Below are 221,855 nucleotides of genomic sequence, written 5' to 3' on the forward strand. Positions count from 1 at the left end.
CGATGTCCGATAGGGTCGAGCAGCAGGCCACCAACTTCAATGGGCGTTTCACTGTCAGTGGCGCCCGCCCGGCGCAGCACGGCCTTGAGGCGCGCTACCAGTTCACGTGGCGAGAAAGGCTTGGTGATGTAGTCATCCGCTCCTACTTCCAGGCCCTGGATCTTGTTGTCTTCCTCACCCTTGGCGGTGAGCATGATGATGGGTGTAGCGGCGGTAAGTTCGTCCCGCTTGAGCCGACGCGCCAGTTCGATCCCCGAGGTACCTGGAAGCATCCAGTCCAGCAGGATGAGGTCTGGCTTGCGGTCCACGATCACTGCGTGCGCCTGCTGGCTGTTCTCGGCCTCGAGGCAGTCATAGCCGGCCATTTCAAGCGCGACGGCGATCATCTCGCGAATAGGCGCTTCGTCGTCGACGATGAGAATGCTTTTGCCAACCATGGTTTACCCTCGAGCCTGTCCTGGATAGTGCGCTGCATTAGATAACGGAAATATTGCAGTCACATGACAGTCAGGGGAAGGGTAGCAAGTTATGGGTGCCCCGCTGAAGCTTCAGCGTGCTTCAGATGCCCCGCTGAAGGCCACCAGGGCTAGCGCAAGGCGTAGTCCAGCACGATGCCGACGAAGATAGCCAAACCTGCCCAGTGATTATGTAGAAAGGCTTCGAAGCAGGCCATCCGCTCCCGTTTGCGGGTGTGCCAGGCTTCCCAGACAAAACATCCGACGGCAACCACGAGCCCGGCATGGAACCATCCGCCCAGCCCGAAGCGATCCCCGGTAAGCAGCAGGCATACGATAGCCAGCCCTTGAAGGATGCCGATGATCAATCGATCCGAATCGCCGAACAGGATGGCCGTGGATTTGACGCCTATGCGCAGGTCATCTTCCCTGTCCGTCATGGCGTAGTAGGTGTCATAGCCGACGGTCCACAACAGGTTTGCCAGATAAAGCCCCCAGGCGGCCGCGGGCACATGGCCTGTTTCAGCCGTGAATGCCATGGGCATGCCCCAGGAAAACGCGGCCCCCAGTACAACCTGGGGGTAGTAGGTGTAGCGCTTCATGAACGGGTAGCTTGCCGCAAGCACCAGCCCCCCCACTGACAACCACACGGTGGCGGCATTGGTACAGAGCACCAGCGCAAAACTGAGGCTCAGCAACACCGCAAAGAACACCATCGCTTCGCGCCCCCTGACTTTGCCGCTCACCAGAGGCCGCTGCTCCGTACGCCTGACGTGGCCATCGACCTTGCGATCAGCAAAATCGTTGATCACGCAGCCAGCCGCTCGCATCAGAATCACGCCCACCACGAAAACCACTACATTGCTCGCCGAAGGGCTGCCCTGGCCGGCGATCCACAGCGCCCACAAGGTTGGCCATAGCAGCAGGTAGATTCCGATGGGCTTGTCCATTCGGCTGAGCTGGATGAAGTCCCAGGCGCGTGGATGAACACGGTTCAGCGAACGAAGCAGGGCCAGGTACATCAGGGAGCCTCCGTGGAGCCGGGCAATGCGGCCCAGAATTCAGGCAGGAATACTTCGGTGACGAGAATGCCCAGCGCGGCGCGGTCGAAGCGTGACCGCCGGGCCCATGGTGCCTCACCGGTTACGTCGATGGGCAACCAGGCGGCCGGATAGCGGCCTGCTTCGATGGCCCCTCGGGTAAAGCCGCCATTCACGAACAGTAACTCGCCGAGTGAGCGCGAACCCAGCGCAGCCAGAGGAAAACCGTCTTGCTTGAGTGCCTGTTGCCCGGCCACGCTGCGTGCATACACCCATGGCCTGCCGTGGCCGCTGAGGTAGACTTCCCGTACCCAGCCCATGGCATTGGGTGGCAGGCCAAGGGCGAGGCATTCATCTTCTCGCAGCACGGCCCAGCCTTCGCTGGCAGGAACCACCGTGAAGCTGTCAGCGGAAAGCCGGGTAAGGCGGCGAGTGAGCGAGCCGGCGTCGAACAGCCAGTCTTCGAGCAGCGCATTGGCGGGTTCGATGGCGTTTGACCAGGCGAGAGGGCAAAGCGGAGCAATAGGTAGCACGGTTTCGAGGCATGGCGGTTGGCAGGCCATGAAGCTTAGCACGAACGGCCGGGCGCCCTGGCATGCCGGGCAATAGCATAACGATGAGGGCATTCAATGAAGAAGTGGCAGTGTGTGGTGTGTGGTTTCATTTATGACGAAGTCGCCGGTTGCCCGGAAGAGGGGCTGGCGCCTGGTACGCGCTGGGAAGACGTCCCTGAAGATTGGCTGTGCCCGGACTGCGGCGTAGGCAAAACCGACTTCGAAATGATCGAGATCGTTTGAAACCGCAGTTAACCCTGACGGTGGATGGCCGATAAGCCATCCGATCCGTCGGAATCAGCTCGAAGTCCCATAATAAAGCCCTTCGCACCACTGGCGCGGGTGCGCTGGGCGTGCCATTCTCGACCAGTCAGCCGTGGATAGGGGTCCACGTGCGCATTCGGCACGGGCCTACCCAGCCGGACATAAAAACAAAAAACTGCAAAGAGGCATCACTCATGCGCAAACCTGAACTCGCCCAGGCTATCGCCGACAAGGCTGATCTCACCCGGGACCAGGCTAATCACGTCCTCAACGTATTACTTGAGCAAATTACCCAGGCTGTGAACAAGGGCAATGTGACCCTCGTTGGCTTCGGGACTTTCGAAAAACGCCACCGCGGCGCCCGCACAGGCAAGAATCCGCAAACGGGCGAACCCGTGAAAATCCGAGCCAGCAACACGGTCGCTTTCAAGCCAGGCAAAGGGCTGCGCGAGAGCATCGGCTAAGCCGGCATAGCGGCCAGCACGCTTATCGACAGGCCGCGCGTTGCGGCCTGCTTTCAGAACTTGAAACCCGGCTGCCGGCCCCTAGCCCTGACCGAATTGCTGGGCGAGCTCACGTAGCAGCTGCTCGGCATCCAGCACTTTGGTAACCACCTCATTGGCTTTCTCGCGGGTGATATCAAGCCGCTCCAGCAAGGCGTCCGGGATCTCTTCCTCCACCTCGAAGCCCTTGCCACGGGCACGCAGCAAGCGCACCGCCAGGCACACAAGGTTGGCATAAGCCGAGTGCTCGCCATCATAGGTGGCGTCGTTCTGGTACTGCAGCGCAGTGACCAGCTCATCTGGCATATCCCAGTGCTTCATCAGCCAGGCACCTACCTGCTCACGGCTTATCCCGAGCAAGTGCTGCTCGACATAGGCGTGGGGCAGGTGGGGGTTTACCTCAAGGTGGCGGCACACCAGCGAAAAATGCGGCGGGAAGACGTGCGCCAGCAGCAGGTAGCCGAAGTTGTGCAACAGGCCGCCCAGGTAGGTAAGCCCGGCCTCGGGCCGCTGTGCACGCGGCATCGCGCGGGTAAGACCTTCGACTACCGCCGCGGTATAGAGCGACTGCTGCCAATAGGGCGTAGCGTGCTGGGGCTTGTCCTTGGGCAGGGTGAGGGTTTTGCCCAATGCCAGGCCAAGGGCCAGGTTGATCACCAGATCGAACCCCAGCACTCGCACGATCGCATCTTCAACGGAGCGGATCTTGCCCACGGAGCCGTAATAGGGTGAAGCCGCCCAGCTCACCACCTGCGCCGCGAGGGCTGGATCGGTTTCGACCACCCCGGTCACGTCGTCGGTGCTGGCATCCGGATCAACCCGCAGCTTGATGATTTTCTGCGCCGTAGTAGCCAGCGGCGGAATCTCGATAGTGTCTTCGAGACGCTGTTGAATGCGGCGCGCGGTGAATGCCTGCACACCCTTGGAAATCACGCTCAGCGAACCGGAGAGTGGCTGGGCCACGGGTTTGGCGACGTCTTCGCCGAAGCGGGCGGAGCTGGCATTGGCCAGCGCCTTGCGGAACTGATTCTGGTCCGTGGAAATTTCGAGCAGAATCCCGGGCTGACCGGAAGCGACCAGTACATACTCGATGTCCAGCAGCCGTTCGTCGTAAACGCAAGGTGCACTGACCGCAAGTGGTATGCCCGGCAGCTCGCCAAGGTCTGACGGGTCAAGCAAACGCTTGAGTTTTTCCAAGGGAACGGCGGTCAGGGTTCGACCATAAATTTCCGCCAGACGCGTAAGGTCCAGAAGCTGGTCCTTGCGCAGCAGCACCAGAAGCAGGCCAACCGCGTCGCCGAGCAATACAGCCTGTACCTGTCGAGCAGGGTTCAGCAGAGGCGATTCGATCACTTCCCGGTAATCGATGCTGTGAGCGCGCAACAGCTGCTGGATGGCATCGGGGGCGTGCGGTGTTGCTACTTCCAGGGCAACTTCAGTCATGGCTGTATCCGAACGTTTACAAAGCGCCAGTATACCCAGCTTCGGGAATAATGCGGGCAGATTAAGGGGATATGACCTCACACTTGGCCATATTGCTGCCCATGGCGCAGCCAGCGCTCCAACAGTGGAGTCACATGGTTCGGCCAGCGGGCGATGAGTTGCTGCGCGGCATCCCGTACCGCCGGCAGCAAATGCGCGTCCCGCATCAGGTCAGCCACCTTGAACTGTAGCAGCCCGGTTTGCCGGGTACCCAGCATTTCACCAGGCCCCCGTAGTTCCAGGTCCTTCTCTGCGATCACGAAGCCGTCGTTGGTTTCACGCATGATCCCCAGCCGCTCGCGGCCGATGAAGGACAAGGGCGGGTGGTAGAGCAGCACGCAATGGCTGGCCGTACTGCCACGGCCAACCCGCCCACGCAATTGATGCAGCTGGGCCAGGCCAAGGCGCTCTGGGTTCTCGATGATCATCAGGCTGGCATTGGGCACGTCCACCCCAACTTCGATTACCGTAGTGGCGATCAGTAGCTGCAGTTCGCCCTGTTTGAACCGGGCCATCACTTCGGCTTTTTCTGTGGGCTTCATTCGGCCGTGCACCAGGCCCACACGCAACTCACCCAAGGCGCTGGTAAGTTCCTCGAAGGTCGTTTCCGCCGCCTGGCAGGTCAGCTCTTCGGATTCCTCGATCAGTGTGCAGACCCAATACGCTTGCCGCCCCTCGGCGCAGGCGGCACGAACACGTTCGATCACCTCGATGCGGCGGCTATCCGCCACCAACACGGTGTTTACCGGCGTGCGCCCAGGTGGCAGTTCGTCCAGCACCGAAGTGTCCAGGTCGGCGTACGCGCTCATGGCCAATGTGCGAGGAATGGGGGTGGCGGTCATGATCAGCTGATGCGGGCACAGGCGCCCATCTACACCTTTTTGCCGCAGCGCCAGACGCTGCTGTACGCCGAAGCGGTGCTGTTCGTCGATGATCGCCAAGGCCAGGCGGTGGAAGCGAACCTCAGGCTGGAACAACGCATGGGTACCCACAACCATAGGCGCGCCAGCGGCAATTCGCTCCAGCGCGGCCTGACGGGTCTTGCCCTTGAGCTTGCCAGCCAACCAGGCGACTTCGATCCCCAGCGGCTCGAACCAGCGCTGAAAGTTGATGTAGTGCTGCTCGGCCAGAATCTCGGTAGGCGCCATGAGCGCGACCTGGTAACCAGCTTCTATCGCTTGCAGGGCGGCAAGGGCCGCTACCACTGTTTTACCTGCGCCTACATCGCCTTGCACCAGGCGCAACATCGGCGCGTTCTGGGACAGGTCGTAGCTGATTTCCTTTCCCACCCGCTGCTGTGCGCCGGTAGGGCTGAAGCCCAGGTTTGCCAAGTAACGGGCCGGCAAGGTGCGCGGTTCGGGAAGCGGCGGAGCCTGCTGAGCGCGCAGGCTTTCACGCAGCCGCTGTTGTGAAAGCTGATGCGTGAGCAACTCTTCGAATATCAGGCGCTCCTGCGCCCAGTGATGGCCCAGGGCGAGCTCTTCGACATCGGCATCGGCGGGCGGCTGGTGCAAATAGCGAATGGCGTCGCCCAAAGCTCCCAGCCGGTACTCGCGCGCCAGCTCCTCGGGAAGCCAGTCGGGCAGGCTGTTGGGGCCTAGCATCGCCAGGCTTTGCACGCACAGTTGACGAAGCCGTTGCTGGGTCAGGCCCTCGGTAAGCGGGTAGATGGGGGTGAGGGTTTGCTCGACGGGGGCCGGCTCGTCGCCGGTAAGGGCTCGGTATTCTGGATGGTAGATTTCCAACCCCGAGGCGCCAGGGCGAGCCTCGCCGTAACACCGCACCGGCGTGCCCCGCTTGAGTGTTTCCTTTTGGGCATTGCTGAAATGGTAGAAGCGCAGGCTGACCACGCCGGTGTCGTCGCCCAGGCGCACCAGCAGGCTGCGCCGCTTGCCCATCATCACGTCCGCGCCGCGCACCACGCCTTCGATCACTGCGTCCTGGCCAGGGCGCAGGCTACCGATCGGGATCACACGCGTGCGGTCCTGATAACGCAGGGGCAGGTGGAACAGCACATCCTGTACGGTTTCGAGCCCCACCCTGGCGAGCTTTTCCGCCATGGCTTCGCCCACCCCCTTGAGTGCCGTGACCGGCACGCCGGCAAGTTCGGTCATACCGCAGCTTTTGTGTTCGCCGCAGGTGCCTTGACCACCGAGCACAAGCGGATCGAGTCGGCGAGGATCTCGATGGCCTTGGGCCGTGGGAAGCTGGCGCGCCAGGCGATGGCAACCGTGCGGAAGGGTGCGGGCGGTGTCATGGGACGCACCTCGATGACGCCGGGGGCGTAGTGATGGCTATGCACGGCGGACAGCGGCAGTACCGATACCCCGAGCCCGGAGGCGACCATGTGGCGAATGGTCTCCAGGGAGCTGGACTCCACCGTGGTATGCCGCGCCGCGTCAGCGCCTTTGCCCAGCGTAGGGCAAGCTTCCAGCACCTGATCGCGGAAGCAATGCCCCTCGCCAAGCAGCAGCAGGCTTTTGTCGTTGAGCAAGGCGGAGTCAATGGTTTCCTTGCGGGTCCACGGATGGTCGCTGGGCATTAATACCTGGAAAGGCTCGTCGTACAACGGCAGCGTCAGCACATCGGCTTCGTTGAACGGAAGCGCAACGATCACTGCGTCGAGCTCGCCGTTGCGCAGCTTGTCGCGAAGCAAGTGCGTGAAGTTCTCTTCGATGTACAGCGGCATCTGCGGGGCAACCCGGTGCAGCTGGGGAATGAGATGCGGGAACAGATAAGGCCCAACGGTGTAGATGGCGCCCACCTTGAGGGGCGCGGTGAGCTGGTTTTTGCCTGCCTGTGCCAGTTCACGGATGCCCTGCGCCTGCTCGAGCACCTTTTGCGCCTGGGCAACGATGCTTTCCCCGACCGGGGTAAGGCGCACAGCGCTTTTACTGCGCTCGAAGATCAGTACGCCGAGTTCGTCTTCGAGTTTTTTCACCCCCACCGACAATGTGGGCTGGCTCACATGGCAGCGTTCGGCGGCGTGGCCGAAATGCTGCTCCTGGGCGAGGGTCACGATGTAACGTAATTCTGTAAGGGTCATAACGGGCGTCCATGAAGTTGCGGCCCCAGCATAGCGGCTGCAGTCGATAGACGCACGTTATCGAATACGCGACCTTGTATCAGAACCTCAGCGAGTAAGGCTGAAGTTGAAAGGGGCTTTAAGCTTGACCGTTCCGTTACTCAACTTGTCCGCCGGTGGTATTGGCAAGGGCTGCGCACGATTCACGGCTCGCAACGCCGCCCGGTCGAGCAAGCTACTCCCAGAGCTGGTGAAGATACTCGCATCCAGCACGCGACCTTGGCCGTCCATTGTGAACTCCACCATGACTTGGCCAACGGTGCCCCGGCTACGTGCGGCCGGCGGATATTCCTTGAACCGTCCTAACCGGCCTAACACCTCACTCTCCCAGCTGGGCGCTGCGTTGGCCGGCGGCGCGGGCGGTGGGGGCGGGGTGGGGGCCGGTGCCTTGGCGGGTGCCGCAGGGCTGCCTGCGCCGGTTGCTCGACCGGGGTTTCCTTGGGCGGCTCTGGCTTGGGCTGCGGCTTGGGTGGCTGCGGTTTGGGCTTTGGCTTTGGCTTGGGCACCTCGATCACCGGCTTTGGCGCTTCCACTACCTTGGGCAGCGGTGGCTCTTCCACTGGCTGCGGTGGCTGTACCACGGGCACTGGTGGCGGCAGGGGCTGTGGCTCGGGAAGCGGGGCCAGCTCCATCATCATGGCCGGGGGCGGTGGAGGGGGCGTGACGGTGCTTTTCCAGTTGAGGGCGACCAGGATCGCCACCGCGTGGATAGCCAGCACCAATGCCAGGCTACCTCCGTACCGCGCTACGTCTGGCAGGGGGCGACTCGCTGCGATCATTGCTTGCCTGCCGTCTCAAGGCCTACCAGGCCGACCTTCAAGTAGCCGGCGCCACGCAGGGCGTCCATCACCTCCATCAGGTCGCCGTAGTCCACGCCTTTGTCGGCCTGGAAGAAGATCGTTGTATCTTTCTTGCCGTGAGTGCGGGCATCCAGTACCTGGCCCAGCGTGGCACGGTCCACCGCGTCGTCACCCAGGTACAATTGCTTGTCGGCCTTCACGCTGAGGAATACCGGCTTTTCCGGCCGAGGCGCTGGCTTGGCCGTGGAGGCGGGGAGGTCGACCTTGATATCAACGGTCGCCAGCGGCGCGGCGACCATGAAGATGATGAGCAGAACCAACATCACGTCGATGAACGGCGTAACGTTGATCTCGTGGTTTTCGGCGAGCTCGTCGGCGCCTTCCTTAAGATGCAGGCCCATGATTAACCCGCTTTGACCATGGAATGCGGTTGGGTGGCACGCTCGACCGGGTGATGGTCCAGGTCCCGGCTGACCAGCAGCAATACCTGCGCGCTGGCGTCGGCAACCTGTGCCTTGTAGCCGGTGATGGAACGTGCGAACACGTTATAGATCACCACCGCGGGGATAGCCGCTACCAGGCCCAGCGCAGTCGCCAGCAACGCTTCGGCGATGCCGGGTGCGACGACCGCCAGGTTGGTGGTCTGGGTTTTGGCGATACCGATGAAGCTGTTCATGATGCCCCAAACGGTACCGAACAGGCCCACGAACGGAGCCGTGGAGCCGATGGTTGCCAATACGCCGGTGCCGCTGCTCATTTTGCGACCGCATGCGGCAACCAGGCGCTCGAGGCGGAAGCTCACGCGTTCCTTGATGCCGTCCTTGTCGCGCGCATTGGCGGACAATTGCAATTCTTCCATCGCGTCCTGCACCAGCAGGTGTGCCAACGTTCCAGGCTGATTGGTCGCATCGCCTGCCGCCTTCAACGTGGCGGCGCGCTTGAGCACTTCGATCTCGCGGCGCAGGCGGCGCTTGGCGTTAACCACCTCCAGACCCTTTGCGATCCACAGCGTCCACGTGATGATAGAGGCGATGGCGAGCCCGATCATGACGGCTTTCACCACCATATCGGCGTTTTGATACATGCCCCAGGGCGACAGGTCGTGGCCCAGGTTCAGTGCAGGGTCTTCGATATCTGGAGCGTCCTCGGCGGCCAGCGCTTGGCTGGGCGAAGCCGCCTCGACGGAAGCGGGCGCCGTGGTGGTAACCGGCGCGGCCGGGTTGGCAGGAGTGTCTGCGGAAGCGACCGGCGCAGCCAGGCTGACGATCAGCAGGGCGAAAGCGCACCAGGCGCGTGACATGCTGCGAAGCGAGGGGAGCGAAACAGAGAACTGTGTGGAATTCATGCTGGCCGAACCTGAATAATGGAGGTGGCGGTCCATGCAGGCTGATGGGCGCCGGGACAAATGGTGCGCCATTATTGCAAGTAATTCTTAATAGCAGAAGCGATTGCGTCGGATTTTTCACTCGGGCGCATCAACCGAAGCCGAGATAGAGGTGTTCATGAGCATACCCAGAGTGGTGATAGCCGGTTGCGGAGACATCGGCAGCAGGCTTGCCTTGCAACTGCAGGGCAGCGGCTGGCACCCCACGGGCGTACGCCGCAACCTGGCCAAGCTGCCCTCCGGGTTGCCCGGCCTTCAGGCGGACTTCAGCCTGGCGCCTTGCCCCGCAGGTTGGGAAACGCTCGCCCCGGACTACCTCGTTTATGCCGTGGCAGCGGACCAGCACGACGAAGCCGGGTATCGCCGGGCTTATCTGGACGGGCTTGCCAACGTGATGAGCTGGGTCAAGCAGGCCGCTCAGTCGCCAAAAAGGCTCGTATTTGTGTCCAGCAGCAGTGTGTATGGGCAGGCAGAGGGGGAGTGGGTCGATGAAACCTCGGATACCTGCCCTATCGGTTACGCCGGCCGGATCATGCTGGAAGCGGAAAGCCTTGCCGGGGCCAGCCGTATACCGGCTACCGTGGTTCGGCTCACCGGTATTTATGGCCCAGGCAGGGAGCGATTGATCAGTCAGGCCAGGCAGGGTCAATACGCGGCCGAACATCCTCCGCAATATGGCAACCGGATACATGCCGAGGATGCCGCCGGGCTTATCGCACATCTGTTGCAGGCAGACTGGGCGGGGAAAGAAATCGCGGGCTGCTACCTGGGCGTGGACGACAACCCGGCGCCGCTGCATGAAGTGCTTGCCTGGCTACGAAAGCAGTTGCAGGTTGAGGTCGCGACCGAAGCGGCCCCCATGCGTCGCACGGGTAGCAAACGTTGCAGCAATGCCCTCGCCAGAAGTACCGGGTGGGCGCCGCGTTATCCTGACTATCAGAAAGGCTACGCGGCGCTGCTTCAACAGCTCAAGGCACCTAACGCGTAAGGCGCCAGGCAATCGGGCCAGGGCGCAGGCTGGGCATCTCATCCGCGGCGGCCTGGTTTGTGGCCTGGTAGATCTCGAGCTGGTTCTTGCCCCGCTGAAGGATATAAGCCGCGCCCTGGGGGCCGCTCTGCAGCCAGATGCTATCGAAGGCGCCGCTCATGGCCGCGCAGTCACCACCCAGGCATAAGGCGTAACGGTCCATGCCTGGCAGGCCGTCGACATGGCCATCGGGCAGGAAGTGTACCTTGGCACCCAATCCTTCACCTTCGCTGACCGTCCACTCGCCGCCCATATAGGCTTCATACAGGCGGTGCTCGAAGGCGCCTCCGGGCGGGAGCTGAGGCTTGGTAGGATCTACCCGCTTGAAGGTCTGCTCGGCGGCGCTGTCGCTGGAAGCTTGCAGCAGTTCGTCGCCATCCAGGGCGAGCGATTCCGCACCGTTGCCGTAGAAGTCCACTCGCCACTCGGCCTTGTCAGTGAGCGTCAGGTTGCCTTCGGCCACTTCAAAACCATTGCTGGAGGTTGCCTTGCCGGCGGCCGAATCGATCTGCCATTCGAGCGTGGGGCCCATGCCCAGTAAAGCCTGGCGCAGGTTGCCGCCCTTGACGGCGGCTTCGATGGCGTCCTCGTTGATCCAGGTGCCGCCAGCATCGGCGGGATGGCTGGCGCAACCGCCCAGCAGCATGGCCAGGGCGGGGATCGCCAGAAACAGGGTGCGCATGGAAAGTCCTTGGAGTGTGAGGACGGCGCGCCCGTGGGGGCTGCGCCGTCACGGCCTCATTCGAGAACCAGGATGGCGTCCATTTCTACCTGGGAGCCTTTTGGCAGCGCGGCAACGCCAATCGCGGCACGGGCTGGGTAAGGCTGCTGGAAGTAGCGGCCCATCACTTCGTTGACCGTGGCGAAGTTGCTCAGGTCGGTGAGGAAGATGTTCAGTTTCACGATGTCCTTGAACGAACCTCCCGCCGCCTCGGCAACGGATTTAAGGTTCTCGAACACTTGCACGGTCTGTGCTTCGAAGCCTTCCACCAGCTCCATGGTGGCAGGATCGAGAGGGATCTGCCCCGACATGTAGACGGTGTTGCCGGCCTTGATGGCCTGGGAATAGGTGCCGATGGCGGCGGGGGCCTTGTCGCTATGGATGACGCTCTTGGTCATTGCAAACTCCTTGTTGTAGTAGCCGTTGCGCATCGAGCCCGACGATGGCCTAGGCTCGCATGCGCGTGATTCGGATCACGCCATTGAGCGCGCGCAGCTTGCGGATAACCCGAGCGAGGTGCACGCGGTCATGCACGCTTACCATCAGGTGGACCACGCTGGTGCGACCGTCGCGCTCGTCCATGCTGATTTTCTCGATGTTGCCATCGGCGGCATTGACGCTGCTGGCCAGCAAGGCGATCAGGCCGCGCTGGTGCTCGAGCTCCACCCTCAATTCAACATTGAACTCGCCGCTGACGTCCTTGGCCCATGCCAGCTGGATGCATTTTTCAGGGTTGTGCCGCACTTCGCTGATGTTTCGGCAGTTCTCCAGATGCACCACCATGCCTTTGCCCGCAGACAGGTGACCCACGATAGGGTCGCCCGGGATCGGCGTGCAGCATTTGGCATAGCTGAGGACCAGCCCTTCGGTACCCCGAATGGCCAGCGGGCTTTCGTGATTTGGCGAGGCCTCGCCGTCGGAGGCCAGCAGCCGGCGTGCCACCACATAAGCCATGCGGTTGCCCAGCCCGATGTCCTCGAGCAGGTCTTCGATGACTTCCAGGCGGTACTCCGCAAGCAGGTGTTGGATACGCTCGGCCGGGATGCCATCGAGCGATGCATCGAAGCTGTTCAGCACTTTGTTCAGCAGCCGCTCGCCCAGGCTCACCGATTCGGACCGGCGCTGCAGCTTGAGCGCGTGGCGAATGTGCGTGCGCGCCTTGCCGGTGACCACGAAGTTCAGCCACGCCGGGTTTGGCCGAGCGCCGGGCGCGCTGACGATTTCGACCGTGGAGCCGCTCTGCAAAGGCTCTGAAAGCGGTGCCAGGCGGCGGTTGATACGGCAGGCAATGCAGCTGTTGCCCACATCGGTATGCACCGCATAGGCGAAGTCCACCGCCGTGGAGCCTTTGGGCAGCTCCATGATCTTGCCCTTGGGCGTGAACACGTAGACCTCGTCCGGGAAGAGGTCGATTTTCACGCTTTCGATGAATTCCAGCGAGTTGCCGGCCCGCTGTTGCAGCTCCAGTACACCCTTGACCCACTGACGTGCCCGCGCATGGGTGCTTTTCGGCACGTCGTCGTCATTGGATTTGTACAGCCAATGGGCGGCGATACCGTTGTTGGCCATCTCTTCCATTTCACGGGTGCGAATCTGGATTTCGATAGGCACGCCGTGCATGCCGAACAGCGTGGTGTGCAGGGACTGGTAGCCGTTGGCCTTGGGGATGGCGATATAGTCCTTGAAGCGGCCCGGCAGCGGTTTGTACAGGTTGTGAACGGCGCCCAGCACGCGGTAACAGGTGTCTACCTTGTCCACCACGATGCGGAACGCGTACACGTCCATGATCTCGTTGAAGGCGCGACGCTTGCCGCGCATCTTCTTGTAGATCCCGTAGAGGTGCTTCTGACGGCCGCTCACATCGCCTTCGATGCCGTCTACCGCCAGGCAGTTGGCCAAGGACTGTTCGATCTTGGCGACCAGTTCCTTGCGGTTGCCGCGAGCACGCTTCACCGCCTGGTGGATACGCTCAGAGCGCATCGGGTGCATCGCCTGGAAGCCAAGGTCTTCGAACTCCACGCGCACATTGTGCATGCCCAGCCGGTTGGCGATGGGTGCGTAGATTTCCAGGGTTTCTTTGGCGATGCGGCGGCGCTTCTCGCCGGACAACACTTCGAGGGTGCGCATGTTGTGCAGCCGGTCAGCCAGCTTCACCAGAATGACGCGAATGTCGCGTGCCATGGCCATGGCCATTTTCTGGAAGTTTTCTGCCTGAGCCTCGGCTTTGGTCTCGAAGTTCATCTGGGTCAGCTTGCTGACACCATCGACCAGTTCGGCCACGGTTTCGCCAAACTGTGCGCAGAGCGCTTCCTTGGCGATACCGGTGTCTTCGATCACGTCATGAAGCATGGCGGCCATCAGGCTCTGATGGTCCATGTGCATGTCGGCAAGAATGTTCGCCACCGCGAGCGGGTGGGTAACATACGGCTCACCGCTACGGCGGCGCTGGCCGTCGTGAGCCTGTTCGGCGTAATAGTATGCCCGGCGGACCAGGTTGACCTGGTCCTTGCCGAGATAGGTCGACAAGCGCTCGGCAAGAACGTCTATGCCTGGCAAGGAGGAACCTCCCGCCAGAATGGCGCCTTGGCCGCGGTGGGTCGACAGGGCATGGGGTTAAACGGCCTCGTTGGCCTCGTCCTCGAACGCAGTGAACAGCGGCTCTTCATCGACGATCTCTGCCTCAGCGATTACATCGTAATCGACCAGGCCAGCGGCGATCTCGCGCAGGGCTACCACGGTAGGCTTGTCGTTTTCCCAACCCACTTTGGGCTCCTTGCCGCCGGTTGCCAGCTGACGGGAGCGCTTGGTGGCGAGCATGACCAGCTCGAAGCGGTTATCGACATGTTCCAGGCAGTCTTCAACGGTCACGCGGGCCATGGTCTTCCTCTTGCATAAACAGTGAGCGCCCGCCGGAGCGGGGTAGCGGACTAGGCAGTTTAAAAAATCACCAGCCGTAATGGAAGAGCAACCGCTCCGTCAGCCAACATTTCTCTTGCCGTTGGTCTGCCGCGGTCGCCGCTTCAGCCTAGCAGGCCTTGCAGCAGTGCGGCATGGCGGCCCTGTTGCAGGCCCTGGCTCAGCCGATTGGCGCGGAAAATCGCGCGCAGGTCGCCAAGCGCCGTGGCGAAATCATCGTTGATCACCAGGTAGTCGTACTCAACGTAGTGGCGCATCTCGTTCACCGCTTCACGCATGCGGCCATCGATGATGTCGTCGCTGTCCTGGCCGCGATTGGTCAGACGCTGACGAAGGGCTTGCAGCGATGGCGGCAGGATAAAGATCGAACGTGTGCCCGGGATCAGCTTGCGAACCTGCTCACCGCCCTGCCAGTCGATTTCCAGAATCAGATCCTGGCCCGCTTCCAGCGTTTGTTGCAGCCGGCTTTTGGACGTGCCGTACAGGTTGCCGAACACCTCGGCCTGCTCGAGAAAATCCCCGTGCTCGATCATTGCCTGGAAAGTAGGCCGATCAACGAAGTGGTAGTTCACGCCGTCTGCTTCGCCCGGGCGCATGGCGCGGGTGGTGTGGGAAACCGACACGCGAATGTCGGCTTCGGCGTCGATCAGCGCCTTGACCAGGCTGGTCTTGCCGGCGCCGGACGGCGCGGAAACGATATAAAGGGTGCCGGGTGTCGGTTTCATCAAAATAGCCTTACTCAATGTTCTGTACTTGTTCGCGCATTTGTTCGATCAACACCTTCAGGTTCACCGCGGCCTGAGTGCTACGGGGATCGAAGGCTTTGGAGCCCAGGGTGTTGGCTTCGCGGTTGAGCTCTTGCATGAGGAAATCCAGGCGCCGACCGGCCGCGCCAGGGCTGGCCAGCACGCGGCGAACTTCCCGTACATGGGTGGCCAGGCGGTCCAGCTCTTCTGCCACGTCGCTTTTCTGGGCCAGTAGTACCAGCTCCTGCTCCAGGCGTACGGGGTCGAGCTCGGCGCGCACTTCGGCGAAGCGGTCGAGGATTTTCTGCCGGTGGGCGGCCAGCATCTGTGGCACCTGTTCGCGCAGCGCGGCGATATCTTCAGCCATGGCATCGAGCCGATCATTGATCAGCCTCGCAAGTTCGGCACCTTCCCTGGCGCGGCCTGCTTTCATTTCCGCCAGCGCCTCGTTGAACAGCGCCAGCGCGCCGGCCTGCATCGCCTGGGTATCTACGCTTTCGCTGACCATCACGCCAGGCAACGCCAGCACTTGCAAGGGGTCGATCGCGGCAGGCTGCTGGATCAGGGCGGCAACGGCCTGGGCAGCCTCGATCAGCTCTGCGGCGCGCGCCAGATCCAGCTTCGGCGCCTGGCTGCCCGCTTCTTCGTTCCAGCGCAAGGTGCATTCCACCTTGCCGCGCGACAGCCCGCCGCGCAGTGCCTCGCGCACAGCCCCCTCCAGTTCACGGAAGGCATCCGGTAACCGCAGGTGAGGCTCAAGGTAGCGATGGTTGACCGAGCGCAGCTCCCAGGAAAGGGTGCCATGGGCCCCGGCGCGTTCAGCCCGGGCGAAGGCGGTCATGCTATGGACCATGGGAGGGAACCTCGTGATGGCGGCGAGAAAGGCCGAGCCGCAGGGGCGATAAAGGCGCAAGAGTGTAACTCAAGCGAGGCTTGCCCCCAATGCGCTGTGGTGGGGCGATGTTCGTCCGCGCGTCGGCTGAGGTGTTTTAAATACCTGTCACGCCGGCTCGGCTTTATACTGTCGGGCAGTTTTTCAATCCGTACAGGTAACCCAGATGAAACGTCCCAGTGGTCGCGCCGCCGATCAGCTTCGCTCGATCCGCATCACTCGCAACTACACCCGGCATGCCGAAGGTTCGGTGCTGGTCGAATTCGGCGACACTCGGGTGATCTGCACCGTCAGCGTAGAAAGTGGCGTGCCGCGCTTCCTCAAAGGCCAAGGCCAGGGTTGGCTTACGGCCGAATACGGCATGCTGCCCCGCGCCACTGGCGAGCGTAACCAGCGCGAGGCCAGCCGCGGCAAGCAGGGTGGACGTACGCTGGAAATCCAGCGCCTGATCGGCCGCTCACTGCGCGCGGCACTGGACATGTCCAAGCTTGGCGACATCACACTGTACGTAGACTGCGACGTGATCCAGGCTGACGGCGGTACGCGCACAGCCTCCATTACAGGCGCCATGGTTGCCTTGATCGATGCGCTGAAGGTCATCAAGAAGCGCGGCGGGCTGAAGGCGGGCGATCCGCTCAAGCAGATGATCGCGGCGGTATCGGTAGGGATGTACCAGGGCGAGCCAGTGCTGGACCTCGATTACCTGGAAGACTCCGCAGCGGAAACCGACCTCAACGTGGTCATGACCAGCACGGGCGGCTTCATCGAAGTGCAGGGCACCGCCGAAGGCGCGCCGTTCCAGCCTGAAGACCTCAATGCCATGCTTGCCCTCGCACGCAAAGGCATGGTGGACCTGTTCGAAATTCAGCAGACCGCTTTGGCCGATTGATCATTTGTATCTAACCCTGTAGGAAGCGGGCGAAGCTCGCGAATGGAAAAATAACTAATTCGCGAGCTTTGCCCGCTTCCAACGGCCCGCTGTTACATCAACAGGCGCGGCTCAGATCGTCAGCGTCCAGTCGTAGTCCACGATGAACGGCGCATGCTGCGAGAACCGCGGCTGGCGGGGTAACCGGGCACTGCGCACGAAGCGACGAAGCCCCGGCGTAAGCAGCTGGTAGTCTAAGCGCCAGCCCAGGTTCAGCATCTCCGCCTGTTCGCTGTCCGGCCACCAGCTGTACTGGTCGCCTTCACGGCTTACTTCGCGAAGGGCATCCACATAGCCCATGTTTCCGACGATTTCGTCCATCCAGGCACGCTCCGGCGCCAGGAAGCCAGGAGACTGCTGGCTGTCGCGCCAGTTCTTGATATCGAGCTTCTGCTGGGCGACGTAAAGCGAGCCGCAGTAGATGTACTCGCGACGCTTGCGGCGTTGTTTATCAAGGTAACGCGCGAAGTCGTCCATCAACTTGAATTTCTGATTCAGCTCTTCATCGCCGCCGCGCCCGGAAGGGAACAGCAGCGTCGCAATGCTGACCTTGTCGAAATCCGCTTGCAGGTAGCGACCGAAACGATCGGACGTTTCAATCCCCAGGCCGCTGATGATCGCCTTGGGCTGCAACCGCGAATAAAGCGCGACGCCACCCTGGGCCGGCACTTCCGCGTCGGCCGCATACAGGAAATAACCATCGAGCTGATAAGCGGAATCGTCCAGTTCGAACGCCGAGGCGCGGGTATCCTGCAAGCAGATCACGTCGGCGTTCTGGGCCTGCAGCCAGCTGAGCAAGCCTCGCTCCACAGCTGCCTGAATCCCATTGACGTTCACACTGATGATCCGCATAAATGGCCCCAAAAATCTCGTGCGTGTATGATACCCGAGGTCAAGTTATTTAGCTAAATCCGTGGTATTCAGGACTTTTACATGCAAGCCTACCAGCGTGACTTCATTCGTTTTGCCATCGAGCGGGGCGTGCTGCGCTTCGGTGAGTTTACCCTGAAGTCCGGGCGCACCAGTCCTTACTTCTTCAATGCCGGCCTGTTCAATACAGGCTCGGCACTGGCGCGTCTCGGCCAGTGTTATGCCTCGGCGATCGTCGACAGCGGCCTGAACTTCGACGTGCTGTTCGGCCCGGCGTACAAGGGCATCCCGCTGGCCTCGGCAACCGCCGTGGCATTGGCGGACAAGCACGGGCGCGATGTGCCCTGGTGCTTCAACCGCAAGGAAGCCAAGGATCATGGCGAGGGCGGAAGCCTCGTTGGCGCCCCGCTCAAGGGCGACGTGCTGATCATTGACGACGTGATCACCGCAGGCACCGCCATTCGCGAGGTGATGACCATCATCCAGACCGAGCAGGCTCGCGCCGCCGCTGTGTTGATTGCCCTCAACCGCCAGGAGCGTGGCAAGGGCGAGTTGTCTGCCATTCAGGAAGTGGAGCGCGACTACGGTATTCCGGTCGTGAGCATCGTGTCCCTGGATCAGGTGCTCGAATACCTTGCCGAAGATACCCAGCTCAAGCAGCACTTGCCTGCGGTGGAAGCTTACCGCGCGCAATACGGAATCTGACCATGCGACATGGCCTGGGGTGGGGGCTGGCGCTGCTATTCCCCTTTGCAGCGCTGGCTGCGCCGCCCCCTCCGGTGCAGCTGTATCGCTATACCGATGATCGAGGCGTGGTAGTGCTCGATCGGCAAGGCGTGCCGCCCGAGTTTATTTCCAAGGGTTATCAGATCCTCAACGCGCAGGGGCGTGTACTTCAAACCATCCCTCCGGCACCCAGCGCGCAAGAGACGCAGGCGGCCAGCGCCAGGCGCGCCCGGGCCGAGGCTGACGCAAAGCTGCGTGCGCGGTACACCGGGGTGGACGACCTGGAACGGGCTCGCCAACGCCAGCTCGGCGAGATCGACGGAAGGATTTCGCTGACCCGAGGGGATCTGCAGACCTTGCAAGGTCAACAGGCCTCGCTACAGGGCGAGGCTGCCAATCAGGAGCGCAATGGCCAGGCGGTATCGGCTGGGGTGCTGGATCAGCTTGAAGCCTTGCGCCAGCGCCGGGCGGATTTGAACGCGCAACTGCAGCGCTATCAGCAGATGCGCGAAGACGCGGACCGCGCCTTCAACGCGGACCGTGCTCGGCTGGAACAATTGCTGACGCCTTGAAGGCAGGCAGGCTGGAGCCTATTCGCGGGCTCCGCCTACTCCTGCGCCGGTCGATCAATGCCGCTTGCGGTTGCAGATCAGGGTGCCCACGCCGCTGTCGGTGAAGATTTCCAGCAGTACGGCATTGGGTACTCGGCCGTCGATGATGTGCGAGCTGTTCACGCCGCCTTGCACGGCTTCCAGCGCGCAGCGAATTTTCGGGAGCATGCCGCCGTAGATAGTGCCGTCGGCAATCAGCTCGTTCACTTGTTCAGTCGTAAGGCCTGTAAGCACGTTGCCTTGCTTGTCCATCAAGCCTGCAATGTTGGTGAGCAGCATCAGCTTTTCAGCCTTCAGCGCTTCGGCCACCTTGCCTGCCACCAGGTCCGCGTTGATGTTGTAGGACTCACCATCGGCACCTACGCCGATAGGGGCGATCACCGGAATGAAATCGCCCTTCACCAGCATGTTCAGCAGCTCGGTGTTTACCCCGCTCACTTCGCCCACCAGCCCGATATCAATGATTTCAGGCTTGTCCATGCCCGGCGTCTGCCGCGTAACGGTCAGCTTGCGGGCGCGGATCAGTTCGGCATCCTTGCCGGTCAGGCCAATGGCACTGCCGCCGTGGCGGTTGATCAGGTTAACGATGCTTTTGTTCACCTGGCCACCGAGCACCATCTCCACCACATCCATGGTCTGCGCGTCTGTGACACGCATGCCATCGATGAAGTGGCTCTCGATGTTCAACCGCTTGAGCAGGTCAGCGATCTGAGGCCCGCCGCCATGCACGACCACCGGGTTGATGCCTACCGCTTTCATCAGAACGACATCGCGGGCAAAGCCGGTTTTCAACTCCTCGCTTTCCATAGCGTTGCCGCCGTACTTGATTACCAACGTTTTACCGACGAAACGTCGGATATACGGCAAGGCTTCGGACAGTACCTTGGCAACGTTGGTGGCGGCATCGCGTTCGAGGGTCATGCAAGGCTCCTGGCCGGGTTAGAACGGTATCTTCAGGTCGGGTGAAATACGGGTCAACTGCTCACGGAACACGGCCTTGATGCGCTCGAGCTCGGCCTCGTTCTCCGCCTCGAAGCGCAGTACCAGCACCGGCGTGGTGTTGGAAGCACGTACCAAGCCCCAGCCGTTGGGGTAGTCCACACGAACACCGTCGATGGTGTTCAGGCTCGCATCGCCCCATTCCGCGTTTTGCTGCAATGCATCAATGATGCTGAATTTGCTCTCTTCAGTCACATTGATGTTGATTTCCGGGGTGGAAACATCGTTCGGGAAGGCAGCAAACACGTCTTCAGCGTTTTGCGACTTCTGGCTGAGGATTTCCAGCAGGCGCGCGGCCGCATAGATGCCGTCGTCAAAGCCGAACCAGCGTTCCTTGAAGAATACGTGGCCGCTCATTTCGCCAGCGAGCAGTGCACCGGTTTCCTTCATCTTTTTCTTGATCAGCGAGTGGCCGGTCTTGTACATCACCGGGCGGCCCTTGTTGCCCTCGATCTGGGCCTTCAGGCGACGGCTGCATTTCACGTCATAGATGATGTCTGCGCCTGGGTTGCGGGACAGCACGTCCTGAGCAAAGAGCATCAGCAAGCGGTCGGGATATACAACGTTCCCGGCGTTGGTTACCACGCCTACACGGTCGGCGTCGCCGTCGAATGCCAGGCCCAGGTCCGCGCCGGTTTCCTTGACCTTGGCGATCAGGTCTTCGAGGTTTTCCAGCTTGCCCGGATCCGGATGGTGGTTCGGGAAGTTGCCGTCCACATCGCAGAACAGGGGAATGACTTCGCAGTTGAGCTTCTCGATCAGCTGAGGGGCGATCACGCCGCCTACGCCGTTGCCGCAGTCCACTACCACCTTCAGTTTGCGTGGCACCGCGATGTCTTTCTGGATGTAGGCATCGTACTGGCTGAGGATATCGACCTTTTCGATGGTCCCCTGGCCGCTGGCCAGGTCGTTGTCACGGATACGCTCGTACAGCTTCTGGATCTGCTCGTTGGCCAGGGTGTCGCCAGCGATGATGATCTTGAAGCCATTGTAGTTCGCCGGGTTGTGGCTACCGGTCAGCATCACACCGGATTTGCCTTGAAGCACATTAGCCGCGAAATAAAGAGCGCCCGTTGGGACCATGCCCACGTCGCTTACATGACAACCGCTGTCAGCGATACCTTGAATCAGCTGCGCTACCAGCTCCGGGCCGGACAGGCGGCCGTCGCGGCCTACCGACACATGAGGCTCGCCCTGAGCCAGGCTCTGCGAGCCAATGGCGCGGCCGATCCAGTAAGCGGTTTGCGCAGTCAGTGTTTCTGGCACGATGCCGCGAATGTCATAGGCGCGGAAAATGCTGGCGGGAACATTGGGTGCGACTTGTGCAATGCTGTTCATAGCGGGGGGATGCTCCATTCGCAGAAAGTCCTGGTCGGTGTCGAGGATCCCGACACCAAGTACGTCAGTCTCTTGAAACGGCAGCCGAGCACCCTCCGGCTCGGCGGAGCGGTGGGTTTGGGCGGCCGGGGCGCTGCGAGTCGTAATGCCGTTGAGGTCAGGCGCCACCACGGCGCCGGGATCGGTTCGGCGATCGCGCAAGGAGAAACGGGCCAGGGCCTGGGCCAACCCGTTCAGCTCTGCGAGGCTCAAACTGAACGCTTTGACGACTTTTCCGCCCGAGAGTTCGTCCAGCAGTTGATTCAATTGTCGAGCATCGTCACGTAGGCGCCCGCGCAAGCCGCGAACCACCATCACCATCGCGACCCAGAACGCGCCAGCTGCGATCAGTAGCGCCGCTACCGCCATCAGAAGGGATATCCATTGCACCGGGGCATCGTAGGCCGTGCCTGGTGTGAAGCGCAGGCTCCAGTGTGGGTTGCCCAGGTCCAGGCTATAGGGCCGGGCCGAGCCTGGCGTCCCGCTTTGATAGAGAACCTGCACTGGCCCGTCACCGAAACGCTGCTGGAGCACCAGTTCGCCAGCTTCTGGCGGCAGGGCAGGCAGGCCCCGCAATGCACGCTGCATATCGATTGCCAGCAGCACGGTACCCACAACCTGCTGGGTGCCCGATGCTTTTACAGGGGCCGCGCTGTACACGAGCCACCGCTGCCCCGCGCGTTGGGCTTCCAGAGGGGGAGGCGAGCCGGCCTCGCTACGGCGCAGGAGGTCGAGCGCGGCGAAGGTGAAGGGCGCCGTACGGGTTTCATCCGGTTCGCCCTGGCCCAAGGAGGTAACAAAGGCGTCGATAACCCCATCGCGGTAACGAAGGCCGGCCTCGGCATTTCGCAGGCGAGCTGTGTCACCGCTTTGCAGGGCGGCTACCAGGGCAGGGTCCCCGGCCGCAGCCTGGGTGTCGGCAGCAATCTGTGCAAAAGCCTGCCGCAGGGTGGCCGCCTGGGCAGAAGCCGCGGATTGCGCGAGCTGCCAGCGCCAGGCTTGCTGGGATGGCCCTGGCTGGCCGATCCACAGCAGCAAGGCCGCGACCAGCAACCCTATCGCCGCAACCACCAGGCCGGGCCGCAGCAATTGAAGGTCAGTGGCGCCATCCTCGTCGGCAGGCGTTTTTGGGACTTGCTCAGTGATACCTTTCACAACCGCTCCTTGTGTCAGCTGTCGACGATGCCTGCGATGAAGCGGTTCAGTGGCTCCCGGAGTGCCCGAACCCACCGGCGCCACGCTGGCTCTGGTCAAATGCCTCGACCACCTCGAACCGGGCCTGTACGACCGGTACCAACACCAGTTGAGCGATTCGCTCGCCCACCTTGATCTCGAACGCCGTGTTGCCACGGTTCCAGCAAGAGACCATCAGCTCGCCCTGGTAATCGGAGTCGATCAGGCCCACCAGGTTACCCAATACGATCCCATGCTTGTGCCCCAGGCCGGAGCGCGGCAATACCAGCGCCGCAAGGCCTGGGTCGGCAATGAAAATGGACAACCCTGTCGGGATCAGCACCGTCTGCCCCGGGGCCAGGGTGATATCCGCTGGGAGCATGGCCCGCAGATCGAGGCCGGCGGAACCGGGTGTGGCGTAGTCTGGCAGCGGGAAATCGCTACCCAGGCGTGGATCGAGAATACGGGCTTGCAGGGCGTGCATGATGTTATTGAACCTGGTTGATGCGGTTGGCGATCAGCGCGATCAGTTGGCGCGCGATCTTGCCTTTGCTGGTCTGTGGAAGCAGCGTTTCATTGAGCTGTCGGTCAATGACGCTGCAGGCGTTCTCTTCGCTGTTGAAGCCGATGCTCGGGTTGGCGACGTCATTGGCCACGATCAGGTCGAGGTTCTTGTCGCGCAGCTTGCGGGCGGCATAGTCGAGAAGGTTTTCGGTTTCGGCGGCGAAGCCCACGCTGAAGGGGCGATCCGCCCGGCCAGATAACGTGGCAAGAATGTCCGGGTTGCGGACCATGCGCAGCAGAAGGCCGTCGGCGGTGGACGGGTCTTTCTTCAGCTTTTGCGCGGCGACTACTTCAGGGCGGTAATCGGCAACCGCCGCCGACGCGATCAGAATATCGCAAGGCATGGCGGCTTCGCAGGCGGCGAGCATGTCACGCGCGCTTACCACATCGATGCGACTGACCCGATCCGGGGTTGGCAAATGAACCGGGCCGCTGACCAGCGTCACTTTTGCGCCCGCTTCTGCCGCGGCTTCGGCAAGGGCAAAGCCCATTTTGCCGGAGCTGTGGTTGGTGATGTAGCGCACCGGGTCGATGTTTTCCTGCGTAGGCCCGGCGGTGATGAGTACGTGCTTGCCGGTCAGGGCCTCCCGACGGAAGCAATCGGCGGCCAAGTGGGCCAGATCGGTGGGCTCCAGCATGCGGCCCAGGCCGATGTCACCGCATGCCTGGCTTCCCGAGGCGGGCCCGAACACTTTCAGGCCTCGGGCTTGCACGGTTTGCAGGTTGGCTTGGGTAGCAGGGTCTCGCCACATAGCCTGGTTCATTGCCGGGGCCAGCGCGACTGTTGCGTCGGTTGCCAGCACCAAGGTGGTCAGCAGGTCGTTGGCCAGCCCTTGGGCCAGGCGAGCGATGAGGTCCGCCGTGGCGGGTGCGATCAGCACCAGATCTGCCCAGCGGGCCAGCTCGATATGCCCCATGGCGGCTTCTGCGGCGGGGTCGAGCAAGTCAAGGTGCACCGGGTGCCCGGAAAGCGCCTGCATGGTCAGCGGTGTGATGAACTCGCTGCCGCCCCGTGTCATTACCACGCGCACTTCGGCGCCCTGCTCAAGCAGCCGGCGGACCAGTTCGGCGCTTTTGTAAGCGGCTATGCCACCGCCCACGCCTAGAACGATGCGTTTTCGATACAGCCGCTGCATTGAGCCTGCCTTTATCCGCTTGTGGTTACGATCAGAAATGATCCTTGAGCGCAGGCCTGGCATCGCTGGGCTTTGCGCTAAAAAAGTTGGGCTAAGATAGCACAGCGCCTGCTACGGAACAGCGGCGCCCAAGGCCGACAAGGAGGCAATGATGGCTATTCGAGACTGGCCCGTGGCTGAACGCCCCCGGGAAAAACTGCTCAGCCGTGGCGCCCAGGTGCTATCCGACGCCGAGCTGCTGGCAATTTTCCTGCGTACCGGCGTGAAGGGCTTCAGCGCGGTAGACCTGGCGCGGCGGCTGCTGGATGAAATGGGCGGGTTGCGGGGGCTACTGCAGGCCGACCTGCCGACCTTCAGCGGGCATCTGGGCCTGGGTGAGGCAAAGTACGCGCAGCTGCAGGCCGTGTTGGAAATCGCGCGTCGCCACTTGGCCGAGCAGCTTAAACGGGATTCGGCCCTGGAGAACTCCACGGCGGTCCGCGATTACCTGAAGGCCATGCTGCGGCACGAACCCCACGAGGTATTCGCCTGCCTGTACCTGGACTCCCGCCACCGGGTGCTTGGTTTCGAAGCCCTGTTTCAAGGCTCGATCGACAGCGCCAGTGTGTACCCCCGGCAGGTGGTCAAGCGAGCACTCGCTCACAACGCCGCCGCGCTTATCCTGTGTCACAACCATCCCTCCGGGGTATCCGAGCCCAGCCAGGCGGATCGTCATCTCACGCGGCGCATAAAAGAGGCGCTGGCCTACATCGACGTCAAGGTGCTCGACCACTTCATCATTGGCGAAGGAGAACCACTGTCCATGGCCGAGCTGGGTTTGATGTAAAGCTTCAAGCGCAGGCCGCCTGTACAAGGCGGCCACGCCTGTTCAGTCCAGGCTTGCGTGGCTGAAATCCTGGCGGCCGAAGGGGCTTGGCTCATAGCCCTTCAGGTTTTTGCTGGCCAGCACCGTCACCTCTGGATGTGCCAATGGCAGCCACAGGGCCTGCTTCTGGATCAGGGCCTGCGCCTGGTGATACAGCTCGCTGCGCTCCTGCTGGGAGCGACCGGCCTTGCCCTTGGTGATCAGGCCATCCAGGGTTGGGTCGCAATAACGGGCAAAGTTGGTTCCCGATTGCACCGCCGCACAGGAAAACTGAGGGGTAAGGAAGTTATCCGGGTCGCCGTTGTCGCCCGCCCAGCCCATGAACAACAGATCATGTTCCCCGGCCTTGGCGCGGCGGATCAACTCGCCCCATTCGATGGTGCGAATGTCTGCCTTGATGCCAACCTGGGCAAGGTCAGCCTGCAGCAGTTGGGCACCGGCCGCCGGCGCGGGATTAAGCAGGCTGCCACTGGGGCGAGTCCAGATGGTGGTGCTGAAGCCGTCCTTGAACCCAGCGTCGGCCAGCAATTTGCGCGCTTTGTCGGGGTTATGGTCATAGAGGTGCGCATCGGCGGCATAGCCCCAGGTATTGGTGGGGTAAATGCCACTGGCAGGCTGCGCGGTGTCCTCGAACACGGCCTTGAGGTAACTGGCCTTGTCGAAGGCCAGATTGATAGCCTGGCGCACGGCAGGCTTGTCCAGCGGCGGATGCTGGCTATTGATGGCCACGAACGCGGTCATGAATGCTGCGGTATCCAGCACCTGCAGTTCGCTGTCGGCCCTCACGCTTGCGATGTCCTGTGGCTTGGGTGACAGCGCCACCTGGCATTCGCCTGCGCGCAGCCGTTGCATGCGCACATTCGGGTCGGGGCTGATCGCATAGATCAGAGGATCTACCGCGGGCTTGCCGCCGAAGTAGTCAGCGTTTGCCTTGTAACGTACCTGGGCGTCCTTCTGGTACCGCACAAAAATGAACGGCCCCGTGCCGATGGGTTGGCTGTTGAGCTTTTCAGGCGTGCCGGCTTTCATCAGCTGGTCGGCATACTCGGCCGAATAGATCGAGGCGAAACCCATGCTGAGCGTGGCCAGGAAGGTTGCATCAGGATGATCGAGCACGAAGCGCACGGTAGCGGCGTCAGGTGCATCAATCTGTTTCACCAAGCTGGGCAACTGCATGGATTGCGCATGGGGGAACCCGCTTTGCGCAACCTTGTGCCATGGGTTGGCAGGGTCGAGCATGCGTTTGAAACTGAACACAACGTCCTCCGCCGTCAGCTCGCGGGTAGGCTTGAAATACTCCGTACCGTGGAAGCGCACGCCCTGGCGCAGGTTGAACGTGTAGGTAAGGCCATCTTCGCTGACCGACCACTGCTGCGCCAGGCTCGGTACAACCTTGCCGGCCTTGGCGTCGAAGTCCACCAGGCGGTTCATCAACACGTCTGCAGAAGCGTTGGTGGTGGTGAGCGAGTTATACTGCACCACGTCGAAGCCCTCAGGGCTGGCCTCGGTGCAAACGGAAAGCGGTTTGGCCTGGGCGGTGGCACAGGCGCCAAGTACCGCGAGCAATAGCGGGGTGTAGGCAAGACGCATGGTCGATTCCTTGGCTTTCGGGAGTGGGCCATCTGCCGGTGCAGTCTGGATTTCCTACCCTAGAGATCTCGTTTCGTTTTCGCCATTCAAATTTTCACTCTTCTTCGACGAATGGCACCACCGCTGCAACCATTGCAACCCAGGCATTGCGCGGCCGAGAAGCGCCGGGCGGGGGTTGCCCCTGTTGTTGTAGGCCACGCTTTCTGGTATAAAGCAGCGCTCTTTTCTAGGGGTAGAGCGTTTAGCTCATCGAGCCGAGCCTGTGCGGCCGTGCCGTCTGCCCCTGCGAAACACGGTGTTTGAAGGGTTTCGAGCCTTCGCGCCAATTTTGACTGAGAGATAAAGCGGCCAACCCATGCCGGGTTGGGCATGTGGTTTAGAGGGCTGAGGCATGTCGAGAGTCTGTCAAGTTACCGGTAAGGGTCCGGTAACCGGGAACAACATTTCCCACGCAAACAACAAAACCCGTCGTCGTTTCCTGCCGAACCTGCAGCACCATCGCTTCTGGGTCGAGTCCGAAAAGCGTTTCGTGCGTCTGCGCGTATCCGCCAAAGGCATGCGTATCATCGACAAGCGTGGCATTGACGCCGTTCTGGCCGATATTCGCCGCGATGGCATCAAGGTCTAAGGGAGAAAATCATGCGTGAATTGATCCGTTTGGTGTCGAGCGCCGGTACTGGCCACTTCTACACCACCGACAAGAACAAACGTACCACCCCCGACAAGATCGAGATCAAGAAATTTGATCCGGTGGTTCGCAAGCACGTGATCTACAAGGAAGCCAAGATCAAGTAATTGATCCAGGCTGACGAAAAAAACCCGCTTCCTTCGAAGCGGGTTTTTTTTTACCCCGGCACGGGGGTTCAGCTTAGTTGAAGGCAAATCCGGTGATAGTGCCCTCGGCATCAGCCTGGATGTGCACGCGCTCCGGGTCGAAGATTTTGCTATGCAGCTCGTTAGGGCCGATCACCACGGCGCGGCCAGTCACATCGCTGATGTGGGCCTTCACGCTTGGGGCATAAGTGGTGCCGATAAGGCCTTGCAGCATCTGAACGATTTCTTCATTGGTCATGGGTCAATTCCTTTTGATGGGTGCCCCGGTCGAGGCACGCTGATCATCGCCAGTAGCCGGCCCAGAGCTGCGTTACTTATGTGCTTCAAACACCACGTAGATCTTCCGGCAGGCCTCCAGCACTTCCCAGGTGCCCTTGAAGCCTGCGGGGATCACGAACCGGTCGCCGGCACGCACGGTACGGGCATTGCCGGCCTCATCGCGAAGCACCGACACCCCTTGAACGATTTCGCAGTACTCATGCTCGCTGTAGCTGACGGTCCACTGGCCAACCGCCCCTTCCCATACGCCCGCCGAGAATTGCTCACACGGGCTGCTGTAGTGGTTGAAGACCGCCTGGTCCGGTTCGCCTGCAATGATTTTTTCCGCGGCTGGCCGGTAGCGCACGGGATCCGGCGTCCCGATGGCGAAATCCACGATTTGCTCGACGCTCATGACGATCTCCTTGGTTGTTCAATAAAACGCACATGAGACTGCCGATTGCTGCGCGCTGTCAAATATATTGAAAGCTTTGCGGCAGTGGTTTAGGGTGAACGCCTTTGGCCGAGCTTGGGTCTGGTCGCTGTTTCGACGCGAGCTCCCCGCCCTATAAATCTATAAGAGGAGTTCGTTATGTCCAACCTGACCCTGGCCGACTGGCAACAGCGGGCCGATGCCCTGAAAGTCGAAGGCCGCGCCTTTATCAATGGCCAATACACCAACGCGGTGTCGGGCGCTACGTTCGAATGCGTAAGCCCGGTTGACGGTCGACTGCTGGGCCTTGTAGCCAGCTGCGATGAAGCAGACGCCAACCTGGCGGTAGCCAATGCTCGCCAGGTATTCGAATCCGGTGCCTGGTCCCGCCTGGCGCCGGCCAAGCGCAAGTCGGTGATGATTCGTTTTGCCGGTCTGCTCAAGGCCAACGCCGAAGAGCTGGCACTGCTTGAAACCCTCGATATGGGCAAGCCTATCGGCGACTCGTTGAACATCGACGTTCCGGGCGCAGCCAATGCGCTGAGCTGGAGCGGCGAAGCCATTGACAAGATCTACGACGAAGTGGCCGCCACCCCTCATGACCAACTGGGCCTGGTAACCCGTGAGCCCGTGGGCGTAGTGGGCGCGATCGTTCCGTGGAACTTCCCTCTGATGATGGCGTGCTGGAAGCTGGGCCCTGCGCTGTCTACCGGTAACTCGGTGGTGCTCAAGCCTTCGGAAAAATCCCCGCTCACCGCCATCCGTATCGCGCAACTGGCCATCGAGGCGGGTATCCCCGCTGGCGTGCTGAACGTACTGCCTGGCTATGGCCATACTGTCGGCAAGGCGCTGGCCTTGCACATGGATGTAGATACCGTCGTGTTCACTGGCTCTACCCGTATCGCCAAGCAACTGATGGTGTATGCAGGCGAGTCCAACATGAAGCGCATCTGGCTCGAAGCCGGCGGCAAAAGCCCGAACATCGTCTTCGCCGACGCACCGGATCTGCAAGCCGCCGCTGAATCGGCCGCCAGTGCCATCGCCTTCAACCAGGGTGAAGTGTGCACCGCGGGCTCGCGCCTGCTGGTAGAGCGCTCGATCAAGGATCGCTTCCTGCCGATGGTGGTAGAGGCGCTCAAGGGCTGGAAGCCAGGCAACCCACTGGACCCACAAACCACCGTGGGCGCGCTGGTCGATACCCAGCAGATGAACACCGTGCTGTCGTACATCGATGCCGGCCATAGCGATGGTGCAACGCTGGTCGCAGGCGGCAACCGCATCCTCGAGGAAACCGGTGGCACCTACGTGGAACCCACCATCTTCGACGGCGTGAGCAATGCCATGCGTATCGCCAAGGAAGAAATCTTCGGGCCAGTGCTGTCGGTGATCACTTTCGATACCGCCGAAGAAGCCGTGGCTATCGCCAACGACACCCCCTACGGCCTGGCCGCAGGCGTGTGGACAGCCGACCTGTCCAAGGCCCATAACACCGCTCGCGCCCTGCGTGCCGGTAGCGTATGGGTGAACCAGTACGATGGCGGCGACATGACCGCACCGTTCGGTGGGTTCAAGCAGTCGGGCAACGGCCGTGACAAGTCGTTGCACGCCTTCGACAAGTACACCGAACTGAAAGCTACCTGGATCAAGTTGTAATCCCGCCCAGCCCCTGGCCTGGAATGGCCGGGGGCGCCTCGCCTTTCTCGCAGGAGCGCCTCGATGCCGTGGGGAACGTATTTTGCCGTGTTGTCTTCGGTGCTGAGCGTTGGCCTGGCGCTGGGCATGAGCATGCCTCTGGTGTCGCTGCGGCTGGAGAGCTGGGGCTATGGCAACTTTGCAATCGGGATCATGTCCGCTATGCCGGCGCTGGGCGTGCTGCTGGGGGCCCGGGTATCCAGCCGCCTCGCTGCTCGCTTCGGCACCGCTCGCGCCATGCAGTTATGCCTGGGCGCGGGCGCTGTTTCCATCGGGCTGTTGGCGCTGTGGCCCAGCTACCCCTTGTGGATACTGCTGCGCCTGGTGATCGGCAGTGTGCTCACCATCGTTTTTGTTTTGGGCGAAAGCTGGATCAACCAGCTGGTGGTGGAGCAGTGGCGTGGCCGACTGGTCGCGTTATATGGCTGCTGCTATGCCCTCAGTCAATTGGCCGGTCCGCTGCTTCTCGGCGCGATTGGTACCGAACAGGATCATGGCTTCTGGCTGGCAACAGCGCTGCTGCTGGTGTCCCCGTTTTTGTTGCTCGGCCGTGGCGGCGCGCCGGTCACCGAGGCGGCGACGGTCACCCTGGCGGACTTGTGGATATTTTGCCGACGCATGCCGGTAATTGCCTACGCCATTGCCTTGTTCGCCGGCTTTGAAGCCTTGATCCTGTCCCTGTTGCCGGTGTACTGCCTGCAACAGGGATATGACGCCCGCATCGCCTTGTACATGGTCAGCGCCGTGGTACTGGGCGATGCGGTTTTACAATTGCCGATCGGCGCGTTGGCTGACTACCTGCCCCGGCGCGGCCTGTTCCTTGGTTGCGCAGGCCTGCTCGCAGTCAGCAGTGCGTTGATCCCCTTGGCCATACACCACCCGCTGGTGTGGGGGTTGTGGGTGCTGTTCGGTGCCAGCGCCGGGGGCTTGTTTACATTGTCGCTGGTGTTCATCGGCGAGCAGTTCCGTCACGACGAACTGGTGCGTGCCAACGCCCATGTGGCGCAGTTATGGGGGGTCGGCTGCCTGATCGGGCCCCTGATCGCTGGTGCCGGCAACCAGTGGCTTACCGGCCACGCGCTGCCCTTGATGATGGCCACCGGTGCGGCCGGCCTGGTATGGCTGGCCTGTCGTCAGCCCGTGCTTGCGGCTGAAAAGGCCATGTAGGGCCCAGGCGTAGCCCGGCAAGTTCGCAGGCTTGCGCCTACTCTCACAAAATCCGCGCTGGCCGCGGTCATGTCAAAGAAGCTTTTCCAGCCCGATGCGCTGGCTCACCCACGCATTGAACCGTCGCCACCAGTCGCCGGGTTCGCGTTTTAGTACATGCACGCGATGGTCGTCCTCGGTTACCCACTCGAGCTCGTCGTCATTGAGCTCTACCTGGTAGCTCAACGCCGGTGACATGCCCTGCAATGCAAGCTCTCGGGTGTACCCTGCAAGCTCCTCGCTATCGACCAATACGCCCACTTCGGTATTCCACAATACCGAACGCGGATCGAAGTTGAACGAACCGATGAATACCTTGCGCTTATCCAGCACCATCGCCTTGCTGTGCAAGCTGGAGGCTGAGCTGCCATGCAGCCGGTAAGAGAACCCTGCGTCGTCCCCTGGTTGCCGCCGGAGCTCGAAAAGCCTGACGCCATGCTCGAGCAATGCCTTGCGGTAGGGCGCGTAACCGCCATGCACCGCTGGCACGTCGGTCGCTTCCAATGAGTTGGTGAGCAGCGAGACAGCCACCCCTTCGTCCGCGCGGCTGGTGAGGTACAGCAAGCCAGGTTCACGAGGCACGAAGTACGCTGAAATCAGCAATAGCTCCTGGTGGACATTCAATAACTCGGGGGCCAACTGGGTAGTGAGCAACAGGTGAGGGTCGGGCTCGCCGCTAGAGAGGATCTTGGCTGGCGCGTCCCACATCACGGTGCTGGGCGCCCAGATCAGCTCCTGGCGCCACGTGCTGAGCCGGGGAGCTTCGCGGTAGCTCATCAAGCGGTCATACAGGGCCTTTTGTTTTACGCTCGCTTTGCGCAATGACGCATCCAGCCGTTCCCGAAAGCCCGGTAGCGCCTGACGCGCGACGGGCACGTCGGAAAGCTCCCCAAGCGGCCGGCTGAGTCGATGGTTCCAGTACTGGTCGAAGCTGTAACCCAGGTCTCGGGCCACCGGGCCGAACCCTAGCAGGTCGATGTCAGTGAAATTCAGGTTGGGCTTGGCGTCGAAGTATTCGTCGCCCAGGTTGCGTCCGCCCACGATGGCAGCGCTGTCGTCGGCGATCCAGACCTTGTTGTGCATGCGCCGGTGCTGCTGGGACAGGTCCAGCAGGCGGCCGAACCCTCGAGTAACGCCGGTGCCGCGCCCCAGGTGAGTGGGGTTGAACAGGCGCACCTCGATGTCAGGATGGCTGGCAACCGTTTCCAGAAGGCCCTCGAGATCATCGCTGGCCGTGTCATCGAGCAGGATACGCACCCGCACCCCTCTATCGGCGGCGTCCAGCAGCTCGCGCATCAATGTGCGGGTGCTGAGCCCGTCGTGCACGATGTAATACTGAATGTCCAGGCTGGTTCGCGCGTTGCGGATCAACTCCGCACGGGCGCGAAACGCTTCGCCACTATCGGGCAACAGGCGAAAACCGGATTGCCCAGGGTGGCCGTGGGCCTGTTCAAGCACAGAGCGGCCGAATGCAGATTGCTCCGCCGGGATCCTTTCACTGGGCACGGGCGGCGGCGCCTGGCCTGCGCAACCCGCAAGTACCAGGTTCAAGAGCACAACCGCCAGCAGACGGGCAGTGAGGGACATAGCGGTCTCGCTGCGATCGATAGAGCCCATGTGACAACCGTTGCGCTTGGAAAGTTACGCTTGAACCGCCTGCATCCGGGCCAACAAGGCGCTTGCGGTTTCACCCACCTGCCTTACAGCAGCTTCGAGGGCTGGAGTAGGGCGGGGCGCGAAGTTCATGCGCAGGCAGTTACGAAACTTGCCGGAGGCCGAGAAGATGCTGCCTACCGCAATCTGTACCCCTTGCCCGAGCAGGGCTTGATTCAGCCGCAGCGTGTCGAAGCCTTCCGGCAATTCGATCCACAGCATGAAGCCGCCCTGGGGCCGGCTGGCGCGAGTACCGGCGGGGAAGTAACGGCGTACCCAGTCGGTCATCTGGTCACGGCCGCGCTGGTATTGCGCACGCATGCGGCGCAGGTGGGGCTCGTAATGACCGCCCTCGATGAAATCGGCAATTGCCAGTTGTGGCTGGGTAGCCGTGCTGCCGGTGCCGATGTACTTCATGTGCAGCACTCGCTCAAGGTAGCGCCCCGGCGCGACCCAGCCAACCCTCAGGCCGGGTGCGATCGTTTTGGAGAACGAACTGCACAGCAGCACACGGCCATCCACGTCAAACGACTTGATGGTGCGCGGGCGGGGATAGGTATATGCAAGGTCGCCATACACATCGTCCTCGATAATGGCCACGTCGAAGCGCTGCGCCAAGGTCAACAGCTGCCGTTTGCGCGCTTCCGGCATGATGTAGCCGAATGGGTTGTTACAGTTGGGCGTGAGCTGAATGACCTTGATCGGCCACTGTTCCAGTGCCAGTTCCAACGCCTCCAGGCTGATCCCGGTAACAGGGTCGGTAGGGATTTCCAGCGCCTTCATGCCCAACCCCTTGAGGGTTTGCATGGCGCCGAAGAAGCTGGGCGAATCTACCGCGACGATATCCCCTGGCTGGCAGATGGCGCGCACGCTGCTGGAAAGTGCTTCATGGCAACCGGTAGTCACCACCAGGTCTGCCGCGGTCAGGCGGCATCCCGAATCTACCAGCAGGCGGACGATCTGCTCGCGCAGTGCTTCGGTGCCATACACCGTGTCGTAATACAGCCCGGGCATGTCCTGGCGTCGGCTGAGCTGAGCCAGGCCGCGCAGCAGGGGCTTGAGGGTGGCGCTGGTCACGTCAGGCATGCCGCGCCCTAGCTGCACAATGTCCTTGCGGGGCGGGCTGCGCACCAGTTCCACCACTTGGTCCCATTGGGAAATGTCCACGGGGCGCTGCGCCGGGCGGCCCACTTCCGGCAAGGCGGGCAGCGTCTTGTTCGATACGAAGTACCCCGATTTTGGGCGCGGCGCCGCCAGGCCATTGTCTTCGAGTAGCCGGTAGGCCTGCTGTACGGTGCTTAAGCTCACACCGTGTTCTGTACTGAGCGCACGGACCGAGGGCAACCGATCACCGGGCCGATACAGGCCTTGTTCGATTCGGTCTTCCAGCAGCCGGGCAAGGTTCATGTAGAGGGTCATGGAATACTCTGTGGTAGTCGTGCGCGCTAATGCAGTACAGATTTGGCAAAAATATAGCATTCAGCAAAGTAAAGCCGCCATCTGTATGGAAAAGAAGGGTGACTTTTGAATCTGTAATGCGTTGGCCGCCAATGGCATCCTTTTGTCCAGGATGCACGGGAGGCTTCAGACATGAACGGCTTCACAGATGTACGGCTTTATCTCAAACAACAGGAACTTGATCCACCGGCAAGCAGCGTGGGCACCTGTAAAAGCGGGCCTGCCGGAATGAGCCGCTGGGCGCTGATATGCCACCGGTGGGTCACGCGCCGCCAACTGCTGGCGCTCTCTGCCAGCGAACTGGCGGATGTGGGCCTGACTGCCCAGCAGCAGAGGGAGGAGGGACTGAAGCCTTTCTGGCGAGAGTAGGCTGCAGCCTCAGACGAGTTCCTTGAGCCGGTGCCATAGCATGCCGAGGGCGAGCAAGGGCGAACGCAAATGCTTGCCGCCGGGGAAGGTCATGTGCGGCACCTTGGCGAACAGGTCGAACCCACCGCCCACCTTGCCGGTAATGGCCTCGGCCAGCAGCCGCCCCGCGAGGTGGGTAGCGTTCAGGCCATGCCCGGCATAGGCCTGGGCGTAGTACACGTTAAGGTGGCTGGCGAGGCGGCCGATCTGAGGCAACCGGTTTGCGCCAATCCCGATCATGCCGCCCCACTGGTAATCGATGTGCACGCCACTCAGCTGCGGGAAAACCTTCAACATCTTGGGGCGCATGTACGCGGCAATGTCCTGCGGATCGCGCCCGGAATAGTGGCAGGCCCCGCCGAACAGCAGCCGGCGGTCTGCGGATAGGCGGAAATAATCCACGGTGACTCGCTGATCGCACGCCGCCATATTGCGCGGCAGTAGCTCGCGGGCCAGTGCCACGGGCAGCGGCTCGGTGGCAATGATGTAGCTTCCCGCTGGCAGCACCTTGCCGCCCAACTCAGGGTTCAGGTCACCCAGGTAGGCATTGCAAGCCAGCACCAGTGTCTCGGCGCGAACCGAGCCGTGCGCCGTGTGCACGCTTATTTCCGGGCCGTAGTCGATACGGGTCACTGGCGAACGTTCGAACACCTGGGCGCCCAGGCTTCGCGCCACGGCGGCCTCCCCAAGCGCAAGATTCAAGGGGTGCAGGTGGCCGGAGCCCATATCGACCAGGCCGCCATGATAGCGCGCGGACCCCACAACGCCGGGCAACTGCTGCGCGGTGATCAATTCCATGGCATGGCGGTACCCCAGGCCGCGCAGCTCGGCTATTTCCGCCGCGAATGCTTCGAACTGGGCGGGCTTGTTAGCCAGATCGCAGTAACCCCAGGTGAGGTCGCATGCCAGGTTGTATTTTTCGACTCGCTGCCGAACGATCTCCACCGCCTCCAGGCCCATCCGCTTGAGCTGGCGCACGCCAGCATGCCCTAGCAGGGGCTCGAATTGCTCGACGTCGTGGCCCACTCCGCGGATCAACTGCCCTCCGTTTCGCCCTGAGGCTCCCCAGCCAATGGTTCGAGCCTCGAGCAGTGCCACGCTCATGCCCCGTTCGGCCAGTTCGATGGCTGTATTGAGGCCACTGAAGCCGCCGCCCACGATGCACACATCGACCTTGAGCTCACCTTGCAGGTAAGGATATTCCGGCAATACAAGGCGGGTCGCTTCGTAATAGGAAGCGGGTTGATCGAGGTGTGAGGCATGCCGGACAGTGGCATCCATAAGCGCATCCTGGTGGTGTGACTGTTAGCGAAATTTAACACCCGTGGGTGTATTCGTGCACGGGTCAGTCCGGTATTGGCAACGTGAGGCTTTCTTTGACCTCTTCCATCACGATGTAACTTTTGGATTCACGCACGTGCGGCAGCTTCAACAGAATGTCCCCCAGCAGCTTGCGGTAGGAGGCCATCTCGGAAATACGTGCCTTCACGAGGTAGTCGAAATCCCCAGATACCAGATGGCATTCCAGTACGTGTGGCAGCTTGAGCACCGCGCGCCTGAACTCCTCGAAGGTATCTCCGGATTTGTAGTCCAGGCTGATTTCCACGAACACCAGCAGGCTACCTTTGAGGTGTTGGGGATTGAGCCGAGCGTAATAGCCCATGATGATGCCTTCACGCTCCAGCCGGCGAACCCGTTCGGTACAGGGCGTGGTGGACAGCCCCACCTTTTCCCCCAGCTCGGTGAAGGACAGGCGCCCGTCGGCCTGCAACAGGCGCAGAATATTGCGGTCAATCCTATCAAGCTCGCGCTTGGTCTGATGATGGGTGCGCATAGGCGATGCCCCTCCGGAAAAGCCAATCTTGCCGAGAATTCTCGCCAAATATAGCGCTACATACAGTGAATAGCACTGGTTTCCAGTCCATATACTGCCGTCAATTTCGTCTAGAACACATTCGAACCGCGGCCGGCCGCGAGAAGGGGTTGAACATGCGAGTACTGGTATTGGGCAGTGGGGTGATCGGCACCACTACCGCGTATTACCTCGCGCGGCAGGGCTTCGAGGTTGTGGTAGTCGACCGCCAGCCCGCAGTGGCAATGGAAACCAGTTTCGCCAACGCGGGCCAGGTGTCTCCTGGTTATGCTTCGCCCTGGGCCGCACCGGGTATTCCGCTCAAGGCGCTCACATGGCTGGCTCAGCGCCATGCTCCGTTGGCGATCAAGGCTACCGGCAGCCTGGACCAATACCTGTGGATGGCGCAAATGCTGCGTAACTGCACAGCCAGCCGCTATGCCATCAACAAGGAGCGGATGGTACGGCTGTCAGAGTACAGCCGCGATTGCCTCGATGAGTTGCGTTCCGAAACCGGCATCACCTACGAAGGCCGTACCCTGGGCACTACGCAGGTGTTCCGTACCCAGGAGCAGCTCGATAACGCGGCCAAGGACATTGCGGTTCTGAAACAGTCCGGTGTGCCTTACGAAGTGCTTGATCGCGCTGGTATCGCCCGCGTGGAGCCTGCGCTTGCGGCCACCGGCGACCTGCTCGTAGGCGCGCTGCGCCTGCCTAACGATCAAACCGGCGATTGCCAGATGTTCACCACGCGTCTGGCAGAAATGGCCAAGGCGCTGGGCGTGGAGTTCAGGTTCGGGCAAACCATCGAGCGGCTGGATTTCGCAGGGGACCGCGTGAACGGTGTGATCATCGACGGCAAGCTGGAAACCGCCGACCGCTACGTGCTTGCCCTGGGCAGCTACTCGCCCGCGCTGCTGAAGCCATTGGGGATCAAGGCGCCGGTGTATCCATTGAAGGGCTACTCGCTCACCGTGCCGATTACCGATGCGGCGATGGCACCTACCTCGACCATCCTCGACGAAACCTACAAAGTGGCGATCACCCGTTTCGATAATCGCATTCGGGTAGGGGGCATGGCCGAGATTGCCGGCTTCGATCTGTCGCTCAACCCGCGCCGGCGCGAAACGCTGGAGATGATCGTCAATGATCTCTATCCTCGCGGCGGCGACCTTGCGCAGGCCACGTTCTGGACAGGCTTGCGCCCGACCACCCCGGATGGCACGCCTATCGTGGGGGCGACGCCGATGCGCAACCTGTTCCTCAATACCGGCCACGGTACGCTTGGCTGGACCATGGCGTGCGGCTCCGGTCGCCTGCTCGCAGACCTGATGGCGCGCAAGAAGCCGCAAATCAGCGCCCAAGGCCTCGATATTTCCCGCTACGGCAGTCACCAGGAGAACTCCAGGCATGGTAATCCAGCGCCAGCTCACTAATGAACGCATGAGCCAGATCGTTACCCATAACGGGGTGGTGTATCTGGCTGGCCAGGTCGGCGACGACATGACGGCCGGCATTGAGCAACAAACCCGGGAAACCCTGGCAAATATCGAGCGCCTGCTCGACCTGGCAGGCTCCAGCAAGGAGCAGCTGCTCTCGGTGACTATTTACCTGAAAGACATCGACGCTCATTTCGAAGGCATGAATGCCGTGTGGGACACCTGGGTCCCCAGAGGCTTCGCCCCAGCCCGGGCGACGGTGGAGGCCAAGCTGTGCGAGCCGGAAATTCTCGTTGAGCTGTCGGTGACCGCTGCCCTGAAGTAACGATTCCTCGCCCGGGGGGCTTCGTGTCCTCCGGGTTTTTTCTCCCCGAACCTTGAACTTCGAAGAGCCCTTTCATGCGCCCCGCCCGTGCCCTTATCGACCTGCAAGCCCTGCGTGAAAACTACCGTCTTGCGCGCGAGCTCACCGACGCTCGCGCCTTGGCGGTTATCAAGGCCGATGCATATGGGCACGGCGCGGTGCGTTGCGCGCAAGCGCTCGCCGAGGTGGCCGATGGTTTCGCGGTGGCCTGTATCGAGGAGGCGTTGCAGCTGCGCGAGGCAGGTATCCAGGCGCCTATCCTGTTGTTGGAAGGTTTTTTCGAAGCAGCTGAATTGCCGTTGATCGCCGAGCACTCTCTCTGGTGCGTGGCTCACTCGTTGTGGCAGGTGGAGGCGATAGAGCAGGCCGCGTTGCCAACGCCAATCACGGTGTGGCTGAAGATGGATTCCGGCATGCATCGGGTGGGTGTACATCCGGCCGACTATGCCCGGGCCTATCAGCGCCTGCTGGCCAGCGGCAAGGTCGCCAAAGTGGTGTTGATGAGCCATTTCTCCAGCGCCGATGAGTTGGACAACCCTCGCAGCGCCGAGCAAGTGGAGCAGTTCAAGCAGGCCAGTGAAGGCCTGGCGGCCGAAGTGAGCCTGCGCAATTCACCCGCTGTGTTGGGCTGGCCACAGGTGCCCAGCGACTGGGTGCGCCCAGGGATCATGCTGTATGGCGCAACACCCTTCGAACAGCCACACCCCAACGCCGACCGCCTGCAGCCGGTGATGACGCTTGAATCCCGGGTGATCTGCGTACGCGAATTGCCCGAAGGCGAGCCGATCGGCTACGGGCAGAGCTTCGTGACCGACCGCCCGATGCGCGTAGGTGTGGTTGCCATGGGGTACGCCGATGGCTACCCGCGCCATGCACCGACTGGCACGCCGGTGATGGTGGCCGGCAAACGAAGCCGCCTGCTAGGGCGGGTATCCATGGATATGCTGTGCGTGGACCTCACCGACGTACCCGAAGCCACCCTTGGCAGCCCGGTTGAGTTGTGGGGGCGCCAGGTACTTGCCAGTGAAGTGGCCAGCTGGGCACAAGCCATTCCCTACCAGCTGTTCTGCAACCTCAAGCGGGTGCCGCTCGTGTACAGCGAGTGAGGCGCAAGTGGCTGCGAAATAACCCTTCGACGGGTGCGGGTGTTGTAAATACTGAACGCTGTTGCGATCATACCGTTCATTATTGCCAGCAGATGCCCCGAGGAGGGTTCCGTCATTGGACGTCGGTGAACGATTGCAAGCCATTCGCAAGCTCAAGGGCCTGTCTCAACGTGAGTTGGCCAAACGCGCGGGGGTAACCAACAGCACCATCTCGATGATCGAGAAAAACAGCGTAAGCCCGTCGATCAGTTCGCTGCGTAAAGTGCTGAGCGGGATACCCATGTCCATGGTGGAGTTCTTTTCCGAGGAACTCGCTCCCGAAAGCACGGCCCAGATCGTCTACAAGGCTAACGAGCTGATCGATATCTCTGACGGCGCAGTCACAATGAAGCTGGTCGGTCGTGGCCACAGCAGCCGCGCGATTGCCTTTCTCACCGAAATCTATCCGCCGGGCGCGGATACCGGCGAAGAAATGCTCACGCATGACGGCGAGGAAACCGGCATTCTCATCGAAGGCCGCCTGGAGCTTGTAGTGGGCCTGGAAACGTTCGTGCTGGAAGCTGGCGACAGTTACTATTTTGAAAGCACCCGCCCACACCGCTTCCGCAACCCCTACGACGCTCCCGCTCGGCTGATCAGCGCGGCCACGCCGGCGAATTTCTGAGCCACTCAAAGCTGTTCTGAGCGGCCTTATTCGCGAGCTTCGCCTTCGGCTTTGCCCATCTCCTACGCCCTCGCAGTTCCCCTGTGGGAAGCGGCGGGGCCGGCCATCCGGCGGAGTTCGCGAAAAGGGCGAAACCCATTCGCGGGCTGTCGCCTACCGAAACATTCAACCGCGGCGCGGTCATAGTCACAGAGCATCCGAAACGGAGGTTGTGATGACTGATGTGCTAAGCCTGGAACGCGCGGTAGACGTAGTGTTGGAGCGCTTGCCCGCGCATATCCGGCTTGGCCTTCCCCTTGGGCTGGGCAAGCCGAACCGGTTTACCAACGCCCTGTACGCCCGGATCAAAACCCTTCCCGAGCGGCAGCTCACGATTTATACCGCCCTGTGCCTGAGCCGCCCGCCACTGGGCGACGGATTGCAGCGTCGTTTTCTGGAACCCTTCATCGAACGGGTTTACGGCGATTATCCTGAGCTGGACTTTGTAGCGGACCTCGCGGCCGACGCCTTGCCAGCAAACGTGCGGGTGGAGCAGTTTTTCATGCAGTCCGGCGCGCTAGAGGGTAGCCATCAGGCCCAGCAGGGCTATGTAAGCAGCAACTACAGCCATGCCGCCAGGGACATCAATGCCCAAGGCATAAACCTTGTGGCCCAGCTGGTGGCTGAAGACCCACAACGGCCTGGCTTGCTCAGCCTTAGCTGTAATCCCGACATCACGCTCGATTTGCTGCCCATGCTGGAGCACCGCCGTTGGGGTGGTGAAACCATCCTGATGCTAGGCCAGGTACATGCTCAATTGCCCTACATGCCCGGCGAGGCGGAGCTCCCGCGCGAACAGTTCGACCTACTGATCGATACCCCCGAGCAAACGCCGCTGTTCTCCACGCCTAATCAGCCAGTTGGCGTACGTGAGCACTTCATCGGTTTGCATGCCAGTACATTGGTACGCGATGGCGGTACGTTGCAGATAGGCATCGGCGCGCTAGGGGATGCGATCACCGCAGCGTTGCTTGCCCGCCAGGCGGATAACACGGGGTATCGCTCGCTGGTGCAGGAAGCCCAGCTGCAACAATGGGATGAGCTGATCCAGAGGGAAGGCGGGCTGGCGCCCTTTGCCGAAGGGCTTTATGGCTGTAGCGAAATGTTCGTCAATGGCTTGCTGGTGCTCGCCGATGCTGGCGTACTGCGCCGGCGCGTGACGGGCGGCCCCAATGGCCCCGGCCCTGAACTGGATGAAGAGGGCGCGGTGCTGCACGGTGGCTTCTTCCTGGGCCCCTCGGCGTTCTATGCCCGGCTTCGTGAAATGCCGTTACAGGCCAGGGCCCGTTTTGCCATGACTGCCATCAGCTACGTGAACAAGCTGTATGGCGATGAAGACCTCAAGCGTCAGCAGCGCCGATACGCCCGCTTCATCAACACAGCATTGAGCGTCAATCTGTTCGGTGCGGCTGCGTCCGACCAGTTGCAAGACGGCCGTGTGCTCAGCGGTGTGGGAGGGCAGTTCGACTTCGTGGTGCAAGGGCATGAACTTGAACGCGCGCGGTCCATCCTGCTCCTGCGCAGCTGGCGGGAAAGCGGTGGCGTGGTGAGCTCGAATATCGTGTGGGAGCAGAACCACTGCACCATCCCGCGGCACTTGCGCGATATCGTGATCACCGAGTACGGCATCGCGGATTTGCGCGGCAAAAGTGACGCCCAGGTGATCGAGGCGTTGCTGAACATCGCTGACTCGCGCTTTCAGCCGGCGCTTCTCGACCAGGCACAGTTGGCGGGCAAACTGCCAAGAGATTTCCGGATAGACCCGCGCTTCACGGACAACACCCCGCAGCGGCTGGAGGACATTCGCACCCGGCATGCTCACCTATTCCCGGAATACCCCTTGGGCAGCGATTTCTCTGAAGCGGAAAAGGACCTGTTGCGGGCGCTGAACTGGCTTAAAAGCAAATTCCACCTCACCGAACTGCTGGACCTGGGCCGTGCTGCCCTGGACGCGCCCAGCGCTTCGCTGTATCCCGAACACCTGGCGCGCATGAGCCTGGACGAACCCGGAGGCCTGCGTGAGCAGTTGGAACAGCGGCTGCTGTTGGCGGGGTTACAGGCCACTCGGCCGCACTGGCCTACCTCCATGCCAACCCCCATGGCCGCCACGCTTGCGCGCGACCTGGAGTAGCCGCGACCTGGAGTGACAAGGCAGTGCCGGGAGGCGCTGAAAAATGCCCTCCCGGCCGATGCGTCACTCAGGTATGAACGTCACCTTGCCGCCAGCCAGGGATGCAACCCGCGCCAGCGACTCTACCCGGTAACCTTGCTCTTCCAGCTGGGCACGGCCGGTCTGGAAGGACTTTTCGATCACGATGCCCAGCCCGGCCACATGGGCGCCGGCCTGGTGAATGATCGAGATCAACGCCTGGGACGCTCGCCCGTTGGCGAGGAAGTCGTCGATGATCAATACCTGATCATCCTTGGCCAAGTGCCGCGGTGAAATGGCAACCGTGCTTTCCGTCTGCTTGGTGAAGGAATACACCGGGGCGGTAAGCAAGTGTTCGGTAAGGGTCAGCGAAGCATGCTTGCGGGCGAATATCACCGGCACCCCCAGGATCAACCCGGTCATTACCGCCGGGGCAATGCCGGAGGCTTCGATGGTGACGATCTTGTTGATACCCAGTCCGCCGAAGCGGCGGGCGAATTCCTCGCCGATGGCTTGCATCAGGGCAGGGTCGATCTGGTGATTGAGGAAGGCGTCCACCTTCAGTACCTGGTCGGACAGAACGATCCCTTCTTCACGGATCTTGTTATGCAGGGCTTCCACGGGGGCTCCTTGGATCAGCGCTTGAGCATGGCGCGGATGTCCGCCAATGCATGGTTGCCCCGGGCGGCTTTTACCTCCACGGGGGTGTCTTGCAAACCTTCCCAGGCCAGGTCGTCGGCGGGAAGTTCGTCGAGGAAGCGGCTGGGTGAGCAGTCGATAACCTCTCCATATTGCTTGCGTTTGGCTGCGAAGGTGAAGGCCAGCGTTTGCCGGGCGCGGGTGATACCCACGTAGGCCAGGCGGCGTTCCTCTTCGATGGTGTCAGCTTCGATGCTGGAACGGTGCGGGAGGATTTCCTCTTCCATGCCCATGATAAAGACATAGGGAAACTCCAGCCCCTTGGAGGCGTGCAGGGTCATCATCTGCACGCCGTCGGCACCGTCTTCTTCTTCCTGCTGGCGTTCGAGCATATCGCGCAGCACCAGCTTGCCGATGGCATCCTCGATCGTCATGTCGCCGTCCTCGTCTTTTTCGAGGGTGTTTTTCAGCGCTTCGATCAGGAAGTTCACGTTACCGATACGATAGTCGGCCGCCTTGTCGCTGGAGCTGTTCTGGCGAATCCAGTTGTCGTAGTCGATATCAGTCACCATGGCGCGCAGCGCGGCGATCGGATCGTCCTGGGCGACCTGGTGCCGCACGCCGTCCATCCAGCGCTTGAAACGTTGCAGGCGGTCCACGTAACGGGTGTCCAGATGTTCGGCCAGGCCGAGCTCGGCGCTCGCGGTGTACATCGAGGTACCCCGCTGCGTGGCGTAGTTACCCAGCTTTTCGAGCGTAGTGGAGCCGATCTCCCGCCGCGGTACGTTGATTACCCGCAGGTAGGCGTTGTCGTCATCGGGGTTCACCAGCAGGCGGAAATAGGACATCAGGTCCTTCACTTCCTGGCGGGCGAAGAAACTGGTACCGCCGGATAACCGGTACGGCACCTGATGATGCTGCAGCTTGAGCTCGATCAGCTTCGCTTGATAGTTGCCGCGGTAAAGGATGGCGAAGTCCCGGTAGGGGCGGTCGGTGCGCAGGTGCAGCGTGAGAATTTCCATCGCTACCCGCTCGGCTTCGGCGTCCTCGTTTTTGCAACGGATTACCCGGATCTCGTCGCCATGGCCCATCTCGCTCCACAGCTGCTTTTCGAATGCGTGCGGGTTATTGGCGATCAAGGTGTTGGCGCAGCGCAGGATCCGGCTGGTAGACCGGTAGTTCTGCTCCAGCATCACCACCTTCAGCGAAGGGTAGTCCTCCTTGAGCAGCATCAGATTTTCCGGCCGCGCGCCGCGCCATGCGTAGATAGACTGGTCGTCGTCGCCTACCACGGTGAACTGGTTACGGGTACCGATCAGCTGTTTCACCAGCAGGTACTGGCTGGCGTTGGTGTCCTGATACTCGTCCACCAGCAGGTAGCGCACACGGTTCTGCCATTTTTCCAGGATGTCTGGATGGTCCTGGAACAGCTTGACCGGCAGCAGGATGAGATCGTCGAAATCCAGTGCGTTATAGGCCTTGAGCGTGCGCTGGTAGGCGGCGTACACGATGGCCGCGGTTTGCTCACGAGGGTTGCGGGCGCTTTCGAGTGCCTCTGGCGGCAGTATCAGGTCGTTTTTCCAGCTGCCGATCATGTGCTTGATCTCGTCCGCCCCGTCGTCGCCGGCGTATTCCTTCTGCATGATGTCGGTGAGCAGCGCTTTGATATCGCTCTCGTCGAAGATCGAGAACCCGGGCTTGTAGCCTAGCCGCGCGTACTCCTTGCGGATGATGTTCAACCCCAGGTTGTGGAAGGTGGACACCGTAAGCCCGCGGCCCTCGCCACCGCGCAGCAGGCTGCTCACGCGCTCTTTCATCTCGCGCGCGGCCTTGTTGGTGAAGGTCACCGCCACGATGTATTGGGCACGCATGCCGCACTGCTGCACAAGGTAGGCAATCTTGCGGGTGATCACGCTTGTCTTGCCCGAGCCGGCGCCAGCCAGCACCAGCAATGGGCCACCGACGTAGTTCACGGCTTCTTGTTGCCTGGGGTTGAGCCGAGACATGGATTCCAGAGGGGTCGCTAAAAAGGGTCGCGCATTTTAACAGGACAGGCGCTTTCTGCCGCGACCGTCTCTCCCCCTCTATGTTTTTTTATGAATTTTGTTACTTTGGTTGTACCTGGCCACCTGTTTGTACAGGGTGACGTTGATCATGATGCTTGTGTCCTTGCAAATCATTATCATTGGCCCCGCCAGATCAATTGCGCGCCATGGGGCGTCATGCTTTTAAGGAGCTCGCTTGTCTACGCTCACTGAACCCTTGCGGCTGCTGCTGATCGCGCAACAGGACGTGTGGGAAGCTGCGGTGCGTAAAAGCCTCGCCGGGTTGAGCGAGGCTTGCACGTTGCTCAGAGCAACGGAGTGGGGCGCGCATTGGGACGAATTTGCCGAGGAAGGCCTTGTATTGGTACTGGCCACGCCTGAATGTCAGCCCCCGGCGGGGCGGTGTGCCTGGCCGCAAGTGTTGCTACTGGAGCGCGAACCCCCGGAGCCGCCGGTTGGCGTGAGCGACTGGCTCGTGCTGCCTCACCTGAATGCCGACGCCCTGCGCCGCTGCGTGCGCCACGTGTGCGAGCGCAGCGTGCTGCAAGGTACTTTGCAGCGCCTGGCCGAAGAAGACACGCTCACGGGCATTGCCAACCGCCAAGGCTTTCTGGCCATGCTGGCGACGAGCCTGGCGGGTGGTGATGGCCGGGGCTTGGCGCTGGGCCATCTCGACCTGGATAACTTCCGCCATGCCAACGACTGCCTGGGCTACCAGGCCGGAGACAGGCTCATTCTCGAGGTGGTGGCCAGGCTCAAGGCGCAGCTGGGCCCCGGCGACAGGCTGGCGCGTCTGGGGGGTGATGAATTTGCCCTGCTTATCGATACCCGCCGCGATTCGCAACGTGCCGAGCGCCTTGCCGAGCAGATCATCGAAGCGCTGGGCGAACCTTACTGGGTCGACGGCGAGAGCCTGTTGATCGGTTGTAGCCTGGGTATTGCCCACGGGCAGGCGCGCACCGACCCTGATCCGCTCATGTGGCACGCCCATATCGCCATGCGCCAGGCCAAGAGCGTTCAGGGCTGTACCTTTCATGTGTTCAACGAACGGATCAATCGGCATGCGCGCAGCATGGCAGACCTGGAGGGCGAGCTGCGCCGGGCGCTACGCCGTGACGAGCTGGAAATGCACTATCAGCCGCGGCTGGATCTGCCCAGCGGCCGTATCGTGGGGCTTGAAGCCTTGGTGCGGTGGCGCCATGCGGAACGTGGCCTGTTAGGCCCAAGCGAATTCGTTCCTCTCGCGGAGCAAAGCGGGCTTATCGTACCGCTGGGTTACTGGGTGCTGGCCCGGGCCCTCGAGGATATGCAAACCCTGCGCAACGCCGGCATCGCGCCATTACACATGGCAGTGAACCTCTCCTTTCGGCAGTTTCAGGACAGCCAGCTACTGAGCACACTCAGCCGTCTGATAAACGACCGAGACATCGACGCCAGTTGGCTCGAGTTCGAACTGACCGAAACCGCCGTGATGCGGCGCAACGATCAAGTGCGCCATACCATGGACGCCCTTGGCCAACTAGGGGTTCGCTTTTCACTGGATGACTTCGGCACGGGCTTCTCTTCCTTTGTGCATTTGAGCAGCCTGCCCATTGCCTTGCTGAAAATCGACCGTAGCTTCGTGGCGGGCATGGACGAGCGCGCTGAGAGCCGGCAACTCGTCAAAGCGATGGTCAACCTTGCGCACAACCTGCATCTGGAAGTGGTTGCCGAAGGTGTGGAAACGGTGGAGCAGCTCGACGAACTACGCAGGTATGGATGCGACCAGGTGCAGGGGTTCCTGGTCAGCAGGCCCCTGCCACTGCAGCCTCTGATGGCCTACCTGCACGCTGGGCTGGACCACTACGCAGACGTAGGAATGCGCTGACCGCTGAAACTTACGCCGGCTCGCTGGCCGCTTGCCCCGTGCCGAGCGGCGGCTGCAGCCGCTTGAGTTTTGCTTCGAACGCAACGGTAAGGCTGACGGCCGCACACGCCAGCCCCAGGGCCAGGCCCCACCACACACCTACCGCGCCGTGGCCCAGGTTGAACGCAAGCAGCCAGGCGGCCGGCGCGCCAACCAGCCAGTAGCAGGCCAGGCCTACCAGGAACGTAAGACGGGCGTCTTTTAAGCCGCGAATGGCGCCCATGGCGATGGTTTGTACCCCATCGAAGAGTTCGAACCAGGCCGCTACCGCGAGCAATTGCAGCGCCAGCGTGTAAATGTCCGCAAACGCCGGGTCGTTTCGGTCAATGAACAGGCCTACCAGTGCTCCAGGCATCAGCCATAGCACAAGGGAAAAGCTCAGCATGATCGCGGCACCGAAGCCAATACCTACTCGCCCGGCCTGACGTACCTGATTCAACTGGCCTGCGCCATAGTGGCGGCCGATGCGCAAGGTAACGGCGTAGGAAAGGCCCGCCGGTACCATAAAGGCGACGGATACGATCTGTAGGGCAATCTGGTGCGCACCGAGCTGGGTCTGGCCCATGTTGCCCATGCACAGCGCCGCGAACGCGAACAGGCCAACCTCCACTGCATAAGTGCCGCCGATGGGTAGCCCCAGGCGCCACAACTCCTTCAGTGACTCAGCGCAGGGTCGCCCCAGGCCATGGAGGAAGGGGTAGGCAGCATAGCTCCGGCCTCGGCTTACATAGCCTGCCAGGCTGAGACCCATCACCGTGGTAACGGTAGCCGTCACCAGGCCAATACCCATCAGTCCCATTTGCGGCAGGCCGAGCCAGCCGTCGATCAGCGCAAGGTTCAACACGAGGTTCAGCGCCGTGGCTGCGACGCTGATGACCATCACAGGCGCGGCCTTGCCCACTGCGCTGGTAAAGCCTCGCAGTGCCATGAAGCTCAGGGAGCCGGGGAGGGCGAACGCCAGCACCTTCAGGAACTCGCTGGCCGCGGCGACGTTTTCGGGCGCCTGGCCCAGGTGCAGCAGCACGGGCGGCAGGTTCCACAGCAGTATCCCGCCGGCCAATGCAAGGCTCCATGCCAGCCACAACCCCGCCTGGGTCAGCCGAGTGACGCCGGCGGGATCGGAAGCGCCATGACGAATGGACACCAGCGTGCCGACCGCGGCGATCACGCCAATGCAGAAAATCGACACGAACGAATAGCTGGCGGCCCCCAGGCTTCCGCCGGCCAACGCCTGTGGGCCGATGCGCGCCATCATTATCGTGTCGGTCAGGATCATCAGCATATGCGCCAACTGCGAAGCAATCAGCGGGCCGGCCAGGCGTAACAGCGCCTTGAGTTCGGAGCGAGGAGTCAACGGCATGTGCAAAGAGGATCCAGTGAATCGGAGAGGTGATTCTGCGCCTTGCCCGGCTCGCTAACAAAAGGATAATAGCGATCGGTGGCATGAGTATGACTCATGCCTGGCGCTCAACCCATGGGATTCGTGATGACACGTCGATTGCCGCCGCTCTATGCCATGCGTGCCTTCGAGGCTGCGGCAAGGCACAACTCGTTCACCCGTGCCGCCGAAGAGCTGTCCATTACGCAAAGCGCGGTCAGCCGGCACGTGCGCACGCTCGAGGACTTCTTTGCCTGCCGTCTGTTCTTGCGTGCCGGGCGCAGTTTGCAGTTGAGCGAGTCGGGGCGGCTATTGCTGCCCGGCATACGCGACGGCTTCTCTTCGCTTGAGCGGGCCTGCGCCACGCTGCTTGGGGAGGACGGAATTTTACGTATGAAAGCACCTTCCACCTTGACGATGCGCTGGTTGCTGGCGCGGCTTAGCCGGTTTCGTCACCTGCAGGCCGGCAATGAGGTGCAGCTGACCAGCGCGTGGATGGAAGTGGATGCCGTGGACTTCAGCCTGGAGCCCTTCGATTGCGCGGTGTTGTTGGGCAATGGCAAGTTCCCCGCCGACTGGGAGGCGACCTGGCTGTTCGATGAGCTGCTCATCCCCGTCGGTGGGCCGGAGCTCGCCGCGCAGGCACCGTGGCCCCCCGAGCGCCTGGCGCGGGCTGAACTGCTTCATCCCACCCCGGATCGCCGGGATTGGCGACGGTGGTTGCAACGCATGGGGCTGGACGCTGGCGTATCCCTTCGGGGCGGGCAGGTATTCGATACGCTGGAATTAGGTATGATTGCCGCCGCTCGCGGCTATGGGGTATCCATCGGCGACCTGTTGATGGTCGCCGAAGACGTCGCCGCAGGTCGATTGAGCCTCCCCATGCCGACCGCCGTGGCCAGTGGTGAAAGCTACTACCTGGTGTGGCCGGGCACCCGCCCTGGCAACGACCGTATCCGCAGGCTCAGCGACTACTTGCGCACCGAAGCCGCAAATATGCAATTGCCAGCGGTGACTGTGCTGCGGTAACTAACGCTCGCCCGTAATAACCACGCACACCGCTCAAGTATGCGCGAGCCCCGCCGAATTCCTTACAAGGATCCGGCGGGCAGGATCCAACACTATCCGAACAAACCCTTGGAAGCCTCAAGACCGGCCCAGCTGGCACTTCCAACAGGAGCTGAAATGAATCAACCCCGTGCTTTAATCGCCAGGCAGCTGGGCACTGCGCTCGCTTTTGTCCTGGTCGTAGTGATCAGCGGCAGTACCGCGTTTGCGCTGCGCTCCCTGGACCAGGCCAACCTGGTGACTCGCCAGGAACATATGGCCAGCGAGGCTCGCCTGTTGTCCGAGCAGCTGGACACCTTCCATAACACGCTGCGCGAAAGCACCCAGCGCCTGAGCGGCTTGTTCGAGTCCCGGTTCTCCGCTGGCCTGAGCCTTCACCCCGAGCAGCCGGTGACCGTTGCCGGTACCGCTACACCCGGGCTGTGGCTGGGCGATGAAGTGCTGAACAACGACTTCCGTGAGGTGGACGACTTCCGCAAGATGACCGCAGGCGTAGCGACGGTGTTCGTTCGCAGCGGCGAGGATTTCGTCCGTATCAGCACGTCCCTGACCAAACAGGACGGCACCCGAGCGATTGGCACCCAGCTCGATCACGCTCACCCTGCCTACCAGCGCCTGCTGGGTGGGCAAAACTATGTGGGGGCCGCAGCGCTGTTCGGCCGCTCGTACATGACGCAATACACACCGGTACGTGATGGTTCGGGCAAAGTGATCGCTGTGTTGTTCGTGGGCTTCGATTACACCGATGCGCAGAAGGCGCAGTTCGACAACCTCACTCAGTTCCGTATCGGCAAAAGTGGTTCTCTCGCACTGCTCGATGCGCAGAACCAGTGGTTGGTGCAGCCGGCCGGGGTCAAGAACCTGGACGCCGCGGCCACGGCTATCCGGGCCGACGGCGATTCCGGCAAGGGTCGCTTCTGGGACGACGGCGATGCCGGCTATTACTCCGTGGCAGTGCCTTTCAAGCAAGGCCCGTGGAGTGTAGTGGCGAGTATGCCGCTGGAGGAGTTGCGCGCGGTAACGTGGAAAGTAGGCACCCAGCTGGTACTGGGCAGTTTGCTGGCCACGGTGCTGGCAGTCGGTGCCGCCATTGTGTTGCTGCGCCGCCGGCTCAAGCCGTTGGGCGACCTTGTTCGCCAGGCCGAAGCCTTGGGCGCGGGCGACCTGGAGGCGCGTCTCAATGTGGCCGGCAAGGACGAAATTGCCCAGTTTGCCCGCAGCTTCAACCATATGGGCGATGCCTTGGCTACCATGGTTCGGCATATCCGCACCGCTTCAGAGCAGGTGAGCGATCGGGCGAAAGCACTGTCCAGCCTGTCCGCCGGTGCCTATGAGGGAATGGAGCAGCAGAGCGGTGAGATCACCAGCATGGCGGGCGCCGTGGAGGAGTTCAGTGCAACCTCGTTGAACATTGCCGACAACATGGGCGAAACCGAACGGGTTGCGCAGCAGAATGCCGAGCATACCCGTACCGGCCGATCGTCCATGGAGCAGGCTTCGTCTTCGCTTGAGCAGATCGCGGGCGCACTGGGCGACACCGCTAAAGTCATCGACACGCTGGGGCAGCGCTCGCAGGAAATCGGCGGCATCGTTGGTGTGATCACCTCCATCGCCGAGCAAACCAACCTGCTGGCGCTCAACGCCGCGATCGAAGCCGCCCGTGCAGGCGAGCAGGGCCGTGGCTTTGCCGTGGTAGCGGATGAAGTGCGCAGCCTGGCATCGCGTACTCGCCAGGCCACTGATGAGATCTCCACGATGATTGCCAGCATCCAGCAGCAAACGGGTCAGGCGATCCAGACCATGGAGCAAGGCAACCAGCTGATGCAGGAAGGTTTGTCACGCAACGCCAAGGTGGCTGACGCGCTGTCGCGCATTGATGAACAAAGCCGCATGGCCGGTCAGCAATTCGCGGCTATCGCCACCGCTACTCAAGAGCAAAGCGACACCGCAACCCTGTTGAGCAGCAACTTGCAAAGCATTGCCCACGCCAACAGCGAGCAGCGCGAGGCCGTGTCTAACCTTGCTATCACCGCCCGCGATCTGGAAAGCCTGGCCGAGGACCTCAGCCGCGAAGTGGACCGCTTCCGCGTTCGCGGCTGATAGCCCCAGAGGTCAACCCAGCTGTGCCTCGCACGCCTGCAGCGAGCGCAGCTGGGTCTGTTCATACAGCGCCATTTCATCGATAACCGGCCGGCCGAGCGCTTGTTCGAACTGCGCGCGGTTTGCGTTGCTGCCGTATTCACTGCGCGCTTCACCACCCAGGTTGGACTGGAAAATCCCCGCGGCACTTACCGGCAGGAAGTCCTCGTAGATCACAGGCTCGCACTGCACCGCACCCTCTGCCAGCAGTGTGGTCAGGTCTCTGCCGCGGCTGCCCTCTGCAAGGCCCTTGGCGGTCGGTGCATAGCGGAACCACGCCAGGCCCTGCTCGCGCAGGGCTTGAGCATCGTCCGGGAAGTCGCGGAAGGCTTCTTCAAGCAAAGCGGTGTAGCGCTGCGGATCGCGTTCGGCGGGTACGCCGCCCAATCCCGTTCGCGCCCTCTCCAGCAATTGGTCGTACAGGGCGCGGCCGGCGGGCGTAAGCGCGGCTCCGCGCTGCTCTATCTCGCCAAAGCGGGCGGTGTGCGAGCCTGCCGCGCCCTGTGAATCGGTGAAGGCAACGGCTTCCTCCAGCGCCTTGAAGCTGGTCTGCCGTAGCAGGATCGGTTGCTTGCGCTGCGGTGGGCCCTCTACCACGGCCTTGGGCGTGATCCCGCGTGCTGGCATTTGTTGCTGCACGTGGTCGATGTCCAGGGTGCGAGGGGTAAGGTGGTTGATGTGCGGGCCCTTGAAGGCAACCACATCTGCTATCAAACGGTGCTGATCGTGCAGCAACTGGTACTGTGCTTGAGTAACAGTTGCCTGGCGATGCCAGCGGAAGGTTTCCAGCGCCTCGGCCACGAAGCTATCCGCCTCAGGCGGTGTCAGCCCGCCCTGTACTTCATGTTGTTCGATCAATGCGAGCGCCTTCGCGGTGAAAATCTGCCGCTTGGCCAGCAAGTCGGCGGCCATCTCACGTAACGGCGCATCGTCTATCAGTTCCAGCCGCAGCAACGAAGTGAATACCCGGAATGGGCTGATGCGCAGGCTGTCCTCGTGTACGGCTCGAAATGCCGTGGAATGCACCGGTACCCCCGCGGACGACAGGTCGTAGTATCCCACGGGCTGCATGCCCATCACTGCAAACAGGCGGGCCAGGGTTGCCAGTTCCTCGGCGGTGCCTACCCTTATCGCGCCGTGACGCTCCTCATCCAGCCGCTCCAGATCACCTCCCAGGCGCAGGGCGTCCGCAAGTGCGGGTCGTGCGGCCAAGGTGCCCTGGTTGACGTCAGCTACCAAGGCCAGCAGGTCGCCGTACAGTGGCACCTCAGCACGATACATGGCCGACATGGCGCGAGAAAACGAGGCGCGGATATCGTCCGGGCTGGCGAATCCAGTGGTAGGCATGGCGGGGCTCCGTTGCAGGTAAGCGTGGCCTATTCAAGCGGCGCAGGCGTGAACGAGGCAAGCGAAAAAAAGTCCTCGGTTCATTCCTTATTTTCGGGAAGGGCTATGATGCTGCATTCAGCATTGACCACAAGCGCGTGTCATTCCCTCGCGGAATGATGTGCTGCCAAATGATCGCTTGAGGGTAGCCATCCTCGCAGCGAATATCCCAGTCATCGAAGTTGAATGCGCTCGGAGAACTCACATGATCGACGGTTTGCTGCAACACCTGGGTGTGCCCGCCACGGCTTATCGCGACGGTAACCATCCCGTGTTCACCCCTATCGACGGCAGCCAGATCGGGTCGATCACCTTGCAGGGCAAGGATGAAGTTCAAGCGCGCATAGGCGCGGCCCATAAAGCATTCCTGACCTGGCGCAACGTGCCGGCCCCTCGCCGCGGTGAGCTGGTGCGCCAGTTCGCTGAAGTGCTGCGAGAGAACAAGGCTCAGCTCGGCGAGCTGGTGTCCGTCGAGGCCGGCAAGATTACCCAGGAAGGCTTGGGCGAAGTGCAGGAAATGATCGACATCTGCGACTTCGCGGTTGGGCTGTCGCGCCAGCTGTACGGCTTGACCATCGCCTCAGAGCGCCCTGGCCACCACATGCGGGAGAGCTGGCATCCGCTGGGCGTAGTAGGCGTGATCAGCGCGTTCAACTTCCCGGTGGCGGTGTGGGCCTGGAATACGGCCCTGGCTTTGGTGTGCGGTAATGCCGTGGTGTGGAAGCCTTCGGAAAAAACGCCGCTTACCGCCCTGGCCTGCCAAGCCCTGCTGGAGCAGACATTGACGCGCTTTGGCGATGCTCCCGACGGCCTTGCACAGTTGCTGCTGGGTGATCGCGAAGCCGGCGAGGCGATGGTGGACGACACCCGCGTGGCGCTGGTCAGTGCCACTGGCAGCACCCGCATGGGTCGCGAAGTGGGCCCGCGTGTGGCCGCTCGCTTCGGCCGCAGCCTGCTCGAACTCGGCGGTAACAACGCGATGATTCTGGCGCCCAGCGCGGATCTGGACCTGGCCGTGCGCGGCATTCTGTTCGCCGCCGTTGGTACCGCAGGCCAGCGTTGCACCACCTTGCGCCGGTTGATCGTGCACCGTTCCATCAAGGACGAAGTGGTTACCCGCGTGAAGGCGGCCTACGCCAAGGTGCGTATCGGCGACCCCCGCGAAAACAACCTCGTCGGCCCGTTGATCGACCGGCAGTCATTCCAGGCCATGCAGGACGCCCTTGCCCGCGCCCGTGATGAAGGCGGCATAGTACATGGCGGTGAGCGCCAGCTTCAGGCCCAGTACCCTGATGCCTACTACGTAGCGCCAGCGTTGGTGGAGATGCCCGCTCAAAGCGCAGTGGTGCGGCATGAAACCTTCGCGCCCATCCTGTATGTGATGGCTTACGACGATTTCGAGCAAGCGCTGGAAATGAACAACGATGTTCCACAGGGCCTGTCCTCCTGCATTTTCACCACCGATGTACGCGAAGCCGAGCGCTTCCAGAGCGCTTCGGGCAGTGATTGCGGCATCGCTAACGTCAACATTGGCACCAGCGGCGCAGAGATCGGCGGCGCGTTTGGCGGCGAGAAGGAAACCGGCGGTGGCCGCGAATCCGGCTCCGACGCGTGGCGCGCCTACATGCGCCGCCAGACCAACACTGTTAACTATTCACGCGACCTGCCCTTGGCCCAAGGCATCGTGTTCGACTGATACACATTGTATTGACCAGCTGAGAGCTTGCGATGCCGCCCCGCCAATTGCGCCAGGAATGTTTGTGGGAACGTGTATTACGCCCCGCGCCGGCACCCAGCCGGCTGGATACGACAGTGCGCACCCAGGTGTGCGTGATCGGTGGCGGCATCACCGGCCTCTGCGCCGCCATTCGGTTGCTCGAACGTGGCCATCAGGTGGTATTGCTGGATGCGCACCAGGTGGGCCACGGCGGCTCGGGGCGTAACGTGGGGCTGGTCAACGCGGGCACCTGGATCAAGCCGGACGACGTGGAAGCGACGCTGGGTGCGGACATTGGCGGGCGGCTGAACAAGGTGTTGGGTGAAGCCCCGGCCCGGGTGTTCGAGACCATCGCCCGGCATGGCATCGATTGCCAGGCGCACAACGACGGTACGTTGCACATGGCCCACAACGCCAACGGCGCAGCGGACCTTCAAGCCAGGCATGACCAATGGCATCGGCGCGGGGCAAACATCGAGCTGCTCACGGGCGCGCGGTGCCGCGAGTACTGTGGCACCGGTAAAGTTGAGCTGGCATTGCTGGACCACCGCGCCGGGACTATCAACCCGATGGCCTATACCCGCGGCCTTGCGGCAACGCTGCAACGCCTCGGTGGGGCGCTCTATCAGGACACTCCGGTCACCGGCTTGCAGCGTGAGGGCTCGGGCTGGCATGTGAGCACTGCCAGCGGCAGCGTTGAAGCCGACAAAGTAGTGATCGCGACGGGCGCCTATACCGAGGGCGACTGGAACACGCTCAAGGACAATTACTTCCGCGGCTACTACCTTCAAGTGGCCTCGGTCCCTCTCACTGGTGCGGCGGCGGATGCCATCCTGCCTCACGCCAAGGGTTCCTGGGACACCCGCACCGTACTCAGCAGCATCCGCCGGGACGACGACGGCCGCCTGCTGCTGGGCAGCATGGGCCGGCTGGATAACAAGCCGGGGTGGTTCGTGCGCAGCTGGGCGGACCGTATCCAGCGCCATTACTTCCCCGAACTGGGCCAGGTGGAATGGGAATGCCACTGGACCGGCACCATCGACTTCACCCCCGACCACCTTATGCGGCTTTACGAGCCGGCACAGGGCCTGATCGCGGTCACAGGCTACAACGGCCGCGGCAACACCACCGGTACCGTGCTCGGCGGGGCGATGGCCGACTTCCTCATCGACGAACGCGCCGATAACCTCCCAATGCCGTTCTCCCAAAGCCGGCCGGTCAGCGTGGCGACATTGCGAAGCGGGTTGTACGAGACGGGGTTCGCGCTGTACCACGCGGGGCAGTGTTTGAGGGTGGTGTTGTAGGGACTACCCAAGGATTGTAATGCGCAGGATTGTACGTATAATACTGCGTGATGATTGGTGGCTTAAAGAGGATGTGGCAATGACCGCACTTTTGGAAAGAGCAGAGCACGCTGTATCCGCGACCGCCATGGTCAGGAGCTTCGGCGCGAAACTCAAAGAAGTGACCAGCGGTGCCGCACATCATCTGGTGATCTTTAAAGACAATGAGCCTGTCGCCGTTTTGGTGGGGGTGGACGCCTACCAAGCGCTGCAGGATGAGCTCGAAGACCTTCGAGCAGAACGGCTTGCTATCGAGCGGCTCTCCACCTTGGATGAAAACAACACTGTGAGCCTTGAAGAAATGGAGGCTCGCTTCGGTTAGGCATCGGCCCATGAACTGGAGTGTCAGGTTTCATCCTGAAGTAGAGCAAGACTTGAAGCAGCTTGGGGCGGCCGAGGCAAGGCGAGTGCTTAAAGTGATCCGGGAACGTATTACCAATGGCGAACCCGATAAGACTGGCAAACCTTTGAGAGGTGCATTAGCGGGATACCGGCGCATACGAACAGGTGACGTGCGTATTGTTTATCGCATTAATGGGACGGAAATTGTCCTCGTGCTATGCGTGGGCGCTCGTCGTGACGATGAAGTTTATGAAACGGCCGTACACCGCTGCTGATCCTCCCGGAATTCTTAAAACCTCACCCCGCCGCCGGCCGGTACTGCAACGCCTCGGCCAAGTGCTCCCGCCCGATACTTGCCTGCCCTTCAAGGTCGGCCAATGTTCTGGCGACTTTCAATAACCGGTGCGCCGCCCTTAGCGACAGTGTCAGCCGCTCGCAAGCCTGCTCCAGCCAGGCTTCATCGACTTTCGCGAGCTGGCAGTGGGTGCGCAAGCTGTTGAGGTCTAGAAACGCATTGGCGCACCCTTGGCGCTGAAGCTGGATGTCCCGAGCGCGGGCAACCTGTTCCGCAACCTTGGCGGTTGATTCGCCGCGTGGCCCGTCGGGGTTGAGTGTGGTGGTTTCGCGCGCAACGGTTACGTGCAGGTCGATGCGGTCCAGCAGGGGGCCGGAGAGCTTGTTGCGGTAGCGGTCGATCTGCTCGGTGGTGCAGCGGCAGCGCCCGGTGGTATCGCCCAGGTAGCCGCAAGGGCAGGGGTTCATCGCCGCGACCAACTGAAAGCGCGCCGGAAAGCGGATCTTGTCCCGGGCCCTTGCGATTACGATCTCGCCCGACTCCAAGGGCTCACGTAGCACCTCCAGCACCTTGCGGTCGAACTCCGGCATTTCATCAAGGAACAGCACGCCGTGGTGGGCGAGGGTAATTTCGCCCGGTTGTGGCCGGCCACCTCCGCCCACCAACGCGGCCCCGGAGGCCGAATGGTGTGGATGGCGAAAAGGCCGCTGCGGCCAGCTGCTCAAGGGTATATGGCTGGCCACAGAATGAATCGCTGCCACTTCCAGTGCTTCGTGTTCACTGAGCGGTGGCAACAACCCCGGCAACCGGCTGGCGAGCAAAGTTTTACCGGTGCCCGGTGGGCCACTGAACAACAGGTTATGAGCGCCGGCGGCGGCCACGAGCAAGGCGCGTTTGGCGGCGATTTGCCCCTGCACCTCGTTCAGGTCCGGATACGGCCGGGAAACCAAACACAGCCCTTGCGCCTTGAAGGGGCTGAGGGGCTTTTGCCCGTTGAAGTGGCCGACGAGTTCCAACAGGTTGCCCACTGCAATGACGGTAAGCCCGTTCGCCAGCGAAGCCTCCTCGGCGTTGGCCTGCGGTACCACCAAGGTACGGCCGGCGTCCCGTGCCGCCAGCGCAGCCGGCAATACACCTTGAACGGACCGCACGGCGCCGGACAACGCCAGCTCTCCCAGGCACTCCACATCGCGCAACGCATCGGCGGGTACCTGCCCGCTGCCTGCCAGAATGCCCAGCGCAATGGCCAGGTCGAACCGGCCGCCGTCCTTGGGCAGGTCGGCGGGGGCAAGATTGAGCGTGATACGCCGCGGCGGAAAGGTCAGGCCCGAGTTCACGATGGCACTGCGTACCCGGTCCTTGCTTTCCTTCACCGATGCTTCCGGCAGGCCTACCAGGGTAAGCGCCGGCAACCCATTGGCCAGGTGCGCTTCAACCAAAACTGCGGGCGCGCCAACCCCTACCTGGGCACGGCTGTAAACGATAGCGAGGGACATGCTGGCTCCAGTGAATCGCTTCCTTGCGAAGGGCGGAGATTAGCGCAGGGGGCGGAGGTGGGGCGAGCCGGTGTTTGTGGGGATGTTTCATCCAACAGACCAACCTTCCAAGGTTGACAGCATTGAAAAGAGTGGCAAACTTTACCCAAGAGCGCGAAACCGGCGACCTTCAGGTGGTAATGGCCGGCGTTAGGAACCCCGTTGATGACCTGAACATCAGCGCTCGGGTGAGACCTCTTCTCCCCCGCTTGAGGGAGCATAATATCAAGCGTCTTTCAATACTTCTTTATAATAGGCGTAAACAAGCTGGCCTGCTCTATGTTTATTTAGCGATTTTTTATCGCAGTTTATATAGTTCCACAGCATGTGACCTTTGCTTACGTTTATGATTACGAGCATCTGATATTTCGTCGGGTATGCACCTATGAACGAAAGTCGGAATGATTTATCGTCATACATTACTTGCTATACCTCTAACGGGTTACTCAGCGTGTGGGCAGCGAAGTGAGCAAACCTTTCCCGTGCGTTAGCGCGTTTTTGCACTATGTGTAAAAGATAATCCCGTCGGGCCTGGATCGGCCCTATGGGTGTACTAATGAATTTAAATTGCTCGTCCTCCGTGAAGCCCAATGCTTTCGCAACCTGGCGCAAGGCAGCATCCGTATCACTCGCGCCCGAGATTTCATGTATTTTAGAATCAGTTACTATCATGTCCCGCACATCCGCCAAACCTAACGTCTTCCAGTTGGTCTGGCTACCTACTTTCTTCGCCTCGCAGTGTTGCATGCCATTTGACCCAGGATGCTGTGGCGAATAGTGCGATTTTGGACTGGGAAAACCAACTTTTCAACTGAGCGCGCTCTAAGCTCTTATTTTCAATTGAAAGAGAATGATTCTGCACAATATATTGTTCAGTTAAGTTTGATTTAATTTGATTTGATGCTGTCCATCCACTTAAGGATTCGCTACGAATCACGTATACATAGGGGCATGCCATTCAGTAACTCCAGATATAATCAGATTTTATCTGCGAGATATGTCCATGAATCGCGTCATCCTCATCGCCGCCGCCCTCCTGCTCGACCCCCAGGGCCGTACCTTGCTCGTGCGCAAGCGCGGCACCGCCTTTTTCATGCAGCCTGGCGGCAAGATCGAGCCCCACGAGCAGCCGGTGCAGGCACTGGCGCGGGAGCTGGAAGAGGAGTTGGGCGTGCGGATTGAGCCAGGCCAAGCAACTTACCTTGGCGCCTTTGCCGCGCCGGCGGCGAACGAGCCTGGCTTTGAAGTACGTTGCGAGCTGTTCGAAGTGATGTTCGACGGCCCGGTGCAACCTGCGGCGGAAATCGAAGAAGCGGTTTGGGTAGATGCCGAGCAGGCTCAGGCCTTGCAGCTGGCGCCGCTTACCCGGGATTGGGTGCTGCCACGGTTTTTCGCCGAGGCAGTGAGCTGACCTCCAGGCTGCGCTTCCTCGCCGCTCGGCTATAGTCATTCGACGCCCGCCTGAACGCCGAAGGAGCGCCCGATGACCCGCCTGACTGCCAAGGACTTCGCCCCCGAACTGCTTGAGCTCTATGACTACTACGCCCATGGCCGTATCAGCCGGCGGGATTTTCTCGACCGCGCCGCAGCCTTCACCGTCGCCGGGCTCTCTGCATCTGCCTTGCTTGCCAGCCTCAGCCCCGATTACGCCTTGGCGCAGCAAGTCGAATTTACCGATCCCGATATCCTTCCCGAATACCTGACGTACCCGTCGCCCAAGGGGCACGGCCAAGTGCGAGGGTATCTGGTACGGCCGGCGAAGAAGGACAAAGCGCCGGCTGTGGTAGTGGTCCATGAGAACCGGGGCCTTAACCCCTATATTGAAGACGTTGCACGCCGCCTTGCCAAGGCGGGTTTCGTAGCGTTTGCCCCGGATGGCCTGAGCTCGGTAGGCGGTTACCCGGGTAACGACGACAAAGGCCGCGAACTGCAGCAGAAGGTCGACCCGGAAAAGTTGATGAACGACTTCTTTGCGGCAATTGAATGGATGAAGGCCCACCCGGCAGCCACCGGCAAGGTGGGGATTACCGGCTTCTGTTATGGCGGTGGCGTGTCCAATGCCGCTGCGGTCGCCTATCCCGAGCTGAGCGCTGCGGTGCCGTTCTATGGTCGCCAGCCCAAGGCCGAAGACGTTCCCCGGATAAAGGCGCCCCTGCTATTGCACTATGGCGAACTGGACACCGCCATCAACGAAGGCTGGCCCGCCTATGAGCAGGCGCTGAAGGCCGCCAACAAGACCTACGAGGCCTACATTTACCCGGGGGCCAATCATGGCTTTCACAACGACTCCACCCCTCGCTACGATCAGGCCGCTGCCAACCTGGCGTGGGAGCGTACCCTGGCCTGGTTCAACCGTTACCTTGCCTGAGGCTTGCCTACATCCAAACCCCACCGTCGCCCATGTGCTGCTCCAGCCGGGCTCGTAGCCAGCGCTCGGCGGGGTCGGTGTCGGTGATGCTCAGCCACACCATGGACAATTCCAGTGCAGGTGTTTCAAAGGGGAGCGGCTCGGCATGCAGTGTGCCCCAGGTTTCCATGGCGGTCGCGGCATAATCGGGGCAGCCCGCCAGCAGGTCGGTCCCCGCGAGTATGGCCGGGAGTGAGCTGAATTGGGGCACCGACAGCACTACCTTTCGGGTGCGGCCGATTTCATCGAGCCATTCGTCGGCTATACCCCGGGTGTTGGCTGTGTGCGACACCACCACATGAGGCCGGCTGCAGTACTCATCCAATGTGAGTGGGCTACCTGAAATGTCAGCTCGCAGTACCCGGGCATGCATTCGACGAAGCAGCTTGCGCTTGGCATTGGCCGGCAACCCGCGGGTCTGGCTGATCCCTACGGTGATGTCACCGGCGGCAAGCAGGTCGGGAATGCGCCAGTAGTCCACGTGCTGCACTACCACCACAACATCGGGTGCCTCCTGGCGTAACGCACGCAGCAGTGGCGGCAACAATCCAAACTCTACGTCATCGGACAGCCCGATACGGAAGGTCATCTTGCTGGTCGCCGGCTCGAAGTCGTGGCTGAGGCTCAGTGCTACAGACATGGCATCCAGCGCCGGCGAAAGGTGCTTGATCAGCTCCTCGGCACGGGCCGTGGGCTCCATGCGATGCCCGACCCGGATGAACAACGGGTCGTTGAACAGTGCGCGCAGGCGATTGAGTGCCGCGCTGATTGTGGGCTGGCCGAGAAAGAGCTTCTCCGCGACGCGGGTGACATTGCGCTCGAGCATCAATGCTTCGAACACCACCATCAGGTTGATATCGGCCTTGCGCAGTTCGTTGCGATTCATCGGCGGGCATCTGCGAGCGGGAAGGGCAAGCACCTGCGAGGTGCGTGGTTTCAGTCCTGAGCCGGCGAGGGCGCTTCGGCAGGAGGTTGCGGCAGACGTGCCTCTAGCTCCGCGAGGCGCGCTTCGAGCGCATCCACCTTGGCACGGGTGCGCGCCAGTACCGCCATCTGGGTATCGAATTCTTCGCGGCTGACCAGGTCAAGGCGGGCAAACGCGCTATTGAGCAAGGTGCGGAACTGGCTTTCGAATTCTTGCCGGGGCGGCAGCGCATCGCCGCCAAGCAGGCGGCTGGCCTGGTCGGTGAGCGCGTCGAGGAAGGCTTTTGGCGCAAGCATGTGCGGCGAATCCATGACGAGGAAATTGCCGAAAGTGTATCACGCAGTGGTTGAACAGCTTGGTACAAAGCATTGCACAGTTGTTGGGCAGGCCATTGCACTGCCCCGCACCATTGCTGTGCGCTGGCCTGTGCCATTACTGAAGCCATGACGCTTGAAACCGTCGATTGGCCTGATTTCAAAGCGGCACGCAGAGATGGCAAGGTTTCTGCTTGGAGCCAATCGACCCATGCACTGATGGCGACCTGAAAGGCGAACGCAGTGTGCAGGCGGAGCGGGAAGTGTTTCGTCAGGAGCGGTGCCCGCGGCCGGGCCGGCCCTAGCCGGCGGTGCGTTACAAAGGCGGGCACTGCGCTTAGACTTGAGCCGGGTTTGTTTTCCTGGGGCAAGTCCACCAATTCGGGAGAGAGTTTCATGAAGCTAGTCACTGCCATCATCAAGCCGTTCAAGCTGGACGACGTGCGCGAGTCGCTGTCGGAAATCGGCGTGCAGGGCATTACCGTCACTGAGGTCAAGGGCTTCGGGCGGCAGAAAGGCCATACCGAGCTGTACCGTGGCGCCGAATACGTTGTGGATTTTCTGCCGAAGGTGAAGATCGACGTTGCCATTGATGACAAGGATCTGGACCGCGTGATCGAAGCGATCACCAAGGCCGCCAACACCGGCAAGATCGGTGACGGGAAGATCTTCGTGGTCAATCTGGAACAGGCGATCCGCATCCGTACCGGCGAAACCGATACCGACGCTATCTAAGCCGACCCATAGAAAAAAGCCCCAGGAGTAAACAATATGACTCTGCGTCAATTCGCAGGGCTAGGAGCCCTGTTGTCTCTGATAATGCCAGGCCTTGCCCTGGCCGATGAGGCGGCGGCCCCTGTGCTCAATTCCGGCGACACCGCCTGGATGCTCACGTCTACCGCGCTGGTGCTGTTCATGACCATTCCAGGGCTGGCCCTGTTCTATGGCGGGATGGTGCGCTCCAAGAACGTCCTGTCGGTGATGATGCAGTGTTTTGCGATTACCGGCCTGGTAACCGTGCTCTGGTTCATCTACGGCTACAGCCTTGCCTTCGATACCACGGGTATGGAGCAAGGCGTGATCAACTTCAACTCCTTCGTGGGCGGCATGGGCAAGGCGTTCCTGGCGGGTATTACCCCGGCCAGCCTCACCTCCGCCACTGCGCTATTCCCGGAAGCGGTCTTCGTGACCTTCCAGATGACCTTCGCAATCATCACCCCTGCGCTGATCGTCGGGGCGTTCGCAGAGCGCATGAAGTTCTCGGCCATGCTGGTGTTCATGGGTGTGTGGTTCACCCTCGTTTATGCCCCGATTGCGCACATGGTGTGGAGCGGTAACGGCGGCCTGCTGTGGGACTGGGGCGTACTGGACTTCGCTGGCGGCACCGTGGTGCACATCAACGCCGGTATCGCTGGCCTGGTGACCTGCCTGGTGCTGGGCAAGCGTAAAGGCTACCCCACCACCCCGATGGCCCCTCATAACCTGGGCTACACCCTGGTTGGCGCCGCGATGCTGTGGGTCGGCTGGTTTGGCTTCAACGCCGGTTCCGCCGCAGCCGCCAACGGCACTGCCGGAATGGCTATGCTGGTTACCCAGATCGCCACTGGCGCCGCCGCATTGGGCTGGATGTTCGCCGAATGGATCAGCCATGGTAAGCCAAGCGCCCTGGGCATCGCCTCCGGTGTTGTCGCAGGCCTGGTTGCCATCACCCCCGCCGCAGGCACGGTAGGCCCGATGGGCGCCCTGATCATCGGCCTGGTGGCCGGTGTACTGTGCTTCCTCAGCGCAACCACCCTCAAGCGCAAGCTGGGCTATGACGACTCCCTGGACGCCTTTGGTGTACACGGTATCGGTGGCATCATCGGCGCACTGCTCACAGGTATCTTCGCAGCCCCTGCCATGGGCGGCTTTGGCACGGTCGAAGACATTGGCGCACAGCTGTGGATTCAGGCCAAGGGCGTTGGCTTTACCGTGATCTACACCGCGATCGTGACCTTCGTCATTCTCAAGGTGCTGGATATGCTGATGGGCCTGCGCGCCTCGGAAGAAGAAGAAGCGGTTGGCCTGGACCTCGCTCAGCATAACGAGCGCGGCTACAACCTCTGAAAACGCATGGCCCGCCATTTGGCGTGCCGCTCGCGAAAAAATGCCCGGCTTTCCGGGCATTTTTTATGTCTGGATCTGTCATTGCTTGGAACGCCTGCCTAAACGCCCTCAGGGCTTTTACAGGTGCTGCCGGGCTTTTTTGCTTTTGTAGGAAATGCCTACACCGATACAGGACTTTGCTTTTTTTTCGAGCGCGCTAGAATGCGCCCGAAACCGGGGGAGAACGCCATGTGGCAGCAGACGATCATCACGCTGGCCGCCCGGCCTCGCGGCTTTCATCTGGTAACCGATGAGGTCGTAGCGGGCCTCCCTCAGTTGGCGGCTTGTAAGGTGGGCTTGTTGCACGTCTGGTTGCAACATACCTCCGCTTCACTGACGATCAATGAAAACGCCGATCCGGCGGTGCGTCGCGATTTCGAACGGTTCTTTGACCGATTGATACCGGACGGCGCACCAGGGTACGAACATAACGATGAGGGCGACGACGATCTCCCCGCGCATTTCAAGGCAAGCCTGCTGGGCTGCCAGCTCAGCTTGCCGGTGCGCTCGGGCCGTCTGGCACTGGGAACCTGGCAAGGGGTTTACCTGGGAGAGCACCGCGACCACGGTGGGCCCAGGCGCTTGATCGCCACGCTGCATGGCGAAGGGTGAGGGCGCGGGCCCTCGGTATTTCTTCCAACTGCGCCGAACTCGCCGGCGCGGCTGGGCTATATACAACTGCTCCGGCAACAATGAGGTAGGACGATGAGCGACGACGATCTGGAACAAGACGACCTGGAAGTAGGCGACGAGGACGACACCGAGGAAGGCCTGGAGACGGCTGCCGAAGACGTTGCCGAGGACGATAGCGATGCCGGCGATAGCCCGGCCCCTGCTGGCAAAGGGAAAAAGGCCGCGGTAAGCGTGGACGAACTTCCCAGCATCGAAGCCAAGCAGAAGGAGCGCGACGCGCTCGCCAGGGCAATGGAAGAGTTCTTGTCCCGGGGTGGGCGAATTCAGGAAGTCGAGCCGAACGTAGTGGCCGACCCGCCTCGCAAGCCGGACAATAAGTACGGCAGCCGACCTATCTGAAGCCTGCCTGCTGAAAAAGAAAAAACCCATCGTCGCCGTGGGTTTTTTCTTGTGTTGCGTCAGCGCCAGCTGGCCAATAGCTCAGGCAATTCGCTGAGTGTGGCAATTTCGCCGTCCGGTACGCTGCCGCCTTCCCATGGCAGGCGAGCCGGGTTGTACCAGACTGCCCGGAACCCCGCCTGCTTCGCGCCAGCGATATCATCCTCTGGGTTGTCCCCTACGTGCACTGCGGCCTCTGCCGTCGCGCCAGCACGTCGCAGCGCCTCCTCGAAGGGGCGTGGATCCGGTTTGCCCACGCCTACATCTTCGGCGCATAGCGCAAAGCTGAAATAGTCCGCTACACCGAGCCGGCGAACGTCGGCGTTGCCGTTGGTAATTGCGCCTAGCGTGTAACGCTGTGACAGAGCTTCGAGCGTGGCCGGTGCGTCCGGGAAGAAGTTGACCTGATGGCGTGCCTCGAGAAAGGCTTCAAAGCCGTCACGGGCGAGCGCTTGGGCCTGGGCGTGGGGGTAACCGGCCTCTTCAAGCGCGATAAACAGCACTTGCTGGCGCAACTGGCTGATACGGTGCGCCAAGCCAGGGTCGGCGCTTACCAGCCGCTGACGTATCTGGTGCAGCCTCTCCGGCGGAAACGGGCCCAGTTTCGGGGCGTTGGCTGCCAGCCATTCGCGCAATACGATCTCGGCGCTCTGGATCACCGGGGCGGTATGCCACAAGGTGTCATCCAGGTCGAAAGTCACCAATGTGAGGGTCATGGCTGTTCACCGTCCTTTAGGCGCTTGGCGCGTGGATGAGCACTGTCGTACACCTTAGCCAGGTGCTGGAAATCCAGATGGGTGTAAATCTGCGTAGTGGAGATGTCCGCATGGCCGAGCATCTCCTGTACTGCGCGCAGGTCCTGAGAGGACTCCAGCACATGGCTGGCGAACGAATGGCGGAGCATGTGAGGGTGCAGGCGCTGGCCGAGCTCACGCTGGCCGGCGGCCTGAACCCTCAGCCGTATTGCCTGCTGCCCAAGGCGTTCGCCGCGCTTGCTGATAAACAGGGCGTTGTCGGCAGGGCTTGCCAGGCCACGCATGCGCAGCCACTCGCGTACTGCCTCGCGGGCCTTGCCGCCCACTGGCACCACCCGCGCCTTGTTGCGCTTGCCCTGAACCCGTACCAGGCCTTCGGTGAGGTCAAGGGCATCGAGGTCCAGCCCGGCAAGTTCGGATAACCGCAGCCCGGACGAATAGAACAGTTCGAGCATGGCCTGGTCGCGGCGCCCGATGAAATCATCCTCCACCGCGCCATCGAGCAGTTGCTGGGCACGGTCGGTATCCAGCACCTTTGGCAAGCGCCGCTCACCCTTCGGCGCGGACAGGCCTACTGCGGGATTGTGGTCGCAGAGCCCTTCGCGTAGCAGCCACCCGTAGAAGCCCCGCACCGCCGATAGCAATCGAGCGAGGCTTTTGGGCGCCTGCCCGTGCTGGTGTAGCCGGGCAACAAGGCGGCGAAGCTTGGCAGCTGTGAGGTCCGGCCAGGCAGTGATCTGGTTCTGCTCGCAGTACTCGGCCACCTTGGCAAGGTCGCTGCCAAAGGCGCGAAGGGTATGGGGGGACGCCTGGCGCTCGGTGCGCAGGTGGTGGCAGTAACCTTCCACATGCGCTTGCATCGTCAACGTACCGGGCGCACCGCGCCGGTGAAGCGCGGTAGCACGCGGCCCAGGACTTCGGCGATATGCGCCAGGAACAATGTACCCACCGAGCTGCGGTAGTGATCTGCGTCGTCGCTGCCAATGGCCAGGATGCCTTGAATGCCCTGATGCACAAGAGGCGCGAGCGCCGTGGAGGCGACAGCCGAATGTTCGGCCCCGAACAGGAACTCCAACTCATGCGGCCGAAGTGCGCCTGTGACCGGACGAGGCTCGACCAGCAACGCGCCTATGGCCTGTTGGGCCTCGGCGAGGGTTACGGAGCGCCCCACGGGAGTTGGCGCCTCGGTGAACAGCACAAGGCTTACGAAAGGTACCTTGAAGGACTGGCGGAGGCTGTCGTCGACCGCCATCACTACTTCCTCAAGGCTGGTAGCGTCCAGAAGGTCAAGCATCAGGCGCCGGGTTTTCTCGAACAACCGGTCGTTGTCCCGGGCTACGTCCATCAGATGGCTCAAGCGTTGCCTCAGCTCGGTATTGCGCTCGCGCAGCAGCTTGAGCTGATGCTCCACAAGCGAGACGGTATCGCCTCGCTTGTGGGGGATGCGCAAGTCGGCCAGCAGCGCTTCGTGGCCCATGAAGAACTCAGGGTGCTGTTGGAGGTAGGCCACCACGGCCTCGGCGTCAGCCTCGCCGGCAGGGGCAACAACCTGTGGCTCATCGCTCATCGTCGCTGCTCTCCTGTAGTCACAAGCGTACCTGGCCTTCATATACCCGAACGGCTGGCCCGGTCATCATCACAGGCTGGCCAGGGCCAGCCCATTCCAGCGACAACCGGCCCCCAGGCAATTCAAGGGTGAGGGGGGAATCCATCCAGCCCTGGGCGATCGCCGCCACAGCCGCCGCGCAGGCACCCGTCCCGCAAGCCCGGGTTTCGCCAGCACCGCGCTCCCATACACGCAGCTTCCCGTGCTGGCGGTCCACCACCTGAAGGAAACCGGCGTTGACCCGCTCGGGGAAACGGGGGTGGTGCTCGATGCGCGGGCCCAGGGTTTGCACCGGAGCGGTGTCAACGTTGTCCACGCGCATCACGGCATGAGGGTTGCCCATGGACAGCGCGGCGATGTCATACGCCATGCCGTCGATCTCCAGCACATGGGTGAGCTCGTCGTGGTCGGCCTGGAAAGGTACTTCGGCCGGTGACAGCCGCGGCGGGCCCATATCCACACTGATCTGGCCGTCGTTGCGCACGTCCAGCTCGATGATGCCCTTCTTCACCTCTACGCGGATCTTTTTCTTGGCGGTCAGCCGCTTGTCCAGCACGAACCGGGCGAAGCAACGGGCGCCGTTGCCACACTGTTCCACCTCCGAGCCGTCGGCATTGAAGATCCGATAGCGGAAGTCGACGTCCGGGTTCGTCGGCGCTTCTACCAACAGCAGTTGGTCAAAACCGATACCGGTGTTGCGGTCGCCCCACTGGCGCGCGTGCTTGGGGGTAATGTGCGCATGCTGGCTGACCAGGTCGATGACCATGAAGTCATTGCCCAGGCCGTGCATCTTGGTGAAACGCAGCAGCATGGCCATTACTCCGGCAGCAGGCTTTCGCCAGCATAGAGTTCGGCGATGGTTTCGCGGCGGCGAACCTCATGTGCCTCGGTACCGTTCACCAGTACCTCGGCGCAACGGCCGCGGGTATTGTAATTGGAGCTCATCACGAAACCATACGCGCCGGCGGAGTGCACCGCCAGCAGGTCGCCTTCGGCCAGGGTCAGCGGCCGGTCCTTGGCGAGGAAATCGCCGGTTTCGCAGATGGGACCAACGATGTCATACGTGCGCGGCTCGCCCTGGCGAGGGCTCACGGCCGCCACGTTCATCCAGGCCTGGTACAGCGCCGGGCGAATCATGTCGTTCATGGCCGCATCGACGATGGCAAAATCCTTGTGTTCGGTGTGCTTGAGGTACTCCACCCGAGTAACCAGCACGCCGGCATTGGCCACGATGAACCGGCCTGGCTCGAACAGCAGGGCCAGGTCGCGGCCTTCGGTGCGCTCGCGCACGGCCTTGATGTACTCGCTGACCTCGGGCGGTTCTTCGTCGCGATAACGCACGCCCACGCCGCCGCCCAGGTCGATATGCCGCAAGTGAATGCCGCAATCGCCAAGCCGGTCCACCAGTGCCAGCAGCCGGTCCAGCGCATCCAGGAAGGGCGCCAGGGTGGTGAGTTGCGAGCCGATGTGGCAGTCCACACCCACGACTTCGAGGTTCGGCAATTGAGCAGCGCGCAGGTACACGTCCTCGGCCTGCTCGATGGAAATGCCGAACTTGTTTTCTTTCAGGCCGGTGGAGATGTACGGGTGGGTACCTGCGTCCACGTCCGGGTTGACCCGCAACGAAACTGGCGCCCGCAGGTCCAGCTCCGCAGCCACCGATTGCAGCCGCTCGAGTTCATCGGCCGACTCCACGTTGAAGCAGTGCACACCCACTTCCAGGGCGCGGCGCATGTCGGCTCGGGTTTTGCCCACGCCCGAGAACACCACGCGGTCTGCCCGGCCACCCGCAGCCAGCACACGCTCCAGTTCGCCACCGGAAACGATGTCGAAACCCGCGCCCAGCCGGGCCAGCACGTTGAGCACGGCCAGGTTGGAATTGGCCTTCACGGCATAGCACACCAGGTGGTCGACGCCTTGGAGGGCGTCTGCGTAGGCATGGTATTGAGCTTCGATGTGCGCGCGCGAATAGACGTACACCGGCGTACCGAAGCGCTCGGCTACGGCCGACAGCGCAACGCCTTCCGCGAACAGCTCGCCGTCACGGTATTGAAAAGCGTTCATATCGGCCCTTATTCGTGTTGATGCGACTGGCTGTGGCCGTCGTGTTTGGCGTCGTCCGGAAGGTATAGAGGACCCTTCTGGCCGCACGCGGATACGAGGCAGGCAACCGCGACAAGCGCAGCGAATGAGGCGATAAGGCGCTTCATGGCGAAATCCTTTGTATAAACCGTCAGTTGCGCCCGAGTATACCGGCGAGGCGCTGCCTTGCCTACGAAATGACCGCCCCGCCGGGCGGCGGCGATCCGGCCGATAGTCTTTGCAATCGAGGGAATCTGCTCGTATCTTGCCGCAGTTGTTTGACCCGTCCGATACCGAGGTTGCCCATGAGTTTGACCGAAGCGCGTTTCCACGATCTGGTGGACAGCACCCAGGAAGCCCTGGAAGACGTGTTCGATGAAAGCGATCTGGACGTGGATGTGGAAAATTCCGCGGGCGTACTGACCGTGCGTTTCGACAATGGCAGCCAGCTCATCTTCAGCCGCCAGCCCCACCTTCGGCAGCTCTGGCTCGCGGCCCGTTCGGGCGGTTTCCATTTCGACTACGACGAAGCCAGCAGCAAATGGATGTGTGATTCGTCCGACGAGTTGCTCAGCGAAATGTTGGTGCGGATCGTGTTCGAGCAGTCGGGCGAGAAGCTGGACTTCGACGAAATCTGATGGCCGCCAAACCGCTCTACAGCAATATCAGCGACGCGGTGAAATCGCCGTGCGTAAGCCTGTGCAAGCTCGACGAGGAGCGTTACTGCCAGGGCTGTTTCCGCCACGTGGAGCATATCCGCGAATGGCGGGCCGCCAGCGATGAGCGTCGCCGGGAAATCCGCGCGCTGGCCGATCAGCGCAAGGCTTTGCCGGCTGACAGCGGCACCCTCTGATCGCTCCAGGCTCAGCCTGACTGCAGCGCCCCATTGATTGCCTCTTCCAGGGTGGCTTTGTAGCGCAGGTAGCTGTTGCTGGACAGGTTCTGCTCACCGCCAAGCCCAGACAGGTCCAGGTCGGTGATATAGCAACGATACGCTCCGCTGTCTCGACGCTGATCGAGAATTTCCCGCGCAACTTCCCCGTACAGTCTGTCGCCGTATTCCAGCTCGTTGAACTCCCGCTGGTTGCAGAACAACGTGACCCGAGGCTGCCCCTCGGCCTTTTTCCTGAGGATGGCTTGAACCTCATAAACGGCATCGGCGCCGTCCCCTTTGGGTGGGGGCCGCCTTTCCACCGTACGGGACTGCGCCGGGTTGCCGGTAATCCGATAGTAAAGCGTGCCCAGCGTGAATGGCCGGTCCAGTGCCATTCGAGCCTCACGCCGATAGGCTACCGATTGCAGAAAGCGGTGAAGCGGCAGCAGCAGGCTGGATTCGTCATGGAAGGCCAGCCGCTGATGCCACAGCGCATTATGCTCATCCAGCACATACACCATCGCTTCGTCCCCCTGCCGGCTGTAGAACACCTGCACGCAGTCCGGGTGAGCGTGGGGAAGGATGAGCGACAGCTCGTGCCCGGCCAGCGCATAGGCATCCAGATGCAGCGGGCTGTAGGCCTTGAGGGGGCGGGAAAGGTAGTCCAGAAGAACGGGCAAGCCAGGCAAGGGAACATGGCGAACATTGCCCGGTGTCAGTTCCAGCACGTGGTACTGCTGCTCTACTTGTATCAGGTAGCGGTGGCCCAGCTGCCGTTCCAGCAGCTCCGTTGCGGTGTCAAACAGCTCCTGCACGCGGTTGCTGATCGCCTGGGCCCGGTTATGGCAGAAACAACGAACATGCAACCGAGGCGCAGGGCGCTGCGCAGGCAGGGCATTGAGGTAGTCACGCAGGCAGTCGAGCAACGCATGGCGGCCCTCATATCGCTGGTAGAGCACTTCGTTCCAGCTGTTCACCACAACCTGGTCCAGCGTGAGCACCAGGTTGTCGCGCACTCCCGCGTAACTGAGCGAGTCGGTACGCTCGGTGGTCATGAGGATATTCATTTCGCGGTGATGCTTGAGGGGGTCAATCCCCACATTGACCAGGAGCAACACTTCGTTGGGCGTCGCGGGCTGCAACAGCTGCGCTTCACTTATCGGGGCCATCGGTAGCGCCACCGTTCGTTGCAGCGCGCCCAGCAGGTTGAAAAGCTCGAACTCGCTGAGGTCGGACTCACCCGGGTGAACCGCCACGCGTGTGGTGGCCGCGATAATGCCGTTGCGATGGCACCAGGCCAGTAGTTCGACCAATTCATGGCTGCGCTTGAGCGGCGTGTACTGCTCACACTCCACCGCGCTGTAATTTCCGCGATAGAGGTACCACAGCCGTTTGCCTGGCTCCCGCCGGTTGGGGCCCTGCAGGAGGGTTACGGTGTCTTCGGCAAGGTTGGGGGCGATACCTGGGTTGAGGATCTCCACCTTGCCCGCTCGCCGATCGAAGGCGGCGTACAGGCGCCGGCCGAGAACGTTGAGGTCCTTGCGGTTGGCTGGGCTATCAGTGTGGTGCGCACGGGAAAACTGCGTAAGAAAACGATAGCTACTGTTGAGCTCTGCCACCAATGCCTGCCGCTCAGCTGTGACTTGGCCGACTTTCCAGTAGCCACGGTTGTCCAGCAACCGTAGCTGCTGTTCGCTCCAGCCCCACTCACCGGCCAGGCGCTGCATGGCTTGCAGCTGCCAGCTGGTGGAGCGGCCCGGCCGAGCCAGGCTCACGCGGCGATTGACCTTCAGGTACAGCGCACGCCTCACCAGTTCCAGCCGGCCAGGCTCGTTCCGGTCCAGAAGGTAGGCCTCTATCCGCCGGTAGACCATCATGTAGGGGTCGAGCTCATCCAGGTCGAGCTGCCCGGCGTAAACTGCGTGCTTGAGCTGCAGGCTTACGCAATGCACGGCGGGGTGTTGAGCCGCATACACCTCGGTGAGCAACAGCTTGAGCAATGACTTGTAGGGCGATTCCAACCCCTTGAACAGCTGCCAAAGCCCCGCGCCGATAAATTCACCGGCCGGTATGCGCGCAAGGTTGCCCAGGTCGAGCACCTCCTGCTCACGAATGAACCGCTTGCTCAGCAGGGTCTGGGTGTAACTGGCGTAGTTGGCCTCCTCGTACACCGGCACCAGCCACCATAGGGGCGTACGGCCGGCGAGCCAGATGGCGGTACGGTAGAACTCATCCAGCAGCAGGTAGTGCTGGGTGGTGCCACTGTCATCGGAACTGAGGGTGTTGTCGCGGTCCTCGCGTACGAACCGCTCACAGTCGATCAGGAAAAAGTGTGCCTCGGCGCCTTGTGTCGCGGCCCAGGCCTCGATGGCCTGGCATTTGCGCCGCAGCTCATCCAGTTCCCCTTCAGCCAGCCCGGAGGCGTGGCATACCCATACGTCCATATCGCTGCGCTCGTCCTGAGCGAGGCTGCCCAGGCTGCCCATCAGGAAAAGCCCATGTATGGGCGTCGGGGCGTTTCCGCGGCGTGGCTTGTAGGTGAACGAGCGGGTGAGCCGCTGGGCCTCGGCCAAGGTCTCGTCGTCCGGTTCATAAGCACTCATGCCCGCAGGGGTAAAACCTGAGACGTAACCGGGAAGCAGAGGGTGGTTCACATGGAAAAGCAGCGGCAGCAGCCGCAGTACAAACTGCTGCCGGTTGGCGAAGCCTTCTATCGCCCGCTCCAGGCGCCCTTGGTTGACGGTAAGAAACCGCTGGCGCAGCTGGGCAAGCACCTTGCGGTCGATGCCGGTGCCCAGGTCGGGCCGGATTTCGGGTGTGCGGGTCATCTGAGGCTCGGGCCGCCAGGCCGATAACGGGTTATAGGCGTTATCGGCCGAGTGGCCCGCAGGTTGAGTGCCGTCAGGCTTTTTGTGGTGTACGCAGGATGGTCGCCAGCGCCTGGGCGTGCTGGGCGGCTTCCAGGCCGAGGCTGGTCAGGTAGCCGCCGTCGGGCTGGGTCACCAGTTCTTTCTCGTGAAGCCGCCTGGCTGCGGCGATCGCGGTCGGAACGGCGGTCTGGTGCACTTTCAGGCCTTCCTGGGTATTGGCCAGGTTGTACAGTGACAGAAGCTCAAGTTCGGCGATCAGTTCCGGGGTGTAGGTCATGAAGCGGCCTCGCTGTTGTTATTGTCGGTGGGCATGGCCGGCCCGGCCATGCCCGTGGGCCTCTTCGACGGCGGTGTTTCAGGCGTCCTCTTCTGGCAGCTCGGGCAACGCACGCAGCGCAGCCTCGTACCATTCCCCGTCGAAAGGGCGGTCGGCCTTCAACATGTTGTCGATCTCGATCGCCAGCACGTGGGCCATGAGGTTCAGAATATCGGCTTCTTCGTATCCCACCAGCTTGAGTTTGTTAAAAGTCGCCTGCGCCGCTGGCGGCTCTCCGCTTTCCAGCTGGTTGCGGATCGCTTCGGTAAGGGTTACCTCGGCGAAGCTTTCGTCGTCCAGATCGTCATTCATGCCTGTACCTCAGCGTTGTGCCAGCAATGATTGCCCACGGATCACCGCCGCGCGAACCTGGGCCGGGGCGGTGCCGCCAATATGGTCACGTGCGTTGACCGAGCCTTCCAGGGTCAGCACTTCGAATACATCGCCTTCGATGTGTGTACTGAACTGACGCAGTTCCTCAAGGCTCATTTCAGCCAGGTCCTTGCCGGTGTCCACGCCATACTTCACGGCATGGCCTACGATCTCGTGGCAATCGCGGAAAGGCAGGCCGCGGCGCACCAGGTAGTCGGCCAGGTCGGTTGCAGTGGAGAACCCGCGCAGGGCCGCCTCGCGCATCACTTCATGGCGCGGCTTGATGGCCGGGATCATGTCGGCAAACGCACGCAGGGAATCGCGCAGGGTGTCCGCAGCGTCGAACAGCGGCTCCTTGTCCTCCTGGTTGTCCTTGTTGTAGGCCAGCGGTTGGCCTTTCATCAAGGTCAGCAAGCCCATGAGGGCGCCGAACACGCGGCCGCTCTTGCCGCGCACCAGCTCCGGAACGTCCGGGTTTTTCTTCTGAGGCATGATCGAACTGCCGGTGCAGAAGCGGTCCGGCAAGTCGATGAACTGGAACTGCGCGCTGGTCCACAGCACCAGCTCTTCGGAGAACCGTGACAGGTGCATCATCGCCAGGCTGGCGGCGGCGCAGAATTCAATGGCGAAGTCACGGTCCGAAACGCCATCCAGGGAGTTCCCGCCCACGGCTTCGAACCCCAGCAGTTCGCACGTTACTTCGCGGTCGATCGGGTAGGTGGTGCCAGCGAGCGCGGCGCTGCCCAGCGGCATGCGGTTGGTGCGCTTGCGGCAATCCACCAGGCGCTCGTAGTCGCGGCTGAGCATCTCGAACCAGGCCAGCAAGTGGTGCCCGAAGGTGACCGGCTGAGCCGTTTGCAGGTGGGTGAAGCCCGGCATGATGGTCCTGGCTTCGCGCTCGGCCACTTCCAGCAAGCCTTTTTGCAGGCGGGTGATCTCGCCCAGGATGGCGTCGATTTCGTCGCGCAGCCACAGGCGAATATCTGTGGCTACCTGATCGTTGCGGCTGCGCCCGGTGTGGAGCTTCTTGCCGGTAACGCCGATACGGTCAGTGAGCCGCGCCTCGATGTTCATGTGTACGTCTTCGAGATCGACGCGCCAGTCGAAGGTACCGGCCTCGATCTCCGCCTGGATGCTGTTCAGGCCCTCGATGATGGCGTCACGCTCGCTGTCGGTGAGCACGCCCACCTTGGCCAGCATCGTTGCGTGGGCGATCGAGCCCATGATGTCGTGGCGGTAGAGGCGGCGGTCAAAGGTGACCGAAGCGGTGAAGCGGGCGACGAAGGCGTCGACGGGTTCGCTGAAGCGGCCGCCCCAGGACTGGTTGGTCTTGTCGGTGCTCATGACTGGCTCGTTGGAGGTTCGAACGGGAAATGCCGCATCATAGCAGGGTTGCCCTCGAGCGGCTGCGGCCCGGCCCAGCCTTCGCGTGCCTGGCTACGCACAGCGCGCAAAACGATATAAGCCGATTGAGCAATATCCCGTCCGCGAACGTCTACAGTTGAGAAGGAAGCCGCAACCTCATGCATCGGCCAGGGCGGCATCGGCCGGGAATGCCATGAGTACACAAGCGAGCCCCGGAGGGGGGCGGCGGCGGGCGACCAAGGGAGAGTTCAGTTGCGCCTCAATTACTGTGCGGCAACCCCTGCAAATGTGTGCTCCCAACGGGCATGGAATAGCCGAAGCGAGAGATCGCAGCGGCTTCGGGCACTTTTCCACTCCGTCGCCAGTCTCAGCGTGGAACGCCGCCACGGCCGTCAGTTCACCTGTCTACGCTTTCTATCCGCGAGACTTACGCAGGAATCCGGCACTCTATGAATGTCCTGATCGTTGATGACGAACCCATGGCCCGCGAGAAACTGAGCCGTATGGTCAGCGACCTCGAAGGGTACAGCGTCCTGGAACCCGGTGCCGGTAGCGGCGACGAGGCCCTTACGCTGATTGATAGCCTCAAGCCTGATGTTGTATTGCTGGACGTCCGCATGCCCGGCCTGGACGGCCTGCAGGTGGCCGCCAGGCTGTGCGAACGCGATGCGCCGCCAGCAGTGGTCTTTTGCACCGGCCAAGGCGAATTCGCCGTCAACGCCTTCGAGAACAACGAAGTGCGATACCTGATGAAGCCGGTGAGCTCGGATAAACTGTCCGATGCACTCAAGCGCGCGGAGCGCCCGAACCGCGCGACCCTGGCCGCACTTACTCGCCCCGCCGCCAGCAGCGGTAGCGGCAACGGCAGTGGCGCCCGCACCCATATCAGCGCCCGCACGCGAAAAGGGATCGAGTTGATTCCTTTGGATCAGGTTATTTATTTCATCGCAGACCATAAATACGTCACCCTGCGCCACGACAACGGCGAGGTGTTGCTGGACGAGCCCCTGAAGGCACTCGAGGACGAGTTCGGTGACCGGTTCGTACGCATTCACCGAAACGCATTAGTGGCGCGCGAGCGTATCGAACGCCTCCAGCGCACCCCGTTGGGGCATTTCCAGCTGTATCTGAAGGGGTTGAACGGAGACGCGCTGGTGGTCAGCCGACGCCATGTGGCGGGCGTACGCAAGATGATGCAGCAGCTCTGATTGACGCAAGGTTCCTGGCAGGCCTATCGGGCTGATAGCCGCGCCGTGGCCCGCCAGGGATTGGCGAGCTGTTATTATCGGCGCATTTAGGCTTCGGTATTTCCCATGTACGCTCGCACGGTTCGTATTGCCACCCGCAAAAGCGCCCTGGCCTTGTGGCAGGCCAACACAGTCAAGGCCTGCCTGGAACAGGCCCATCCCGGGTTGCAGGTCAGCCTGGTCCCCATGGTTAGCCGGGGCGATAAACTGCTTGATTCGCCGCTGGCCAAGATCGGCGGCAAAGGCCTGTTCGTCAAGGAGCTCGAAACGGCCCTGCTCGAAGGCGAGGCCGACATCGCGGTGCATTCCATGAAGGATGTGCCGATGGACTTCCCCGAGGGGCTCGGCCTTTACTGCATCTGCGAGCGTGAGGACCCGCGCGACGCTTTCGTTTCCAATACCTTCGCCAACCTTGCCGCCTTGCCCAAGGGCAGTGTGGTAGGCACCTCCAGTCTGCGCCGTCAGGCGCAGTTGCTGGCGCGCCGGCCAGACCTGCAAATCCGCTTTCTGCGCGGGAACGTCAACACGCGCCTGGCCAAGCTCGATGCCGGGGAGTATGACGCGATCATTCTCGCGGCCGCCGGGTTGATCCGCCTGGGTTTCGAGGACCGTATCCGCGATAACCTCACCACGCAGGACAGCCTGCCGGCGGGCGGGCAGGGTGCAATCGGCATCGAATGCCGTACGGCCGATACCGAACTGCACGCCCTGTTGACGCCTCTGCATCATGGGCCGTCTGCTGCACGGGTCACTGCAGAGCGCGCCATGAACCGCCATTTGAACGGTGGATGTCAGGTTCCGATTGCCGCGTATGCGGTGCTGGAGGGCGAGCAGCTGTGGCTGCGAGGGCTGGTGGGGCGCCCCGACGGGAGCCAGTTGCTGCACGCCGAGGCCCGCGCCAATCACGCCGGGGCCGAAGCGCTCGGCCGGCAGGTTGCCGAAGACCTGCTGGCACAGGGCGCCGCAGCCATCCTGGATGAGGTCTACGCTGACGGCAGGCCCGATTGAGCCGCTGGCGGCTGCTGTTGACACGTCCGGCGGAGGAGTCTCGCCTACTCGCCCAGACGCTCGCTGCGGGCGGCCATTACGGCAGTGCACTACCTATGCTGGTGATTGAGCCATTGGTGCTCGGAAAAGCGCCGGCCCCGGGGTGGCTGCAGCGATTCGCCGCGGTCATCGTCGTCAGCAAGCCTGCCGCACACCTCTCGCTCAGCTGGCTGTCGCCAGACCCGGCCGCCGCCTTACCGCGCTGGTTCGCCGTTGGCGCCGCTACTGCGGAGGTGCTACGACTGGGCGGCATAAATGCGAGTTTTCCTACCCAGGGCGATGATAGCGAAGCGCTGTGGCAGTTGCCCGAGTTGGTTTTAGCGCTCAAGGCCGGTGGTAACAGGGCATTGATCATACGGGGCGAGGGTGGCCGCGAATGGTTAGCCGAGCGTTTGATCGAGCAAGGCGTCGAGGTCGAATATCTTGAACTGTACCGTCGCGGCGTTCCTGATTATCCTGCCAACGCTGTAGCCGAACGGTTGCAAGCGGAACGCTTGAATGGCGTGGTGGTCAGCAGTGGTCAGGGGCTGGAGCATTTGCATCGGCTTGCCGGTGCGGCGTGGCCGGTATTGGCGGCACTGCCGCTGTTCGTACCAAGCGCCCGAGTGGCTAGCCTCGCTCAAGCGCTTGGCAGCCGCTGCCCTGTGAACTGCCATGGTGCGAGCAATGCGGCCTTGATTGCCGCGCTGGCCACACGAAGCCCGTGAACCGCGCCCCCACAAAGGAAGGATACGTGAGCGAAACAGCCCCGCCCCAAGACCCCCTGGATCCTACGCCCAAGCCAGCAGCGGGCCCGGTGCCCAGCTCGGCAGCAGGCCCGGCAACCAAGCCCACACCTGATCCGGCTCGGCAGCCTGCAAGCAAACCTGCTGGTGCCGGCCCGCTGCCAGCCAGCCGGCAGCGTGGTGATCGTGCGGGCCGTGGCTTGGCCGTGTTGGCATTGTTGATCGCTGCTGTCGGCGTAGGGGTAGGAGGCTGGGCTGTCTGGCAGTTGCGCCACCTGGATGCCGGCCAGCGTCAACAGTCCGCTCAAGTAGACAGCCTGGCCGCCAACAGCCGTACCCTGACCGAGCAGGCCCGCAGCCTGGATGAGCGCCTGTCGCGGCTCCCCGCGGCGGATGAGCTGGAGGAGCGCCGCCGGTTGCTTGCCCAGGTGCAAAGCGATCAGCAGCGCCTGAGCCAGCGCCTGGAAACCGTACTGGGCGCCAGCCGACAAGATTGGCGCCTGGCTGAAGCCGAGCATCTGGTGCGGCTGGCCAGCTTGCGGTTGTCTGCATTGCAAGACGTGAACAGTGCGCGGGCGCTAGTACAGGGCGCCGACGATATCCTGCGCGAGCAGGACGATCCCAATGCCTTCGCCGCGCGTGAGCAATTGGCGCGAAGCCTGGCGGCGCTGCAAGCCACCGAGCAGCCAGACCGCACCGGGTTGTTCCTGCAATTGGGCGCACTACGCGAACAAGCAACGCAACTGTCCGCCCTGGCGCCTCAATTCGAGGCCGACCGTGAAGCCGTCAGCGCCTCGGGAGACGACAGCACGTTGCATTGGCGCCTGTGGTGGGCGCGGATATCCAGCTTCTTCCGGATCGACCTGAACCCGGATGCCAATGTGCGCCCGCTGCTGGCAGGCCAAAGCCTGAGCCAGGTACGGCTGGCGTTGAGCCTTGCGCTGGAACAGGCCCAATGGGCCGCCCTCAATGGTGAGCAAGCGGTGTATACCCAGGCCCTTGGGCAGGCAAAAGAGGTGCTGGCCACTAACTTCAATCAGGACAACACGCAAAGCCGTATGCTGCTGGAGCGGATCGAGGCGTTGACAGGTAGCCGCATCACTGTCGCCACCCCAGACTTGGCCAATAGCCTGGCCGCGCTCCAAGCCTATATGGCGCGGCGGCATCAGCCTGTAAGCGGAGCTGAGGGCGGGCAGGGGCGCACGCCATGAAGCGCTTGTATGTGGTGCTCTTCGTAACGATTGCCCTGGCCCTTGTGATCGGCCTGGGGATTTCGCTGCACCCGGGGTACGTGCTGATCGACTACCCCCATGTGTTCCGCTATGAGTCTGGCTTGTGGACCACGCTTGCGGCTGTGCTGGGGCTGACCCTCCTCGCAATATTGCTTGCCAGCCTGGTCCGCTTGCTCGCTACCTCCGGAGGGGTGGTAAACCCATGGTCCCGCCGTAATCGCAGGCGCAGGCTGCAAGCCGCCATCGCCCGCGGCCAGGTGGATCTGGCTGAAGGCCGTTGGGCCAGTGCCCAGAAGCATTTGAAGCTGGCCGCTGAAAACGAACGTAATCCGCTGTTCTATTACCTGGGCGCAGCCCGTGCGGCGAACGAGCAAGGCCTGCATGAAGAGAGCGATGCACTGCTCGAACAAGCGTTGCAGCGTCAGCCCAAGGCGGAACTTGCAATCGCGCTTACCCATGCCCAGCTGCAAGCCGACCGTGGCGACTCTGCCGGTGCCCTTGCGACGCTCGAGGTCATGCACGAGCGCTATCCGGCCAATACCCAGGTACTTCGCCAACTGGCAGCGCTGTGCGTGCAGCGCAATGAGTGGCCAGCCGTGGTTCGGCTGCTGCCCGCGTTACGTAAACACAAAGTCATGGCCAACGAAGAAATCGCGGTGCTCGAACAGCGCGCCGTGGGTGAGCGGTTGCTGTTGGGAGATCTGGAAGGGCAGGGTGGGGATGAAGCAGCACTCGACCGCGCGTGGCAGCAATTGGGCCAGCAGCAGCGACAAGAGCCCGCGCTGGTGCTCAACTATGCGGAGCGCTTGCGCCGGCTGGGTGCGTCGGGCAAGGCTGAAACTGTCCTGCGCGCAGCGCTCAAGCGCGGTTATGACAGCCATCTGGTGCGGTTGTACGGCCTTGTAGCGGGCGAAGCGCCGGCCAAATCATTGGCCTTCGCCGAAAGTCTGCTCAAGGATCACCCGCAGGACCCCAGCCTGCTGCTCACGCTCGGGCGGCTCTGCCTGCAGGAGCGGCTATGGGGTAAGGCCCGTGATTACCTGGAAGCCAGCCTACGCCTGCAGCGCAATGCCGAGGCGTGTGCCGAGCTGGCGCGGCTGCTGGCCCAACTAGGTGACACCCAGCGCAGCAATGCACTATTCCAGGAAGGCCTTGGGCTGCTGGACGAGCGCTTGCTGGCGTTGCCCCTTCCAGGCCCGGTGGGCGCATAAACAGTGGCGGGTCCGGCTTCGGCCGGGCCCCGCAGGGTTGGGCGTCCTGCCTCTTTTCAGATTACTTCTTGGCTACCCCTTCTTGAAAGCGCGCAGGCCTTTCCACTAACGTGGTTGCCTGTTAATCGCGTATCTGGATTACCCATGCCTCTGGCCCGCTCGCGTCATCTGTTCGTGTTGGCCTTCATGCTGGCCATGCTTGCACTGAGCGCGGCGGTTCACATCGAAAAAGTTGTCGCCTTGCGGCCCTGTCCACTCCGGTTTGTACAGCATGGTCTGCTGTTTTTGATTGCAATCGGCAACGCAGTGGCCTGGTGGCACCGGCCGGGGCTGCGCGTAAACCGGCTCTATTGCATCAGTCTATTGCTGCTCACCGCTTCAGGGGCGGCCTCGGCCATCCGGCAGCTCTGGCTGCAATCGAACCCGCTGCCACTACACGTGTGTCCATCGGCGAACCTTTTGCTACTCGGCAAGTCTGAGGCTCTGCTCGAAACAGTGAAGATGTTGGTGTTGGGCACTCCTGACTGCGCCATCATCAACTGGACGCTGCTGGATATGAGCCTGCCCGAATGGAGCCTCCTGACCTTTGCGGGGCTCGCGGTCATTATCGCTGCGCAATTGTTCCAGCGCTGACCAGCCTTGCCGGGAAACAACACTGGTATGTAGAACATGTCGCCATGCCTTGAAGCTTCAGGCGCGGGGGCATAATCTCGTTAAACGCACCGGAACGTGGCCCTTTGCTACACCGGATGAATCGTACAGTGCTGTTTCGCTGGCCATTGGCTGGTTTGCGTTCCGTCTTCAACGTGAACCTCAAGGGAAGAACAGACCATGCTGGAAAGTTGTCAGAATGCTCAGGAACGTTGGGGTGGAGTCCACCTGATCATCGATCGTTGGCTGCAAGATCGCCAACATCTGATCAAGGCCTTCGGCGCTATCGAGGAAGCTTCCGAGGAAGGGCGTCTGCGACGCTCCGGCCTGCAGGATTTTTGCGGGATTCTGGTCGACTACGTGTCCGCCGGGCACTTTGGCGTATACGAGCAGCTCACCCAGGAAGCCAAGGCGTTCGGGGATGATCGCGGCCTCGAACTCGCAGAGCAGATCTGCCCTCGGCTGGATGTACTCACAGAAGGCTGCCTGAAGTTCAACGACCACTGCGACAAGGGCGACTGCACCGATTTCGCAGACCTGTCCGCGCGCCTCAAGGAGCTTGGCGGCACGCTACACGAGCGGTTCGAGCTGGAAGACTGCCTCATCGAAGTCCTCCATAACGCACACCGTGAGGAAGCGGCACAGGCCTGAATCAGTTGGCCAGGTTACGGAGTTCGATTTCGAACACCAGTGGCGTGTAGGGGGGAATCAACTCGCCCGCGCCTTCAGCCCCGTAAGCCTGGTCGGACGGAACCACCACACGCCAATGCGCGCCTTTGGGCATCTGCTGCAGGGCGATCTTCCAGCCGTCGATCACGCTGTCCAGGCGGAACCACTGGGGCTGGTCGTTCTTGTCGAACACAGTCCCATCCGGTAGCTGGCCGGTATACACCACCTCCACCCTGGAGGTAGGGCCGGGTTTATCACCGTCACCCGGCTTGATTTCGCTGTACAGCACCCCATTCGAAAGCTCATGCATATTTGCCTTTGCGCGCTCCGCGGCCATGAAGCGGCGTTCTGCGGCCAGCGCGGCTTCCACGTTCGAGCCCTGGCTGGGCGCGGGTGCGCTGAGGGCGGCTTCATGGTCGGCCAGGATCTGGCGGATACGCTCGGGCTGCAGCGCTAGCGGCTCGCCACGCCAGGATTGGCGCAGCCCTTCGATCAATGCCTCGATGTCCACGTCGGGTTGATCGTCGCGCAAGCGCTCGCCGATGCTGGCGCCCAGGCTATAGCCCAGGTCGTGAGGGGAAACGGCCGGCGCCTCGGCCAGGCTTAGCGGCGCGACCAGGCTCAGTGTAAGTAGCGAATAACGCAACATTGAAAGCTCCCGAATTGAGCATGGATTATCGCCGCCAGGGTGCAACCTTTCAAACTCACGATAGCCATGCGCGACACCTGCACAAATTCACGCCGGTGCGGTAGCGAGCCGGCGGCGCTAGGCATACCATGGAAGGCCACTCAGCGAGGAGGAAAATCATGTCGGCCAAGAAGAAGCCTGTAAGCACCCCGTTGCACCTGCTCCAGCAATTGACCGCAAGCCTGATCGAACACTTCGAGCAGGCATGCACTCAAGCGCTTACCGATGCCGAAAAGGTTCTCGCCAAGTTGGAAAAACAACGGGTGAAAGTGCAGGAAAAACTGCACAAACAGCGAGCCCGTATCGAAGCCGCAGCGGCCGAGGGTAAATCGAAGGCTCAGGCCAAGGCCCGGGCCAATGCCAAGGAGCTCGAGCAATCGCTGGACGCCCTTCAGAAGCGGCAGGCCGAAACCCGCCAGTACATAGGCCAGCTCAAGAACGATATTCAAGCCGGCCTGGCGTTGGTGCAGGGAGTGGGCAAGGTACGCGAGGCCGCCGGCAAGGCCCTGGATCAGCGCAGCGGGGCTGTTGCAGCCAAGCCGGTACGCAAGCCGGCAACCGCGAGGGCGGCCACCTCGCGCGCAAGCGCTGCGCGAAAGCCCGCCGCGCCTGTGTTGCTGGCCCTGGAGCCCGAAGCGGTTGCTACCAAACCGGCTACCCGCAAACCTTCAAGCCGCAAGGCACCACTGGCCAAGGCAGTTGCCAGCAGTGTGGACGCTCTGGCCGCGCCAGCCCCGCAGCGCGCCCCTCGCAAGCCGCGTACCGCCAAAGCTGTGCCCGCCAAAGGTAGCGCGCCTGCCGAAACGCCAGTGAACGGCGCAGCTGCGCCCTCCAGCGCATCCTAACCTTCGGTGGCGGCTGCGCGCAGGGCTAGCCGCGCGTTTATATCGGCCACGGCCCAGTCAACCCAGCGCGGCTCGGTAGCGCGCTGAGGTGGCCACCCCCCTGCCGTTTTTTCCAGGCGTTCCAGCAGCGCCTGTTCGGCTTCGAGCTCCAGGCGCTTCAAGCTTTCGCGCAGGTGGGCCAGTGCCGGGTCGGCAAGCGCAGCGCTGCGCCATTGCTGGCGTAGCGTGCGCAGTGGTGCGATGACAGTCCCCGACCAGGCTTCGGCGGTTGCCTGCAGGCAAGCCCCCCGGGGCGCGGACCACTCGACGCCCCGTGCTTCTAGCCACAACGCACACAGCGCCATGCAGACATCGGCACCCTCGGCCTGCGCTTGCAGGCAGGCGGCTTCCACCCCAGGCCGGGCGTAAAGCTCGCAGGCATACCGCCACAGATCATCTTGCATCGAGCCCCCACGCCAGTGGACGGCGAAGCTGGTAAACTCCGCCGCCATTATGATCCGAATCCAGAACCTCACTTTACAGCGTGGCCCGCAGCGTCTGCTAGAAGACGCTGAGCTCACCCTGCACGCCGGCCAGAAAGCCGGCCTCATCGGTGCCAACGGCGCCGGCAAATCCAGCTTGTTCGTCTTGCTGCGCGGCGAACTCACGCCGGACGCCGGCGCGTGCGACCTGCCGCCGGATTGGCGCATTGCCCACATGCGCCAGGAAGTCGATACGCTCGAACGTGTGGCGGTGGACTATGTACTTGATGGGGACCAGCGCCTGCGAGCCATCCAGGCCGAGCTGGCCACTGCCGAGGCAGCTCACGACGGGGCCGCGCTGGCCCGCCTGCATTCCGAACTGGACGCCGCCGATGGCTACACGGCGGATGCCCGCGCGCGCAAGCTGCTGGCCGGCCTTGGCTTCACCAATGCTCAGATGGACCTGCCCGTCGGCGATTTCTCCGGCGGCTGGCGCATGCGCCTCAACCTTGCTCAGGCGCTGATGTGCCCGTCCGACCTACTGCTGCTGGATGAGCCCACCAACCACCTGGATCTGGATGCCATCCTGTGGCTCGAGGACTGGCTAAAAGGTTACCCCGGTACGCTACTGCTCATCTCCCACGACCGGGACTTTCTCGATGCCGTGGTTGATCATATTGCCCACGTGGATCAGCGCAAGCTGGTGCTTTACCGCGGCGGCTATACCGCGTTCGAGCGGGCCCGCGCCGAGCGGCTTGCCCAGCAGCAACAGGTGTACGAGAAGCAACAGGCGCGCCGCGCCCACATGGAAAAGTACATCGCCCGGTTCAAGGCCCAGGCTACCAAAGCCCGCCAGGCACAAAGCCGGATCAAGGCGCTGGAGCGCATGGAGGAGATCTCCGCGGCCCATGTGGATTCGCCTTTCGAGTTCGTGTTCCGTGAAGCGCACAAGCTGTCCAGCCCTTTGCTGGATATGTCCGAGGCCAAGCTGGGCTATGGCAGCAAGGTTGTGCTGGAGAAGGTGAAGCTACAGCTCACCCCAGGCGCCCGGATCGGCCTGCTGGGCCCGAACGGGGCCGGCAAGTCGACGCTGATCAAGAACCTTGCTGGCGAGCTGGAGCCATTGGGGGGCGCCTTGCGGCAGGGTGAGAACCTCGAGGTTGGTTACTTTGCCCAGCATCAGCTCGACTCGCTGGACGGCAAGGCCAGCCCCTTGTTGCATCTGCAGCGGCTCGCGCCCAGTGAGCGTGAGCAAACGCTGAAGGACTTCCTCGGCGGCTTCGACTTCCGTGGCGCTCGAATCGACGAACCCGTGCTCAATTTTTCCGGCGGTGAAAAGGCTCGCCTCGCCCTGGCGTTGATCGCCTGGGGGCGGCCGAACCTGCTGCTGCTCGATGAGCCCACCAACCACCTGGACCTTGAAATGCGCCTGGCACTGACCATGGCCCTGCAGGAGTTCAGCGGGGCTGTGCTGGTGGTATCGCACGACAGGCACTTGCTCAAGAGCACCACGGATAATTTCCTGCTGGTTGCTGAAGGCCGCGTGGAGCCCTTTGATGGGGACCTGGACGACTACGCGCGCTGGCTGGTGGACTATCGTCAGCGTAATGCCCCGGCCACCACACCAGCGGCCAATGGCGAGCGCACCGACAAAAAGGCCCAGCGTCAGGCCGCCGCTGCGTTGCGTCAGCAGTTGGCACCTCACAAGCGCGAAGCCGAGAAGCTCGAAGCCCACCTGGGCAAGGTGCATGAAGAGCTCGCCCGGATTGAAACCCGGCTGGGTGACAGCGGCCTGTACGAGGCTGCGAAAAAAGATGAGCTCAAAGACCTGCTTGCTCGCCAGGCCGCGCTCAAGGTCGAAGAAAGCTCGCTGGAAGAGCGCTGGATGACGGCGCTAGAGCTGCTGGAGAACATGCAAGCCGAACTGGAACGCCTGGGCTAGCCGTACACTGCAAGCGAACGCGGCTATGCCATACGGTGGGTCACACAACGAGGAGCAATTCATGGCATGGAATACATGGCTGGCCTTCCTGGCGGCGAGTTGGATCATCAGCCTGTCACCGGGGGCAGGTGCGATCGCTTCCATGTCTTCCGGGCTGCGTTACGGCTTTGGCAGAGGCTATTGGAACGCGCTGGGCTTGCAATTAGGCCTGGCACTGCAGATCGCCGTGGTAGCCGCCGGCGTCGGCGCCATTCTTGCGGCTTCGGCCACTGCGTTCACGGTGATCAAGTGGTTCGGCGTGTTCTACCTGTTGTACCTCGCCATTCGGCAATGGCGTGCCCTGCCAATGGAGATGCAGGACGCGGCCACTCCGGCCGTGGGTGGCTCCCGCCTCGGCCTGGTTACGCGTGGGTTTCTGGTGAACGTAAGCAACCCCAAGGCGTTGGTATTCATGCTGGCAGTACTGCCGCAGTTCATTGACCCTCACGCGCCTCTGCTTACGCAATACCTAATTATCGGCGCCACCATGGTTACCGTGGACCTGATCGTGATGGCAGGCTATACAGGCCTGGCCTCGAAGGTATTGCGCCTGCTGCGCAGCCCTCGCCAGCAGCAACGGCTCAACCGTACCTTTGCCGGGCTATTCGTGGGTGCTGCGACGTTTCTGGCCACATTGCGGCGCGCACCGCTGTAATTACAGCGGCGTGGCGGCCAGCTCAACCACTCGGTCCACCAGCGCATTGATGCCTGCGGCCGCTTCGGCGATAGACCTGGCGCTCATGTAGGCAGGGGTGCACACCAGGCGGCGATGTTCGTCTTCCACGATGGCGTCCACTGCACAGGGCACGTGGGTGGCCCCCATTTTCTCGATGGTCGCGGCCGTGTCAGGGTCGGTACCGATGCTGCAGACCACCGTGGGGCCATAGATCTTCGCCGCCAGGGCGGGGCTGATGCAGATGAGCCCTACGGGTTTGCGCTCTTCGGCGAAAGCCTCGGCAAAGGCGAGCAGTTGCGGGTCAAGGGTGCATTGCGCCCCTTGGGTCGCAAAGTTGGAGAGGTTAAGGGCCGAGCCGAATCCGCCAGGGATCACCAAGGCATCGAACGCCTCTACCTGCGCTTCGGAAAGGGACTTTATGTTGCCGCGGGCGATTCGCGCGGCTTCTACCAGCACTCGGCGACGTTCACCGGTCGGCTGGCCCGAGACGTGATCGACTACGTCGAATTCGATATCCGGCGCAAAGCACTGAACCTCGCAACCGAGCTGGTCCAGCCTCAGCAGCGCCAGCACACTTTCATGGATTTCCGCACCGTCCTGAAAGCCACAACCTGAAAGTATCACCGCAACCCGCGTGGCCATTGCAGGGCCCTCTTGTCGACCTGTATCAGTGTGAGTGCAGGGCGGCGCCAGTGTTCACTGCGGGGGTGGGCCGGGCAGCTTGGAGGCTTCTTCCGCCTTGCGAGCGATACGTGCCGCCTTGATGCGGCGGCTGATCCACAGCACCACGCCCAGCAGCAGCAAACCACCCAGCACCCATAGCTCGTACTTCTTCACGTTGCCGAGCAGCCCCTCGAGCACGGAGCCGAAATGATAGGCCGCCTGGCCGAGAGCGATGGCCCATACCATCGCGCCAATGCCGTTGAGCAACAGGTACCGACGGGGCGGATAGCCCGACAGGCCGATCGCGACCGGCATGACCGTGCGCAGCCCGTAAACGAAGCGGAAGGAGAGTACCCACAGGTCGGGGTGCTTGCGAATGTGCTCGAGCGCGCGGTCGCCCATGGTCTGCCAGCGCGGCTTGCGCGCCAGCAGCCGCCTGCCATGGCGGCGGCCGAGGAAGTACCACAACTGATCGCCGGCGTAGCTCCCGAGGAATGCCACCACCATCACCAGGTTGATGTCCATGTACCCACGGAACGCGAGAAATCCCGCGAGCACCAGGATGGTTTCGCCTTCGAAGAAGGTCCCCAGGAACAGGGCCAGGTAACCGAAATCGTTGAGAAATTGATGGAGCATTTTCAAGATGCTGGCGAAATGAACGCGCAGCCTAACGCTTAAGAGAAATTCATGAAAGTGTCGATATGTGTCTCGACGTGAACATTCCGGGCGGTATGCGTTCTGTTTCCATCAACCACGGCTGTCATGTGCCTGTCACATATTGACTTTATAACAGCCCGGGCCGCCTCCAGCGGCGTTGTGCCTCCCTCGGCCCTTGCGGTTCGACACCGGGGCCGTGACCTCGCTTCGCAAGCCATCGTCACTGTGGCTGATCGACCTTGCCGTGCGTGCCGCCCATTGCACCCAGGGCCCCTGGCCCTTCAGGATGTTCACATGAATAATGAAGCGCTCCCCGATCTTGTCGTAGAAGAGGCTCAACCCGTGACGGAACCCCTCGTTGAAGTGGTAGCCGAAGCACCACTGGACGTGACACCAGCGCCACCGCCCCCGGCTGCCCCTGGGCTGGATGACGCTGTGCTGTACAGCCATCGCGAGCTGTCCCAGCTGCAATTCAATATTCGCGTGCTCGAGCAGGCTTTGGATGAGAGCTATCCGCTGCTGGAGCGCCTCAAGTTTCTTCTCATCTTCTCCAGCAACCTTGATGAGTTCTTCGAGATCCGCGTCGCCGGGCTCAAGAAACAGATCACTTTCGCTCGCGAGCAGGCCGGTGCCGATGGCCTGCAGCCTCATCAGGCGCTGGCCCGGATCAGCGAGCTCGTCCATGTTCAAGTGGACCGCCAGTACGCGATTCTCAACGACATCCTGCTGCCCGAGCTTGAGAAACATCAGGTACGGTTCATCCGCCGTCGCCATTGGACGCCCAAGCTCAAGGCCTGGGTACGGCGTTACTTCCGCGATGAAATCGCGCCCATTGTCACGCCGATCGGCCTGGACCCTACTCACCCGTTCCCGCTGCTGGTGAACAAGAGCCTGAACTTCATCGTGGAGCTTGAAGGCGTGGACGCCTTCGGCCGGGATTCTGGCCTGGCGATCATCCCCGCGCCGCGCTTGCTTCCGCGGGTGATCAAGGTGCCGGAAGATGTAAGCGGCACGGGCGATAACTTCGTGTTCCTGTCATCGATGATCCACGCCCACGCCGATGACCTGTTCCAGGGGATGAAGGTAAAGGGCTGCTATCAGTTCCGCCTTACCCGTAACGCAGACCTCTCGCTGGACTCCGAAGACGTCGAAGACCTTGCCCGTGCCCTGCGTGGTGAACTGTTCTCCCGGCGCTACGGTGATGCCGTACGCCTCGAAGTGGCGGATACCTGCCCCAAGCACCTCTCTGATTATCTGCTCAAGCAGTTCAACCTGGCAGAGTCGGAGCTGTACCAGGTCAACGGCCCGGTGAACCTGACCCGGTTGTTCAGCATCACTGGCCTGGACAGCCACCCCGAGCTGCAGCACACGCCATTTACCCCGGCCATTCCCAAGCTGCTGCAGAACGCGGATAACTTCTTCAGCGTGATCAGCAAGCAGGACATCCTGCTGCTGCACCCCTTCGAGTCGTTCACGCCGGTCATCGACTTCCTGCGTCAGGCGGCGAAGGACCCACACGTTTTGGCCATTCGCCAAACGTTGTATCGCAGCGGCAGCAACTCCGAGATCGTCGATGCGCTGGTGGATGCCGCGCGCAACGGCAAGGAAGTTACGGCAGTCATTGAGCTGCGCGCCCGCTTCGATGAGGAATCCAACCTGCAGATGGCCAGCCGCCTGCAGGCTGCGGGCGCGGTGGTGATCTATGGCGTGGTAGGGTTCAAGACCCACGCCAAGATGATGCTCATACTGCGCCGTGAAGGCGGCGAGATCACGCGTTACGCGCACCTGGGCACCGGCAACTACCACGCCAGCAATGCGCGGCTGTATACCGACTACAGCCTGCTGACGTCGGACGATGCCTTGTGCGAAGACGTGGGCAAGCTGTTCACCCAGCTGATCGGCATGGGTAAAACCCTGCGCATGAAAAAGCTCCTGCATGCACCCTTCACGCTGAAGAAGGGCATGCTGGACATGATTGCGCGGGAAACTCAGTTCGCCATCGAAGGCAAGCCCGCGCATATCGTGGCCAAGTTCAACGCGCTGACAGATCCGAAGATCATCCGCGCGTTATACAAGGCCAGCCAGGCTGGCGTGCGGATCGACCTTATCGTGCGAGGGATGTGCTGCCTGCGCCCCGGAGTGCCGGGCGTATCCCATAACATCCACGTGCGTTCGATCATCGGGCGCTTCCTGGAACACACCCGGATCTTTTACTTCCTCAACGGGGGCGAGGAACAGCTGTTCCTGTCCAGCGCCGACTGGATGGAGCGCAACCTGGACCGCCGTGTGGAAACCTGTTTCCCCGTGGAAGGCAAAAAGCTCATTACCCGGGTGAAGAAAGAGGTGGAGTCGTACCTCACCGACAATACCCATGCCTGGATACTGCAGCCGGACGGTACCTATGTGCGCTTGAGCCCGACCGGCAACCAGAACGCGCGCAATGCGCAGGTCACGCTGCTCGATCGGCTCAGCAACCAGCCCCTTACCGTACGGTAAGGGTGAACCCGACCCGGGCCAGCCACTCCGCTTCGAGCGCGAAGTCGGCCTGGGTCAGGGGGTTGTTCTCCAGCCAGCCCGCAGGGAAAGCCACGTCGAGCGTATCGGCGCCGGCATGCAGGTGCACCTGCGGCATTTCCTGAGTGCCACGGATGTGGTGGAACAGGATGGCGAAGCGCAGCAATACGCACAGGCGGATCAGCTTTTGCCCGTTCTCGCCGAAGTCGGCGAAGCGCTCGCGTGGAATGTTGCGGCGATGGCCACGTACCAGCAGGGCCAGCATTTGCTGATCTTCGCGCGAGAAGCCTGCAAGGTCCGAGTGCTCGATCAGGTAAGACCCGTGCTTGTGGTAATGGTAGTGAGCAATATCCAGCCCCACTTCATGCACCTTGGCCGCCCAGCCGAGCAGATCCCGCCATACGCCATCGTCCAGCGCCCAGGCATCGGCCACCTGGTCGAACGCCTCCAGCGCCTTTTCCTCCACCCGCGCGGCCTGGTCCAGGTCCACATGGTAGCGGTCCATCAGGGACCGGAGCGTGCGTTCGCGCACGTCTTCGTGGCCATGGCGGCCCATCAGGTCATACAGCACGCCTTCACGCAGGGCCCCTTCGCAATGGTCCATGCGCTGCAGCTCAAGGCTGTCGAAGATCGCTTCGAGGATGGCAAGGCCCGCGGGGAAGATAGCGCGGCGGTCAGGCTTGATACCGTCAAAGTCGATCTTGTCTGTATCGCCCAGCTTGAACAGCTTGCGCTTGAGCCAGGCAAGGCCTTCGGCGTTTACCTCTCCGGCGCCTTGGCCCCCGGCCTTGAGCGCGGCGCCAATGGCGCGGATGGTCCCGGACGAGCCGATGGCTTCATCCCAACCAAGCCGATGCAGGGCATTCTCGATGCTCATGATCTCGAGTCGGGCGGCCGTGTAGGCCTGGGCATAACGGGCCGGGGTAATCTTGCCGTCGCGGAAGTAGCGTTGGGTGAAGCTTACGCACCCCATCTGCAGGCTTTCGCGGATCAACGGTTCGAACCGCTGGCCAATGATGAATTCGGTGCTGCCGCCGCCAATGTCAGTAACAAGCCGTTTGCCGGGCGTGTCGGCCAGGGTGTGGGAAACCCCCAGGTAGATCAGGCGGGCTTCCTCGCGGCCGGAGATCACTTCCACCGGGTGGCCCAGCAAGGCTTCGGCGCGGCGGATGAATTCGGCGCGGTTACGCGCTTCGCGCAGGGCATTGGTGCCTACAATCCGTACCGCGCCCAAGGGCAAGCCGTTGATCAACTGGGCAAAGCGCTTGAGGCAGTCCAATCCGCGCTGCATGGACTCTTCGCTGAGCTGGCGCTGCTCGTCGATGCCGGCGGCCAGTTGCACTTTCTCGCCGAGACGTTCGAGGATGCGTATTTCACCCTGATTGGTCTTGGCCACGACCATGTGAAAGCTGTTGGAGCCCAGGTCAATCGCAGCGATGAGTGACAGGTTCGTTGGCTTGAGTGGCGGCATTTTCGAGGTTCTCGGTCGATAACCCGAACATCCTGCCACGATACGCGTGCTTCGCCAACGTTGCCCGCCCGCGCGGCGGCCGGTTCAGGCCTCGCCTTGGCCAAGGAAGCTGGCCAGCTCCGGCGTGCTCGGCGAGGCAAACAATTGACGAGGGTCGCCGCTTTCATGAACGCGCCCCTGGTGCATGAACACCAGTTTATCCCCTACGTCGCGGGCAAAACGCATCTCGTGCGTGACCATGACGAGCGTCATGCCCTCTCTGGCGAGTTGGCGCACCACGCTTAGCACCTCGCTCACCAGTTCGGGGTCCAGCGCGGAGGTGATCTCGTCGCACAGCAGCACCTTGGGTGACATCGCCAACGCGCGGGCAATCGCTACGCGCTGCTGCTGGCCGCCTGACAGGCGTTCCGGGAAGGTGTCGAACCGGTCCGCCAGGCCGACGCGCTCGAGCATGCGCCGGGCCAACGCTCTGGCCTCGTCGCGGGAGACTTTTTTCACCACCTGAGGCGCGAGCATCACGTTCTCGCCCACGCTCAAATGCGGAAACAGGTTGAACTGCTGAAAAATCATGCCCACGGTCTGGCGCAAGGCCCGAAGGTCGGCGCGCGCGGCATCGAGGTATTGGCCATCAACCTCGATCACCCCGTCGTTGATGCTTTCCAGCCCGTTGAGCGTGCGTAACAGCGTGCTTTTTCCTGATCCGCTGCGGCCGATGATTGCCACTACCTGGCCTTCTTCCACGCTGAGGTCGATCCCCTTGAGCACATGGTGATCACCATAATACTTGTGTAGCGCGGTCACTCTAAGCAGCGGCATGCAGCCTCCTTTCCAGGTAACGGGCAAACAGCGATAACGGGAAACAGAGGCAGAAATAGCCCAGCGCAACCAGGCCATACACCATGAAAGGCTCGAAGGTGGCGTTAGCCAGCATGCCCCCCGTTTTCGTGAGCTCGGTAAAGCCGATGATCGAGGTAACTGCCGTGCCCTTGACCACCTGAACCGAGAACCCGACCGTGGGGGCCACTGCAATGCGCAGCGCCTGGGGCAAAATGACGTAGCGCAATTGCTCATAGCGGGTAAGTGCCAGGCTGGCCGAAGCTTCCCATTGCCCGCCAGGTATCGCCTCAACGCAGCCTCGCCAGATTTCAGCCAGATACGCTGCGGTGAAGAGGGTGAGCGCAACGGCTGCGGCGGCCCAGGGCGACACATCGGCGCCGAGCAACGCCATGCCGAAGAATATGAGAAACAGCTGCATCAACAGGGGCGTGCCCTGGAACAGCTCGATGAACACCTTGGCGGCCGATTGCGGCAAGCGGCGAGGCGATACGCGCGCGAGCAATACCAGCCAGCCCAGCACCCCACCCCCTACAAAGGCGAGCAGAGACAGCAACAGGCTCCATTTGAGCCCTACAAGCAGGTTGCGCAGGATGTCCCAAAGGGTGAAGTCAGTCATTTCGACCTCATGAACAGCCGCCGGCCCAGCCAGGCCAGGCCCCAGCGCACAAGAATGGCCATCAGCAGGTACAGCAGGGTAGTGACCAGATAGGTCTCGAATGCGCGGAAATTGCGCGACTGGATAAAATTGGCCGCGAAGCTGAGTTCCTGAGTGGCGATTTGGGAGCACACAGCCGAGCCCAGCATCACAATGATGATCTGGCTGCTCAATGCCGGCCACACCTTGCCCAGCGCGGGCCGCAGCACAACGTGACGGAACGCCTCGGCGCGGCTTAGCGCCAGCGCGGCGGCTGCTTCCAGCTGGCCATGGGGCACGGCCTGGATGCCGGCGCGAATGATCTCGGTGCTGTAGGCGCCAAGGTTGATCACCATCGCCAATACCGCTGCCTGCCATTCGCTCAGCTGCACGCCCAGGGATGGCAGGCCGAAGAAGATAAAGAACAGCTGAACCAGGAAAGGCGTGTTTCGAATCAGTTCCACATACACCGTGTAGATGCCCGCCAAGGGCCGGATCGCCCAGGCGCGGGAAATCCCACCCAGGATACCGATGGCGACACCCAGCAACGCGCCCACCGCGGTAAGCGCAAGCGTCACCCCCGCGCCGCGCAACAGCAGCGGCGAAGCCTCCAGCACGGGCGCGAAATCAAAGTGATAAGCCATGAACGGTCCTTGATCAGCGCGCAGACACCCGAGGGGATGGCTGCGCGAAACGCCTCAGAGGTCGGCGGGCAGTGGCTGCTTGAGCCATGTCATGGCGTTGGTGTTGAGGCTGCCGTCGGACTTGGCGGCTGCGATGATCTCGTTGATTTTGGCCAACAGGGCAGGCTCGTTCTTGTTCAGCCCTACATACACCGGGGAATCCTTGAGCTTGAATTTCAAGGCGGGCACCCGCTTGGGGTTACGTTCGGTAATGGCGGTCATGACGACGTTGCCGCTGGCAATCAGGTCGGTTTGCCCGGCCAGATACGCGGCGATCGTGGAATTGTTGTCTTCGAAACGCTTGATGGTCACTCCCTCGGGGGCCACCTTGCTCAGCTCGATATCTTCGATAGCGCCACGGGTAACACTGATGGTCTTGCCCTTGAGATCGTCAGGGCCACCAATTGCCGCGTCAGGGGGGCCGAACACCGCCAGGTAGAACGGCGCGTAGGCGCTGGAGAAGTCGATGACCTGTTCGCGCTCCGGGTTTTTGCCGAGGCTGGAAATCACCAGATCGACCTTGCCGGTGGTGAGGAAAGGAATACGGTTGGTGCTGTTCACCGGCGTAAGCTCAAGCTTGACGTTCATGCGTTGGGCAAGCAGCTGCGCGGTGTCGATATCCAGGCCGCGGGGTTTCATGTCAGGGCCGACAGAGCCGAAGGGCGGGAAATCCTGCGGCACGGCAACGCGCAGGGTGCCTCGCTGCGTGATGTCAGCGAGCACATCCGCATGGGCGCCTTGCGCCAGCAGGGCAGCCATCAGGGTTGCGGTGAGCAGCGTTACACAGCGTTTAAGCATGGGTTGCTCCAGTCAGGCGAGGACAGAGCAACGGTTGCACAGCGCATGCCAGCCAGCAGCTGGATACCTCAGTCCCGAAAACAGCCAGGCAGGTGACGGGCTACCGCACTGGTTTTCCATCGGGCGGCTCTGCAATGGTGCCCGCCTTGCACTTGCAGCTGCAGAGTGAGCAATGGCGGTGCATTTTTCCAGATGCTTCGGGTCATATGAGAAATGGTGTAACACTATAGCTAGACTCAATCGCCTCAAGCTTTCGGTTACAAACAGGTAAGGCTATGATGGGCGCAATTTCAAAGTCGTGACCAGGAGATATTCATGAGCAGCGACAAGATCAAACACGTAAGCGATGCATCCTTTGAAGCCGATGTACTGAAGGCCCAGGGCCCGGTGCTGGTGGATTACTGGGCTGAATGGTGCGGCCCGTGCAAGATGATCGCGCCAGTACTGGACGAAATTGCCGCTACTTACGAGGGCAAGGTCACCATCGCCAAGCTGAACATCGACGAGAACCAGGAAACCCCTGCCAAGCACGGCGTGCGTGGTATTCCCACCTTGATGCTGTTCAAGAACGGCAACGTGGAAGCGACCAAGGTTGGTGCACTGTCCAAGTCGCAGCTTCAGGCATTCCTTGACGCAAACATCTAAGTTTGCCGTCAGCTGTACAAAGCCCCGCATTTAGCGGGGTTTTTTCTTTTTACCGACTAGACGGCCCTGTGCTCAGGTGTTAAATTCGGCCTCGCACTGGTCTCTCCGGTGCCCCCTGCAAGTCGTCGCCGACGCATTCCAATTCGAATTTGTGCGCGATCCTATCGCCTCTCTCCCGGCGCGGCCTCTCTAAGCCCAATGCTTATTCCCTCCATACAGAACACGTCATTCCCTCTATGAATCTGACTGAACTCAAGCAAAAGCCGATCACCGACCTGCTCGAAATGGCCGAACAGATGGGCATCGAAAACATGGCCCGCTCGCGCAAGCAGGATGTGATTTTCTCCCTGCTTAAGAAGCACGCGAAAAGCGGTGAGGAGATTTCCGGTGATGGCGTGCTGGAGATCCTCCAGGACGGTTTCGGCTTCCTCCGTTCCGCCGATGCTTCCTACCTGGCCGGCCCCGACGATATCTACGTGTCGCCAAGCCAGATCCGCCGCTTCAACCTGCGGACGGGCGACACCATCGTTGGCAAGATCCGCCCTCCGAAGGAAGGCGAGCGCTACTTCGCCCTGCTGAAGGTCGACACCATCAACTTCGACCGGCCGGAAAACGCGAAGAACAAGATTCTTTTCGAGAACCTCACGCCGCTGTTCCCTAACAAGCGCCTGAAGATGGAAGCCGGCAACGGCTCCACCGAGGACCTCACCGGTCGTGTCATCGACCTGTGCGCGCCCATCGGCAAGGGCCAGCGCGGCCTGATCGTCGCTCCGCCGAAAGCGGGCAAGACCATCATGCTGCAGAACATCGCCGCGAACATCACCCGCAACAACCCTGAGTGCCACCTGATCGTTCTGCTGATCGACGAGCGCCCGGAAGAAGTGACCGAGATGCAGCGCACCGTGCGCGGCGAAGTGGTCGCCTCTACCTTCGACGAGCCGCCAACCCGCCACGTGCAAGTGGCCGAGATGGTGATCGAGAAGGCCAAGCGCCTGGTTGAGCACAAGAAGGACGTGGTGATCCTGCTGGACTCCATCACCCGCCTGGCACGCGCCTACAACACCGTGATCCCGAGCTCCGGCAAGGTGCTTACCGGTGGTGTGGATGCCCACGCCCTCGAGAAACCAAAGCGTTTCTTCGGCGCGGCCCGTAACATCGAAGAAGGCGGCTCGCTGACCATCATCGCCACCGCCCTGGTCGAAACCGGCTCGAAGATGGACGAAGTCATCTACGAGGAATTCAAGGGTACCGGCAACATGGAGCTGCCGCTGGACCGCCGTATCGCGGAAAAGCGCGTCTTCCCGGCCATCAACATCAACCGTTCCGGCACCCGCCGCGAAGAGTTGCTGACCGCTGACGACGAGCTGCAGCGCATGTGGATTCTGCGCAAGCTGCTGCACCCGATGGATGAGATCGCCGCCATCGAGTTCCTGATCGATAAGCTCAAGCAGACCAAGACCAACGATGAGTTCTTCTTGTCGATGAAGCGCAAGTAATCGCGCTTCGCAAATCACGGCGCCTTCGGGCGCCGTTTTTTTATCCGCGCCCGCCGTGGGGCGGGTAAGCTAGGCGTCTCTTTGGAAGTGTGACTGGCCGATGGAATTCAAGGATCTCCGAGACTTCGTGCAGCAACTAGAGCGGCGCGGAGAATTGAAACGCATCGCCGTACCGGTTTCTCCGGTACTGGAAATGACCGAAATCTGCGACCGCACCCTGCGCAAGCAGGGCCCCGCGCTGCTGTTCGAGAACCCGGTAGGGTTTAACATGCCAGTGCTGGGCAACCTGTTCGGCACACCTGGCCGGGTGGCCCTGGGCATGGGTGCGGAAGATGTGAGCGAGCTGCGGGAAATCGGCAAGCTGCTGGCGTTCCTAAAAGAGCCGGAGCCGCCCAAGGGCCTCAGGGATGCCTGGTCCAAGCTGCCGATCTTTAAGAAAATCATCTCCATGGCGCCCAAGGTGCTCAAGGATGCTCCGTGCCAGGAGGTAGTGCTGGAGGGCGACGACGTCGACCTTGCACAGTTGCCGATCCAGCACTGCTGGCCAGGCGATGTGGCCCCTTTGATTACCTGGGGCCTTACCGTTACCCGCGGGCCGAACAAGGAGCGCCAGAACCTGGGCATCTACCGCCAGCAGGTGATTGGCCGCAACAAGGTCATCATGCGTTGGCTCAGCCACCGCGGCGGCGCGCTGGATTACCGCGAGTGGTGCGACAAACACCCCGGTGAGCCTTTCCCGGTAGCGGTCGCCCTGGGCGCAGACCCGGCTACGATCCTCGGTGCGGTCACCCCGGTGCCGGACAGCCTGTCCGAATACGCCTTCGCCGGGCTGTTGCGCGGCCACCGCACCGAGCTCGTGAAGTGCCGGGGTAATGGCTTGCAAGTGCCGGCCAGTGCCGAGATCGTGCTGGAAGGGGTGATCCATCCCGGCGAACTGGCCGATGAAGGCCCCTATGGCGATCACACGGGCTATTACAACGAAGTGGACCGCTTCCCGGTGTTCACCGTAGAGCGCATCACACATCGCACCCGGCCCATTTACCACAGCACCTACACCGGCCGGCCACCGGATGAACCCGCGATCCTCGGCGTTGCCTTAAACGAAGTGTTCGTGCCGATCCTGCAGAAGCAGTTTCCTGAAATCGTTGATTTCTACCTGCCGCCGGAAGGTTGTTCGTACCGCATGGCTGTGGTCACCATCAAGAAACAGTACCCCGGCCACGCCAAGCGGGTGATGTTGGGCGTGTGGTCTTTCCTGCGGCAGTTCATGTACACGAAGTTCGTGATCGTCACCGATGACGACATCAATGCCAGGGACTGGAACGATGTGATCTGGGCTGTAACTACCCGCATGGACCCCAAGCGGGACACGGTAATGATCGACAACACGCCCATCGACTATCTGGACTTCGCCTCGCCGGTGTCCGGGCTTGGCTCGAAGATGGGGCTGGATGCCACCAACAAGTGGCCCGGCGAAACGACCCGCGAGTGGGGCAGGGTGATCGAACGGGACCCGGCCATTACTCGCCGCGTGGACGAACTCTGGAACCAGCTGGGAATAGACTGATGCGCGTAACCTTGCAACCTTCTGGCGCAGTACTTGAAGTGCAGCCGGGCGAGAACATCCTCGATGCCGCCCGGCGCCTGGGTTATGACTGCCCGCACAGTTGCCGTAACGGCAATTGCCACGTGTGCGCCGCCTTGCTGGTCGAAGGGAGGGTGCGCCAGGAGGGACAGGAACGGGACCATGGCGAGCTCTATACCTGCATTGCTCAGCCGCTGGAAGATTGCGTGCTGCTGTGGGATGGCGTGCTTTCGCAGGGTGAACTGCCCGTGCGCAGCTTTGCCTGCCAGGTGACCGAGTGCGCTGACGTGGGCGGCGATGTGTGGCGGGTGCGGTTGCGTGCGCCCGCTGGCAAGCCGCCCCGCTACCATGCGGGCCAGTACCTGCTGATCGAGCGGGACGGCACCGACAAGGCTGCATTTTCCCTGGCGTCGGCACCCCACAGTGGTCGCGAGCTGGAAATGCACATCCTGGGGCGCGAAGACAGCGCGCTCAACCTGCTGGCCCAACTTCGGCGAGACAGCCTGGCCCGGGTGGAACTGCCCTATGGCGATGCTCATCTGGCCGAGCTGCCCGATGGCCCTCTGGTACTGATCGCTGCCGGAACGGGTATGGCGCAGATGCACAGCCTGATCGAACACTGCCGGGCCCAGGGCTTCGCACATCCCGTGCACCTTTACTGGGGCGTACGCCAGCCGAGCGACTTTTATGAGATCGAGCACTGGGATGAATGGCTGCGCCTGCCCAACCTCTATCTTCACAAGGTGGTGAGTGACCTCTGTGGGTGGGAAGGGCGTTGCGGCCTGTTGCATGAAGCCGTGCGCGAGGACATTGCCGATCTTTCTTCAGCGCATGTGTACGCCAGCGGGTCACCGGCCATGGTGTATGCCACCCTCGATGCCCTGGTGGAAGCCGGCATGGACCCTCATCAAATGCGCGCCGATGTGTTTGCGTATGCGCCCCGGCCTTGAGCCCTTGCGATAACCGGTAGCCCCGGCCGTTCTGGCTTCGGTTAGAGTGGCCACGGAAGCATTTTTGTAACATCCGGGGTTCCTACATGTCGGCAATCGAACCTGCCCCCTCCTGTCGGGTTGCGTACCCGCCTGTGCTCAATACACCGCAGTTGAGTGATGAAGAGCTCGCCTGCTCATTGGCATCGACCATGAGCCAGCATGCGGGCGGGCCCGTGTGGTTGTTCGCTTATGGCTCGCTGATCTGGCGCCCCGAGTGCAACAGCGTGGAGCGCCGCCGCGCGCGAGTGCATGGGTACCATCGAGGGCTGTACCTGTGGTCCCAGGAGCATCGTGGCACGCCGCAGAAACCAGGGCTGGTCTTCGGGCTGGACCGGGGCGGCTCGTGCACCGGGTTCGCCTACCGCTTGCATGAAGACCATCTTGAAGCATCGCTCATGGCCCTGTGGAAGCGAGAGATGCCTTACCCGTCCTATCGGCCGCATTGGCTTACCTGCCGGCTGGACGACGGAACCAAAGTGCAGGCGCTGGGCTTTGTGCTGGAGCGGCATTTGCCCACGTATGCCGGCAACCTGCCGGACGACCTGCTCGTGCAAGTGTTGGCCAGCGCGTGCGGCCGCTCGGGCAGTTGCCGGGACTATGTAGAGCAGACCATCGCAGCGCTGCGTTCCCACGCCATGCCAGACCGAAACCTGGAAGCCCGGTTCAAGCGCTGGCTGGAAATGACGCTTACCCCGGCCAGCGCCATTGCGCCCGAACTGGTGCAGGCGCCTTAGCGGACCTGAACTACCAGTTTGCCGATGGCTTGGCGATCCGCCAGTGCCTGAATGGCTTGGGGCGCCTGCTCAAGGCTATAGCGATTGGAGATGTGCGGGCGCAACTTGCCTTCTTCATACCAACTGAACAGCTGACGAAAGTTTGCGGCGTTGTCATGGGGCTGGCGTTGCGCGAAGGCACCCCAGAATACGCCCACCACTGCCGCCCCTTTAAGCAACGCAAGGTTGGCGGGTAACTGGGGAATACGGCCACTGGCGAAGCCGATCACCAGCAGGCGACCGTTCCAGGCCACGCAGCGGATGGCCGCGTCGAACGCATCGCCGCCCACCGGATCGTAAATCACATCCGCGCCCTGGTTGGCTGTAAGTTTCATCACCTGCTCTTTCAAGTCGCCGCCGCTGTAATCGATTACCTCATCAGCACCGGCAGCCTTGGCCGCTTCCAACTTGGCGAGGCTACTGGCGGCGGCAATTACCCGAGCGCCCATGGCTTTGCCGATTTCCACCGCAGCCAGCCCCACACCGCCTGCCGCGCCCAATACGAGCAACGTTTCTCCGGCCTTCAGATCGCCACGCTGCTTGAGCGCATGCATCGAGGTGCCATAGGTCATGGGGAACGCGGCGGCCTCGTCGAACGGCATGCTCTCGGGCATCGGCAACACGTTATAGGCGGGCGCCGCAACTTGTTCAGCGAAACTCCCCCACCCCGTAAGCGCCATCACCCGGTCGCCTTCCCGTAGCGCGGTGACCCCTTCGCCTACTGTGCCCACCACCCCGGCGGCCTCGCCACCCGGGGAGAACGGAAAAGGCGGCTTGAACTGATATTTGCCCTCGATGATCAGGGTATCCGGGAAGTTCACGCTGGCGCTGTGCACCTGCACCACTACCTCGTTACGCTTGGGCTGCAGCGGGGCCACCTCTTCGATGACCAGGCTTTGCGCCGGGCCAAAGGCTTTGCACAATAACGCTTTCATGGGCTATTCCTTTCCGGGTAATGGCCGATAAGTGTAGGCAAGCCCCCCGGCCGGGCAACGATGATGGTGGCGCCTGATAGCCGCCTATAACCGCTGCGCCCGCCGCGTATTGAACGAGGAATTGATGCTGTGAAACCCTGGATCGCTGTATTGCTGGCCGCTTGCATTCCCTTCGCCGTCCAGGCGAACGAAGGCGGTGAATCCAAAGAAGGGCCGCCAAAGGTGGTCTACTACTCGCTGAGCCCGCCCTTGGTCGGTAACTACGCCATGGACGGAGGCCCGCGCCTGCACGTGTACAAGGCCGATATCGCCCTGAAGGTCACAGGCGACGAGGCCGTGGCCGCGGTGAAACACCATGAGCCTTTGATTCGCAACCTACTGGTGCAGCTGTTCAATCAGCAGAGCCAGGATGCCATGAGCTCGGGCGAAGCCAAAGAGGCCCTGCGTCAGGAAGCGCTCAAGCAAACCCAGCAGGTAATCAATGCTGAAGAGGGCAAGCCGGTGGTAGAAGACTTGCTGTTCAACAACCTGATCGTGCAGTAAGCCGCCCGACCAGGTGAGTATGGGGTTATGCCAGGACACGAGGCATCATCCACATCCTTGAATTGATGTAGTGAGTCGAGATCGAGCAGTGGCATTGCGCTGACTTGAGGCGTGCACGCCACGCCACACCGACTACAGTTGATATACATTTCAATTCAAGGAGTTACCCATGGTTTGGCTGCAACCCCCTCGCTTGCTGGCTACCGGGCTGGCTTTGGCCGTTTCCATGGCTGTGCTGCCCGCGCATGCCGCGGTTGATGCCAACGTGCAGGGCAAGGCCGAGCAACTGAAGGAACCCGCCCTCAAGTTGCTGGAACAGCTGGTGAATATCGATTCGGGCTCGGGCTATGAGCCTGGCCTCACTCAAGTGCGTGCCCTCGTGTCGGACGAGCTGAAGGCCTTGGGCGCAAGTATCGAGACGGTCCCCAACACCGCGCCGGACAAAAGCCAGCATGTGGTCGCTACGCTCAAGGGCAGCGGCAAGGCGAAAATCCTGCTGTTGGCGCATATGGATACCGTATTCAAGGAAGGCTCTGCCGCCGCGCGGCCTTTTCATATCAAGGACGGCCGCGCCTATGGCCCGGGCGTAATGGACGACAAAGGCGGCATCGTGGTCGCGCTTCAGGCCCTGAAAATCCTGAAGGACATGAATTTCAAGGACTATGGCCAAATCACGCTGCTGCTCGATGCCAGCGAGGAGACCGGGTCGGAGGCGGCGAGCGCACTGATCCAGAAAGTCGCCAAGCAGCACGATGTCACCCTTAACCTTGAACCTGGCCGCCCAGCGGATGGCCTGGTGGTATGGCGCAAGGGCAGCGCAACCGCGGTGGTTGAAGTGACCGGCAAAGCCTCTCACGCCGGCGTCGCGCCTGAACTGGGGCGCAACGCCGCCATGGAAGCCGCGCATCAGATACTGCAGCTGGGCCAACTGGGCGACCCGGAGAAGAAAACCACGGTCAACTTCACCGTCATCAACGCAGGTGATCGAATCAACGTGATCCCAGACCACGCCGTGGCCAAGGCCGATGTACGCGCCGCGGTGCCAGAAGAGTTCGACCGCGTGGAAAAAGACCTTGCCCGGGTCGCCAGCACCCGGCTTATCGCCGACACACAGGTCACCACGCGCCTGGAGCGCGGGTTGCCACCCATGCCGCAAACGCCTGCCAGCGATAAGCTGGTGGCCATGGCGCAAGGTATCTACGGTGAGCTGGGGCGCACCCTCACGGTAGAAGGCACCGGTGGCGCAGCCGATGCCAGCCTCGCCGCGGCCGTGGGCGTACCTACCCTCGATGGCTTCGGCATTGTAGGGGGCAATATCCACACGCCCGAGGAATACGCGGAAGTGGAAAGCCTGGTGCCGCGGGTTTATCTGCTGACCCGGATGTTGATGGAGCTGTCGCGGTAGCGTTACGGGTGAAGGCGGTACGCCCCTGGCCTGTCACACCAGTCCCACCACTGCCGCCCATTGCGCCTCGGTCACGGGCATCACCGAAAGCCGGCTCCCTTTTTTCACCAAGGCCAGTTCCTCGAGCGCGGCTTGCTGCTTGAGTAGCCCCAGGCTGAGCACTTTGGGGAACACTCGCTCGCAACTGACGTCGACCGATAGCCAGGGATTTTTGTCTTCGGTTGCCTTGGGGTCGTGGTAGTGGCTTTCGCTGTTTAGGGCGGTGGGGTCGGGGTAGGGCGGTGTGTCGATGCGAGCGATGCCCGCGATACCAGGCTCAGGGCAGCTAGAGTGGTAGAAGAAGAACTGGTCCCCGGGCCGCATATCGCGAATGAAATTGCGGGCCTGATAGTTGCGCACGCCGTCCCAGCGCGTCGGGCCCAGGCGATCGAGGCCTTGGATGGAGAGCTCGTCAGGCTCGGATTTCATCAGCCAGTAGGCCATGGGAGGGGTCCTTTTTCAGGGAGCGATAGCAGGGAAATGTTACACGCTGGATTATCCCGACAGCCGGTTGAAATCAGCGTTTGCATGTCACCGGAAGCTGTCGGAGAATGCGCGCAAATTTTAACCCAGGGTCCCGCCAAGCGGGGCCTTGGGCCACTATCTCTCACGCGACAAAGCCTTCAGGAGGGCCAACGATGCGGCGTAAACCGGACTTGCTGTGGGTTCTCGTTTTTCTGTTTGGCATTGGTGTAGTGACCACCGGTTATGCCCAGAGCTTCTGGGAGCGCAAGGCAAGCGAGCCTGTCGAAGCAGCCTACGCCGTACCGCTGCGTTAAGCTCCCTCCTGCGTCATTCCTGGGCCTTTGCGGCAACATACCAGGCGCTATCCGTCACGGTTCCCTGCAAGGGCACGTCCCAACTGGCTTGTTGCAGCCGGTCCACTTTCTGGCATTCGTGCGCCAACCCCAGCAAGGTCGGCTTTCGCCAGGTAACCCTCCTTGCCCGGTACGCCAGGCTGCGGTCGTAGAAGCCGCCGCCCATCCCCAGCCGCCCGCCTTGTTCATCGAAGCCCACCAGCGGCAGCAGCACCAGGTCCAGCGCCCAGATCCGCCGCTGCCGCCGAGGGCAGCGCATGGGCTCGGCAATACCGAAACGGTTGGCCCGCAAGCGTTCTCCAGGCCGCACGCGCTGGAAAACCATATGCGTGCGCGGCCATGGGCTAAGCACCGGAAGGTACGTGTGTTTGCCTCGCCGCTGAGCGCTACGCAGCAAAGGGCGCGGGTCGATCTCGCCATCGTTGGGCAGGTACAAAGCAACGCTGCGTGCCCGCCGGAACAGTGGATGATGGCTGAGCTGGCGATACAGCCCACGCGCGGCGGCCCGGCGCTGAGCAGGCGCAAGCGCTTTGCGCGCGTCACGCAGGCGTTTGCGCAGCTGGTTGCGTGTAAGGGAGGAGGCTTCGATCATGCTGGCAGGCTCCGCGGATGGCAAGGGAGCCTGGGGTGCCCTGAAGGCAGGGCGAAAAAAGGCGCTCCCCGACGAACCGCTGTCGGTGTAGCCCTTGAACCCGAAAGTTCAAGGTGGAGATTGCAGGAGGCTTTCAGGCTTTCCGTCGAGCGGACATGCACACCAGCCCCAACGTGCAACTTCCGTGGTTGTGCGTATCGGCTCAGGGACATGACCGACTGGCGCGCACTCCAGGGAGCGGGCTCGAGTATACCCCAAACCATATGCCTGGATCAGCCCCTGGGCGCGACCTGACTAGTGGCAAGTGCCAGATCCACCCGTTCCAGCAGGTCGCGTACCTGTTCGCGGGTAGCACCGCTGGGCTGCGCTTCGCTGGTTTCCTTGCGATGCAGCAGGTCATGGGTGATGTTCAGCGCGGCCATTACTGCTATCCGGTCGGCACCGATCACTTTGCCGCCCGTGCGGATTTCGCGCATCTTGCCGTCCAGGTAGCGCGCCGCGCTGATCAGGTTGCCTCGCTCTTCGGGCGGGCACATGATCGAGTATTCCTTGTCCAGGATATGCACGGTAATGCTGTTGCTCGAATTCATGAGTCTTGCTCCAGGGCCTTGAGGCGCGAAATCATCGACTCGACCTTGCGGCGGGCGACTTCGTTTTTCTCGATCAAGTGGGCTCGCTCCTCGCGCCAGGTACGTTCATGGGCGTGAAGGAGGGCATTTTGCCGATTGAGGTGCTCGACGCGTTCGATCAAAAGTTCGATCTTGCCCATCAGCGCTTGCAGGTCGTTCTGTTCCATGGGTGGGCGGTTACGATGTCCTGGTAATGGGGCGGTGTGAACGAAAGCAGACCACAGCGCGGGCCGGCGGTTGCGTCGATGGTCTTGGCGTACCTGCCGGTGTAGGATACGAAGCCTTCATTCTAGACATTGCGCCGCCCGGCGCCTAGCTGCCCATGCCCAACACTAGTTCCCCGTACGCTGCCTTCGCCAAATTGCTCGCCGACAACGGGTACCCTGTCTCTCCCGCCGAATTGCAAGGCCTGCTGCTGGGGCGTAGCTGCGCCGGCGTAGGTTTTGAGGTCGACGCGTGGCTGGACGACGCCATCGAAGTACTCGGCGCGCCCGCTGACGGGACCGTTCGGCAGGCGCTGATCGGCCTGCAGGAAATGGTCAAGACCGAGCTCACCGGCGATGACGTCACCGTGGTGTTGCTGGTGCCTGGGGACGAACTGCCCCTGGCCGAGCGTGCCGCCGCCCTGGGCCAGTGGTGCCAAGGCTTTCTCACTGGCTTCGGCCTGGCCGGAGGTGGCAAGAAGCTAAGCGATGACGCACAAGAGGTGTTGCAGGACCTCGCCGCTATCGCCCAGGTGCAGGACGCGCTCGAGGAATCCGAAGACGGCGAAACCGACTATATGGAAGTAATGGAATACCTGCGTGTCGCGCCCTTGCTCCTTTACTCGGAGTTCGCGAAACCGGCCGCTCCAACGCCCAAGCCATCCCTGCACTGATCGCCGAGGAGCCTTGCCGCATGGTCCAGATTCCCAAGGCTGAATATGCCCGCCGGCGCAAGGCCCTGATGGCCGAGATGGTTCCGAACAGCATCGCTATCCTGCCTGCAGCGGCGGTGACCATCCGCAACCGCGACGTGGAGCATATCTACCGCCAGGACAGTGACTTCCAATACCTCAGTGGTTTTGGCGAGCCGGAGGCGGTCATCGCGCTTATCCCCGGAAGAGAGCACGGCGAGTACGTGCTCTTTTGCCGGGAGCGCGACCCACTGAAGGAGCTTTGGGACGGTTTGAGGGCGGGCCAGGAGGGGGCGATTCGCGATTATGGCGCGGACGACGCCTTCCCGATCAACGACATCGACGACATCCTTCCCGGCTTGATCGAAGGCCGCGACCGTGTGTACACCGCGATGGGCAGCCACCCGGAATTTGATCGCCATCTCATGGAATGGGTGAATCAGATCCGCTCCAAGGCCAACCTCGGCGCGCAGCCGCCCAAGGAATTCGTGGCGCTGGACCACCTGCTTCATGACATGCGCCTGTACAAGTCGGCAGCCGAGATAAAGGTGATGCGAGAAGCTGCGGCCATCTCCGCTCGCGCTCATGTGCGTGCGATGCAGGCCGCGCGCCCCGGGCTTCATGAGTACAGCCTCGAGGCCGAGCTGGACTACGAGTTTCGCCGGGGCGGCGCACGGATGCCGGCCTATGGCTCGATCGTCGCGGCCGGGCGTAACACCTGCATATTGCATTATCAGGACAACAACGCCCTGCTTCGCGATGGCGACCTGGTACTGATCGACGCCGGCTGCGAGATCGACTGCTACGCCAGCGACATTACGCGCACCTTCCCGGTCAGCGGCACCTTCTCGCCCGAGCAACGGGCGATCTATGAGATCGTGCTGCAGGCCCAGCAGGCGGCGTTCGCCGAGATCGCACCAGGCAAGCACTGGAACCGCGCGCACGAAGCCACGGTACGGGTGATTACCGAAGGCCTGGTACGGCTGGGCTTGCTGGTGGGCGATGTCGACGAGTTGATCGCGGCCGAAGCGCATCGAGGGTTCTATATGCACCGCGCCGGCCATTGGCTGGGGCTGGATGTACACGATGTGGGTGAGTACAAGGTGGGCGGGGAGTGGCGCGTGCTCGAGCCGGGCATGGCACTCACGGTCGAGCCTGGCATCTACATATCGCCGCACAATGACCAGGTCCCGAAAAAATGGCGGGGCATTGGTGTGCGCATCGAGGACGACGTGGTGGTAACGCGCACAGGCTGTGAAATTCTTACTAGCGGTGTACCCAAGGCCATCGACGAAGTTGAAGCACTGATGGCGGCCGCGCGGGCGGCGTGTTCATGACCCACGCTGACGTCGCGATCATTGGTGGCGGGCTGGTGGGTGCGAGCCTCGCGCTGGCTTTGCAGCCGCTCGCGCGGGAGCGGGGGTGGACGATCACACTCGTGGAGCCCTTTGCGCCCGGCAACGGCTATCAACCCAGCTATGACGCACGAAGCTCGGCCTTGTCGTACGGCACCCGGCTTATCTACGAACACTTGGGTGTCTGGGAGGCAATAGCCCGGCATGCCGAACCCATTCGCAACATCCATGTGTCAGACCGTGGGCGCTTCGGTGCAACTACGCTGGAGGCCGCCGAAGCGGGCGTCCCGGCCTTGGGCTACGTGGTAGAAAATGCCTGGCTTGGCCAGTGCCTGTGGGCCGCCCTGGACCCGGAGCGGGTCAGCTGGCGTTGCCCTGCCGAAGTAACCGGCTTGCGTGCCGAGCCCAACGGCTATCGCCTTACGCTGGCCGACGAAACCCAGCTCACCTGCTCCCTCGCCGTGCTTGCCGACGGCGGCCGTTCAGGCCTGCGTGATCAGTTGGGCGTGGAGGTGAAGGTGCGTGAGTATGACCAGACCGCGCTGATTGCCAACGTCAGCTTCAACCAGCCGCATAACGGCCAGGCGTTCGAACGCTTTACAGATGACGGCCCGCTGGCCTTGCTGCCGCTGCCGGATAACCGCTGCGCCCTGGTGTGGACCCGCAAGCCTGCCGATGCCAAGCGTTTGCAGGCCCTTCCGGACGCCGCCTTTCTTGCGCAGTTGCAACAAAGCTTCGGCTATCGCTTGGGTACGCTGACTCAGGTTGGCGCACGCAGCCTCTACCCCTTGGCGCTGGCCGAGGCCCGTGAGCAAGTGCGCCGTAACCTGGTTGTGTTGGGGAACGCAGCCCACAGCCTGCACCCGATCGCCGGCCAGGGGTTCAACCTTTCATTACGGGATGTGCAAGCGTTGGCCCAGGCGCTGGCGGGCAGCGATGCCCCGCCCGGCGAGTTGGCGGCCTTGCAGGGTTACCTTGCCGCCCAGCAGCGCGACCAGCAATGGACCATAGGCTTTTCCGACCAGGTTACCCGCCTGTTTTCCCAGCCAGGCCGCTGGGTAGCTCATGGCCGCAACCTGGGCTTGCTCGGGCTGGATCTGCTGCCGCCTGCGCGCCAGTGGTTCGCCCGGCAGGCGATGGGCATGGGTACGGGCGTAGGAAGCACCCGATGAATGCGACAGGTTCCGGCAAAGGCAGCAACCCTATGGAAACTACAGCAGATGTAGCCATCGTCGGCGCCGGGATGGTTGGCAGCACGCTGGCGCTCGCGCTGGCAGGCAGCGGCCTCAAGGTCATGATCATCGATGGCGGCAATCTTATGCCGCAGCCCTTCGACCCGGGCTCGCCCTTCGAGCCACGGGTGAGTGCGCTGTCGGCGGCCAGCCAGCGGATATTCGAGCGTCTGGGCGTATGGAGCGCCATGTGTGCCCGGCGGGTAAGTCCCTACACCGATATGGACGTGTGGGACGGCAGCGGCACGGGCGCGGTGCATTTCAGCGCCGCGAACGTGCACGCACAAGTGCTGGGCCATATCGTGGAGAACAACGTTGTACAGGATGCGCTGCTCGAAGCCTTGCAGCAGCGGGACGTCCAGTTGCTTGGCGGTGCCAGGGTCGAGCAGATGCGCCACTCCGGCGACGACCGCCTGCTCAGCCTGGCCGACGGCTCCCAAGTGCGCACCCCGCTGGTGATCGCCGCCGACGGCGCCAACTCCGCCATCCGCCGGCTGGCCGGCAGTGCCACGCGTGAGTGGGACTACCTTCACCACGCCATCGTGACCAGCGTGAGAACCGAGCTTGGCCATCGCGCAACCGCCTGGCAGCGTTTCGGTGACGACGGCCCGCTGGCTTTCCTGCCGTTGCAGGGCAACACCGGCGAGCATTGGTCTTCCATTGTGTGGTCGACCACACCCGAAGAAGCTCGGCGCTTGATGGCGCTCGACACTCAGGCGTTCTGCGCGGCGCTGGGTGGTCGGTTTGAGCACCGCCTGGGTCAAGTGCTGCATGCCGATTCGCGGTTGTGCATCCCGTTGCGTCAGCGGCACGCCCGGCGCTATGTAGAGCCCGGGCTGGCCCTGATCGGGGATGCCGCGCACACCATCCATCCCTTGGCGGGGCAGGGCGTGAACCTCGGGCTGCTGGATGCCGCCGTGCTCGCCGAAGAGCTGCTACGCGCGCGGCAGCGAGGCGAGCGCTTGGCCGACGAGCGTGTGCTCAGCCGTTACGAGCGTCGGCGAATGCCGCACAACCTGGCCCTGATGGCGGCAATGGAAGGCTTCGAACGGCTTTTCCAGGCCAACCCGCTACCCGTGCGCTGGTTGCGCAATACCGGGTTGTCGTTGGTGCAAGGCCTGCCCGACGCCAAGGCAGCTTTCGTGCGGCATGCGCTGGGGCTGGGCGGGGATCTGCCGGCATTGGCGAAGGTGGCGCAAGGGGCACTCTGACGTCAGGGGCAAAGCGGCCAGGTAAGCAGGCGGAATGCACGGTTGCGTTGCGCCAGGGTGCCAGGGGCAGATATGAAGGCTACAATGCCGCCCATTCGCAGCGCCGGGAAGGAGAACCCCATGGGATTGCGCACACCGCTGTACGACCAGCATCTGGCACTGGGTGCCAGGATGGTCGATTTTGGCGGTTGGGAAATGCCTCTGCACTATGGCTCCCAGGTCGAGGAGCACCATGAAGTGCGCCGGGCCTGCGGTGTATTCGACGTTTCCCACATGGCAGTGGTCGACGTCGTGGGCAGCGGCGCCCACAAGTGGCTGCGCCAACTTCTGGCCAACGATGTGGACCGGTTGCCTGGGCCTGGGCACGCCCTTTACAGCGCCATGCTCAATGCCAACGGCGGGATCATCGACGATCTGATCGTGTACCGGCGCGAAGAAGGCTACCGCCTGGTTGTCAACGCGGCGACCCGCAGCAAGGACCTGGCCTGGCTGCGTGCCCAGGCCGAAGGGCAGGACGTGGAAGTGATCGAGCGGGTGACCACCGCAATCCTTGCCGTGCAAGGCCCTACATCCCGAGAGCGGGTCGCGGAGCTGTTGGGCGGCACGCGTGCGGCCCTCATCCGCAAACTCCAGCCGTTCCAGGCTGGCGAAGATCACGGCTGGTTCATCGCTCGCACGGGTTATACCGGCGAGGACGGGCTGGAGATTCTCCTTCCCGCAGACGAGGTCTGCGCATTGTTCAACGACCTGGTAGGGGCCGGGATCACCCCAATCGGCCTTGGTGCCCGGGACACCTTGCGGCTTGAGGCAGGCCTGAACCTCTACGGGCAGGAGCTCGACGAAGCACATTCCCCTTGGGTATCCAACCTCGGCTGGACAGTCGCCCTGGAGCCCTCGAACCGTGCGTTCAACGGCCGCGCCGCGCTGGAAGCAGAACTCGCTGCCGGGCCAGGGTCACGGCTGGTAGGGCTGGTACTGGAAGAGCGTGGCGTGCTGCGTGCGCATCAAGTGGTGCGCCTCGACAAGGCCGAAGGCGAAATCACCAGCGGCAGTTTTTCGCCTACGCTTGGCAAGTCCATTGCGCTGGCCCGAGTGCCGCGGCAAACGCCAGAGCGCGCCGAAGTGGAAATCCGTGGCAAGTGGTACCCTGTGCGAGTGGTGAAACCCACCTTCGTGCGGCACGGCAAAATACTGATCTGACGCCAACCGTGGCAATCCCCGTCGACCTTTTGAGGACTACCCATGAGCAATATCCCAGCTGAACTCCGTTATGCCGAAAGCCACGAGTGGGCACGCCTTGAAGCCGATGGCAGCGTAACCGTCGGTATTTCCGACCATGCCCAGGAAGCCTTGGGGGATGTGGTGTTCATCGAACTGCCGGAGGTTGGAAAAACCGTTTCCAGCGGTGACCAGGTAGCCGTGGTGGAGTCGGTGAAAGCAGCCTCCGACATCTATGCCCCGGTGAGCGGTGAAGTGATCGCGGTCAATGAAGCACTGGCCGACGCCCCTGAAAGTGTCAACGGCGAACCTTACGGTGCGTGGTTCTTCAAGATCAAGCCAACCGATACCGCCGAGCTCGACAAGCTGCTGGATGCCGCAGGCTACAAAAGCGCTATCGGGGAATGATGGATAGCCCCGCGCTTACGGCCGCGGGGCTAACCTGGCTTATTGCTCGGCCAGGGCGTTCTTCGCCAGAATGGCGTTGGCAAGCTCCATGTCGGAAGCCTGCATACCAGGGTTGTCCGCTCTCAGCCGAGTGATGGCGGCTTCCAGGTAAGGCCCACGAATTTCGCCATTGCTGGCAACGAAGCTGCCGGCGTCATCTTGCGCGGCAACGACCATCTTGTGGTCCTTGAAGGTCAGGTAGGTGGAACCTGTGGTCGCGCCTGAAGACAGCACGTTGCGCCAGAACGAATCTGCCATGGCAGAAGAAAGGGGCAGTGAAGCCAGCGCCAGGGTTGCTACAGCGAGTTTGACGCGCATGACAGCGTACTCCAAGTGTGTTGTTATCCACCCTCTTTGAGCGCGGCGCGGGGGGTAGAGTTCCGCCCTGCGGTCCCAGGCATGGGGCCGCTTCATGCCATCGCAGGCGCTATGCGCAGCGCTTCCGCCAGGCTGGTGTGGCCTGCCGCCACCAGGCGCGCGGCGGCGGCGCGCAGGGGCTCCATGCCGGCGGCGCAGGCCAGGCGGCGAATCGCGGTCAGGTCCGGCTCCGCGACGATGCTTTCACCGATGGCTTCGTTCACGGCCAATAATTCGTACACGCCCGCGCGCCCCTTGTAGCCTGAACCCCCACATAAATCGCAGCCTCGTGCTTCGTGGATCTGGCTCGGCGGTCGCTCGGAGGACTCACCCGCCAGGCAAAGCCAATCGTGCGGGGTGATAGCCACCCGGGCTTTGCAGTGAGGGCACAGCATGCGCACAAGCCGCTGCGCGATCACGCCTGCCAACGTGGCCCTTACCAGATACGCGGGTACGCCCAGTTCCATCAAGCGGGTGAGCGCGCCAGGCGCGTCGTTGGTATGCAAGGTGGACAACACGAGGTGCCCGGTGAGCGCTGCCTGTACTGCCATATGGGCGGTTTCGCTGTCGCGGATTTCGCCAACCATGATGATATCCGGGTCCTGGCGCAGCAGCGCGCGTACCCCTTCGGCAAACCCCAGCTCAATGCAGGGGCGGACCTGCATCTGATTGAACGCCGGGTGAACCATTTCGATCGGGTCCTCGATGGTGCATAGGTTTACGTCCCGTGTAGCCAGGCGGTGGAGGCTGGCATACAGCGTGGTGGTCTTGCCAGAGCCGGTCGGGCCAGTGACCAGGAGGATACCGTGAGGTTTGGCCAATAGCGTTTCCCAGCGCTGCTGGTCCTCCTGACGAAGGCCCAGCGCCCCAAGGCCTTTGTTGAGCACAGCCGGGTCGAAGATCCGCATCACCATCTTTTCGCCGAAGGCGGTCGGCAGTGTCGCGAGGCGGAGCTCGATCGTTGCGCCGCTGGGGGCCTGGGTTTTCACCCGGCCATCCTGGGGGCGACGTTTCTCGGCCACGTTCATGCGGCCAAGGGATTTGAGCCGGCTGATAACGGCCAGCCCGACGGGGAGAGGTAGCTGGTAGGCGTCGCGCAGCATTCCGTCGATACGTAAGCGGATGTCTGCGTGTTCGCGCCTGGGTTCGAGATGGATATCGCTGGCGCCTTGTTCGAAGGCGTACTTGAACAGCCAGTCGACGATGTCGATTACAGGCGCTTCATAACCAGCGGTGGCTTCTTCTACGCCCTGAAGGGATACCAGTTGCTCGAAGGATTCGGTATAGCTTTTAGGCGTGGCACCGCTGGCGCCGCGCACCGATTGCGCCAGCCTGAAAGAGTCCGCGATCAGCCCCCGCAACTCCACTGGGTTGGCAACCACGCGCAGGATGGTCTTGCGGCAGGTTTGAGCCAGGTCTGCTTCCCAACCTCGAATTCCGGGTTGGGCGCTGGCAATGGTCAGGGTGTTGTCGGTCGAAGCGACGGCGAGAATCTGGTGGTGCCGGGCAAACGCAGCCGACATTGTGGTGGTCACCAGCCGTCGGTCCAGCTTGAGGGGGTCCAGCCGCAGAAAGGGCTGCCCGACCTGGCTCGCCAGCCATATGCAAAGCGCATCCAGGGTCAGCGGTTGCCCGGGTGCTGCCATGTCGTTCAGTTGCAAGCTGGCAAGGTATTCCAGGGGGTGCGAGTCCGGGTGTTCCCTGCGACCATTTAGCGCCAGTTCCGCTGCTTCGCGGGTGAGCCGTTGCTGGCGCATCAGCGAGTGAAGCAGTTCGCCCAGATCGAGCGGTGCGTCTTCATTGGGCCTGACAGTGTCCATGTGAAGGTTTCCTGAGGGGGCATCCTTGCCCGGCCAGGAAATCCTACCTTGCCTCGCTAACGCGAGGCGGAACGCAACTGTCAGTGCATATGTGCGCGGCGGTGAATGCTTAGCGCGACAGGGCCTTCCATGCGCGCGTACGGCCTACGATGGCCGCCTGGTCCGCGCGTGGCTGCAGCACTTCGTCAGTCACAGGAAGGCTGGCGAGGGCGTGCAGCTTGTTCAGCTCGCCGTACAAGCGGTCGGTTTCCTCCACGTCCAGCACGTCGCGGGCGTGGTGCAGCCACACCTGCACGCGCTCCAGGCGCGGCAACTGCTCGGCCAGGTCCTCGGGCTGGCGCTCGTAGCGCTCCAGCTTCAGCGCGAGCATTTCTTCCTTGAGGAAATGCCCCAGCCAGTTGGCCAGCGGCGCTTGCCCCTGGCGGTTGCCTCGGTTGGCACGGTCCACCGTCCAGGTACGCTCCAGCAGCCAGCGCGACAGGCTGAGGGAGAAATGCCCCCAACGTGGGTCGGTCAGCTCCTCGATGAACTGCTCCTGTGCCGCGGCGCGTACGTCTTCGTCTTCCTGGCCCGCTTCGACCAATGGCCGCCAGTCTTCGAGCAAAGCGTCCAGGCCTGCGCGCAAATCGTGGGTAGTCGGCCGTGGCGCAGCTTGCCCCAGGCTACCGAGCAAGGCGCGCAGCTCCACCAGTTGGTGAACCCAGTCTTGCAGCAGGCGCCACTGCCCGGTGTGGCGATATTGCTCGGCCAACCGCTGGCTGCTGCCGAGCAAATGCCAGGCGATAGCGCTGAAGGCGTCGTCCAGTGCTTGCTCGGCCTCCACTACGGGGGCCGGTACCGAAACGGTATAGCTGGCAGGGTCGAGCAGGCGGTAGCCGCGTTCGGCCTTGCTGATGTCGCAGGGCATCAGGGGCAAGGTGGCGGCCAGCTCGCAGGCAAGTTCCAGCAGGCCAGCCGGGTCGCCTTCGCGAAGCTCCAGCTCCAGCTCGCAGATTTCCTCGGATTGCTTGCCCGACACCACCTTGCCCAGGTCCAGCGCAGCTTCCAGCACTACCTTGGCCTTGCCGCGGCCCCAGGCGATTTCGGCTTTTTCGCGCACGAAGTCGGTGGTGAACAGCGGCTTGATGGTTTTCTTGTCCAGCTCGGCAAGGGCCGCTGGCCAGCAGCTGTCATCCAGCTTTTTCAAATCCAGCTTGGCTTTTTCCAGCGGCCAGTCGAATTCGTTACGCTCGGACAGGCCGGCAACGCTCTGGCCGCGTGTCTTGAGCGTTTGAATGATGGCGTCACCATCCTTGCGCAGGCGCAGGGCCACGCGGGCCTGGGCAAGGTCGCGCTCTGGCGTGTCGAAGTACTGGTTGAAGAGTTCGTGACGGGACCAGCCGCTTTTGTTACGTTTTTTCAGCAGCGGGTGTTCACGCAGGGCAGCCAGGGTTTCCCGGGTGATGCGCAGTTTGATTTCGGTTTCTTTGTGCATGGCGGGTATATCCGAACGCAGACAAGGCGTAGCGTAGACGCGAAGAGCCGCGCAGTGTACAGCAGTCATGCCAGCGGCGCCCCCGGCTCTGACCGCGAGCCTGTCCGCCGACCCAGCCTCAGGGAGTTCTCATGCCGTTACCCACACTCAAGGAGCGTTTTGCCGCACTGGTGGCAACGCCCTCGGTCAGCTGTACTCAAGCCAGCCTGGACCAAAGCAACGGCCCGGTTATTCAGCTATTGGCCGGTTGGCTGTCGGAGCTGGGTTTTGCCTGTGATGTTCGGGAGGTGTCGCCTGGCAAGTTTAACCTGCTGGCGTCGTACGGTTCCGGGCCGGGCGGGCTGGTGCTGGCCGGGCACAGCGATACCGTTCCGTTCGACGAGCGCCTGTGGAAAACCGACCCGCTCAAGCTTACCGAGGTCGATGGCCGCTGGGTGGGGCTGGGCAGTTGTGACATGAAAGGGTTCTTCGCGCTGGTCATCGAGGCCGTGCGCCCGTTGCTGGCGCAGCCTTTCCGACAGCCGTTGATGATTCTGGCGACGTGCGACGAAGAGAGCTCGATGGCAGGCGCCAAGGCGTTGGCCCGTGAAGGCGCGCCGCTGGGGCGAGCCGCTGTAATCGGTGAGCCCACCGGCCTGCGCCCGATCCGTTTGCACAAAGGGGTGATGATGGAGCGCATCGACATCCTGGGCCGTAGCGGCCACTCCTCCGACCCCTCGCTGGGGCACAGCGCGCTGGAGGCCATGCACGCGTCAATCGGCGAGCTGATGGGCCTGCGCCGCGAATGGCAGGAGCGCTACCAGAACCCTCAGTTCGGCGTTCCGCAACCCACGTTGAATTTTGGCTGCATCCATGGCGGAGACAACCCTAACCGTATCTGCGGGCAATGCTCGCTGGAGTTCGATCTACGGCCACTGCCAGGCATGGACCCAGCGGCCCTGCGCGAAGCGATCAGCCTCAAACTGCGGCCCGTCGCGGAGCGGCATCAGGTAGAGATCGACTATCGTCCTCTGTTTTCAGAGGTTCCGCCCTTTGAGGAGCCTGCGGACAGCGAGCTGGTGAAAGTGGCGGAAAAACTCACCGGCCACAGGGCAGAAGCGGTGGCATTCGGAACAGAGGCGCCGTATCTTCAGCAGCTGGGTTGCCAGACCATCGTGCTTGGCCCCGGTGATATCGCCTGCGCGCATCAGCCAGGCGAATTCCTCGAAATGTCACGATTGGACCCTACGCTGCGTCTGTTACAGGACCTCGTTGAACATTATTGCCTGCGGCCCGCCCTGAGCTGAGGCGCTCCGCCCGCCGGGCCAACTTACTGTAGAAGGAGAAGTGCGCGTGTTGCCAGGCCTGTCGCGACGATAACCGTCCCCGTTTCGCGCCCCCACTTCGTCTTACCTCAGTACAGTACAGGCTGTTCCATGCCCGAATACGTCAATTGGCTTCGCCACGCCTCGCCCTATATCAACGCCCATCGGGATTGCACCTTTGTTGTCATGCTGCCAGGCGATGGTCTGGAGCACCCCAACTTCGGCAATATCGTGCATGACCTTGTGTTGCTGCACAGCCTGGGGGTACGCCTGGTGCTGGTGCATGGCTCGCGCCCCCAGATCGAAAGCCGCCTCGCTGCCCGCGGCCTTGCTCCACACTATCACCGTGGCTTACGGATTACCGACGGGCCAACGCTGGAATGTGTGATCGACGCGGTTGGCCATCTGCGGGTGGCCATCGAGGCGAGGCTTTCCATGGACATGGCCTCTTCCCCCATGCAGGGCGCGCGCTTGCGCATTGCCAGCGGAAACCTGGTCACTGCCCGCCCCATTGGTGTGGTGGAAGGGGTGGACTATCACCACACCGGCGAAGTACGGCGCATTGACCGCAAGGGCATCAATCGGCTGCTGGATGAGAGAACCATCGTCCTGTTATCCCCGCTGGGTTATTCACCTACCGGCGAAATCTTCAACATCGCCTGCGAGGACGTGGCCACTCGCGCGGCGATCGACCTCGAGGCCGACAAGCTGCTGTTATTCGGCGCGGAGCCCGGCTTGATGGACGCGCGCGGCCAGTTGGTTCGTGAACTTCGCCCGCAGCAGGTACCGGCGCATCTGGAACGGTTGGGCAGTGATTACCAGGGCGAGCTGCTGGATGCCGCCGCCCAGGCCTGCCGCGGTGGGGTTGCCCGTAGCCATATCGTGAGCTATGCCGAGAACGGCGCGCTGCTCACGGAGCTCTTCACCCGCAATGGTGGCGGTACGCTGGTCGCTCAAGAGCAGTTCGAGCAGGTGCGCGAAGCCACGATCAGTGATGTGGGCGGCTTGATCGAGCTGATCCGCCCCCTCGAAGAGCAAGGCATTCTGGTGCGCCGCTCTCGGGAGGTGCTGGAACGGGAAATCGAGCAGTTTAGTGTGGTCGAGCGCGAGGGCATGATCATCGCCTGCGCTGCCCTTTACCCTATTGCCGATTCCGATACCGGCGAGCTCGCATGCCTGGCGGTAAACCCGGAATACCGTCACGGTGGCCGGGGCGATGAACTGCTGGAGCGGATCGAAGCCAGGGCTCGCCAGCAGGGGCTCAAAACCCTGTTCGTGCTCACTACCCGTACCGCCCACTGGTTCCGCGAGCGCGGCTTCAGCCCCAGCGGGGTAGAGCGCCTGCCCTCGGCCAGGGCATCGCTGTACAACTACCAGCGCAACTCGAAGATATTCGAGAAAACCCTGTAGGAGAGCGTCTTCCAGGCGCGCAGGTAGCGAGCACTATTACTGGCTGATCCCCAGAATGCTCGCTTGATAAGCCGCAACGAAGAGGTCGAATTCGCCCACTTCGTTGCGCTCCAGATCGCTCTGTGCCGCCAACGACGTGACCGCTTGCTTTTCGAAACTGTCTCGCTTCTCGGGTACCAGTGCGGTGCTGCGGAAATAGTCGGCATGGGCCTGGGTCTGGCGCATGGAAAACTGGCTGAAGCTTTCCTTGTGGGCCGTCATGCTCGCGAGCACCTGAGCGGAAGGCGTGAGCGCAGGATCTGCGACCTTGTCGCGCTGGGCGGCAAGTGCCTGGCGGTGCTCATCCATCCCGTGGCTTTGATCGAGCAGTTCGGCCAACGGCGCGATGCTGTCCAGTAGCTGGGCGGCCCACTCGCGCAGCGTAATGGCCTGGCCGTCACGTTGCAGTTCAAGGCCCGGGCGCCGGCCTTCTTTCACTACCTTCATGAAGTTGTCGGTGCAGGCACCGCACTCGGGGCCTTGCAGCAACGGGCTGTCTTCCATCGCGCAGTACAGCAGGAAGGCATCGAGGAAGCGCGAGAGCGGCAGGTCGACCCCGGTGGGCTGGAATGGGTTGATGTCCAGGCAGCGTACTTCCACATATTGCACGCCGCGGGCCATCAGCGCCTGGATTGGCCGCTCGCCCGTGTACGTGACCCGCTTGGGGCGGATGCTCGAGTAATACTCGTTTTCGATCTGCAGCACGTTGGTATTGAGCTGCACCCATTCGCCATTCTTGTGGGTACCTATTTCCACATACGGCGCATACGGCGTGGCAACGGCCTGGCGCAGGCTTTCGGTGTAGCTGTGCAGGTCGTTGTAGCAAGGGGTGAGGCTGGCCTGGGCGTTGTTCTGGTAACCCAGGTCGCTCATCCGCAAGCTCGTCGCGTAGGGCAGGTAAAGGGTAGTTGCGTCGAACTGTTCCAGGCGATGCGGGCGGCCCCTCAGGAAACCGGCATCGAGCGCGGGCGATGCGCCGAAGAGGTACATCAACAGCCAGCTGTAACGGCGGAAATTGCGGATCAATCCGATATACGCTGCGGACTGGTAGTCACGCTCATCCATGTTGCCGGCTTCGGCGTCGCGCAGCAGGGGCCAAAGCGCCTCCGGCATCGAGAAGTTGTAATGGATGCCCGCGATGCACTGCATGGTGCGCCCGTAGCGAACGGCCAGCCCTTTTCGGTAAACGTGCTTGAGCTGGCCGATGTTGGACGTGCCATACCAAGCCAGGGGGATGTCCTCCTCCGCTGGCAGCGCACATGGCATGGAAGGCGCCCATAACAGCTCGTCGCCCAGTGCCGTGTAGGCGAAGCGGTGGATGTCGTCCAGGCTTTTGAGCGTTTCTGCCGGATCGGGCAGGGCAGGGGTGATGAATTCGAGCAGCGCTTCGGAGTAGTCCGTGGTGATCTGCTCGTGGGTGAGCGCCGACCCCAGCGCCTCCGGATGAGGTGTTTGCGCCAGCCGGCCGTCCTGGGTCACGCGCAGGCATTCGCGCTCTATACCGTGCAGGCACTGCTTGAGCAGAGGCAGGTTGGCAGGCTCGCCGAGCAAATGCAGGCGGCGGTTCAGAAGTTCGCTCAAGTTGATGTCCTTACGCGTCGATCGCCCCGATATGGGGATGGCCATGACGTTCTGCAAGGTCGAAGCGGGCGCCCGATCGTTAAAGGCCCGATCAAGCGGGCCGCGTCGAGTTGCCATTCGGCATTGCTTCTTACCTGCCGAACTTACCCGACTTCACGCGGCCGGGCTATAGAGCGGCGAAGGTGCCTTGTGCCTTGGCCACCATTTTGCCGGCCTGTGACACTTCCGCCTCTACCACCAGTGTCCGACGGCCGGCATGGATCACCCGGCCCACACAGGTTACTTCGCCCTCGGCAACGGGGCGCAGGTAATTGATTTTGCACTCCAGGGTAACGCTCTGACGGTCGAACCCGTGTGAGGTAGAGCACGCCAGCCCCATCGCGATATCCACAAGGCTGAACAGCGCGCCCCCGTGAAGCACGCCGCCGCGGTTACGCAGCGGCGGCGTCAGTGCCAGGGAAACCTCGGCCCGCCCTTCCTCCAGGCTCACCACCTTGCAGCCGAGCAGCTGGCTGAAGGCGCTTTGCGTAACCTCGGCGGGAATGTCCATCAACGCTTCTTCAGCTGCTTGGCATTGGCGAACAGGTTTGCCATGGCACCATTGGCCGGGGCTGCGGCTGCGGTTTCACGCGGCCGTGGCGCGTTGGAAGAACGATTACCCGCAGGGCGGCTGCCGCCTCGGTTGCCCTCGATCTTCTCGCCAGGGGTATCACTCATGCGCATGGACAGCGCGATACGTTTGCGCGGGATGTCGACCTCCATCACCTTGACCTTCACCACGTCGCCGGCTTTCACCGCTTCGCGCGGGTCTTTCACGAACTTTTCGGACAGCGCCGAAATGTGAACAAGGCCATCCTGGTGAACTCCGATGTCCACGAAGGCGCCGAAATTGGTCACGTTGGTCACCACGCCTTCCAGCACCATACCCAATTGCAGGTCTTTCAAGTCCTCGACACCGTCCTGGAAGGCGGCGGTCTTGAATTCGGGGCGGGGATCGCGGCCGGGTTTGTCCAGTTCCTTGATGATGTCCGTGACGGTGGGCAAGCCGAAGGTTTCGTCGGTGTAGCGTGCGGGGTCGAGCCGGCGCAGGAAGGCACTGTCGCCGATCAGCGAGCGGATGTCGCGATCGGTCTGCGCGGCGATACGCTGCACCAGCGGGTAGGCTTCGGGGTGGACCGCCGAGGCGTCCAGCGGGTTGTCGCCGTTCATCACGCGCAGGAAGCCCGCCGCTTGTTCGAAGGTTTTCTCACCCAGGCGGCTGACTTTTTTCAGTTCCGCGCGGGTACGGAATGCGCCATTGGCGTCGCGATGGGCAACGATATTCTGAGCCAGGGTGGTGTTGAGCCCCGAAATCCGCGCCAGCAGCGCAACCGAAGCCGTGTTCACATCCACGCCCACGGCGTTCACGCAGTCTTCCACAACCGCATCCAGCCCCCGTGCCAGCTTGAGTTGGGAAACGTCGTGCTGGTACTGGCCCACGCCAATGGATTTGGGGTCGATCTTCACCAGCTCGGCGAGTGGGTCCTGCAGGCGGCGGGCAATGGATACCGCACCACGAATCGAGACGTCGAGCTCGGGGAATTCCCGCGCCGCCAGTTCCGATGCCGAATACACCGACGCACCGGCTTCGGACACCATGACCTTGGTCAGCTGCAGTGCTGGGTACTTCTTGATCAGCTCACCGGCGAGCTTGTCGGTTTCGCGGCTGGCTGTGCCGTTGCCGATCGCGATCAGGTCCACGTTGTGTTTGGTGCACAGCGCGCCCAGCACCGCGAGGGTCTGGTCCCACTGATTTTTCGGAACGTGTGGGTAAACCGTGGCGGTGTCGAGCAACTTGCCAGTGGCGTCGACCACGGCCACCTTGCAGCCCGTTCGCAGCCCCGGGTCCAGGCCCAGGGTGGCGCGGGGGCCGGCGGGCGCGGCCAGTAACAGGTCGTGCAGGTTGTGAGCGAAAACGTTGATGGCCTCCGCTTCGGCAGCTTCTCGCAGCTCGCCCAGCAGATCGTTCTCCAGCGACGTGTACAGCTTAACCTTCCAGGTCCAGCGCACGACTTCACCCAGCCATTTGTCGGCGGGCCGGTTCTGGTTCTTCAGGCTGAAGTGCTCGGCCACCATTACCTCGCACGGGTGAAGGGTGCCTGCAGCTTCTTCGCCGACTTTGAGCGACACGCTCAGAATGCCTTCGTTGCGGCCTCGGAAAATCGCCAGGGCGCGGTGGGAAGGTGCGCCTTTGAGCGGTTCGTCATGCTCGAAATAATCCCGGAACTTGGCGCCTTCCTCTTCCTTGCCAGGAACGACTCGCGCGGCAAGGGTAGCGTGTTCGCCCAGGAACCCGCGGAGCCTGCCCAGCAGGGCGGCATCTTCGGCGAAGCGCTCCATCAGGATGTACTTGGCGCCTTCGAGCACGGCGCGTACGTCGGCATAGCCTTTCTCGGCATCCACGAAACGCACGGCTTCGGCGTCGGGCACCAGCATGGGATCGGCCAGCAGGCCATCGGCAAGTTCGCCAAGCCCCGCCTCGAGCGCGATCTGCCCTTTGGTGCGGCGCTTTTGCTTGTACGGCAGGTAGAGGTCTTCGAGGCGGGTCTTGGTATCGGCCAGGCGGATTTCCCGCGCGAGCTCGGGGGTAAGCTTGCCTTGTTCTTCGATGCTGGCCAGGATGCTCACGCGTCGATCGTCCAACTCACGCAGGTAGCGCAGGCGCTCTTCGAGGTGGCGCAGCTGAGTGTCGTCCAGACTGCCGGTCACTTCCTTGCGGTAGCGGGCGATGAAGGGCACGGTCGAGCCTTCGTCGAGCAGCGCCACCGCGGCTTCCACCTGTTGCGGGCGCACGCCCAGTTCTTCGGCGATGCGGCTGTTGATGCTTTCCATAAAACCACCTGAATTCTGTAATGCGTGCACCTGCGATTGGGGCAGCGGCAAACCGGGCCGGCACTCGCCGGCGGAAAAAGCGTCGCATTATAACCAGCCGAACGTGGCAAAGGGCCGCGGCCGGGGAATTTGCCCTTCACAATCCCTTGGCGAAAAATCTGCTAACAATGCGCGAAGCATGTCCCCCGGCGGCTGCGCCATAATGCGCGCCGACAGCAAAGGAGTTATTCATGAGCAGCACCGCCCAAACCAGTGAAGGCGAAAAAATCCTCATCGTGGATGACGACCCCGGATTGAGCAGCCTGCTGGAGCGCTTCTTCGTCAGCAAGGGCTACCGGGCTCGCGCCGTACCCAATGTCGAACAAATGGATCGCCTGCTAAGCCGTGAGGTGTTCAACCTGATCGTGCTCGACCTCATGCTGCCGGGCGAAGATGGCCTGTCGGCCTGCAGGCGCCTGCGCGCGGCGGACAACCAGATCCCCATCATCATGCTGACCGCCAAGGGTGACGAGCTCAGCCGTATCAAGGGGCTTGAGCTAGGCGCCGACGACTATCTGGCCAAGCCCTTCAACCCGGATGAGCTCGCCGCTCGGGTGAGGGCGGTATTGCGCCGCCAGTCCACGCCGGTTCCGGGTGCGCCGGGTGCCAGCGACGAAACCGTCACGTTCGGCGATTATGAGCTGTCTCTTGCCACGCGGGAGCTCAAGCGCGGCGAGGAGGTCCACATGCTCACCACGGGAGAGTTCGCCGTGCTCAAGGCCCTGGTCACGCATGCCCGGGAGCCGCTTACCCGCGACAAGCTGATGAGTTTGGCGCGCGGCCGCGAGTGGGATGCCCTGGAGCGGTCCATCGACGTACAAATCTCCAGGTTGCGCCGCATGATCGAGCCCGACCCGTCCAAACCCCGTTATATCCAGACCGTCTGGGGTGTCGGCTACGTGTTCGTGCCCGACGGCAACAGCGGCCGTTGATTCTTTCCCGCAGGCAGGTGGCGCCTTTGAAGCGTTGCCTGCCTGCTTTCTGCTGTTGCCGGGGCGCTCGGCGTGTGGCTCCGAGGTAAGCTGGCATTCATGAAAACCCCCGTCTGGTTCCCCCAAAGCTTCTTCGCTCGCACATTGTGGCTGGTCCTGGCCGTTGTGCTCTTTTCCAAGGCGTTAACGCTCGTTTACCTGCTGATGAACGAAGACGTACTGGTCGATCGGCAGTACAGCCATGGTGTCGCGCTTACGCTGCGTGCCTATTGGTCCGCGGACGAAACCAATCAGGGCCGAATCGCGGAAGCGGCGGGCCTGCTTCGTGTTTCTGGAGAGGCCGTTCCGGAAGGCGAACAGCACTGGCCCTACAGCGAGATCTACCAGCGGCAGATGCAGGCCGAGCTGGGCGAAGACACGGAAGTGCGGTTGCGTGTGCATGTGCCCCCTGCCTTATGGGTGAGAGCACCCAGCATCGGGCCTGACTGGCTAAAAGTGCCGCTTTACCCACACCCACTTCGCGGGCAGAAGATCTGGAGCGTACTCGGATGGTTCCTGGCGATCGGGTTATTGTCGACGGCGTCGGCCTGGATTTTCGTTCGGCAGCTCAACCAGCCACTGAAAAACCTGGTGTTCGCGGCAAGGCAGCTGGGGCAGGGGCGCAGTGTTCGCTTGCCTATCAGTGACACGCCCAGCGAAATGACGGAGGTATACAGCGCCTTCAACCAGATGGCCGAAGACGTGGAGCAGGCCGGCCGCGAACGGGAATTGATGCTGGCCGGGGTGTCCCACGACCTTCGAACACCGCTCACGCGCCTGCGCCTGTCCCTTGAGCTGATGAGCAGCGATAACGAGTTCGCGGATGAAATGGTCCGGGACATCGAGGATATGGACGCGATCCTTGATCAATTCCTCGCATTCATTCGTGATGGCCGGGACGAAACCGTGGAGGAGGCCGACCTTTGCGCGCTGGTCGAAGAAGTTGTTGCACCGTTCAACCAGCCCGAGCACAGGGTGAGGTTGTGCCTGGAGCCTATTCCCCCATTCCCGCTAAGGCGGGTTTCCATCAAGCGGCTACTGAACAACCTGATTGGTAATGCCCTGTACCATGCGGGCAAAGGTGTGGAAGTTGCAGCGTTCGTGTCCGGGGACTCCAGTGCGCCTTATGTTGTGCTTAGCGTGCTGGACCGTGGTGAAGGCATAAACCCCGAAGAGTTCGAAGGCATCTTCAACCCGTTCACCCGGGGTGACCGTGCCCGCAGCAAGGGGACCGGGCTTGGCCTTGCCATCGTCAAGCGCATCGCGTCGATGCATGGGGGTAACGTGGAGCTGCGCAACCGCGCAGGGGGTGGGCTGGAAGCACGGGTGCGCTTGCCGCTCAACCTGATGCTGCCCCGGGACGCCGTGTAACAACAGCGCCCAGGGCCAAAGCCTGCTAGCCCTTGCCCCGGGTGCGGGTGAGGTTGGGGCCGCTGTTCTTTTCCAGATGCTCGATGATCATGCTCGCCACGTTCTTGCCTGTGGTGGACTCGATCCCTTCAAGGCCCGGCGACGAGTTGACTTCCATCACAAGCGGGCCGTGATTGGACCGTAGAATATCCACGCCCGCCACGCTCAGGCCCATTACCCGGGCGGCGCGAATGGCGGTCATGCGCTCTTCAGGTGTGATTTTGATCAGGCTAGCGCTGCCGCCACGGTGAAGGTTGGAGCGAAACTCCCCCGGCTTGGCCTGGCGCTTCATCGAGGCGATCACCTTGTCGCCTACCACGAAACAGCGAATATCCGCGCCGCCGGCTTCCTGAATGTACTCCTGAACCATGATGTTCTGTTTCAGGCCCATGAAAGCCTCGATTACCGATTCCGCAGCTTTGGTGGTTTCGCAAAGCACTACGCCAATCCCTTGAGTGCCCTCCAATACCTTGATGACCAGAGGCGCGCCATTGACCATGCGGATGAGGTCGGGGATGTCATCCGGAGAGTGGGCGAAGCCGGTGACCGGCAGCCCTACACCCTTGCGGGACAGCAACTGCAGCGAGCGCAACTTGTCCCGGGAACGCGCAATGGCGACCGACTCGTTGAGGGGGAACACTCCCATCATTTCGAACTGGCGCAATACCGCGCAACCATAGAAGGTCACCGAAGCGCCGATGCGCGGAATCACTGCATCGAAACCTTCCAGCGGCTTACCCCGGTAGTGGATCTGAGGCTTGTGGCTGGCGATGTTCATGTACGCTCGAAGCGTATCCACCACTACCATTTCATGGCCTCGCTCGGTACCGGCTTCAACCAGGCGGCGGGTGGAGTACAGGCGCGGGTTGCGCGATAGCACAGCGATCTTCATTGAACACCTGGGGCAATTGAAAGGGAGGCCGGAGATACCGGTTTGTCCTGCACATACTTTTCGCCAGGGTTTACGACCAGCTGGCCGTCTATGAGCGCCTTGGACCCCAGCAGCAAGCGGTACCGCATGGCCTTGCGGCACGCCAATGTAAATTCCACCTGCCAGACCCGGTCGCCCAGTGCCAGCAATGTGCGGATCACGTAGCGGGTTTGCGCCAGGCCGTTGGAGCTTTTGATCGTTTTCCTTGCCACCAGTGGCGCCTCGCAGCGCCGGTGCCGCAATTGCACAACAGAGCCCAGGTGAGCGTTGAACCGCACCCAGCGCTCGCCGTTACGCTCGAACGGCTCGATCTCAGTGGCATGCAGGCTGGAGGTGCTTGCGCCGGTATCGATCTTGGCGCGAAGGCCCGCCACGCCCAGTTCCGGTAGGGCAATCCATTCCCGCAGGCCAATGACAGTGAGGTGGTCGAAAGTCTTCAACAAGAATCGCCTGAAGTAAAACGCCCCATACAAGGCGGGCCCGAAGCCAAGGCCTGCGCGGTCACTTGCATTTGCATAGACCACGGCACGGCCCTGATTGCGTCACGTTGCAGCATTTGCCGCACTGTAAACAAAGCAACGCTGCGTTGCATCCCGCCGCGAGGGTAGTAGAGTGATTGAATGTTTCGAATTGAGGTCAGGCAGTGGCGCAGCAAGCTGAGCATGATGAAAAAGTCCGCCTGGACAAATGGCTGTGGGCGGCGCGTTTCTATAAAACACGGGCCTTGGCCAAGGCAGCTATCGAGAGCGGAAAGGTCCATTTCCGTGGCGAGCGCTGCAAGCCCGGCAAGGAACCGAAAATCGGCGACGAGTACCAATTGCGAACCGGGTTCGACGAGCGGACGGTAGTGGTATTGGCGCTCTCCGATGTGCGCCGCGGTGCGCCCGAGGCGCAGCGGTTGTATGCCGAAACCGAAGAAAGCATCGCCCGCCGTGAGAAGGCGGCCGCGCTACGCAAGGCGGGCGCCCTCGGTGTAAGCACCGATGGCAAGCCCACCAAGAAACAGCGGCGGCAGCTGTTTCAGTTCCGCTCCGAAGGTTAGGTGCGGATAACGCTGAGCCTGTTTACTACCGGCATGCGTTCGAGAAGGGTAAAGAGCGGCGCGGTGACCTTTGCCAGCCAGGCGCTGGTGTGCGCCAGGAACGGCGTATGGCAAGACCAGCCCAGTGCCAGCACCGCCATGATCATGCCACCGATGTAATCGTCCTGCCCCCAATGAGCGCCAGCAACCAGCCGGGGCATCATGAACAGCAGCGCAAGCGCCCAGACCACTACACGCTGGGCAGCGGTACGGCTGGAGAACGTCATATAAAAGGCCCAGATCAGCAACACTGATGCATGGTCACCGGGGAAGCTTGAGCTTGACTGGTCCTTCAGCTCCCATTTGCGCTCCAGATGAGGGTACCAGTCGCTCAGGTGAACCGCGCCCGGGAGCACCATGGTCGGGCTGTCATGTTGCCAGCCCATGCCATCGCAGAGTTTCGAAAACACGGCGCGCACTACCAGCAACAGCAGCAGCGTAGCGATGAACCCCCAGAAGGCCTGACGAACCTGGGTTGCCTTGAAAACCCAGTCGCCGCGAATCAACAGCGCCAGTAGAATAAGCCCGACCAGCGCGTCGAACGGGCGCAGGCTGCCCAGGGTCCATACATAACGCCAGCCTGTGCTGGTCGCCAGTGGCTGATTCAGCAGGTTAAACAGCGCTTCGTCGAACGAGATAAAGGCTGCATGGCCCGCTGGCCACAGCCACACGCCCAGCAACGCAACCGCGATCAGATTGCACAGGGCCAGCCCGCGCGGATTCCAGCTTGCCCGGAACAGTGCCGGTTTGTTCATATAGACCTCTAAATCAGGCGACATCCACTCGCACCCAGGCGGTGCTTCGAGTCGGGCTTTATACAAGCGCCGATACATATTTTGTCATCTTTCTGTGATAGCCGAACCTATGCACGATTTGCCAAGCACCGATTTCACCCAACGTTTCATCTTCGACGACGCCGACGTGCGAGGCGAAATGGTGTCCGTCGAGAGCAGCTATAACGAAGTGCTCGCCAGGCACACCTACCCTGAGCCCGTGGCGAAGCTTTTGGGCGAGTTCATCGCAGCCGCCGCGCTGCTCGCAGGTACCCTGAAATTCGACGGGTTGCTGATACTGCAGGCAAGGTCCGAGGGGCCGGTTCCGCTGCTGATGGTGGAGTGTTCCAATGCCTTGGAAATTCGGGGCCTGGCTCGCTATGACGAGGCGCTGATCGGTACGGCGAACGACTTGCAGGAGCTGATGCCCAATGGCACTCTGGCGATGACCATCGACCCCACTGAAGGGCAGCGCTATCAAGGCATTGTGGACCTGGATGGCGAGAGCCTGGCGGCGTGTTTCTCGAACTACTTTGCAATGTCCGAGCAGCTAGGTACCCGCTTCTGGCTGGAGGCTGATGGTCAGCGTGCCCGCGGGATGCTGTTGCAGCAGTTGCCCACAGACAAACGCAAAGACCCGGACGACAGGCAGGCCAATTGGCAGCACCTGTTGGCACTGGCAGATACCTTGAAAGCGGAGGAGTTGCTTGGCCTGAGCAACGAAACCGTACTGCATCGGCTTTATCACGAAGAAGAGGTGCGTTTGTTCGATCGCCAGGCGATCGTGTTCCAGTGCAGTTGCTCGCGTGAGCGTTCCGGCCGGGCGATCATCACCCTGGGTGAAGAGGATGCGAAGGCATTGCTTGAGGAAGGCGACGGCGTGGTAGAGCTCGATTGCCAGTTCTGTAATGAGCGTTATTTGTTCGATGCGGCAGACTTGGCGCAACTATTTAGCGGCGGCGGGGTCGATGCACCGTCAGATAGTCGTCACTGAACAGATTCAGCAACGTAAATAAGGCTGCAGGCGCCGGAATAGCGCCGTTTTAACCGTAGGGAGCTACTCTTTTCCCTTGGTTGTAGGCATAATCCGGCCACTTTTTAGCTGTAGTAGGGTGCGGTTTTCTACTACAAACGTTTGGAGCACTCGGCTAATCGCCGACGGGGATTCTCATGACGCAAGCCAAAAACGCCGTGTATACCGATATCAGCATCGCTCAACTGGTCGAAGAGGCCATCCGTCGCGGTGAAGGTGAGCTTGCCGCCAATGGCTCGCTGGTCGTGAAAACCGGGCACCGTACCGGGCGTTCTCCGGTCGACCGCTTTATCGTGGAAGAGCCCTCCACCCAGGATTCCATCGCCTGGGGCCCTATCAATCGCAAATTTCCTGCCGACCGCTTCGATGCCCTCTGGGAGCGGGTAAGCGGCTATGTGGCCGAGCGCGATCACTTCGTTTCGCACGTTCACGTAGGGTCTGACGACAGCCACTACCTGGCTGTGAAAATGACCACCGAGACTGCCTGGCACAACCTGTTCGGTCGTTGCCTGTTCATTAACCCGGAGCAGTACAACCCGGCTTCGCGCCAGGAATGGCAAGTGCTGAACGCGCCATGGTTCACCTGCGAACCCGAGCGCGACGGCACCAACTCCGATGGCTGCGTGATCATCAACTTCGCCGCCAAGAAAGTGTTGATCGCTGGCATGCGTTACGCCGGTGAAATGAAGAAAGCGATGTTCTCGGTGCAGAACTTCCTGCTGCCGGATGCCGATGTACTGCCGATGCACTGCGCGGCCAACATGGGCGAAGAGGGCGACGTTACCCTGTTCTTCGGTTTGTCCGGCACCGGCAAAACCACCCTGTCTGCTGACGAAAGCCGCTACTTGATCGGCGACGACGAGCACGGCTGGGGCGAAGGCGTGGTGTTCAACATCGAGGGCGGTTGCTATGCCAAGTGCATCGACCTGACCCAGAAGAACGAGCCTGTTATCTGGAAAGCCATCCAGTTCGGCGCCGTGCTGGAAAACGTGGTGCTGAACCCGGAAACCCGCCTGCCCGACTACACCGATGACAGCCTGACGCAGAACAGCCGTGCGGCCTACCCGCGTGAGCTGATCGACAAGATCGCCCCGAAAAACCTGGGCGGCGAGCCTAACGCGGTTATCTTCCTGACCTGCGACCTGACCGGTGTATTGCCGCCAGTGTCGATCCTCAGCGAAGAGCAGGCGGCGTACCACTTCCTGTCCGGCTACACCGCCCTGGTGGGTTCGACGGAAATGGGCTCTGGCGCTGGCATCAAGTCGACCTTCTCCACCTGCTTCGGCGCGCCGTTCTTCCCGCGGCCGGCTGGCGTGTACGCCGAGTTGCTGATCAAGCGCATCCGCGCCTTCGGCTCCAAGGTGTACCTGGTGAACACCGGCTGGACCGGCGGTGGCTATGGCGTGGGCAAGCGCTTCAATATTCCGACCACCCGTGGCGTGATCGCGGCTATCCAGAGCGGCGCTCTGGTAGGCGCGGAAACCGAGCATCTGGACATCATCAACCTGGACGTGCCAAAAGCCGTTCCTGGTGTTGATACCGCCTTGCTGAAGCCACGCAACACCTGGTCAGACGGCGCTGCCTACGACGAGGCTGCCAAAGGCCTGGCCGGGCTGTTCATCGAGAACTTCAAGAAATTCGAAGTTTCCGATGCCATCCGCGCCGCTGGCCCGCAGCTGTAAAACCCTTCGCAAGCTACACCCGTTTCCTCGTAGGAAGCGGGCGTAGCTCGCGAACAGATCGCTACAAGTTTGCGCCAGCCTCTTACGGCGCAAACTCTCCCGCCACTGCGCAGTACTGCGCTTTCGCTTCGCGTGTTTCCTTGTCTCGGGTTTTCTCTGCCCGCCGCGTCCAATCCTTGCATTGATCCTTGAAGTACTGCTGCGCGGCGCGGCGGCATTCACGGTGCTCAATGCTGTCGGCCGGGAAGTTGAAGCACACCGAGCCCTGGTTGATCAGGTTGTCCTCGATTCGCCATTTGGCGACATACCGGTTGGGCCCATCCCATTCGCGAATGGTCACGGTAGCGATCTGGTATGGCCGCTGGGTGGAGGCTTCGGTACGGCCGCTGCCGGCCTTGAACTGGGCCAGGTACTGTGCGCTCACCAAACCTTGAGGCGCTTGAACCGCAACCGGCTCGGGCGCCGCGCTTGAATGCACTGGCGCAGGCTTGGCGGGTGCATTGATGATGACCACCTGGTTCACTACGCGGGTCGCCACGGCGGTATTCACGACCGCAACTGGCCGGGGCTCTTGCACACCAGTTTGCACTGGCGGCAGGCTGGCCGTGCCGCCAGGCGGCGCAGTCAGGGGGCTATCGCTGCCGTGCCAGGCCCAGGCTGCGGTAGCCACGATGGCCAAGGCAGCAAGCCAGATACCACTGGAACCCTGGCGGGCGGGCGGCGCTTGGCGAGGGAGGCGGGCGCTCCCCAGCACTACATCGATCTGGGCAGGGTCCAGGCGTTGAAAATGGGTAACGCCGTTGTCGTCGGGTGCAGCCATGGCGGGGTTCCTGATGTACCGACACCGCTGCGTGAGGGGCCGTTCGCAGGATGATGTCGCAATGCTGTTACATTGCGCGGCAGAGTAAACGCGCGTTCAGGAAATGAACAGAGGGAGGGTCAGCATTTGGTCGGAATGGATCCGACCAAACAGGGGCGGCAGAGGCCGCCCCGTGAGGAATCAGCGGTGACGCCAGTGCTTGCGGTGGCCGTAATGGTGGCCACGGTCGTGGTCCCAACGGCGATCGGCATGGCCGCGGTACTTTTTGCCGCCACGGTCACGATCATCATCGCTGCCCATGTAGTTACCGAGCGCGCCGCCCGCGCCACCGCCCGCTGCGGCGCCGATCAGGCTGCCGGTAGTGCCGCCTACGCTGCGGCCGATCACGTTACCGCCGGCCGCACCCAAGGCACCGCCAATGGCCGCTTCGCCACGGCTGTGCTTGTCCGCACCCACCGCGCTACCAGCAGCGCCACCCAGGCCGGCACCGATCGCCGAGCCGGTGCTTCCGCCCAACTGTTGGCCGACTACAGAACCCAGCACGCCACCCAGAGCACCACCCACGCCAGCTTCGGTCGTACCGCCGGCAAAAGCGGCACCAGTGACCAGGCTGAGGGACAACGCAATAACCGAGGCAAGCTTCATGAAAGGAATCTCAGGCTTATGACGCCGCGATCCTGATTGGGCGCACGAGCCGTTACAACCAAAAAGCGATGAATGACACGACTTGGTCACAAATAGCTAACTTATTGTTATGGTTGGGAAACTTGCAGTAGCGAAGCGGGTCACATGATCTTCGACCCGCTCGCCTTGGATGTATTTCAGATAATCCGTGCGCTTTCCTGCGCCCGTTCGAACCGGATGGCCACGAACTTGGAAGTAGGTGTGCTGCTGCCGTCGCCTGTGCTTTCCAGTGGTACCAGCGGGTTGGTCTCCGGGTAGTACGCCGCAGCTTGCCCCGCAGGAATATCGAACGGGAGCAAGGTAAAGCCGCTTACCCGACGCTCACGGCCGTCTTCCCATACCGAGATCATGTCCACCTTCTGGCCCGGCTGGTAACCCAGGCGGATGATGTCCGCTTCGTTCGCGAACACGACCTCACGCTGCCCGCGCACGCCGCGGTAACGGTCATCCAGGCTGTAGATGGTGGTGTTGTACTGGTCATGAGAGCGCAGGGTCTGCAGGATCAGGTCGGGCACCCGGCCGGTGGCGTGGACCCGCTCATGCAGCAGGTCGGCCGGCAGGGCGTTGGCCTTGAAGTTGGCGCGGCCACTTGCGGTATTCCAGCGGCGCTGCCCTGCGGTATTGCCCAGGTAGAAGCCACCGGGATGATTCAGCTTGGCGTTGAAGTCTGTAAAGCCTGGGATGGTATCGGCGATCAGGTTCCGAATCCGCTGGTAGTCCCCGATCAGCCACTGCCAGTCTACCGGGCGCGGGCCAAGCGTAGCGTGGGCGATCCCGGCGATGATGGCCGGCTCCGAGCGTTGCAGCGAAGACAGCGGCTGCAGCTGGCCGAACGAGGCGTGAACCATCGAGAACGAGTCCTCCACGGTTACCGCTTGCGGGCCCTCGGCCTGGCGGTCGATGTCGGTGCGGCCCAGGCATGGCAGGATCAACGCCTCCTTGCCATGAATCAGGTGGCTGCGGTTGAGCTTGGTACTGATGTGCACCGTGAGGTCACAGTTTTGCAAGGCTTGCTTGGTGCGCGGGCTGTCCGGCGTGGCTTGGGCAAAGTTGCCGCCCAGCCCGATGAACACCTTGGCGCGACCTTCGAGCATGGCGTGAATGGCTTCCACCACGTTGTGCCCTTGCTGGCGCGGAACCTTGAAGCCGAAACGCTTTTCCATGGCATCGAGGAGGAACACCGGTGGGCGCTCGTTGATACCCATGGTGCGGTCGCCTTGCACGTTGCTGTGGCCGCGGACCGGGCACAGGCCAGCGCCTGGCCGGCCGATATTGCCGCGCAGGAGCATCAGGTTGGACAGCTCCTGAATCGTAGGTACCGAATGGCGATGCTGGGTGATGCCCATGGCCCAGCACATGATCACTTTGGTGCCCTTGGCGTACATGCGCGCCGCACGCTCGATTTCCACCAGCGGTAGGCCCGACTGTTCCACGATCTGGTCCCAGGTGGTGGCGTCTACGGCGGCGAGGTATTCCTGCACGGCCGCGGTGTGTTCGCTGAGGAAGTCATGATCGAACACCGGCGGGTTGCCAGCAGCCTTCGCGTCCTGTTCCCATTGCAGCAGGAACTTGGCCATGCCACGGGCGATCGCCATATCGCCGCCCAGGGCCGGGCGGAAATACGCGGTATTGGTGGGGCGGTCACCGTTGGTGAGCATTTCCAGCGGGTGTTGCGGGTGCTGGAAGCGCTCCAGGCCGCGCTCCTTGAGCGGGTTGATGCACACTACCTGGGCGCCACGCTCGACTGCTTCGCGCAGAGGTTCGAGCATGCGTGGGTGGTTGGTACCGGGGTTCTGGCCCCACACGAAAATCGCGTCCGCGTGATGGAAGTCTTCGAACGTGACCGTGCCCTTGCCTACGCCGATGCTCTGCGAAAGCGCGACACCGCTGGCTTCATGGCACATGTTCGAGCAGTCAGGGAAGTTGTTGGTCCCGAACGCGCGTACGAACAGCTGGTAAAGGTAGGCGGCCTCGTTGCTGGCACGGCCGGACGTATAGAACTCGGCCTGATCGGGGCTTTCCAGCCCATTGAGGTGGCGGGCAATGAGCGCAAAGGCCTCGTCCCAGGCAATGGGCTTGTAACGGTCGCTCTGGGCGTCATACACCATCGGCTCGGTAAGCCGGCCCTGGTATTCGAGCCAGTAGTCGCTTTGCTCCAGCAGCGCGCTCACGCTGTGCCGGGCGAAGAAAGAGGCATCCACCCGGCGCTTGGTGGCCTCCCAGTTCACGGCCTTGGCGCCGTTCTCGCAAAACTTCACCATGCCGTCATCAGGTGACTCACCCCAGGCGCAACCGGGGCAGTCGAAGCCGCCGTTCTGGTTGGTCTTGAGCATGGTGCGAATGTTTTTCAGCGCATAGCCGCTGCCCAGCCAGAACCGGGTCACACTCTGCAAGGCGCCCCAGCCAGCGGCCGGGCCGCTGTAGGGCTTGTAGCGAGGGGCGGAGGCGGGGGCTTTCTCGGCTTTGGTAGAGGTGCTCACGGTTCGATCTCCATCGCGGGGCTGTATACCCGCGGCGCGCTGTGATGCGGCAAATGAATGAGGTTCAAATGATGTTTACGGGCCCATTGGCAAGCCAGGCCCGTTGGCGAAGACAGGCTGACGAGGGTATGAATCCCGGCGCGCAGCATCTTCTGGATCAGTTCAAGGCTGCAGCGGCTGGTGACCACCACCAGCCCGCCAGCGGTATCGATGCCTTGGCGAAGCAATGCGCCGATCAGCTTGTCCAGCGCGTTGTGCCGGCCGATGTCTTCCCGGGCAAGCATGAGTTCGCCCTCGGCGTTCATGAAGGCGGCGGCATGCACAGCGCCGGAGTGCTGGCCGAGCGGCTGCAACGCGCTGAGGCGCTGGCGCAGGCCTTCAAGCCAGGCGGCGGGGGGCAAGGGCATGGGCTCAAGTATGGGTAACGCCGGTAGTGCCTGGTCTACTGCCTCCACGCCACACAGGCCGCAGCCACTGGTGCCGGCCATTTGTCGGCGATGGTCTTTCAAGGCCCAGAACGCACGGCTGGAAATGTCCACCTGCGCCTCTCGCGAGGCGCCCAGGCCACGTACCTGGATGTCGTAAACGTCTTCGATGGCTGGCACTATCCCACTGGCGATACTGAAGCCCACCACAAAGTCTTCGAGGTCGCGTGGGCTTACCAGCATTACCGCCTGGCTGATGCCGTTGTACGCAATAGCCAGCGCCACTTCGTCCGCCAACGTAGCCTGCCCCGCCTCGCCATCGGTCAGGGTGGCGTAGCGGTAATCCTGGCTGGCGGACGACAACGGGTCGGGAGTCGCCAATGGGGCAGAACGCAAGGCGGGCATTCGACAGTACCGGCAGTTTCGTTGATTGAGCCTATGCCGGGTGTGACTGACCGTCTAATCGCTTGTTCCGATGCGCTGATAGATGGGCTCGATCAATTGCCGTCAAGTGTGCTCTGGCAGTAGGCGAAGCACGCCTCGGCCAAGGGAGAGCGAGGTGCGCTGCGGCGCATGATCAAACCAAGGCGCGTAAGCGTTTGCGCCTGCTCGATCGGTTGCAGGCGCAGATGCTCGGTGAGTGCTTCCAGCCCGCCGTGCAGCGGCATGATCGCGCAGCACAAGCCACCATGTACCGCCTGAAGCAATTGGTGCACCGCGTCGGTTTGCAACAATGAGCGTGGGCGCAGGCCACGACTGTGGAAGGCATGGTCGATGGATTGGCGGAAATGCATGCCGCTGGTCAACAGGCCCAGGGGTAGCTCGTTGACCGCCTCCCAGCTCAACGGGGCTTCGCCAAATTGATAGTGGCGCTGGTCATGCAGCAAGCCCATGCGCGTTTCGCTCAAGGGCAGGGTTTCGAATTGGGTTGGGTCCAGCCGGTCCAGGTACGACACGCCCAGGTCCAGCTGGTTACTGGCCAACTGTTCCACCAGTTGATCGGAGCTCAGCGAGCTCAGCTCGAAGTTCAGTTCAGGGTGCAGCGCGTGCAGCCCCCGCAAGAGCGGTACGGGATCGAAGCTCGACAGCGGCACTACCCCCAGCCGCAGCGTACCCACCAGATGCCCACGACAGGCGGCGGCTTCTGCCTGCAAGCCATCGTAGGCGGCCAGCACCGTGCGAGCCCATGCCAGTATGCGCTCGCCCGGCGCGGTGAACCCCTCGAAGCGTTGGCCGCGATTCACCAAAGCCAGGTCGAGCTCTTCCTCCAGGCTGCGCAAGCGCATGGAAAGGGTGGGCTGAGTGATATGGCAGCGTGCGGCGGCCTGGCCGAAATGGCGGGTTTCGTCCAGCGCTACCAGGAACTTGAGCTGCTTGATGTCCATTCACACCCCCGGTGCCACGCCTGCATGGGCAAGGCCCGGCAGCAGCGCTCGAAAGTCCTCTACCGCGTCGAATTCCTCGGTGTTCTTGCGGCCCTTGCGGCTGTCCGGTTCGCTCACTGCGAGCAAATGGCCAATACCGTAGGCGCGGGCGCTGCGCAGGATCGGCAGCGTATCGTCGATGAACAGTGCCCGTGCCGGGTCGAACGCCAGGTCCGCTTGCAGCGCATCCCAGAATGCTGCTGCTTCTTTGGGGTAGCCATAATCGTGGGATGTGATCAGCCGGTCGAACCAGGGTGCCAAGGCGATACGCTCGAGCTTGAGCGACAAGGAATCCCTATGCGCGTTGGTGATGAGCACCAGGCGCTTGCCCGCAGCCTTCACTGCCGCCAGGAACGTATCGGCATGCGGGCGCAAGGCGATGAGGTCGGCAATTTCGTGCTTGAGTTCGAGGATCGGCAGGTTGAGCTCGCGGCTCCAGAAGTCCAGGCAATACCAGTTCAGCTGCCCGGCATGTGTCTCGAACAGCGGCTGCAGTTCCATTTCAGCCATGGCCAGGCTCACCCCGTGCACCTCGGCATAGCGCCGGGGCAGGTGATGCAGCCAGAAGTGGTTGTCGAAGTGCAGGTCGAGCAAGGTACCGTCCATGTCCAGCAGAACGGTATCGATGTCGGGCCAGGCTAAAACGGGCATCGGAAGGCTCCCGGGCGGCGGAAAACAGGCTCGGCACACGCGCGAGCCAAGGTATAGTAACCCGTTCAAGCCAAGGAGCCGCCCCTATGCGCCATAAACCCACCGTGCTGGGCCGTGAGATCGTCGCCAGTAGCCGTATCTTCCGTGTAGAGCAAGTACAGTTGCGTTTCGCCAATGGTGTGGAACGCACCTATGAACGGCTGGTTGGGCGCGGCAATGGTTACGGCGCGGTCATGATCGTGGCGATGCTGGACGACGAGCATGCCGTGCTGGTGGAGGAGTACTGCGGCGGCACGGAAACCTATGAGCTATCCCTGCCCAAAGGGCTGATCGAGCCGGGCGAAGACGTGCTGGCCGCCGCAAACCGGGAGCTCAAGGAAGAAGCCGGGTTCGGTGCGCGGCAATTGGAACACCTCACCGAGCTGTCCCTGTCGCCTGGCTACATGAGCCAGAAGATCCAGGTGGTGCTGGCCACCGACCTCTACGAAGAACGCCTCGAAGGCGACGAGCCGGAGCCGCTGCGGGTAGACCGCGTGAACCTGCGCGAATTGTCGGAACTTGCCCGCAACGCAGACTTCACTGAAGGCCGAGCGCTGGCCGCGCTGTACCTGGTGCGCGATCTGCTAACCCAGCGTGGGGCCTTCAGCCTATGACGCTCCCTCACCCATTGCTCGAAGGCGTGCTGGCCATTGCCCGGGATGCGGGCGAAGCGATCCTGCCGTTCTGGCGGGCGGGCGTGGAAGTGACCGCCAAGGCTGATGATTCGCCTGTCACCGCGGCAGACCTGGCGGCTCACGATGTGATCGTTGCCGGTTTGACGCGTCTGGCGCCGGATATTCCGATCCTGTCGGAAGAAGACTGCGACGTGCCTCTGGCGCAACGCACCGGCTGGGATCAGTGGTGGCTGGTGGACCCGCTCGACGGCACCAAGGAATTCATTTCCGGCAGCGAAGAGTTCACGGTGAACATTGCCTTGGTCAAGGGCGGCGACGTGGTATTCGGCGTGGTTGCCATGCCGGTCAACGGCCGTTGCTGGTGGGGCGGCGCGGGCCTCGGCGCGTGGTGCAGCAACCCGGGCGAAGCGCCGCAGCCGCTTCAATCACAGCCTTTGCCCGCAGAGGGTGAGCCATTCACCGTGGTAGCCAGCCGCCGTCATTCCAGCCCTGAACAGCAAGCGCTGCTGGCCGGCCTGGAAACCGCCGTTGGCCCCCTGAGCCTCACCAGTGTGGGCAGCTCACTCAAATTCTGCCTGGTAGCGGAAGGCGCCGCCCATTGCTACCCGCGGCTGGCGCCTACTTCGCAGTGGGACACCGCGGCGGCCCAGGGCGTGCTCGAAGGCGCAGGTGGTGAGGTGGTCGATACGCAAGGCCAGCCGTTCCGCTATCCCGCGCGGGATAGCCTGCTTAATGAGTACTTCCTGGCCCTGCCTGGTAACGCGCCCTGGCGCGCGGCGTTGCTGGCGTTATGCGGTGCCTGACGCTGTGGGAGTAGGCGAAAGCCTGCGAACATTCCCGGGCTACGCCTACGGCCCCCCCCGGCCCCACAGATCGTCCGCGACCAAGGGCTTAATCCGCGTCTTCCCCACTGCCCACGCTCAGCCCGTGCTTGCGCAACTTGTCATGCAGCGTTTTGCGCGGGATGCCCAGCGCTTCGGCGAGGCTGCGCAGCGAGGCATGGCCGCGGGCAATTTCGGCGCTGATAACCTGCCGTTCGAACGCCTCTACCTGCGCATTCAACGGCCCATGAATGTCGGCCTCCTGGGGATCTACCGGCAGGTCGCCGGGGGTATCCAGCGCAAGGTCCAGCCCCAGAGCAAATCGCTCGGCGGCATTTTGCAGTTCGCGCACGTTACCCGGCCAGCCATGGCGCAGCAGGGCGCTACGTTGCGCAGGTTGCAGGGCTTGGCAGGGCAGGCCGTGGCGCTCGGCCGCGGCGCTGCTGAAATGCTCGAACAGCGTGACTACATCCTCGCCCCGCTCGCGCAGCGGCGGAATGCGCAACGGCGCCACGTTCAGGCGGTAATACAGGTCGGCGCGAAAGCGCCCCTGGTCCGCCGCCTGGCGCAGGTCTTCCTTGGTGGCTGCGATCACGCGGATATCCAACGGGATCTGCTGATTGCCGCCCAGCCGCTCCACTACGCGTTCCTGCAGCAGGCGCAGCAGCTTTACCTGCACATCCAGGCTCATGCTTTCGATTTCGTCGAGGAACAGCGTGCCGCCGTTGGCGAACTCGAACTTGCCGATGCGCCGCTTCTGCGCGCCAGTAAAGGCGCCGGGCTCATGACCGAACAGCTCGCTTTCCACCACCGACTCAGCCAGCGCGCCAGCATTGATGGCCACGAACGGACCATTACGGCGGCCAGACAAGTCATGCAATGCGCGCGCGACCACTTCCTTGCCCGCGCCGGTTTCGCCCAGGATCAATACGTCCGCGCGGGTACCGGCCAAGGCGCCGATCTGCTCGCGCAACCGCGCCATCGAAGGGCTGTTACCCACCAGGCGGGTACCCAGGGCCTGGCGGTCACTCAGGGCCAACCGCAGGCTGCGGTTTTCAAGCACCAGCCTTCGATGGCTCAACGCACGGCGCACGCTATCGAGCAGTGCTTCACTGGCAAACGGCTTTTCTAGAAAATCATAAGCCCCCGCGCGCATGGCCTCGACGGCCAGCGGCACATCGCCGTGGCCGGTGATCAGCAACACCGGTAGCTCTGGGTCGGCAGCGTGCAGCTGGCGCAGTAACGTAAGCCCGTCGACGCCCGGCATGCGAATGTCCGATACCACCACGCCAGGCCAGTCGCGGCCCAGTCGGGCCGGCAGGCCGGTGGCATCTTCCAGCGCCAGCACTTTCAGCCCGGCCAGATCCAGGGTTTGCCCCAGCGCCTGGCGCAGGTGTGGATCGTCGTCAATCAGCACCACGTCCGTGCGAGTGGTTAATGCATCCGGCGCGGTCATGCCAGGTCCTCGAGTGGTTGCGGGCTAACCCCGGGGGTGGCGGGGCGTAGCCTTAATGTCAGCAGTGCGCCGCCCTGCGGGTGATTGGCCATGAGCAGTTCACCGCCCAGGGCCCGCATCAGCGTATCGCAGATTGCCAACCCCAGGCCCAGCCCTTGGGTACGGGTTTTAGTGGTAAAGAAGGGTTCGCGCGCATGGGCCAGTGCCTCGCTGCTGAAGCCCGGGCCGTTGTCCCGGATGAAGAGGCTGATACTGTCAGTGGACTTCTCGGCGCTAAGCCAGATACGCCGCGGGTTGGCTTTTTCAGTGAGCGCATCCAGCGCGTTGGCCAGTACATTGCCCAGCACCTGACGTAACCGGGTTTCGCCAGCTTGCACCCACAGCGGGGCGTCGGGCAGGTCGCGAATCAGTTCCACGTCCATGGCCCGGCGGCGCTTGGCCAACAGCGCCAAGGCATCTTCGAGTGCCGGTTGCAGCGCCACGCTCTCGGGCGCATGGCGGTCGCGGCGGGCAAAGGCGCGCAAGTGCGCGATGATCGACGCCATGCGTGCGGTGAGCTCGCTGATTGCCTTGAGGTTGCCCCGGGCGTCATCGGTGCGCTGGTGGTCGAGCAGCACGCCGGCGTTGTCGGCATAGCTGCGGATCGCCGCCAACGGTTGGTTTAGCTCATGGCTGATGCTGGCGCTCATGGTACCCAGCGCCGACAGCTTGCTCGCCTGTACCAGTTCGTCCTGCGCCTGCACCAGCTTCTGCTGCGCCTGCTCGCGTTCGAGCACTTCCTGGCGCAGGCGGCTGTTGAGCTTTTGCAGGGCGCTGGTGCGTTCGCTCACCCGGGCCTCCAGCTCTTGCCGGCCAAGCGCTTCGAAGGCGATGCGGTCCAGGTAATTGCGCCGCCTTTGCATCATCAGGCCCAGCATCAACATGAGCGCCAGCAGCGCCGCGCCACCCACCGCCACCACGGTGCGCACCGGGCGGTCAATCAAGCTGCGCGGGGCGAGCAGGTTGACGGTCCAGCCCGTTTCGCCGATGAACCGGCTTTGGGTCAGCCAGGTACGGTTGTCCAGTTCCAGCACACCAGGGTTGCCCGTGGGGTACGGCTGATTGGCCGCAATGGCTGCGCGCTCTACCTCCGTCAGCGGCCGCGTAGCGCGGTAGCGCCAGTCAGGGCGGGAAGTAAGGATCACCACGCCGTATTGGTCGGTGACGGCGAGCTGCTCTGGCGTGCGGCCCCAAAGGGTCTCGGTGTGGTCCAGGTCCACCTTCACCACCAGCGCCCCTATGGTTTCGTCACCGTCGCGCACGCCGGCGGCAAAGAAATAGCCACGTTTCGCCGAGGTGGTCCCCAAGCCAAAGAAGCGCCCCAGTCGGCCGGCAATGGCGTCATTGAAATACGGCCGGAAGGCGAAATTACGCCCCACGAAACTGTCCTTCTGTTCCCAGTTGGAGGCAGCCAGGGTATTACCCGCCGGGTCCATGAGGTACATCACCTCGGCGCCGGTCTGGTCGCAGATGGTTTTAAGCAGGCGGTTGGCCACGCCCTGCAGTTGAGGGTCGGTGGGGTGGGCCAGTAGCTGACGCAGCGCGGGCAGGTCACTGAGGATCGGCGGCAGGGCTTCGTAGCGGCGAAGCGTGCCCAGCAGGTTGGCCACGTACAAGTCGAGGGTCTGGCGGGTTTGGCTTACCAGCTCACTGCGGTAGTAACGCTCCGCCAGCTGCTGCAACGGAAACAGCAACGGTGCCAGGCAGATGGCGACAAGGGCGAGGTTGCGCCAGCGCGGGCGGCGGGGAAGGGCGGGCTTGATCATCCCGCCATGTTACCGCAGCGCACGCGCCACGGTTATGCCTCGCGCAGGCACTCCAGCAGTGCCTCGTGCCAATCCGCCTGGCCTACGCCCCACTCGGCCTCCAGCTTGCCGCAGTTCAGTCGCGAATTCAGCGGCCGGCGGGCAGGCGTGGGGTAGTCGCTCGAGGGGATGGGCAGCAACGCCGCACAGGGCTTGCCGGCTTTGCGCAGCTGCTCGCCAATGGCTTGGGCAAAGCCGAACCACGAGGTTTGCCCGCGGGCAGTCAGGTGATATACGCCCCACGGGCCAGCCTGCCCGGCTTGCCAGCGATCAATGAGCCGCACCGTGCTGTTTGCGATGGTACCGGCCCAGGTAGGCGCGCCTATCTGATCGGCGACCACCTTGAGCTCCGGCTTCTCTTGCAGCAGGCGTTGCATGGTCAGCAGGAAGTTGCGCCCATGGGAGGCATACACCCAGCTGGTACGCAAAATGAGGTGCGCGCCGCCTACGGCCTGGATGGCTTGCTCGCCCGCCAGTTTGCTTTCGCCGTACACCCCGAGCGGGGCGGTGGGGTCGGCTTCCACGTATGGCTCGGCCTTGCTGCCGTCGAACACATAGTCGGTGGAATAGTGAATCAGTGGCGCACCCAGCCGGTGGGCCTCTTCGGCCAACACACCTGGCGCAATGGCGTTGATGGCAAAGGCCAGCTCACGCTCGGATTCAGCCTTGTCCACTGCGGTGTGGGCTGCCGGGTTGATGATCAAGCCTGGGCTCAGTGCCCGCACCTGTTCCCGGATTGCATCCGGCCGGGTGAGGTCCAGGGTACTGCTGCCCAGTACATGCAGGTCCACTTTGCCTTGCAGGCGCTTCTGCAGCTCGGTGCTCACCTGGCCATTGGCGCCCACCAGCAATACGCTCAGGCGGCCGCTCATGGGAACAGGTCCGCGTCGGCCAAGGCCTTGCCTTGCTGGTCCTTGGCCGACAGCCGGGGCTCCAGCTCGCCCAGCTGCCAGTCGATGGCCAGGGTGGGGTCGTTCCAGGCGATGCACCGCTCGGCGGCCGGGTTGTAGTAGTCGGTGGTCTTGTAGAGGAAGTCCGCCGTCTCGCTCAGTACCACGAAGCCGTGGGCGAAGCCTTCGGGGATCCACAACTGGCGCTTGTTCTCTTCCGACAGCAGCACGGAAACGCAGTGGCCGAAGGTAGGGGAGCCACGACGGATGTCCACGGCGATGTCCAGCACTTCGCCAGTGGCAACCCGTACCAGTTTGCCCTGCGGGTTCTGGATCTGGTAATGCAGGCCGCGGAGCACGCCGCGCTGCGAGCGCGAGTGGTTGTCCTGGACAAAGGTCACCTGGCGGCCGGTGGCTTCGTTGAAAGCGCGCTCATTGAAGCTTTCGAAGAAGAACCCGCGGTCATCGCCGAAAACCCTGGGCTCGAAAATCAATACATCGGGGATATTGGTTGTCACCACGTTCATCGGGTTTCTCTCGCCAGGGCAAACAGGTATTGGCCATAGCCGGTTTTGCCGAAAGCGTTGGCACGTACCAGCAGTTGTTGCTGGTCGATCCAGCCGTTCATGTAGGCAATTTCTTCGAGGCAGGCCACCTTCAACCCTTGCCGATGCTCCACCGTCTGCACGTACTGCGAAGCCTCCAGCAGGCTGTCGTGAGTGCCGGTATCCAGCCAGGCGAAGCCGCGGCCGAAGCGTTCCACATGCAGGTCGCCACGTGCCAGGTAGGCGTTGTTCACGTCGGTGATTTCCAGCTCGCCACGCGGCGAAGGCTTGACCTCGCGGGCGATCTGCACCACGTCATTGTCATAGAAATACAGGCCGGTGACCGCATAGCTGGACTTTGGCGCGGTGGGCTTTTCTTCGATGGACAGGGCGTGGCCAGCCTCGTCAAACTCGATCACACCGAAGCGCTCTGGATCCTTCACCCAATAGCCGAACACTGTGGCGCCGCTGCCCCGCTTGACGGCACGTTGCAGCTGGTCGGAGAAGTGCTGCCCATGGAAGATGTTGTCCCCCAGGATCAGGCACACCGGGTCGTTGCCGATGAACGACTCGCCGATCAGGAACGCCTGGGCGAGGCCGTCCGGCGAGGGCTGCTCGGCGTAGCTGATATGGATACCGAACTGGCTCCCATCGCCCAGCAACTGCCGGTACTGAGGCAGGTCCAGAGGCGTGGAAATGATCAACACTTCACGGATCCCGGCCAGCATCAACACCGAGATCGGGTAATAGATCATCGGCTTGTCGTAGATCGGCAGCAGCTGTTTGGAAACGCCCAGCGTGATCGGGTGCAAGCGCGTGCCGGAGCCGCCGGCCAGGACGATACCCTTCATGCGATCAGGTCCTTGGGTTCGGTGAAGCCTAGGCGTTCGCGCTGGTAGCTGCCGTCCTGAACGCGCCGGCACCAGTCCAGGTTATCCAGGTACCACTGCACGGTTTTGCGCAGCCCGGTCTGGAAGGTTTCCTGGGGTACCCAGCCCAGCTCGCGCTCGATCTTGCTGGCGTCGATGGCGTAACGCAGGTCGTGGCCGGGGCGGTCCTTCACGAAAGTAATCAGGTCGGCATAGTTGGCCACGCCGTCCGGGCGGGCTGGGGCCAATTCTTCGAGCAAGGCGCAAATGCCACGCACCACGTCGATGTTCTTTTGCTCGTTGTGGCCGCCGATGTTGTAGGTTTCGCCCACTTCGCCGCGCGTTACCACCTCCAGCAATGCCCGGGCGTGGTCTTCCACGAACAGCCAGTCGCGCACCTGCAGGCCATCGCCATATACCGGCAAGGGCTTGCCTTCCAGAGCGTTGAGGATCACCAGCGGAATCAGCTTCTCGGGGAAGTGATAAGGGCCGTAGTTGTTCGAGCAGTTGGTGACCACCACCGGTAACCCATAGGTGCGATGCCAGGCGCGCACCAGGTGGTCGGAGGCCGCCTTGCTCGCTGAGTACGGGGAACTGGGCGCGTACGGTGTGGTTTCGGTGAACAGGTCGTCCACGCCGTGCAGGTCGCCGTACACCTCATCGGTAGAGATGTGGTGGAAGCGGAACGCGCTTCGCTCCGGCTCGCTCAGCTTCGCCCAATACGCGCGGGTGGCCTCGAGCAGGGCATAGGTGCCCACGATATTGGTTTGAATGAAATCGGACGGGCCGTCGATGGACCGATCCACATGCGACTCCGCCGCCAGGTGCATGATTGCCTGCGGCTGGAACCGGGCCAGTACTTCCCCGATCGCGGGCTGGTCGGCGATATCGGCCTGAACGAATTCATAGCGTGTGTTGGTGGCAATGCTGGCGAGGGACTCCAGGTTACCCGCGTACGTCAGCTTGTCGACGTTGAGCACTTCGTGCCCGGTGTTTTCGATGAGGTGTCGAACCAGGGCCGAACCGATGAAGCCCGCCCCTCCAGTAATGAGGATTCGCATGTGTACGCGCCTTTTTCCTTAAGTCGCCAAGTATGAAATGGGCATACTTTGTGGGGATCCGCAGCCCGGTGCAAGCCCGAATACCTTAATACTTCGGCAGGCCTTGAGGAGTAGCTTTTCGCTAGCATTGTAGACGCTTCCCGCGGGGTTGCTAATCGGCCCAATGCATGGCGATATGTGTGCAAAAAACCGAGGCCTACCCGATGTCGCTCCATGAGCTAATCCAGCGCTCCAGCCTGCCCAACCCCCACCTCTCCACCGAAGATGCCCAGCGTTTGCTGCTCGAGCATTATGCAATAGAAGGTGAGCTGGAGCCTTTGGGCAGCCAGCAAGACCTCAATTTCAGAGTGCAGAGCACTGCCGGCCGTTTTGTGCTCAAGGCCTGCCATGGCAGTTACGGGCTGGAAGAGCTGCAGGCCCAGCATGCCGCGCTTGAACACCTGGCCGCCGAAGGCCTTGCCGTACCCCGAGTGATGCCCACCCTGAGCGGCGACAAGCTGCTGAGCGTGACGGCGGGCGGGCAGGCGCTGCACGTGCGGCTTTTCGAGTACCTTGAAGGTGAGCCGCTTACTCGCCGGCCACACCTGGGCATCGATATCCGCGCGGCCATGGGCCGGCTGTGCGCGGAAACGGACCGCGCGCTGGCCGGGTTCTCGCACCCGGGGCTGGAGCGAACGCTGCAATGGGACCCACGCCAGGCAGCGGCGCTGGTAGAGCAGCTGCTTCCCGTGCTGGCGGACCAGCCCGAGCGGCTGGCACAGGTTCGCCATGCAACCCAGCACGCACAAGCGCGCCTGGCAGCGCTGATACCTCGGCTGCCGAGCCAGGCGGTGCATCTGGACCTCACCGATGACAACACGCTGTGGCAGCGCACACCGCAGCGCGGCTGGATGCTCAAGGGCATCATTGATTTCGGCGACCTTTGCCGTACCTGGCGGATCGCCGACCTGAGCGTGACCTGCGCGGCGCTGCTGCATCACTGCGAAGGTGACCCCTTTGGTGTGTTGCCGGTGGTTACGGCCTATCAACAGGCCAACCCGCTGACCGAAGCCGAGCTGCGTGCACTGTGGCCATTGATCGTCAACCGTGCCGCCGTGCTGGTGCTCAGTACCGCGCAGCAGCTCAAGCTCAACCCGCAAAACCCTTATCTGCATGACAACGCCGCCCATGAATGGGAAGTGCTGGACGTTGCGCTGTCGGTCGCACCGGCGCTGATGGAAAACGCCGTGCTGGCCGCCGCTGGAATGCCGTGCAGCACGCCCAACGCGCAGGGGCTGGGCCGGCTGCTGCCAAGGCTGTCGCCTGAGAGCGTGAACAGCCTGGACCTGGGCGTGCTCAGCCCGCTCTGGAACGCCGGCAACTGGGAGGAAGAGGGCGCGATAGATCGGCAGTTGGCAGGGGCACTGGCTGGCTTCGAGGCGGCCGCGTCCCGTTATGGCGAATACTGCCTCGCGCAAACACGGCCAGACATTTCCGCCGAGCCCGAAACCTTCGCGCTGCACGTGCAATTGGTATTGGCGGCGGAGCAAGCCCTGGAGGCGCCTTTCCCCGGCCAGTGGTCAGCGGCGGGCAAGGATCGCTGGATGCTTGTGGGCGAACAATGGGCGTTACAGCTTGATGGCCAGTTGAGCGATACCTCGACCGGTGCCAAGGACAAGGGGCAGCGGCTTGGTCAGGCGTCTGGCATGTTGCGTATTCAATTGATGCACGCCGGCATCGATGCGCCTGCGTTCACTACGCCTTCACGCGCAAATGCCTGGGCCACGTTGTGCCCTTCACCCGCTGCCGTGCTCGGCTGGGCATGTGACGCACCCGCTCAGGAAGATTCCCAGGCGTTGCTGGCGCGCCGCGATGCCAGCTTTGCGCGGTCACAGAAGTATTACTACCAGGCACCGCCGCGTATCGAGCGCGGCTGGCGCAACCACCTGATCGACATGCAGGGCCGGTCCTATCTGGACATGCTCAACAACGTAGCGGTGCTGGGCCATGGCCATCCGCGTATGGCACAGGTGGCCGCGCGGCAATGGTCCTTGCTCAATACCAACTCCCGCTTCCACTACGCCGCCTTGGCGGAGTTTTCCGAGCGCCTGCTGGCGCTGGCGCCCTCTTCGATGGACCGGGTGTTTTTGGTGAACAGCGGCAGCGAGGCCAACGACCTCGCCATCCGCCTGGCTTGGGCCTACAGCGGCGGCCGGGATGTGCTCAGTGTACTGGAGGCCTATCACGGCTGGACGGTCGCTACCGACGCCATTTCCACCTCGATCGCGGATAACCCGAAGGCGCTGGAAACGCGCCCGCAATGGGTGCACCCGGTGATGGCGCCCAATACCTACCGGGGAACGTTCCGTGGCCCGGGCAGCACCGCGGATTACCTGCGCAGTGTCACCGACACACTGGCCAACCTGGACGCCCAGCAACGCCAGGTTGCGGGGTTCATCTGCGAGCCGGTGTATGGCAACGCCGGGGGGATCGCCTTGCCGCCGGGCTACCTGGAACAGGTTTACGCGCAGGTACGCGCCCGCGGTGGTGTGTGTATCGCCGACGAAGTGCAAGTGGGCTATGGCCGCCTGGGCACGCACTTCTGGGGCTTCGAAGAACAGGCCGTGGTGCCGGACATCATCACCATGGCCAAGGGCATGGGCAACGGCCAGCCGCTCGGCGTGGTGATCACTCGCCGGGAAATCGCCGAAGCGCTGGAAGCGGAGGGGTATTTCTTCTCGTCTGCTGGCGGTAGCCCGGTGAGCTGCGAGATCGGCATGGCCGTGCTTGATGTGATGGAAGAAGAGGGGCTGTGGGAAAACGCCAAGGTGACCGGGGGCTATTTCAAGCAGCGGCTGGAAGAATTGGTAGAGCGGTTCCCGCTGGCAGGTGCTGCCCATGGTTCCGGTTTCTACCTGGGGCTGGAACTGGTGCGTGATCGCGCCACACTGGAGCCCGCTACCGAGGAAACGGCCCTGCTGTGCGAACGGCTGCGAGACCTGGGCATCTTCATGCAGCCCACCGGGGACTACCTCAACATCCTGAAGATCAAGCCGCCCATGTGTACCACCCGGCGGAGTGTGGACTTCTTTGTGGACAGTGTGGCCAAAGTGCTGGCAGAGGACTTGTAGCGAGTTAGAGCGGCTGGCTGGGTATTTAGCCGATTTATATCGGTTTAAAGCGCGGATTGTAGCGAGCTTTCGGATGGTTTGGCCCTTTATTAGCCGATTTTTATCGGTTATAAAGGGCCGCCTTCGAAGCGCTCACTCACCTGCACGGAGTTGTCCATGAGCCGCACCGTTACCGTCGCCGCCACTCAGATGGCCTGCTCCTGGGATCGCCAGGCCAACCTTGCCAACGCCGAACGCCTGGTTCGCCAGGCGGCGGCCGAGGGGGCCCAGATCATTCTGATCCAGGAGCTGTTTGAAACACCGTACTTCTGCCAGAAGCCCAACGCGGACTACCTCCAGCTGGCCACACCGACAGACACCAATGCCGCGATCGCTCACTTCCAGAAGGTGGCCCGTGAGCTCGAAGTGGTACTGCCCATCAGCTTCTATGAGCTGGCGGGGCGCGCCCGCTTCAACAGCATCGCCATCATTGATGCCGACGGCAGCAACCTCGGCATTTATCGAAAAAGCCACATCCCCGACGGCCCTGGCTACCACGAGAAGTACTACTTCAACCCCGGCGATACCGGCTTCAAGGTATGGCAAACCCGCTACGCGAAGATCGGCGTAGGGATTTGCTGGGACCAGTGGTTCCCCGAGTGCGCTCGCGCCATGGCGCTGCTGGGGGCCGAGGTGCTGTTCTATCCCACCGCCATCGGCAGTGAGCCTCACGATGCCAGCATCACTTCTCGCGACCACTGGCAGCGCGTGCAGCAAGGCCATGCCGGCGCCAACCTGATGCCAGTGGTTGCCAGCAACCGCATCGGCCGGGAAGAGCAGGACGGTTACAGCATCACGTTCTATGGCTCTTCGTTCATCGCCGACCAGTTCGGGGCCAAAGTTCAGGAGCTGAATGAAACCGAGGAAGGCATACTGGTCCAACGTTTCGACCTCGACGCCCTCGAACGCATTCGCAGCGCCTGGGGCACCTTCCGTGATCGCCGGCCCAACCTGTATGGCCCGATCAAAACACTCGACGGTTCACTGGAGTCCTGACCACCATGACCACCCTTCACAGCACACCGCGGGCCGACGGCTTCCATATGCCGGCCGAGTGGGCACCGCAGAGCCAGGTTTGGATGATCTGGCCGGAGCGCCCGGACAATTGGCGCCTGGGCGGCAAGCCCGCACAGGCTGCCCACGTTGCCCTGGCCCGGGCTATCGCGCGCTTCGAGCCGGTTACCGTGGCCGTTTCCGCAGCGCAATATGAGAACGCCCGTGCCCGCCTGGACGTTCCCAACATCCGTATCGTGGAAATGAGCACCGACGATGCCTGGATGCGTGACACCGGCCCTACCTTCGTGATCAACGATAGCGGCGAAGTACGCGGCGTGGATTGGGGCTTCAACGCCTGGGGCGGGTTCGACGGCGGGCTGTACAGCCCCTGGAGCCGGGACGACCAGGTGGCGAGCAAAGTGCTGGAGATGGAGCGCTGCGCCCGCTATCGCACCGAAGGCTTTGTACTCGAAGGTGGCTCGATCCACGTCGATGGCGAGGGCACGGTGATCACCACCGAGGAGTGCCTGCTCAACCGCAACCGCAACCCGCACCTGGGCCGCGGCGAAATCGAAGCGCTACTCGGCGATCACCTGAACGTGAGCAAGGTGGTGTGGCTGCCCGAAGGCCTGTTCAACGATGAAACCGACGGCCACGTGGATAACTTCTGTTGTTACGTACGCCCCGGCGAAGTGTTACTGGCGTGGACAGACGACCCACAAGACCCGAACTACAGCCGTTGCCACGAGGCGCTGCGGGTACTTGAGAACACAACGGACGCCAAGGGGCGCACTTTTGTGGTGCACAAAATGCCAATCCCCGGACCCTTGTTTGCCACCGAAGAAGAGTGCGATGGCGTTGATGTCTGCGCCGGCAGCCAGCACCGCGACCCGTCGGTGCGCCTGGCGGGCTCGTACGTCAACTTCCTCATCGTGAACGGCGGAATCATTGCGCCAAGCTTCTCCGAAGCCACGGACGACGCGGCTCGGGAGGTACTGCAGCGCGTATTCCCCGAGCATGAAATCGTGTTCGTGCCAGGCCGGGAGCTGTTGCTTGGCGGCGGTAATATCCACTGCCTTACCCAGCAGCAACCTGCGCCTCAACACGCCTGACCTGCGCACCAACGCAAAGCCCAGCGGCCGCCGCTGGGCTTTTGTGTATCCGCCTTACTACGGCTTAGTGCGCTGGCACAGCTTTTGTATCTTTATATTCAGCAGATGACGGCAGTGTGCAATTGCCGATCTGTCATAAGAAAGATTTAGCCTGTGCTGTGGTTGAACCGGGGATGTTGTGATGAATGCAGTAAGAGAAGCAGTACCTCAGGGTAACAACAGTGTATCGCCCCAAATGGCCGGCCCCGGGCGCAATGCCCAGCGATGTGCAGAAGGGCGGGGCGCCGATCCGCGTAGAGCGATTGCCGACCGCTATCCGGCTGGCCTGATCAGCGATGCCGAACTGGAGGCCCTGCTCGGCATCGTCAAAGCTTGAACCCCTCCGGCCACTGGCCATTCCCTTTGGGCAGGACGCCCAGCTGACCCCCCTCCTGATCCGCTTTATTCCATTTCGTAGTTTGACACCCTCTATACCCCCTCTCTAGGATCCGAGCCCGCTTCGGTTGGCTGGCTATGGCCTGTCTGTGCGCTGCCGCCGGCGTGTCTATTTCGGTACAAGGAAAACGAGATGTTGAACTACCGCATCGGCGCATTGGCGCTAGGGATTTGCATCGCTGCCAATGCAATGGCCAATGACCAATCGCAGGCCCAGGGGTTCGTGGAGGACAGTCACCTCAACGTTCTGCTGCGCAATGCTTACATGAACCGCGACTACAAGCATGGTTCTGAAGACCGCGCCGAGTGGGGCCAAGGGTTTATCGGCACCTTCAGCTCCGGGTTCACCCAAGGCACCGTAGGCGTGGGCGTGGATGCGTTTGGCCTGTACGCATTGCGCCTGGATGGCGGCAACGGGCGCAGTGGCGCGGGCGGCATCGACTTTTTCAGGGTGGACAACAACGGCAACGCCGAGCACGACGTGGCTCGCGCAGGCGCCGCCATCAAGTTCCGGGTATCCAATACCGTGCTGAAGTACGGCGAAATGATGCCTGCGTTACCGGTACTGAACTACGACGATACCCGGCTGCTACCTGAAACCTATACCGGTTACATGGTCACGTCCCGCGAACTGCAGGGCCTTGAGCTGAACGCCGGCCACTTCACCGCCGAGGCGCGCAAGAGCGACGAAGGCCGTGACAGCGGTCGCCTGAAGCAGATCGACGTGTTCGGCGGCAGCTACAAATTCAGCGACGACTTCACGGCCTCGCTGTACGCCTCTGATGTGCAGGACCGCCTGAAGAAGCAATACCTGGGCATGACCTACGTGATGCCGATGGCCACCGATGAGTCCCTCACCCTGGACTTCAACGGCTACCGCTCGCGCCTGGACCAAGCCTATGCCGACCGCCTCGGCACCGGCCAGGACAACACCATCTGGAGCCTGGCGGCCACCTATGCGTTCGGCGCCCACTCCTTCACCCTGGCGCACCAGCGCAGCACCGGTGATACCGGCTACAACTACGGCAGCTACGCCGACGCCGGCGGCGTGGGTGACGGCGGGTCTACCATTTTCCTGGCCAACTCCTACTGGTCGGACTTCAACGCTGAAGACGAACGCTCCTGGCAGCTCGCGTACGGCCTGGACTTCGGCCCCTACGGCGTGCCCGGGCTCACCTACAAGATCGCCTATGTACGTGGGGATAACATCCGCACCGACAATGGCGAAGGGAACGAGCGCGAGTGGTTCAACCAGTTGCAGTACGTGGTGCAGGAAGGCCCGGCCAAGGACCTGAAAGTTCGCCTGCGCGGGTCCATGCTGCGAACCTCCACTAACGTGCGCGAATCCGAATACAACGATGACGGCAACGAAGTTCGCGTGTTCGTGGAATACCCGATCAACGTGTTCTAAAGCCTGCTTTCGGAGCGGTCCCAAGGGTGCTGTAATAGCTCGCCAGCACCCACACGGACGCTTCGATCATGCTGAAGGTTCTTGGACGAACGTCGTCCATCAATGTACGCAAAGTGTTATGGGCCTGTACCGAGCTCGGCCTGCCCGTTGAGCGCGAGGAAGACTGGGGGCTGGGCTTTCGCTCGCCAACCCTGCCGGAGTTCCGCGCCCTCAACCCCAACGCCCAGATACCTGTGTTGATCGATGGGGAGTTCGTGCTGTGGGAATCCAACAGCATCCTTCGCTACCTCGCCAACGCTTACGCAGGCGACGCGCTGTATCCTTCCTCCCCGCATGAACGCGCAAGGGTGGACCAGTGGCTGGATTGGCAAGCCGCCGAACTCAATCCCTCGTGGGGCTACGTGTTCCACTCACGAGTACGTAAAAACCCTGACTATCAAGACCCGGTTGCGCTTCGCCAGGGCGAACAACGCTGGGCTGCAACTATGGGCATTCTCGAGCAGCAACTGGCACAAACGGGAGCGTTTGTGACTGGTGATCGCTTCAGCCTGGCGGATATCGTGATCGGGCTATCGGTAAACCGTTGGTTCGGCACACCCTTCGAACGCCCGGCGTTCCCAGCCGTGGAGGCCTATCACGCACGGCTCGCCGAGCGCGAAGGGTTCCAGCTGTTCTGCGGCCCAAGCCTGCCTTGAATAGCCCTGTGCTCGAAGGAGTGAGCGATGCAACCCTTGCTGACCTATGCGGCGCTGTTTGAACTGGCTACCCATGCCGCCCTTGTAACCCAGCCGTGCAACTGCAGCGCGGCGCTGCCAACCGGCTGGGCAGGCTGGCCAATAGGCCTGCGGGAGACTCAGCTGGTTCATATCGGCACCCTCGCCGAATTCGACGAGGAAGATGCCACGCTGGATGAATACCATCCTGACGGTACCTATTACTGGTCCCCCAACGCCCCCATCGCCCCGCGCTTTTATCCCGCCAACCAGTGCGGCGTGTGGCAATGCAACCTTTGCCAGCGGGCCTACCTGCGCTACAACGACGACGGCGCCTACCACAGCGAACCCCGCATTCGGCGGCTTGCGCCCGATTTGATGGTGGATGCCGCGCACAGGTTTGGTGGGCGGGATCGGGCGGAGTAGTTATTTGCCCGCCCACACGGCGGCTTCATCAATGCCCAAGGCCGATACCTCCGAAGCTCGTAGCGGCGCGTCCTGCTCGAGGAAAAACTCGTCCAGCTGAGGCGGCGCTACAGGCGTTTCACTGAGCATTCCATGCACCTGCCCTCGGTGGTGGATTTGATGCTCGAACAGGTGCAGCAGTACTCGGTCCGCCCGTTCGATCTTGATGCCAGCCTGGCGTACCAAGCGCACGGGCTGGGCAAGCCCGCTCTGCGACAAGGCCGAACAAAGGGCGACCAGGCGCCTATCGGCCTGCGCCTGATTATTAGCGAGCTCGAGGAACGCGCTCGCATTCACAGAAGGGCGCAGCTGTTCTTCCAAGTCTCCTTTCAGCGCTGCGAGGTAGTAGAGATCCACGTCGAGGATATGGCACAGCGTGGCTTGTATGGAGGGGAAGAACCCTACCCGTGGCGCTGCGTACTCCGCTGCATTTAGCCCCGCACACGCCTGTAGTAGACGATAATTGGCCCATTGATTGTTCATCGCCTGAGCGAGGAAGTAGTTCATAGCGCCTCCACGTAGTTCTTTGAAATATAGCCCCACTCATCGCCATGCAGCGCACCGCGAAGCGGTACGGCGGTCTACCGGCAACAGAGGAGAACGCTATGCAGCCCTACGCAAACCTCAGCGGCCATGCAGGTGTGGTCGCCTACGAGCTGGGAACCGACTCCATTACGGTCAAATTCTCCAGTGAAGAACCCTGCCACTACCTCTACAACGTGGAAAGCGCCGGCCTTCCCACCGTGCTCGAAATGCAACGCCTGGCCATGGAAGGCAAAGGCCTGACCACGTTTATCAGCCAACATGTTCGGGAGCGGTATGCACAACGCTGGTAATTCACTCATTGCTCAACGGCTGCACGACAAGACCTTTGTCACGACCGCCAACCACAGCGGCCTGTCGGATGCCCGCACGCTATTCCACTACCTCGTGGACGGCGACGTGATCACCGGCACCTATACAGGCGGGCACATCGTGAAAGGCCAATTGGTAGGGCGGGTTGCCGGAGATAACCGGATCGAGCTGCTGTACCACTGCGTGACCGACGACGGCCAGTTACTGGCCGGCTGGTCCGAAGGCACGGTTGATGTACGCGAGGATGGCAAGACCGAACTCGCGTTTACCTGGGGCTGGCTTGCCGGGGCTTCGGGGGGAGGGGAGTCCAGGTATGTGGAGGCTGAGGGTTAGGTTGACGCGGTAGGAAGCGGCGGGGCCGGCCATCCGGCGAAGCTCGCGAAAACAGTGCTAAGCCGAATACCAGGCTTGTAGCAGCCGGGCTTGCCCGCGACCGGGGAGTTAGTCGATTACTTAATCAACCTCCGACATTGGTAGTCAGCGGTTGCTCTGGGTAGCGGATCATTTGACAAATCAGGTGGTGTGAAAGAAAATCTGCAGCAATCGCGCCCAATCCTCTGGGGCTGGCTAGTCCGGCTCTATGGTTGGGCCTTCTTGTATCTGGGACCTGGAAGTTGCGACAACTCGCTCCGCCGAAGCCATTCCGATCCTATAGCGACTTGGCCAAGCTATTGACCAGTCGCGGGATGACAATTGCAGACCCTCTCCGGGCCGAACGTAAGCTTGCGCAGGTGGGCTACTACCGGTTGAGTGGATTCTGGTTTCCGGCACGAGAGTTTTTGAAGGATCAGCACGGCCAGGTCACCCTCTGCAACGTTACCCAAAAGCCTCTTCGCCAAGATGCCTTCATCGCAGGCGCATCCTTCGATGCGGCGTTCAGCCTGTATCTCTTCGACAAAGCGCTTCGCCAGCTTATGCTTGATGCCATCGAGCGCATCGAGATTCATATGCGCTCGATAGTTTCTCATGAGGTGGGGTACCACGATCCGCTGGCTTACCTGGACCCTCGCTTTATCAACCCCAGGCAAACCGCCAATTGGCAGGATCGGCGCGGGAGACAGCGCAATACCTGGAATGAATGGCTGGCCCGGCAAACCGAGCAAATCAACCGCAGCCGGGAAGACTGCATCGAATGGCATCGGCAGCACCACAAAGCTATGCCCTTCTGGGTTGTCGTCGAAGCCTGGGACTTTGGCACTCTCTCCAAATACTTTGAGATCCTGAAGGGGAGCCACCAGAACCGCATTGCAGCACGGCTGGGTATCAGCAATGCGAAAGTGCTAAAGGAGTGGCTGCAGGAGATCAACACGCTGCGCAACCGCAGCGCTCACCATACGCGCATTTGGAACCAAGTGGCGTCGAACCCCGTACCTGTGCTGCCCACAGAAGCCTATTTCCAAAGCTTGGCACTGGATCAGAACGCACTCAGCCGTCTTTTCGGGCTGATCTCTGTGATCTGGTTCTTGTTACGTCAGATCGGGCCAAGCTCGCAATGGCTTCGCCAAGTCGCAGACGTAATTGATTCAAAGCCTCATTTACCTGGCTGCCTATTCGCATCGCTTGGCCTGCCATCCGAGAATGGGTTTCCACGACAGACGTTTGGTATCTAGGCCACTGCTCGTATTGGCCTTTCGACCCGGGAGGTATGCCGGCCGGTCGTTGTCCTCTGTTTCGATGGCCGAAGCAAATCGGCGGAGCCTGCCTTAGGCTGCGGACCCATTCGTAAGCTAGCGCCAAACAAGAAGGCCCACCTTTCGGTGGGCCTTCTTCGGTACTGCGTATGGGCACTAGGAGTCGGAAAAATTTATAAGTATATGATTTTAAGATTTTTATTCTTAAAGCTCAGCGCTCTATCTCTAAAGCTACCGTTTAGCCTTCTCTTGGTCTTTCATACATTCACACCATCTCATCCACCCCACCCAGCGACCGCTCCATTTTCGCGTGCAACGGAGACAGCAAGCAGTGCAGTAGGCCGGCATAGATTCGGCGGTGTTCAGCAATTGGAGCACTAGGCCGAGGGCGCCGGACACGTCTTGTAGCTCGCCAGTAACATGGTTCATTCGCGAGCTAGCGCCGGTTGGCCAGCTCCGCCGCTCCCCACGGGGTTCATATGATGGCCAGCCAGGTCTCCTGTCTCGGCGCCCTTCATTGTTGCAGGGTGATGGATTTCAGCTTCCGCCCAGTTCAATACAGCCCGTGCGCTTTATTTGATATTGCTTGTAGGCCGGTTGCGTAAGCGGTTGTTTAGCCCGGGCCTCATCGATAAGTGCAAGGCAGATATGAGGCTCGTTAAAGGGTAACGCTGCCAACTGTTTAATAGGCAAATCCCACCAGGCGCTTTTTACCAATGCTTCTCTCAGTGTTGGGTCATCGAACCGCCAACGTAGAAATTTGGCAGGGTTCCCGCCAACTATGGCATAAGGTGGAACGTCCTTGGTGACAACCGCTCCCGCGGCAATAACTGCCCCGTCTCCCACACGCAAACCATTCAAAATAATCACACTTTCACCAATCCAGACATCATTTCCTATGCAGGTGGCTGAGCGAGAAGGTTTGTGTTTCATTCCTCCCGCGAAATCATGAACTGGATGGGTCGTTAGCCAGTCAAGAGGATGGGCATCCGCGCTCAAACCGATCCTCACGTCCTGCCCTATTGAACAGAATCGCCCTATAGCACTGACTAATTGCAGTGAACCGCTGCGAATATAGGTGTGCGTTCCGATGTGCAGGCTCCGGGACTTGATTATCACGTCGCCGAGGCTTACCGCTTTTTCGACTCGTAAACTGGCATTTGGTGAGAGGCAGCGTAGGCCGGCCGAAAGCTTGACATCGCGCGCCTTAAGCCAGCGTTTCCATCGGTAGTTTCGAATGAAATTGAGCAAAGCAACTTCTCTCCTTGACGCGATGGTTACACCAGGTAGTGCTGGGTCACTCCTGACCATGGAGCGCGACTATACCTCGCAGCGCTTCGCAATGGGCGGGTTCCAAAGCGTGATCTGCTTCATCTGGCCCTCGAGGTTTACTGCCGTGCACCCGGGCTCGGTATCGGCTTGGGCTGATGGGTAGGCCCGGCCAGCTGCGTGTTGCCTCTATCAGGTCGAGCAGATCGCAGACGACCTGCAGCGGGTTCACACTCTCCGAGCCCAGCTACGCCTGCGATGCGATGCTACGGCGGATCCCGTGGATGCGCTCCTGCATGTCGCTGCTGATCGAGGCGTTGAGCTTCTGTACCACTGCGTGACCAACGAAGGCCAGCTACTGGCCGGCTGGTCCGAAGGCACAGTTGACCTACGCGAGGATGGCAAGACCGAACTCGCGTTTACCTGGGGATGGCTTGCCGGCGCGTCGGGGGGAGGGGAGTCCAGGTATGTGGAGGTGGAGGTGGAGGGGTTAGGTTGACTCGGTAGGAAGCGGCGGGGCCGGCATCCGGCGAAGCTCGCGAAAACAGTGCCAAGCCGAATGCCAGGCTTGTAGCAGCCGGGCTTGCCCGCGACCGGCGTCACCACGGCACGCGGGGTTGCGTTACGCAGGCCATGCATGCACGGTACGGCTATCGCGGAGCGACGATTCCCCACTGCCCCTATACATGACTCACCAACACCGCCAACTGGCCACAGGCTACAAACCCTGATGAAACGCCCTCGTCTTCTGGCTGTGCGCGCCCATCCCGGCGCGATCCCCGACCTGACCTTCACCAGCGGTCAGCGCTTTTCCCTCGATATCGGCCATGACGTGAAAACGTATCCAGGGCTTGAACCACTCGTTGAGCCCGAAGCTTTTGAAAAGGCGATCTTGGGCGATGCGGGCTGGACGGTTGAATGGCCTGAGCTTGATATACAGATTGGGACCGATACCTTGTTTTCGGAAGCGCTGGCGCAAGCGGCGCCTGACTGAACACCTAGCCCCTTTAGCAAAGGTTCGTACCCGGTAGCAGCACGGCTTGCCGGCGACAGGAGCACTGCGGATCTGAGCTTGTGCGCGGGCTGCCGTCGGTTTCTAACAGCCACTTGTTCCGGACCACTTGCCTGCAAGGCATACCTCAGGCAATGTAAAGACCAACGTCATTACACCGAGGCTATCGCCATGGCATCCATCAACGTCCGTATCGACGACGATCTCAAAGCGCGCGCCTACCGGGAGCTCGAAAAACTAGGCGTCACTCCGTCTGAGCTAATGCGTCAGGCACTTCAATACGTGGCTGAGCGCGGCCAGCTTCCCTTCAAGTCAGTTCTGGTCACGGACGAGGATGAAGCGCTACTCGCTACCGTTCGAGAGCGCCTGGCAAATCCGCAGCGGGTAAAGGTTTCGCTGGATGACCTATAGCCTTGAATTTGATGCGCGGGCGTTGAAGGAGTGGCGCAAGCTTGGGGATACCGTTCGGCAACAGTTCAGGAAGAAGCTAGCGTCGATACTGCAGAACCCTCGGGTTGAAGCAAACCGCCTGAGTGAGCTACCAGACTGCTACAAGATCAAGCTGCGCAGTAGCGGGTACCGATTGGTTTACCAAGTTCTGGATCGGGAGGTTGTTGTTTTTGTGGTGGCTATAGGTAAACGGGAGCGGGAGCAGGTTTATCGAGGCGCAGCTGAGCAGTTTGGCAGTAGGAAGTGATAACGGCCCAGAAGCGGAGGTCTGGGTGCTTGGCGGTTTAGAAGATTTCGAATGGGATGTTGGCACCAAGAGTCGAAAAAACTTTTAACAATCTGATATGTAAGGATTTTATTTATATGTGATGATCCGTCTATCTCTAAAACTATCCCGGCACCCGGGCTCGCTAAGCATTGTTCGAGACGGGAAAGCCAGGGTGGGACCGATTGCCCTCAATGCGTGGCTGCCTCTCATGCTTTCCTGAATCTGGGGGCGCGTTCTCCAACTACGATAAGCGACAGCTAACGATGAAAGGCTACCGTTGTTAGACGGCCGCTATCGACCCATAGCTGCCGGTCAGTACCGGCAGAGAACGGCCAATAGCAGACGGGTGCGGCCTAGGTCGTTATCCTAAATAAAAGATTTCTCGTAAAAGCTGAATCATCAAGAAAAGGTTCGCCATGGAAAGCGATGTCACGCTACAGACTTCAGCCACGCCGAAATCAATCGCTAACGCCTTTCCCCCCTACCTAAAATTGGAAGCAGCTCGTTTGAGCTTGGTCATGAGCGATACCCGATTTGCTGATCATCGAGGCATAGAGGTCATAGCAGATAAAAATCGTGTAGTCATTCCATACCGAATCCACCACGAGCGCAGCGAGCAGGATGGTAGGTCTCTAAGCCGGACGCTAAGCATTATGTACTCTTGCCTATTGACCAGGCACCACAATGGCTATGTGCGCCAGCGCCAACTTGAGCGCATCCTGCCGGTCCCCGAACCCTGGGTTGTTCCATTCGTTGTTCAGCTCACTGGCGAGTATGTTATCGAGATACTCGACACCTGCGAATCCCGCTTTTCCCTGCTTGACCCTGTGCTTTACGGCGCCTTCATCAGAGAGAACCCGAAGTATTTTCAGGCCACACGGGACCGAATGATCAGCTACTGGGATTGCTATTATCGGTTGCGGTACAAGCGTAAACCTGACTATGTCGGGTTCAGGCTGTTCGACCGACTCCAGGAGTTTGCATCTCGTCTGTGACACCGAACCGCCCCCGACTTTCTTAAATACCGCTGTCCGTCAGCTATGGGTCGGTAACGGCCGCTTGGGTCGATTGCGACTGGTGGTAACAGGCAGGATCCGACCCATAGCTGCCGGTCAGTACCGGCAGAGAACGGCCAATAGCAGACGGGTGCGGCCTAGGTCGTTATCCTAAATAAAAGATTTCTCGTAAAAGCTGAATCATCAAGAAAAGGTTCGCCATGGAAAGCGATGTCACGCTACAGACTTCAGCCACGCCGAAATCAATCGCTAACGCCTTTCCCCCCTACCTAAAATTGGAAGCAGCTCGTTTGAGCTTGGTCATGAGCGATACCCGATTTGCTGATCATCGAGGCATAGAGGTCATAGCAGATAAAAATCGTGTAGTCATTCCATACCGAATCCACCACGAGCGCAGCGAGCAGGATGGTAGGTCTCTAAGCCGGACGCTAAGCATTATGTACTCTTGCCTATTGACCAGGCACCACAATGGCTATGTGCGCCAGCGCCAACTTGAGCGCATCCTGCCGGTCCCCGAACCCTGGGTTGTTCCATTCGTTGTTCAGCTCACTGGCGAGTATGTTATCGAGATACTCGACACCTGCGAATCCCGCTTTTCCCTGCTTGACCCTGTGCTTTACGGCGCCTTCATCAGAGAGAACCCGAAGTATTTTCAGGCCACACGGGACCGAATGATCAGCTACTGGGATTGCTATTATCGGTTGCGGTACAAGCGTAAACCTGACTATGTCGGGTTCAGGCTGTTCGACCGACTCCAGGAGTTTGCATCTCGTCTGTGACACCGAACCGCCCCCGACTTTCTTAAATACCGCTGTCCGTCAGCTATGGGTCGGTAACGGCCGCTTGGGTCGATTGCGACTGGTGGTAACAGGCAGGATCCGACCCGAAGCGGCCATTCACCGTCCACGGTGTAAAGGCCTAGTGATCGGGCTGCCCTGATGAGCTGTCTGATGGAGAGGGTGCGCATTGACGAGCCCATGCAATTCACCTAGTACATGACAGCAGCAGTCGTGCAGGTCTAGCCCGGCGGGCTATTGCCTGAATTGCCGACCCAAACCCAGCAATTCAACCCACTCAGGATCAATTCTGTGCCTATAGCCTCCAAGACTGCCCTGCAAGCCGCGCTCGATGAGCAAGTCCTCGTTCACACTCAGAATGGTTTTACCACCTACACGGGTACGTCGAGTGACGACGTAATTAATGGTTCCTATAAGCGGGATCATTTGTTTGGTGGTGCCGGGAACGACACCCTGAATGGCCTGGGTGGTAACGACCATGTATTGGTAGGCGGTGCAGGAGTCGATACCCTCACAGGCAGCGCAGTCAATAGAGGCTCGGTGACATTCGTGTTCACGTCGCTCACCGACAGCTACGCCAATGCCGAGGGCTCTCACTCTGACCTGATAACCGGTTTCAGCCCATACGATAGATTGGACCTAACCGCCCTTGGCTTGGAGCGGATCGGTAACGGCCACAATGGCGACTTGGCCGTCAGCTATGACGCTGCAACGGACATTACCTACCTGCGTTCGCTGGACAAAGACGCCAGCGGCAATTTCTTCGAGGTGCGCCTGGCGGGCGATTTTCAAGGCCAGCTAAGCACGTATAACTTCGCACTGCGCCACGACGGCACAGCCGGCAACGATACCCTGGATTACAGTTTCAGCACCAAGCAATATGCGCTAAATGGCCTGGACGGCGACGATACACTGACTGGCGGGAAATTCACCAACGTACTGGATGGCGGCGCGGGTGCTGATCACCTGATCGGCAATAGCGGCTACGACACTTTCCTCTACCACCAGCTCAGCGACAGTTTCGTCAACGACGCCTCGGGTGTGACCAGCGTTGACCTTATCAGCAATTTCAACCTGTTCCGTGGCGACGTGTTGGACGTGTCCGCGCTAGGCTTCACTGGCCTGGGCGATGGCTACAACGGCACGCTGAATTATACCTATGACAAAACCGCAGGACATTTTGTGGCGCAGTCGTTCGAAGCCGACGCCCAGGGCAACCGCTTCAAGGTGTATATCGACCAGGACTACCGCCACGGTAACGTCGCTTACCAGGATGCCGATGGTTTTATCTTCGCGGGTGATAACTACTCTGACGAAGCTAACCAGACCCTGACCGGAACGCCGACCTTTGATACCCTCTATGCGGGAAGTGACGGCGGTATTCTGATCGGCGGCGGTGCCGGCGATGCGCTGACGGGTAGGACTGGGGTAGATACCTTCCGCTATCTAGACAGCAGTGACAGCGTTCAGGGTGCCGCTGACCTGATCACGGACTTCGATGTGACCCAGGACAAGATCGACGTGGCAGCCCTCGGCTATACAGGCCTTGGCGACGGCCACGATGGTACCTTGAAGCTGGTTTACGACACAGACCTGCACCGCACCTATCTCAAGGACTACGACCTGAATGCCGAGGGTCAGCGCTTCGAAATCGCTTTGGAAGGCGGCTACACCAGGACATTCACCGCAGCCAACCTGGTTGTCGCGAGCACCGTTTCAACAGCCGAGCACGTTCCTGATGCGCCTATTGAATTAGTAGGTGTTGCGCCTAGTGATATCCATGCTGCTTAGGTGAGGAGCCGCTTTAGGTAGTCGTCAGTAGGCCTTCCCTACTGTCGGCTACCGTTCCAAGGTTGCCGTTAACGAACGGCTGCTATGGGTCGATTGCAGCCCGTCCTGATTATCAGGATCTCGTCCCCTTCAGAGCTTGAAAAGCCATGACGTTCCTAGACGTCGAGCTAGCAGTCGGGCCGACAGCACGTAGTAGTACTGCGTTGCCTGACTGTGTTCGCTCAAGCGATTCTCAAGAAACCACACCACATGCTTCTTTTGCCAAGACACCATTCATGCACGCAACCTCAAAGGCTTCCATGAGCTACGAGCCGCGTATGCGTGTGACCGCTACGAGGAAATTACCCAACATCGCGCACCTATCAACGGTGGTGAATGTTGCCAGCTGAATCCGCGGCTCGATCATGAGGCGCGGGAGCAGATCAGCTATGAGCTCGGCCACCGTCGGATCGATGTGGTCGCTGCCTACATCGGAGGGCGGCGATGAGTAAGCCATTCGATATGGAACTGTTCTTGGCTGGCGTGCTGATTGGTTCGCACGCAACGCGGCAACGTCATGTGCGTCAGGCGAAAACCATTCAGGTTGCAATCGCAGAGCGCTGGCAGAGGGAAAACCCTTGGACAAGCAGGGCGGACGATTTCCTGAAGAATGCTCAAGTAGCTTTCGTTCGAAGCAATGAGGCTGCGGCTACCAGCAGGCGACACCTGCTTCGCAAACTCAAGCGCGCCACGAATATGGTCGTCCACCGCAATCCAGCGATGTGCTTATGCACCGGCGCGGCCGCCTTCGGTGCCGTCCTGAATGTTGATCTTGGCTAAGCTTTCGGCCTCGCGGCTCAACCGTGGCAGGTCAGCCAAGATGGCCTCACGCAAACGCATACCTGTTGCTCGTGCCAGCTGCACGATCGCCGCGGCCCTTAGATGTTGACGGCTGCAAAGCGCTTCGACTATTCGCTGTATGTGTTCGCGATCTTGGCCCTGCGGCACCGATTGACGGACCCCGGTGCGCTGCATACCCAACGCCTTGCTCGGACTTGGCACTTTCACATACTGATCACCGCGAAGTGCTGCCATTGTCCTGTTAACGCTGGATAGCCTGTTTTGCACAGTGCTGATAGCTAGGTGGCCGTGCTCAACCAGGTCGCGAAGGTATGCGGCATAGTTCGACAACACCTCGCGGTCAATCTGCTGTGCATCGTTGACCCCGGGCCCCGCTTCAGACCGGCACCACTTCACGAATGCCCGCCACCGGTCACTGTGCGCCTTGACCGTGCCGTAATGTCCACCATCGAACATATCCTTCAGCGCCTGCGGCCCTGCGTAGCTCAATTGCCTGCCGTTACCGAAATTGCAGCCGTCGCGCCTACCCACCAATGCCATATCAGTCACCTCATCTTCCGATCTCCGATCCTCGCCCACGTCCTCCCGCCAAGAATGCTGACTATTATCATGGATCAAGGCCCCTGCGACCTATGGGGGGATGTCCTCTAACGCGGGACTGGCGGCTCCTTACAACCGGAAGCAAGGCCACCTCATGATCTGGCCTCCTGAGCACCGATACCGGTGCGCGGCTGGAGGCTGCATTGGCTGACGAAACCAGCGCCGCAAGATCCTGAGTCGGGTGAAGGCAGGTATGTGGTAACAAGGGCATACCTAGCTGTAAGCCAGGTGCAGTCCATCGACATCGCTGTTGCGGGTGACATCGGATTTGTCAGGCCGATTGGTGAGCCTCTTGGCGCGAATCACCTATTAGACGACCCACCCTCTAACGCTTACACCACCTCATCCAACCCACCCAGCGCCCGCTTCATCTTCTCGTGCAACGGACCCAGCAAGCAGTGCAGTGAGTCTGGATAGATAGGCTGTGCCTCGGCGGTACCTAGTAACTGGAGCACCAAATCAAGGGCGCCAGACACGTCCCGTAGTTCGCCAGTAACACGGTTCAGATGCTGATGTGTTTCGCGCAACTGTTCCAACCGATGCTGGAAGCCGGCGGTGGGGTAGGGCAGGCAATCGTCGGCTGCAATGTGGGCAAAGTCTTGGTGCAGTTGCTTCAGCGATACGGCACTCATTCGGCACCTCTCGCGTTATTCACAGTGCAAAGGGCGGTCATAGCCACGCGGTGGCGGGCGAGGGCGCGAAGGCGGGACGTAATAAGGGTATTCATGCTGAGGCTCCGTTTACTAAGGAGCTGCCAAAACCGTCGCCAAACGATTGGTGGCAGCTGTACGCAGGTTGGCGAACCGGGGTAAACGGAACCCGGCAGACCCGAAGGTCTCCCGCGCACAGCCGCCATAACACAGCCGCGCAGGCACAAAAAAAGCGCCTACGGTCTGGTGGGGCGCTGTCGCGCCGTTTACTGATCGGGTCGCCAAACCCGGCCGCTGGATTGACAGCGACGGCGTGACTCTACGAGCGGGTGCCGGGCCGAGTCAAGGCGAGCAGCCTGCCAGTTGTTTCGACACGCTTCGGCCTGACTCCGACTCGCAACTGTTTGGGGCTGAATCCACGCAGAGTAGGGTAGGCCTCATTCGCGAGCTGCCGCCGGATGGCCGGCCCCGCCGCTTCCCACAGGGTACCGATGTCTGGCAAGCGCGGATTTTGTAAGAGTAGGCGAAAGCCTGTGAACATTCCTGGGCTACGCCTCACGGCTTCCCCGGTCCCACAGGTACTGCCGCGGCCCGGCCCAACCTCGATCCTCCCCAAACAAAAAAGGCCCACCTTTCGGTGAGCCTTCTTCGGTACTGCGTATGGTGCCGGCACCAGGAATCGAACCCGGGACCTACTGATTACAAGGAACCTAGGCACAAGAGTGAAATCAAGGACTTACGTGACTAATTTTTACGGGGGAGATGCGCCAAAACCCGCGTGTTATGCGGGTTTCATTGGGCTTTTTACGGGGAAATTGTCAGTCGGAAGAGGGGTTTACCAAGGGGCGGCTCAGGTCGTAGACGTCCATCATTGAGTCATCCCGGTGTCCGCTGGCTTCCTGCTTGTCGGCACGATTGCCGGGGGTATCAGTGATGCCTTTCCGCTTCAAGTCATGGAGGCCGAAGCGATCCTCGGCCGCTATCGCGCCATCCTCGATCGCAGCTTTCATGAATCGCTGCCAGGCTGTGTCCAAACTCGATTTTTTCAGGGCACCGCCGTGGCTGGCCACGATGATGTATCGGCGATCCGAACGGATCGGGATAGCTGTGCCTCGGCTAACCCATACCTTGGCACGACACGCCTTGGCCCCATCCCAAGCGGCGCGCAGTCTTGGTGTCCACCGCACGATATTGTCCCGGCTTCCCTTCCGGCGGTTGGTAAGCACGCCTTCAGGCAGCTCATTGGCATCAGTGAGGGTGATCGTTTCGATGCCACGAAGCCGGCACAAGTACGATATTTCCATCACAAAGCCAAGGTATCCTGGGCAGCCGCCTTTTTCATTCCGTGCAAGCATTCCGCGGGCTTTGGCACGGTCTATTAGTGCAGCCATGGCAGCAGTGGCCGGAAGCCTTCGTTGCTTACGCTCAACCGGTGCCTCGATACCCTGAGCAGGGTTCTGATCCAGATACCCACGGTTGCGCGCCCATTGCATCACTCGACGAAGGTAGCGGAGAACATGAGCTGCTTTGGATGGTGTGCCTTCATCCGCAATGCGGTCGATCAGGCGTTGAATAAGAGCTGAAGTGAACCGGCGTGCAGTCAGCTCGCCCAGCGGCTTGCCCACCTTGGTTGGGATGCTCACGAGTACCTGGCGGCAATACTGATAGTCCTTGCGGGTCGAGGCGCTGAGCTTTTTGTACTGTGCACTCGTTTCGAACTGGTCGCAGATGAACCGTAGCGTGCCGCGGTCGGCGCCGGCCCGGTCTTGCATGATGTTGTGCAGCTCGGCCAACGTAACACTTGCCGGCGCTACGTTGCGCCGGCGTTGCTTGTTGTCGTGATCCAGGTCGAGGGTGTACCAGGTACCCGAATCGCGGTGATCAAAGTAGATTCCACGAGGAAGGGCGCTCTGGTCTACATGCGCAGGGATATGCGGATTGTGCTTACGCGGGCGGCCACGCTTCATAGGATTTCGGGGTCGTAGTGCTCGGCGGCGGTACTTCCCATACCACCTGCCCGGTTGATCAAATCAATAGTTGTCCAAGGCCCGGTCCGGCCCCTAAAGAGACGAATCCCTTGCTCGCTCAGTGTGCGCTCGACATCAGCCCGGCGCTGGTAGCCGGTAATGCGCTGCAGGTCCTGAAAACTCAGCACGTCTGTCGCTGGGTTCATATGAGATTTCTCACGCAACGCCCGCCGTCATTGTGGACCAATGCCGGCAGGCTAGTTAGCAGAAGTTGCTGGTGGGTATTCTAGAGCGCCTCGGCGCCGGGCTGCTTTACCTGGTACTCGGCCGCGTCGCCGAGCCTGCCGGCCGTAGCAGACACAAACACAATCGACTGCGGATCTATGTCGATCTTTCGGGCCAGTGCTTCCACAGCAAGTTGGGCGCTGATAGATGAGCTTGCGGTTTTGCCCGCTGCCCGAGCCGTGTAGCTACCGGCGCCGTAGCGCACAAGAATCGAATGAACACGATTCGCCACGGCCGGCGTGGTAGCCTCTGCGGCACCATCTACTGGGGTTTGTACTTGCATGGTTCTTTCCTCTGGGGTGGTAGGTGCCCAGGAGTTGCCGCTCCTGGGCGCCGCATTCATTTCAGGTTTAGGGCCAGATCGGTTAGCTGCGGCAGGGCGAACAACAGCGCCAGGACCAAAACGACAACTGCGCTGGTGGTGATCGCCGTGTTGGCCACTCCAGGGCTCTCTACCTGGTAGTCTTTGCGACCGGCCATCAGCGAGCCCCCCGAGTTTTCTTACGCGGGACGCTGAGGGAGATCTCAGTGCCGTCCACTACTGCATACAGGTCGACGTCAACGAGGCGGTAGCAGCCGCCCAGACCGCCAGCCACGACGTAGCCCATCGCGTCAGCGACGATCGCCACCGGAAACGGGTAGGCGTCGCCCTTTTTCATCATCATTTCAGCCTGGTGGGCGTATTTGCTGTCTTCCCGGATTCGCGCCACCAGCTTCGGCTGATCCTCGAGCTCCAGGTCGATGACTTCGTCACTGCTGAAGCCATCCCATGCGGCCGCTGTGAGAGGGTCGACAAAGTTGCCGTCCCCCTGAGCCTGCAGGTCATAGCCTTTGCGCTTTGCCCACGCCTCGAAGGCATAGAGCTTGGTCAGGTCGATCATTTGTTCTGGCATGGTCCTTTCCTCTGGGGTTGTGAGGCCGCGGTTGCCGCCGCTAGGCCTGGAAAATCCAGCACCGAACCTTCGGTGATTTGGTGTCTCGGCTGTTGTATTTGGTGGCTTCGTGCTCTCGAACGGCGCTGTCCACTACCCGGTTTTTCTCGATGAATTTCTTGGACGTTGAGTGCTCGAGCTGTGCACGCAGCTCAGTTAGGTCAGCCAGTTTCTGCCGGTGCTCTGCGGCACGTTCGGCAAATTCATTGAGGTTGATGGCGATGAGGTTCGGCTTCTTGCTGTGGTTGACCACCGGGCCGTCCGCATCCAGGCCTTGGAGGTACTCATACACTTCCCAGAACTCCGAAACGATCGCCGGGTCAGCGCTAATCGCTTTCTGGCGCTCCAGGGCGCAGTTGATGAGGCATGTGCGGGTAGCCCTAAGCTGGGCATCGTTAAGCTTCACGACGTGCTGCAGCGCATCCAAAAGGGCGAGCATCTGGGCATGGTTCTTGATGATCCGCTCAACGCGGATATATCCACGCTGCTTCGAGCCACACGCTTGGCAGAAGGCCGCTTTGTTGCCTTCGTGGTAGGCCGTGTCGCAGGACGCACAGTGCGTATTCAATTGCCGAAGCTTTGCCTCGTAATGGGGGATACGCTCGGCCACGGTGTCGAGCACCTGGGCTTCACGAGAAATTGCCTTGAGCAGGAAGTGGCTCAGCTTCTCGCCTTCCAACGCATTCAGCCGATCCGCTGCCGCCCGGCTTTCGGGCGTCACCTCAGGGCGCATGAAGTGCAGCTTGACGATACGGGTCATGACTGCTTCGGACGCCTGCACAGCAGCGTTTTGGCTGATCGCGATCGTCCCGCGAAACGGCGGCTCGTAGGTTTCGTTGCCCGACGTTTTCACGCCTTTGGTAGCAAGCGTGCCACCGCCGAAGAAGTCCTTGAGCTCGTCCCATTCGAAGGTTTTGGCGTGGGCCTTGTCGTCGCCGCCCGTACGATCCGACTCCAGCAGCACCACGGGCATGTTAGATACCTGCCCCATGAGCCGGCTGCGGCCGGCCTTGGTCGATTTGGCGGGATCGAACCCTTCATAGCCCGAGCGTCCGAGCAGCTTCCACAGCAAGCTGAGCAGGGTGGTCTTGCCGGCACCGGCCTCGCCAGTCGCTTCCAGGAACGGAAATGACTGGTACCGGCCGCGGATCTGTTCGGCAAACAGGGAGCCGAAGTAGAAGGTCAATGCGACCAGGCCTTGAGCCTGGAAGCACGTCCAGAGCAGCCGGAGCCATTCTTCGTTATACCCCTCGGATTCCTTGGTGATACGGATCGGCACTGCACGCTGCAGGCTCTTGAGGCGGAGCTTGCCGAACTCGAAAAACTCTTCGTCATTGACCGCAATGATCTGGCCGTCTTTCACCGCCATGTCGCCGTATAAGTAGCAGCCGTATTCCTTGCTGTACCCGACATAGTCGATCGTCTGCACGGTTTTCAGGCCAAACAGCTGATCCTTCATGATCTTGTCCAGCTGCTGCCCGCTTCCGGTGAAAACGGCGCCGGCGGCCATCCCCAGCAGGCGTTTTTTGAACTCACTGGCCGCAGCCAGCTGTCCGCCCGTGAAGGTGTTCTTGATCGCCTCGCCGTCGTGTGGGAAGTCCACGCGGAAGAAGTACCAGGACTCGTCGGTAACTTCGTTGCGCTGGAAGTACAGCGCCTGCGGGTAGCAGTTGGCGATTTCCACAACGCCGCCAGACATGGCCAGCGCCTTTTCGCGGCGCTGCTTGTCATTGAGCTGTTGATCTTCCTGCTTTTCGCTGCTTTCCAGCGCCTGGAATGCGCTGTTGTATTTGCTGATATCCAGCTTCCACCAGTACAAACGGGACTCGTGCCCGAAGTGGAATTCCTCCCGCTCCCGCCACTGATACATCAGCAGCGCTTTTTCCGTAGCCGACTCGGCGATGAGCAGGGCACCGTTGTAGCGCGCCTCCTTGAGGTCAGCCTCGATACGCTTTTGCAGCTTGTCCTGGTCGTCGAGCGTGGCCCAGCGCTGGTGCAGATCGTTCCAGTCAACCTTGCGGCCTTCGCGCTGCGGGATTTGCGCGGCTTCGCAGACGAAACCCATGTCGCGGGCTTGCCTGACCCATTTGCGGGTATAGCGGTGCGCACCAGGTTCATTGTCCAGCGCCCAGATCAGTCGCGGGAGATCGCCTGCACGGTCCCGCGCAAGTTTCTGCAGTGAGTCTGCCGGGAAAGCATTTGATGACATGGCGGACACAGCGCACACACCGCGCTGAACCAGAGCAATGGAATCGAAAATGCCCTCAACAATCCACAGCTCGTCGCAGGTGCTGAGGTCGGCGTGCTTGCACGCCCACCAGTACCCCCGCCAGCTTGCACCTGGTTGGAAGCGGGCTTTCATCTTGCCAAACCGGTGAGGCTGGTCGATCAGGCGCTCCCAGTAGCCGCCGTGCTCGAGCGGGAAGCGAATGGTAGCGGACCCGATGTTGCGCTTGGCGTCGTGGAAGTGTTCCTGGGTAAATTGGCCGGAAATCAGCTCTATATGCAGGCCGCGGGCGAACTCCAGGTACGCCCGGGCGCTGGCCAGCGGATTTTCTTCGGTTGATGGTGCGCGCCGGCTCCAGTCATCGAACAGATCCGGGTACAGCTCCTTCACATGCCACTGGGAGCCGCAACGCGACTCACGGCCGCATTTGATGAACCAAGGGTTTTCATGGCTGCTGTACAGCTCTTTCTTGTGACACTGGGGGCAAGTGCCACCGCGCATGAACTCGGTACCGGCGCGGTGCTTGAGGCCATAGTCGTTTTCGAGGCGCGTCAGTACATCTGCGCGCAGTTGGTATTCCATGGCTTTCATCGTTACGCGTGCTCTTTCATGGCGGCCCTGAGGGCGCCGAGGGTTTTCTTTTGGGCAGCCAGAGCGGGGTAGGCCGCCAGGATTGCGCCGGTACGTAGTCCGTCAGGAATCAGGCGAAACTGGTCGTGATACCAGGCCTCCTGAATGCTCTGGCGGAGCCGCTCGCGCAGATCCCTTTCCAAGGCTGTAGCCAGCCCAGGTTGAAGCTCCATCCGTACAACAACGCCTGAAATCATGGCTTTTCCCGGATTCAAGATGCAGTTCACCCATACCCACGAGGACGCGGGTTGGTTGGTAACTAAGGGTTAATGCGCGCCGCTAGGGCAGAGGGGGCCGGGGTCGTCGATCAGGACGCGAAAGATAAGGGCTACAGGCAACCTGTAAGTCAGGCCAGTGGCAGGGTCGGTGAGCACGGCGGTTGATTCGTTGCTGTTGGCAATGTCCAGGTAGCGATGGCCACCGGCTGCGCTGAAGGTTTCGTGCACACGGCCGGCAATAGCTGCAGCGGAGTTTTCTTCCACGCCATGGAACTTGCGCAGGTGATCGGTGGTCCGATTGACCAGCTCTTGATCGGTACTCAAGTGCTGGTGGTGGTTGCGTCGCAGGAAATCCATGGCGGCGGTTTCCAGGGTGCTGCGGTAATCAGTCATATTGTTGGTCGGCAATTGATTGTTCATCACGCGCACTCCGCTTCAAGTAGGTCCATCTGGTTGTCGCTATCTCGCTTCATCGCTGTGCGTCGGACTGACAGCGGTGCCTTCGGTAGTTGGACCGAAGGGTTGGGCATCCCTGAAGGGCTCAGTTCGTGGGTCATTTCGAACTGCGCCTTACAGGACCAGCCGCATACTTCGTTGGTGCACTGCAGGTAAGCGAGCCGCAGAAAAATATGCGTGCCGTCGCTCGAGCGAATCCGCATCTTGCCGTGGCAGTGCGGACACACCAGTTTGTAAGTGCTCAAGTTGTCTCCCCGCCGCCAGCGCGGCTTCGGCCTGGGCCGATAATTGGCGGCGCTCCCTGCGCCTACTACTGATCCTGGTTTCCCACCCGCAAGTTATTTACGGTGCAGGATGATCACTGCGTTGATTTCCTCTGTACGTGCAGCCATGTGTGCCCGGTGGGCTGCGACGATCTGCTCGATTTCGCGCTCGTCGATCACCCCGTCCTTCAATGCCTCGGAGATGATCGTGTCCACTACGCCGCGTTTGAGAGCGGTCCGGACAGAGCGGGTATACAGATCGACGTTGTCCAGTTGACCCGGTTCAGCTAGGCGAACAAAAACCCCTCCGTAGAGCCCGCACAGGTAGTCCGGCAAGTGGGTAGTGCCGCATTCACGTTCCAGCACCAGAATCTGTTCATCTGCTAACGGGCGGCTTCCGGCGCTTTCGTAGGCATGGTTGTCGAACTTCTTGACGGTCATTCCCAAACGAGCAGCTGCGCAGTCCCGTCCCCCTGGGTAGCTGCGAATCACTGCGCCTACGGCTTGGCGGCGCGTCTCTAGAATTGTTCGCTTCATACTCTCGTTTTCCTAATGGCTGCTTGCCACTACTCTTCAATCACGCCGTCTTTGATGCCCAGCAGCACCGCTGCCCGGTGCGCCTGACCACGGCGTCCCTTTTTACGTCCGTTCAACAGATCGCTGACCAAATTCTTGTTCAACTCATGTTGTCGGCAGAATTCCGCAATGCTGATGCCCCTTCGGTCCAGCTCTGCCCGGGCTTGCTCTGTGGATAGGGTGGTAGGCATAGTGTTCTCGTGTGTTGTTTTGTGTTCATTAGCGCTCATTATGAACAATTTACTGTTCGTGTAAAGGTCTATTGCTTGAATAATTGTGCATCGGATGCGACCGACCTTCAGCTGGTTGGCGAGCGGCTTCGCGCTGAGCGCTTGCGCCTGGGTTTTAACCAGGAAGAGTTCGCTCAATTTGGCGGGGTAAACAGGAATACTCAGGGGAGCTACGAGCGAGGCGATCGGAGCCCCGACGTCCGCTACCTGAATGGGGTGGCCGCACACGGAGTCGACATAATGTTCGTTGCCGCGGGCCGCAGGCACGCTCCTCAGGACTCCGAAATCACCCCCGAGCTCCACGAGCTCTTGGCGTTGTTTCCGCGACTCTCGCGGGAGAACCAGGACATCATCAAGCGCACGATGTTTGCCCTGGCGGCAGCGGACGGAGCGCTCGACTCGCCGCGTAAATGATGTCCACGGAGGGCCGTACGACGGGCCTTTAAGGCCAAGCCCAGTTGTCGGAAGTGTTACTGCGATGTACTGTATGTAAATACAGTAATGGAGTCCGGCAGTCTCATGGAACCGATGTGCGTCACCGCAGCGCCTACAAACCCTATTCCCCACGCGTTTCATCCTCTCTCGGATGCGGAAATCACGTTCCTGACGGCCTACCGCCGGCTTCTGGAGGCGGATCGGTTGAAGGTAGGAACCATCGTGGGCGCGATGCTTGGCTTTTCCGGTCCCTTTGAGCTTTCCCAGTCTCGTCAGCTGCGCTGAATCTTCTGCAGGGCCGCCTCCGCGGCCCTTTTTGCATTCCCCTTGCTCGCATACAAGTGCACCAGGCGCAGCGGCTTCGACTGATCGCCCACGGTGAGCTCCTTCTGCTTGCCCGTCTTTTTTTCTCGCCACCAGGCGACCACACCGGTGTAGTCGCCAAGCTTCTCTTCAACGAGGCCGCCAATGTCGCTCGCATCCGGAAGTTTGGACTCAAGCTCCAGGCTGGTTGTGAACGACTCCGACGTGAAGCTATGGCTGACGTGGGAGCCCAGCCAGACAATCGCGGAGATTTCTTCCTTTATCCCTTCGAGCGTGTACGTCAGCTCGGGAATCAGATCCGGGCGGCCCTTGGCCAGCTCATACGACAGCGTTGCCGTGCCGCGCTGCAGCCGGTTCCACTCCGCGCGGGCCGCTACCAGTGCGCTGGGGGCGTCCGTGTAGATGTGCCGCAGGCTCTTGAGGTTTTCACCGCCGCCGGCAATGGCTTCCTTTTTGTCGGCGCTGTTTATTGCGTAGTAGTAGGCCCGGACGCCGGTGTAACTGTCCCGGTCGGCCTGCAGGTACCGGTGACGGTCGCCATCCTTGCGGTTGAGCGTGATATGAGGCAGCTGTAGGCCGCTGACGGTGGCGGATTTGCCCACAGGCATGAAGAGCAGCCGGCCGGCCTTCACCGTGGCAATAGCGTCATAGTCGAGGCCTAGGCGAGTAAGCAGGTTGGCGTCCGATTCATTCGTCTGGTCCAGGTGAGCGATTTTCAGTGCACTGAGCGCGGTGCTGACGACCGCGCCTAGACCGTAGGCCCCTGCAATCGCCTGGACGATGCCTAGCAGGCTCTGCCCGTGCCAGCTGCGCTCACGCTTTACTTTCAGGCCTGCCCGCAAATCCGCGCTACGACCACGAATGCTGAGCGTGTCTGGTGCCCCGCTGTGCTCCGTTTCATCGACGATGAACGTGCCCTTGTCGACCAGCCCGGTATCGCTCCATCCCAACCACAGCTGAATCTTGGCGCCACGTGGGGGAATGGCGAGCCTGCCGTCATGGTCGGAGAGCTCGATGTCAAGCTGATCGGCCTCGATCCCGCGGTTGTCGGTCACATGGATACTCATCAGGCGTTTTTCGACCATCGCCGTAATGTCAGTACCGTTCACAACTACACGGCACTGAGGCACCGGATACGCGGTGAGCTTATCCATATCCAGACTGCCCGCACCGCCCTCAAGAAGGCTTCTGGCGTCCGCAACAGCGCTATCTATCAGGCCTCTGGCGGAGGCAACTTCGCTTTTGAACAGCTCACCGATGCCATTGGCTGAGTCCTGGAACAACTCCGATACCTGGTCCACCCCGGTTTGAAGCAGGTCGTCGACAGCCATCACATCAATACCCTGCGCAGGACGTTGCCAGCGGTGCTGGTCAGGGTTCCCAGCAGATCGACCTTGCCATCGTCGATGCGCTGCAGCGTTAGCGTGAACTCGATGCGCCGCGCAGTACCATCGCTGAAGAACACGCTTCGCGTCTCATGGAGACTCTCGATCACCCAAGCGCCATAGATCCGGCCGGTGCCCTCTACCAATGGCCAGGCTTTCCCGGTATCAGCCATGTAGCGCAGCGTATCCAGGCTGAGCGCCGTCCCGGCCAAACCCGGGATAAGCACGCCAGGGAGGGTGATGGTGTCGTCGCCCCGTCCCGCGAATTGCCGGGCCGGGTTGGTTCCGATTCGCGACGTCGAAGCGTGGCGCCACTCGGTTTGCCGCTGAAATTCCTGATACACAAGGGTCTCAAGTGAAAACAGGAACATGCCTAGGGACATCATCATGGTGGGTTACCCGTGGTCGTTGTCGTAAAGGCCACTGCGCCCGCGGACGCTTCTCGCGCGGTCACGGCGGTCAATCTCGGCGCTGACCAGGCGAGCGATCGCGCGCTCGTCCAGCCCTGCAGGGGGGTGAATGTTGATTTCGTAGGTGTTGCCGCCGGCAGGGGCGTAGGCCGCCATGGAAATCGCGCTTACTGGTGGGCGACTGTCGACACTGATCCCCTGGGCACCGGCCGTAATCCCGTTTGTGCCTACCTGGATCAGGCCGTTGCTCATCGCCTGCATTGCGGCAAGAGGCTGGCTGGAGGCGGCAGAGAGGCCCACGGCGAGCCCCGCCATGGTGTAGCCGCCAAGCTGGGCGAATACCCGGGAGGGGCTGTGGATATCGAGCTTTTCCTTGAACCAGGCAATGGTGGCATCACCGACGTCGACGATCGCATCCTTGACCTTGCCTAGGCGGGAAGTAATGCCGGTGATCAGCCCATCCAGGATCATTCCCCCGAACTCGCTGAAGCGCGTCGGCAGATCGACGCCAAACCAGCTCATTACGCCGGCAAAGGCTCGGTAGAACAGCCCCAGCGGGCTGAAATTGGCGATCGTGGCCATGATCCCCGCGATCCCTCCGCTAAAGCCCTGTGTGATTTCTGCCCACAGGCCCAGGAAGAAGCCCTTCACCTTGTCCCAGTTCATGATGATCAGCACAACGCCGGCGACCAGACCAGCCACCAGCGCAGCAATTGCCAGTCCGACCGGCCCGATGGCGACGCCGAACAGGGCCAAGCCGTACTGCAGCACGGCAAAGGGGCCGATCAAGCTCGCCATCACGAGGGCGAGGCCACCGAACACGCCTGCCAGAAGGCCCACGGCGATGACAATCTTGGCGATCCATTCTGCTGTCTGCCGGTTGTTCTGTACCCACTGCACGACGCCCTTGATCACCTCGGTGATCTTCACCAGCGCAGCGCTGTACAGCGGCATGAGTACAACGCTCATCTCTAGGTAGGCGTCGTGAAGCTTGGCCTGCATTTCCAGTTCCTTGCCTGACGCCGTGCCCATTGCCTTGCTGTTGAGGCTGTCGATCCCGTCGGCGCCGGCGTTGAGGGCGGCGTTTTTATGGATCTGAGCGCGCTGCAGGTACATCTGCGCAAACAGGTTGGAGCCGGTCCGGTTGGAGAAAATGGAGCCGATTGCGTCGATGATCTTGTCGTCAGAGGTGATGCCTTTCTTTGCTAGCTGGGGCAGAAGGACTTTTTCCATCCACTCAAACTGGTCACGGCGGAAGATCTCAGACCCCTTCAGGGCTCCGACGTCCAGGAAGCTTACCTGCCCCACCTTGTCGTGCTTCACTCGGCTTTCGTCTACCAAGCCAAGGTTGGCCAGGTTGCCTGCAGCACGCTTGGTGGTGCGACCCTGATACAGGTTGGAGTAGGCGCTCATCATGGCGGTACCCACCCTATGGCCACCCATTTCCTGCACGAGCGGCTCCAGGTTGTAGTAGAACGCCTCGTTGCCCATGCCCTTGGCCGCCACGCCACCGGTCTTGATGACGTTGAGCCATTCGCTGCCCTGGACCCTGCCGCCGGTCGCCGTGATGATCCGCTGGATCATGTCGGCCTGGTCGTGGAACGCCTTTTCATCCTTGAGGCCGCCGCGCAGCTCAACGACCTTGAGCATATCCATGAACTTCTTGGTGTTCTCTTCGCCGGCCTCGGAGCCAAACAGCGCTTCGTTGGCAAACTTCATCTTGGAGAGGGTGGGCGCGACCATCTCGGCGTGGTGAGCATCCGCGAAAATTGTCAGGCCATCCCGCATCAGCTCCAGGTTGGTGAGCTGGCTCGTACCAAAGGTTTTCATGTCCTTGGCGAATTTAATGGCCTCTTGCGTCGACTTTTCGCCCAAGCCCAGCGCCGCGGTGCGGTTCATCTCGGTTTCGTAATGCTTGCCTTCGTCCAATGGGGCTTTGGCGGCATTGAAGATGCCGTAGGCGTAAGCCGCCCCGGTTGCTCCCATTGCCGCGGTAGGCCCGGCGACGCCCATAAGCTTGTCCTTACGGGCCTTGATGCCGGCGATTTGTCTTTTCTTCCGACTGTTCGCCTCGAGCTTGGCGGTCTGCTTATCAATAGCCCCGTTTGCGGAGGCTATGCCTTCGCGAAGGCGCCGGTTTTGCGCGTCCAGGTCGCGTGTGCTGATCCCGGCGGCCTGCAGCTTGTTGCGTAGCTGCTGCAATGAGGTTCGCTGGCCGTCCAATCGCTCTTTCAAAGCCCGTGAACCAGCCACAGCCTTGTTGAAACCCTCCACCATTTCACGGGTAGGGGCGCCCGCTCTGGCGATGGAACGCGCGTAGGAACTCGCTTTTTGCTGGGCGGTAGCCAGAGCCTGCGCGGTTTGGAGGGAGCCCTGCTTGAGGGCTGCGAAGCTATTGACGTCGGCCTGGGTGCGTTGCAGCGCCTTCAGCTCATCGCGAGCTGCTTTCAGCGCCCTGGCGGTATCGGTGGAACCGGACGCCACCTGCTTCAACGGCTTGAGCATCTTGGCCACCTGGGCCTGCATCCGTACTACAAGCTCCAGGCGGTTGGTACTCATCGCTCATTGACCTCGCTTCGTTCCCGGGCGCGTTCGCGCCATTCCATCAGTTCTGTCAGCGACAGGGGGTCCATGGCCGCCGGCGGCCAATGGAAAATCACGGCGATATCTGCCATGGCATCCTCTACGCGGAGGGGGATACTTCCTCCAGGACCGATTTCGGCAACAAAAAACCGGACATCTCGTTGCCCAGCTGCATGAAGTCGGCTGGGTCCATGCGGCGCAGCTCTTGGTCAGTCAGGGTCGGCGTGGTAACGCGCGGCAGAACCTTGATCAGGGCATTCACATCCAGCTGCAGCACGTCGGTCAGGTTCACGCCGCGCAGCTCGCCAGCCTGGGGCTTACGCACGTCAATGGAATTGATGGTGCTGTCACCGCGAACGATGGGGGTGTCCAGGGTGACGGTCTTGGTGGTGCTCATAGGTATTTCTCCAGGGGAAGATGAGGGCGCGACGGCGCCCTGGTCAGGCAATTACAGGCCGATGTTCTTGCGGTGCGCCGCCAGCATGTCGGTGCCGTTAACGTTGAACACGAAGTTGAGCAGGTCGATTTCTATCTCGACGTTGCCGTCCACGGTCAGCTTGTAATAGCTGCAGGCGGTGGTGATCTTGTTCTCGGTGCCTTCGCCGGGCTTGGCCTCGCCCATATCCATCTCTTCGTGGCGACCCCGGACAACCACCTCGACTGCCGACGTATCGCCGGTGTCGTCACGCTGGTAGGAACCGGCCCAGCGCAGCAGCACGCCGTCTGCCTTCACGGCACCGAACTGGCGCAGGACGGTCACGTCCAGCCCGCCCAGTGTCCATTCCATCTGGATACCGTCGTCACTGTGGCCAAGGTCGGCTTTAACGGAGCCATCCATACCACCGCCGCGCCATGCCTCGAGCTTGCGCCCGAGTTTGGGCAGGGTGACGCTGCCGCATTGGCCGACGTAGTTATTACCGTCGTTGAACAGGTTCATGTGTTTGAGCTTTTTCGGCAGTGCCATTGGGGCGCGCTCCTACGGCGCGGCTGGAGCCGCGCGGTTGAATGGGTGTCAGGCGGTGATGCGGCTGGCGAAGTCGACCAGGTACTGGTCGGTGATGCGCTGGCGCAGCAGGAGGTTTTCAAGCGGCGGCACAGGCGTGTAGTCGTAGTCCAGGAAGAGCTTGCCGGCCTTGAGGGTGTCCTTGTCGTTGGCCGATTCGTCGTACCAGGCCGAACCGCCAATCAGGTAGCCCTGGCGCACCAGCTCGCGGAATTTCGCGTTGATACCCTCCAGAATATCGCGAACCAGGCTTGGGTTCATCGGCCCGTCTACCGCCCAGAATTGGGCCTCTGCCATCGTGTCAGCCAGCACCTGAGCCGTGCGGGTGTAGTTCTCGAAGGCAAACAGCGGATCGGAGCTGCAGGTACGCGAACCCCAGAAGCGGTAGCCGTCGCGCCGGATCAGGGTAGTAACGTCCGCAGCGTTGAGCAGGCCGGCGTCGGTCGCCGGATCCTGCAGATCCCAGTGGATATCCTTGCTGATGCCGGTGACGCCATTCACCGCGACGTTCGAAAGCGTCTTGTGCCAACCGGTCTGCTCGTCGATCTTGGCCCGCAGGCCCAGCGCGCGGGCTACCGCAGCCGCATTTACATCAGCGCTCGTGGCCGTGTCCCAGCTCACGAAATCCGGCCAGATGAGCATCAACTCACGCGCCCCGAAACCTTCGCGGTAGGCGATGGCATCCGAAACGGTTTCGCAGCCGAAGGCGTTGGCGTAGACGAAACCGCGCAGCTTCTGCGCAATGCTGGTGAATTCATTGGTCACAGCGAGCGTGTCCAGGCCCGGTGCGCCGAGAATGCGCGGTTTGACGCCCAACTGGGACTCGGCGGCCAGCAGGGCTTTCATACCGGTGTACTGGCCAGAGGCAGTAACGCCACCGATGACATTGCTGGCGGTAGCGGCGGCGTCGGCGCCTTCTGCGACACGCACCACTACCGTTACGGGGCTGGCGTTGTCGGCGATCGCGTCCAGGCTCTTGGCCAAGGTACCTTTCTCGCCAGCTTTGCCGCTTGCAGTCAGCACATCGGTGAGCAATACCGGGCGGTTGAGCGGAAAGGCTGCGGCGTCAGCGTCATCGCCGGTACAAACCATGCCGATAACGGCCGTGGAAACGGTTCGGATGGGGCGGGAGCCTTCGTTGATCTCGAGGACTCGCACGCCGTGGTGGTAATCGGTAGCCATTGGGTGTTCCTGCGCGTAGGTGGCGATAGGGCGGAGATTGCCCCACTGGCCATGCGCGCGCGACGCTGGAACTTTGTACAGCGGCCGTTTACAACTTTACATCTGGATGGACATGCCTAAGTTCTCGCAGATTATCCGGATATCCCCGCATGTAGCGGCTCATGCTGTGGCCGTAACCGAGGTCGTTGGTCTCCCAGTCCCACATCTGCCAGCCGCACTCAATGAGATCTGAAGCAAGGAACACAAACTCCAAGGTATCAGTAAGAAACGGCATAAAATCCAAAGTACGGTCGACATTTGGAAAGCTACTGCCATGTACAAAGTAGTTTCGCACCTTGACCGCAATAGAAGCTACAAATGCCAAATCTGGCAACGGGGTCGGCATGGCATCCTGAATTATGGATACTCGATGTTTACATTTCTGAGGGAGTGAAGGCTTACTTAAGCGGCCTAGGGCACCGAGAACAGAACTGCGTTCAGGGCTGTCCGGTAGTTTGTAAAATATGCCCCTACAATTTTCTTTTGCTGCCATTAGCTCCGGCGTTAGCGTATTGAGCTTGGGCGTAGCTCCCTCCGGCAATATATCAAGCATATTCGCTGCTGCTACAATCCGATCTATGTCATAAAGCGAGGCCTTAACTTGGCACGCAGCCCACCGATATCTGGGGATATGCCATTCCTTGTGTCTAATCAGCCATTGCTGTATGACACGAAAAAATTCATCAGGTCGCCTAATAGCGTCTAGTGGAAGGTCTCCACGGTGGATATAGCCTCCATCCTCCTCTTGTACTTGCTCAATCGTAGTTACAAGCGAAAGTTCTTCGGTTTCGTTTAGGTAAAGTTTTACCGATCTGGTCTTCTGAGTTCGTCCCGCGATAACGGACATTAGGCAGGCTAAGTCTTGGATAGCCATTAGGGCGTCATTAAGTAATAGCCCGGTTTCGAATTCTATATTTATGTATACCTTGTTGCGAATCTGGAGACCTTTGAAACCGCCAAGGGTTGTCGAGGGGGAGTTTTCAGCCCAAATCCTTCCAATTATCGTATCAATTTCAAAGATCACGTATTTCCCGCTGAAATAGCAAATCTGGGGATGATCGCCGATGTTTACATTCCTAATCGCATTTTCCTCGATCAATGCTTCGGCAGTGTCTTTAGTGATTCTATTGTAATGGAAATCTCGCAGGTCATAAAATACGCTGGCCATGTCCCGGGTTCTAAATCGTGCTCTGGTTATCCGGGTTGAATCAGGAAATATTTGGCCTTGGCCTAATAGGATATAGGAGGAATAAAATTCCAAGGTGACGCTTTGCAGTTGCGCGAACCTAATTGTAGGACCATGGGAGATACAGTCTATAAGGGTTATCTTCTCGCCCGTGTGAGACGTCCCGTGTATCGTCTGGTTGCCAATGTTATTAGGCCTAATACTGCCGCAATAGACTGTGAGAACGCTTTTGTGTCCCTGAATCTTAAGCTTGCCGGGAAAGGTTTCTCCAGACTGAAGCGTAAAATCTCCAGTGATTGTTCGTTTCTTCATGTGTCTTCCTCGGCAGTGAGGGCTAATAGGCTACCAAAAAAAAGCCCCGCCGAAGCGAGGCAAACTCTCCCCAGAGTGTCCGATCAGCCGATGTTCTTGAACGGGTTCAGCTCGCACGTGAACCCCTTCCATTGGCGTTGCTCGTCGCCTGCGTAGTCTTCGGCCCAGTCCGAGGGCTCGCCCTTGAAGCCCAGCTGGACCACCAAGGCGCGTGTGGCGTTCCACTGGCGAACCCAGTACAGGCCGTAGAAAGGGAACAAGCCCGACGTCGCTACCAAAAAGCGCACGCCACCCTTACCTGGATCGTCTTCCACCACTTCGCTACCCCACCAGGTGCAGGTTGTAGTGAGCACAGGGCAGCCGAACAGCTTGGTGAATCGAAGGTTGTTTGCCGGATTGCGGTAAGCCAACCAGATCAGCATCGAAAGCCAGTGATCAGCGCCCAGCCCAAACGGAGCGTTTGCGTGCCACCAGCCGCGTTTGTCCCCCATGGCGCCGTCACGATCATTACTCCAAGGCCACGCCCAGCGGGGCAGAGTGACCAGCTGCCAGGTCCCCGGGTATTGGGAGAAGGGTACAGCCGTGTCGGCGTGGTACTGCCGGAAGGGCAGGGCCAGTGGCACGGCCACAAAGCCTGCCAAGATGAATCCGATCCGGAGGGGCAACAGCACAACGAATTGCGGGATGAAGAGCACCAGGTGCGCGGGCAGCAGCAGGGCGCGCCAGCCAACGGCCGGTGAAGCGGTAAAAGTCGTCAATGCGTGGGCTCCTTTAAAACGAAAGCGCCTCAAGGCGGGTTGGTTGATGCGTCATTCAGCGACTGCAGCGCTGAGCCAGTCAGGCGCGTCAGGACGTTCGGCGGTTTCTGGGAAAGCCGAAGTTTCGGGCCAAGCGCGCAGCTTCTGGCGATAGGCCTGCAATTCCTTATACTGCGCAGCCGTCAGGGTGGTTTCTCCGCCGGCTTCAACTTCGTCACGATGGCGGGCAACGATCCCGTCGGTTTCGGACAAGCGCTGATCACGCCAGGAGCGCTCGGCGGCCACCAGCACCTCGGTAGGTAGTGGCGGCGGGTCTTGCAGAACAGGACTCCCCTCATCGTCCGCCCCGATCACTTTCCCTGCTGCTTGTCCTTCAAACAGCGCCGCATAAAGTGCATCCGATACTTCCAATGCGTCGGCAGGAATCTGCTCATGAATATTTACGTCATAAAATCCCATCGTGCTTTTAGAAAAAAGCATGTTAGTTACCCCATGCGAGAATAGTTGTCGGTGCGCTTGAGCCTATAGTTCCAGATAGGCCGGCATTCAGCAGCTGCGCCCCACTCAACGTCCTGTTAACTACGGCTAAGGTGTTGTAGCCATAGGTCGAGGCGGTGTGGTTCGTAGCGAGAGCACAACCAAAAAAGTTGTTTGGAAATGCGATCGGCCACGCAAAGTTTGTGTATCCACCCTGGGTTGAGGGCATCGCCACCGAAACTTGCTGGATAATTATCCCGCCCGGGCTCTTCATGTAAGGCGCGGTCAGCGAGAACGAGAATTCTGGCGCGTACTTTAAAGAATACGAGCCGCCAATCAGCCGCCAATCACTTCCCACCCTTGCAAATTCTGCCGTATCCCCGGCGGCAAGCGAAACGGTGATAGCTGCGCCTACTTGCGAGGCCAGAACATCAGACCCTTGTGTCACAACGGCGGCTGCATAAGGAGATGTGTTGACGATTGTTATTGTTGCACCTTCCAGCGTGGCCGCCGTGGCAGGCAGGGTGACCGTTGCTGCAGCCGCAGCGGACATCGAAATTATGCCGCCACAGTGAGCGGGCGTTAGTGTGATCGAGGCTGCGGTGCCGTTGTATGCATTGTATTCATGTCCTCGATCGCGCAGTGTCTTGGTAGAGGCTGGTCGCTGACCGACGTCGAAGCGCGGAACTACTGCGCTGGCAGTCATGTTCCCGCCTGTCACATACCATGCCCCAGCGCCCGCCGTATTGCTTAGTAGTGTCAGTTCAAGGACATCGCCATAAAGCATTTTGGCCACAGCGACACTGACCGACTGGCCTGCCGCCAGCCCGTAAATTACATCAGTGCCGTTCGCCGTGATATTTGAGGCTACGGTGTTGTAGCAGCTAAATGTCAGGGTGGCGCCGATTGGAAGCGCCGAAGAAGCAGGCAAGGCAATAGTTGCCGCAGCCGAGCCGAAAAGCGGAATAACCGTCCCTGCCGAAGTCGCAAGTACAGTTCCCGCACCGTTGATGCTTGTGCTGCCGGCGAACTGCTTGCCCTGGCGCTTGACCCACTCCGTCGAAGCGATGCGCTTCGTATTATCGAATTGAGGCGGCAGCTGCGTTGTAGGCTTGTTGGTGAAAACCGGCGAATCCAGCGATGCTTTTTGCGCGAGCAAGGCGTCTAGCTGAGCCGCCGTGTAGTCCGCAACGAAAACAAGCCCAGTGGTGCCTAGGTTGATTGGGCCGTCGGTCACCAACTCCCAGATGGTGTTAGCGTTCACAGTGCCTTCCTCGACCACCACCAGCATGCCAGGGGTTACCTCAGCACTGTTATCGGCGTCGGTAGCGCGAAGCCAGGCACCGCTTGCGACAACCCAAACACCATTCAAGGCGGGGTTGCTTTGGTCTTTTGCCAGTACCCGATCGCCTGCAACCAGTGCAACATCGTCAGCCGTCTGGAGTCCCGACAGGGTGATAGGCCCTGTGGTCGCCGCCCGTACGGATTGTTTCGAGTCGAGTTTCGCCAGCTCTGCAGCGATGGTGTCAGCGACCCAGGACCGCGTGGCAAGTACCACGGTGCCATCGACCTTCAGCTCCACATTCGCACTGTTGCTGACCACCAGGTTCATTCGTACAACCTGCGTACGCCCTGAGCCCTGGTTGAGCAATGGTTTGAACGAGGGCGCACAGTTGGCCACGGCTACCAGATCGCCGGCTTCGTCATAGAGACCGATTTCCCGTATCCAGAATCCGCCGACTTCAGCGGGGATGATCTGCTCGGCGATGATGATCGCGCTGTTGCTCGGATCTACCTTCAGCTGATTGAGCGGGGCACGGCGTTTTTCATTGATCAGCGTCTTCTGGGTGGCCGATGGGATAGGGTCGGTGCCGTTGGCATCGCCGACGCCCATCTGGGTGATCTTCCATGCAATGCCCAGGGCATCCGCGTTGGCCTGTTTCGCCGCCCCGACGTTGGTCAGGATGGCGAAGAATTGAGAGCTCGAGTCGATCATGGGTACACGTCCAGGGTGTCGATAATGTGCTCCCGGCCCCCGCGGCCGATCTGGCCGGAGACTTCGATGTCGCGGGGTTCGGGCGGATAAACGTCGATCTCGTCGCCATCGGTGCAGGCAACGGCGACAGTGCAGTAGCCGGTGCTCCCGAGGCTGATCGCGAGGCCGGTGATCTGACGGGAAACAGGCTTGGCATCGTCGATCAGCCAGGTGAGCTGCTCGTACATTTCCTCGGTGATGCCGGAGTCCAAGACACCCACCTTGAGCGAGAACGTGCCGGGCACACCCGCTGGTACGGTCTGCCACCACTCCAGCACCTCGATCAGGTAGCCGAGCGGCTCGACCACGCGCCGCAGTGCGCCGATGGTTCCCTTATGGGCGTGGACGAAGTAGGAGCTCTTGATAACCTGCCGCTTGGTGTACTCGGACCAGGCGCTGTCCCAGCGATCGACCGAAAACGCCCAGGCCAGATAGGGCAGAAGCTCCACAGGGCAGCGATCCGGGTTCATCAGATCACGTAGCGGCACCGGTACCCGCTCGATCTGGGCTAGCGCTTCGGCCGCCAGGCGCTCAAGTTGGGTGGCGTTGGGCGGGAGCAGGGTAGTCACGATGCCGTCCCTATTTTGACGCTGACGCCGGTGCAATAAGCGGCCTGGGCACTGGTTGGGCTGATGTCGCTCCAGCCCGCCAGGATGACCTTGCTGACCCCTTCAACCTGCAGCGCCGCATAGATCGCGGACGCGGGCACCTCCACGCCAAGGCGACGGCGCTTGTTCACGTAGGCGAGCAGGCTCGTCTCCGCTGCGGCGCGGACGGGCTCATTTTCGGCGCCGTTGGAAGCCATGTAGAGCGTGGCATCAACGCTGTACGGGATTACCTGTGCGCTGTTGACGGTCAGTCGATCGCCCAAGGGACGGCGTTCGTCCGCGCTGAGGTAGGCGGCCACAATATCCAGCACGGCCTGAGGTACCGAGCCATCGCCTGTGGCGCCCTGTACGGTCACGACCACAACAGCGGGAGACGGGCTTTCGGCGGTGGCATCGGCCACCCGACCATCAGCACTGCGGGCGTGCAGGATGTAGCTGTTGCGTGGGCCTGCCGTGGAAAGACCCTCCCATGCCATCTGGGCGCGTTCACGCAGGCTTTCGTCGTCTTCCATCACGGCGGCCACGGGCGGTACCGCGGTGGTATCGGCCGGGGTGATGGTCAGGCGCACCACGTTGACGTTTGCGGCCAGCTGCTCGAGGTCGTTCCCCTTTGCCGACGCGAGCATCACCCCCAGCGCCGCTTCGTTCACGCGTTGGCGAAGGATCAGCTCCCGGTAGGCGTTCTCCTGGAGCAGCTTGGTCAAGGGCTCGGATTCGAGCGCCAACGTAGCTGCCACCTCTTCGCGCTTGTCTTCAGGCCACAGGCTGATGGCGTAGGCCTTGCGCTCGGTGAGAATCGACTCGTAGTCGAGCTGCTCGACGACGGTGGGGTCCGGCAGCTGGGCCAGATTGATGGGCGTAAAGGTGCTCATGCCGAGGCCCCCAGTTTCAAGGGTATGCGCAGGTTCTGCGATTCGTTGGTGTCGAGGCGAAGGCCCTCGAGGTCGATGTAGGTCGTGCCCGACATGTCGTCCAGGCTGAGCTGCACGCGAGTGAGCTGCAGACGCGGTTCCCAGCGCATCAGCGCAGTGGCGACGGCGGCGTAAGCCTGTACCCGGGTACCGACGTTATGTGGCCAGTCGATCAGGTCGATCAGCATCGAGCCGTAGTCGCGCCGTTCGATGCGCGAGCCGAGCGGGGTGAGCAGGATGTCTGCAATGGATTGCACCAGGTGCTCAGTACCGGTGATCGTGCGGCCGGTTACAGCGTTGAGTCCGATCATGGCTGCGGCGCCCCGGAAGTGCCGGAGCCCGGCTGTATGCCGCCGTGCTTGTGCCCGACCAGGCTGATATTTTGCGGCCCGGCCACGACATCGACGCTCACGGTCACTTTGCCTTCCACTACGACGTCGCCAATCACATGAAGGCCGCCTGGAGCGGTGATATTGGCCTTGCCTCCGGCGGGCAAGGTTGCCGACAACGTATGCGTGGCCATGTCGTAATCCACGACTGCCCCATCTCGGTACCGGCGGCGCCGGCGGGTCAGGCTGTTATCAGGAGCAGGAAAGGCGTCGGAAGGCAGACCGCAGAGCGCGACGCCGGCGGACGTCAGCCCCGAAGGGGAAAACACCAGGCATTGTTCGCCTACACTTACCGGGTCCCACTCTTTGTCCTCGCCTGCCCGGGTCTGGAAGTACGGAATCCAGTCGGTGAGCAGCTTGCCGCTTTTCACCCGGCAGCGTGGTCCCGCCGGGTCCACTTCGGCAATGGTGCCGCCGCGGATCAGGTTTTCTACCAGGCGTGAGAGTTCGGTGAGTTTGTCCATGGCCCGATCTTGGCCATCCCGCGCGTGGGCCGCACCTGCCGGGCTTTGTAGGCGTTGCGCCTACAAAATCAGGTTACTGGGCTAGGTGGTTGAGCAGCGCATCGCGTACCAGGTCCAAATCTTCGGTAGTCAGCCCGAGCAGCTCGCGAACGGAATACTTGATCGGCTCTTGACCGGCTTCGGGTCGATCCTTCAGGCCGTACTGGTGAACCCGGGCGATTCTGGCTACTCGACCCGAGAAGCCGACCGCCAAGCCTTCAGAGCTAGCCGAGGCGCGCATATAGCGGGCCAGCCGAAGCTTGGTGAACATCTTGCCCTTGATCCGCCCTTGCTTGCCCCGGAAGTCCTTTTTCGGCTTGCGCGGCGCGAAGGGCGTGCCGTCGGGGTTGCGCTGCGCCTGTACGCGCTTCTGGTGGCTGCGTCGCAGGTCTCGGGCGACTAAGTTGAGGACTTTACGCTGTTCTGTGGGCTGCAGCCTGGCGAGCAAACCGCTGACCCACTCCTCGACCGCAACGAGCTCGCTCATGGCGCGGTCCAGGTGGCCAACACGTCCCCGGTGGACGACCGGATCACGGTTACTGGCGAAGGAATGGCGGGCTCGTCGAAACTTGGCTCAGGTGGATGATTCACCTGCAGGCTGCCGTCATCCAGCGCGTTCACGATAACCCGCTCCGTCAGCGGCAACCGGATCGACAGGTCCACCTTGCTGTTGTCCAAGATGTCGGCCTCGAAACGGACGGAGTCCTCGACGCGATCGAGGTTCTCCATTAGCTCACGCTGATTAACCCGGAGCCAATCGAAAAGCGCGATAGCGATGGTATCCGGGTGCCCCCCGAAGTCCGTGAAGATCAGGTTCAGGGTGTAGGTGTACTCGAACGAAAGCCCTGGGGCTGCGGTGCTCCGCATGGTGCCGTTGTCGATAAACACCATGAGTCGATCGGGATTGTGTTTGAGGTCGGGCACGCGCCCCACCAGGTGAGCGCGAAGGGATTCAGGCTTCATCATGGCTGCGGGGCTCCGTGTTTCTGCTGGTAGTCGTACACCGCATCCACCTGACCAGCGCACTCGGCCCAATCCGCTTCCGCTTGGTCCCTGGAGTCGCCCAGGGCGCCGTTACTGCGTGGCGCCGCCGGGCGCAGGACGCACGGCACCACGGCCGGACAACCAGTCTCGATAACCTGCGGCTCCGGTGATGGCGGGGCGTTCGTACAAGCCGCGAGCAGCGTCAGGGAGAAGGCCAGCAGCCCAGGTGCGATATTGCTCGTTTTCACGTTTGAGGTCCTCAATGGTGGACTGACGCTGGGCCAAGGCGATGCGAAGCGCCGATTGCTCAGTGCGTAGCTTGGCCTGGGCCGTGCGCTCGCTGCTCAACGCGTGGTTGAGCGCAGAAGCGCGAGCATCGCTGCGACCGGCGCGCGCGCCGGCCTCCTGGGCGGTGTTCTGCGCCGTTTCAAGCTGAGCTTCAGCGGTGGTTACGCGGCCTTCCTGTGCCCAGATCAACAGGCCCAGCGCTGTCAGCAGCGCCACGCCGTACAGCGCTTGGCGAAGGGTGCTCATGCCCGGTACCAGCCGGCTGCATTCATGTCGGCGACATCGAGCTGCTGGAGCTCGCCACGAAAGACCATCGCCTTGATTCCCGGTGTCGCCATGCAAAGCCCTTCGATGAACGCTTCAACGGTTTCAACTGGCGTATTGGACGGCACCACGAACACGTCCCCGGTCTTGGGTGACAGCTTGCGAATTTGCCCGATATCCATCACGCCGCCTCCGCAACATGGGCTTCGGCGTAGCGCTCATAGGCGCGCTCGAGCTTGGTGTCGTACATGTTGCGCAGGTAGTCAGCGCCGTTGTAGAGCTTGGCCACCACTGACCAGCGCTTGGCCTGCAGCGCTTTCAACAATGCGGGCTCGGCAGCGATGAAACGCACGAAGGCTTCAAACTGCTCGTTCTCATCGCGGCTCATGCGTTCGACGAACTCTTGTACGTCGGCATAGCCCAGGCGTACTGCGTGGTAGCCCATTACCTGGAAGGCGCCCCAGCTTGCGGATTCCAGTGCGCTGGTTTCGTCGATTTGCCGTGCGGCGGCAAGGCGCTGGTGCTCACCGGATCCGCCGATGTAGCCACCTGCCTTCTGGTTGACCAGGTTGGGCTGCTGAATCGCCAGCTGCTCCGCCCGAGCCTTCAGCGCCTCCGTGTCGTCGCCGGTTTTCCGCACCTCACACAGCTGGCGGTACATGATGTGCCGTTCGAAGAGGATCTTGGGCTTGCCACTGTCCAGGAAGCCTGAGCCCTTGCTCTCCACCTCGTTGAAAGCCATCACCGCAGCCAGTTCAACGCCCAGGCGTTTTGCACCTGCAACCAGCGTGGCCTGCTTCAGGCGACGGCTCGTGTCATAGCCCATCATCGCAGCGAGGGTTTTCTCGCCGGCAATGCCGTCAGCCACCAGTCCTGCTTTGAGCTGAAGAGCCCGTACAGCAGCTTCGGTGGCAGCATCGAAGAGGCCGGTGGCCTCCAGTTTTGCGCCGGTTTTGATCAGGCGTTGCTGCAGGACCTGAACGTCCTGGCTACGGTCGCCGAGTCGAAGAATCATGGTCATACTTGGTCTACCTTCCGCTCAAGAAAACGCTCAGCCATTGCCCGGACGCCTTCGACGCCGAGCAGCCCGATCACGCCGCCAAAGAACGGCGCCGTGGTGGTGGGAATCCCAACAAGGTCAAGCCCGGAGCAGGCCCCGAGGGCAATCGCACCGCAAAGCGGCGCCTCGAGGACTACCCGGCGCCAGTTCCCGCCGCCGTAGAAAATGCGCATCGCAGCAATGCCAAAGGCGAGCCCTGCGGCGTATAGCGCCGGCCAGTTGTGTTCGAGCCAGGTTGCGAACCAGGCCCATGTTTCCGGTTTGTCAGGCATGGTTCGTCCCCTGCAAAGGCGTGTAATTGGTCAGGTCCATAGGTTCACCATCTGGCTTTCGCTCTGCTGCGCCTGGGGCGCCTCGTCGGGCAGCACCACTTCAGTACCGTGCGGCAGAACAGCGCCCAGTTCGGCAAGCCCAGGGTTGGCTTCGAGTACAGCCTCCACCACGCCTGCAGTGCGGCCGTAGGCACGCCAGCAGATGGCATCGACCGTATCGCCCTGGTGCGCATTGATGATCGTTGGCATCAGATCAGCTCCACCGTGCAGTGGCCGATACCGAGCAGGTCGCGGATGGCATGGCGCGCGTCCCGCTTCAGGTCATCAATCGTCGGGCACAGGGCTTCAGCTTTCTGATCGCCGTTGGAGGTCGTGTCGTATCCCCGGTACCGCTCCTGCAGCTCGGCACCTGCCGTGCAGTAAACCGCCCGGCGATAACTCAGGATCAGCTCGCTGGTCCCGCCCAGGCGATCGGCCGGGACGTCGGCCACAGTGTTATAGCCGGCCGCCAGATGGCCCTTCTTAACGGCGCGCAGCTCCCGGTTGACGCTTTGCATTGCATTGAGCAACGCGCTTTCAAGCCGGGCGTCCGGCACGCTGCTGTCCATGCGCATGACCGCTTTTGCCCCTTCACCTTCGATGTCGGGCCAGAAGCCGTCGTTGTCGATGATCAGTACGGTCGCTGTGCCGCCGGCAATAAATCCGCTCATGGGTGTCACCTGTTCTCGTGTTGAGCGATCGCTCGGCGGATCTCTTCGCCGGTGTATTGGCCGGCGTACCGGCTTATCAGCAAACCCAGTTCATACCGGGCGTTTTTGGTAATCAGTCCCTGCTCGTGGGCGGTGGCGGGCAGAACGCCGTCGACGCCGAGCGGGCCAGTGCAAACAGTTCGGTCATAGGCTTCAGTCCCCTGGTGATAACCCTCAGCGATTGCCCGCAGGGCAATCTCCCGGTCCGTCACGGCAAAGGAGCCCAGGTGCTGCTGGGCAAACAAGTCGTTGGCGAACATGCTTGGCACTCAAAAAGGTCGGCGGTGGTCGGGGCTTCACGGCACATCAGGCACAGGCCTGCCGATCCGCCCCGAGCCGCCGGCGCGTGGGTACGCTCGTTTTGCCCTACGCGGCCGAGGCCGGCGGGGCGAGTTTGGTCAGAAGCCGCTTCGCAGCATCGACGTCCTTTTTCACGCCGCACTTGTCGTGCAGCTCGATGGCCCGGCCGAACAGGTCGATACCCGCCTGGATCTGTCCGGGTTGGCCCGGGTTTTCCTCGGTGAGCCCCCAAACCGTTGCGCGGGCGATCGCCATGTACAACTTGGCGCGCGCCTCGTCCGGCATGTCCTGGTCTTCGGTCAATTCGGCAGTGCGTTGTAGCAGGGCCATATCCGCTTCATTCCCTGCCTTCATGGCGGTGAGCTGGGCCTCGGCAATTTCCTCGGCGACCAGACAGCCACTGGTGCGGTTGAACCGGTCGGGCATTCGCAGGTTGTGCTTGAGCGCATACGCCGCGATGTCCAGCGCGCCGCCGTAATCGCCAGCGTCAATGCGCCAGAGCATGATGGTGGTCACCACTTCATCTTGAGCACCCTGGCCGCTGGCCAAGACCCCTTCGATATACGGGGCGTAGGCGGGCAGCAATTGCCGCTTGAGCTCCGCCTTGCCCTTGGTCGACTGAACCTGTTTGAGCCGTAGCCGGTCCTGGTGCAGCTGGGCCAACTGCAGCTCGTAGGCGTTCAGGCCCTCCATGGTCTGGGTCGGGGCTACAGCAGCGGCCGCAATGGCCGCCGTCGTACGCTGGTAGTGGGCTTTCGCTGGACTCAGGGCCATGGCAATCAGCCCTCGCCCAAGGTCACGTTGTCAATCAGGCAACCGAAGCCGTAGTCCTCGACCACATACGCATCGTTGCTCGACTCGTAGTTCTCGACGCGGTTTTTCTCTGGCGCTTCCTTGAGAAAGCGGCGGCGGCCTTCGAGCTGGTAGTAGATCGCCAAGTTCTGCAGCGACGTGATGAGGATGCTGTTGTCCGGGCAGTAGGGCACCTCGACAGGCTGCAGGCCGCCCATGCGTTTCTGAGCCAGGATCAGGTCGGTGGCCAGCTTTTCCGACGCAGGCTGGTCCTTGTTCACCAGCGGGAAGTACTTGTCGTGCACCAGGTCACGGCCGAGGATCACGACCAGCCCCGGATCCTTGCGGAACCATGGGTCGATCAGGCTGCTGACCGCGTCGAAAATCAGCGCGTCCAGGTTGTTGTAGTCGGCCCCTGCGCCGCTGCCGATTACTACCTTGCCCGCCGTCTTGCCCCCGCTGAGCACGCGCTGCGAGGCGTTGTTGCGGTACTGTTGCAGCCAGCCGACGTTCACGTCCTGCAGCAGGGGATTGGCGGCGCGATCGGTGGTGGCAGCGGCTGACGTGCCGTTGAAGCCGATAGCCAGGCGGTCCAGCGCTTGCCGCTTGATGATCGCGTCGCGCAACCGCGCCTGGAAGTCCGGGAACTTGGCCCAGGCATCAAGCAGCGAGTAGGGGATTGCGGTGTCGAAGTCGGTCTTCTTGCACTCGTATTCCTGCTGATCCAGCGAGGAAACATCACGAGGTTGACGTACGCCGGCGCCGCTGGTGTCGGTACGACTGGCGATGGTGCCGCTCACGCCCAGACCGACCTTTTGCCCTTTGAGCTCGTCAACGCCAATGACGTTGATCTTGGTCAGGAAGTCGCTGGACTCCTGAATGCGGGTTTCCAGCTTTTGCTGAACAGTAGGAGCCACCGCGAAGGTGACGCTGGCACTGCCTACGTTACTGAGCTTGGCCACTTGGGCCTGGTAGGCGTTGAATTTCTCACGAGTATCGTTACGCATGGTTCTCTCCGTTGCGGTAACTGGTTGATCAGCAGTCGGTAACGTCCAGGCCGTTGCCGCCAGTCATCGCCGGGCGATTGGGCTGGGTCGTGTCCGGGGTTTTGCCGAGGGTTTCCAGAAGGGAGCTGAAGTCGTCGGTCAGCTTGCCAACGGCCTTGGCCAGCTCGGTGACTGCCTTCTGGCCGTCCGCGAACTGGGTTTCCTGCGCCTTGACCTGTTCGGCCACTGCGGTGACGGCCTCGCCGATCTGCACCAGGTCGCCGTCGGTCGACGCCTTGTTGCTACGGAAGAGCTCGGAAATCTTGGTCAGCAGCGCTGCGCCGGCGGAGGGTTTGTCCTCTACCTCTTCGAAGTTGAGCTCTACTTCCACCGATGCGGCGAAGAGGTTTTCAGGGCTCTGCTTGCGGCCCTTGTAGGGGTTGGAGTCCGGGTTTTGGGCAGCGAAGGACAGCACGTCGGTACCCAGGCTGGCCGGGCTGTCGGTCACCCCTAGGCCCACCAGGTACGCTTTGCCGGTGTCGGCGAACTTCGGGTTCACTTCGATACTGGTGTAGATCTTTTGCTTGGCCTTGGTCATCGCAACCAGGTCGGGAGTCGGCTCGATCTGCGCGAACAGGGCGACGCGCTTCTCGGTGGTGCCGTTGATTTCCACATCAACTTCTTCGGCTTTTACCGCTACTACATCGCCGTAGGCTCGGAACGGGCTGTCGGCAACGGTCCCGCGGATGTGCTCCATCCAGATCCGGGCGCCGTAGACCGATGGGCTGTAGCTCTTGGCCATTTCCTGTATCCAGCTGGCCTCGATATTGCGGCCATCACTGGTCGCGCCGGCCGTGGCGACCCGGAACCAGTTGGAGCGAAACTTCTTGGTGACGGTAGACATGCGCAATCCTCGTAGCGTGGCGGGTTATTGCCGTTGCGTTGTGGCTCATGGTGTTTTCTGGCGCGTTTCCGGGCAATGAGGGCAATTTGTACCGGAGAGGACTACAAAACGCGCGACTACGCCTTCACGCGCGCGTGGCGGCAGCATCGGCGCATGAATACGACCGTCGCACTTCCCATCCAGGATCCACGCCGCACCGCCCGCCATCTCTACTGGATGGGGTGGCGGATCACTGACATCGCCGATTACCTCGACGAGAAGGAGAAAACCGTCCACAGCTGGAAGGCGCGGGACGAGTGGGATCGCGCGAGCACTACCGAGAGAATCGGCGGCGCGCTCGAGGCCAGGCTCGTACAGCTGATCCTCAAGGAAACGAAGACGGGCGGTGATTTCAAGGAAATCGACCTGCTGCACCGCCAGCTCGAGCGGCAGGCACGAATCTCGCGCTACAGCGAGGGCGGTACCGAAACGGACCTGAACCCCGAGCTGGCCAAACGCAACGCCGGGCCGAAAAAGAAACCCTCCCGGAATGAGTTCAGCGAAGAGGATGTCGAGAAGCTCAACGAAGCGTTCATAGATGGCTGCTTCGGCTACCAGCTGGACTGGTACCGCGCCGGCAACCAGCGGACCCGGGCGATTCTCAAGAGCCGCCAGATCGGTGCGACGTTCTACTTTGCCCGGGAGGCGCTCATTGATGCGCTGATCACCGGTCGTAACCAGATTTTCCTGTCCGCTTCGAAAAACCAGGCGCACATCTTCAAGGCCTACATTCAGGGCTTTGCCCGTGAGGTGTGCGGCGTTGAGCTCACCGGCGATCCGATCATCCTGGCCAACGGCGCCGAGCTCCATTTCCTTGGCACCAACGCGCGCACCGCACAGGGCTATCACGGCAACTTCTACTTCGACGAATTCTTCTGGACGTTCAAGTTCAACGAGCTGAACAAGGTGGCCAGCGGCATGGCCATGCAGAAGCAGTACCGCCGGACTTATTTCTCAACGCCCTCGAGCATGGCCCATGAGGCCTACAGCTTCTGGACTGGAGAACGGTTCAACAAGGGCAAGCCTGCAGCGCAGCGCATCAGCCTGGACGTAAGCCACGACGCACTGCAGGGCGGCAGGCTGAGCGAGGACAGGATCTGGCGGCAGATCGTGACCATCCTCGATGCCGAGGCCCGGGGTTGCGATCTGTTCGACCTGGAAGAGCTCCGGCTTGAGTACAGCGCCGATGCGTTCGCGAACCTGCTGATGTGCCAGTTCGTCGACGACGGAGCGAGCATCTTCCCGTTGAGCGCGCTGCAGCCATGTATGGTGGACAGTTGGGAGGCTTGGGGGGAGGACTACAAACCGTTTGCGGCCAGGCCCTTTGGCGATCGACAGGTTTGGGTTGGTTACGACCCGGCCTCAACGGGGGATTCCGCAGGGCTGGTGGTGGTCGCACCGCCAGCGGTACCAGGCGGCAAGTTCCGGGTGCTCGAGCGACACCAGTTCCGTGGCATGGACTTCGCCGCCCAGGCCGAGACCATCCGCCAGATCACCAAACGCTATTGGGTGACCTACATCGGCATCGACGTGACCGGCATGGGCGCAGGCGTTGCGCAGCTGGTGCGCCAGTTCTTCCCCGCTCTGACGACCTTCAACTACTCGCCCGAGGTGAAAACCCGGCTGGTGATGAAGGCGTGGGACGTCATCCACAACGGCCGGCTCGAGTTCGATGCCGGATGGACCGACGTTGCCCAATCACTCATGGCTATTCGTAAAACCGTCACCGCCGGTGGCCGGCAAATGACCTATACCGCGGGACGCACCGACGAGACCGGCCATGCCGACCTTGCCTGGGCGCTGTTCCACGCACTGCACAACGAACCGCTGGAAGGGCAGACCACTGCCAACACCGGCTTCATGGAGATTGACTGATGACCACCACAACCGCGCTGGCCACTGCCGGCAATGCCGGTCCCATCGAAGCGTTTACGTTTGGTGACCCTACGCCGGTACTCGATGGCCGCGAAGTGCTCGATTACCTGGAGTGCTGGTTTAACGGCCGCTGGTACGACCCGCCCATGTCTCTGGATGGGTTAGCGCGTTCGACCGGGGCCAGTGTGTTCCTCAAGTCCGGACTCAACTTCAAGCGCAACGCCCTAGCGCGCACCTTCATTCCGCATCCTTGGCTGAGCCGCGCGGCGTTCGAGCAATTCGCGCTGGACTGGTTGTGGTCGGGCAACGCCTATCTGGAGAAGCGCCTGTCGCGCCTGGGCAATGTGATGAGCTTGCAGCCCACGCTGGCCAAGTACATGCGCCGCGGGCTGGCCCCCGATGAGTTCTACCAGGTGCGCACCTGGATTGATGAGCACCAGTTCGCCCCTGGCACCATCTGCCACGTGCGCGAGGCCGATATTAGCCAGGAAATCTACGGGCTTCCCGAGTGGCTACCTGCCCTGCAGAGCGCGCTGCTGAACGAATCTGCCACGCTGTTCCGTCGTAAGTATTACAACAACGGCAGCCATGCCGGCTTCATCCTCTATATGACCGACGCCGCCCAGGACGAAAACGACGTCAATGCGTTGCGCACGGCGCTCAAATCGTCCAAGGGCCCGGGCAATTTTCGCAACCTGTTCGTCTATTCGCCCAATGGGAAGAAGGACGGCATCCAGTTGATACCCGTCAGCGAAGTGGCCGCGAAGGACGATTTCACCTCGATCAAGAACGTGAGCCGGGACGATGTGCTGGCCGCGCTGCGCATCCCGCCGCAGCTGATGGGGATTGTGCCCCAAAACGCGGGTGGCTTCGGTTCGATTAAGGACGCATCCGCAGCCTGGGTCGAAAACGAGCTTGTGCCGATTCAGGCGCGGCTGCAACAAGTTAACGACCTAATAGGGGAAGAGGTAATCAAGTTCAACGTGGAAACATGAAAAAGTTGTATGCCACGTAACAAACTATATCCGCTTGGAAGCAATTTGCTCCGCCCAGGCTGTTATAGACGCTCGGGCGATTCCAAGCATTAATTCGTAATTCGGTAGTAGCTGCTGGGTAAAGTTCCCGTCGGCGAATTCGGATACCACTTGAAAGAAACGATTGTACCCGATAGGTTCCGTGTGAGGCGGTTGCGCCCCTACGTGTACAAAGGATGATCTATGCTTATAAGAAGTGTTAATTAGGTTTTTTGCCATCTCTGGAGATAGGTCGCTAGGTACTTTGTAGCGGTAAAAAATGCTTGGAAGGGATCTGTCGAAGTCCGATGGGGGGACTAGACTTTCCCATAAGGACAGAGGGCAAAACTGCTCAATGAAGCGCAGATAGCGCTTCCCTAAATATCCATTGTTGCCTCGGGCGTTTTTGTATTCAATAAATAGCTCTCTCCATTCGGGGTCTGTTCGGGCCTTTTTTTTCCATTCGGATTCCTTTGGGTGCGTTTCGCTAACTTTTTTCCGTGGGATCGCGAGTTGAGCTATGGCTTCAATAGAAGACACAATTAGTAAATAAGCCAAGCCGAAATCTTCTTGCTTGTTAAGAATTGATAAGTGCACCAATCTTATGGATTGGATTAAAGATTCATATATTTTATCGCTGACGGCTCCTAATAAACCTATAATGTGATTTATAGATTTCTCTATATGTTCTAGCTGATGATCTTCTAGCCTTCTAGAAGAAGATCCGGGACCTGCCGTTAACACGGGCAGAAGCAACCCGACCTCACTTATATGAGACTCTGATAATTGTGGTTCGTTATAGTATGGGTCGCGAGCAGCCACACATCGCCTTCCAGTTACAAAGCTAACGAGGCTCGATAGCGCTATCCCATAAAGGTGCCGTTCGTGTCGCGGTAATGTAGAGGGGTTTGTGATGCGATGTACAAAAGCTGAATGGGCTGGAGCTAAATAAACAGTTGCTTGAGGATCAACCCTTGCATTATTAAATACCCACGGGACGTTCAATTCAAATTCTGTCAAAAGAACCGAGTATGTCCTATCCTGATTTATTGCTTCCTTGTCAGTGCCTAGAATATTCCGCCGAAACGACTTCATGGCTTCATTGAAAAGAATATGGTTTCCGGGGACTGGGCGAGACATCATAGTGCTCCTTGAAATGCTATTCCAACTATGGTTATGCTCGGCGACATCTATTTTTCCGGATCAATTGCCCCGTAAGCAGTTCAGTCAAGACCCCCCTTCGAACTATCAGGTACGGGGGTTTTTTCCGCGGATGACGTCTTGAATCGCTATCAGTTCTGTTGATTTTATAGCGTAGCCTAGATTGTTCGGAATGCCAGTAATTGGCATCGGGACATTAGCTGTAGGGATTGGCTGCACGATGATCTGACCTGCTGCTGTATGTTGGGGGCCGGCATACAAAATTCCGAGCAGTTTAACGCGCGTGCCAAGATTGATGTTGCCCTGTCGATCGCTATAGCTCCCGTTGTCCAGCAGGAAAATTGGACTTCCGCTCGATCCGGGGAAGCATGCCATGTCTACTACAAACTGAGGTTTTCCTAAAAAGTCATGTCTAGGAAGATTTGCTATGACACCGCGACGCGCGATTGCCCCGTTATTGATCTTGTCCCAAATTCCATTGGGGTAGCCGAACATAGTTAGGCTATCTAGGGGTAAGACCTCTTTGAATGTTTCTCCCGTTGCTAGGATGCTCGGGTCCAGGCTTACAAAGCCAGGCTGTTGGCCATTTGGGCGTAGCATTTCAAAAAACATATGGGCCGGAAAAGCAAGCAGATCTACATCGTCAGGATGACGATAAATAAAATCTTCGACTAAGCTCAGTTTGATATTTCTATATCCCTTCTCCATCTCACCATCCATATCGCATGGCGTAATAGGGATGGAAATTTCGTCTGCACCTTCAAGTACATGTTTGTTCGTTACAATAGCGGGGAATCTCTCGCCGTTATCGAGTGTAAAGTTATACGCGAAGCCAGTGCCAGTTGAAAATGATTGGCCGTTCCTGAGCGCTTCAATGCGCACAACACAGTGCAGTAGCTTCTCGAATAGATGTAGGGTTTTCAGGTTCATTTTTTTTCCTATAGGGGGCTATTCTGAGAGTTTAAGCTTAAGCATCCGATGCTTTTTGCCATCGAGGGTACTGTTGCCGACCGAGTTGTCCTCGATGAACCGGGGCGATTTGCTCAGGCGCAGCGCCTGGCGCGTTGTTAGCGTCAGTGTGTACCCAATGCCGTGGCTTTTAAACAGCTCGTTCAAGTGAGGCGGGTGGATGCACAGCAGGCCTTTGCCAGCCGGCGCGTGGTTGTAGGACACGTCGAGCTGGGCCAGTTGATCCAGGGCGTCCCAGAACTCCTTCACCGAATCCGGCTGTTCGGGTTCGGCCCAACCTATCTCGTCGATCCCAGGGACTGGTAGCCCAAGGTCCGCTGACGTCTTGGCGAGCTGCTGATGAATTGCCGATCGCATCGAGGCGTTGCGCGTGCGCTGCAGCTCCTTCAGCAGCTTCAGCCGATGGTTTGACAGGGTGACCTCTTGCGAGGCCGTCCGCGCGCCTGTGCGGTTGGCCTGACCCTTGGTCCAGTACTGCCACAGGACCTCGTCGCACTCTTCCTGGTAGCAGACAATTTTCTCGCGGAGCTCCGGCGCGACCTTGTTGGGGTTGATCGAGTAAAGCCAGGCCGGGAGCTTGCGGAGGGGAAGGCAGGTCATCTCGTACTGCTTGCCGTCACCTCCAGTTGTGACGATTTCCGTCACAACTGGAGCGAATTTCTCTGAGAGCTTAGTCCGCTGCGGGGACCACGCTAACCCGAGATTCGTAACGATAGGCTTCATTGCAACGTAGGGCTCATTGTCCTGGCCCACCAGGACTACGTTGTCGCCGTGGAATGGCACCGCCATCAATTGTGTGTTCATCACCTACAGCGCCTCTTCCAATCCGCTCAGTGAGCGTTTCATTTTCTCGTGCAGCGGAGCCAGCAGGCAATGCAGCGAGTCGCCGTTGATAGGTTGAGCATGGGCGGCGTCCAGCAGCTGCAGCACCAGCTCAAGCGCGCCGGATACGGCGGCGAGCTCGCCAGTGACGCGGTCCAGGTGCTGATAGGTTTCACTCAGCTGTTCAAGCCGATGGTGAAAGCCAGCGGCGCGCTGGAGATGGCAGTCGCTTGAGGCCATGCGGCCAAGGCCCTGGTGCAGCAGCTTCAGCGAGACAGCAGTCATTGGGCACCCCCAATTGTTTCGAGGGTACGGACGATTTCCATGTGGTGGTTGTAGCGTTTGAGCCGGGAAGCGAGGGAGGAATCAGCGCGAAGGGCGGCCAGAGCCATGCGGCGGTGGGCGAGGGCGCGAAGGCGGGACGGATTGAGGGCGGTCATGCAGAGCTCCTAACGTAGTTGGAGCTGCCACGTTCGTTTCCAAGCGAATGGGCGGCAGCTGTGCGCAGGTTGGAAAACCGGGACGTTAGGAACCCGGCAGGCCCGAAGACCTCCCACACACAGCCACCATAAAAGAATCCAGGTGCAAAAAAAGCGCCTGCTTCTAATGGGGCGCTGTTGCCCCTAACGTGATTCGGGTTTCCAAGCCCGGTCGCTGGATTTACAACGACGTTGGAAATCTTCGGGAATTATCCATTTATTGTCAAGCGATCTGGCTTTACAAAAGAGTACAGAAAACGGGCGGCCCTATAGATGTCGCGGTCATCGCAGCCCGTTCAGTTGTCTTCAGCCTGGTGATGATTGCTGACCAACCGATGCCGAACGAATGGCAGTTAAGGTGTCACGGTTATCGTGATGGTTGAGCTCTCGACAAGGTTTCTTTCCGCCTCAGCCCCCTAAGGCAAGGCAACTTCCGACATAACTGCTCAAAGAAGCTGGAGTGGCGCCTCATGCCCGCATGCTGGTCGGCTGTCGCCGTACCGCCGCGCCTGCTTTCGTCGCCTGGAGCAAGCCACAGGCTCTCTACATCGGGCTATCTGAGCATTACCAACCCTCATCGGAAATGCACCGAATTGGTGCCGAAGGCTGGCCCAGCACCCACGGCGCGCGGTCGTCCCCCCACCTCGCCTGCGGGCTAAATAGGTCCCTTTTTCTTCAGGCCTGCACCCTACCGCGGCCGAGCCAATCTGGGCGCTGGGTGGGCAGTTTGGGCCGGGGGAAATCCCTGCGAATCCCTGCAGGACGGGTGATTTTGAAAATGCGGGGGAAGGGCCATAGCCGTTCCAGCGGCAAATTTCGGTTGAGGGCTGGGGAATCCGGCCTTTAGGTAACCTGAAGCGAGAAACCGGCTGAAATGCCCGGCTGGCTTCGCCTTGCTAGGTTACCGGCCTGTGTTTTTGCGTGTTTTGGGGGATGTAACTTTACCGCAAGTCCTTGATTTATAAGGGTTTTGCGTTTTCGTTTTGTTACACGACCGATTTGTAACTTGTTTCAGCTCAGGCACACGCTTGTTACAGCAAAGAGACGCTGTCAACGCATTGGAAGTGAAGGGATATAGAGAGATATTGAAGGTAGGTTACAAAGGTTACCTGTTTCCCATGGGTCAACATGAAAACCGAAATCGCCTATAGGGGAGGGCGGTTGATGGTCATGCATCCATCCGCATCCAAACGCTCCCGCTGCAGTGTGCGCACTCACACGTCGGTGCATGCACGCTCACTCCCGCACGTAGCCGCGCACCAGGTGCGCCTGAACGGCTTTTTACGTGCTTTATTACGTGGAGGCCCTGAGCAGGGCTGGCGATGCCACGTAAACCCTTGATTTGTATGGTGCCGGCACCAGGAATCGAACCCGGGACCTACTGATTACAAGTCAGTTGCTCTACCAGCTGAGCTATACCGGCGGGTAAGGGCGCTGATTATAGCGATTCGCGGGCCGCTGTAAAGCCTCGCGTGCCGCAGCCCTTCGCCGCTGCGCTTGTCGGCGCCTTGGCGGACCTTTCCTACACGAGGTACGGAATTTTCGAGCAAGTTACTCGGAAAGTGCCTGCATGCCTAAAACAAATAAATCATAACAATGGCGCCCTGTTCAGATGCCGTTGCGTTAGTTATCAGAGGGCGGGTTGTGTCATGAGGTTCATATTTATTCTCGCATGCCTGGTTATGTTCCCCGGCGCTGCAATGGCGGGCCCGAAAATAAGCATTGGCACACTTTCGGACTATCTTCGTGCTGATAAAAATGTGGTGGTAAAGCGTGTGTTCAACCACGGCGACGCCACCGCTTTTGTGAAGGTGCGGGCCTGGGAGCTGGTGCGCCAAGGGGATGGCACCGTGCAGGAAATCCCGCTAGACGTAGAAACGGCGGGGGGTAAGCGGGAGCTGGTGGTGTCCCCAGCGCGCTTGATCATCCCGGCGGCGGGCATGCAGACGGTGCGGCTGCTGTTCAGCGGCGAGCGTGCCAAAGAGCGATATTTCCGACTGCGCTTCAATCCTGTGCTGCCCAGCGCAGGAGACGGCTTTGAACTTACTGAAACCGAAGCCGATGCCTATGAAGTTTCAATTTCAGGCGGTGTGCAGATGCTCGCGGGGTTCGGGTCGCTGCTCTATGTGCGCCCAAGGGAAGTTGCACATCAATTAGCCATTGATGAAGAGCCCAGCCGTTTTGTAGTGCGCAACGTAGGCAATGCCACGGCTGTGCTGGACCGCTTTCGCCGCTGCAATGGCGACGGCCTGGATTGCGACCCGGCGGTGGTTCATCACCTTGCCCCAGGGGGCGAAAAGGTTTTCGAGAAAAAGCCAGGCGAAATCTACGTGTTCACCCACCGGCGGGGTGCGCTGGCGCCGCTGCCGTATGAAATCAAGGGCTAGCCGACCCTCAACTTCGGCCTATACCAACCAAGGAGCGTAAACCCATGAAACTGAAATTCCTCGCACTGCCTCTGGCACTACTCGCAGCCGGCCAGGTAATGGCTGCCGATAACGTGATCAGCAAGCAGATCCAGGTGACCGCTTACATTCCGACTTCGGAATTTTCGATCATCGACGAGGGCGGCTGGATGAACCAGACCCAGAAAATGGGCATCCTTAATGGCAACCTGCAAAAGGTTTCCAACCGTGTAATCGCCAAAAGCACCACCGGCGCGATTTCCGCCCGCCTGGAAAACGCCGCCGTGCTGACCAGCCGCAACAACAGCATTCCGCTGACCATCACCGCCAACGGCGTAGACCTCACCACCACCACGACTGAAATCGTACCCGCCGGGGACGCTGCCAGCCCGTACTACATGAACATGGACATCGCCGCGGCAACCGGGCCGTACCAGCCAGGCGACTACATGGGCTTCGTGGACGTGACCTTCGAAACCGCGCTGGCGCCCTGACCCCTTCTGGCGGCGGGCCCACCCGGGCCCGCCACTTGCCTCTTCGATGCCTGGATATTCGCCGTGGTGTTTGCAACCCATCACTTCCGGCTTGCCGCCACCTGCGCGGTAAGTTTCTGTGTCAGTACAGCCGTGGCGGCTACCTCGCAGCCACCCGCTGCACTGGATTTGCTGACACAAACACAAGGACTACCTGCGGAATTCCGCGACCATTTCTTCAACGCGCCCCTCGTTGTGCGTGTTGACCTCAACGGAGCGTACCTGGCCGACGCCACGCTGGTGCTGGGCCGGGACGAAACGGTGGAGTTGGTGAAGTACGCCGAAACCGACCAGTCCGAGGTGAGCGAAGACGATCGTCAGGTATGGCTGCAGGCGTTGAGCAAGCCGCGCAAGCTGGGCCGCTGCGAAGCCGACTGCCCCCAAGGCCTCATTGCCCTGCACTACAGCCTCGAACGGTCACAGCTGTCGATCCTTACAAATGCCGCAGAAAGTACCGGCAGCGGCCCGCGCTATTACAGCCTGCCGCAGAACGGCAGTGGGCTGCTGGTGCGTAACCAGCTGAATGCCGCTGGAAGCCGTTCAGACATGTATGGCACGTACGTAGCGTCCGCCTTGGCCAGCAAAGGGCCATGGACCGCAGCAGCCGAAGCCCAGCTGGACCGCAGCCGAGGCGAAGGCATCACTACCGATCGTCATCGGTTGCGTAGCCTTTACACCGATTACCTGAAGGAAAACACCTTCTACCGGGTGGGGTACTTCACCCCATCCCTCCAGGGATTAAGCCGCCAGCCCCGTACCCTCAACGGTTTGCCCGAGGGCACACTGGGCCTGATGTTCGGCAGCAGCGACAGCCTGGCCATTGAAGACGGCCGGCCGAGCGCAACGCCTATTTACGTCACGCCCAACCGCCCGGCGGTGATCGAGGTGTACCGCAATGGGTCGCTGGTCAACAGCCAACCCGTTCAGCCTGGGCTGCAGGCCATCGATACCCGGCCGCTGCCGGGAGGTATCTACCCCGTGGAAATCCGCGTAGTGGAGGATGGGCAGGTCACTTCCACCAGTGAAGAATTTGTTTACAAGCCCACCAACTGGAGCAACCCCGAGCAGCGCTGGCGCTACAACGCCTACCTCGGCCAGGGCAGAGAGCTGTTCAGCAACTGGGAAACCGATCGCGAAGAGGGCATGAATGCCGGCCTGATCACGAACTACCTGCTCCACCCTACGGCCATCCTTGGCCTTTCCGTGGAGCATGTTGACGGGGCGATGCAATACGGCACGTCTCTGGACTGGGACCTGAGCACGGCGTTTCGCACGTACGTCAACCTGTACCGTACCGAAGGGCGGGGCGATGGCCTGGACGTACAAGCGATCTACACCTATCCGAAGGGCAATGTGGTGGCCAGCCACACCCGCTCCTGGTTATACCAATACCAGCTGGGGGACCGCTGGCCAGCGTATTACACCCCGCGTTATCGCTGGGAAGTACGTGAAACGTCCCAGAGCTCACTGAGCTGGCAACACCGATTTTCGCCACGCGGAACGGGTGTGATGAGGCTTTCTCATGCCACCGGTGCTGTGGACGGGTTTGGCCTGGACCTTTCCTGGGTACAGCGCGCGGTACTACTGGGCACGGACACAACCTGGCGTTTCTCGGTGTTCGACCGCCCGGCGGTGGCCAGCAGTGGCGCCGAGCGCAACCGGGGCGTGGATGTAAGCCTTACTTTGGCCCTGGGCGGCAACGGAGACAGCCTCTACGGCAGCCTGGGCAGCCGTACCCGTCGTGATGGCGGGCGTGAGCACACCGCTTCCTTGAACTACCAGCATCAGGTCAACGGCCCGTTCGTACGTAACGTCACCGGCACGTTGAACAAGGACAGCTATGGCCTTGGCGTAGGTGGCAGGGTGGGCTTCCAGAACCGCCTGTTGGCGGGTGACGCCTACCTGCAAACCTCTTCGTACAACGACGAGCTCGGCGGTGGCCTCAACCTCAGCAACACCTTGGCCCTTGGCGATGGTCACCTGGCCTCGACCGGAAACCTGGGCGTGTACCAGGCGGGCATGGTGGTAGATGTAGACAGCGATGTGGAAGACGTGGAATTGCTCAGCTTCGATGGCAACGGGACATCCGGCCAACTGCGCCGTGGGCGCAATGTGATTCCCTTGAGCCCCTACCGCAAGGGCCGGGTTCGATTTGATATCAAAGGCGAGGAGGCTGCCCCCATAGTGGTTGCGCCACATGTGGCCGACTACCACTTGAATATGGGCGGTGTGGCCTACCAGCGCCTGCAGGTGATGCGCACCATGACTGTAATTGGACGTTTGCTCGACCCTGCGGGCCAACCCGTACCCGCCGCCATGGTAATCAACCATGCCAGCCGCAGCGTGACCGAGACCGACGGCTTTTTTGCGGTAGAGATGAGCCAGTCCACGCCCACCCTCGAAGTGCGGGTAGACGGCAGACGCCACTGCCTGGTGCGTATCGACGCCGCTCGCGGTGAGCGGGACCAGGACGTAGTGATGATGGGCGATCTGACGTGCTCTCCTCGCACCGTCGCCGGCAGCACAGCACTGGAGGATCGTGATGTTTAAGCCATTGTTCCCGGGTAGGGGCTGGCGTGTCGCTCGGATCGCAGTGGCCCTGTCAGGGCTGTTGGCCGGCAACGCCTGGGCCGCAGATGTGGAAATAACCGCGGACTACCGCCCTTCGGAGAACCGGGGGGAATTTCGCAACACCACGCCGAACTCTGGCTACTGCCGGGAATTCGGCTGCGCCAGTGGCATATTCTCGGTTGCCCTGCCGATCAGTTACGAGCGAACAGTACTATCAGGATTGCCGCCGATCCCACAGCGCTGGTCACTGCAGATACCGAGGGAAACCACGGTGAATGTGGTATCGGATAGAGGCGATACCGCGGCCCTGCAGCTGCAGATTACCCATGTGGCCGAGGCGCTTACCGAAGGCTCCACCCCGCTGACGAAGTTTAACAACCCCGCAGCCCATTACAGTGCCGGCGGTGGATGCACCTGGCTGACTGGCGCCACTTACGACGGCGACACGAGCGATTCAGGGTTCGTGTGGCAAGTGAATGACCCTCGCTCGCCGTCGCTGTGTTATCCCACCTCATCCTATGTAACCAAGCAAGAGAGCGTCACGCCTTGGGTCCGTAGTTTTTCCGTGGGGTACAAGCTGGTTTTACCCAGGCCCCACACCATGGCGATGGGTACTTATCATGGCTCCGTTACCTTCAGTGTGGGCGAGGCGGGTGACTTCACCCTGGGCAACAACGTAACGAACCTCAGCACCAACAGCGTAACGTTCAACTTCACACTTACCGTTCACCATGAACTTCATGTGCAGTTTCCGGCAAACTCGGACAGGGTTGTTCTGGAACCCACCACTGGCTGGCAAAAGTGGCTGGACACTGGGGTGCCACCCACCAAAGTGGCTGGTTCGTTGCCGTACCGCCTCACAACTTCCGGGCCATTCAGTATCACTATGAACTGCGCAGAGCAAGGCATCGGCGAGTCCTGCGTGATACGTAATGAGCGCAATAATGAATTTGTGTATTTCGGCGTTATGTTTTATCCACCGAAGGGTCTTGAGCGGGCGGAGTATCCCGGGGAGGAAGCTCCCTGGCGCGAAGCGCTGGTTCACGGGCGTCCGGCTGGATACCTGACCCGGGGGCTGGTGAGCAGCGCCCTTGGAAAGTTCGAGTTTTATGCACTCTATGATCAGGTTGTAAAACTGGCCAGCTCACCCGGCGATAAATGGGCTGGTTTGGTAACACTGATATTCGACGCAAGGCTTTAAGTGCAGGTACGCGGCCATGGAGTTTCATTTTATAGGGAGGTAGGCAGTGTTCAATGTGACCAAGCCAGGCTGGCTCAGATATGCCGTGGGCAATCATCCGGTGACGCCTGGAACATCAGTGGCCATGCTGATGTTGAGCCTGGCAATACCTTGTGGCGATGCCGCCGCAGTAGACATTACCGCACAGTTTCGGCCAGGCAATACCGGCAATGGGTTTGAAAACACAACGCCTTCTTCAGGCTACTGCCAGGAGTTCGGCGGTTGCGTACCTGGCGAACTTTCAGTGGCGCTGCCGGTTACGTACGGCCGCCAGGTTTTTTCCGGGTTGCCGCCGTTACCTTCCCGATGGTCGCTGCGGGCACCCCCGCAAGCCCGGGTAACCCTGTTTTCTGATACCGGGGCGACCCTTGCGTTCGACCTCCAGATCACTCACTTGGCCGAGCTACTGACCGGTAGCGGCTTTTCGCCCTACGAGAATCCCGGTTTCCATTGGAGTACGGGCGGCGGTTGCAACTTTGTGAACTCTCATGCGTTCGATGCCGGCGCCAGCATGGGCTTCGTATGGCAGGTGGCCAACCCTGCGTCGCCCGGGCTGTGCTACCCCACCTCCGGCGGCGTGTCCGAAGGTGAACGCGAGATCGAGCCTGAGGTGAAGTCCTTCTCGGTGGGCTACCGCCTGATATTCCCGGCGCCTCATACCGTGCCCATGGGGCGATACACCGGCAGCCTCACCTGGTCCGTAGGTGAAACGGGGGACTTCTCGCTTGGTAGCCAGGTTTCGGGGCTTAGCAGCAACAGTGTGACATTCAACTTCGAAGTCGATGTAGAGCACGAGTTGGGCATAGCGTTCGATAACAATGCTGCACAGGTTGTGCTGGAGCCACGAAATGGCAGCTGGATCGAATGGATGATGGGGAATATATCGCCTACCGCCCAGCTCGCTGGCCGACTGCCCATGCGCGTTACAACTACTGGCCCGTTCAGTGTTTATATGGGATGTGAGCACACGAAACAGGCCGGTGACTGCGCCATCGGCAATACCCATACGGGTGAGCAGGCCGCCGTTGCAACGATGATTTCGCTGCCCCAAGGCCTTGTGTATCAGGGCGCGCCCGTACAACGGATGCGCCTCACCGAGCATGTTCATTACCCCTTGGATGCCCGCCGTGCAATCGCCGGTGAACGGGGCGAAGTGGAGTTTCATACCCTCAACGGCGAGGTACAGCAGATGATCAAGCGCGGCGGTGATACCTATTCGGGCCAGGTCACGCTGTATTTCGATGCGCAGCTCTTATGAGTAAGGGCAGCATGTGCTTCATCACGCATTGGCGCGAATGGGTGGCCCGATGGTTGGGGGGAGTGGTGCTCGTATGTTCGGCTAGTGCCAGCGCCGGCCCCGACCTGGACCCTGGTTCCTTCTATCACTACTTGCCGGCCAACCGCGCCATGCTGTTGGCGAATATAAGAAACCTCGGCGACGCTACGGCATTCGTGCAAATACAACTTGCGGAGCTCAGCTTTGACAGGAAAGGCGAGCCCGATGAACGGCCCTTGGCAGATGAAGACGGTAAAACCCGGGCGCTGCTGGCCACGCCGCCGCGGTTGATCATCCCGGCAAGCGGCGCTCAGCAGGCACGGATCATTTACCGGGGCCCGCGCACCACCGAGCGGTACTTCCGTGTTCGCTATGTACCGGTTGCCCCCAAGCCCAAGGATGCGTTTGCCCTGCAGCCCGAGGAAGCCCAGGCCTATGCCGATACCCTCCAAGCCGGAGTGGGCATCCTCAAAGCCATTGGCACGATCGTGATCGTGAGCCCGGCGCAGCCTCGCTACGCCACCCGGCTGGAACCCGACGAGCAAAGGCTGCGCATCGTCAACGAGGGTAATGCCACCGTGCGGGTGGAAAACGTGCAGCGCTGCAAGCTCGATTCCCAGGCCTGCACGTTCGGCACCAGCTTGCATATTCGGCCGGGCCAGCAGGGTGAGCTGCCGCGTCTGGCCGGGGAAATGTACCGCTATGAATTACGCGAGGGCGCCCAGCGCACCTCCCACGTTTATCCACAGGTCGACTAACGCCGGTGATCCCGGGCGTTGACCGTGCAAGAGACCATCCCATGGCGACGGCAGTGATTATCGACGACCAGCCTTACATTCGCGTAATCCTCAAACGGATCCTGGTCCAGGAGGGGGTAACCGTGCTTGCCGAATGCAGTGACGGTATAGAGGGCATGGCCCAGGCTCGAGAGTTGAAGCCAGACATCCTCGTGATGGAACTGGTACTTCCCGGCCTTGACGGCATGGACGTCATCAACCGTATTCGCCGCCAGGCACCTGGGATTCAAATCGTGGTGGTTACCGCCTGCCCCGCAGAGTTTTCGATGGACCGGTGCATGCGCGCCGGGGTTACGGCCTACGTTTCCAAAAGCACGGATATCGAAGTATTTCGCAAGGCTATCCAGGCCGTGCGAGCAGGCTTTATCTGTTTTCCCAATGTACGGGCTGGAAGCGAGCTACCCAGCCACTCGGACCCGGATGAGCGTGTACGCATCGCCGGGCTTTCGGCGCGCGAGTTGGCAGTGCTGCGATACCTGGCGATGGGTGTCAGCAATTTGCAGATAGGTCAGGCCTTGCTGTTGAGCAACAAGACGATCAGTTCTTACAAAACGCGGCTGGTGAAAAAACTCAAAGTGAGATCAGTGATCTGCCTGGCTGAACTTGCGCACCGGCACGGGGTGGTATGAGTAACTTGCCATCAACTTGTTCACAGACTTATCCACAAGTTGTTCGTTCTGCGAGAACGAGCAGGTTACGTGGCGTGAGCGTGCGTTCGCAAAAGGTACCTATACGAACTTTATAACCTTGTTCCCCCAGGAAAAGCGCCCGGTCCAACACCAGCCATAACTCCAGCGGCCGCCGAAAAAGGTTGCGAACCCTTTCCAGATTGCGAACCTCGGCCAGCCGCCGCTGCCCTTGTTGTTCCCAATAGGCCCAGTCCTCGCTTGGCTCAAGTTCGACACCCTTCAGTGCGGCCAGATGCTGGCAGTAATCGGCAAAACTTTTGCCTAGCCAGCTTACTGGCAGCGAAGGCGTGGGCAAGTATTCGCATACGCCGCGCACCTGCCGCTGGAGCAGATCGAAGCCGAGGCGGCGCGCCATCGAGAGGTCCCGCTGGCGCCTTTCCCGGGTACCGGCTGTTACCGCTTCACTGGCCGGCAGCCCCAGGTCGTCGCGATCAAGATGAAGCGGCCGGGCTTGGCCGGCGGCAGATAACGCTACATAGCTGTTAGCTTGGGTGCGGTTGTAGCAGCACGGGGCAATCGCCAGCTGGGCGCAACCGTGCTCACTGGCCAGGCGCAGCAGCTTTACGTGAAGGTCCCCACAGGCATGCAGGGCTACCGGGGTGTCGCCCGGCACAAGAACAACGCCATCCGCCATTACATCGCAGCGCTGGTGGGTGGCCGGCAGCCTGTGGTGCTCGCTCAGCAAGTGCCCGGCGGCGACCAGCGCAGGGTCGTGCTCCAGGCAGGTCATCTTTTGGCCAGGCCTCAGCAACCGACGGCCCAGGTGCGCCTTGCCCGCGCACCAGTCCACCCAATGTGTCACGGGAGAAGTAAACGCCAGGGCTTGCGCGAAGGCTTCGATCTGCTCCCATTTGCGGCCCGGTACATCCCGCTCCAGCCGAGAGGGCGGAGCAGGCAGCTCGAAAGATGGCAGCCTGCCCGGCTCCCCCAGAGCGGCCGCTTGCGCCGCCAACTCTGGCAAAGGCGAGGGGCTCTCGGTTTCGAGTGGTGCGAGCGCGGCCTGTTCGGCGTCGTCCAGTGATCGTTGGCGCAGCCAGTGAGCCAGTTCTGGGTGGTCCGTTTCCCAAGGCAACCTCAGGCATGTAAACGGGCGCGGCTTCCACAGCGCTTCGTGCGCTGCAAGAAACTCATGCAGCGCCGCGAAGCGTATCTCGAGGGCGTGGTTCTCCAGCATGTCAACGGATGCTGAACGGGAAGTACTTGTCGTTGATCTTCTTGTAGGTACCGTCCTGGATGATGTCCTTCAGGGCAACGTTCAGTCGCGTGCGCAGTGAATCGTTCAGGCGAGTGGCGATGGCAATCTGGTCGCCGTCTTCCACAGGCTCACCCTTGAGCTCGAAGCCTTTACCCGCGTCGGTGCGCAGCCACTCATACGTGGAGTATTTGTCAGCCAGGGCGCCGTCGATCTGGCCGGTCGACAGGGCTACATACACTTCATCTTGCGTCTGGAACGTCTGCACGATGGCCACATTGGCTGCGTTTTCCTGCAGCCACTTTGCGGCCAATGTGCCCTCCTGAGCACCCAGGGTCTTACCCATCAGCGTGCCCGCGGCGTTAGTAAGGTCGCTGTTCCCGGCTGCAACGAATTGCAGCTTGTTGATGTAGTAGGGGTCGGTGAAATCCACCAGCTGCTTGCGGTCTTCGGTGACCGACAAGGAAGAAATGAGGAAGTCGTACTGGTTGTTGTTCAGTGCCGGAATGAGCTCTTCGAAACTCGTGGTCACGATCTCGCATTCCACTTTCATCTTCGCGCACAGCGCCGCGCCAATATCGGCATCGAACCCGACCACTTGCCCGCTGGCGTCTGTGTCATTGAACGGAGGGTGCCCACCTTCCATGCCCATGCGCAGTTTTTCTACTGCATGCGCCGAAGAAAGGCAGGAAAGGGCCAGAACGCAACCCACAAGCGAACTGAAAAATCGAGCCATGTAGCAAAACTCCAAAGGGCAGCGGCGAGGTGTCCTCGCTTCGACAACGGTTATCGCAAAAACATCACCCGGGCGATATGGCCTTGGTGACATTTTTATCCCCTGCCCAGGCGCGCAAAGGTTCTATCTCGGTTGTACCTGGCGCTGATTGAAAAGGCTGGAACGGTTGCACCAATGGCGAGCAAGGGTGTTACCGCTCGCCCGAAAAGGGGGCATTTTTCTGTAGGAAAATGTGTAATCCGGTAATACTCTGCGGCCTGCGACAAAAAGCCATATTGCTTAAACGTTTATGCCGCTGACCTCGCAATACCGATGGTCAAGCGGTTTGAACTATTTTGCATCAATTTGGCGCGCTTCTTGCGTAAAATAAATCCAACGGCGCGTAGCGTGTCTCAAACAGTGGTAGGGGTTGAGCACAATCGTCGGTCAAATCGCTTTCTCGGAAGGGTACACGTATGAGTAGTGTTCAAAACGCTGGCGGGCTCGCCCAAGGCTTGAAAGCCCGCCACGTCACCATGCTGTCTATCGCCGGTGTAATCGGTGCTGGCCTGTTCGTGGGTTCCGGCCACGCCATTGCCGAAGCCGGCCCAGCCGTGCTGCTGGCCTATGCTGCCGCAGGTACCCTCGTGGTGCTGGTGATGCGCATGTTGGGTGAGATGGCGGTCGCTTCGCCAGATACCGGTTCGTTCTCCACCTACGCCGACCGTGCCATCGGCCACTGGGCTGGCTTTACCATTGGCTGGCTGTACTGGTGGTTCTGGGTATTGGTAATTCCGCTGGAAGCCAACGCCGCCGCCGCCATCCTTCATGCCTGGATACCGGACGTTCAGGTATGGGTGTTTGCCCTGATCATCACCGCGGTGCTCACGGTTACCAACCTGTTCAGCGTGAAAAACTACGGCGAGTTCGAATTCTGGTTCGCGCTGCTGAAGGTTATCGCCATCATCGCCTTCATCGTGGTGGGCCTCGGCGCGGCGTTCGGCTTCGTGCCGGGCAGCCAGGTCAGCGGCTTCAGCCACGTGACCGACACCCAAGGCTTCATGCCTAACGGCCTGGGCGCTGTGGTAGCTGCGATGCTCACTACCATGTTCTCGTTCATGGGTACCGAGATCGTGACCATTGCCGCGTCCGAGTCCCGCGACCCAGGCCGGCAGATTTCCAAGGCCACCAATTCGGTGATCTGGCGGATCTGCCTGTTCTACCTGGTATCGATCTTCCTGGTGGTTGCACTGGTGCCGTGGAACGACCCTGCGCTGCCGCAGCTGGGCTCCTACCAGACCGTACTTAACCTCGTTGGCGTGCCTAACGCCAAGCTCATCGTGGACATCGTGGTACTGGTTGCCGTTACCAGCTGCCTGAACTCGGCGCTCTACACCTCCTCGCGCATGCTGTTCTCTCTGAGCAAACGTGGCGATGCTCCGAAGGTCGCCCAACGTACCTCGCGCGCTGGCACGCCTTACACCGCGGTCATTCTGTCTACCGCAGCTGCATTCCTGGCCACCTTCGCCAACTATGTAGCCCCTGCGGCGGTGTTCGACTTCCTGCTGGCAAGCTCGGGCGCCATCGCCCTGCTGGTGTACCTCGTAATAGCCTTCTCGCAACTGCGCATGCGCCGCCAGGCCGAAGCACGGGGTGAGCAGATGGCGTTCAAGATGTGGGCCTTCCCTGGCCTTACTTACCTGGTGATCGCGTTCATCATCGCTGTGCTGGCCGTGATGTTCTTCCGTGCCGACCATCGCATTGAGATCATCGCCACTGGCTTGCTCACCATTGCGGTGGTGGCTGCAGGGTTGATCGTTGACCGTCGTCGCAAATCGTCGGGCGCTGGCCGTGCGGTACTTGGCAGCTGATACCTGCCCAGGCGCTGAAGCTACAAAAGGCCGCTACCTGAGAGGGTAGCGGCCTTTTCGTTTATCCCTTGGTGCTTACCAGCGTGGGCCATCGAAACGGTGGTGTTCCCAGTGCCGAGGTGGCGGCGGGGCGGGGCGGTAATACACCACCTGCGGCGCGGGGCGGTAGTACACCGGCTGTGGCGCCGGCACGTACACCACCTGGCGTGGCGGTGGTGCGTAACGAGGCCCGTCGTGGTGGTGATGCCCACCGTTGTCCCAATTACTTGCGATCAGCGCGCCTACCGCAGCGCCAGCGACCACTGGCACGATGAAGTTGCGCTCGTCCGCTGACGCAGTACCGGCGACCCCAGCGGCCACCAGGCAAGTGGAAAGAAGCAGGGCTTTGGTCAACTTCGCAAACATGGTGTCTCCTCAAGCGCCGATCAGGGTGGCGCCATGGACGTATGAAACACCGGGGGCGTGTAAAGCGCGGTATGGAAACGGTAAAGGTTTGGTAAGGGCAGGAGAGCCAACGCAGGCCCTTGTGGGAGTGGGCGTCAGCCTGCGAATGAAGTCAGACAGTGCTAGGCATCAGGCGCTTCGGCGATAACCGCGGCAGCCGCTACGTAGGCTTCGGAGAACTCAGGGCTTTCGATGCGTGCCATGGCGTCGTCTTCGCTCATATCGTGGTGCTTCTCGTAGTAAGCGATCCACAGCGAAATGATCAGGTCCGACACGTCGTCTTCCGAGTAATTCTCCATCACCAGCGGCAGTGGGGATTCAGTCAGGAACACATGCGCAACGGCCTGTTGGCCCTCGGGCTCAACTGCGGCCATGGCCTCGAACATGTCGTCGAAGGCGCCCATCTCCATGCCGCCATCGAAGAACTCTTCCATGCTGATGAACGCAGGAGACAAGGCGTCGGGGTTGTTCTCTGGCGGCGTGTCGGCAACGTTGTTGCGCAGGATGCGGTTCTGCCGGGCCTTGGACGAGGCGCGCTTGTGTTTCTTCTGCTGCTTGCGGGGAGAGGACATGGGGCGGCTCCTTTGCCGGCGCGAAACGAAGCGTTATGAGCGTAGCGCAACAACTGAAGCGCAAGGGACGGAATGCGCGAAGCGCGTGAGCGAAAGCTGGCTTTCATGTCGCGCATCAACAAAAAACCCCTGAACCTTTCGATTCAGGGGTTTTGGAAGAGTGGTGCCCAGGGACGGAATCGAACCGCCGACACGGGGATTTTCAATCCCCTGCTCTACCAACTGAGCTACCTGGGCAACGGGGCGCATTAAACGGGTTTTTCAGGATGACGTCAAGCGTCGGTGCAAAAAAATTTTAATTATTACCGTCGCTTACGCGGCAAGGGGTCATTCCGAGGGCGGAACGTAACCTTCGGCCTGGGCGTAATCCTCGCCAGACAGGTACTTGTCCATCTCGGCCTGCAAGAACTTGCGGTCCTCGGCATTCATCATGTTCAGCCGCCGCTCGTTGATGAGCAGGGTCTGGTGCTTCTGCCAGTCGGCCCAGGCCTTCTGCGAGACGTGCAGGTAAATGTCTTCACCCTTGGCGCCAGGGTAGGGCGGACGTTCCAGGCCAGGGAGCTCTTCTTTGTACTTGCGGCACATCACGGTGCGGGTCATGGGGTTTCTCCTGCATGCAAGGCAAGGGCCGCGCGCTCCAGCAATGTTTTCACGGGGGCAGCCAGGCCCAGGCGCGGCGGGGTGGCGAGGTTATACCAGAGCCAGTCGGCCTCGGCCACGCGAGCGGCGCGCGCATCCACCTGAACCAGCCAGGGTTGGATGCTCAACTGAAAATGGCTGAAGGTATGTGTAAGGCCAGGCAAAGCGTGTGTATCCAGCAACCGGAGGTCGTGCTGGGCTACCAAGTGCTCGATGTCACTGAAGTCATCCAGCTCGGGCAGGCTCCACAGCCCGCCCCACAGCCCTGTGGAAGGGCGGCGATACAGCAGAATGTCGCCTTGGCCATTGCTGAGCAGTGGCATCAGCGTTTGCCGTTGAGGCAGCGCCTTGCGCGGCTTGGGCGCAGGGAAGCGGGTTTCCTCGCCCAGCAGGTGCGCCCTGCAGCCTTCGCGCAGCGGGCACAGCAGGCAGGTGGGCCGGCTGCGGGTACATAGCGTGGCACCCAGGTCCATCATGGCCTGGGTGTAATCGTTTACCCGTGCGTGAGGTGTGAAGCGGTCAGCGGCGTCCCACAGGCCCTTCGCTACCTTCGGCTCGCCTGGGTAACCGCTTTGTGCGGTATACCGGGCCAGCACGCGCTTCACGTTGCCATCGAGAATAGGCGCTCGCAGGCCCATGCTGATACTGGCGATGGCGCCCGCAGTGGAGCGGCCGATGCCGGGTAAGGTTTCGAGCAAGGCCGGGTCGCGCGGAAACTCACCGTTGTAGTCGGCCATCACGATGCGCGCGGCCTTTTGCAGGTTGCGCGCGCGGGTGTAGTACCCAAGGCCCGTCCACAGGTGCAGCACTTCGTCTTCCGGTGCTTCGGCCAGGTCGCGCACGGTCGGCAGCGCCGCCATGAACCGGTCGAAATAGTTGAGCACGGTACTCACCTGCGTCTGCTGGAGCATGATTTCCGATACCCACACGCGGTACGGGTTGATCTGCTGCTGCCAGGGCAGGTCGTGCCGGCCGTGCTGGTCGAACCAGCTCAGCACGGCGGAGGAAAATTGCTCGGGTGTCATCGCTTGAACAGGCCCTTGAGGGCATCCTTCAGTTCGGGGCTGACCTTGTCGCCCAGCTTGTCTTCGATTTTTTCTTCTACCCGGTTGCGTACCGCCTGGGTTGCCAGTTGGCCAAGGCCGTCGCGATCTACACGGCAAGCGCGCGCACCCAGCTCCAGAGGGCCCCGGCAGCGAACCGGCAGTTCCAGGTTGGCGAAACGGTCGTTCACCTGGCAGGCAGGGTCGGCCATGTTGCCGCTCTCGCCTTCTACCACCACGCCTACGCGGTAATCCATGCCCAGCACGCGCAGGTCGATGTCGCCATTGCCGTTTACCCGCAGCCCGGGAATGTTCGCCTTGAAGTCAGGGTTATTGGCCACCCCGTCGCGCACGGTCAACGTGCCGTCGAGGCGCTGGAAGGGTGTGTCCCGGCCGCGCGGCTCGCTGGCCAGGGCCTTGCGGTTCAACAGGGCAATGCCCTGGCACAGTTGCTGTTCGAGGTTGGCATTGACCAGCACGCCGTTGTCTACGTTGAAGCGGGCGTTGCCGTTGAGGGTATCTACCAATGCCTTCTGGCTGTTGCCGCTACCGGTGAATGTGGCGTCCAGGGTAAGCAGCCCGCGAACCGGCGGGGTGGCGGTGTGGCTGGCAAGCACGGCTTCCGCGGGCACCTTGTTCAAGTTGGCCTTGACGCTGAGCACGGGCACCTCCGGGCGTACATCGAGGCTGCCAGTGGCATTGAAATCACCATTGGCGATTTGCCCGCCCAACTGTTGCAGGTTGAGCAGGCCATGAGCACCTGTAGCGGTCAGCCGCGCATTGTCGATGGGCAGCTTCTGGACGGTAAGCCGCGCCAGGCTCAGCTCGGCCTGCAGGTCGATGGCGCGCAGGCGCTCGATGGGGAACAGGCGATCGTCGCTCCAGGCCTGGCGGCCGGGCGCTTCGGGCAAGGGAGAATCACCGCTGGCCATGGCCGCCGCTTCGCTGCCCTGCACCTCTGCCTGGCGAGCAGCCGATGTGCCCTTGGCCGCATCGCTGTCGGCGGGGAGGTAACGGTCCAGGTCCAGCGAGTCGCCCTGCAACTTGATGCGTACCGCCTGCGCCGCGATGTCTTCTATCGCCACGCGGCCGGTGAGGGTGCTCCCATCCACCTTGATGGAGAGGTCTTCAAGCGCCAGCGCGTTCCGGTTGCCCTGCAGCGTGCTCACCAGCTCGACCTGTGTGAGCGCGGCCGGGTCTGCGGTGCCCGGCACGGGTTGGCCAATGCCATCGAGGAAGGCGCGCAGGTCCAGTTGCGCGATCGACAGCGCGCCACTGAGCTGAGGCGCGGTGTCTATGTCGCGTGCATGCAGTTCACCCAGCGCGCGCACCTGGTTCACCGAAAGTTTCAGGTTGTTCCAATCGGCGACCTTGGCCGCGAGGTCGGCCAGCAACTGGCCCTGAGCCGCGAAGGTGACCGTTTTTCCCTGCAAGGGCGCGCCAGACAATTCGCCGCCCAAGCGCATGTCTTCGAACTGGTAGCGCTGCACGGAGGGGTCGAAGCGCAACGTGCCCTTCAGCTCGGTGCGCGCGCGAAGTTCGGGCTGGTTGGTGCCCAGGAACGCGGTAAGCGTCACCGGAATATCGGTTGCCGGGTGAATGGCCCCGGTGCTCAGCTGGATGCTTTCGGCACTGAAGGTACGGCCGCTTTGTTCATCCAGGAAGCCCACCCGCGCGTTGTTCACCGTGAGGCTGTCGATGTCCAGCTTCAAAGGCCGACCGTGCTCGGCAGTGGCAGAGGGTTCATTGCCAGCCGGGGCTGGGGCTGGCTGCGCCGGGTCGCCGGGCAAGGGTTTGCCGAAGTCTTCCCAGTTGCCATGGCCCTGAGCGTCACGCTGCAGGTTCAGTTCAAGCCCATCGATGCGCACGTCGCTCATCTGCACTTCGCGGCGCAGCAGCGGCAATACCCGAACCGACAGCCCCAGCAGTTGGAGGTTGGCGAAGGGGCTTTGCGGTTGGGCGAGCGTGGCTACGCTAGCGTCATGCAGTTCAAGCCCAAGCCATGGGAAAAGGCTCCAGCCGATATCCCCATTGAGGGTCAGCTCTACGTGGGCCTTGTCGCGGGCGAGCTTGCGGATCTCGTCTTTATAGTCGTTGGGATCGAAAAGATGGGTCAGGGCAAAGCCCAGAGCCACGATGATCAGCAACAGCCCGAGTATGAATAGCCCCAGGATTTTGCCGAACGCTTTCATGGGCGGGTCCTTGTAATCCGGTTCATGGTTCGCCGGGAGTATAACGGTTTGCTTGCCCGGTACGGGGTCAACGTTGCGCTTGTGTAGCGTTTTGGTTACCAGCCCACAAAGGCGACCGGCGCAGGCACTGTGCGTCAAGCCACAAGCCGCCAAAAAGGCGATAGCAGAGTGCTTTCATTGGCTTGAACAAATGTTAATCTTCGCGGTTCGAAGGCTTTGTGCGGCAGTTTGTCGCGTTTTCGAGAGCGCTGCCGATAAGACGATCAGTTGCCATGTGCACGAAGATCGCGGCACCGCTCTAGCGCCAGGCAGTCGCCTGGCGCAAAGGCCGCGAGCCAATCACAACTAGGGGTAGTAAATGACTCAAAGCACTCATGCGGCGAGCGCGGCTGATCAGCCGGGTTTTCTCGCCAAGGAACGTATAATCGCGAAGCCCGGGTTCAACCGTTGGCTGGTACCGCCCGCCGCCCTTGCCATTCACTTGTGCATCGGCATGGCGTATGGCTTCTCCGTGTTCTGGCTGCCGTTGTCCAAGGCGCTAGGCGTTACTGCCGCCGTCGCTTGCCCGGCGGACATGGGCTTTATCAGCCAGGTGTTTTCTTCTGACTGCGACTGGCCGATCTCCATGCTCGGCTGGATCTACACTCTCTTCTTCATCTTCCTGGGTTGCTCGGCTGCGGCCTGGGGCGGCTGGCTGGAACATGCCGGCCCACGCAAGGCAGGCGTGGTATCCGCGGTGTGCTGGTGCGGTGGCCTGGTGATCTCGGCGCTGGGCGTCTACACCCACCAGATCTGGCTGATGTGGATCGGCTCCGGCGTGATCGGCGGCATTGGCCTGGGCCTGGGCTATATCTCGCCCGTTTCCACCTTGATCAAATGGTTCCCGGACAAGCGCGGCATGGCTACCGGCATGGCGATCATGGGCTTCGGCGGCGGCGCCATGGTAGGCGCGCCCCTGGCAACTGCGCTGATGTCTCACTTCGCAACGCCTACCAGCGTAGGCGTGTGGCAGAGCTTCCTGGTAATGGCCGCGATCTACTTCGTGTTCATGATCGGCGGTGCGCTCACCTACCGTGTACCCCCTACCGGCTGGAAACCTGAAGGTTGGGCGGCGCCGGCCAAGAAGGCCAGCAACGCCATGATCACCGACCGTCACGTTCATGTGAGCGTGGCCTGGAAAACCCCACAGTTCGCGTTGGTATGGCTGGTGCTGTGCCTGAACGTATCCGCCGGCATCGGCATTCTGGGCATGGCTTCGCCACTGCTGCAGGAAGTGTTCGCCGGCAAGCTGTTGGGCACCAACCAGACCTTCGGTGAGCTCGCACCGGCACAGCTGGCGCAGATCGCGGCTATCGCGGCCGGCTTCACTGGCTTGCTGAGCCTGTTCAACATCGGTGGCCGCTTCTTCTGGGCGTCGTTCTCGGACTACATCGGCCGCAAGTACACCTACTTCGTGTTCTTTACCCTTGGCGTGGCGCTGTATGCGCTGGTACCGAACCTCGGCCACCTGGGTAACGTTGCGCTGTTCGTGACCGCGTTCTGCATCATCCTGTCGATGTACGGCGGCGGCTTCGCCACGGTACCGGCCTACCTGGCGGACCTGTTCGGCACTCAGATGGTTGGCGCCATCCACGGCCGCTTGCTCACTGCCTGGGCCGCTGCCGGCGTGCTGGGCCCGGTGCTGGTGAACTACCTGCGTGAATACCAGCTGAGCATTGGCGTGGAACGCGCTGCGGTGTACGACATCACCCTGTACATCCTGGCGGGCCTGCTGGTGCTTGGCTTCATTTGCAACGCGCTGATCCGCCCGGTTGCCGACAAGTACTTCATGAGCGCCGAAGAGCTGGCCGTGGAGCGGGCGATCAGCCACGACAAGAGCGCCAACGGTTCCACCGTGCTCGAATGGCGCGCGGCTCCAGGTACCCGCCCGCTGGTGGTCGCAGCCTGGCTGGCGGTTGGTATTCCGCTGGCGTGGGGCGTGGCAATCACCATCCAGAAAACCGCCGTGCTGTTCTGATAGCGGTTCGGTAACCCTCAAACCCCGCCCCGCCGCATTGGCCGGGCGGGGTTTATCGTATCTTCGTCGCTGATCGCTTCATGCTGCCGCCTATCTGCGCCTATAATGTGCCCCTTTTTCGCTGAATGATTGTTTGCGGAGTTGGTGATGGCCGAACGTAAGGCGTTCGTCGAGCGCAACACCCTGGAAACCCAGATCAAAGCCTCGATCAACCTGGATGGCACCGGCAAGGCCCGGTTCGATATCGGTGTGCCTTTTCTCGAGCATATGCTCGACCAGATCGCCCGCCATGGGCTGATCGACCTGGACATCGAGTGCAAGGGTGACCTGGCTATCGACGACCATCACACCGTCGAGGATGTGGGCATTACCCTCGGCCAGGCGTTCGCGCGCGCGGTAGGTGACAAAAAAGGCATCCGCCGCTATGGCCATGCCTACGTCCCGCTGGACGAAGCCCTGTCGCGGGTGGTGATCGATTTTTCCGGCCGCCCCGGCCTGCAGATGCACGTGCCCTACACCCGGGCGGTGGTCGGCCGGTTCGACGTAGACCTGTTCCAGGAGTTCTTCCAGGGCTTCGTCAACCACGCCCAGGTCACTCTGCACATCGATAACCTGCGCGGCGTGAACACTCACCATCAGATCGAAACCGTGTTCAAGGCGTTCGGCCGCGCGCTGCGCATGGCCGTGGAAGTGGACGATCGGATGGCTGGGCAAATGCCTTCCACCAAGGGCGTACTCTGATGCAGACGGTAGCGGTGATCGACTACGGCATGGGCAACCTGCACTCGGTGGCCAAGGCCCTGGAGCACGTGGGCGCCGGCAAGGTGCTGGTAACCAGCGATGCGGCGGTGATTCGCGAGGCGGACCGGGTAGTGTTCCCCGGCGTTGGTGCGATCCGCGATTGCATGGCTGAAATCCGTCGCCTCGGCTTCGATGCGCTGGTACAGGAAGTGAGCAAGGACCGTCCCTTCCTGGGTATCTGCGTAGGCATGCAGGCGCTGATGGAGCGCAGCGAAGAGAACGACGGCGTGGACTGCATCGGCGTGTTCCCTGGCCAGGTGCGTTTCTTCGGCAAAAACCTGCACGAAGACGGCGAGCACCTCAAGGTGCCCCACATGGGCTGGAACGAAATCAGCATGCCGGTGGACCATCCGCTATGGCATAGCATCCCGGACCGCGCGCGTTTCTACTTCGTGCACAGCTACTACATCGAGGCTGGCAAGCCTTCGCAAGTGGTTGGCCGCGGCCACTACGGCAAGGATTTCGCCGCTGCCCTGGCTGAAGGCTCGCGCTTCGCCGTGCAGTTCCACCCTGAAAAAAGCCACACCCACGGCCTGCAGTTGCTGCAGAACTTCGCCGCCTGGGATGGGCGCTGGTAAGAATTTTGTAGCTGCAAGCTATAAGCGGCAAGCTGCAAGCCGAAGCGGGACCACCGCGCCCGGCTTTGCTTTTACTTGTGGCTTATAGCTTGCGGCTTGCCGCTGATTCCGAAGGATTCCGAAATGTTGATCATCCCCGCTATTGACCTGAAGGACGGCGCTTGCGTGCGCCTGCGCCAGGGCCGTATGGAAGACTCCACCGTGTTCTCCGACGATCCGGTGAGCATGGCTGCCAAGTGGGTGGACGGCGGCTGCCGTCGGCTGCACCTGGTAGACCTCAACGGCGCATTTGAAGGCCAGCCGGTCAATGGCGAAGTCGTTACGGCGATCGCCAAACGCTACCCCGGCCTGCCGATCCAGATCGGCGGCGGCATCCGTTCGCTCGAAACCATCGAGCACTATGTGAAGGCCGGCGTGAGCTACGTGATTATCGGCACCAAGGCCGTGAAGCAGCCCGAGTT

General features: G+C 61.3%; 230 protein-coding genes, 2 tRNA genes, 1 other RNA gene and 3 pseudogenes (2 of these 236 cut by a window edge). 99 read left to right on the forward strand and 137 right to left on the reverse strand.

The genetic code is table 11. The features are described from left to right. From phoB to LG385_RS21070, 3 genes are all read right to left on the reverse strand, one after another. Positions 1-437 carry the 5' portion of a phosphate regulon transcriptional regulator PhoB gene (gene phoB / locus LG385_RS21060; RefSeq protein WP_181111122.1) on the reverse strand. Its footprint begins 253 nt before the window's first position, so the window shows 437 of its 690 coding nt (coding positions 1-437); the start codon lies at positions 435-437; its stop codon lies off the left edge, out of view. A 149-nt stretch (positions 438-586) separates the two neighbouring features. After that, positions 587-1,477, reverse strand: coding sequence for a 4-hydroxybenzoate octaprenyltransferase (gene ubiA / locus LG385_RS21065; protein WP_225775774.1), 891 nt, complete (start codon positions 1,475-1,477; stop codon positions 587-589). Continuing rightward, complete coding sequence (locus tag LG385_RS21070) at positions 1,477-2,058, reverse strand: chorismate--pyruvate lyase family protein (protein ID WP_225775775.1); 582 nt, start codon at positions 2,056-2,058, stop codon at positions 1,477-1,479. Before LG385_RS21070 ends, ubiA begins: the two co-directional genes overlap by 1 nt. 66 nt (positions 2,059-2,124) lie before the next feature. On the opposite strand from LG385_RS21070, the gene LG385_RS21075 reads away from it, so the two are divergent. Both LG385_RS21075 and LG385_RS21080 read left to right on the forward strand, forming a co-directional pair. Next, the gene (locus tag LG385_RS21075) at positions 2,125-2,292 is read left to right on the forward strand and encodes a rubredoxin (protein WP_181111119.1); all 168 of its coding nucleotides are present in this window, start codon (positions 2,125-2,127) and stop codon (positions 2,290-2,292) included. 215 nt (positions 2,293-2,507) lie between these two features. Further along, positions 2,508-2,777, forward strand: coding sequence for an HU family DNA-binding protein (locus LG385_RS21080; protein ID WP_181111118.1), 270 nt, complete (start codon positions 2,508-2,510; stop codon positions 2,775-2,777). A gap of 81 nt (positions 2,778-2,858) precedes the next feature. Here the strand turns inward: LG385_RS21080 and LG385_RS21085 are convergent, their stop codons facing one another. The 6 genes and pseudogenes from LG385_RS21085 to exbB all read right to left on the reverse strand — a co-directional run bounded on the left by LG385_RS21085 (position 2,859) and on the right by exbB (position 9,528). Beyond that, positions 2,859-4,259, reverse strand: a complete 1,401-nt coding sequence (locus LG385_RS21085) for an aminoacyl-tRNA deacylase and HDOD domain-containing protein (protein WP_225775776.1) — start codon at positions 4,257-4,259, stop codon at positions 2,859-2,861. 77 nt (positions 4,260-4,336) lie between these two features. Then, a complete protein-coding gene (gene recG / locus LG385_RS21090; RefSeq protein WP_225775777.1) occupies positions 4,337-6,412 on the reverse strand; it encodes an ATP-dependent DNA helicase RecG in 2,076 nt (691 codons plus the stop codon). Then, positions 6,409-7,344, reverse strand: coding sequence for a hydrogen peroxide-inducible genes activator (locus LG385_RS21095; RefSeq protein ID WP_181111115.1), 936 nt, complete (start codon positions 7,342-7,344; stop codon positions 6,409-6,411). The genes recG and LG385_RS21095 overlap by 4 nt, the downstream gene beginning before the upstream one ends. A gap of 87 nt (positions 7,345-7,431) precedes the next feature. Continuing rightward, positions 7,432-8,162, reverse strand: a pseudogene (locus tag LG385_RS21100) (energy transducer TonB). Continuing rightward, a complete protein-coding gene (gene exbD, locus LG385_RS21105; RefSeq protein WP_181111113.1) occupies positions 8,159-8,584 on the reverse strand; it encodes a TonB system transport protein ExbD in 426 nt (141 codons plus the stop codon). Before exbD ends, LG385_RS21100 begins: the two are co-directional and overlap by 4 nt. Positions 8,585-8,586: 2 nt before the next feature. Further along, the gene (exbB, locus tag LG385_RS21110; protein ID WP_225775778.1) at positions 8,587-9,528 is read right to left on the reverse strand and encodes a tonB-system energizer ExbB; all 942 of its coding nucleotides are present in this window, start codon (positions 9,526-9,528) and stop codon (positions 8,587-8,589) included. Between the two features lie 157 nt (positions 9,529-9,685). Between exbB and LG385_RS21115 the strand changes: the two genes are divergently transcribed. After that, positions 9,686-10,555 (forward strand): NAD-dependent epimerase/dehydratase family protein, encoded by an 870-nt coding sequence (locus LG385_RS21115; protein WP_225775779.1) that lies wholly within the window; start codon positions 9,686-9,688, stop codon positions 10,553-10,555. Here LG385_RS21115 and LG385_RS21120 read toward each other — a convergent pair. The 6 genes from LG385_RS21120 to LG385_RS21145 form a co-directional block, all read right to left on the reverse strand. Then, entirely contained in the window at positions 10,545-11,276 is a 732-nt protein-coding gene (locus LG385_RS21120; RefSeq protein WP_225775780.1) for a hypothetical protein, read from the reverse strand. The two genes, LG385_RS21115 and LG385_RS21120, sit on opposite strands and share 11 nt — an antisense overlap. Positions 11,277-11,332: 56 nt before the next feature. Continuing rightward, a complete protein-coding gene (locus LG385_RS21125) occupies positions 11,333-11,713 on the reverse strand; it encodes a RidA family protein (protein ID WP_181111109.1) in 381 nt (126 codons plus the stop codon). 49 nt (positions 11,714-11,762) lie between these two features. Beyond that, positions 11,763-13,871, reverse strand: coding sequence for a bifunctional GTP diphosphokinase/guanosine-3',5'-bis pyrophosphate 3'-pyrophosphohydrolase (gene spoT, locus LG385_RS21130; RefSeq protein ID WP_181111108.1), 2,109 nt, complete (start codon positions 13,869-13,871; stop codon positions 11,763-11,765). Positions 13,872-13,928: 57 nt separating this feature from the next. Next, positions 13,929-14,192, reverse strand: coding sequence for a DNA-directed RNA polymerase subunit omega (rpoZ, locus tag LG385_RS21135; RefSeq protein ID WP_040260325.1), 264 nt, complete (start codon positions 14,190-14,192; stop codon positions 13,929-13,931). Positions 14,193-14,335: 143 nt separating this feature from the next. Further along, entirely contained in the window at positions 14,336-14,956 is a 621-nt protein-coding gene (gene gmk / locus LG385_RS21140; RefSeq protein ID WP_181111107.1) for a guanylate kinase, read from the reverse strand. 10 nt (positions 14,957-14,966) lie between these two features. Then, entirely contained in the window at positions 14,967-15,830 is an 864-nt protein-coding gene (locus LG385_RS21145; RefSeq protein ID WP_225775781.1) for a YicC/YloC family endoribonuclease, read from the reverse strand. A 205-nt stretch (positions 15,831-16,035) separates the two neighbouring features. On the opposite strand from LG385_RS21145, the gene rph reads away from it, so the two are divergent. After that, complete coding sequence (gene rph, locus LG385_RS21150) at positions 16,036-16,758, forward strand: ribonuclease PH (RefSeq protein ID WP_181111105.1); 723 nt, start codon at positions 16,036-16,038, stop codon at positions 16,756-16,758. Positions 16,759-16,869: 111 nt separating this feature from the next. Here the strand turns inward: rph and LG385_RS21155 are convergent, their stop codons facing one another. Further along, positions 16,870-17,649 (reverse strand): exodeoxyribonuclease III, encoded by a 780-nt coding sequence (locus LG385_RS21155; protein ID WP_225775782.1) that lies wholly within the window; start codon positions 17,647-17,649, stop codon positions 16,870-16,872. Between the two features lie 81 nt (positions 17,650-17,730). Here LG385_RS21155 and pyrE point away from each other — a divergent pair, with 81 nt between their 5' ends. Both pyrE and LG385_RS21165 read left to right on the forward strand, forming a co-directional pair. Further along, complete coding sequence (gene pyrE, locus LG385_RS21160) at positions 17,731-18,372, forward strand: orotate phosphoribosyltransferase (RefSeq protein ID WP_225775783.1); 642 nt, start codon at positions 17,731-17,733, stop codon at positions 18,370-18,372. A gap of 2 nt (positions 18,373-18,374) precedes the next feature. Beyond that, a complete protein-coding gene (locus LG385_RS21165; protein WP_225775784.1) occupies positions 18,375-18,965 on the forward strand; it encodes a DUF4124 domain-containing protein in 591 nt (196 codons plus the stop codon). A 54-nt stretch (positions 18,966-19,019) separates the two neighbouring features. Here the strand turns inward: LG385_RS21165 and argB are convergent, their stop codons facing one another. The 4 genes from argB to coaBC form a co-directional block, all read right to left on the reverse strand. Further along, complete coding sequence (argB, locus tag LG385_RS21170) at positions 19,020-19,925, reverse strand: acetylglutamate kinase (RefSeq protein WP_181111101.1); 906 nt, start codon at positions 19,923-19,925, stop codon at positions 19,020-19,022. Positions 19,926-19,943: 18 nt separating this feature from the next. Beyond that, positions 19,944-21,341 carry a phosphomannomutase/phosphoglucomutase gene (locus LG385_RS21175; protein WP_225776295.1) on the reverse strand — a complete coding sequence of 466 codons (1,398 nt, stop codon included), beginning with the start codon at positions 21,339-21,341 and terminating at the stop codon, positions 19,944-19,946. Positions 21,342-22,581: 1,240 nt separating this feature from the next. Beyond that, positions 22,582-23,037, reverse strand: coding sequence for a dUTP diphosphatase (dut, locus tag LG385_RS21180; protein ID WP_181111100.1), 456 nt, complete (start codon positions 23,035-23,037; stop codon positions 22,582-22,584). A 4-nt stretch (positions 23,038-23,041) separates the two neighbouring features. Beyond that, positions 23,042-24,253 (reverse strand): bifunctional phosphopantothenoylcysteine decarboxylase/phosphopantothenate--cysteine ligase CoaBC, encoded by a 1,212-nt coding sequence (gene coaBC, locus LG385_RS21185; RefSeq protein ID WP_181111099.1) that lies wholly within the window; start codon positions 24,251-24,253, stop codon positions 23,042-23,044. 151 nt (positions 24,254-24,404) lie between these two features. Here coaBC and radC point away from each other — a divergent pair, with 151 nt between their 5' ends. Beyond that, the gene (gene radC / locus LG385_RS21190) at positions 24,405-25,079 is read left to right on the forward strand and encodes a RadC family protein (protein ID WP_225775785.1); all 675 of its coding nucleotides are present in this window, start codon (positions 24,405-24,407) and stop codon (positions 25,077-25,079) included. A 42-nt stretch (positions 25,080-25,121) separates the two neighbouring features. Here radC and LG385_RS21195 read toward each other — a convergent pair whose 3' ends face one another. After that, on the reverse strand, positions 25,122-26,708 hold the full coding sequence (locus LG385_RS21195; protein ID WP_225775786.1) for an ABC transporter substrate-binding protein: 1,587 nt from the start codon (positions 26,706-26,708) through the stop codon (positions 25,122-25,124). A gap of 391 nt (positions 26,709-27,099) precedes the next feature. Here LG385_RS21195 and rpmB point away from each other — a divergent pair, with 391 nt between their 5' ends. Next, entirely contained in the window at positions 27,100-27,336 is a 237-nt protein-coding gene (rpmB, locus tag LG385_RS21200; RefSeq protein ID WP_040260312.1) for a 50S ribosomal protein L28, read from the forward strand. Positions 27,337-27,347: 11 nt separating this feature from the next. Then, a complete protein-coding gene (gene rpmG, locus LG385_RS21205; RefSeq protein ID WP_003457707.1) occupies positions 27,348-27,503 on the forward strand; it encodes a 50S ribosomal protein L33 in 156 nt (51 codons plus the stop codon). Between the two features lie 73 nt (positions 27,504-27,576). Here rpmG and LG385_RS21210 read toward each other — a convergent pair whose 3' ends face one another. Continuing rightward, entirely contained in the window at positions 27,577-27,780 is a 204-nt protein-coding gene (locus tag LG385_RS21210) for a hypothetical protein (protein ID WP_225775787.1), read from the reverse strand. A 72-nt stretch (positions 27,781-27,852) separates the two neighbouring features. After that, on the reverse strand, positions 27,853-28,215 hold the full coding sequence (locus LG385_RS21215; protein ID WP_225775788.1) for a cupin domain-containing protein: 363 nt from the start codon (positions 28,213-28,215) through the stop codon (positions 27,853-27,855). 177 nt (positions 28,216-28,392) lie between these two features. On the opposite strand from LG385_RS21215, the gene LG385_RS21220 reads away from it, so the two are divergent. Next, positions 28,393-29,886: an aldehyde dehydrogenase gene (locus LG385_RS21220; RefSeq protein WP_225775789.1), complete on the forward strand. Its 1,494-nt coding sequence runs from the start codon at positions 28,393-28,395 to the stop codon at positions 29,884-29,886. Positions 29,887-29,949: 63 nt separating this feature from the next. Then, positions 29,950-31,092 (forward strand): MFS transporter, encoded by a 1,143-nt coding sequence (locus LG385_RS21225; protein WP_225775790.1) that lies wholly within the window; start codon positions 29,950-29,952, stop codon positions 31,090-31,092. A gap of 72 nt (positions 31,093-31,164) precedes the next feature. Here the strand turns inward: LG385_RS21225 and LG385_RS21230 are convergent, their stop codons facing one another. Further along, positions 31,165-32,718: a phospholipase D family protein gene (locus LG385_RS21230; RefSeq protein WP_225775791.1), complete on the reverse strand. Its 1,554-nt coding sequence runs from the start codon at positions 32,716-32,718 to the stop codon at positions 31,165-31,167. A gap of 54 nt (positions 32,719-32,772) precedes the next feature. Beyond that, entirely contained in the window at positions 32,773-34,203 is a 1,431-nt protein-coding gene (locus LG385_RS21235; protein WP_225775792.1) for a PLP-dependent aminotransferase family protein, read from the reverse strand. A gap of 171 nt (positions 34,204-34,374) precedes the next feature. Here LG385_RS21235 and LG385_RS21240 point away from each other — a divergent pair, with 171 nt between their 5' ends. After that, the gene (locus tag LG385_RS21240; RefSeq protein ID WP_181111090.1) at positions 34,375-34,611 is read left to right on the forward strand and encodes a DUF1127 domain-containing protein; all 237 of its coding nucleotides are present in this window, start codon (positions 34,375-34,377) and stop codon (positions 34,609-34,611) included. Between the two features lie 9 nt (positions 34,612-34,620). Here the strand turns inward: LG385_RS21240 and LG385_RS21245 are convergent, their stop codons facing one another. Beyond that, positions 34,621-35,931, reverse strand: coding sequence for an NAD(P)/FAD-dependent oxidoreductase (locus tag LG385_RS21245; protein WP_225775793.1), 1,311 nt, complete (start codon positions 35,929-35,931; stop codon positions 34,621-34,623). 64 nt (positions 35,932-35,995) lie between these two features. Then, a complete protein-coding gene (locus LG385_RS21250) occupies positions 35,996-36,484 on the reverse strand; it encodes an Lrp/AsnC ligand binding domain-containing protein (protein WP_181111088.1) in 489 nt (162 codons plus the stop codon). A gap of 155 nt (positions 36,485-36,639) precedes the next feature. Between LG385_RS21250 and dadA the strand changes: the two genes are divergently transcribed. The 5 genes from dadA (at position 36,640) to LG385_RS21275 (ending at position 42,245) form a co-directional block, all read left to right on the forward strand. Further along, positions 36,640-37,938, forward strand: a complete 1,299-nt coding sequence (gene dadA / locus LG385_RS21255) for a D-amino acid dehydrogenase (protein WP_225775794.1) — start codon at positions 36,640-36,642, stop codon at positions 37,936-37,938. Further along, positions 37,913-38,266, forward strand: a complete 354-nt coding sequence (locus LG385_RS21260) for a RidA family protein (protein ID WP_225775795.1) — start codon at positions 37,913-37,915, stop codon at positions 38,264-38,266. The genes dadA and LG385_RS21260 overlap by 26 nt, the downstream gene beginning before the upstream one ends. 74 nt (positions 38,267-38,340) lie before the next feature. Further along, the gene (gene alr, locus LG385_RS21265) at positions 38,341-39,411 is read left to right on the forward strand and encodes an alanine racemase (RefSeq protein WP_225775796.1); all 1,071 of its coding nucleotides are present in this window, start codon (positions 38,341-38,343) and stop codon (positions 39,409-39,411) included. Positions 39,412-39,526: 115 nt separating this feature from the next. Then, positions 39,527-40,075 carry a cupin domain-containing protein gene (locus tag LG385_RS21270; RefSeq protein ID WP_225775797.1) on the forward strand — a complete coding sequence of 183 codons (549 nt, stop codon included), beginning with the start codon at positions 39,527-39,529 and terminating at the stop codon, positions 40,073-40,075. Between the two features lie 214 nt (positions 40,076-40,289). Then, the gene (locus LG385_RS21275) at positions 40,290-42,245 is read left to right on the forward strand and encodes an acetyl-CoA hydrolase/transferase C-terminal domain-containing protein (RefSeq protein WP_225775798.1); all 1,956 of its coding nucleotides are present in this window, start codon (positions 40,290-40,292) and stop codon (positions 42,243-42,245) included. Positions 42,246-42,308: 63 nt separating this feature from the next. On the opposite strand, the gene LG385_RS21280 is transcribed toward LG385_RS21275, so the two are convergent. After that, positions 42,309-42,884 (reverse strand): xanthine phosphoribosyltransferase, encoded by a 576-nt coding sequence (locus LG385_RS21280; RefSeq protein WP_181111082.1) that lies wholly within the window; start codon positions 42,882-42,884, stop codon positions 42,309-42,311. Between the two features lie 14 nt (positions 42,885-42,898). After that, a complete protein-coding gene (rep, locus tag LG385_RS21285) occupies positions 42,899-44,908 on the reverse strand; it encodes a DNA helicase Rep (RefSeq protein ID WP_181111081.1) in 2,010 nt (669 codons plus the stop codon). Positions 44,909-45,143: 235 nt separating this feature from the next. Between rep and LG385_RS21290 the strand changes: the two genes are divergently transcribed. After that, positions 45,144-46,814, forward strand: coding sequence for a putative bifunctional diguanylate cyclase/phosphodiesterase (locus tag LG385_RS21290; protein WP_225775799.1), 1,671 nt, complete (start codon positions 45,144-45,146; stop codon positions 46,812-46,814). A gap of 10 nt (positions 46,815-46,824) precedes the next feature. Here LG385_RS21290 and LG385_RS21295 read toward each other — a convergent pair whose 3' ends face one another. Further along, complete coding sequence (locus LG385_RS21295) at positions 46,825-48,219, reverse strand: NorM family multidrug efflux MATE transporter (protein ID WP_413247341.1); 1,395 nt, start codon at positions 48,217-48,219, stop codon at positions 46,825-46,827. A 120-nt stretch (positions 48,220-48,339) separates the two neighbouring features. Here LG385_RS21295 and LG385_RS21300 point away from each other — a divergent pair, with 120 nt between their 5' ends. Both LG385_RS21300 and LG385_RS21305 read left to right on the forward strand, forming a co-directional pair. Continuing rightward, complete coding sequence (locus LG385_RS21300) at positions 48,340-49,260, forward strand: LysR substrate-binding domain-containing protein (protein WP_225775801.1); 921 nt, start codon at positions 48,340-48,342, stop codon at positions 49,258-49,260. Between the two features lie 156 nt (positions 49,261-49,416). Beyond that, positions 49,417-51,399: a methyl-accepting chemotaxis protein gene (locus LG385_RS21305; RefSeq protein ID WP_225775802.1), complete on the forward strand. Its 1,983-nt coding sequence runs from the start codon at positions 49,417-49,419 to the stop codon at positions 51,397-51,399. A gap of 12 nt (positions 51,400-51,411) precedes the next feature. On the opposite strand, the gene LG385_RS21310 is transcribed toward LG385_RS21305, so the two are convergent. Beyond that, the gene (locus LG385_RS21310) at positions 51,412-52,785 is read right to left on the reverse strand and encodes a VOC family protein (protein ID WP_225775803.1); all 1,374 of its coding nucleotides are present in this window, start codon (positions 52,783-52,785) and stop codon (positions 51,412-51,414) included. A gap of 244 nt (positions 52,786-53,029) precedes the next feature. On the opposite strand from LG385_RS21310, the gene LG385_RS21315 reads away from it, so the two are divergent. The 4 genes from LG385_RS21315 to LG385_RS21330 all read left to right on the forward strand — a co-directional run bounded on the left by LG385_RS21315 (position 53,030) and on the right by LG385_RS21330 (position 56,501). After that, positions 53,030-54,520 carry an aldehyde dehydrogenase family protein gene (locus tag LG385_RS21315; RefSeq protein WP_318781413.1) on the forward strand — a complete coding sequence of 497 codons (1,491 nt, stop codon included), beginning with the start codon at positions 53,030-53,032 and terminating at the stop codon, positions 54,518-54,520. A 32-nt stretch (positions 54,521-54,552) separates the two neighbouring features. Then, positions 54,553-55,845: an NAD(P)/FAD-dependent oxidoreductase gene (locus LG385_RS21320; protein ID WP_225775804.1), complete on the forward strand. Its 1,293-nt coding sequence runs from the start codon at positions 54,553-54,555 to the stop codon at positions 55,843-55,845. A 127-nt stretch (positions 55,846-55,972) separates the two neighbouring features. Further along, on the forward strand, positions 55,973-56,206 hold the full coding sequence (locus LG385_RS21325) for a type II toxin-antitoxin system Phd/YefM family antitoxin (RefSeq protein WP_225776296.1): 234 nt from the start codon (positions 55,973-55,975) through the stop codon (positions 56,204-56,206). Between the two features lie 10 nt (positions 56,207-56,216). Next, a complete protein-coding gene (locus LG385_RS21330; protein WP_225775805.1) occupies positions 56,217-56,501 on the forward strand; it encodes a type II toxin-antitoxin system RelE family toxin in 285 nt (94 codons plus the stop codon). Between the two features lie 22 nt (positions 56,502-56,523). On the opposite strand, the gene LG385_RS21335 is transcribed toward LG385_RS21330, so the two are convergent. Beyond that, a complete protein-coding gene (locus LG385_RS21335; RefSeq protein WP_225775806.1) occupies positions 56,524-58,017 on the reverse strand; it encodes a YifB family Mg chelatase-like AAA ATPase in 1,494 nt (497 codons plus the stop codon). A gap of 1,042 nt (positions 58,018-59,059) precedes the next feature. On the opposite strand from LG385_RS21335, the gene LG385_RS21340 reads away from it, so the two are divergent. Beyond that, a complete protein-coding gene (locus tag LG385_RS21340) occupies positions 59,060-59,467 on the forward strand; it encodes an NUDIX hydrolase (RefSeq protein WP_225775807.1) in 408 nt (135 codons plus the stop codon). Between the two features lie 72 nt (positions 59,468-59,539). Beyond that, positions 59,540-60,424: a YghX family hydrolase gene (gene yghX / locus LG385_RS21345; RefSeq protein WP_225775808.1), complete on the forward strand. Its 885-nt coding sequence runs from the start codon at positions 59,540-59,542 to the stop codon at positions 60,422-60,424. Positions 60,425-60,431: 7 nt separating this feature from the next. Here the strand turns inward: yghX and LG385_RS21350 are convergent, their stop codons facing one another. Next, positions 60,432-61,349, reverse strand: a complete 918-nt coding sequence (locus tag LG385_RS21350; protein WP_181111069.1) for a LysR substrate-binding domain-containing protein — start codon at positions 61,347-61,349, stop codon at positions 60,432-60,434. Positions 61,350-61,399: 50 nt separating this feature from the next. Further along, the gene (locus LG385_RS21355; RefSeq protein WP_225775809.1) at positions 61,400-61,684 is read right to left on the reverse strand and encodes an accessory factor UbiK family protein; all 285 of its coding nucleotides are present in this window, start codon (positions 61,682-61,684) and stop codon (positions 61,400-61,402) included. A 414-nt stretch (positions 61,685-62,098) separates the two neighbouring features. On the opposite strand from LG385_RS21355, the gene glnK reads away from it, so the two are divergent. The 4 genes from glnK to sutA all read left to right on the forward strand — a co-directional run bounded on the left by glnK (position 62,099) and on the right by sutA (position 64,879). Further along, entirely contained in the window at positions 62,099-62,437 is a 339-nt protein-coding gene (gene glnK / locus LG385_RS21360) for a P-II family nitrogen regulator (RefSeq protein ID WP_002555808.1), read from the forward strand. Between the two features lie 36 nt (positions 62,438-62,473). Further along, a complete protein-coding gene (locus LG385_RS21365) occupies positions 62,474-63,808 on the forward strand; it encodes an ammonium transporter (protein ID WP_181111067.1) in 1,335 nt (444 codons plus the stop codon). A 228-nt stretch (positions 63,809-64,036) separates the two neighbouring features. Next, complete coding sequence (locus tag LG385_RS21370) at positions 64,037-64,459, forward strand: secondary thiamine-phosphate synthase enzyme YjbQ (RefSeq protein ID WP_225775810.1); 423 nt, start codon at positions 64,037-64,039, stop codon at positions 64,457-64,459. Positions 64,460-64,552: 93 nt separating this feature from the next. Further along, on the forward strand, positions 64,553-64,879 hold the full coding sequence (sutA, locus tag LG385_RS21375; RefSeq protein WP_181111065.1) for a transcriptional regulator SutA: 327 nt from the start codon (positions 64,553-64,555) through the stop codon (positions 64,877-64,879). A 59-nt stretch (positions 64,880-64,938) separates the two neighbouring features. On the opposite strand, the gene LG385_RS21380 is transcribed toward sutA, so the two are convergent. From LG385_RS21380 to lptM, 6 genes are read right to left on the reverse strand one after another with little or no spacing between them, the layout of a single operon-like run. After that, complete coding sequence (locus LG385_RS21380; RefSeq protein WP_181111064.1) at positions 64,939-65,634, reverse strand: HAD family hydrolase; 696 nt, start codon at positions 65,632-65,634, stop codon at positions 64,939-64,941. Next, complete coding sequence (gene xerC, locus LG385_RS21385; protein ID WP_225775811.1) at positions 65,631-66,533, reverse strand: tyrosine recombinase XerC; 903 nt, start codon at positions 66,531-66,533, stop codon at positions 65,631-65,633. Before xerC (LG385_RS21385) ends, LG385_RS21380 begins: the two co-directional genes overlap by 4 nt. A 2-nt stretch (positions 66,534-66,535) precedes the next feature. Continuing rightward, positions 66,536-67,240 carry a DUF484 family protein gene (locus LG385_RS21390; protein WP_181111062.1) on the reverse strand — a complete coding sequence of 235 codons (705 nt, stop codon included), beginning with the start codon at positions 67,238-67,240 and terminating at the stop codon, positions 66,536-66,538. A gap of 19 nt (positions 67,241-67,259) precedes the next feature. After that, positions 67,260-68,090, reverse strand: a complete 831-nt coding sequence (dapF, locus tag LG385_RS21395; RefSeq protein WP_225775812.1) for a diaminopimelate epimerase — start codon at positions 68,088-68,090, stop codon at positions 67,260-67,262. A 5-nt stretch (positions 68,091-68,095) separates the two neighbouring features. After that, positions 68,096-69,343: a diaminopimelate decarboxylase gene (gene lysA / locus LG385_RS21400; RefSeq protein ID WP_225775813.1), complete on the reverse strand. Its 1,248-nt coding sequence runs from the start codon at positions 69,341-69,343 to the stop codon at positions 68,096-68,098. 8 nt (positions 69,344-69,351) lie between these two features. Further along, positions 69,352-69,489, reverse strand: a complete 138-nt coding sequence (lptM, locus tag LG385_RS21405) for an LPS translocon maturation chaperone LptM (protein WP_181111059.1) — start codon at positions 69,487-69,489, stop codon at positions 69,352-69,354. A gap of 177 nt (positions 69,490-69,666) precedes the next feature. Here lptM and cyaY point away from each other — a divergent pair, with 177 nt between their 5' ends. Both cyaY and LG385_RS21415 read left to right on the forward strand, forming a co-directional pair. After that, positions 69,667-69,999 carry an iron donor protein CyaY gene (gene cyaY / locus LG385_RS21410; RefSeq protein ID WP_181111058.1) on the forward strand — a complete coding sequence of 111 codons (333 nt, stop codon included), beginning with the start codon at positions 69,667-69,669 and terminating at the stop codon, positions 69,997-69,999. Continuing rightward, positions 69,999-70,214: a DUF1289 domain-containing protein gene (locus LG385_RS21415; protein WP_181111057.1), complete on the forward strand. Its 216-nt coding sequence runs from the start codon at positions 69,999-70,001 to the stop codon at positions 70,212-70,214. The genes cyaY and LG385_RS21415 overlap by 1 nt, the downstream gene beginning before the upstream one ends. An 11-nt stretch (positions 70,215-70,225) precedes the next feature. On the opposite strand, the gene LG385_RS21420 is transcribed toward LG385_RS21415, so the two are convergent. The 4 genes from LG385_RS21420 to argH all read right to left on the reverse strand — a co-directional run bounded on the left by LG385_RS21420 (position 70,226) and on the right by argH (position 75,137). After that, positions 70,226-73,063, reverse strand: a complete 2,838-nt coding sequence (locus LG385_RS21420; protein WP_225775814.1) for a class I adenylate cyclase — start codon at positions 73,061-73,063, stop codon at positions 70,226-70,228. Positions 73,064-73,136: 73 nt separating this feature from the next. Beyond that, entirely contained in the window at positions 73,137-73,382 is a 246-nt protein-coding gene (locus LG385_RS21425) for a TIGR02647 family protein (protein ID WP_225775815.1), read from the reverse strand. 78 nt (positions 73,383-73,460) lie between these two features. After that, positions 73,461-73,733 carry a hypothetical protein gene (locus tag LG385_RS21430; protein ID WP_225775816.1) on the reverse strand — a complete coding sequence of 91 codons (273 nt, stop codon included), beginning with the start codon at positions 73,731-73,733 and terminating at the stop codon, positions 73,461-73,463. 9 nt (positions 73,734-73,742) lie between these two features. Then, positions 73,743-75,137 carry an argininosuccinate lyase gene (gene argH / locus LG385_RS21435; RefSeq protein WP_225775817.1) on the reverse strand — a complete coding sequence of 465 codons (1,395 nt, stop codon included), beginning with the start codon at positions 75,135-75,137 and terminating at the stop codon, positions 73,743-73,745. Between the two features lie 470 nt (positions 75,138-75,607). Between argH and LG385_RS21445 the strand changes: the two genes are divergently transcribed. The 7 genes from LG385_RS21445 to rsd all read left to right on the forward strand — a co-directional run bounded on the left by LG385_RS21445 (position 75,608) and on the right by rsd (position 81,922). Further along, complete coding sequence (locus LG385_RS21445; protein WP_225775818.1) at positions 75,608-76,366, forward strand: LytR/AlgR family response regulator transcription factor; 759 nt, start codon at positions 75,608-75,610, stop codon at positions 76,364-76,366. A gap of 105 nt (positions 76,367-76,471) precedes the next feature. Next, on the forward strand, positions 76,472-77,413 hold the full coding sequence (gene hemC / locus LG385_RS21450) for a hydroxymethylbilane synthase (protein ID WP_181111051.1): 942 nt from the start codon (positions 76,472-76,474) through the stop codon (positions 77,411-77,413). Then, the gene (locus LG385_RS21455; protein ID WP_225775819.1) at positions 77,410-78,159 is read left to right on the forward strand and encodes a uroporphyrinogen-III synthase; all 750 of its coding nucleotides are present in this window, start codon (positions 77,410-77,412) and stop codon (positions 78,157-78,159) included. The genes hemC and LG385_RS21455 overlap by 4 nt, the downstream gene beginning before the upstream one ends. A gap of 26 nt (positions 78,160-78,185) precedes the next feature. Further along, positions 78,186-79,388, forward strand: a complete 1,203-nt coding sequence (locus LG385_RS21460; RefSeq protein WP_413247342.1) for a uroporphyrinogen-III C-methyltransferase — start codon at positions 78,186-78,188, stop codon at positions 79,386-79,388. Next, complete coding sequence (locus LG385_RS21465) at positions 79,385-80,620, forward strand: heme biosynthesis HemY N-terminal domain-containing protein (RefSeq protein ID WP_225775820.1); 1,236 nt, start codon at positions 79,385-79,387, stop codon at positions 80,618-80,620. Before LG385_RS21460 ends, LG385_RS21465 begins: the two co-directional genes overlap by 4 nt. A gap of 144 nt (positions 80,621-80,764) precedes the next feature. Beyond that, positions 80,765-81,253 carry a disulfide bond formation protein B gene (locus tag LG385_RS21470; RefSeq protein WP_225775821.1) on the forward strand — a complete coding sequence of 163 codons (489 nt, stop codon included), beginning with the start codon at positions 80,765-80,767 and terminating at the stop codon, positions 81,251-81,253. Positions 81,254-81,451: 198 nt separating this feature from the next. Next, positions 81,452-81,922 carry a sigma D regulator gene (gene rsd / locus LG385_RS21475; protein WP_181111048.1) on the forward strand — a complete coding sequence of 157 codons (471 nt, stop codon included), beginning with the start codon at positions 81,452-81,454 and terminating at the stop codon, positions 81,920-81,922. 1 nt (position 81,923) lies between these two features. Here the strand turns inward: rsd and LG385_RS21480 are convergent, their stop codons facing one another. After that, positions 81,924-82,589 (reverse strand): FKBP-type peptidyl-prolyl cis-trans isomerase, encoded by a 666-nt coding sequence (locus tag LG385_RS21480; protein WP_225775822.1) that lies wholly within the window; start codon positions 82,587-82,589, stop codon positions 81,924-81,926. Positions 82,590-82,747: 158 nt separating this feature from the next. Here LG385_RS21480 and LG385_RS21485 point away from each other — a divergent pair, with 158 nt between their 5' ends. Continuing rightward, positions 82,748-83,473 carry an AlgP family protein gene (locus tag LG385_RS21485; RefSeq protein WP_225775823.1) on the forward strand — a complete coding sequence of 242 codons (726 nt, stop codon included), beginning with the start codon at positions 82,748-82,750 and terminating at the stop codon, positions 83,471-83,473. Here LG385_RS21485 and LG385_RS21490 read toward each other — a convergent pair. Beyond that, a complete protein-coding gene (locus tag LG385_RS21490) occupies positions 83,470-83,916 on the reverse strand; it encodes a TIGR02444 family protein (protein WP_225775824.1) in 447 nt (148 codons plus the stop codon). The genes LG385_RS21485 and LG385_RS21490 overlap by 4 nt on opposite strands. 49 nt (positions 83,917-83,965) lie before the next feature. On the opposite strand from LG385_RS21490, the gene LG385_RS21495 reads away from it, so the two are divergent. Together LG385_RS21495 and LG385_RS21500 are read left to right on the forward strand one after the other, a co-directional pair. Then, a complete protein-coding gene (locus LG385_RS21495) occupies positions 83,966-85,876 on the forward strand; it encodes an ATP-binding cassette domain-containing protein (RefSeq protein WP_225775825.1) in 1,911 nt (636 codons plus the stop codon). A gap of 61 nt (positions 85,877-85,937) precedes the next feature. Then, on the forward strand, positions 85,938-86,570 hold the full coding sequence (locus tag LG385_RS21500; protein WP_225775826.1) for a LysE family transporter: 633 nt from the start codon (positions 85,938-85,940) through the stop codon (positions 86,568-86,570). Here LG385_RS21500 and elbB read toward each other — a convergent pair whose 3' ends face one another. After that, the gene (gene elbB / locus LG385_RS21505) at positions 86,571-87,233 is read right to left on the reverse strand and encodes an isoprenoid biosynthesis glyoxalase ElbB (RefSeq protein WP_225775827.1); all 663 of its coding nucleotides are present in this window, start codon (positions 87,231-87,233) and stop codon (positions 86,571-86,573) included. 54 nt (positions 87,234-87,287) lie between these two features. Next, the gene (locus tag LG385_RS21510; protein WP_225775828.1) at positions 87,288-87,890 is read right to left on the reverse strand and encodes a DedA family protein; all 603 of its coding nucleotides are present in this window, start codon (positions 87,888-87,890) and stop codon (positions 87,288-87,290) included. A 315-nt stretch (positions 87,891-88,205) separates the two neighbouring features. On the opposite strand from LG385_RS21510, the gene ppk1 reads away from it, so the two are divergent. Beyond that, positions 88,206-90,407 carry a polyphosphate kinase 1 gene (gene ppk1, locus LG385_RS21515; protein ID WP_225775829.1) on the forward strand — a complete coding sequence of 734 codons (2,202 nt, stop codon included), beginning with the start codon at positions 88,206-88,208 and terminating at the stop codon, positions 90,405-90,407. On the opposite strand, the gene ppx is transcribed toward ppk1, so the two are convergent. The 5 genes from ppx to LG385_RS21540 all read right to left on the reverse strand — a co-directional run bounded on the left by ppx (position 90,394) and on the right by LG385_RS21540 (position 94,848). Continuing rightward, positions 90,394-91,896 (reverse strand): exopolyphosphatase, encoded by a 1,503-nt coding sequence (gene ppx, locus LG385_RS21520; RefSeq protein ID WP_225775830.1) that lies wholly within the window; start codon positions 91,894-91,896, stop codon positions 90,394-90,396. The genes ppk1 and ppx overlap by 14 nt on opposite strands. An 84-nt stretch (positions 91,897-91,980) precedes the next feature. Beyond that, positions 91,981-92,712: an amino acid ABC transporter ATP-binding protein gene (locus LG385_RS21525; protein ID WP_225775831.1), complete on the reverse strand. Its 732-nt coding sequence runs from the start codon at positions 92,710-92,712 to the stop codon at positions 91,981-91,983. Further along, positions 92,699-93,349, reverse strand: coding sequence for an amino acid ABC transporter permease (locus tag LG385_RS21530; RefSeq protein WP_181111038.1), 651 nt, complete (start codon positions 93,347-93,349; stop codon positions 92,699-92,701). Before LG385_RS21530 ends, LG385_RS21525 begins: the two co-directional genes overlap by 14 nt. Next, positions 93,346-94,011 (reverse strand): amino acid ABC transporter permease, encoded by a 666-nt coding sequence (locus tag LG385_RS21535; protein WP_225775832.1) that lies wholly within the window; start codon positions 94,009-94,011, stop codon positions 93,346-93,348. The genes LG385_RS21530 and LG385_RS21535 overlap by 4 nt, the downstream gene beginning before the upstream one ends. A 54-nt stretch (positions 94,012-94,065) precedes the next feature. Further along, the gene (locus LG385_RS21540; protein WP_225775833.1) at positions 94,066-94,848 is read right to left on the reverse strand and encodes a transporter substrate-binding domain-containing protein; all 783 of its coding nucleotides are present in this window, start codon (positions 94,846-94,848) and stop codon (positions 94,066-94,068) included. 315 nt (positions 94,849-95,163) lie between these two features. Between LG385_RS21540 and trxA the strand changes: the two genes are divergently transcribed. From trxA to LG385_RS21565, 5 genes are all read left to right on the forward strand, one after another. Further along, the gene (trxA, locus tag LG385_RS21545; RefSeq protein WP_181111035.1) at positions 95,164-95,493 is read left to right on the forward strand and encodes a thioredoxin TrxA; all 330 of its coding nucleotides are present in this window, start codon (positions 95,164-95,166) and stop codon (positions 95,491-95,493) included. 236 nt (positions 95,494-95,729) lie between these two features. Further along, a complete protein-coding gene (gene rho, locus LG385_RS21550; protein WP_181111034.1) occupies positions 95,730-96,989 on the forward strand; it encodes a transcription termination factor Rho in 1,260 nt (419 codons plus the stop codon). Positions 96,990-97,089: 100 nt separating this feature from the next. Continuing rightward, positions 97,090-98,556, forward strand: coding sequence for a 4-hydroxy-3-polyprenylbenzoate decarboxylase (gene ubiD, locus LG385_RS21555; RefSeq protein ID WP_225775834.1), 1,467 nt, complete (start codon positions 97,090-97,092; stop codon positions 98,554-98,556). Then, positions 98,556-99,524, forward strand: a complete 969-nt coding sequence (locus tag LG385_RS21560) for a CDP-6-deoxy-delta-3,4-glucoseen reductase (RefSeq protein ID WP_225775835.1) — start codon at positions 98,556-98,558, stop codon at positions 99,522-99,524. Before ubiD ends, LG385_RS21560 begins: the two co-directional genes overlap by 1 nt. An 86-nt stretch (positions 99,525-99,610) precedes the next feature. After that, positions 99,611-100,300, forward strand: coding sequence for a gamma-glutamylcyclotransferase (locus LG385_RS21565; protein WP_181111031.1), 690 nt, complete (start codon positions 99,611-99,613; stop codon positions 100,298-100,300). Here LG385_RS21565 and LG385_RS21570 read toward each other — a convergent pair. Then, on the reverse strand, positions 100,297-101,274 hold the full coding sequence (locus LG385_RS21570; protein ID WP_225775836.1) for an NADPH:quinone oxidoreductase family protein: 978 nt from the start codon (positions 101,272-101,274) through the stop codon (positions 100,297-100,299). The genes LG385_RS21565 and LG385_RS21570 overlap by 4 nt on opposite strands. Before the next feature lie 129 nt (positions 101,275-101,403). Between LG385_RS21570 and LG385_RS21575 the strand changes: the two genes are divergently transcribed. Beyond that, the gene (locus LG385_RS21575) at positions 101,404-101,817 is read left to right on the forward strand and encodes a flagellar basal body-associated protein FliL (protein ID WP_225775837.1); all 414 of its coding nucleotides are present in this window, start codon (positions 101,404-101,406) and stop codon (positions 101,815-101,817) included. Between the two features lie 169 nt (positions 101,818-101,986). Next, on the forward strand, positions 101,987-103,222 hold the full coding sequence (locus LG385_RS21580) for a M20/M25/M40 family metallo-hydrolase (RefSeq protein ID WP_225775838.1): 1,236 nt from the start codon (positions 101,987-101,989) through the stop codon (positions 103,220-103,222). A gap of 33 nt (positions 103,223-103,255) precedes the next feature. Here the strand turns inward: LG385_RS21580 and LG385_RS21585 are convergent, their stop codons facing one another. After that, the gene (locus LG385_RS21585; protein ID WP_225775839.1) at positions 103,256-103,705 is read right to left on the reverse strand and encodes an EVE domain-containing protein; all 450 of its coding nucleotides are present in this window, start codon (positions 103,703-103,705) and stop codon (positions 103,256-103,258) included. A gap of 194 nt (positions 103,706-103,899) precedes the next feature. Here LG385_RS21585 and LG385_RS21590 point away from each other — a divergent pair, with 194 nt between their 5' ends. Continuing rightward, complete coding sequence (locus LG385_RS21590) at positions 103,900-104,040, forward strand: hypothetical protein (protein WP_181111021.1); 141 nt, start codon at positions 103,900-103,902, stop codon at positions 104,038-104,040. A gap of 13 nt (positions 104,041-104,053) precedes the next feature. Here LG385_RS21590 and LG385_RS21595 read toward each other — a convergent pair whose 3' ends face one another. The 4 genes from LG385_RS21595 to LG385_RS21610 form a co-directional block, all read right to left on the reverse strand. Next, positions 104,054-104,671 (reverse strand): 5-formyltetrahydrofolate cyclo-ligase, encoded by a 618-nt coding sequence (locus LG385_RS21595; protein ID WP_225775840.1) that lies wholly within the window; start codon positions 104,669-104,671, stop codon positions 104,054-104,056. Between the two features lie 61 nt (positions 104,672-104,732). Continuing rightward, positions 104,733-104,911, reverse strand: a non-coding RNA gene (gene ssrS / locus LG385_RS21600) — 6S RNA. A 32-nt stretch (positions 104,912-104,943) separates the two neighbouring features. Further along, positions 104,944-105,261 (reverse strand): cell division protein ZapA, encoded by a 318-nt coding sequence (locus LG385_RS21605; RefSeq protein ID WP_225775841.1) that lies wholly within the window; start codon positions 105,259-105,261, stop codon positions 104,944-104,946. Continuing rightward, positions 105,258-105,467: a TIGR02449 family protein gene (locus LG385_RS21610; protein ID WP_181111018.1), complete on the reverse strand. Its 210-nt coding sequence runs from the start codon at positions 105,465-105,467 to the stop codon at positions 105,258-105,260. Before LG385_RS21610 ends, LG385_RS21605 begins: the two co-directional genes overlap by 4 nt. A 155-nt stretch (positions 105,468-105,622) precedes the next feature. Between LG385_RS21610 and LG385_RS21615 the strand changes: the two genes are divergently transcribed. From LG385_RS21615 to gcvH, 6 genes are all read left to right on the forward strand, one after another. Then, the gene (locus tag LG385_RS21615) at positions 105,623-106,177 is read left to right on the forward strand and encodes a YecA family protein (RefSeq protein WP_225775842.1); all 555 of its coding nucleotides are present in this window, start codon (positions 105,623-105,625) and stop codon (positions 106,175-106,177) included. A 20-nt stretch (positions 106,178-106,197) separates the two neighbouring features. Further along, positions 106,198-107,532 (forward strand): Xaa-Pro aminopeptidase, encoded by a 1,335-nt coding sequence (pepP, locus tag LG385_RS21620; protein ID WP_225775843.1) that lies wholly within the window; start codon positions 106,198-106,200, stop codon positions 107,530-107,532. After that, positions 107,529-108,722, forward strand: a complete 1,194-nt coding sequence (gene ubiH / locus LG385_RS21625; RefSeq protein ID WP_225775844.1) for a 2-octaprenyl-6-methoxyphenyl hydroxylase — start codon at positions 107,529-107,531, stop codon at positions 108,720-108,722. Before pepP ends, ubiH begins: the two co-directional genes overlap by 4 nt. Before the next feature lie 32 nt (positions 108,723-108,754). After that, a complete protein-coding gene (locus LG385_RS21630; protein ID WP_225775845.1) occupies positions 108,755-109,993 on the forward strand; it encodes a 2-octaprenyl-3-methyl-6-methoxy-1,4-benzoquinol hydroxylase in 1,239 nt (412 codons plus the stop codon). Between the two features lie 120 nt (positions 109,994-110,113). Beyond that, the gene (gcvT, locus tag LG385_RS21635; protein ID WP_225775846.1) at positions 110,114-111,193 is read left to right on the forward strand and encodes a glycine cleavage system aminomethyltransferase GcvT; all 1,080 of its coding nucleotides are present in this window, start codon (positions 110,114-110,116) and stop codon (positions 111,191-111,193) included. Positions 111,194-111,235: 42 nt separating this feature from the next. Then, positions 111,236-111,619, forward strand: a complete 384-nt coding sequence (gene gcvH / locus LG385_RS21640; protein ID WP_225775847.1) for a glycine cleavage system protein GcvH — start codon at positions 111,236-111,238, stop codon at positions 111,617-111,619. A 39-nt stretch (positions 111,620-111,658) separates the two neighbouring features. Here the strand turns inward: gcvH and LG385_RS21645 are convergent, their stop codons facing one another. The 3 genes from LG385_RS21645 to LG385_RS21655 all read right to left on the reverse strand — a co-directional run bounded on the left by LG385_RS21645 (position 111,659) and on the right by LG385_RS21655 (position 115,309). Then, a complete protein-coding gene (locus LG385_RS21645) occupies positions 111,659-111,976 on the reverse strand; it encodes a DUF2388 domain-containing protein (RefSeq protein ID WP_181111011.1) in 318 nt (105 codons plus the stop codon). Positions 111,977-112,068: 92 nt separating this feature from the next. Next, positions 112,069-113,835: a GspE/PulE family protein gene (locus tag LG385_RS21650; RefSeq protein WP_225775848.1), complete on the reverse strand. Its 1,767-nt coding sequence runs from the start codon at positions 113,833-113,835 to the stop codon at positions 112,069-112,071. Between the two features lie 109 nt (positions 113,836-113,944). Beyond that, a complete protein-coding gene (locus LG385_RS21655; protein ID WP_225775849.1) occupies positions 113,945-115,309 on the reverse strand; it encodes an inorganic triphosphatase in 1,365 nt (454 codons plus the stop codon). Between the two features lie 131 nt (positions 115,310-115,440). Here LG385_RS21655 and argE point away from each other — a divergent pair, with 131 nt between their 5' ends. Both argE and argA read left to right on the forward strand, forming a co-directional pair. Then, positions 115,441-116,595, forward strand: a complete 1,155-nt coding sequence (gene argE, locus LG385_RS21660) for an acetylornithine deacetylase (RefSeq protein ID WP_225775850.1) — start codon at positions 115,441-115,443, stop codon at positions 116,593-116,595. A gap of 129 nt (positions 116,596-116,724) precedes the next feature. Next, the gene (gene argA, locus LG385_RS21665; RefSeq protein WP_225775851.1) at positions 116,725-118,023 is read left to right on the forward strand and encodes an amino-acid N-acetyltransferase; all 1,299 of its coding nucleotides are present in this window, start codon (positions 116,725-116,727) and stop codon (positions 118,021-118,023) included. Positions 118,024-118,059: 36 nt separating this feature from the next. Here argA and gshA read toward each other — a convergent pair whose 3' ends face one another. From gshA to LG385_RS21680, 3 genes are all read right to left on the reverse strand, one after another. After that, positions 118,060-119,643 (reverse strand): glutamate--cysteine ligase, encoded by a 1,584-nt coding sequence (gene gshA / locus LG385_RS21670; RefSeq protein ID WP_225775852.1) that lies wholly within the window; start codon positions 119,641-119,643, stop codon positions 118,060-118,062. A gap of 166 nt (positions 119,644-119,809) precedes the next feature. Next, positions 119,810-120,193: a PaaI family thioesterase gene (locus LG385_RS21675; RefSeq protein WP_225775853.1), complete on the reverse strand. Its 384-nt coding sequence runs from the start codon at positions 120,191-120,193 to the stop codon at positions 119,810-119,812. Further along, positions 120,193-122,514, reverse strand: coding sequence for a Tex family protein (locus LG385_RS21680; RefSeq protein WP_225775854.1), 2,322 nt, complete (start codon positions 122,512-122,514; stop codon positions 120,193-120,195). Before LG385_RS21680 ends, LG385_RS21675 begins: the two co-directional genes overlap by 1 nt. 230 nt (positions 122,515-122,744) lie before the next feature. On the opposite strand from LG385_RS21680, the gene ompR reads away from it, so the two are divergent. Continuing rightward, positions 122,745-123,485: a two-component system response regulator OmpR gene (gene ompR, locus LG385_RS21685; protein ID WP_181111003.1), complete on the forward strand. Its 741-nt coding sequence runs from the start codon at positions 122,745-122,747 to the stop codon at positions 123,483-123,485. Positions 123,486-123,584: 99 nt separating this feature from the next. Beyond that, positions 123,585-124,895, forward strand: a complete 1,311-nt coding sequence (locus LG385_RS21690) for an ATP-binding protein (protein WP_181111002.1) — start codon at positions 123,585-123,587, stop codon at positions 124,893-124,895. Between the two features lie 25 nt (positions 124,896-124,920). On the opposite strand, the gene rimK is transcribed toward LG385_RS21690, so the two are convergent. Then, entirely contained in the window at positions 124,921-125,826 is a 906-nt protein-coding gene (rimK, locus tag LG385_RS21695; RefSeq protein WP_181111001.1) for a 30S ribosomal protein S6--L-glutamate ligase, read from the reverse strand. Next, positions 125,823-126,272: an ATP-dependent zinc protease gene (locus tag LG385_RS21700; protein ID WP_181111286.1), complete on the reverse strand. Its 450-nt coding sequence runs from the start codon at positions 126,270-126,272 to the stop codon at positions 125,823-125,825. Before LG385_RS21700 ends, rimK begins: the two co-directional genes overlap by 4 nt. Positions 126,273-126,508: 236 nt before the next feature. Between LG385_RS21700 and LG385_RS21705 the strand changes: the two genes are divergently transcribed. Continuing rightward, positions 126,509-126,907, forward strand: a complete 399-nt coding sequence (locus tag LG385_RS21705; protein WP_225775855.1) for an RNA-binding S4 domain-containing protein — start codon at positions 126,509-126,511, stop codon at positions 126,905-126,907. On the opposite strand, the gene LG385_RS21710 is transcribed toward LG385_RS21705, so the two are convergent. Beyond that, the gene (locus LG385_RS21710; RefSeq protein ID WP_225775856.1) at positions 126,904-127,701 is read right to left on the reverse strand and encodes a phosphatase PAP2 family protein; all 798 of its coding nucleotides are present in this window, start codon (positions 127,699-127,701) and stop codon (positions 126,904-126,906) included. The genes LG385_RS21705 and LG385_RS21710 overlap by 4 nt on opposite strands. Before the next feature lie 109 nt (positions 127,702-127,810). Between LG385_RS21710 and hslO the strand changes: the two genes are divergently transcribed. Next, positions 127,811-128,713 carry an Hsp33 family molecular chaperone HslO gene (hslO, locus tag LG385_RS21715; protein WP_225775857.1) on the forward strand — a complete coding sequence of 301 codons (903 nt, stop codon included), beginning with the start codon at positions 127,811-127,813 and terminating at the stop codon, positions 128,711-128,713. A gap of 176 nt (positions 128,714-128,889) precedes the next feature. Beyond that, a complete protein-coding gene (locus tag LG385_RS21720) occupies positions 128,890-130,434 on the forward strand; it encodes a phosphoenolpyruvate carboxykinase (RefSeq protein ID WP_181110997.1) in 1,545 nt (514 codons plus the stop codon). Positions 130,435-130,516: 82 nt separating this feature from the next. On the opposite strand, the gene LG385_RS21725 is transcribed toward LG385_RS21720, so the two are convergent. The 6 genes from LG385_RS21725 to yrfG form a co-directional block, all read right to left on the reverse strand. Then, positions 130,517-131,254: a hypothetical protein gene (locus LG385_RS21725; RefSeq protein WP_225775858.1), complete on the reverse strand. Its 738-nt coding sequence runs from the start codon at positions 131,252-131,254 to the stop codon at positions 130,517-130,519. A 180-nt stretch (positions 131,255-131,434) separates the two neighbouring features. Continuing rightward, on the reverse strand, positions 131,435-131,899 hold the full coding sequence (locus LG385_RS21730) for a glycine zipper domain-containing protein (protein ID WP_181110995.1): 465 nt from the start codon (positions 131,897-131,899) through the stop codon (positions 131,435-131,437). A 176-nt stretch (positions 131,900-132,075) separates the two neighbouring features. Then, positions 132,076-134,418, reverse strand: a complete 2,343-nt coding sequence (locus tag LG385_RS21735; RefSeq protein ID WP_225775859.1) for an FdhF/YdeP family oxidoreductase — start codon at positions 134,416-134,418, stop codon at positions 132,076-132,078. Further along, a complete protein-coding gene (fdhD, locus tag LG385_RS21740) occupies positions 134,415-135,248 on the reverse strand; it encodes a formate dehydrogenase accessory sulfurtransferase FdhD (protein ID WP_225775860.1) in 834 nt (277 codons plus the stop codon). The genes LG385_RS21735 and fdhD overlap by 4 nt, the downstream gene beginning before the upstream one ends. A gap of 92 nt (positions 135,249-135,340) precedes the next feature. Then, positions 135,341-136,228, reverse strand: coding sequence for a LysR family transcriptional regulator (locus LG385_RS21745; protein ID WP_225775861.1), 888 nt, complete (start codon positions 136,226-136,228; stop codon positions 135,341-135,343). After that, positions 136,229-136,918, reverse strand: a complete 690-nt coding sequence (yrfG, locus tag LG385_RS21750) for a GMP/IMP nucleotidase (RefSeq protein ID WP_225775862.1) — start codon at positions 136,916-136,918, stop codon at positions 136,229-136,231. It abuts the gene before it with no gap. Between the two features lie 86 nt (positions 136,919-137,004). Here yrfG and nudE point away from each other — a divergent pair, with 86 nt between their 5' ends. Both nudE and cysQ read left to right on the forward strand, forming a co-directional pair. After that, positions 137,005-137,571 carry an ADP compounds hydrolase NudE gene (gene nudE, locus LG385_RS21755; RefSeq protein ID WP_225775863.1) on the forward strand — a complete coding sequence of 189 codons (567 nt, stop codon included), beginning with the start codon at positions 137,005-137,007 and terminating at the stop codon, positions 137,569-137,571. After that, entirely contained in the window at positions 137,568-138,395 is an 828-nt protein-coding gene (gene cysQ, locus LG385_RS21760; protein WP_225775864.1) for a 3'(2'),5'-bisphosphate nucleotidase CysQ, read from the forward strand. The genes nudE and cysQ overlap by 4 nt, the downstream gene beginning before the upstream one ends. Before the next feature lie 88 nt (positions 138,396-138,483). Here the strand turns inward: cysQ and LG385_RS21765 are convergent, their stop codons facing one another. From LG385_RS21765 to rfbB, 6 genes are read right to left on the reverse strand one after another with little or no spacing between them, the layout of a single operon-like run. Further along, complete coding sequence (locus tag LG385_RS21765; protein ID WP_225775865.1) at positions 138,484-139,869, reverse strand: sigma-54-dependent transcriptional regulator; 1,386 nt, start codon at positions 139,867-139,869, stop codon at positions 138,484-138,486. Then, the gene (locus LG385_RS21770; RefSeq protein ID WP_225775866.1) at positions 139,866-141,674 is read right to left on the reverse strand and encodes an ATP-binding protein; all 1,809 of its coding nucleotides are present in this window, start codon (positions 141,672-141,674) and stop codon (positions 139,866-139,868) included. Before LG385_RS21770 ends, LG385_RS21765 begins: the two co-directional genes overlap by 4 nt. 32 nt (positions 141,675-141,706) lie before the next feature. Then, positions 141,707-142,585, reverse strand: coding sequence for a dTDP-4-dehydrorhamnose reductase (gene rfbD / locus LG385_RS21775; protein WP_225775867.1), 879 nt, complete (start codon positions 142,583-142,585; stop codon positions 141,707-141,709). Next, on the reverse strand, positions 142,582-143,130 hold the full coding sequence (rfbC, locus tag LG385_RS21780; protein WP_181110985.1) for a dTDP-4-dehydrorhamnose 3,5-epimerase: 549 nt from the start codon (positions 143,128-143,130) through the stop codon (positions 142,582-142,584). Before rfbC ends, rfbD begins: the two co-directional genes overlap by 4 nt. Beyond that, on the reverse strand, positions 143,127-143,999 hold the full coding sequence (gene rfbA, locus LG385_RS21785) for a glucose-1-phosphate thymidylyltransferase RfbA (protein WP_181110984.1): 873 nt from the start codon (positions 143,997-143,999) through the stop codon (positions 143,127-143,129). Before rfbA ends, rfbC begins: the two co-directional genes overlap by 4 nt. Further along, complete coding sequence (gene rfbB, locus LG385_RS21790) at positions 143,996-145,078, reverse strand: dTDP-glucose 4,6-dehydratase (RefSeq protein WP_225775868.1); 1,083 nt, start codon at positions 145,076-145,078, stop codon at positions 143,996-143,998. The genes rfbA and rfbB overlap by 4 nt, the downstream gene beginning before the upstream one ends. Before the next feature lie 203 nt (positions 145,079-145,281). On the opposite strand from rfbB, the gene LG385_RS21795 reads away from it, so the two are divergent. From LG385_RS21795 to LG385_RS21825, 7 genes are all read left to right on the forward strand, one after another. Further along, positions 145,282-148,188, forward strand: coding sequence for an aminotransferase (locus LG385_RS21795; protein WP_225776298.1), 2,907 nt, complete (start codon positions 145,282-145,284; stop codon positions 148,186-148,188). Between the two features lie 156 nt (positions 148,189-148,344). Beyond that, the gene (aguB, locus tag LG385_RS21800; protein WP_225775869.1) at positions 148,345-149,223 is read left to right on the forward strand and encodes an N-carbamoylputrescine amidase; all 879 of its coding nucleotides are present in this window, start codon (positions 148,345-148,347) and stop codon (positions 149,221-149,223) included. 5 nt (positions 149,224-149,228) lie between these two features. Continuing rightward, on the forward strand, positions 149,229-150,335 hold the full coding sequence (aguA, locus tag LG385_RS21805; RefSeq protein ID WP_225775870.1) for an agmatine deiminase: 1,107 nt from the start codon (positions 149,229-149,231) through the stop codon (positions 150,333-150,335). 181 nt (positions 150,336-150,516) lie between these two features. Further along, complete coding sequence (locus tag LG385_RS21810; protein WP_225776311.1) at positions 150,517-150,711, forward strand: hypothetical protein; 195 nt, start codon at positions 150,517-150,519, stop codon at positions 150,709-150,711. A 192-nt stretch (positions 150,712-150,903) separates the two neighbouring features. Next, positions 150,904-152,181 (forward strand): OprD family porin, encoded by a 1,278-nt coding sequence (locus LG385_RS21815; protein WP_225775871.1) that lies wholly within the window; start codon positions 150,904-150,906, stop codon positions 152,179-152,181. Between the two features lie 68 nt (positions 152,182-152,249). Beyond that, on the forward strand, positions 152,250-152,876 hold the full coding sequence (locus tag LG385_RS21820) for a glutathione S-transferase family protein (RefSeq protein ID WP_225775872.1): 627 nt from the start codon (positions 152,250-152,252) through the stop codon (positions 152,874-152,876). A 27-nt stretch (positions 152,877-152,903) separates the two neighbouring features. Further along, on the forward strand, positions 152,904-153,320 hold the full coding sequence (locus tag LG385_RS21825) for a hypothetical protein (RefSeq protein ID WP_225775873.1): 417 nt from the start codon (positions 152,904-152,906) through the stop codon (positions 153,318-153,320). On the opposite strand, the gene LG385_RS21830 is transcribed toward LG385_RS21825, so the two are convergent. Further along, positions 153,321-153,866 carry a DinB family protein gene (locus LG385_RS21830; RefSeq protein WP_225775874.1) on the reverse strand — a complete coding sequence of 182 codons (546 nt, stop codon included), beginning with the start codon at positions 153,864-153,866 and terminating at the stop codon, positions 153,321-153,323. Between the two features lie 98 nt (positions 153,867-153,964). On the opposite strand from LG385_RS21830, the gene LG385_RS21835 reads away from it, so the two are divergent. The 3 genes from LG385_RS21835 (at position 153,965) to LG385_RS21845 (ending at position 155,824) form a co-directional block, all read left to right on the forward strand. Continuing rightward, positions 153,965-154,195 carry a hypothetical protein gene (locus tag LG385_RS21835; RefSeq protein ID WP_181119154.1) on the forward strand — a complete coding sequence of 77 codons (231 nt, stop codon included), beginning with the start codon at positions 153,965-153,967 and terminating at the stop codon, positions 154,193-154,195. Then, positions 154,179-154,547 carry a hypothetical protein gene (locus LG385_RS21840; RefSeq protein WP_225775875.1) on the forward strand — a complete coding sequence of 123 codons (369 nt, stop codon included), beginning with the start codon at positions 154,179-154,181 and terminating at the stop codon, positions 154,545-154,547. Before LG385_RS21835 ends, LG385_RS21840 begins: the two co-directional genes overlap by 17 nt. 353 nt (positions 154,548-154,900) lie before the next feature. After that, a complete protein-coding gene (locus LG385_RS21845; protein WP_225775876.1) occupies positions 154,901-155,824 on the forward strand; it encodes an Abi family protein in 924 nt (307 codons plus the stop codon). A 558-nt stretch (positions 155,825-156,382) separates the two neighbouring features. Here the strand turns inward: LG385_RS21845 and LG385_RS25560 are convergent. Continuing rightward, positions 156,383-157,096: a CatB-related O-acetyltransferase gene (locus tag LG385_RS25560; RefSeq protein ID WP_318781414.1), complete on the reverse strand. Its 714-nt coding sequence runs from the start codon at positions 157,094-157,096 to the stop codon at positions 156,383-156,385. Between the two features lie 772 nt (positions 157,097-157,868). Between LG385_RS25560 and LG385_RS21860 the strand changes: the two genes are divergently transcribed. The 8 genes and pseudogenes from LG385_RS21860 (at position 157,869) to LG385_RS21895 (ending at position 163,267) form a co-directional block, all read left to right on the forward strand. Continuing rightward, the gene (locus LG385_RS21860; RefSeq protein ID WP_225775877.1) at positions 157,869-158,108 is read left to right on the forward strand and encodes a DUF2442 domain-containing protein; all 240 of its coding nucleotides are present in this window, start codon (positions 157,869-157,871) and stop codon (positions 158,106-158,108) included. Between the two features lie 189 nt (positions 158,109-158,297). Beyond that, positions 158,298-158,537, forward strand: a complete 240-nt coding sequence (locus LG385_RS21865; protein ID WP_225775878.1) for a type II toxin-antitoxin system RelB/DinJ family antitoxin — start codon at positions 158,298-158,300, stop codon at positions 158,535-158,537. Continuing rightward, positions 158,527-158,823, forward strand: coding sequence for a type II toxin-antitoxin system RelE family toxin (locus tag LG385_RS21870; RefSeq protein WP_225775879.1), 297 nt, complete (start codon positions 158,527-158,529; stop codon positions 158,821-158,823). The genes LG385_RS21865 and LG385_RS21870 overlap by 11 nt, the downstream gene beginning before the upstream one ends. 437 nt (positions 158,824-159,260) lie before the next feature. Next, a complete protein-coding gene (locus tag LG385_RS21875) occupies positions 159,261-159,839 on the forward strand; it encodes a hypothetical protein (RefSeq protein WP_225775880.1) in 579 nt (192 codons plus the stop codon). Between the two features lie 221 nt (positions 159,840-160,060). Beyond that, on the forward strand, positions 160,061-160,639 hold the full coding sequence (locus LG385_RS21880; protein WP_225775880.1) for a hypothetical protein: 579 nt from the start codon (positions 160,061-160,063) through the stop codon (positions 160,637-160,639). A gap of 309 nt (positions 160,640-160,948) precedes the next feature. Then, entirely contained in the window at positions 160,949-162,448 is a 1,500-nt protein-coding gene (locus LG385_RS21885; protein WP_225775881.1) for a M10 family metallopeptidase C-terminal domain-containing protein, read from the forward strand. A gap of 274 nt (positions 162,449-162,722) precedes the next feature. After that, positions 162,723-162,935 (forward strand): annotated as a pseudogene (locus tag LG385_RS21890) (integrase); the annotation flags it as partial. Continuing rightward, on the forward strand, positions 162,932-163,267 hold the full coding sequence (locus tag LG385_RS21895) for a hypothetical protein (RefSeq protein ID WP_225775882.1): 336 nt from the start codon (positions 162,932-162,934) through the stop codon (positions 163,265-163,267). The pseudogene LG385_RS21890 and the gene LG385_RS21895, both read left to right, overlap by 4 nt. Here the strand turns inward: LG385_RS21895 and LG385_RS21900 are convergent. The 13 genes from LG385_RS21900 to LG385_RS21960 all read right to left on the reverse strand — a co-directional run bounded on the left by LG385_RS21900 (position 163,214) and on the right by LG385_RS21960 (position 172,283). Continuing rightward, positions 163,214-163,837 carry a hypothetical protein gene (locus LG385_RS21900; RefSeq protein ID WP_318781415.1) on the reverse strand — a complete coding sequence of 208 codons (624 nt, stop codon included), beginning with the start codon at positions 163,835-163,837 and terminating at the stop codon, positions 163,214-163,216. The genes LG385_RS21895 and LG385_RS21900 overlap by 54 nt on opposite strands. A 383-nt stretch (positions 163,838-164,220) precedes the next feature. Beyond that, entirely contained in the window at positions 164,221-164,520 is a 300-nt protein-coding gene (locus LG385_RS21905; RefSeq protein WP_225775883.1) for a DUF1484 family protein, read from the reverse strand. Between the two features lie 836 nt (positions 164,521-165,356). After that, on the reverse strand, positions 165,357-166,505 hold the full coding sequence (gene xerC / locus LG385_RS21910) for a tyrosine recombinase XerC (protein WP_225775884.1): 1,149 nt from the start codon (positions 166,503-166,505) through the stop codon (positions 165,357-165,359). Beyond that, positions 166,502-166,711: a DUF4224 domain-containing protein gene (locus LG385_RS21915; protein ID WP_225775885.1), complete on the reverse strand. Its 210-nt coding sequence runs from the start codon at positions 166,709-166,711 to the stop codon at positions 166,502-166,504. The genes xerC (LG385_RS21910) and LG385_RS21915 overlap by 4 nt, the downstream gene beginning before the upstream one ends. Before the next feature lie 80 nt (positions 166,712-166,791). Beyond that, positions 166,792-167,073 carry a hypothetical protein gene (locus LG385_RS21920; protein ID WP_225775886.1) on the reverse strand — a complete coding sequence of 94 codons (282 nt, stop codon included), beginning with the start codon at positions 167,071-167,073 and terminating at the stop codon, positions 166,792-166,794. 56 nt (positions 167,074-167,129) lie between these two features. Next, the gene (locus LG385_RS21925; protein WP_225775887.1) at positions 167,130-167,270 is read right to left on the reverse strand and encodes a hypothetical protein; all 141 of its coding nucleotides are present in this window, start codon (positions 167,268-167,270) and stop codon (positions 167,130-167,132) included. Next, entirely contained in the window at positions 167,270-167,683 is a 414-nt protein-coding gene (locus tag LG385_RS21930) for a hypothetical protein (protein WP_225775888.1), read from the reverse strand. Before LG385_RS21930 ends, LG385_RS21925 begins: the two co-directional genes overlap by 1 nt. A gap of 40 nt (positions 167,684-167,723) precedes the next feature. Further along, a complete protein-coding gene (locus LG385_RS21935) occupies positions 167,724-170,531 on the reverse strand; it encodes a toprim domain-containing protein (protein ID WP_225775889.1) in 2,808 nt (935 codons plus the stop codon). An 11-nt stretch (positions 170,532-170,542) separates the two neighbouring features. Then, a complete protein-coding gene (locus LG385_RS21940) occupies positions 170,543-170,776 on the reverse strand; it encodes a hypothetical protein (RefSeq protein ID WP_225775890.1) in 234 nt (77 codons plus the stop codon). Positions 170,777-170,845: 69 nt separating this feature from the next. Further along, positions 170,846-171,217, reverse strand: a complete 372-nt coding sequence (locus LG385_RS21945) for a hypothetical protein (protein ID WP_225775891.1) — start codon at positions 171,215-171,217, stop codon at positions 170,846-170,848. Further along, positions 171,217-171,498 (reverse strand): ogr/Delta-like zinc finger family protein, encoded by a 282-nt coding sequence (locus LG385_RS21950; protein ID WP_225775892.1) that lies wholly within the window; start codon positions 171,496-171,498, stop codon positions 171,217-171,219. The genes LG385_RS21945 and LG385_RS21950 overlap by 1 nt, the downstream gene beginning before the upstream one ends. Before the next feature lie 93 nt (positions 171,499-171,591). Next, positions 171,592-172,053: a YmfL family putative regulatory protein gene (locus tag LG385_RS21955; RefSeq protein WP_225775893.1), complete on the reverse strand. Its 462-nt coding sequence runs from the start codon at positions 172,051-172,053 to the stop codon at positions 171,592-171,594. A gap of 29 nt (positions 172,054-172,082) precedes the next feature. Next, positions 172,083-172,283: a DNA-binding protein gene (locus LG385_RS21960; protein ID WP_225775894.1), complete on the reverse strand. Its 201-nt coding sequence runs from the start codon at positions 172,281-172,283 to the stop codon at positions 172,083-172,085. Between the two features lie 21 nt (positions 172,284-172,304). On the opposite strand from LG385_RS21960, the gene LG385_RS21965 reads away from it, so the two are divergent. Further along, positions 172,305-172,736 carry a helix-turn-helix domain-containing protein gene (locus LG385_RS21965; RefSeq protein ID WP_225775895.1) on the forward strand — a complete coding sequence of 144 codons (432 nt, stop codon included), beginning with the start codon at positions 172,305-172,307 and terminating at the stop codon, positions 172,734-172,736. Between the two features lie 293 nt (positions 172,737-173,029). Here LG385_RS21965 and LG385_RS21970 read toward each other — a convergent pair whose 3' ends face one another. From LG385_RS21970 to LG385_RS22105, 28 genes and pseudogenes are all read right to left on the reverse strand, one after another. After that, positions 173,030-174,298: a phage late control D family protein gene (locus LG385_RS21970; protein ID WP_413247388.1), complete on the reverse strand. Its 1,269-nt coding sequence runs from the start codon at positions 174,296-174,298 to the stop codon at positions 173,030-173,032. 113 nt (positions 174,299-174,411) lie between these two features. Continuing rightward, positions 174,412-174,855 carry a phage tail protein gene (locus tag LG385_RS21975; RefSeq protein WP_225775896.1) on the reverse strand — a complete coding sequence of 148 codons (444 nt, stop codon included), beginning with the start codon at positions 174,853-174,855 and terminating at the stop codon, positions 174,412-174,414. A gap of 6 nt (positions 174,856-174,861) precedes the next feature. Next, complete coding sequence (locus tag LG385_RS21980) at positions 174,862-177,381, reverse strand: phage tail tape measure protein (RefSeq protein ID WP_225775897.1); 2,520 nt, start codon at positions 177,379-177,381, stop codon at positions 174,862-174,864. Between the two features lie 50 nt (positions 177,382-177,431). Beyond that, positions 177,432-177,551 carry a GpE family phage tail protein gene (locus tag LG385_RS21985; protein ID WP_225775898.1) on the reverse strand — a complete coding sequence of 40 codons (120 nt, stop codon included), beginning with the start codon at positions 177,549-177,551 and terminating at the stop codon, positions 177,432-177,434. Between the two features lie 8 nt (positions 177,552-177,559). After that, the gene (locus LG385_RS21990) at positions 177,560-177,856 is read right to left on the reverse strand and encodes a phage tail assembly protein (protein WP_225775899.1); all 297 of its coding nucleotides are present in this window, start codon (positions 177,854-177,856) and stop codon (positions 177,560-177,562) included. Positions 177,857-177,907: 51 nt separating this feature from the next. Then, positions 177,908-178,423 (reverse strand): phage major tail tube protein, encoded by a 516-nt coding sequence (locus tag LG385_RS21995; RefSeq protein ID WP_225775900.1) that lies wholly within the window; start codon positions 178,421-178,423, stop codon positions 177,908-177,910. A 48-nt stretch (positions 178,424-178,471) separates the two neighbouring features. After that, entirely contained in the window at positions 178,472-179,644 is a 1,173-nt protein-coding gene (locus tag LG385_RS22000) for a phage tail sheath protein (RefSeq protein ID WP_225775901.1), read from the reverse strand. 88 nt (positions 179,645-179,732) lie between these two features. Continuing rightward, positions 179,733-181,181: a HEPN domain-containing protein gene (locus tag LG385_RS22005; RefSeq protein ID WP_225775902.1), complete on the reverse strand. Its 1,449-nt coding sequence runs from the start codon at positions 181,179-181,181 to the stop codon at positions 179,733-179,735. A gap of 83 nt (positions 181,182-181,264) precedes the next feature. Further along, positions 181,265-181,939, reverse strand: coding sequence for a hypothetical protein (locus LG385_RS22010; protein WP_225775903.1), 675 nt, complete (start codon positions 181,937-181,939; stop codon positions 181,265-181,267). 51 nt (positions 181,940-181,990) lie between these two features. Next, entirely contained in the window at positions 181,991-182,419 is a 429-nt protein-coding gene (locus LG385_RS22015) for a phage tail assembly chaperone (RefSeq protein WP_225775904.1), read from the reverse strand. A gap of 1 nt (position 182,420) precedes the next feature. Further along, a complete protein-coding gene (locus LG385_RS22020; RefSeq protein WP_225775905.1) occupies positions 182,421-184,412 on the reverse strand; it encodes a phage tail protein in 1,992 nt (663 codons plus the stop codon). Beyond that, positions 184,409-185,020 carry a phage tail protein I gene (locus LG385_RS22025; RefSeq protein ID WP_225775906.1) on the reverse strand — a complete coding sequence of 204 codons (612 nt, stop codon included), beginning with the start codon at positions 185,018-185,020 and terminating at the stop codon, positions 184,409-184,411. The genes LG385_RS22020 and LG385_RS22025 overlap by 4 nt, the downstream gene beginning before the upstream one ends. After that, positions 185,017-185,931 carry a baseplate J/gp47 family protein gene (locus tag LG385_RS22030; protein ID WP_225775907.1) on the reverse strand — a complete coding sequence of 305 codons (915 nt, stop codon included), beginning with the start codon at positions 185,929-185,931 and terminating at the stop codon, positions 185,017-185,019. Before LG385_RS22030 ends, LG385_RS22025 begins: the two co-directional genes overlap by 4 nt. After that, complete coding sequence (locus tag LG385_RS22035) at positions 185,928-186,281, reverse strand: GPW/gp25 family protein (RefSeq protein ID WP_225775908.1); 354 nt, start codon at positions 186,279-186,281, stop codon at positions 185,928-185,930. Before LG385_RS22035 ends, LG385_RS22030 begins: the two co-directional genes overlap by 4 nt. After that, on the reverse strand, positions 186,278-186,823 hold the full coding sequence (locus tag LG385_RS22040; RefSeq protein ID WP_225775909.1) for a phage baseplate assembly protein V: 546 nt from the start codon (positions 186,821-186,823) through the stop codon (positions 186,278-186,280). The genes LG385_RS22035 and LG385_RS22040 overlap by 4 nt, the downstream gene beginning before the upstream one ends. 73 nt (positions 186,824-186,896) lie before the next feature. Continuing rightward, positions 186,897-187,349 carry a phage virion morphogenesis protein gene (locus tag LG385_RS22045; protein ID WP_225775910.1) on the reverse strand — a complete coding sequence of 151 codons (453 nt, stop codon included), beginning with the start codon at positions 187,347-187,349 and terminating at the stop codon, positions 186,897-186,899. Further along, positions 187,346-187,828, reverse strand: a complete 483-nt coding sequence (locus LG385_RS22050; RefSeq protein ID WP_225775911.1) for a phage tail protein — start codon at positions 187,826-187,828, stop codon at positions 187,346-187,348. The genes LG385_RS22045 and LG385_RS22050 overlap by 4 nt, the downstream gene beginning before the upstream one ends. Further along, a pseudogene (gene lysC, locus LG385_RS22055) lies at positions 187,825-188,022 on the reverse strand (Rz1-like lysis system protein LysC); the annotation flags it as partial. The gene LG385_RS22050 and the pseudogene lysC, both read right to left, overlap by 4 nt. Continuing rightward, the gene (gene lysB / locus LG385_RS22060) at positions 187,937-188,380 is read right to left on the reverse strand and encodes an Rz-like lysis system protein LysB (RefSeq protein WP_225775912.1); all 444 of its coding nucleotides are present in this window, start codon (positions 188,378-188,380) and stop codon (positions 187,937-187,939) included. The gene lysB and the pseudogene lysC, both read right to left, overlap by 86 nt. Beyond that, the gene (locus tag LG385_RS22065; protein WP_225775913.1) at positions 188,377-188,580 is read right to left on the reverse strand and encodes a hypothetical protein; all 204 of its coding nucleotides are present in this window, start codon (positions 188,578-188,580) and stop codon (positions 188,377-188,379) included. The genes lysB and LG385_RS22065 overlap by 4 nt, the downstream gene beginning before the upstream one ends. Next, entirely contained in the window at positions 188,580-189,419 is an 840-nt protein-coding gene (locus LG385_RS22070; RefSeq protein WP_225775914.1) for an N-acetylmuramidase domain-containing protein, read from the reverse strand. Before LG385_RS22070 ends, LG385_RS22065 begins: the two co-directional genes overlap by 1 nt. After that, on the reverse strand, positions 189,416-189,730 hold the full coding sequence (locus tag LG385_RS22075) for a phage holin, lambda family (protein WP_225775915.1): 315 nt from the start codon (positions 189,728-189,730) through the stop codon (positions 189,416-189,418). The genes LG385_RS22070 and LG385_RS22075 overlap by 4 nt, the downstream gene beginning before the upstream one ends. 30 nt (positions 189,731-189,760) lie before the next feature. After that, positions 189,761-189,979: a tail protein X gene (locus LG385_RS22080; protein WP_225775916.1), complete on the reverse strand. Its 219-nt coding sequence runs from the start codon at positions 189,977-189,979 to the stop codon at positions 189,761-189,763. Further along, entirely contained in the window at positions 189,979-190,440 is a 462-nt protein-coding gene (locus LG385_RS22085; protein ID WP_225775917.1) for a head completion/stabilization protein, read from the reverse strand. Before LG385_RS22085 ends, LG385_RS22080 begins: the two co-directional genes overlap by 1 nt. Positions 190,441-190,445: 5 nt before the next feature. Continuing rightward, positions 190,446-190,739 carry a hypothetical protein gene (locus LG385_RS22090; protein ID WP_225775918.1) on the reverse strand — a complete coding sequence of 98 codons (294 nt, stop codon included), beginning with the start codon at positions 190,737-190,739 and terminating at the stop codon, positions 190,446-190,448. A gap of 106 nt (positions 190,740-190,845) precedes the next feature. After that, positions 190,846-191,553 (reverse strand): terminase endonuclease subunit, encoded by a 708-nt coding sequence (locus LG385_RS22095; RefSeq protein WP_225775919.1) that lies wholly within the window; start codon positions 191,551-191,553, stop codon positions 190,846-190,848. Positions 191,554-191,558: 5 nt separating this feature from the next. Further along, on the reverse strand, positions 191,559-192,578 hold the full coding sequence (locus LG385_RS22100) for a phage major capsid protein, P2 family (protein ID WP_225775920.1): 1,020 nt from the start codon (positions 192,576-192,578) through the stop codon (positions 191,559-191,561). Between the two features lie 28 nt (positions 192,579-192,606). Further along, entirely contained in the window at positions 192,607-193,461 is an 855-nt protein-coding gene (locus LG385_RS22105; protein ID WP_225775921.1) for a GPO family capsid scaffolding protein, read from the reverse strand. Positions 193,462-193,614: 153 nt separating this feature from the next. Here LG385_RS22105 and LG385_RS22110 point away from each other — a divergent pair, with 153 nt between their 5' ends. Both LG385_RS22110 and LG385_RS22115 read left to right on the forward strand, forming a co-directional pair. Then, entirely contained in the window at positions 193,615-195,375 is a 1,761-nt protein-coding gene (locus LG385_RS22110; protein WP_225775922.1) for a terminase ATPase subunit family protein, read from the forward strand. Further along, positions 195,375-196,370: a phage portal protein gene (locus LG385_RS22115; protein WP_225775923.1), complete on the forward strand. Its 996-nt coding sequence runs from the start codon at positions 195,375-195,377 to the stop codon at positions 196,368-196,370. Before LG385_RS22110 ends, LG385_RS22115 begins: the two co-directional genes overlap by 1 nt. A 24-nt stretch (positions 196,371-196,394) precedes the next feature. Here LG385_RS22115 and LG385_RS22120 read toward each other — a convergent pair whose 3' ends face one another. From LG385_RS22120 to LG385_RS22145, 6 genes are all read right to left on the reverse strand, one after another. Further along, a complete protein-coding gene (locus LG385_RS22120; protein ID WP_225775924.1) occupies positions 196,395-197,210 on the reverse strand; it encodes a hypothetical protein in 816 nt (271 codons plus the stop codon). A 426-nt stretch (positions 197,211-197,636) separates the two neighbouring features. Then, positions 197,637-198,479 (reverse strand): S1 family peptidase, encoded by an 843-nt coding sequence (locus tag LG385_RS22125; RefSeq protein WP_225775925.1) that lies wholly within the window; start codon positions 198,477-198,479, stop codon positions 197,637-197,639. An 18-nt stretch (positions 198,480-198,497) separates the two neighbouring features. Then, positions 198,498-199,322, reverse strand: a complete 825-nt coding sequence (locus LG385_RS22130; protein ID WP_225775926.1) for a phage antirepressor N-terminal domain-containing protein — start codon at positions 199,320-199,322, stop codon at positions 198,498-198,500. A gap of 3 nt (positions 199,323-199,325) precedes the next feature. Next, positions 199,326-199,625: a DUF1484 family protein gene (locus LG385_RS22135; protein WP_225775927.1), complete on the reverse strand. Its 300-nt coding sequence runs from the start codon at positions 199,623-199,625 to the stop codon at positions 199,326-199,328. Then, complete coding sequence (locus LG385_RS22140; RefSeq protein WP_225775928.1) at positions 199,622-199,780, reverse strand: hypothetical protein; 159 nt, start codon at positions 199,778-199,780, stop codon at positions 199,622-199,624. Before LG385_RS22140 ends, LG385_RS22135 begins: the two co-directional genes overlap by 4 nt. Before the next feature lie 1,386 nt (positions 199,781-201,166). Continuing rightward, a tRNA-Thr gene (locus LG385_RS22145) sits at positions 201,167-201,242 on the reverse strand. A gap of 352 nt (positions 201,243-201,594) precedes the next feature. Here LG385_RS22145 and LG385_RS22150 point away from each other — a divergent pair. The 7 genes from LG385_RS22150 (at position 201,595) to LG385_RS22180 (ending at position 209,270) form a co-directional block, all read left to right on the forward strand. Next, entirely contained in the window at positions 201,595-202,206 is a 612-nt protein-coding gene (locus LG385_RS22150; protein WP_225775929.1) for a molecular chaperone, read from the forward strand. A 44-nt stretch (positions 202,207-202,250) separates the two neighbouring features. Continuing rightward, positions 202,251-202,718, forward strand: a complete 468-nt coding sequence (locus LG385_RS22155; RefSeq protein WP_225775930.1) for a CS1 type fimbrial major subunit — start codon at positions 202,251-202,253, stop codon at positions 202,716-202,718. Between the two features lie 63 nt (positions 202,719-202,781). Next, positions 202,782-205,307 carry a TcfC E-set like domain-containing protein gene (locus tag LG385_RS22160; protein WP_225775931.1) on the forward strand — a complete coding sequence of 842 codons (2,526 nt, stop codon included), beginning with the start codon at positions 202,782-202,784 and terminating at the stop codon, positions 205,305-205,307. Next, on the forward strand, positions 205,300-206,529 hold the full coding sequence (locus tag LG385_RS22165) for a hypothetical protein (RefSeq protein WP_225775932.1): 1,230 nt from the start codon (positions 205,300-205,302) through the stop codon (positions 206,527-206,529). The genes LG385_RS22160 and LG385_RS22165 overlap by 8 nt, the downstream gene beginning before the upstream one ends. Before the next feature lie 124 nt (positions 206,530-206,653). Next, on the forward strand, positions 206,654-207,826 hold the full coding sequence (locus tag LG385_RS22170) for a hypothetical protein (RefSeq protein ID WP_225775933.1): 1,173 nt from the start codon (positions 206,654-206,656) through the stop codon (positions 207,824-207,826). Positions 207,827-207,837: 11 nt separating this feature from the next. Beyond that, positions 207,838-208,602, forward strand: coding sequence for a molecular chaperone (locus LG385_RS22175; RefSeq protein ID WP_225775934.1), 765 nt, complete (start codon positions 207,838-207,840; stop codon positions 208,600-208,602). Between the two features lie 41 nt (positions 208,603-208,643). After that, entirely contained in the window at positions 208,644-209,270 is a 627-nt protein-coding gene (locus tag LG385_RS22180) for a response regulator transcription factor (protein ID WP_225775935.1), read from the forward strand. Positions 209,271-209,298: 28 nt separating this feature from the next. Here LG385_RS22180 and LG385_RS22185 read toward each other — a convergent pair whose 3' ends face one another. Then, positions 209,299-210,504 carry a methyltransferase gene (locus LG385_RS22185; protein ID WP_225775936.1) on the reverse strand — a complete coding sequence of 402 codons (1,206 nt, stop codon included), beginning with the start codon at positions 210,502-210,504 and terminating at the stop codon, positions 209,299-209,301. A 1-nt stretch (position 210,505) separates the two neighbouring features. Next, on the reverse strand, positions 210,506-211,258 hold the full coding sequence (locus tag LG385_RS22190) for a transporter substrate-binding domain-containing protein (protein ID WP_225775937.1): 753 nt from the start codon (positions 211,256-211,258) through the stop codon (positions 210,506-210,508). A 455-nt stretch (positions 211,259-211,713) separates the two neighbouring features. Here LG385_RS22190 and gabP point away from each other — a divergent pair, with 455 nt between their 5' ends. Continuing rightward, complete coding sequence (gene gabP, locus LG385_RS22195) at positions 211,714-213,108, forward strand: GABA permease (RefSeq protein ID WP_225775938.1); 1,395 nt, start codon at positions 211,714-211,716, stop codon at positions 213,106-213,108. Positions 213,109-213,183: 75 nt separating this feature from the next. On the opposite strand, the gene LG385_RS22200 is transcribed toward gabP, so the two are convergent. From LG385_RS22200 to LG385_RS22225, 6 genes are all read right to left on the reverse strand, one after another. After that, a complete protein-coding gene (locus LG385_RS22200; protein ID WP_225775939.1) occupies positions 213,184-213,513 on the reverse strand; it encodes a hypothetical protein in 330 nt (109 codons plus the stop codon). 161 nt (positions 213,514-213,674) lie between these two features. Then, the gene (locus LG385_RS22205) at positions 213,675-214,124 is read right to left on the reverse strand and encodes a hypothetical protein (RefSeq protein WP_225775940.1); all 450 of its coding nucleotides are present in this window, start codon (positions 214,122-214,124) and stop codon (positions 213,675-213,677) included. 161 nt (positions 214,125-214,285) lie between these two features. Further along, positions 214,286-214,361: transfer RNA gene (locus LG385_RS22210), tRNA-Phe, on the reverse strand. Between the two features lie 90 nt (positions 214,362-214,451). Further along, on the reverse strand, positions 214,452-214,724 hold the full coding sequence (locus tag LG385_RS22215; RefSeq protein ID WP_040260162.1) for an oxidative damage protection protein: 273 nt from the start codon (positions 214,722-214,724) through the stop codon (positions 214,452-214,454). After that, positions 214,721-215,788: an A/G-specific adenine glycosylase gene (gene mutY, locus LG385_RS22220; RefSeq protein WP_225775941.1), complete on the reverse strand. Its 1,068-nt coding sequence runs from the start codon at positions 215,786-215,788 to the stop codon at positions 214,721-214,723. Before mutY ends, LG385_RS22215 begins: the two co-directional genes overlap by 4 nt. Then, entirely contained in the window at positions 215,785-217,998 is a 2,214-nt protein-coding gene (locus LG385_RS22225; RefSeq protein ID WP_225775942.1) for an AsmA family protein, read from the reverse strand. Before LG385_RS22225 ends, mutY begins: the two co-directional genes overlap by 4 nt. Positions 217,999-218,356: 358 nt before the next feature. Between LG385_RS22225 and LG385_RS22230 the strand changes: the two genes are divergently transcribed. The 4 genes from LG385_RS22230 to hisA all read left to right on the forward strand — a co-directional run. Continuing rightward, positions 218,357-220,015, forward strand: coding sequence for an OFA family MFS transporter (locus LG385_RS22230; RefSeq protein WP_225775943.1), 1,659 nt, complete (start codon positions 218,357-218,359; stop codon positions 220,013-220,015). A gap of 147 nt (positions 220,016-220,162) precedes the next feature. Next, complete coding sequence (hisB, locus tag LG385_RS22235) at positions 220,163-220,756, forward strand: imidazoleglycerol-phosphate dehydratase HisB (protein ID WP_181110957.1); 594 nt, start codon at positions 220,163-220,165, stop codon at positions 220,754-220,756. Further along, on the forward strand, positions 220,756-221,394 hold the full coding sequence (gene hisH, locus LG385_RS22240) for an imidazole glycerol phosphate synthase subunit HisH (RefSeq protein WP_181110956.1): 639 nt from the start codon (positions 220,756-220,758) through the stop codon (positions 221,392-221,394). The genes hisB and hisH overlap by 1 nt, the downstream gene beginning before the upstream one ends. Before the next feature lie 123 nt (positions 221,395-221,517). After that, positions 221,518-221,855, forward strand: partial view of a 1-(5-phosphoribosyl)-5-[(5-phosphoribosylamino)methylideneamino]imidazole-4-carboxamide isomerase gene (gene hisA, locus LG385_RS22245; RefSeq protein ID WP_225775944.1) — the 5' portion only. 409 nt of this gene lie beyond the right edge of the window; 338 of the gene's 747 nt are visible here — the first part of the coding sequence; it begins with the start codon at positions 221,518-221,520; its stop codon lies off the right edge, out of view.

This window comes from Pseudomonas sp. Marseille-Q5115, assembly GCF_916618905.1.
GTDB classification, from domain to species: domain Bacteria; phylum Pseudomonadota; class Gammaproteobacteria; order Pseudomonadales; family Pseudomonadaceae; genus Aquipseudomonas; species Aquipseudomonas japonica_A.

Excerpts from the sequence above, each read along its gene's own strand:
- LG385_RS21330 (WP_225775805.1), top strand. The coding sequence starts at position 56,217 with ATGAACTGGAGTGTCAGGTTTCATCCTGAAGTAGAGCAAGACTTGAAG.
- LG385_RS21075 (WP_181111119.1), top strand. The coding sequence starts at position 2,125 with ATGAAGAAGTGGCAGTGTGTGGTGTGTGGTTTCATTTATGACGAAGTC.
- LG385_RS21155 (WP_225775782.1), bottom strand. The coding sequence starts at position 17,649 with ATGCGGATCATCAGTGTGAACGTCAATGGGATTCAGGCAGCTGTGGAG.
- LG385_RS22075 (WP_225775915.1), bottom strand. The coding sequence starts at position 189,730 with ATGCCTGACAAACCGGAAACATGGGCCTGGTTCGCAACCTGGCTCGAA.
- LG385_RS21120 (WP_225775780.1), bottom strand. The coding sequence starts at position 11,276 with ATGCGCACCCTGTTTCTGGCGATCCCCGCCCTGGCCATGCTGCTGGGC.
- LG385_RS21915 (WP_225775885.1), bottom strand. The coding sequence starts at position 166,711 with ATGAACCCAGCGACAGACGTGCTGAGTTTTCAGGACCTGCAGCGCATT.
- LG385_RS21230 (WP_225775791.1), bottom strand. The coding sequence starts at position 32,718 with ATGTCCCTCACTGCCCGTCTGCTGGCGGTTGTGCTCTTGAACCTGGTA.
- ppx (WP_225775830.1), bottom strand. The coding sequence starts at position 91,896 with ATGCCGCCACTCAAGCCAACGAACCTGTCACTCATCGCTGCGATTGAC.
- LG385_RS21835 (WP_181119154.1), top strand. The coding sequence starts at position 153,965 with ATGCAGCCCTACGCAAACCTCAGCGGCCATGCAGGTGTGGTCGCCTAC.
- LG385_RS21880 (WP_225775880.1), top strand. The coding sequence starts at position 160,061 with ATGGAAAGCGATGTCACGCTACAGACTTCAGCCACGCCGAAATCAATC.
- LG385_RS21940 (WP_225775890.1), bottom strand. The coding sequence starts at position 170,776 with ATGATTTCAGGCGTTGTTGTACGGATGGAGCTTCAACCTGGGCTGGCT.
- LG385_RS21630 (WP_225775845.1), top strand. The coding sequence starts at position 108,755 with ATGGAAACTACAGCAGATGTAGCCATCGTCGGCGCCGGGATGGTTGGC.
- LG385_RS21465 (WP_225775820.1), top strand. The coding sequence starts at position 79,385 with ATGAAGCGCTTGTATGTGGTGCTCTTCGTAACGATTGCCCTGGCCCTT.
- LG385_RS22015 (WP_225775904.1), bottom strand. The coding sequence starts at position 182,419 with ATGCTTTTTTCTAAAAGCACGATGGGATTTTATGACGTAAATATTCAT.
- hslO (WP_225775857.1), top strand. The coding sequence starts at position 127,811 with ATGCACGATTTGCCAAGCACCGATTTCACCCAACGTTTCATCTTCGAC.
- LG385_RS22225 (WP_225775942.1), bottom strand. The coding sequence starts at position 217,998 with ATGAAAGCGTTCGGCAAAATCCTGGGGCTATTCATACTCGGGCTGTTG.
- ompR (WP_181111003.1), top strand. The coding sequence starts at position 122,745 with ATGAGCAGCACCGCCCAAACCAGTGAAGGCGAAAAAATCCTCATCGTG.
- glnK (WP_002555808.1), top strand. The coding sequence starts at position 62,099 with ATGAAGCTAGTCACTGCCATCATCAAGCCGTTCAAGCTGGACGACGTG.
- LG385_RS21485 (WP_225775823.1), top strand. The coding sequence starts at position 82,748 with ATGTCGGCCAAGAAGAAGCCTGTAAGCACCCCGTTGCACCTGCTCCAG.
- LG385_RS22205 (WP_225775940.1), bottom strand. The coding sequence starts at position 214,124 with ATGTCCTCTCCCCGCAAGCAGCAGAAGAAACACAAGCGCGCCTCGTCC.
- LG385_RS21560 (WP_225775835.1), top strand. The coding sequence starts at position 98,556 with ATGCGCGTAACCTTGCAACCTTCTGGCGCAGTACTTGAAGTGCAGCCG.
- ppk1 (WP_225775829.1), top strand. The coding sequence starts at position 88,206 with ATGAATAATGAAGCGCTCCCCGATCTTGTCGTAGAAGAGGCTCAACCC.
- ubiH (WP_225775844.1), top strand. The coding sequence starts at position 107,529 with ATGACCCACGCTGACGTCGCGATCATTGGTGGCGGGCTGGTGGGTGCG.
- pepP (WP_225775843.1), top strand. The coding sequence starts at position 106,198 with ATGGTCCAGATTCCCAAGGCTGAATATGCCCGCCGGCGCAAGGCCCTG.
- LG385_RS21320 (WP_225775804.1), top strand. The coding sequence starts at position 54,553 with ATGCCGCCCCGCCAATTGCGCCAGGAATGTTTGTGGGAACGTGTATTA.
- LG385_RS21895 (WP_225775882.1), top strand. The coding sequence starts at position 162,932 with ATGAGTAAGCCATTCGATATGGAACTGTTCTTGGCTGGCGTGCTGATT.
- LG385_RS22035 (WP_225775908.1), bottom strand. The coding sequence starts at position 186,281 with ATGATCGGACTCAACGCTGTAACCGGCCGCACGATCACCGGTACTGAG.
- rfbB (WP_225775868.1), bottom strand. The coding sequence starts at position 145,078 with ATGCGAATCCTCATTACTGGAGGGGCGGGCTTCATCGGTTCGGCCCTG.
- LG385_RS22175 (WP_225775934.1), top strand. The coding sequence starts at position 207,838 with ATGTGCTTCATCACGCATTGGCGCGAATGGGTGGCCCGATGGTTGGGG.
- LG385_RS21730 (WP_181110995.1), bottom strand. The coding sequence starts at position 131,899 with ATGAAGCTTGCCTCGGTTATTGCGTTGTCCCTCAGCCTGGTCACTGGT.
- LG385_RS21610 (WP_181111018.1), bottom strand. The coding sequence starts at position 105,467 with ATGGAACAGAACGACCTGCAAGCGCTGATGGGCAAGATCGAACTTTTG.
- LG385_RS21840 (WP_225775875.1), top strand. The coding sequence starts at position 154,179 with ATGCACAACGCTGGTAATTCACTCATTGCTCAACGGCTGCACGACAAG.
- LG385_RS22230 (WP_225775943.1), top strand. The coding sequence starts at position 218,357 with ATGACTCAAAGCACTCATGCGGCGAGCGCGGCTGATCAGCCGGGTTTT.
- LG385_RS22065 (WP_225775913.1), bottom strand. The coding sequence starts at position 188,580 with ATGGATATCGGGCAAATTCGCAAGCTGTCACCCAAGACCGGGGACGTG.
- rpmB (WP_040260312.1), top strand. The coding sequence starts at position 27,100 with ATGTCGAGAGTCTGTCAAGTTACCGGTAAGGGTCCGGTAACCGGGAAC.
- LG385_RS21315 (WP_318781413.1), top strand. The coding sequence starts at position 53,030 with ATGATCGACGGTTTGCTGCAACACCTGGGTGTGCCCGCCACGGCTTAT.
- LG385_RS21510 (WP_225775828.1), bottom strand. The coding sequence starts at position 87,890 with ATGCTCCATCAATTTCTCAACGATTTCGGTTACCTGGCCCTGTTCCTG.
- exbB (WP_225775778.1), bottom strand. The coding sequence starts at position 9,528 with ATGAATTCCACACAGTTCTCTGTTTCGCTCCCCTCGCTTCGCAGCATG.
- LG385_RS21675 (WP_225775853.1), bottom strand. The coding sequence starts at position 120,193 with ATGGACATTCCCGCCGAGGTTACGCAAAGCGCCTTCAGCCAGCTGCTC.
- LG385_RS21300 (WP_225775801.1), top strand. The coding sequence starts at position 48,340 with ATGACACGTCGATTGCCGCCGCTCTATGCCATGCGTGCCTTCGAGGCT.
- LG385_RS21590 (WP_181111021.1), top strand. The coding sequence starts at position 103,900 with ATGCGGCGTAAACCGGACTTGCTGTGGGTTCTCGTTTTTCTGTTTGGC.
- ubiD (WP_225775834.1), top strand. The coding sequence starts at position 97,090 with ATGGAATTCAAGGATCTCCGAGACTTCGTGCAGCAACTAGAGCGGCGC.
- LG385_RS21930 (WP_225775888.1), bottom strand. The coding sequence starts at position 167,683 with ATGCCAGAACAAATGATCGACCTGACCAAGCTCTATGCCTTCGAGGCG.
- LG385_RS21980 (WP_225775897.1), bottom strand. The coding sequence starts at position 177,381 with ATGCTCAAGCCGTTGAAGCAGGTGGCGTCCGGTTCCACCGATACCGCC.
- LG385_RS22095 (WP_225775919.1), bottom strand. The coding sequence starts at position 191,553 with ATGGCCCTGAGTCCAGCGAAAGCCCACTACCAGCGTACGACGGCGGCC.
- LG385_RS21810 (WP_225776311.1), top strand. The coding sequence starts at position 150,517 with ATGAATGCAGTAAGAGAAGCAGTACCTCAGGGTAACAACAGTGTATCG.
- gcvH (WP_225775847.1), top strand. The coding sequence starts at position 111,236 with ATGAGCAATATCCCAGCTGAACTCCGTTATGCCGAAAGCCACGAGTGG.
- trxA (WP_181111035.1), top strand. The coding sequence starts at position 95,164 with ATGAGCAGCGACAAGATCAAACACGTAAGCGATGCATCCTTTGAAGCC.
- LG385_RS21745 (WP_225775861.1), bottom strand. The coding sequence starts at position 136,228 with ATGGACATCAAGCAGCTCAAGTTCCTGGTAGCGCTGGACGAAACCCGC.
- LG385_RS21955 (WP_225775893.1), bottom strand. The coding sequence starts at position 172,053 with ATGAAGCGAACAATTCTAGAGACGCGCCGCCAAGCCGTAGGCGCAGTG.
- fdhD (WP_225775860.1), bottom strand. The coding sequence starts at position 135,248 with ATGCCCGCCTTGCGTTCTGCCCCATTGGCGACTCCCGACCCGTTGTCG.
- LG385_RS21795 (WP_225776298.1), top strand. The coding sequence starts at position 145,282 with ATGTCGCTCCATGAGCTAATCCAGCGCTCCAGCCTGCCCAACCCCCAC.
- LG385_RS22155 (WP_225775930.1), top strand. The coding sequence starts at position 202,251 with ATGAAACTGAAATTCCTCGCACTGCCTCTGGCACTACTCGCAGCCGGC.
- pyrE (WP_225775783.1), top strand. The coding sequence starts at position 17,731 with ATGCAAGCCTACCAGCGTGACTTCATTCGTTTTGCCATCGAGCGGGGC.
- LG385_RS22110 (WP_225775922.1), top strand. The coding sequence starts at position 193,615 with ATGAATACGACCGTCGCACTTCCCATCCAGGATCCACGCCGCACCGCC.
- recG (WP_225775777.1), bottom strand. The coding sequence starts at position 6,412 with ATGACCGAACTTGCCGGCGTGCCGGTCACGGCACTCAAGGGGGTGGGC.
- exbD (WP_181111113.1), bottom strand. The coding sequence starts at position 8,584 with ATGGGCCTGCATCTTAAGGAAGGCGCCGACGAGCTCGCCGAAAACCAC.
- LG385_RS21770 (WP_225775866.1), bottom strand. The coding sequence starts at position 141,674 with ATGATCAAGCCCGCCCTTCCCCGCCGCCCGCGCTGGCGCAACCTCGCC.
- LG385_RS21165 (WP_225775784.1), top strand. The coding sequence starts at position 18,375 with ATGCGACATGGCCTGGGGTGGGGGCTGGCGCTGCTATTCCCCTTTGCA.
- LG385_RS21445 (WP_225775818.1), top strand. The coding sequence starts at position 75,608 with ATGAATGTCCTGATCGTTGATGACGAACCCATGGCCCGCGAGAAACTG.
- LG385_RS21960 (WP_225775894.1), bottom strand. The coding sequence starts at position 172,283 with ATGCCTACCACCCTATCCACAGAGCAAGCCCGGGCAGAGCTGGACCGA.
- LG385_RS21370 (WP_225775810.1), top strand. The coding sequence starts at position 64,037 with ATGTGGCAGCAGACGATCATCACGCTGGCCGCCCGGCCTCGCGGCTTT.
- LG385_RS21725 (WP_225775858.1), bottom strand. The coding sequence starts at position 131,254 with ATGGCTGCACCCGACGACAACGGCGTTACCCATTTTCAACGCCTGGAC.
- LG385_RS22135 (WP_225775927.1), bottom strand. The coding sequence starts at position 199,625 with ATGACTGCTGTCTCGCTGAAGCTGCTGCACCAGGGCCTTGGCCGCATG.
- LG385_RS21340 (WP_225775807.1), top strand. The coding sequence starts at position 59,060 with ATGAATCGCGTCATCCTCATCGCCGCCGCCCTCCTGCTCGACCCCCAG.
- LG385_RS22165 (WP_225775932.1), top strand. The coding sequence starts at position 205,300 with ATGTTTAAGCCATTGTTCCCGGGTAGGGGCTGGCGTGTCGCTCGGATC.
- rsd (WP_181111048.1), top strand. The coding sequence starts at position 81,452 with ATGCTGGAAAGTTGTCAGAATGCTCAGGAACGTTGGGGTGGAGTCCAC.
- LG385_RS22100 (WP_225775920.1), bottom strand. The coding sequence starts at position 192,578 with ATGCGTAACGATACTCGTGAGAAATTCAACGCCTACCAGGCCCAAGTG.
- argE (WP_225775850.1), top strand. The coding sequence starts at position 115,441 with ATGCCGTTACCCACACTCAAGGAGCGTTTTGCCGCACTGGTGGCAACG.
- LG385_RS21225 (WP_225775790.1), top strand. The coding sequence starts at position 29,950 with ATGCCGTGGGGAACGTATTTTGCCGTGTTGTCTTCGGTGCTGAGCGTT.
- rfbD (WP_225775867.1), bottom strand. The coding sequence starts at position 142,585 with ATGAGCGGCCGCCTGAGCGTATTGCTGGTGGGCGCCAATGGCCAGGTG.
- rimK (WP_181111001.1), bottom strand. The coding sequence starts at position 125,826 with ATGAAGATCGCTGTGCTATCGCGCAACCCGCGCCTGTACTCCACCCGC.
- LG385_RS22040 (WP_225775909.1), bottom strand. The coding sequence starts at position 186,823 with ATGGACAAACTCACCGAACTCTCACGCCTGGTAGAAAACCTGATCCGC.
- gabP (WP_225775938.1), top strand. The coding sequence starts at position 211,714 with ATGAGTAGTGTTCAAAACGCTGGCGGGCTCGCCCAAGGCTTGAAAGCC.
- LG385_RS21580 (WP_225775838.1), top strand. The coding sequence starts at position 101,987 with ATGGTTTGGCTGCAACCCCCTCGCTTGCTGGCTACCGGGCTGGCTTTG.
- rph (WP_181111105.1), top strand. The coding sequence starts at position 16,036 with ATGAAACGTCCCAGTGGTCGCGCCGCCGATCAGCTTCGCTCGATCCGC.
- LG385_RS21995 (WP_225775900.1), bottom strand. The coding sequence starts at position 178,423 with ATGGCACTGCCGAAAAAGCTCAAACACATGAACCTGTTCAACGACGGT.
- LG385_RS22200 (WP_225775939.1), bottom strand. The coding sequence starts at position 213,513 with ATGTTTGCGAAGTTGACCAAAGCCCTGCTTCTTTCCACTTGCCTGGTG.
- LG385_RS21585 (WP_225775839.1), bottom strand. The coding sequence starts at position 103,705 with ATGGCCTACTGGCTGATGAAATCCGAGCCTGACGAGCTCTCCATCCAA.
- LG385_RS21305 (WP_225775802.1), top strand. The coding sequence starts at position 49,417 with ATGAATCAACCCCGTGCTTTAATCGCCAGGCAGCTGGGCACTGCGCTC.
- LG385_RS21250 (WP_181111088.1), bottom strand. The coding sequence starts at position 36,484 with ATGCGCACCCATCATCAGACCAAGCGCGAGCTTGATAGGATTGACCGC.
- LG385_RS21420 (WP_225775814.1), bottom strand. The coding sequence starts at position 73,063 with ATGACCCGCACACCCGAAATCCGGCCCGACCTGGGCACCGGCATCGAC.
- LG385_RS22130 (WP_225775926.1), bottom strand. The coding sequence starts at position 199,322 with ATGAACACACAATTGATGGCGGTGCCATTCCACGGCGACAACGTAGTC.
- LG385_RS21070 (WP_225775775.1), bottom strand. The coding sequence starts at position 2,058 with ATGGCCTGCCAACCGCCATGCCTCGAAACCGTGCTACCTATTGCTCCG.
- LG385_RS22070 (WP_225775914.1), bottom strand. The coding sequence starts at position 189,419 with ATGACCATGATTCTTCGACTCGGCGACCGTAGCCAGGACGTTCAGGTC.
- LG385_RS21470 (WP_225775821.1), top strand. The coding sequence starts at position 80,765 with ATGCCTCTGGCCCGCTCGCGTCATCTGTTCGTGTTGGCCTTCATGCTG.
- LG385_RS21125 (WP_181111109.1), bottom strand. The coding sequence starts at position 11,713 with ATGACCAAGAGCGTCATCCATAGCGACAAGGCCCCCGCCGCCATCGGC.
- LG385_RS21615 (WP_225775842.1), top strand. The coding sequence starts at position 105,623 with ATGCCCAACACTAGTTCCCCGTACGCTGCCTTCGCCAAATTGCTCGCC.
- LG385_RS21925 (WP_225775887.1), bottom strand. The coding sequence starts at position 167,270 with ATGGCCGGTCGCAAAGACTACCAGGTAGAGAGCCCTGGAGTGGCCAAC.
- LG385_RS21565 (WP_181111031.1), top strand. The coding sequence starts at position 99,611 with ATGTCGGCAATCGAACCTGCCCCCTCCTGTCGGGTTGCGTACCCGCCT.
- LG385_RS21310 (WP_225775803.1), bottom strand. The coding sequence starts at position 52,785 with ATGCCTACCACTGGATTCGCCAGCCCGGACGATATCCGCGCCTCGTTT.
- LG385_RS21935 (WP_225775889.1), bottom strand. The coding sequence starts at position 170,531 with ATGGAATACCAACTGCGCGCAGATGTACTGACGCGCCTCGAAAACGAC.
- elbB (WP_225775827.1), bottom strand. The coding sequence starts at position 87,233 with ATGGCCACGCGGGTTGCGGTGATACTTTCAGGTTGTGGCTTTCAGGAC.
- rfbC (WP_181110985.1), bottom strand. The coding sequence starts at position 143,130 with ATGAACGTGGTGACAACCAATATCCCCGATGTATTGATTTTCGAGCCC.
- LG385_RS21215 (WP_225775788.1), bottom strand. The coding sequence starts at position 28,215 with ATGAGCGTCGAGCAAATCGTGGATTTCGCCATCGGGACGCCGGATCCC.
- rep (WP_181111081.1), bottom strand. The coding sequence starts at position 44,908 with ATGTCTCGGCTCAACCCCAGGCAACAAGAAGCCGTGAACTACGTCGGT.
- LG385_RS21845 (WP_225775876.1), top strand. The coding sequence starts at position 154,901 with ATGACAATTGCAGACCCTCTCCGGGCCGAACGTAAGCTTGCGCAGGTG.
- rpmG (WP_003457707.1), top strand. The coding sequence starts at position 27,348 with ATGCGTGAATTGATCCGTTTGGTGTCGAGCGCCGGTACTGGCCACTTC.
- LG385_RS21275 (WP_225775798.1), top strand. The coding sequence starts at position 40,290 with ATGACTGATGTGCTAAGCCTGGAACGCGCGGTAGACGTAGTGTTGGAG.
- LG385_RS22180 (WP_225775935.1), top strand. The coding sequence starts at position 208,644 with ATGGCGACGGCAGTGATTATCGACGACCAGCCTTACATTCGCGTAATC.
- LG385_RS22000 (WP_225775901.1), bottom strand. The coding sequence starts at position 179,644 with ATGGCTACCGATTACCACCACGGCGTGCGAGTCCTCGAGATCAACGAA.
- hemC (WP_181111051.1), top strand. The coding sequence starts at position 76,472 with ATGTACGCTCGCACGGTTCGTATTGCCACCCGCAAAAGCGCCCTGGCC.
- LG385_RS21690 (WP_181111002.1), top strand. The coding sequence starts at position 123,585 with ATGAAAACCCCCGTCTGGTTCCCCCAAAGCTTCTTCGCTCGCACATTG.
- xerC (WP_225775884.1), bottom strand. The coding sequence starts at position 166,505 with ATGAAGCGTGGCCGCCCGCGTAAGCACAATCCGCATATCCCTGCGCAT.
- LG385_RS21365 (WP_181111067.1), top strand. The coding sequence starts at position 62,474 with ATGACTCTGCGTCAATTCGCAGGGCTAGGAGCCCTGTTGTCTCTGATA.
- gmk (WP_181111107.1), bottom strand. The coding sequence starts at position 14,956 with ATGAAACCGACACCCGGCACCCTTTATATCGTTTCCGCGCCGTCCGGC.
- LG385_RS21905 (WP_225775883.1), bottom strand. The coding sequence starts at position 164,520 with ATGAGTGCCGTATCGCTGAAGCAACTGCACCAAGACTTTGCCCACATT.
- coaBC (WP_181111099.1), bottom strand. The coding sequence starts at position 24,253 with ATGCAGCGGCTGTATCGAAAACGCATCGTTCTAGGCGTGGGCGGTGGC.
- LG385_RS22085 (WP_225775917.1), bottom strand. The coding sequence starts at position 190,440 with ATGAGCGGATTTATTGCCGGCGGCACAGCGACCGTACTGATCATCGAC.
- LG385_RS21570 (WP_225775836.1), bottom strand. The coding sequence starts at position 101,274 with ATGAAAGCGTTATTGTGCAAAGCCTTTGGCCCGGCGCAAAGCCTGGTC.
- LG385_RS22125 (WP_225775925.1), bottom strand. The coding sequence starts at position 198,479 with ATGAACCTGAAAACCCTACATCTATTCGAGAAGCTACTGCACTGTGTT.
- LG385_RS21830 (WP_225775874.1), bottom strand. The coding sequence starts at position 153,866 with ATGAACTACTTCCTCGCTCAGGCGATGAACAATCAATGGGCCAATTAT.
- LG385_RS22105 (WP_225775921.1), bottom strand. The coding sequence starts at position 193,461 with ATGTCTACCGTCACCAAGAAGTTTCGCTCCAACTGGTTCCGGGTCGCC.
- LG385_RS21595 (WP_225775840.1), bottom strand. The coding sequence starts at position 104,671 with ATGATCGAAGCCTCCTCCCTTACACGCAACCAGCTGCGCAAACGCCTG.
- LG385_RS21175 (WP_225776295.1), bottom strand. The coding sequence starts at position 21,341 with ATGAACAGCATTGCACAAGTCGCACCCAATGTTCCCGCCAGCATTTTC.
- ubiA (WP_225775774.1), bottom strand. The coding sequence starts at position 1,477 with ATGTACCTGGCCCTGCTTCGTTCGCTGAACCGTGTTCATCCACGCGCC.
- gcvT (WP_225775846.1), top strand. The coding sequence starts at position 110,114 with ATGGGATTGCGCACACCGCTGTACGACCAGCATCTGGCACTGGGTGCC.
- hisB (WP_181110957.1), top strand. The coding sequence starts at position 220,163 with ATGGCCGAACGTAAGGCGTTCGTCGAGCGCAACACCCTGGAAACCCAG.
- LG385_RS22215 (WP_040260162.1), bottom strand. The coding sequence starts at position 214,724 with ATGACCCGCACCGTGATGTGCCGCAAGTACAAAGAAGAGCTCCCTGGC.
- LG385_RS22005 (WP_225775902.1), bottom strand. The coding sequence starts at position 181,181 with ATGAAGAAACGAACAATCACTGGAGATTTTACGCTTCAGTCTGGAGAA.
- LG385_RS21825 (WP_225775873.1), top strand. The coding sequence starts at position 152,904 with ATGCAACCCTTGCTGACCTATGCGGCGCTGTTTGAACTGGCTACCCAT.
- LG385_RS21115 (WP_225775779.1), top strand. The coding sequence starts at position 9,686 with ATGAGCATACCCAGAGTGGTGATAGCCGGTTGCGGAGACATCGGCAGC.
- LG385_RS22030 (WP_225775907.1), bottom strand. The coding sequence starts at position 185,931 with ATGAGCACCTTTACGCCCATCAATCTGGCCCAGCTGCCGGACCCCACC.
- LG385_RS22140 (WP_225775928.1), bottom strand. The coding sequence starts at position 199,780 with ATGACCGCCCTCAATCCGTCCCGCCTTCGCGCCCTCGCCCACCGCCGC.
- rfbA (WP_181110984.1), bottom strand. The coding sequence starts at position 143,999 with ATGAAGGGTATCGTCCTGGCCGGCGGCTCCGGCACGCGCTTGCACCCG.
- LG385_RS21380 (WP_181111064.1), bottom strand. The coding sequence starts at position 65,634 with ATGACCCTCACATTGGTGACTTTCGACCTGGATGACACCTTGTGGCAT.
- LG385_RS21355 (WP_225775809.1), bottom strand. The coding sequence starts at position 61,684 with ATGCTTGCGCCAAAAGCCTTCCTCGACGCGCTCACCGACCAGGCCAGC.
- lysB (WP_225775912.1), bottom strand. The coding sequence starts at position 188,380 with ATGAGCACCCTTCGCCAAGCGCTGTACGGCGTGGCGCTGCTGACAGCG.
- LG385_RS21245 (WP_225775793.1), bottom strand. The coding sequence starts at position 35,931 with ATGGATGCCACTGTCCGGCATGCCTCACACCTCGATCAACCCGCTTCC.
- dut (WP_181111100.1), bottom strand. The coding sequence starts at position 23,037 with ATGCACGCCCTGCAAGCCCGTATTCTCGATCCACGCCTGGGTAGCGAT.
- LG385_RS21535 (WP_225775832.1), bottom strand. The coding sequence starts at position 94,011 with ATGGCTTATCACTTTGATTTCGCGCCCGTGCTGGAGGCTTCGCCGCTG.
- LG385_RS21490 (WP_225775824.1), bottom strand. The coding sequence starts at position 83,916 with ATGCAAGATGATCTGTGGCGGTATGCCTGCGAGCTTTACGCCCGGCCT.
- LG385_RS21920 (WP_225775886.1), bottom strand. The coding sequence starts at position 167,073 with ATGCAAGTACAAACCCCAGTAGATGGTGCCGCAGAGGCTACCACGCCG.
- LG385_RS21720 (WP_181110997.1), top strand. The coding sequence starts at position 128,890 with ATGACGCAAGCCAAAAACGCCGTGTATACCGATATCAGCATCGCTCAA.
- LG385_RS21985 (WP_225775898.1), bottom strand. The coding sequence starts at position 177,551 with ATGGCAGATATCGCCGTGATTTTCCATTGGCCGCCGGCGGCCATGGAC.
- LG385_RS21765 (WP_225775865.1), bottom strand. The coding sequence starts at position 139,869 with ATGACCGCGCCGGATGCATTAACCACTCGCACGGACGTGGTGCTGATT.
- LG385_RS21325 (WP_225776296.1), top strand. The coding sequence starts at position 55,973 with ATGGTCAGGAGCTTCGGCGCGAAACTCAAAGAAGTGACCAGCGGTGCC.
- yghX (WP_225775808.1), top strand. The coding sequence starts at position 59,540 with ATGACCCGCCTGACTGCCAAGGACTTCGCCCCCGAACTGCTTGAGCTC.
- argA (WP_225775851.1), top strand. The coding sequence starts at position 116,725 with ATGCCCGAATACGTCAATTGGCTTCGCCACGCCTCGCCCTATATCAAC.
- LG385_RS21415 (WP_181111057.1), top strand. The coding sequence starts at position 69,999 with ATGGCCGCCAAACCGCTCTACAGCAATATCAGCGACGCGGTGAAATCG.
- rpoZ (WP_040260325.1), bottom strand. The coding sequence starts at position 14,192 with ATGGCCCGCGTGACCGTTGAAGACTGCCTGGAACATGTCGATAACCGC.
- mutY (WP_225775941.1), bottom strand. The coding sequence starts at position 215,788 with ATGACACCCGAGCAATTTTCCTCCGCCGTGCTGAGCTGGTTCGACCAG.
- LG385_RS22020 (WP_225775905.1), bottom strand. The coding sequence starts at position 184,412 with ATGATCGACTCGAGCTCTCAATTCTTCGCCATCCTGACCAACGTCGGG.
- argB (WP_181111101.1), bottom strand. The coding sequence starts at position 19,925 with ATGACCCTCGAACGCGATGCCGCCACCAACGTTGCCAAGGTACTGTCC.
- rho (WP_181111034.1), top strand. The coding sequence starts at position 95,730 with ATGAATCTGACTGAACTCAAGCAAAAGCCGATCACCGACCTGCTCGAA.
- LG385_RS21210 (WP_225775787.1), bottom strand. The coding sequence starts at position 27,780 with ATGACCAATGAAGAAATCGTTCAGATGCTGCAAGGCCTTATCGGCACC.
- LG385_RS21480 (WP_225775822.1), bottom strand. The coding sequence starts at position 82,589 with ATGTTGCGTTATTCGCTACTTACACTGAGCCTGGTCGCGCCGCTAAGC.
- LG385_RS22190 (WP_225775937.1), bottom strand. The coding sequence starts at position 211,258 with ATGGCTCGATTTTTCAGTTCGCTTGTGGGTTGCGTTCTGGCCCTTTCC.
- LG385_RS21235 (WP_225775792.1), bottom strand. The coding sequence starts at position 34,203 with ATGACCCTCTACATGAACCTTGCCCGGCTGCTGGAAGACCGAATCGAA.
- cyaY (WP_181111058.1), top strand. The coding sequence starts at position 69,667 with ATGAGTTTGACCGAAGCGCGTTTCCACGATCTGGTGGACAGCACCCAG.
- LG385_RS21085 (WP_225775776.1), bottom strand. The coding sequence starts at position 4,259 with ATGACTGAAGTTGCCCTGGAAGTAGCAACACCGCACGCCCCCGATGCC.
- alr (WP_225775796.1), top strand. The coding sequence starts at position 38,341 with ATGCGCCCCGCCCGTGCCCTTATCGACCTGCAAGCCCTGCGTGAAAAC.
- LG385_RS22090 (WP_225775918.1), bottom strand. The coding sequence starts at position 190,739 with ATGTTCGCCAACGACTTGTTTGCCCAGCAGCACCTGGGCTCCTTTGCC.
- LG385_RS21390 (WP_181111062.1), bottom strand. The coding sequence starts at position 67,240 with ATGAGCGATGAGCCACAGGTTGTTGCCCCTGCCGGCGAGGCTGACGCC.
- hisH (WP_181110956.1), top strand. The coding sequence starts at position 220,756 with ATGCAGACGGTAGCGGTGATCGACTACGGCATGGGCAACCTGCACTCG.
- LG385_RS21080 (WP_181111118.1), top strand. The coding sequence starts at position 2,508 with ATGCGCAAACCTGAACTCGCCCAGGCTATCGCCGACAAGGCTGATCTC.
- LG385_RS21335 (WP_225775806.1), bottom strand. The coding sequence starts at position 58,017 with ATGTCCCTCGCTATCGTTTACAGCCGTGCCCAGGTAGGGGTTGGCGCG.
- LG385_RS21240 (WP_181111090.1), top strand. The coding sequence starts at position 34,375 with ATGAACGGCTTCACAGATGTACGGCTTTATCTCAAACAACAGGAACTT.
- argH (WP_225775817.1), bottom strand. The coding sequence starts at position 75,137 with ATGAGCACCGACAAGACCAACCAGTCCTGGGGCGGCCGCTTCAGCGAA.
- LG385_RS21815 (WP_225775871.1), top strand. The coding sequence starts at position 150,904 with ATGTTGAACTACCGCATCGGCGCATTGGCGCTAGGGATTTGCATCGCT.
- LG385_RS21540 (WP_225775833.1), bottom strand. The coding sequence starts at position 94,848 with ATGCTTAAACGCTGTGTAACGCTGCTCACCGCAACCCTGATGGCTGCC.
- LG385_RS21605 (WP_225775841.1), bottom strand. The coding sequence starts at position 105,261 with ATGAATTCGAGCAACAGCATTACCGTGCATATCCTGGACAAGGAATAC.
- LG385_RS21525 (WP_225775831.1), bottom strand. The coding sequence starts at position 92,712 with ATGCCGCTGCTTAGAGTGACCGCGCTACACAAGTATTATGGTGATCAC.
- LG385_RS22080 (WP_225775916.1), bottom strand. The coding sequence starts at position 189,979 with ATGCCAACGATCATCAATGCGCACCAGGGCGATACGGTCGATGCCATC.
- LG385_RS21975 (WP_225775896.1), bottom strand. The coding sequence starts at position 174,855 with ATGATGATGTCCCTAGGCATGTTCCTGTTTTCACTTGAGACCCTTGTG.
- LG385_RS22045 (WP_225775910.1), bottom strand. The coding sequence starts at position 187,349 with ATGAGCGAGCTCGTTGCGGTCGAGGAGTGGGTCAGCGGTTTGCTCGCC.
- LG385_RS21495 (WP_225775825.1), top strand. The coding sequence starts at position 83,966 with ATGATCCGAATCCAGAACCTCACTTTACAGCGTGGCCCGCAGCGTCTG.
- aguB (WP_225775869.1), top strand. The coding sequence starts at position 148,345 with ATGAGCCGCACCGTTACCGTCGCCGCCACTCAGATGGCCTGCTCCTGG.
- sutA (WP_181111065.1), top strand. The coding sequence starts at position 64,553 with ATGAGCGACGACGATCTGGAACAAGACGACCTGGAAGTAGGCGACGAG.
- LG385_RS22185 (WP_225775936.1), bottom strand. The coding sequence starts at position 210,504 with ATGCTGGAGAACCACGCCCTCGAGATACGCTTCGCGGCGCTGCATGAG.
- LG385_RS21865 (WP_225775878.1), top strand. The coding sequence starts at position 158,298 with ATGGCATCCATCAACGTCCGTATCGACGACGATCTCAAAGCGCGCGCC.
- LG385_RS21710 (WP_225775856.1), bottom strand. The coding sequence starts at position 127,701 with ATGAACAAACCGGCACTGTTCCGGGCAAGCTGGAATCCGCGCGGGCTG.
- nudE (WP_225775863.1), top strand. The coding sequence starts at position 137,005 with ATGCGCCATAAACCCACCGTGCTGGGCCGTGAGATCGTCGCCAGTAGC.
- LG385_RS21195 (WP_225775786.1), bottom strand. The coding sequence starts at position 26,708 with ATGCGTCTTGCCTACACCCCGCTATTGCTCGCGGTACTTGGCGCCTGT.
- LG385_RS22050 (WP_225775911.1), bottom strand. The coding sequence starts at position 187,828 with ATGATGAAGCCTGAATCCCTTCGCGCTCACCTGGTGGGGCGCGTGCCC.
- dapF (WP_225775812.1), bottom strand. The coding sequence starts at position 68,090 with ATGCTGCTGCGTTTCACCAAGATGCACGGCCTGGGCAATGACTTCATG.
- LG385_RS22170 (WP_225775933.1), top strand. The coding sequence starts at position 206,654 with ATGCTGATGTTGAGCCTGGCAATACCTTGTGGCGATGCCGCCGCAGTA.
- LG385_RS21425 (WP_225775815.1), bottom strand. The coding sequence starts at position 73,382 with ATGACCTACACCCCGGAACTGATCGCCGAACTTGAGCTTCTGTCACTG.
- LG385_RS21260 (WP_225775795.1), top strand. The coding sequence starts at position 37,913 with ATGGTAATCCAGCGCCAGCTCACTAATGAACGCATGAGCCAGATCGTT.
- LG385_RS21680 (WP_225775854.1), bottom strand. The coding sequence starts at position 122,514 with ATGGAAAGCATCAACAGCCGCATCGCCGAAGAACTGGGCGTGCGCCCG.
- LG385_RS21530 (WP_181111038.1), bottom strand. The coding sequence starts at position 93,349 with ATGACTGACTTCACCCTTTGGGACATCCTGCGCAACCTGCTTGTAGGG.
- LG385_RS21870 (WP_225775879.1), top strand. The coding sequence starts at position 158,527 with ATGACCTATAGCCTTGAATTTGATGCGCGGGCGTTGAAGGAGTGGCGC.
- LG385_RS21650 (WP_225775848.1), bottom strand. The coding sequence starts at position 113,835 with ATGGACACTGTCAGGCCCAATGAAGACGCACCGCTCGATCTGGGCGAA.
- lysA (WP_225775813.1), bottom strand. The coding sequence starts at position 69,343 with ATGAACGCTTTTCAATACCGTGACGGCGAGCTGTTCGCGGAAGGCGTT.
- radC (WP_225775785.1), top strand. The coding sequence starts at position 24,405 with ATGGCTATTCGAGACTGGCCCGTGGCTGAACGCCCCCGGGAAAAACTG.
- LG385_RS21875 (WP_225775880.1), top strand. The coding sequence starts at position 159,261 with ATGGAAAGCGATGTCACGCTACAGACTTCAGCCACGCCGAAATCAATC.
- cysQ (WP_225775864.1), top strand. The coding sequence starts at position 137,568 with ATGACGCTCCCTCACCCATTGCTCGAAGGCGTGCTGGCCATTGCCCGG.
- lptM (WP_181111059.1), bottom strand. The coding sequence starts at position 69,489 with ATGAAGCGCCTTATCGCCTCATTCGCTGCGCTTGTCGCGGTTGCCTGC.
- yrfG (WP_225775862.1), bottom strand. The coding sequence starts at position 136,918 with ATGCCCGTTTTAGCCTGGCCCGACATCGATACCGTTCTGCTGGACATG.
- LG385_RS22115 (WP_225775923.1), top strand. The coding sequence starts at position 195,375 with ATGACCACCACAACCGCGCTGGCCACTGCCGGCAATGCCGGTCCCATC.
- LG385_RS21430 (WP_225775816.1), bottom strand. The coding sequence starts at position 73,733 with ATGAATGACGATCTGGACGACGAAAGCTTCGCCGAGGTAACCCTTACC.
- xerC (WP_225775811.1), bottom strand. The coding sequence starts at position 66,533 with ATGCAAGCGCATGTGGAAGGTTACTGCCACCACCTGCGCACCGAGCGC.
- LG385_RS21655 (WP_225775849.1), bottom strand. The coding sequence starts at position 115,309 with ATGCACAAAGAAACCGAAATCAAACTGCGCATCACCCGGGAAACCCTG.
- LG385_RS21500 (WP_225775826.1), top strand. The coding sequence starts at position 85,938 with ATGGCATGGAATACATGGCTGGCCTTCCTGGCGGCGAGTTGGATCATC.
- LG385_RS21990 (WP_225775899.1), bottom strand. The coding sequence starts at position 177,856 with ATGAGCACCACCAAGACCGTCACCCTGGACACCCCCATCGTTCGCGGT.
- LG385_RS21350 (WP_181111069.1), bottom strand. The coding sequence starts at position 61,349 with ATGAATCGCAACGAACTGCGCAAGGCCGATATCAACCTGATGGTGGTG.
- LG385_RS21645 (WP_181111011.1), bottom strand. The coding sequence starts at position 111,976 with ATGCGCGTCAAACTCGCTGTAGCAACCCTGGCGCTGGCTTCACTGCCC.
- LG385_RS21095 (WP_181111115.1), bottom strand. The coding sequence starts at position 7,344 with ATGACCCTTACAGAATTACGTTACATCGTGACCCTCGCCCAGGAGCAG.
- LG385_RS21220 (WP_225775789.1), top strand. The coding sequence starts at position 28,393 with ATGTCCAACCTGACCCTGGCCGACTGGCAACAGCGGGCCGATGCCCTG.
- LG385_RS21820 (WP_225775872.1), top strand. The coding sequence starts at position 152,250 with ATGCTGAAGGTTCTTGGACGAACGTCGTCCATCAATGTACGCAAAGTG.
- LG385_RS21945 (WP_225775891.1), bottom strand. The coding sequence starts at position 171,217 with ATGAACAATCAATTGCCGACCAACAATATGACTGATTACCGCAGCACC.
- LG385_RS21145 (WP_225775781.1), bottom strand. The coding sequence starts at position 15,830 with ATGGTCCATAGCATGACCGCCTTCGCCCGGGCTGAACGCGCCGGGGCC.
- dadA (WP_225775794.1), top strand. The coding sequence starts at position 36,640 with ATGCGAGTACTGGTATTGGGCAGTGGGGTGATCGGCACCACTACCGCG.
- aguA (WP_225775870.1), top strand. The coding sequence starts at position 149,229 with ATGACCACCCTTCACAGCACACCGCGGGCCGACGGCTTCCATATGCCG.